Origin of the sequence: Rhodococcus sp. MSC1_016, from assembly GCF_023667485.2 — a bacterium.
In the GTDB taxonomy this organism is placed as follows: Bacteria; Actinomycetota; Actinomycetes; order Mycobacteriales; family Mycobacteriaceae; genus Rhodococcus_F; species Rhodococcus_F oxybenzonivorans.
In genome coordinates this window covers 5224772-5455457 of sequence record NZ_JAMOZI020000001.1, presented here as the reverse complement: position 1 = coordinate 5455457, position 230686 = coordinate 5224772, and the positions used below count along the sequence as shown (strand labels likewise).

Genomic DNA, 230686 nt, shown 5'->3' with positions numbered 1-230686 from the left:
AGATCGGGAGCGTAGCTGCGGGCGAGTTGGGCGGCGCCACCGGCTGCCGAGCCGCCTTGTGAGTATCCCCAAATTCCCACCGGCGCCTGCGGTGTCGCCACGCCGAAGCGAATGGCGGCGCGTGTTGCGTCAAGCACGGCGTGCGCTTCGGGTACCGGTTGCAGGTACGTGTGTGCGCCCGGGGTACCGAGCCCCTCATAGTCGGTGACCACGACAGTGATGCCGCGTGCCAGCAGCGACACGACGTCGAGAATGTATAAGTTGGGCATCGGTGTTCCGGCACCATCGGTAGTGATGCCGTCGGCGATCAATTTCGAGGGGGCGCAATTGTCGCCCGCGCCGATGGTGCCGAACGTATAGCTGACGAGGGGGCGTGGCCCGGACCCCGACCACGCCGCGGTCGGCTCCAGAATCGTTCCGGTGACCGCGACCGGCGCGCCAACGGTGTCGGAGGAGAGATACATGATTCGGGTGGCGGACGCGGCCGGTACCAGGACCGCCAATGGCGAACCACCCAGCGGGCGGAAGGGTTCGCTGCGGATCAGATCCCCACTGTTACCGGCGGGCAACGGATTCGGTGGAAGATAGAAATCCGCTGCGGTTGCAGCGTTTAGTGGTTCGGCCACCACTTGTCCAGCCGACCCGAACATGGCCACCGCAGCGAGCGTGACTGCCACGGCGGTCACGGCGCGAAAACGACGACGATTCATCCGAACCCTCCTAGGGGTATTGGTGATGCGGATCACAACTCTGGCATGGCTCGATACGGACCGAAACCCCCGAATGGGGGGTGCGGAGAACATCTGCTGCAGGCGATGCGCCGCGGCTCCAGGCATGCCGTGAAGTCAACGTTCTCTGGTAGCTCGGAGACGAGTTGGCAACGCAGCATGAGCATTCCGCGGCGTTCGCAGCTACCGAGCAATGTTCGCATCGATCCGGGTTACCCGACGTGATTCTTGGCCACATCTGAATCCAGTGCTGACATTTGGGTGAGGAAGTCGTGGTGGTCGTAGTACACGGTGTAGTTCTTCACCCGGCCTTCGGCGAGTGTCCAGAATTCTCCCAGGGTGATGTCGAGGGACCGCCCCGTCGGTGGAATGCTCGAGCCGTCCGGCAGCGGGAGGTCTTCCGTGTGCGTCCCGGTCACGTGCAGTTCGAAGGCGATCTCGTTGCCATCGACCACGACGCGGCGTGGTCGATGGCGAAGATCGGGAAAGGTCGCGAAGAACCCGGCCATCCAGAGGCAGACATAGGGGGCACCGACCTGGGTGAATCCTGGAGCGACAATCTCGCATTCGGGGTCGAGCATTGATTCGACCCGGTCGAAATCGTGCGCGTCGACGCACGCGAAGAAATTGTGTATGAAATCGGCAGTGACAGCGGTGGTGTCGATAGACATCGAGTCAGATCCTTCTTTGTTGAACACGGTGATGTGTTGATGGATGGGGTTCACAGACGGGAGGGACACTCTCGCCACGACGATCGAACATGTTTCCCGGTTTCCAGCGCTCAGTCGAACACGATCACCGGTTTTATTACGGAACCCGCGGCGGCTGCCGCGAGCGCCTCGTTGATTTCCGGCAGTGTGTAGGTCTCGATCAGTTTGTCGAAGGGGAACTGTCCGTTCTTCCACAGGTCGACCAACTGTGGGATGAACTGGTGGGGGTCGACGTCGCCTTCGATGACCCCGGTGAGTGTGCGACCGAGTAGAAGATGGCCTTGGTCGATCACGATGTCGTTTTCGAGGCCTTGTAGTCCGAGGGTGGCGCAGATGCCTGGGGATCGCAGCACTGCCAGCGCCTGTTGCACGACGGACTCGAGCCCTACGGCGTCGACGCTGAAATCGACACCGTTGGCGCTGATGTCGGTGACCGCCCACGCGAGGTCGTCGATCGCATTGGGGTCGAGGGTGTGGGTGGCGCCGAGCTCGGTCGCCAAATTCAGACGTTCCGGGTTCGGATCGATCGCGATGATGGGTGTGCAGCCGAGCGCTTTGGCCGCCATGAGAGCGCTGAGCCCGACCGCGCCGAGACCGAACACCGCAATGCTCTGCCCGGGTTTTGGCCGCAGGACACTCATTACGGTGCCGGCCCCGGTCTGCAAGCTGCAGCCGAGCGGCCCCAGCAGGTGTAGGGGCAAGGATTCGTCGACCTTGACGGCGTTGCGTACGCTCGCGACGGCATGGGTTCCGAACGAGGATTGGCCGAACCAGTTGCCGTGGACCGGTTCGCCGTCACGGCTCATCGTGGTCGAGCCGTCCAGGCGTGTGCCGAAGTAGTTCAGCGCCGCGAACAACTCACAGTAGGCCGGCCGCCCCGAGGTGCATTGAGTGCATGTTCGGCAGGAGTCGAAACTGACCACGACGTGGTCTCCGGGTACGAGGGTCGTCACCTCGGCCCCGACCTCTTCGACGATCCCGGATGCTTCGTGTCCGACCACCGCAGGCAAGGGCAGGGGAACACCACCGCGCAGAGCGGTGAGGTCCGTGTGACAGATCCCGACGCCGGCGACGCGGATCCGAATCTCGTCCTCGGCGAGCGGTCCGATCTGCACGTCGACAACCGTGAGCTTCTCGTCCGGCGCCTCGAACAGCGCGACACGTGCGTGGCTCATCGGTCCACCGCCGTCGGGACCGCGGGCAGGACGAGGTCGTACACCTTGCGGTCGAGGGACCGCGAGAGGTCGACGTGGACGAACTTCTCCTCGGTGTACTCGTCGAGCGCGTGAGGCCCGAGTTCGCGGCCGTTCCCGCTCTGTTTGTAACCGCCGAAGGGGTAGAGAACGTTGACCATATGCCAGTCGTTGATCCAGACGGTGCCCGACTCGATTCGCGCCGCGACGTCGAGTGCCGCTTCGAGGTCTTCGCTCCACACCCCGGCCGACAATCCGTACTCGGAGTCGTTGGCGATCGCGACGGCTTCGTCGACGGTGCGGTACTTCAGAACCGACAGGACGGGACCGAAGATCTCCTCACGGGCGATGCGCATGTCGGGTGTGACGTCTGTGAAGATCGTCGGGCGCACCCAGTGCCCTTGCTCGAATTGCGTTCCGGTGGGGGGTTCGCCGCCGAACGCGAGGGTTGCGCCCTCCTTCTGGCCGATTTCGATGTAGTCGAGGATCCGTGCGTGTTGCTCGGCGGAGATGATCGGGCCGATGTCGGTGTCGAACTCCGACGGGTCGCCGACCTTGATGGTCGCCGCCCGCTGAACCAGGCGGTCGACGACTTCGTCGTGCAGGCTCTCGGGCAGCAGCAACCGGGTTCCCGATTCGCATGCCTGACCGGCGTAGAGGAAGCAGGCGAAGAGTGCCCCGTCGACCGCGGAGTCGATATCGGCGTCGGCGAGCACGATGTTCGGTCCCTTGCCGCCGAGTTCGAGGGTGACCTTCTTGATGTTCTCCGCGGCGAGCTTGCTGACCTCCCTGCCGACCGCCGTCGACCCGGTGAAGGCGATTTTGCGTACGTCCGGGTGTGCGGCGAGGCGGGCACCGACCTCTTCGCCGGCACCGGTGACGATGTTGAGCACGCCTTTCGGCAGCCCGGCTCGTTCTGCGGACTTGGCCAGTTCGAGCAAGGTAAGGGGCGTCTTTTCATCGGGCTTGAGCACGATGGTGTTGCCGGCCGCCAGGGCAGGACCGAGTTTCCACACAGCAAGCAGCAGCGGGAAGTTCCACGGCACGATGCCGCCGACCACACCGATCGGTTCACGGCGCACGATCCCGGATGCCAGTGTGGGGTAGGACAATTGCGGTCCTGACCGCTCGAATTCGTAGGTGCGGGCCAAGTCGGCGAAGTACTGCAGGTGCGAGATCGAATACCCGACGTGGAAGGCCATTGCCTGGCGGACGGTGACGCCGTTCTCCTTGACGTGCAGAGCGACCAGGTCCTCCATGCGCTCGGACAGGTCGGCGACAATTGCCGACAAGATGTCGGCGCGTTCGTCCGGCGTCTTCGAGCGCCACTCGCCCCGGGCGTGGGCGGCTTTGGCGGCGGCGACCGCCTGGTCGAGGTCCTCGACGGAGCCTCGGGCGACGGTGGCGACCAGTTCGCCGTTCGCGGGGTCGATGATGTCGAACGTGCGGGCGGTATCGACCCAATGACCGTCGATGAACTGGGTGTAGTGCGGTATGGCTGTCATGGTTGGGTTGTCCTTGCTCGAGGCCGGGTGATCAGCTGTGCTGGGCGTCTTTCTCGGCGACCAGGTTCTTGTAGATCGGGAACAGCGGCTTGGAGATCGGAATCAGCTTGAGGATCTTCGACACCGGGCCCTTGGCCTTGACCTGGCCCTTGGCCAACCCCACCGCCACGTTGTACTCACCGCGCCAGAACTTGTTGCCGTTGTCGGCGGACATCGCCAACCGGACATCCGGGATGAGGTCGTTTTCGCCTTCGATCACCTCGATGCCTTCTGGCTTCAGTGCGACGGTGAGCGACGAATCGGGGTTGGTGTAGTCGAGTCGGAGGATGAGGTCGGCGTCCTTGAGCGCCGGGCCGGCGGTCGGTTCGTCGTTGGCTGCGCGGAAGACTCCACCCAGGTAGCGGTAGACCTCGGTGGCGTCGGTGAAGTAGCTCATGGTGTTATCCCTTTCGGATGGGGTGGTGGTGGGTGCTGCAAGGATTGGCAGTCAGACCGATCGGCTGCGGCCCGCCCAATGGGGTGCGCGCAGTTCGCGTTTGAGGATCTTTCCTGTCGCGTTGCGCGGCAGGCTCGGAACGATGTCGATGGTGCGGGGTCGCTTGTAACCGGCTAGATGAGCGGCGCAGAAGTCGAGCAGTTTGTTTTCGTCGATGTCGGCGCCGCTGTTCGCGACCACGACCGCGTGGACTACTTCCCCCCACTTGTCGTCGGGAACGCCGAAGACGGCGACTTCCGCGACGTCGGGGAATTCACTCACCACACGTTCCACCTCGGCGGGGTAGATGTTCTCACCGCCGGAGATGATGACGTCCTTGACCCGGTCTTCGACGTAGTAGAACCCATCGGAGTCCCGTCGGCCGGCGTCGCCGGTCTTGAACCACTCGCCATCGAAACTGGCGGTGGTGTCCGCCTCGCGCTGCCAGTATCCCGCCATCACCTGCGGTCCGCGGATCTGAAATTCCCCGACCTCGCCGGCGGGCACCTCGTCCCCGCTGACTGGGTCCACCACCCGGACCTCGGCACCCTCGATTGGCTGGCCTGCTGAGCGGAGGCGCTCGGGCCGGGCGGGATCGCGGTGGGCCTGCGGCCCGAGTACGCAGAACACTCCAGAGGCTTCGGTCATCCCGTAGACCTGGTAGAAGTCGACATCGAAGGTGCTCATCGCCTCTCGCAGGAGGGGTTCGGGCATGGGTGATCCGCCGTATCCGAGGCAGCGCAGCGAGGGGAAGTCCCGTGCGGACACACCCGGAACCTGCAGGAAGAACCGGATGACGGCGGGGACGAAGAACGCGTGGGTGACCGAGTGGCGGGTGATCTGATCCAGAACCATCGGGGGAACGACCTCGCGTACGAGGACCGTCTCCGCGCCCTGCGCCATCGCGGCCAGTGCCCAGCTCGTGCCGCCCACATGAAACAGCGGCATGGCCACCATGTTCACGCTGTCTCGGGCGAAGCCGAAAGCCGCGCTGGCCGCAATGCTGTGCGCGCCCACGGAGCGGTGCGTCAGCATGGCACCCTTTGGGTACCCGGTGGTGCCGGAGGTGTAGAGCTGCAGGAAGCAATCCTCCGGATGGGCTGAATGAGCGATGTGGCGTGGCGGCGCCTTGTCGAGCCACGCCTCGTATTCGTCCGCCTCACCACCGAGGACGATGATGGTGCGCACATGGTCGAGGTTCGGCTTGATCGTCTCGACGACATCGACGAATTCGGCGCCGAGGATCAGCAGTTCGGCCTGGCTGTCGTTGATGACGTAGGTCAATTCGGACGGTGCGAGGCGGTAGTTCAGTACCGCGTTGGCCGTTCCGGCCAAGGCGCACGCCAGTGTCGTCTCGATGCTGGCCGGGTGATTCTTGTCCAGGAACGCGACCCGGTCACCCGGTGCCAGCCCGAGTGCGGACTGCGCTGCGGCGTTACGCCGCACACGGTCCGACAATTGTTGCCATGTCCACGACTCGTCCCCGAATCGCAGGGCGACTCGGGTGGGATCCTGCGATACCCAGTAGGTGATCGGGTCGAAGACATGGTGGATGGGTGAAGCCATCAGGCACCTCTCGAGGGAAGTTGTTCAGTCCGTTTCGTCCGACTCAACTAGTGACCGTACGCACGGTCAGTAAAGCAGAAGCGTGACGTACAGCACAAGGGGTCACCGAAGAAGTTGGGCGAAAAATCCGAATATGGAGAGCTCTCCCCACCGGGGCTACCCAGTCGGGTGCTGTGCCGAGTGCCCAGTGGGGACACGTATCGGAAGGAATGTGACTTCTATTTGAATAATTATTGCTGCGCAATAAGATTCGGCTGGCGTGCGCGCTGAGCGCCGGGTCGAATCGGCACGCATATGCGCGGACGCCTGACTGCTCATGGCCCTGGTATACAGCGACCCGACCCGGCGTAGAAGTACCGCGTGGCCGGAGAGGGTCTCTACACGGATGGGCCCAGCACCGAGTGGTGACCGATGCTCCTTTTCCCACTACGTGCCTGGCGGGCGTGGTCCACCGTCGTCGTGGCGCGAGCGTTGGTCTCGCCGCGACGCGGTGAAGTGGTCAGGATGCGGCGAGCCCGCTGCCGGATTCGGCGGACGCTTCGAGCAGGCACTGCCGCGCGGTCTGGGCAGCCAGGCCCTTCGGATTCGCCAACGCCGGCAGCGCTGTGCGACGGACCAGGAGGCTGCCCAGCACGAGATCGACCAGTGCTGCCCCGACCTCTTCGGCGGATTCGTCACCGCTCGGGTCGAACCAGGTGTAGGCCCATTGCGCGGATCCGAACATCAGCAGTGACTGAATCCGCAGATCCGTTTTTCGAAGCCGTCCCGAGGTGATTCCGGCTTCGATCACGTCACGCACCAGCTGGATGTATTCGGCGCGTAGTTCGAGTCCCTCGGTGTCGATATCGAGCGCTGCCAGGCGCATGACCTCGCGCTGGAACGCGATGGTGGCGTCGCGGTCGTGCTCTTGGTAAAGGATGAACGCGAACAGCAGTCCTGCGAGTTGCTGCTCGGGATGGTCGAGTTTGCTGATCAGCAACTTCGCTTCGGTGAGGCGGCGGCGCATGTAGGACGTGTGCAGGGCGGCGAGCAGGCGATCCTTGGTGCCGTAATGATGGACGATCGTGCCCTTGGAGATCGACAACTCATTGGCGATGTCGCTCAGGTTCGTCCCGTCGTAGCCGAACTGCGCGACGTTGTGCGTGAAGACCTCGAGGATCTCGTTGGCTTTTCCGGCCAGCCGGGTACCGGCCTTTGCCATCGCGCTACCTCCACCTCGTTCACGGTCCTGATTGTGCAGTCAGTCTAAGCGCTGCGTGATCAGTCGTGGATCCGGCGCACCGTCGATGTGATGGTCAGGTGGCGAGAACGAACGTGGGAATCGCTTCACCGTCGGCAAATTCGGTGATGCGCAACCGCACCGGTGCGCATACCGGGACGTCGGACGCGGTGGCGACGTCGAGGATGCGGCTGGCAATCCACGGTCCTTCTCGGAGCTCGACCAGCGCAAGGACGGTGGGCTCGGGCACACTCGCGTGGTCGACGACTGCGGACACCACCACCCCGTCACCAGTGGAGCCGACCCACGTGAGCTCGTCGCTGTGGCACGAGCTGCAGCTGAGGGTGTCGGGTCGGCCGATATGCCGGCAACGGGTGCATGACCGCAAGATCAACCTGCCCTCCCGGAGGGCATCGAAGTACGGTGCCGAGGTCTCGTCCCGGACGGCGGGAAATGTCATCGTGTTCCTTCTCCGTTGCTGGTGTTCACGCCGAGCTCGTGGCGAGAACCAGGGTGCCGTGGTGGTCGAGAATGCCGCCGTTGCCGCTGACGATGGCGGTGGCGTGCTCACGGACCTGCCGTCGGCCCCCTTCTCCTCGCAGTTGCGTGAGGGCTTCCATCAACGGGGTCATGCCCCACAGATAGAAAGACGACAGTTGCCCGCCGCCGGTGTTGGTGGGCAGGGTGCCGCCGGGGGCGAGTGCCCCGCTGGCGGCTAGTTCCCCGGCTTCGCCCTTACCGCAGAATCCGTAGTCCTCGAGCGTCACCAGGAGGGTGTAGGTGTAGCAGTCGTAGATTTCCCGCAGATCAATGTCGTCGACGGTCATTCCGGCCATCTTCAACGCCGCCGGCCCGGATATGGCGGCGCCGGTCACGAGGCCGAAATCGCTGTCACGTTCGAGGACGTATCCCGGGTGGGCTTGGCCCCACCCGCGGACGTACACCGGGGTATTCGGTAGATCCCGTGCCCGCTCCGGGGTGGTCACCACGACTGCGGCACCACCGTTGGAGACGAGGCAGCAGTCGAGCAGATGTAGCGGTTCGACCACCCATCGAGACTGGTGGTACTCGTCCAGGGTCAACGGTGCTCGCATCTGGGCCACCGGATTGTCGAGTGCCCACGCCCGCTGAGACACCGCCACGGCGCCGAGGTGGGAGGAGGTGAGTCCGTAGCGGTCCATGTAGCGGCGAGCCGCCAGAGCGTAGCGGTGATTGACGCTGGTGAACCCGGCTGCGGTCTCCGCGCTGCGGAACCCCGTCGCAGTCAGGGAGCTTGCCCGGTAAGCGTGCGCTCCGCCGGTGTCCTGCTTCTTGGGGTCGTCGGCGAAAACGCACACCACTACCTCCGCTTCGCCGGACAGCACCGCCTTCGAGGCCTGGGCGATCATGATGGCGGCCGAGGCGCCGAATGCATTGATCTCGCTGAGCAGCCGCAGATTTTCGAGCCCCAGGGTGCGGGCGAGGGTCAGGTTGAGATCGGTTCCCGTGCGGGCGTTGACGAGGAGCCCGTCGATGTCGCCGAGGGACAGTCCGGCATCGGCGACAGCCAGCCGGACCGCCTCCGCGGCGAAACCACGCGCGGTCTTCCCGTACACCTTGCCCACCTCGGTGAGCCCGTATCCGACGATGGTGGCGTTGCGCTCTGGCATGGCCCTCTTTTCTGCAGTGTGTCGGGGTGGGCCTTGTGTCAGCGGCCCGCGTCGAGCGTCGCGTCCTTGGGCTGGCGGGTGCGCGCGTAGTCGAGCGCCTGCTCCCAGCTCGCGCTTTTGGCGATCAGGGCACGATATTTCATGATGTGGGACTGGTGGTCGAGGGCAAGTGCGCCCACGACCCGGTCGCCGCGCCGGTAGAGCGCCACGAACTGTCCGTCGTCGAGATGTCCGGTGACAACGCGTATTTCGTCGGCCTCGGGCACTCCCACGAACTGAATGCGGGTGTCGTACCAGTCGGACCAGAAATAGGGCACGCTGCGGTACGGCTTCGCGGCTCGTGGGTCGAGTGCGTTGCGGACGGCGAGTGCTCCCTGCTCGGCGGCACTGGTCCAGTGCTCGAGCCGCATGGATGCCTCGAAGAGTGGGTTGTGCCAGCGGGCGACGTCCCCGGCGGCGTAAACCCCCGGCAGCGTGGTCGCCATGGTTTCGTCGCAGACGACACCGCGGTCGAGAGTGATGCCCGAGGTCTCGAGCCACTCGGTGGCGGGGTCCGCACCGACGCCGACCACGACCAGATCGGCCTCGAGTGTTGATCCGTCCGACAATTGCACGGCCTCGACATGTCCGTTGCCGAGAACTTCCTCGACCCCGACGCCGCAGCGCAGGTCCACTCCGTTGCGTCGGTGAAGGTCCGCGCAGGCACGGCCCATGTCCGTACCGATCGCGCGCACCAGGGGAACCGGCAGCGACTCCACCACGGTGACGTTCAGGCCTCGTTTGCGTGCCCCCGAGGCAACCTCGGAGCCGATGAATCCGGCACCGACGACCACTGTGCGGGCCCGGTTGTCGAGGGCGGCGCGGACGGTGACCGCGTCGTCGAGTGTGCGTAACGTGACGACACCGGTCATGGCGGCCGTTCCCGGCAGCATCCGCGCCGACGATCCGGTCGCGATGACGGCGATGTCGTAGGGCAGTGAGCCGTGCGAGGTGTGGATTGTCTTCTCGTCCGGGTCGAGGTGGGTGGCGGTGGTGCCGAGACGCAGGTCGATTCCGGCGTCGTCGAGGGTGCTGCGGGCACGGAAGGTGGTGTCCGGAGGGGTTGGTCCAGGGTCGAGGTACGCCTTCGACAACGGGGGGCGGTCGTAGGGCAGGTGTTCCTCGGCGCCGACGAGGGTCACCGTTCCGGTGAATCCCGCCTTGCGGGCTGCCTCGGCGGCACGCAGACCCGCCAACGACGCCCCGACCACCACGAGATTCTGCTCGGGCATGGTCTCAGTCCTCGACAAGGGTGAGTGCCTCGGTCGGGCACCCTTCGATGGCGGCACGGACATCGTCGATGTCGCTGTCATCGGTGTGCTCGCGCAGCACCAGCAATTGACCGGCATCGTCGATTTCGAAGTAGTCCGGGGCGAGGGATTCGCAGATTCCGAGGCCGGTGCATTTGGTGCGGTCGACGCAGAGCTTCATGACGTGGCCTTTCCGAGGTGAATGGGAAGCTTTTTGATCCCGTTGATGAAGTTCGACCGGAAACGGTCCGGCGGCCCGGTGACCTGCCAGTGCGGGAATCGCGTGAACAGGGTTTCGAGCAGCACCTTCGCTTCGAGGCGCGCGAGGCTGTTACCCAGGCAGAAGTGGGTGCCGGCGCCGAAGGCAAGGTGATTGGCGGCACCCCGATCGATGCGGAACGTGTCCGGGTCGTCGAATTGTGCTTCGTCCCGGTTGGCCGAGACGTAGAACATGACCACCTTTTGTCCCTCGTGCAGCTGTTTGCCGCCGAGTTCGGTCGGTCGGGTCACCGTGCGCCGGAATTGCATGACGGGGGAGTGGAATCGCAGCACTTCTTCGATGGCGTTCGGCAGCAGCGCCGGGTCGGTGGCCAGCTTGCTGCGCTCGCCCGGGTGCTCACTCAGCGTGAGGACGAAGCCGGTCAGCAGGTTGCGCGTCGTTTCGTTTCCAGCGATGACCAGTAATTGGAAGAAGCGGTTGAGCTCTTCGGTCGACAGCCGGGCACCATCGACTTCCGCATTGACGATCCGTGACCACACATCGGAGCCGGGTTCGGCGCGCTTGGCCTTGGTGTGTGCGTTGGAATACTTGAACATTTCGATGAACGCAGAGAGGAAAGCCTCGCGCCCTCCATAGGAGGGGTCGTCGAGTCCGACCATCCGATTGGTCCAGTCGTAAAGCAGGTGCCGATCTTCCGACGGCACCCCGAGAACGTCGGCCAGGACCCGAAGCGGCATCTCTGCGGAAATGTGTTCGACGAGATCGATCTCGGTGTCGTCGGGCAACGCATCAACGATGGCGCGGGCGTGATCAGCGATGCTGTCGAACATCCCGCGCACCATCTTCGGGGTGAACACCTTGCTGACGATCGACCGCATCTGCGAGTGGTCCGGGGGGTCGAGGTTGAGCATCATCTGCTGCAGGGCCGCGAGATCCTGAGGGCGTTGATCACGCAGGAACGACGTGCCCTTGTGTGAGGAGAAAATGTCCGGGTTCTTCGAGACGGTCATCACGTCGTCGTAGCGGGTGACTGCCCAGAAACCGGGGCCGCCGGCGAAACCCCCACCGGCCGGCTCTTCGATCCACGCCACCGGCTCGTGGCGACGGAGGTCGGCGAAGACCTCGTGAGGAACTCCGTGAATGTACGCGTCGGGGCTTCCGAGATCGGTGTGCAGGGCCGATAACGTCATGGCGTTTCCTTCGGGGCAGGGAGGAAGGGATGGACGAGCAGGAATCAGTACTTGACTGACCGTACGTACGGTCTATGGTAGGGAGCAGCTGTCCGTGGGTCAAGACCGGCTTCGGCTCCGCAATTCGGCCGACGGCGCAGCGGAACGACCCTGAATCCTCACAGCCAGGACGGACCTGCCATGCACAGCACCATGCAAGATGTCGACCTTCTCGTGTCGGATTTGTTCCTGCACGGCCTTCGCACCCACCCCGACAGTTCGGTTCTGCACTATCAGGGCGGCGAGGTGCTGCGTCTGTCTTTCCGCGAATTCGGTTCCAAGGTCACCGCTCTCGCGGCAGGTCTGCGCCGGCTCGGCGTGTCCGGGGACGATGTGGTTGCCACGTTGTGCTGGAACAGCCCGGCGCATCTGGCTGCCTATTTCGCAGTACCGGGAATGGGGGCGGTGTTACACACACTGAATCTGCGACTGCACGATGATCAGATCGTCTACATCGCCAATCACGCCGAGGACAAGGTGATCCTCGTCGATGCCGACCTGGTGCCCCAGCTGCAGCGGATCATCGACCGCCTCCCCACCGTGGAGCACGTGATCATCGCCGGCGACGCGGACCTGACCGTTCCCGCCGGTGTGCAACTGCACCATCTCGACGACGTGCTGGATACCGAGACCGACTTCGAGTGGCCGCGCCTACCCGAACGCAGCGCCGCCGCGCTCTGCTACACCACCGGTACGACCGGCGACCCGAAGGGAGTGGCCTACAGCCACCGGTCCATCTATTTGCACAGCCTGCAAATCTCCACCGGAAGCGCCTTCGGTTTCTCCGACGCCGACCGGGTTCTGCCGATCGTGCCGATGTTCCACGCCAACGCCTGGGGCTGGCCGCACGCCGCCTGGACGAGCGGGGCCGACATCATCCTCAACGACCGGTTTCTTCAGATCAACCACCTTGCCCGCATCATCACCGACCTCGCGCCCACCGCCGCCGCCGCCGTGCCGACACTGTGGACCGGTCTCGACGAGTACGCCCGCACCCAGGCGGTCGACTTCACCGGCCTACGTCTGGCCGTATCCGGTGGCTCCCCTCTCTCGGCCGCACTGGTGCGGAGCATGGCCACCCACCACGGCGTCCGGTTGACGCAGGGATGGGGGATGACCGAGACCAGCCCACTCCTGACGTTCTCCCGGCCACCCCACAACACACCCGACGCCGACCTGGCGCACTGGGCGAGCCTGACAGGGCGCATCGTCCCCGGAGTGCAGGCGCGCATCGTCGGCGAATCCGGCGACGAACTGCCTTGGGATGGCCGGTCCGTCGGCGAAGTACAGCTGCGGGGCGCCACCATCGCGGGCACCTATTTTCGCGCCGCAGCACCGGACAAGTTCGACGACGGATGGCTGCGCACCGGTGACCTCGGAGTCCTGCACGACGGTGGGTGGATCCAGCTCAAGGACCGGCTCAAGGACGGCATCAAGAGCGGCGGAGAATGGATCTCCACGGTCGAACTCGAGAACGCCCTGCTCGAGCACGAAGCCGTCATCGAGGTTGCTGTGATTGGCGTACCTGATCCGAAATGGGAGGAACGCCCGTTCGTGTGCGTCACCGTGAAGCCCGGAGCGGCAGTCACTGCACTCGAGTTGCTCGCGTTCCTCGACGGCAAGGTCGCCCGTTGGTGGCTTCCTGAACGGTGGAGCTTCGTCGACACCCTCCCCAAGACCAGTGTCGGCAAGCTCGACAAGAAGGACCTGCGCCGCCGCTACGACGCCGACGAATTGGCGGTCGACGACCTCCGGACCACCCGGACGGGTGACAGCGTGCTTCCCCCGTCTCGGTAGACGCGACGACCGGATTCACATACCTCGACAACGAACCACACCCATAACGACGAAGTAGGGACAGCAAACGATGAAACTGGGATTTCACCTGGGCTATTGGTCTTCCGCCCCCTCGGACGACGAGCGAGCGGCATTCTCTCTTGCGGAGAGTCTCGGCTACGACTCGGTCTGGACTGCCGAGACATACGGATCTGATTGCTTAACTCCCTTGGCGTGGTACGGCGCCTCAACCAGTACCGTGAAGTTGGGCACCAACATTCTGCAGATGTCGGCGCGAACCCCAGCGGCGACCGCCATGGCGGCGATGACATTGGACCACCTGTCTCGAGGCCGCTTCATCCTGGGTCTCGGCGTCTCGGGGCCACAGGTCGTCGAGGGATGGTACGGGCAGCCGTATCCTCGACCACTCGCTCGCACAAGGGAATACGTCGAACTTGTTCGAAAGTTCGTGCGACGAGACCAACCCGTAAGTAACAACGATGGTGCGTTCTACCAACTCCCGCTGCAAGGTGGCTCCGGCCTCGGAAAGCCACTCCGGTCGATGCTTCACCCCCTTCGTCCCGAGATCCCGATCTATCTCGGCGCCGAGGGGCCCAAGAACATCGCACTCGCCGCGGAGATAGCCGACGGGTGGCTGCCGATCTTCTACTCGCCCCGAATGGACGACTTCTATCGAGGAGCCCTCGAGGAAGGCTTCTCGAAACCCGGGGCCCGTCGATCTCTCGACGATTTCGACATCGCCGCCACGGTCCCCATTGTCATCGACGACGACATCGAGAAGGCAGCCGACGCGATCCGGCCCAACATTGCGCTCTACGTGGGTGGAATGGGCGCGAAGGAGGCCAACTTTCACAATCAAGTGTTTGTGCGCATGGGTTACGAAGCGGAATGCGCACGCATTCAGCGTCTCTACCTGGAGGGGCGCAAATCCGAAGCAATAGCGTCGGTGCCCCTGGCCATGGTCGAGGATGTCGCGCTCGTCGGATCACGAGACAAGATCAAAGAAGACCTCGTTCGATGGGAGAAGACGGCGGTCACAACGCTGCTGCTTCAGGGCCTCGGTTATTCCTCGATCGAGGCGGTAGCGGAACTTCTCGCGTGAATGGGCGAAGAGCAAGTTATCGGCCGTACAGGCGGTCGGCAGTACGTTTCTCGCTACCGCACCGAACAGAGGGAGCTTTCTGATGCGCATCGAAGCCGCAGTGCTGCGCCACCACGACGCACCGTTCCAGATCGAAACGGTGGAGTTGGCCGACCCGACGGGTGGCCAACTGCGGGTCCGCATCGCCGGTGTCGGGTTCTGTCACACCGACGTCCTGCCCAGGGACCCATCGTTTCTGGCTCAGCCGCCGATCGTGGTGGGCCACGAGGGAGCCGGAGTCGTCGAAGAAGTCGGTGCCGGCGTATCCGGAATCGCGGTCGGCGACCATGTTTTGTTGTCGTTCGATTCCTGTGGGCTGTGTGAGAACTGCGCGGGTGGTCACCCGGCGTATTGCTTCGGGTTCTTCGCGCGCAACCTGTCCGGCCGCGGCACCGAGGGTCCCGGCCCGCTCACCGACCTGAGCGGCAACGCCATTGCATCACGGTGGTTCGGACAGTCCTCTCTGGCCACCCACGCGGTCGTCAGTGCTCGGAACGTCGTAGTTGTCGACAAGGATCTGCCCCTGCATCTGCTGGGTCCGCTCGGCTGCGGAATTCAGACTGGTGCCGGCTCCGTGCTGATCGCCTTGAAAGTCGGTACGGGAGACACGTTCGCCGTGTTCGGTGCCGGAGCGGTGGGTCTGTCGGCGATCATGGCCGCGCGGGTCGCCGGTGCCTCCCGGATCATCGCCGTCGACTTGCACGCGAGTCGCCTGAATCTCGCCCTCGAACTCGGTGCGACGGACGTGATCGAGGGGTCCGCTGACGATATCGCGCGACAGATCCGGAAGCTGACCGGGGGCGGAGCGCATGCCGCCCTCGACACCACCGGGGTTCCGCAGGTGATCGCATCGGCGATCGACAGCCTCCGGCCCACGGGGACGGTCGGACTCGTCGGCGCCGCAACCCGCGAACTGGTCCTCGCCCCGGCCGCGCTGGCGGCCGGGAAGAACATCATGGGAATCCTCGAAGGCGACGCTGTCCCGCAGTTGCTGTTGCCCCGCCTGATCGAACTCTGGCGTCAAGGCCGGTTTCCGTTCGACCGACTGATCCGCACCTACCCTCTCGCCGAGATCTCAGTCGCCGAGGCGGACGCCGCCAGCGGCGACACCATCAAACCGGTTCTTCTCCCGCATCCCTGACCGCGCACCACGACGACCGAGGTTCCCCAATGAAGTACACCCGATCGCATCTGTTCATCGACGGCCGGTGGCATACGCCGTCCACCTCCGACCGCATCACGGTCATCTCGCCGACCACCGAGGAACCCGTCGGGTCGGCGCCGGACAGTACCCCAGCGGACGTCGACGCCGCAGTCTCCGCAGCCCGCCGCGCCCTGCGTGCACCGGAGTGGTCTGCGTTGGAACCGGCTGAACGTGCCGACACCCTGCGCCGTTTCGCCGATGCGCTCGACCGGCGCCGAAAAGACACAGCCGCCATCGTGACCGACGAGAACGGCATGCCGGCAGCGATATCTCTAGCGGCCGAGGGGAGCGGTCCGGTTGCGACGCTCCGGTACTACGCCGATCTCACCGAGAAGACACCGGTAGAGATGCCGCGCGTCTCCGCGAACGGTCGGTCCACCACGATCGTGCGCCGCGAGCCGATCGGCGTTGTCGCCGCAATCATTCCGTGGAACTTTCCCCAGTCGCTGACCATGTTCAAGCTTGCCCCCGCACTCGCTTCCGGAAGCACCGTGGTCCTCAAGCCCGCACCCGAAACCGTGCTCGACGCCTTTCAACTCGCGGACGCTGCAGAAGAAGCAGGGCTGCCCGGCGGTGTGTTGAACATCGTGACCGGCGGCCGAGAGATCGGTGCGTATCTGGTCGCCCACCCCGAGGTGAACAAAATCGCTTTCACCGGGTCGACCGCCGCCGGCAGGGTGATCGGGGAGACCTGCGGTCGCCTGCTGCGACCGGTGACCCTGGAACTGGGAGGCAAGAGCGCCGCCATCATCCTCGACGACGCGGACCTGGTGAGCGTCGCCAGGGGACTGTCCTGGGCGAGCCTGCTCAACAATGGCCAGACCTGCTATCTGTCCTCTCGAATCCTTGCCCCCCGGTCTCGCTACCGTGAAACAGTCGACGCGGTAGCACATTTGGCATCCACTCTCGTGGTCGGGGACCCGGCCGACCTCGCCACCCGAGTGGGACCCTTGGTGTCCGAGCGCCAACGGCACAGTGTGGAGGCGTACATCGACACGGGTAGACGGGAAGGCGCCACCGTCGCGGCCGGAGGCGGCCGGCCGAAACACCTCGACCGGGGATGGTTCGTGGAACCGACCGTGTTCGCCGACCTCGACAACTCGGCGACCGTCGCGCGGGAAGAGATCTTCGGGCCGGTCCTGACCGTCCTGCCGTATGACGACCTCGACGATGCCGTCGCAATCGCCAATGACTCCGAGTACGGCCTGGGCGGAACGGTCTGGACCTCCGATCCCGAAAAGGGCCTCGACCTGGCCCGTCGGATCGAGACCGGCAGCGTGGGTGTGAACTTCTTCGATCTAGACATCGGCGCCCCATTCGGGGGCGTCAAGGCCAGTGGTCTCGGCCGTGAACTGGGACCGGAAGGTCTGGACGCCTACGTCCGCACGAAATCGATGTACACCCGCTGATCAACCCGCCGGGTGCAGCACACGAATTCGCTGCCCCGCAGTACGCGCCGCTCTTGCACCCGTCCTTTGCGCGAGATGAAGAGAAGATGAGGGACGTCGTTCTCGGATCACGCGCCACCAGTCACGAGGCCCGCCACGAGGAGGTGGAGGTGACAAATTCATGCGCCGAGGGTCCCCCTTACTGCGCCGAGGGCTCAGCACGGTTGCTCCGACCGCGAGATGACGATGCCCTTCGCGCCGAGCTACGCGTCATCGCAAAGGAGTTTGTGACACCCGCGGTCGTATTCGGCGGCCCCGTGTCCGAGGGAACACTGAAGATTTCCGAGACGCTCGGCACCAGAACTGCCGGATTGCGCGGCCTGTCGATTTCACCGATGCTGGGGCTTGGCGGGCGCGCGATCACCCAGCTTCGGCCGCAGTCGGTCGAGGATTACGCGACTGCTCGGACCATCACCCACGACTACGACCGGCCGGTCATCAACGAAGGACTGCGCTCCATCGTCGCTGTACCGGTGGTGGTCGGCGGCGGAGCGCGCGCCATCATTTACGCCGCATTTCGGCAGTCCACACCGATCGGGAGTCGAATCCTCGACATGCTGGGCCGGGCCGGAGACCGACTCGCTGCAGAGATCAACATTCGAGATGAAGTCGACCGGCGGGTCGCGTTGATCGACACACTCGTCGAAGGAGGGCAAGCACCCGCAACATCGGCACTGATCGAAGGTATCCGCGAGATCCACACCGAGCTGCGGGTGCTGACCCGCACGACCCCCGACTCAGTACTCGCGACAAGTCTGCACGCTCTCGCCGACAAACTCGCCGGCCTGTCCCGCGGTGACGCTCCCGCCACCGATGTCACATTGTCCGGTCGCGAGGTCGACGTCCTTACCTATGTTGCACTCGGATGTACCAACGCCGCGGTGGCGCACCGGCTGTCGATCAAACCGGAAACGGTGAAGCACTACCTGCGTGGAGCGATGGGCAAGCTGGATGCCCGCTCCCGGGTCGAGGCGGTATCGCGCGCTCGCCGACTCGGGCTCCTCCCGTAACCCGTGCCGCGCGGCTCCCCGAGGCCAACAATTGCGAGGGCCGCCAAGCCATGGACACCGACTACACCGTGTGACCGCGCACCCATGGCGCGGACGCCTATCGGTCCTCGTCTTGACGTTGGGCGGCGACTGTTGCGGCCGCCCGCCGTCACCCGCGACCCAGCAGCTTCCGCATACCCGCGGCGGCACCTTGCACGAGTGTGTCGCGGGGGAATCCGCTCCGCTTCTGGGCTGCTTCGTAGTTGCCGCCCGCCACCCAGACGGGTCCGTCGTCTAGGTGTGCGAGTCCTTCACGCGCGACATCTTCGGGTTCGGCGACGTTCATGCCGGGGAGGTCGAAATTCAGTCCGGCCCGCACCATCGCGGGGGTGCGGGTGACGCCCAGGACCAGTTCGAGTACGTGGACGCCGAACGGTGCCAGTTCGAGCCACAGGCTTTCCGCGAAGATGCGCCCGAAGGCCTTCGATGCCGCGTAGATGCTTTGGTGTTCGGAACCCATATATCCGGCCAGTGACCCCACCAGCATGATCCCACCCTGCCCGCGTTCCTTCATTCTCGCGCCGAAGTGATGCGAAAGCTGCAGTTGCGACGTGATGTTCAGATCGATGACGCCTTGAAATCCGGTCAGGTCGCCGCTGACGAATTCGTGCCCGTAACTGTTGGCCCCGGCGTTGAAGATCAGCAGGCCCACCTCGACGTCGTCGGTGGCGATGCGGATGCGGTCGAAGGCGTCCGCCGAGAGGAGGTCGAGCGCGAGCGTGCGGACCTCCGCACCGTTCGCGCGAACCTTCGCGGCCGTCTCCTCGAGTGGTTCCGGCTTGCGGGCGATGAGCAGGAGGTTGATTCCGGAGCGGCTCAGTTCGTCGGCGAAACCTGCGCCGACGCCCTCCGACCCGCCGGCGATCACGGCCCACGGCCCGTATTGGTGGGTGTCGATCATGGGGTGTCCTTTCGAAGGAAGTTCAGGGGACGACGATAGGGGTGGGAACCGGGTCGGGGTCGCGCACCGTGATGTCGCCCCGCTCCGCCGCTCGGACGATGGATGTGGTCAGTGCGTCGCAGCCCTTCCGGGGGGACCCGGGACGGCCGTCGCCGGAGCCGGCGATCTGGTGGCACCGGCCGCGGGCGAGGTCGTCCCACTGCACGGAGGTGTGCTCCCAGCTGTTCTTCTGGACCAGCACCCGCGCACCGCACTCAGTGCACTGCAGCGGTTGCATCGGATTCCAGCGCCTTTCGTGCAAGATTGTCTTCCACTTCCTTCTTCCACGACTCCACCGGGCGCGTGGTGTCGAGCTCGAACTCGAACCGTTCGGTCATCTGCGGTGTCACGTTGGCCGCGTCGACGTAGAACTGCTCGTACCACCGGCGCAATTGGTAGACGGGGCCGTCTTCCTCGCACAGCAACGGGTTTTCGATGCGGGTCTTGTTCTTCCAGATCTCGATGTCCTGCTCGAATCCCTTGGCGATGAAGGTGCCGAAGTTTTTCGCCATCTCGGTGGCGGCATCACCCTCGAGTTCCTTCGACTTCTTGACGATGATCCCGTACTGCAGCACGAACTCGTCTGCGCTGACCGGATAGTGGCAGTTGATCAGCACTGAGTCGACGTCGTGGGTTTCGTACTGGTAGGTGAGGTCGTCGACCATGAACGACGGGCCGAAATAGGTGGCATCCGAACGACTTCCCACCATCTTGGGTTGTCCGGAGGCGTGCGGGCGCATGTCCTCGCGGGCCTGGCCGCGCATGAACTGGCTGGCTACGTGGCCTTCGAAGACGTTCTTGAAATAGGTGGGGAACGAGTAATGGACATAGAAGAAATGCGCCATGTCGACGATGTTGTCCACCACTTCACGACAATTCGTGTTCACCGTGGTGCGGTACCAGACCCAGTCCGTCCAGTCGTCGTCGAGCGCCCCCTCGATTCGGGGAATCGTGACGTCGGCCGGCGGCGGGTTACCCTCCGGGTCGTTCCAGACGAACAGCATTCCGTCCTGGTCGAGGGTGTGCCACGAGCGGGTACGAGCCAGCGGCGGTACGCGGCGGGCATACGGGATCTTCTTGCAGCGCCCGTTGCTGCCCCAGCGCCAGTCGTGGAACGGACACGCGACCTCGTCACCCTTGACGGTGCCCTGGCTGAGGTCGCCGCCCATGTGCCGGCAGTAGCCGTCGAGTACGGCGAGTTTGCCAGAGCTGTCGGCAAAGATCACCAGTTTGGTGCCGAAGGCCTCGAGCGAATGCGGCTTGCCGTCCCGGAAATCCTGGGACAAACCGAGGCAATGCCAGCCGCGGGCGAATCGGGTCGGTGCAGCGCCCGCAACGATCTCGCGGACCTCGTCTCTGTCGGACTGCTGGGTGCTCACGATGCGTCCCGTCCTCTCCTGCTCGTTCGTACCTGTGGTGTTGAGCACGCTAGGTCAGTGGGACGAGGCCGATCCGAGACGTCTCACTGGACGGGACCGGTTGGCGTGTGGTGGGTGTGTGCACGCTTCCCGTTGAGCGAGACCGTCGTCCACGGTGCCCCGATCGCGCAATACCCTTCCGCAGATGGTCAACGAGGTGCTGCTGTCGGTCCGTGAATTGCTGCCCATGATCGCGGAGCGCGCCGACAAGGTGGACGAATCGCGACGCGTGTCCGAACAGGTGATCCGCGAACTCGGGGACGCCGGGATGTTCGCGATGCTGCAGCCCAAGCGGTACGGGGGTGCGGAGTGCAATCCCGTTCACTTCTACGAGACGGTGCGTGCGATCTCGGGGGTCTGCGGATCGACGGGTTGGCTCGCTTCGGTGCTGGGTGTGCATCCGTGGCACCTGGCGCTGTTCGACGACCGCGCTCAGCGCGACGTATGGGGACACGACAATTCGGTGCTGCTGTCGTCCGCATACGCCCCCGTGGGGCGGCTGACGCCTGTGGACGGAGGCTATCGGCTGTCCGGTGACTGGCACTTCTCCTCGGGCTGCGAACACGCGTCGTGGGCGCTGCTCGGCGCGATGGTGGTGGGAACGCAAGGTAGGCCGGTCGATTTCCTCACCGTGCTCGTACCGAGGTCGGATTACCGCATCCACGACGTGTGGGACGTGGTCGGTATGCGGGGGACAGCCAGTAACGAGATCACCGTCGACGACTGTTTCGTGCCCGACTACCGGACCAAACGCAACTTCGAGACCGCGCAGTTACGGGGAGCCGGGCAGAAGGTGAACCGGGGACCGCTCTACCGCTTACCGTTCGCCACCATCTTCACCACGGCCGTCACTGCCCCCGGTGTGGGTGTGGTGGCCGGCTGCTACGAGCGGTTCCTGACGGTGATGCGTGAACGCGTGCGTCTGAGCCTCGGGGGTGGCCGCTTCGTGGAGGACCAGTTCGCCCAGGTGTCGGTGGCCCGGGCGTCGTCCGAGATCGATGCGGCGATCCTGCAGATGGACCGCAACGTCCGTGAGCTGTGGGAGCTCGCGGTCGCGGGCGAGGAACTTCCGATGGCGCTGCGGTTGAGAGTCCGTCGCGACCAGGTGCGGGCGACCGAGCGCGCGCTGGAGGCGATCGACCTGCTCTTCAAGACGGCCGGGGGCAGCTCGCTGTCTCGGGGCAACGCGATCGAACGGGCCTGGCGCGACGCTCACGCGGGCAGCGTGCATGTGGCCAACGAACCCGAACGCGCCCTTGCACTGTTCGGCAGGGGCGCGTTCGGACTTCCGGTGGAGGACAACCTCGTCTGATCAGTTCCGCATGTGTTGCACTGCCCGGTAGGAGAACACCATTGCGGTGCCCAACGGGACCCCGGGGCCGGGATAGAAGCGTCCGCTCAATGAGGCGCTGGTGTTCCCTGCCGCGTACAGCCCCTCGATCGGGCTGCCGTCCGCGCGAAGCACGCGGGCATCGGCGTCGGTGCGGACGCCACCCTTCGTGCCGAGATCGCTGAGGATGATGCGGGCAGCGTAGAACGGCCCCTGCGCGATCGGTCCGAGCGCCGGATTCGGTGGTGCGTCGGCACCCGTTCCGGGCGGGCAGAAGAAGGCGTCGTAGGGATCTTCGCCGCGGTGGAACGCCTCGTCGACACCGTGCTTCGCGTAGTCGTTGAACTGTTCGACGCTGCGCCGAAGCGTGTCGGACGGGACGCCGATCTTCTCGGCGAGTTCCTCGATGGTGTCGGCGGTGACCCAGGTGCCCGCCTCGAGGTGTTGCTGCGCCGGAATCGACGGGATGGAGATGGCCGGCAGAACGGGGCCGCCCTCCCTGGAATCGAAGACCAGATAAGAGTTCGCACTTCGGTGTTCGATCATCGCGCGGCCGAACTGGTCGTACGGCAGCGACTCGTTGAGGTACCGCTCCCCGGTGTCGTCCACCAGGATTCCGCCGCGTACACCCACCATGAAAGCGCCTGAGCCGTCCGGAAGTTCGACGCCCGGGCACCACCAGGCCTCGTCGAGGAGTGCCGTGTCGGCGCCGACCTCCACAGCCGCCGCCAGCAGGTCGCCGGTGTTCGCCCCCCGCGGTCCCATGCTCCACTCGGCTCTGCCCGGCGTGCCGTTCTCGGTGCGCAGACCGGCGTTGCCCTCGATCCCTCCGGCGGCGAGGAGCACGCCGCGCCGCGCACGTATGCGGATCGTTTGCCCGGCCGCGTCGGTGGCCTCGGCACCCACGACGCGACCGTCCTCGACGATCAGTGTGTGGGCCGCCGTCTCGGTGCGGAGCTCCGCATGCCCGGTTCCGTACAACGCCATCAGGAGACGCCCGACCAGAGCGCGCCCGCCGATCAGAGTTCCCTCGGGGTGCGGCTGCCCGGCGCGATCGACGTCGGCCTCCGGACGGATGACCTCACGAAGGTCACCGATCTCGTCGCCGGGCAGATCGAGGGGATTGATCGCGCGGCCGGCGTCCATGCGGCCCGGCGCCTTGTAGTAGTCGGGGAAGGGACGCCACTCGAAGTCGAGGTGCGGATTCTGCTCGAGGAAGTCGACGACCTCAGGGGCGGTGGCGACATACGCCTCCTGGCGTTCGACCTCGGAGTCGCCGACCACGGCGCGCAGATAGGTGCGAGCCAGCTCGGTGGAGTCGCCGATGCCGGCCCGTTCCTGGACAGCTGTGCCCGGAAGCCAGACGGCGGCGCCCGAGTAGGCGGAGGTGCCGCCGAAGAGTGGAGTCTTCTCGAGGACGAGGGTGCGCAAACCCTGCGCGGCGGCCGTATATGCGCCGGTCAGCGCGCCGCCGCCCGAGCCGACTACAAGAACGTCGCACTCCGTTGTCCAGTCCTGCATCGTCGTGTCCTCCGTTGGGGTGGGTGATGCCTGTGGGTGATGGTTGTGGGTCATGACTGACGCCCAGTCGTGGCGTCCACGCAATCGCATTCGGGCGACGGAATGCACCGCTGGTCCCACTCACCGGACGCATTTCGGCGCCGCCGCGATCGAATGCCAGAATTGGGCTGGATCCGAGGCTGCTCGGGGAGAAGGGGATCGAGGGTGCCGAGAATCGCGGAGGTCAGGGACGCTGCCGAACCCAGTTCGGAGGAACAGCGGGCGCGCCATGTGCGCATGCTGGAGGCGGCCGCCGAGCTGGCGTCCGAGAAGGAGCTCGCCCGGGTCCAGATGCACGAGGTGGCGAAGCGGGCCGGTGTCGCCATCGGCACGCTGTACCGGTACTTCCCGTCGAAGACGCACCTGTTCGTCGCGGTGATGGTCGATCAGATCGATCAGATGGGCGCCGGATTCTCGAAGGGTGTCGCGTCGGACACCACTCCCCAGGACGCCGTCTACAACGTGCTGGTGCGGGCCACTCGTGGCCTCCTGCGCCGGCCTGCGCTGTCCACGGCGATGATTCAGTCCACCAGCACTGCGAATGTCGCCACCGTCCCGGATGCCGGGAAGGTCGACCGAGCCTTCCGCCAGATCATGCTCGATGCGGCGGGGATCGAACACCCGACCGAAGGTGATCTGACCGCGCTCCGCCTCGTGGTGCAGCTGTGGTTCGGGGTGGTCCAGTCGTGCCTCAACGGCCGGATCTCGATTCCCGACGCCGAATCGGATATTCGCAAGGGCTGCGACCTGCTGCTCGTCGGCCTTTCCCGCCGCTGATCGTTCTCGGCACAGGGGTCGCGCACCGCCACGCCTGACGGGGTGCAATTCATTCTCGACGCGTATGCACGCTCACTACCGAGGCAGTGCGTTGATCTGTCCTCACAAATAGAATACGTTTCAGAAATGCCGCCCTGGCACGAATCCTGGCGGCTCAGCGAAGGAGCCAACAATGGGCAACGCAGTCATCGTCGACGCGGTCCGGACACCGATAGGTCGCCGGCGCGGCGCATTGTCCGGACTGCATCCGGCAGAACTGCTCGGAGCGGCGCAACGCGGCGTCCTCGAGCGGGCGGGAGTCCCCGCCGAACACATCGGTCAGATCGTCGGTGGCTGCGTCACCCAGGCCGGTGAGCAATCCAACAACGTGACCCGGCAGGCATGGCTGCACGCCGGGCTGCCGTATGGCACTGCCGCCACCTCCATCGACTGTGCGTGCGGGTCGTCGCAGCAAGCCGTGCACCTGGTGGCCGGCCTGATCGCCTCGGGGCAGATCACCGCGGGCATCGGATGCGGTGTGGAGGCGATGAGCCGCGTGTTCCTCGGTCAGGCGCTGACCCCCGAGACGGGAAGCCCCTATCCCGACGACTGGTCGATCGACATGGGCGACCAGTTCACGTCCGCGCAGCGCATCGCGGAACGGCGTGGAATCACCCGACGCGATGTCGACGCGTTCGGCCTCGAATCGCAGCGCCGCGCCGCTCAGGCCTGGGCCGAGGGACGGTTCGACCGCGAGGTCGTCCCCGTTACCGCGCCCGTCGTGGACAAGCAGGGCGTGCGCACCGGTGAGAAAGCAGTGGTCACCCGGGACGGGGGACTGCGAGAGACGACGGCCGAGGCTCTGGCAGCACTGAAACCGGTGATCGACGGGCACATCCACACCGCAGGCAACTCCTCGCAGATCAGTGACGGCGCCGCGGCCGTACTCCTCATGAGCGAGGAACTGGCCGGCGAACTCGGGCTGCGTCCGCGCGCCCGGATCGTCGCATCGGGCATGGTCGGCTCCGACCCCTACTTTCACCTGGACGGACCGATCGAGTCGACCGCACTGGCCCTCGAGCGGGCCGGAATGTCTTTGGCGGACATCGATCTCGTCGAGATCAATGAGGCGTTCGCCTCGGTCGTGCTGTCCTGGGCGCAGGTTCACGAGGCAGACCTGTCCAAAGTGAACGTCAACGGTGGTGCGATCGCCCTCGGGCATCCGGTGGGATCGACCGGTGCGCGACTGATCACCACGGCACTGCACGAGCTGGAACGGGCAGACAAATCCACCGCCCTGATCACCATGTGCGCGGGCGGGGCGCTGTCTACCGCAACCATCATCGAACGCATCTGACACCCGAGAACTCGACGAGGCCGACATGACAATGGGATTGACCGAAGAAGAGCGAGACCTGCGCGACTCGGTGCGGGGATGGGCCGCTCGAACCGTGACGCCGGATGTGCTGCGGCAAGCGGTGGAAGCGAAAACCGAACAGCGACCGCTGTTCTGGAATGCACTCGCCGGTCTGGGCGTGCTGGGGTTGCACCTGCCGGAAGAGGTGGGCGGCGCGGGGTGCGGCCTGGTGGAACTCGCGGTTGTCGCCGAAGAGCTCGGCAGGGTTTTGGCTCCCGGACCGTTTCTGCCGACCGTGTTGACGAGTGCCGTCCTGAACGAAGGCGGCCACAGCGGCCGGCTGTCCGGGTTGGCCGACGGTTCGGTGATGGGAGCCGTTGCCTTGCAACCGAGTTCGTTGCGGATCTCCCGCGACGGCGACGAGGTGACCCTCGACGGCGAGTCGGGGTACGTCCTCGGCGGTCAGGTGGGTGATCTGTTCCTGCTGGCGGCGCGGGACGGCGACACGACGGCGTTCGTGGTGCTGCCGCGCGAGTACCTCGACGTCACCGACCTGCCGAGCCACGACGTGGTGCGCCGCAACGCTATCGCCACCGCGCACGGCATCACTCTGGCGAAAGACGCGGTCTTGTCGATCGATTCGCGGCGTGTCCTCGATCTCGCTGCAACCCTGTTCGCCGCCGAGGCGTCGGGTATCGCCGACTGGGCCGTCGCTACCGCCGCGGACTACGCGAAGGCTCGGCAGCAGTTCGGCCGTCCCATCGGCCAATTTCAGGGCGTCAAGCACCGGGTGGCCCGTATGCTCACCCTTGCCGAACAGGCCCGGGTGTGCGGCTGGGACGCCGCCCGCGCCATGAGCCCGGACACTGATCCCGCCGAGGCGTCGTTGGCCGCGGCGGTAGCCGGCGCCACCGCACCCGACGCCGCGTTCTCGGTGACCAAGGACTGCATCCAGGTGCTCGGCGGCATCGGTTACACCTGGGAACACGACGCTCACCTGTATCTGCGACGGGCACAGTCGTTGCGAATCCTGCTCGGGTCCACCGCGTCGTGGCGGCGTCGGGTCGCCCGCGCCACCCTCGACGGCAGCCGGCGCGTGCTCGGGATCGAACTGCCACCGGAGGCGGACCGCATCCGCGCCGATGTGCGTGCCGAGCTGGCTCCGGCGGTCGGTCTGGCCGAGCAGGAGCGCAAGCGCTACCTGGCCGAAAGAGGCTATACGGCGCCGCATCTTCCCGCACCGTGGGGGAGAGGCGCAGCTGCCGTCGAACAACTCGTGATCGCCGAGGAACTCCGCGCCGCTCAGGTGAAGCCGCACGACATGATCATCGGCAACTGGGTGGTCCCCACACTGATCGCACACGGCAACGAGAACCAGGTGCAGCGATTCGTGCCACCGTCGTTGCGCGGTGACCTCGTCTGGTGTCAGCTGTTCTCCGAGCCGGGCGCCGGGTCCGACCTCGCCGGACTGAACACCAAGGCCACCAAGGTCGACGGTGGCTGGGTGCTGCAGGGCCAGAAGGTATGGACGTCGATGGCCCGGGACGCGCACTGGGGCATCTGCCTGGCGCGGACGGCCCCGGATGCAGCGAAACACAAGGGCCTGTCGTACTTTCTGATCGACATGAAGTCCAGCGAGGGACTCGACATCCGGCCGCTGCGGGAGATCACCGGTGAGGCGCTGTTCAACGAGGTGTTCCTCGACAACGTCTTCGTCCCGGACGAGTTGCTGGTGGGTGAACCGGGTGACGGCTGGAAGCTGGCCCGCACCACACTGGCCAATGAGCGGGTCTCGCTTTCGCACGACTCCTCCCTCGGATCCGGTGGCGAGGCGCTGTTGACTCTGGCCGCCGACCTGCCCGGCGGGATCGACGACGAGCAGCTGACGGTGCTCGGCAAGGTGCTCTGCGACGCGCAATCCGGTGGTTTGATGGGGCTGCGCACCACCCTGCGCTCGATCGCCGGTGGGCAGCCGGGTGCCGAGTCCTCGGTTGCGAAACTGCTCGGCGTCGAACACATCCAGCAGGTGTGGGAGGTGGCGATGGACTGGGCGGGACCACGCGCTCTGCTCGGCGAGCAGGCCCGCACGTCGGACACTCAGATGTTCCTGAACGCGCAATGCATGTCGATCGCGGGCGGAACCACCAACGTCCAGCTCAACATCATCGGTGAACGCCTCCTTGGTCTGCCCCGAGACCCCGAGCCCGGAAAGTGACCTGACATGAGTATCGATGTGAACGTCGCCTTGACCGCGGAGCCGGCAGTTCGGGAGGCGTCGTGGACCGAACGCGACGTCCTGCTCTATCACCTCGGCGTCGGGGCGGGCGGCAACGCGGTGGACCCCGCCGAACTCCGGTGGGTGTACGAGAAGAACCTGCAGGTGCTGCCCACGTTCGCCTTGGTGGCCGGGCAGGGTATTTCTTCGGGATCGGCGCCGAGTTCCGGGCTGACAATGCCCGGCATCGATGTGGATCTGCGCAAGATACTGCACGGCGGGCAGACACTGACGGTGCACGCGCCGATCCCGTCCTCGGGCACCGCCCGGGTGTCCTCGCGAGTGGCCGACGTGTGGGACAAGGGCAAGGCTGCCGTCATCGTGCTCGAGCAGACGGCCACCGACTCGGACGACGGTCACCCGTTGTGGACGACGGGGATGCAGATCTGGGCCCGTGATGAGGGCGGGTTCGGCGGGTCCCCTGGTCCCGAGTCGGTGGCCACGCTGCCGGAGCGGAAACCCGACAAGGTGCTGGCGTCACGCACCGGAACGGGACAGGCGCTGCTGTACCGGCTCAGCGGCGATATGAACCCGTTGCACGCCGACCCCGAGTTCGCGTCCGCCGCAGGGTTCGACCGCCCGATCCTGCACGGGCTCGCCTCGTACGGAGTGGTGTGTAAGGCCGTCGTCGACGGGATGCTGGACGGCGACCCCACCCGGGTGCGCACGTACTCGGCGCGGTTCGCCGGCTCCCTCTATCCGGGTGAGACGATCGACATCGCGGCCTGGCGGGACGGCGACGTGCTCACGCTGCGCGCGACGTGTCCCGAACGGAACGGACAGCCCGTCCTCACGCACGCCACGATGGAGGTTCGCCCGTGAACACCGGTACGCATCCCACCTTCGAAAACAGCACCGCGGGAACAGTGTTGACGTCTCCCTCCGACGGAGCCGCGGTCGATCGAGCCACCGAGGCGGCGCGCCGCGTGATCGACGCCCTGCTGCGCACCGACCGGGCCAACGCCAACCTCGAGCGAGTGGCCGAGGAGTTGAACAGCATCGCCGAGCACCTCGAGGAGCACGCACCCGCGGTGGCCGAACGGCTGATCGACATGTGGAACGGGGAGGGCGTCACCCGGCACGATCCGGTGACCGGACCGGAGAATGCGCTGGCACCACCCGTAGTCCTCGAAGGCCTGGCGGACGGCTCGGTGCAGGGCACCGTCACCTTGACCATCCCGTACCAGGGTCCGCCCGGGCATGTCCACGGTGGTGTCTCGGCGCTGCTGCTCGACCACGTGCTCGGTGTTGCCAACGCGTGGGGCGGAAAGTCCGGCATGACAGCACAATTGAGTACGCGGTACCACCGTCCGACCCCGCTGTTCGAACCGCTCACCCTGACCGGGAAGTTGATCGGCGTCGACGGGCGGAAAATCTCCACCGTGGGCGACATCAGGACCGCGGACGGGCAGGTGTGCGTGTCGGTCGAGGGACTGTTCATCGACAAGACCGTCCCCAGGCCGCGCTGAGAGGGGGAGGATGCAGGACATGACCGAAGTCCTACGGTTCGAGAACAAGGTCGTCTTCGTGACGGGCGCTGCGCGTGGTCAGGGCCGGGCCGAGGCGGTGCGGTTCGCGCTCGAAGGCGCCGACGTCATCGCGATCGACGCCTGCACCGAGTTCGCCTCCACCCCCTATCCCGGCGCCAGCGAGGAAGATCTGGCGGAGACCGTGCGCCTCGTCGAGGCCACGGGCAGGCGCATCGTCGCCGCCGCAGCCGACGTGCGCGACTTCGACGCCCTGTCGGACGCTCTCGCGGACGGTATCGACCGGCTGGGGCGACTCGACGTGGTGGTCGCGAACGCCGGCATCTGCTCGGGCGCGCTGTCCTGGGAGATCACCGCCGAGCAGTGGCAGGAGACCGTCGATGTCAACCTCACGGGAACATTCCACACCGCCAAGGCGTCGATCCCCTACCTCATCGAGCAGGGCGAGGGCGGCGCGATCGTATTCACCAGTTCGGTGTCGGGGCTCAAGGGCACGCCGTTCACCGGCCATTACGTCGCCACCAAGCACGGCATCACCGGACTCGCGAAGACGATGGCGAACGAGCTGGGGGAGCACCGGATTCGCGTCAACACCGTGCATCCGGCGGGCGTCGACACCGGCATGAAGCTCAGCGACCTGCATCCGCTGATCAGCCGGTTCGCGTCCACTCTCGGGCCGATTTACATGAATTCACTGCCGTACACCATCCTCGCGCCCGAGGACGTCGCAGCCGTGGTGGCATGGGTGTGCTCCGATGAAGCGAAATACATCACCGGTGCCCAGATCCCGGTGGATCTCGGCAACCTCATTCGCTGATCTCTTTTCCGCCCAATGCCCCAGTGGCGCAGTTGTTTTGCACCACTGGGGCATTCGGCGTTCCCGAGGGGGATCAGACCGCGATGTCGCGGCGCAGCATCTTCCCGGTCGCGTTGCGTGGCAGGAGGTCGGTGGTGATTCGCCAGCGGGTCGGGACCTTGAAGTACGACAGACGTTCGGCCGCGTAGTCCCGCAGCTCCGCCTCGGTGGTCGTGGCACCGGGCCGTAGCACTACGACGGCCGACACCTCCTGTCCCAGATCCTCGTGCGGCGTGCCGATCACCGCGCACTCGAGGACACCGGGATGTTCGTCGAGGCACTGTTCGATCTCGGTGGGATAGACGTTCTCGCCGCCGCGCAGGATCAGATCGGAGCGACGTCCCGTCAGCCGGAGCCGGCCGTTCTCGACAACGCCGTAGTCGCCGGTGCGCAACCACCGGCCCGGCGCGATTGCCGCGGCGGTGGCGGCCTCGTCCTCCCAGTAGCCGAGCATCACGAAGGGGCTGCGCACGCACACTTCGCCTTCGACTCCGTCCGGGAGCCACTTCCCGTACGGATCGCGGATCTCCATGCTGACCGTGATGATGGGCCTGCCCAGCGTGCCCGGGTACTGCTCGAGTTCGGGGCCGGCGGCCACGGCGATGGCCGTACTGCACTCGGTGAGACCGTAGCTGTCCACCAGCGCGTCCCGGGCGAACGGCACTTTTTCCCGCAGCCGTTCCTTGAAGGCGACCGACGACGGTGCCGACGCCAGCGAGAACGCCGTCAGCGAGGACAGGTCGTACTTCTCCAGGTTGTCGTGTTCGACCAACCTCGACGCCATGGTGGGGACCGCACCCCAGTTGGTGACCCGTTCCCGCTCGATCAGGGCGAGCACGGCGTCCACGTCGAATCCGCCCTGATGCATGACGACGGCGCCGCCGGTGGCGAGCCGCGGCACCACCAGGTTGTGCAGGCTCGCGATGTGGAACAGCGGGGACGTCAGCAGGTAGCGCCGCGAGCTCGGGACGGCCGGGTCGGTGGGCGCACCCGTGAACTCGGCCACCACCGCGTCACTGAACCGGTGGTAGTCGACCACCGCGAGGATGTTGCGCTGCGAATGTAATGCGCCCTTGGGGCGGCCGCTGGTGCCACTCGTGTAGAGAATGGCGGCCGGATCGTCCTCGTCGACGTCCGTGTGGGGCATCGGGGCGCCCGCGTACCGGTCGAAGAGTCGGGGCAGATCGTCTTCCATGGTGAGAACCGGTATTTCGCTTCCGGCCGCGGCGAGCGTCTCGGCCCGCTTCGCGTCGGCGATGACGACGGTGGGGCGGCTGTGAGTCAGCCCGTAGTCGACCTCGCGCGGTACCCACCAGCCGTTGAGTCCCACGCTGATGGCGCCGAGCACTTGCGTGGCCCAGAAGGCGATCACCCATTCCGGAGTGTTGGCGGCGAGGATCGCGACCCGGTCGCCCTTGCGGACACCGTGCTCATCGCGCAGCGCGGTCGCGAGTGCCGCCACCGCCGCCGCGTGCTCGGTGTACGACAGCCGGCGGTCAGCGGTCACCAGGTAGTCCCGGTCTCCCCACTGCAACGAGGTGGCGAGCAGGTCGCCCACCGCCCGTCCGCGGTTCTTCATCACCGGCATGCGTGTGCCCAGTACGGGCTCCTCGACGATCTCGAACCGGCCACCGGGCCCGGTGAGGCGGGACATCACCTGATCCAGGTGCAGCTGTGGATCTGTAGGGGCAGTCATGGGGCCGGCCTTTCGTCCTCGGGCACTCGTACCGACACAAGATGGCACGCCGTGGCGGGGCTTCGGCCGTGGTTACCACTCACCGAGACTGGCCCGATCCGCGGTGCCTCCGCGCCGTTACGTTCGTCAGCGAATCGCAGCTGGAGGGACACCTAATGACCATAGATCTCGACCCGCCCACCGTGAAGGTCGATCCACTCGGGCCGGCCAAGCTCGGGCCGATCACTCTGCGCAATCGCGTCATCAAGGCCGCGACGTACGAGGGACTCACGCCGAAGGGTCTGGTGACCGACGAACTGATCGAGTTTCATCGGCAGCCGGCGGCGGGCGGGGTCGGCATGACCACCGTCGCTTATTGCGCCGTCGCCGCCGACGGCCGCACGGCTCCCGGCCAGATCACCTGGCGTGACGACGCGATGCCGGGACTGCGGAAGCTGACCGACGCCATCCATGCGGAGGGGGCGGCGGTGTCTGCACAGATCGGGCATGCGGGGCCGGTGGCCGGCGCCAAATACAACGGCGCCCCCGCGCTGGCGCCGAGCACCCAGTTCCGTCTGACGACGCAGACCTTGGCGCGAGCGGCAACCGTCGACGACATCGAGCGGATCACCGCTCAGCACGTCGATGCAGCGAAGCGGGCCATCGAGGCCGGCTTCGATGCGATCGAGCTGCACTTCGGGCACAACTACTTCATCAGCTCGTTCCTGAGCCCCCGAACCAATCGGCGCAAGGACCGATACGGCGGCAGCCTCGAGAACCGCGCGCGGCTCGCCCGTGACACCGCGCGGGCCGTCCGCGACGCGGTGGGCGATCGGATCGCGATCCTCGCCAAGTTGAACATGGACGACGGTGTGCCGGGCGGTTTCTGGGTGGACGAGGCCATCCAGGTGGCGCAGTGGCTCGAGCAGGACGGCTCGCTCGACGCACTCGAACTGACGGCGGGCAGCTCGCTGCTGAATCCGATGTACCTGTTCAAAGGTGATGCGCCGCTGCGCGAATTCGCGGCCGCCATGCCCCAACCCACCAAGCTCGGCATCCAGCTCGTCGGCAAGCATTTCCTGAGGGAGTACCCCTACCGCGACGCCTACCTGCTCGACGACGCCCGTCAGATCCGTGCGGCCGTCACCATGCCGCTGGTGCTTCTCGGCGGTATCACCGGCAAGGCGAGCATGGACCTCGCGATGGAAGAGGGCTTCCAGTTCGTGGCGATCGCGCGTGCACTGCTGCGTGAGCCCGATCTGGTCAACCGCATCACCGCGGAGACCCACAGACCGGGTCTGTGCAATCACTGCAACAAGTGCATGACGGCGATCTACGGTGGCACCCATTGCGTGCTCCGGAAGCCATGACCACGCACACGCCGTCGAGAGGAGAGCTCGAGTTGGAACGCACAACGATCGCCCAGATGCTGCTCGACCGGTTGGGTGACGAACGGCTGGGAGTCCGCACCCGCGAGCAGGACTGGACGTGGGACGCGGTGGTCCACGAGAGCGCGGCGCGTGCTGCACTCGCCGCGTCGCTTCGGCGCGGCGGTCCGTTCCACATCGGTGTGCTGCTCGAGAACACCCCCGAGTTCCTGTTCTGGCTGGGAGGCGCGGCGCTCGGGGGAGCGACGATCGTCGGCATCAACCCCACCCGCCGCGGGGCCGAACTCGAGGCCGAGATCCGGTACGTCGACTGCCAGCTGATCGTCACGGATGCCGCGGGCAAGGCGCAGCTCGCCGGTCTCGACCTCGGATTGTCCGAGGACCGATTTCTCCTCGTGGACGATCCGAGGTACGCGGATCGGGTGGCGTCCTGCCGGGTGGAGCACCCCGCAGCGGATCCGGCGATCGACGCCTCGACGCTGTTTCTGTTGCTGTTCACCTCGGGCACGACGGGCACGTCGAAAGCCGTGCGGTGCAGCCAAGGTCGCCTGGCGCGCCTCGCCTACTCCAACACGGTGAAGTACGGTCACGTGCGGGAGGACGTCGACTATTGCTGCATGCCGCTGTTCCACGGCAACGCGCTGATGGCGTTGTGGGCGCCCGCACTCGCCAACGGGGCCACCGTGTGTCTGCCGCGCAAGTTCTCAGCCTCGGGCTTCCTGCCCGACGTCCGGTTCTTCGGCGCCACCTTCTTCACCTACGTGGGCAAGGCGCTGGCGTACCTGATGGCCACGCCGGAGTTGCCGGACGATTCCGACAACACGCTCGTACGGGGTTTCGGCACGGAGGCCTCGCCGGAGGACAAGGCCGAGTTCGTCCGACGGTTCGGCGCCGAACTGTACGAGGGGTACGGCTCCAGTGAAGGCGCCGGCTCGGTGACGCTCGACCCCGCCGCCCCCGAGGGCGCTCTCGGCAGACCCGCTCACGAGAACATCGTCATCGTCGACCCCGACACCCTCGAGGAGAAGGCCCGGGCCAGGCTCGACGAGCACGGCCGCGTCCTCAACCCGGACGAGGCGATCGGTGAGATGGTCGACAAGGCCGGAGCAGGGCGATTCGAGGGTTACTACAAGAACGAGGATGCCGTTGCGGACCGCATCAGACACGGCTGGTACTGGACCGGTGACCTCGGCTATCTCGACGAGGAGGGGTTCCTCTACTTCGCGGGACGCAAGGGTGACTGGATCCGGGTGGACGGGGAGAACACCTCCGCGCTGATGGTGGAACGGATCCTGCGACGCCATCCCAAGGTGATCGCCACCGGCGTCTACGCCGTTCCCGACCCGCGGTCGGGCGACCAGGTGATGGCCGCCGTCGAGATGTCCGACCCCAGCGACTTCGACCCCGCGGACTTCGCATCCTTCCTCGCCGGCCAGGACGACCTGGGTACGAAGTCCGCGCCGCGCTTCATCCGCGTATCGACCGACCTACCCGTGACCGGATCGAACAAGGTGCTCAAACGTGCTCTGCAGGAACAGGGTTGGCGGTGTGACGATCCGGTCTTCCGGTGGGTGGGACGCGGCGATCCCGAGTACCAGGAAATGACCGACAGCGAGAAGACCGCGCTGGAGCATGAATTCCACACGCACGGGCGGCAACGGTTCCTGCACGTGTGACAGTCAGGGTGCCGCTCGAGTCCCGCGAGTGCCGCAGTGTCGGTCACCCTGCGAGCGGGTGACCGACACCGGATGTGGAGTGGGTTCGTCGGGCGGCGTCTACATCGAGGTGGGAAGCACGACGAGGATCCACGCGAGGATCGGTGCGACGAGGACGACGTAGCCGGTGTACTTGAACAGCGTACGTTGGAACTTGTCTCGGTCGGGGACCTGGGCGTTGGCGAGGACCATGACGCCGTTGCTCGACAAAGGGCTCACATCGACGATCACTGCCGAGAACGACACCGCGGCAACGAATCCGATGAGCCCGATGTCGCCCATCATCAGTAGCGGTGCCGCAAGGGGGAGGACGATGCCGAGCGTGCCGATGGACGAACCGACCGCGGACACTACGGCGACGGCGTAGCAGAGGATCAGTGCGGTCAGCAGCGGAGAGCCGAGGGAGGCGGCCGCGTCGCCGAGGAATTCGAGGGTGCCGTTGGCCTTGAGCACGCTCATGTAGGTGAGCATTCCGCAGACGAGGAGGACCGCGGACCAGGTGACGTTGTTGACGGCGGGCTTGTGCTTGTTCGGGGCGATGACGAGGAGGATCGCCGCGATGACCATCGAGCACACGCCGACGTCGATCTGGAACACGGCCGATCCGATGAGCAGGGCGACCATGCCGATCAGGGTCATGACGCGCAGCGGGGTGAACCCGGTGGATTCGATCTCCTCGAGCCGGTCCGATGTCGGGGTCGGTTGCGGTGCTCCGGTCGTCAGGACCATCGGGCCGGCGCCCGGCCGTGCGGAGGTGGCGTGTTGGCCGACGCCGGCGCCGGAGCTGACGAGGTCACCCCCACGCGGTCCCGGCGCCGGACTCTCGGCAATCGTCGGGCCGTCGGTGCGGGTGAGATCGTCGATATCGATCGTCTGGTCATCGGCGCGGAGCAGGTCACGGCCACGGACGAGGAAAAGCGCCAGGGCGAGCAGGAAGCTCAGTCCGAGGGGGATGACATACAGCGCGAGCGGGTTGGTGGGCAGACCGGCCGATTGAAGCCAGCCGTTGGTGAACGCCCCGTAGACGGTGATCGGGGAGAAGGCGGCACCGAGCACGCCGTGGCTGATCATCATGCCCATCAATAGGGGATCGATCTTGTACCGTTTGGCGATCGGCATGGCGATGGGGGCGAGCATTCCGACGGCGAGGACCGAGCCCATGGTCATCAGTCCGGCGCCGAGGAAGAACATCAGCCAGACGATGGCCCAGCGTTTGCCGCGGACTAGTTTGAGCGCCCCGGAGACGATCAGGTCGACGGTGCCGTTGACCCGGGCGATCCCGAACAACAGCGTGATCCCGACGATGATGGTGAAGATACTGCCGGGGAAGAACCCGAAGATGTCGTCCATGGGCATTCCCGACAACCAGCCGCCGATCACGAAGGCGGCGGCAAACGCCAGGACGCCCATGTTGATGGGTGTCATGGTGCCGATCGCGAAAAGCGCTATCAACGCCGCGATCGAGATGAAGTAGAGCATCGAGGTAACCCTTTCGGTGGTTGCCCGGTTGTCCGAGCACGCCTGCCGGGGATGAGCCGGGTAGCGATGAGCCGACTGCGGTGGCGCCGGATCCGCTGCCGGACCTCGGTGGCGCACCCGCGCCCCGCTATTGAAGGGTGATGGCAGTCACAGAATCAACTCGTTCGAGGAGAAAGCATCCAGATGCTCAATCCCCGACATCCTCAATCCTTACCGAAGGACCAATTGCTCAGATTTTTTGCGCTGGGGCACGGAACCGTTCAGGTGTTCGGCGTATCGAGGACCAACGGCGCGAAATGACTGCACCGCATCATGAGTTCCTGCACCTAGGCTTCGGCGCGGAGCTTTTCCACGATAGGGACGGTCCGGGGCCAGATGCGCCGGCTCAGGACGATCTCGGACCGGGTGCGCAGCACGCCCTCGGTCTTCATCACCACCTGGAGCACTTCCTCGAAGTGTGAATTGTCCCGTGCGACGAATCGGCACAGGAGGTCTCCTTCGCCGGAGACGGTGTTGGCCTCGATCAGTTCCGGGACCGCGGTGAGCCGTTCCAGCGTCTCGTTGACCTGGCTCTGCGCGATGTGCACGTGCACGAACGCCATGACGGCGTAGCCCAGCGGTGCCAGATTGATCTGCGGCCGCCAGGTGACGATCACCCCCGCCTTCTCCAGCTTGGTGATCCGGGCCTGGGCGGTGTTGCGGGCGACGTTGAGTCTGCGCGAGTACTCGCGGACACCTGCGCGGGGTTCTTCGACGATGAGTCGAAGGATGTCGAGGTCGAGTTTGTCGAAGCCGTCCATCGGTAGTCCTGTCGTGAGGGTGGATTTTTGGTCCACATGCGCTTTTGGCCGCATCAGCGACGGCCAAAGTTGAGCACTTGGCAGCAATTTTTCGTTCTCGGTTTATCTCACGGTACAGGTTTGCTTATGTTGTGGGTCACATCGGACACGGAATCGGCCGACGAGCGATCGCGGGTTACCGGAAGGGACAGGCACTGACCATGGGCTACACGCTTGCGGACAAGATATGGAGGAGTCACGTCGTGCGCTCCGCCGAGGGCGAGCCGGATCTGATCTACATCGACATGCACCTGCTGCACGAGGTCAACACCCCGGCCGCGTTCGCGGGCCTTCGGGAGGCCGGTCGCACCGTCCGCCGTCCCGACCTGACCCTGGGTACCGAGGACCACAACACACCCACCGACGACGTGGCGCGCACCATCAACGACCCGGGCGCGGCCGAGCAACTCGACCACATCCGGCGTAACTGCAGTGATTTCGGTATCGAGCTCTATTCGCTCGGTGACTCGGCCCGGGGCATCGTGCACGTCATCGGACCCGAGCTCGGGCTGACCCAGCCCGGAATGACATTGGTCTGCTGTGACTCCCACACCAGCACCCACGGCGCCTTCGGCGTCCTCGCGTTCGGAATCGGCACAAGCCAGGTCGAGCACGTCCTCGCCACCCAGACACTGCCGATGGCGCCGATGCAGAACATGCGTGTGGTCATCGACGGTCAGCTGCCGCCCGGGGCGACAGCGAAAGACCTCATTCTTGCGGTGATCGAGCAGATCGGGACCGGCGGCGGGCAGGGCTACGTCATCGAGTATCAAGGCGAGGCCATTCGTGCGTTGTCCATGGAGGGCCGAATGACGGTGTGCAACATGTCCATCGAAGCCGGTGCCCGGGCCGGTCTCGTCGCCCCCGACGAGGTCACCATCGAGTACCTGCGCGGCCGCGCGCACGTGCCGTCCGGGGCCGCGTTCGACGACGAAGCCGAGTATTGGCGCACCTTCTACACCGACGAGGATGCTGTCTTCGACAAGGAAGTGCACATCGACGCAGCCACCGTCACCCCGCGGGTTTCCTGGGGGACAAATCCGGCGCAGTCGGTGCCACTCGACGCCACCGTGCCTGCCGCGTCGTCGTTCCTCGACCCAGTCGAACGTGCTGCCGCCGAACGAGCTCTGGCCTATATGCAGCTGACCCCGGGAACACCATTGCGCGACATCGAGGTCGATGCGGTGTTCATCGGCTCGTGCACCAATGGGCGCATCGAGGACCTGCGGGAGGTCGCCGCGGTGTGGAAAGGCAGGCACATCGCACCCGGTGTCGAGGTGCTCGTCGTCCCCGGGTCGGAGGCGGTCCGCGCCCAAGCCATCGAGGAAGGACTCGACGAGATCTTCGCCGCCGCCGGCGCCCCGCTGCGCTACTCGGGGTGCTCGATGTGCGTCGCACTCAACGACGACCGACTACGCCCGGGCCAGCGGGCCGCATCGACGAACAACCGCAACTTCGAGGGCCGCCAAGGGCGGGGCGTGCAAACGCACCTCGTCTCGCCCGCCGTCGCCGCCGCAACCGCGGTTACCGGACGACTGACCGCGCCCGCAGACCTGGAGGACTGAGCGCTGATGGACGCTTTCACCGAACACACCGGAATCGCAGCGCCCCTGCGTGTTTCCGATGTCGACACCGACCAGATCATCCCAGCACGATTTTGTGTCGGAGTGACCAAGGAAGGCTATGCGGACGCCCTGCTGCACGACTGGCGTCTCGACCCTGACTTCGTGCTCAATCAACCCGACTACCGAAACGCGACCATCCTGGTCGCCGGTCAGAACTTCGGTGTCGGATCGTCGCGCGAGATGGCGGTCTGGGCCCTGCAGAATTACGGTTTCCGGGTCGTGCTCGCCCCCCGCTTCGGCGACATCTTCCGCGGCAACTCCCTGAAGAACGGTCTGCTCACGATCGTTCTCGACCAGCGAGTGATCGACGAACTCTGGGACACGATCGAAGCCCGGCCCGAGTTGCCCCTCACCGTCGATCTCGTCCGACGGGAAGTGCGGATCAGCGGCGCGATCTACCAGTTCGAGTTGGACGACAACGCCCGCTGGCGGCTGCTCCACGGTTACGACGACATCAGCCTGACCCTGCGCGACGTCGAGGACATCGACGCCTACGAAACCACCCGCCGCGCCACCCTGCCCACCACATCCCGTCGCATCACCGCGGAGACCAGCCATGCCTGAGGCCGACCTGACCGACACCCGCGCACGGATGACGGGCACTGTCCCGTCGTCGAAGATCCTCACCACCGAAATCCCGCGATACGCCGAAGACTATGCGTCCCGGTTGCTGTCGATCCCGGACACGGCGTCCGCGGTCGCCGACGCCCTGGACGAACTCGGCGTCGGTGCGGTGATCGATTCGACCGACCTGAACCCGGTGACGAACGATGCTCGCATGTGTGGCCCCGCGGTGACCCTCCGATATGTCCCACTCGGTGGGGATGTGACCGGGAACCGCGTGGCCGGGCGCGGCATTACTTTCGGCGACCGGGACCTCTACGGTCTGGGCCGATCGGGTGACGTCGCCGTCATGGATTGTTCAGGGTCACGATCCGGTGCCGTGATGGGCGCACTGTCCGCTCGGTGGGCTGTGAAGGCGGAGATGGGCGGATGCGTCGTCGACGGCGCGATCCGCGACACCGCGTCCATCATCGCGAGCGGGCTGCCGGTCTGGAGTACCGCACGACGGCCCGCCGCCGCGCGCTACCGCTACGAGACGGTGCAGATGAACGGGCCGGTCTCGTTGTGCGGTCACCTGGTGAACCCCGGCGACTACCTCGTCGCCGACATCGACGGGGTGTGCGTGATCCCGTTCTTCGACGTCCCGCGGGTCGTCGACTACTGCGAGAACGCCCACCGAACCGAGGTCGCGTTCATCGAACGAATAGACGCAGCATCGACTTTGGAAGAACTCGTCGCCGGCCTCACTCCGGGCACCGCCCCCGTCTGACTCGCGCCGACCACATCACTCGAAGGAACACCGCCTTGTCCTCCACCGTGCACACCCGTCCGTCCACGTTCTCGCTCGACGACCGCTACGTCCTCGAAGAGGGATCGATCTATCTGACCGGCATTCAGGCGTTGGTCCGCGTGCTGCGGGACAGGGCAATCCTCGACCGCCGGCGCGGCCTGCGAACCTCGTCGTTCGTCTCCGGTTACGAAGGCTCACCCCTGGCCGGATACGACCTCGAGATCGCCCGCAAACGCAGGATCCTCGCCGAATACGACCTCGTGCACCGGCCGGGCGTCAACGAAGAACTCGCCGCCACCTCCGTACTCGGCAGCCAGATGGCCCCGCAGATCGGGCATCTGCGCTCAGACGGTGTGACCGGGTACTGGTACGGCAAATCGCCCGGACTCGACCGAGCCTCCGACGCCATCCGCCACGCCAATCTGGTGGGTACCGACCCGCGCGGCGGCGCGGTCGCGCTCGTCGGCGACGACCCGGGCGGCAAATCGTCGAGCCTGGCGTGCGCATCCGAGGTGGCCATGGCGGATCTGCTCATCCCCACCCTTTACCCGGCCGATTCGCAGGAGGTGCTCGACTACGGGCTGCATGCCCCGTTCCTGTCCCGGTTCACCGGACTGTGGTCGGGGCTGAAGATTGTCACCGCGGTCGCCGACGGCGCGGGTTCCGCGGTGGTGCACCCGGATCGGATCGACCCCAGCTTCGGCGACCTCGGACCGAGCACCTACACCCCGAACGCCAACCTCGTCGGACCCAACCTGCTCACCCTCGAACGCAGCCAGATGATGGACCGGCTGCCCCGCGCCCTCGACTACGCGCGCATCAACAGACTGAACGAGATCGTGCAGTCCGGAGCCGATGATCGCATCGGGATCGTCACCTCCGGCAAGACGTATCTCGATCTACGCGAAGCACTCTCGACGTTCGGGCTCGGACCGGCCGAACTGCGCCGGTACGGAATCCGGATCCTCAAGCTCGGCATGATCTACCCCGTCGACCCGGAAATCGTGCACCAGTTCGCCGCAGGGCTCGGCGAGATCATCGTCGTCGAGGAGAAACGCGCCTTCCTCGAGACCGCGATCCGCGACATCCTCTACCGACGTGCCAACGCCCCCATGGTGATCGGCAAGACCGACCCGAACGGCAGATCCCTGGTCAACGTCTTCGGGGAACTCGACGCCGACCTGATCGCCAATGCACTGAGTCGCCGACTCGGTGACGAGTACGGCATCGAACCGGTCCAACAGTGGAAACAACGCCCCAAGTCCTCGAAAATCGCGCTGCCGCTCCTGAACCGCACTCCCTACTTCTGCTCCGGATGCCCGCACAACTCCTCGACCAAGGTGGCCCCCGACTCGCTGATCGGCGGCGGCATCGGCTGCCACGCGATGGTGATGATGATGGACGACAAGCAGGTCGGCGACGTGATCGGGCTGACCCAGATGGGCGGCGAGGGCGCCCAGTGGATCGGTATGGCCCCGTTCCTCGAGGAAAACCACCTGATCCAGAACATCGGGGACGGCACGTTCATGCACTCGGGCAGCCTCGCGTTGCGTGCCGCCGTCGCCTCCGGCGAGAACGTCACCTATAAACTGCTCTACAACGCCACCGTCGCCATGACCGGCGGCCAGGACCCGGTCGGCGCCATGCCGCTGGACCAGATCACCCGCCTACTCCTCGCCGAGGGGGTCGAGAAGGTGGTGGTCACCACCGAAGACCGCAAACGCATCAGATCACTGAAACTGCCCAAGGGCGTCGAGATACGCGACCGGGACGACCTCGTCGACGTGCAGACCGAACTGGCGACGATCCCCGGGGTCACCGTCCTGGTGCACGACCAGGAATGCGCCGCCGAGAAGCGCCGCAAACGCAAGCGCGGCACCCTGCCCACCCCCACCACCCGGGTGATGATCAACGAACGCATCTGCGAAGGCTGCGGTGACTGCGGGGAGAAATCGAACTGCCTGTCGGTGCATCCCACCGACACCGAGTTCGGCCGCAAGACCACGATCCACCAATCCTCCTGCAACCTCGACTACTCCTGCCTCAAAGGCGACTGCCCCTCCTTCGTGACCATCACCCCCGGCCCCAAGGAACAGCGCACGCCCGTCCCGGCCATCGCGGCGGATCTGATCTCCGATCCCGACGTGCCGGCGATCGACGGCCAGTTCGGGATGCGGATCATGGGTGTCGGCGGCACCGGTGTCATCACCGTCGCGCAGATCCTGGCGACCGCCGCCGTGATCGACGGCAAGTTCGTCCGCAGCCTCGACCAGACCGGTCTGGCGCAGAAGGGCGGCGCCGTGGTGTCGGATCTGAAGATCAGCGCCGAACCCCGCGAGGGCGCCTCGAAGATCGGCCAGGGCCGCTGCGGTCTCTACCTCGGCTGCGACTCCCTCGTCGCCACCGATCCCAACAATCTGAAGGTCGCGAACAGCTCCGGCACCGTCGCCGTCGTCTCCACCACCGAAATCCCCACCGGACAGATGATCGTCGACACCGCAGTGCATTTCCCGGAACTGAGCACGATCCGCACCGCCATCGACGAGGCCACCGCGCGTGCGATCTACCTCGACCCCGCCCTGCTCGCACGTGAGCTGTTCGACGACGAGCAGTACACCAACATGCTTCTCATCGGCGCCGCATTCCAGACCGGTGTCCTCCCCATCACCGCGGCCGCGATCGAGCAGGCAATCACTCTCAACGGTGTCTCGATCGAGGCGAACCTGCAGGCGTTCCGCCGCGGCCGCCAGGCCATCGCCGACCCCGAGGCTCTCACCGCCGCCATCGACGGCAATCGGCGGGCAGTGTTCGAACCCGCAGCTCCGTCCCCTCGCGCTGTGGCTCTCGCCGGCACGGTCCGGGCGTCGGTCGATTCCGAACTCGCGCGCATCGTCGGACTGCGCACCGCCGAACTCATCGACTACCAGGACGCCGACTACGCTCGCGACTACGCCCAGTTCGTGGAATCGGTACGCCGGCGCGAAGCCGCGTCGGTCGGCGGGTCGACCGCACTGACCGAGGCGGTCGCGAAGAACCTGTTCAAGCTCATGGCGTACAAGGACGAATACGAAGTCGCACGCCTCGCCCTGGATCCGGCCTTCGACGCCGCGATCAACGACACGTTCGGCAAGGGTGCGAAACGGTCCGTACGGCTGCACCCTCCGATGCTGCGAGCGATGGGCATGAAGAACAAGCTCTCACTCGGTTCCTGGATCAACCCCGGCTTCCGGACACTGCACCGCATGCGCAAGATCCGCGGCACCAGACTCGATGTCTTCGGCTACCACCACATCCGGAAGATGGAACGGGAGCTGATCGCCGAATACCGTGACACCATCGAGCAACTCCTGCGCCTGCTCACCCCGCGCACCCTCGCTGCTGCGGTACAGATCGCCGAACTGCCCGATCTCATCCGCGGATACGAACAGATCAAGGTCGCCAATGTGCAGACGTACCACCAGGAACTGGACAAGCTCGTGAAGGCGTATTCGGAGACAACCCCGGTCGCCAAGCAGGCCGTGTGACATCGACATCGGCCGACGCAGACACAGACCGAAAAGGAACAAGGATGAGAAAGTACGTCCCGTCCTGGCACGACGACGAAGTTCGGGCACTGTCCGACCTCGCTGCCGGATTCTTCGAACGCGAAGTGGTCGCCCACAACGAGAAGTGGGACGCCCAGCACCGCATCGACCGCGACGTGTGGATCGAGGCAGGAAAGCTCGGATTGCTCTGCTGCTCCGTCCCGGAGGAGTACGGCGGCGGGGGCGGCACCTTCGCGCACGATCTCGCCGTCTTCGACGCCCAGGGTTACGCCGGCGACCTCTCGTTCGGTATCTCCGTCCACTCCGGGATCGTCGCCCACTACATCCTCGAATACGGCACAGCCGAACAGAAACATGCTTGGTTGCCGGGCATGGCCACCGGCGAGATCCTCGGCGCCATCGGCATGACCGAGCCCGGGGCAGGTTCTGATCTGAAGGCGATGAAGACCACCGCTGTCCGGGACGGCGAGGAGTATGTGGTCAACGGATCGAAGACGTTCATCACCAACGGCGCGTCGGCCGATGTCATCGTGCTGGCGGTCAAGACGGACCCGAGGGCCGGCGCAAAAGGGGTGTCGCTGCTGATCGTGGACCTGCGGGACTGCCCCGGCTTCGAGGTGGGGCGAGTGCTCGACAAGGTCGGTCAGCGCGGCGCCGACACCGCCGAGCTCTCATTCACCGACGTACGGGTCCCGGTATCGAACCTGCTCGGCCAGGAGGGGCAGGGATTCGGGCAGCTGATGGCGCAGCTGGTGCAGGAGCGATTGATCATCGGAGCCCAGGCATCCGGTGCGATGCGTCGGGCAGTGGAGGACACCGTCGACTACACCAAATCGCGACAAGCATTCGGGCACAGCCTTTTCGACTTCCAGAACACAGCGTTCGAACTCGCCGAGTGTCAGACCATCACCCGCACCTGCGAGGTATTCCTCGACCACTGCATCACCGAACACCTCGCCGGGCAGCTGGACCCCGAGGAGGCGGCGATGGTCAAGTACTGGCTCACCGAACAGCAGTGCGCTGTCATCGACCGCTGCGTCCAGCTGCACGGCGGCTACGGATACATGCGCGAATACCTGATCGCCCGGATGTATGAGGACGCCCGCGTCCAGAAGATTTACGCCGGTGCCAACGAGGTCATGAAAGCACTGATCGCGCGCGCACTCTGATCGTCCCCGGGAAGGCGTGTCAACGAATCACATCTGTTCCCTTCGGTGTCGTGTCGGCCATGTTGCCGCCGCGCTGGTCCGCGAATTGCCGCCGGTACGCGGAAGGGGAAATCGCGAATGCTGCGGCAAATCTCTGCCGAAGGGTCACGCTGCTCCCGAAGCCGCATTTCGCGGCTATGGAGTCGATTCCCCAGTCGGTTGTTTCGAGTAATGCCCGAGCTTCTTGCAGGCGGTGTTCGAGTATCCAGCGTGCTGGGGTCGTTCCGGTGGATTGCTGAAAGTGACGTACGAAGCCGCGTCTACTCATCCGCGCCTGGTCGGCGAGCCGGTCCACGGTGAGCGGCTCGTCGAGATGGCTGAGTGCCCATTCCTGCACTTCGGCCATGGTCGTGTCGGATACCGGCTGAGCCAGGGGGCGATCGATGTACTGTGCCTGCCCTCCTTCCCGGTGAGGGGCGACGACCAGGCTACGGGCAATCCGGGTAGCGACGGCAGACCCGAGGTGTTTGCGAACCAGGTGTAGGCAGGCGTCGATTGCCGAGGCCGTCCCCGCCGAGGTAAGGACGTCACCGTGATCGATGTAGAGCACCGAGGAGTCGACCTTGCTGCCGATGCTGCGTTCAGCGAGTAGCGGCATCACCTCCCAATGCGTGACCGCGGAACGTCCCCCGAGGAGGCCGGTGTCGGCGAGAGCGAATGCACCCAGGCACAGGCCGACAATGGCAGCGCCGCGGGCATGCGCGGTCGTGATCGCAGTCTTCAATTCGTCGTTGACCGGTGTGAGGGACTGAGGCCAGGAGGGAATGACGACGATGTCGGCCCACTCGACGGTGTCCGGCCCTGCCACCTCGCCGATCGGGTATCCCTCGATGGTGCGAACGGTTCCTGCACGATCCGACCACAATCGCGTCTGCCAGTTGGGTGCGAGCCCGAGGCGGCCCACCTCGCCGAACACCATCAGCGGCGCCGCCAGGTGAAACATCGTGATGTCGTCGAACGCATAGACAGCGATACGCATGATGCCTCCGAGGTTGGCCTGATTCCATCGAAAGTATGCATCCATGCCACTCGTAGAGGAAACCGATGTGCCGAACACTGAGACGGGTCGCGTCCACACCATGGCGGCGCGACGCCATCAACGAAGGAGCAACTGATGACTGCACCCCGCCGTGCCCTTGTCGTCGTCGATGTCCAGCAGGAGTACTTCGAGGGACCACTCGAGATCCGGTACCCACCGCGTGCGGAGTCACTCGCCAACATTGTGAACGCTGTGGAGACTGCCACCGCACGTGACATTCCGGTTCTCGTTGTCCAGCATCACATGCCGCAGGGCGCCCCCGTTTTCGTCGAGGGCACGAAGGGGTGGTCGCTTCATCCGGAGATCGAACGGCGCATCGAGCCGGCTACCAAGCGGGTGCACAAGCAGTACGGGAGCGTGTTCGCCGGTACGGATATGGCGCAATGGCTACACGCGCACAATGTCGACACCATCACGATCGTCGGATACATGACCAACAATTGCGACCTCGCCACAGCGGTGGAGGCCGAAGGGCTCGGGTTCGCCACCGAGATCCTGTCCGACGCCACGGGTGCCATCAATCTGGCCAACGAGGCCGGCGCGATCTCCGCCGAGTCCCTGCACACGGCTCTGATGGTGTTGCTGCAGTCGAATTTCGCTGCCGTGTCGACCACTGCGCAGTGGATCGAAGCGCTGACGTCGGACTCGGCGCTGCCCAAGAGCAACCTGGTGCAATCGGCCATCGACGGACGCTCGGCGGTCGCCCTCGCCTGACGAGAGTGGCAGGCGAACGTGTGTGCGGCCAGCCGGATTGGTGCTCAGATCCGCGCTGGTGGCCGCCGACCGGGGTGACGGACTGCCGATCCGGTGCGTTGGGCCGACGTGCGCGGTCCCCGCGGGCGCGGACTGGGGGAGACCCCGAGAACGGCGAGCGGGCCACGCTCGTCGTCCGGGAGTGCGTCGGCCCGCCACTTCTTCACCGCCCGATAGAGCCACTGACCGACCTGCTCCCCGTCCGCCGTGACGTAGTTCGCGGGAACCAGTGCGTTTCCGTGCTCTTCGCGGTACGCGGCGATTTCGGTGAGCATTCGCCGCCGCTTGCCGTCGATCCGGGACACGGTCGGCAGTGGGGTGTCGTCGTCGCTCCACACGAACCCGATCGCATCGAGTTCCGCGATACGGTGCGGTGGCAGGGTGCCGAGCATGCGCGCCACCCTCTGGCGGTGTTGCCAACGACCGAGGTGGAACCCGCTTTCGGTGACGTAGTCAGCCGGGATCGCGGTGTGAGGGTGTTGGCGGCGGAAGTCGGCGTAGAGCTGCACAGGGGAGGAGGCGGGCTGGTTCGCTGGCATCGGAATCGCACCCTTCCGGAGGCTCTCACACGTAATGGGGATTGTCATCACGTCAAGTATGTCCACCAGTTGGACGATGTAGCAAGACAGTTGGCCCCCTGTGTTCGCTGTGTCGGTGAGTATCGGTGTCGGGTCGGGTCGGCACTACGACCGAACGCAAGCCTTCCGAACCGGGCGCGTGGGCGACCGACCGATCCACACCGTCATCTGGCGAGCAAGCGCCACAGGGGAATTAGGTGGTCGAACTGTTTGCCAGCGCCCGGCGAGGAATTTCGCCGGGCGCTTCAGGCAATCGATCGGTGGTACTCGACGTGATCACGGGGTGACGATGGTAAAGGCCGGGTCGGGGGCGTCGGTCAGTTCGACGATCCTGGTGATGGCTGTCGCGTCGCCGTCCATCGTGATGGTGTCGGTTCCGGATCCGGCCAGCAGGCCGAGCAACTGTGGCTTCGTCAGCTTCACCACGAGGTCGGCAGGATCGGACCGCTTTGTCGGGTAGTGGATCAACACGCCGTTCGACAACTCCATGCGGTAGGTCTCGTCCACATCGGTGAAGTGCCAGCGGATCGCCGCCGTCACATCCCAGGCCCGCGGACCGTCGATGCGGATCGCGATGCTGTCGAAAATCTGCGTGATGGTGAGCGCGGTGGCCATGCCTGCCGCACTGACCTCGGCCGGATGCGGCGGCCCATCGACCTCGCTTGCGCCGACGAGGAAGTTGTTCCGCCACGTCGCACACTCGGAGCCGTAGCCGAGTCGGGTCAGCACGTCGGTGAGCACTTCTTTGGCGCCGGCGTGATTCGGCTCGGCGAACACCGCATGGCTCGCGAGTTCGGCGGCGAAACGCAGATCGCCTTCGTCAGCGAACTCGCTGGCCTTCGCGACGGCGGCATCGATTCCACCGATCGCACGGACGTAGCGGGCGCCTGCCGCCTCCGGGGGGTGCTGCCACAGGTGCGCCGGGTTGCCGTCGTACCAACCGAGGTAGCGCTGATAGATCGCCTTCACATTGTGGCTGACCGAGCCGTAGTAGCCGTGGGTGTGCCACGCCGCGTCCAGAGCGGGCGGCATTGGAAAGTCTTCAGCGATTTCGGTGCCCACCTGCCCCTGGTTGAGACGGCGCAGCGTTTGATCGTGAAGGTAGGCGTAGAGGTCGCGCTGTTCGGTGAGGTACCCGATCAGGTCATCGGTACCCCAGGTCGGCCAGTGGTGCGAGGCGAAGGCGACGTCCGAGTCGTAGGCGAACATCTCGATCGCCTCCGTGAGGTACCGCGACCAGTTGCGTGCGTCGCGCACCTCCGCGCCCCGCAACGTCAGCAGATTGTGCAGATTGTGGGTCGCGTTCTCCGCCAAGCAGAGCGCGCGATGGTCGGGGAAGAAGAAGTTCATCTCCGACGGGGCCTCGGTTCCCGGCGTCACCTGGAACACCATGCGGACGCCGTCGAGCGTCTCCTCCTGCCCCGTGTGGGTGATATCGAGCGTGGGTGCGAGCAGTCCCACGGTTCCGTTCGATGTGCTGGGCCCAAGGCCCGCCCCCAGGGTGCCTGTTGCGCCGACGGGCAGCACGATCCCGGTGTGGAACATGCCGCGCCGCAGCATCGCACCGCCGGCGTAGACGTTCTCGGAGACCGCGTGCTCCAGGAAATGCTCGGGCGCGACGATCGGCACGGTGGTGTCGGCGTCGACGACACCGAGTACGCCACCGAAGTGGTCGATGTGAGAGTGGGTGTAGATGACAGCGGTCACCGGGCGGTCGCCACGATGCTCGCGATACAGCGCGAGCCCGGCCGCGGCGCACTCGGCGGAGACCAACGGGTCGATCACAACCACCCCGGTCTCGCCCTCGACGAGCGTCATGTTCGACAGGTCGTAGCCGCGGATTTGATAGATCCCCGCGGTGACCTCGAACAGTCCGTGGATCGCAGTCAACTGTGCTTGGCGCCAGAGGCTCGGGTTCACCGTGTCGGGACAGTCACCGGTGGTCGCCGCGGCAAAGCCCTCGGCGTCGTAAACCACCCGGCCGTCACCGGCGCGGACCTGCGCAGGTTCGAGCACGGCGACAAGACCACGGTTGGCATTGTCGAAATCGGTGCGATCGGCGAAATCGGCGGACATCGGCACTCCTCGCAAAATGGGTCGTGGTGGGTTTCGCACCCACGGCCCCCAGTCTCGTGATTCGGGGGCGCCCCTGGCATCACCCTTCCCAGGTGAAGTCGACCGAGACAGTAAGAGGTCTGGTCCGGTCGGTCACAGTGCCGTGTGCCCACCAGTCTTGGCTCTGGGCCGCCAGATCGGTTCCACCGGTGATGAGCGTGGTGTTCGAGCCCGCATCATTCGTCATCGCGTCTCATCACTCGAGCGTGATCGCATGTGAATGGAGGGTGTTCGGAATTGCTTTATCCGACAGGCGATTCGGCTGTTACCCGCGTAGTTGGGCGTCGACGTCTCGGCGGTGGAAGCATCGCAAGACGCCGGCGCCTACTACGACTGACAACGAGACCGCGGTTGCGCCCAGCTACAGCTGGCCGCTGCTTGACACTCGAGCCCCTCGGACCCGGACGTTTGCCGTCCGACTCGCGCCCTGTGCACTCGGCCCGTCGGCCGCCTTGGGGTAAGCGAGTGCGCCCGCGTCGATCGACCGGCGTGATGTTGCGGTGTCGGATTCGACCGCGGTGAGGCCGCCTGGCGATATCCTTAGGTGCTACTCGAGAGGTTCTCGGGCAGTTCGACGTGCACCGTGAAGAGATGTGTCGATGAATAACGTGGATCCTTTCGCGACCCAACGCGACGTGTCCGGTGCGGTCACGGCGGAACTCGCGGCGGCGGGGTTCGAGGATGCTGTCGAGATCGGTCGTGGCGGATTCGGGATCGTGTACCGGTGCACGCAGGCGTCGCTCGAGCGTTCGGTGGCTGTCAAGGTACTGACTGCCGATCTCGACGAGGAGAACCGGGAACGGTTCATGCGAGAGCAGCGTGCGGCGGGCCGGCTGACCGGTCATCCCAACATCGTCAACATTCTCCATGCCGACGTCACCGGCAACGGTCGCCCGTTCATTGTGATGCCCTACTGCGCCCGGGGCTCTGTCGATGCCCGAATCCGGCGCCACGGCCCGCTTCCGCTGGCCGATGTGCTCCGGCTCGGGGTGAAGATGGCCGGTGCCTTGGACGCCGCCCACAAGGTCGGCATCCTCCATCGCGACATCAAGCCCGCGAACATACTGCTCACCGATTACGGCGAGCCGGCATTGACGGATTTCGGCATCGCACACATCACCGGCGGGTTCGAGACGACCACCGGGGTCGTCACCGGGTCACCGGCGTTCATCGCCCCCGAAGTCGTAGCCGGACGCCCGCCGAGCACGTCCGCGGACGTGTACGGGCTCGGCGCCACCCTGTTCGCGGCGCTCACCGGCCATGCCGCGTTCGAACGCCGCAGCGGCGAGCAATTGATGGCACACTTCGTGCGGATCACATCCGAGCCGGTGCCGGACCCCCGCGAGCACGGCGTTCCCGAGGACGTCAGTGCAATCATCGAACAGACCATGGCCAGCGGTCCCGAGACGCGCCCGTCTGCCGCGGAGCTCAGAGAACAGCTGCGTGAAGCCCAGTTACGGCATGGATTCGCGGTCGACGAGATCGCTGTGCACACCACCGAGCCAGGGGCAGCGACCGACGCCCCTCCTGGAAAGGATGCTTGGCCTGCACCGTCGTGGTCGGCCGATTCGGGGCGAGGGGGTCAACTCCCGCTGGAGTTGACCAGCTTCGTCGACCGCCACACGGAGTTGACCGAGGCGAGGAACGCGTTGTCGAACGCGCGGCTGCTGACCCTGACCGGCACCGGTGGGGTCGGAAAGACCCGTCTTGCGCTTCGTATCGCCGGCAAGGTGCGCCGAGACTTCGCCGACGGCACCACCCTGGTGGAGCTCGGGGAGTTGCGTGACGAGTTGCTGTTGGCGGGTGTGGTGGCGAACGCGCTGGGATTACGTGACCAATCGGCGCGACCCATACCCGAGGTGCTCGTCGAGTTCCTCGCCGGGCGCGAACAGTTGTTGATACTGGACAATTGTGAGCAACTGGTGTCCGCGGTCGCCAAGCTCACCGAGACCCTGCTTCGAACGTGCCCACGGCTGCGGATTCTCGCCACCAGTCGCGAGCCACTCGGCATCAGCGGGGAAGCGGTGCTGCTTGTGCCACCGCTCGGCGTCCCGGATCCCGACGACCTACCGCGAGGGATGGCGGGCAACGACGCGGTCACCCTGTTCGCCGAACGCGGAGCCGCCGCGGCTCCGGGATTCGAGGTCACCGAGGAGAACAGGGTGACCATCGCTCGGATCTGCCAGCGATTGGACGGGCTCCCGTTACCGATCGAGCTCGCCGCCGCCCGGTTGCGGGTGATGACACCGGAACAGATTTTGCAACGCTTGACCGACCGGTACGTACTGTTGACCCAGGGCAGCAGGGACGCTCCGTCGAGACAACAAACGCTCCGGATGTGCATCGACTGGAGTTATGACCTGTGCACACCGGCGGAGCAGCGGCTGTGGGCGCAGCTGTCGGTCTTCGCCGGTAGCTTCGATCTCGATGCCGCCGAACAAGTGTGCGGCGCAGATCTGCCCGTGCAGGAGATCCTCGACACGGTGACCTACCTCGTCGACAAGTCGATCCTGATACGGGAGCCGGCCGGTGCCGAGATGCGGTTCCGCATGCTCGAGACCGTGCGCGATTACGGTCGAGAAAAGGCGCAGGAGAGCGGCGAGCATGCCGAACTGCGTCAGCGACACCGAGACTGGTGCGAGCGCCTGGTACTCGACATGGAATCGCAATGGATCAGCTCCCGCGAGCTCGCGTTGATCACCGTACTCGTGCGGGAGCACCCGAATATTCGGGACGCATTGGAATCCTGTGTCTCCGAGAGCCCAGCCTCCGGACTCCGGATCGTGGCCGCCTTGTACCCGTTCTGGCTTTCCCGGGGTTTGCTCAGCGAAGGCAGGCGATGGCTCGACCGACTCCTCGCCCGTCAACCGGCCCAGCCGACCGTCGATCACGCCAAAGCACTTTACGTCGGCAGTATGATGACTGGCGTCCAGGGCGACCTGCAGGCGGCGGCCGCCCTGGTGGAGGATGCACACGAACTCGAGGCTCGGACACGAGATCCGTTGGTACGCGCACACATCGACAGTGCACTTGGCTACGCTGCCCTGTTCGGTGGACAACCTCTCGACGCACGTGCTTATCTCGAGAAGGCTGTCCGAATCTACGCCGGCCGTAACGATGTCGTCGAGGTTGTAGCGCTCGTCGGTCTCGGCTTGGCCGACGAGTTCCTCGGCGACACCGAACACGCCATCGAATGCTATGAGCGCGTTCTGGTGATCACCGATGCACGGGGTGAATCGGTGTTTCGGTCGTATTGCTTGTGGGGGCTGGCGGTCGCGGTATGGCGACGCGGGGAGCGGGAACGAGCGGTCCGACTACTCGAACAGGCACTGCTGGCCGACCTCGAGGTGAACGACCGGCTCAACGCCAGCTTCAGCCTGCAGGCGATGGCATGGATCGCCGCCGAGGACCAGAACGCGCGACGTGCGGTCGTGCTGCTGGCAGCCTCGGAAAAGCTCAGCCGGTCCGTGGGAAGTCCGATCGTCGTCTTGCCCAATATGAGCGAGTACCAGGAAGCGTGCGAACGCGCGACTCGACATGCTCTGAGCAAGGAGACCTTCGCCGCCGCTCATCGGGACGGGGCGAGTCTGAGTTTCGGTGACGCAATCGCCTACGCCTTAGGTGAGCAGCTGCCGGCTGAACCTCCACCTTCCGCTCTTGCCGCACACCTGACGAAGCGCGAGCGGGAGGTCGCCGACCTGATCGCCGAGGGACTGACGAATAAAGAGATCGCCACCCGGTTGGTGATCTCCCCTCGCACCGCTCAGGGGCACGTTGAACATATTCTGACCAAGTTGGGATTCACTTCACGCACACAGATCGCGGCATGGGTTGTCGAAACACGCACGGAAGATTCTCGAGCGCGCGATCCAAGAAACGGCTCTTCTTCAGACGTCACAGGGGTGCAGTGAGTTTCACCCCAGGGTTCCTTGTTGCGCTCCTCGCTCGAGCGGAGACTTCGGTGCGTCGGAAAATCCAGCGATCGGAGAAACACTATGGCCGAGATGGTCGAAAAGCCGCGGGCGCCGCACACGCGGGGAGTCGCCCGCACCCTGATCACCGCGTACGGAATGGTGGTCTATGCCATTTTCCTAATCGTGTTCGTGTATGCGATCGGATGGGTCGAGGGGCTCGTCGTGCCTCACACGATCGACGATGGTCCTGACGCTCCCGTTGTGGTCGCCGTGGTCATCGACCTGGCGCTGTTGACAGTCTTCGCCATGCAACATTCGGTGATGGCCAGGCCCTGGTTCAAGCGACGCTGGACGAGGATCGTCCCCCAGCCGATGGAGCGCTCGACATACGTACTGTTCGCCACGGCGGCGCTGGCGCTGCTGATGTGGCAGTGGCGTCCGCTGCCCGAGCAGATCTGGAACGTCGAGACCACCTGGGTCCGAATCGCACTGTATGCGGTGTCGCTCGGCGGATGGGCTCTCGTGCTCGCGGCAACGTTCGCCATCGATCACTTCGATCTCTTCGGGCTGCGTCAGGTGCTGCGGAATCAGAGCGGTAAGTCGGCACTTCCCAGTCACTTTCGGACGCCAATGCTGTACCGGGTGATCAGGCACCCGCTGTATGCGGGTTTCGTCATCGCGTTCTGGGTGGCGCCGACGATGTCCTGGGGCCGACTGTTGTTCGCGGTCGGGACCACCGGGTTCATCCTGGTGGCGGTGCGCTTCGAGGAGCATGACCTGGTCGATACGTTCGGCGACGACTATCGCACCTACCGCACGCGGGTGCCGATGCTCGTCCCGCGGATCGGCTCCCGAGCGCGGTAGCGTCAGCGGCCGCCGGCGACGGCGATGTTCCGACCACTCAGCCGACGGATACGGGAACCCGTGTCTGCGCCACCCAGCGTCCGTGCTCGTTGGAGATGGTGATGGAGTGGTCGAAGCAGTCGCTGATGTTGGCGGTCGTGAGGACGTCCGATACCGGGCCCTGCGCGACAATGACACCTTCCCGCACGAGAACGGCATGTGTGGTCGTGGTGGGGATTTCTTCGAGGTGGTGCGTGACGAGAATGCTGGCGCGGTCGGGGTCCTGGGCGCGCAGATCGTCGAGCGAAGTCAGAAGTTGTTCGCGCGCCGCGAGATCGAGGCCCGTCGCCGGCTCGTCGAGCAGCAACAGTTCGGGTTCGGCCATGAGGGCGCGGGCGATCAGGGCACGGCCACGCTCACCCTGGGACAAGGTCGGCCACAGCAGATTCAACCGTGACCCCATCCCGAGGGCGTGGACGAGCTCCTCCGCGCGCACAACCTGCGCGTCGGTCGGTGCCCACCGCGGAGGAAACTCGGGGGTGTTGGTCAGGCCGGTGAGGACGACGTCCCGCACGGTCAGCGGCGCCCGAACCACGTGGCGCGGATTCACGTGACCGATGTGCGCTCGCAATTCCCGCATGTCGACCCGGCCCAGCTGGTGACCGAGAACGTGGACGGTGCCGGCCGTGGGGTGCGCGGTTGCTCCGAGCAGCGAGAGCAACGTGCTCTTGCCGGCACCGTTGGCGCCCAACAGTACCCAGTGTTCGCCGCGCCGGACCTGCAGAGTGACGTCGCGCAGGAGGAACCTACCGTCACGGACCAGGTCGACGGATTCGACCCTCACGACGGGAACGGAATTCTCCATTAGCTGTCACCTTTCCGCAGGATGGATCAAACATAGGCGCTCCGCGCCCGTGAGTGGTTAACGAGTCTATGCACTCGCGGACCACGCACGGGCGGCGGAGTCGCCTCATTAGCGGTGTTTGAATACCGGTGGGCGTTTTTCGACGAACGCGGTCATGCCTTCTTTTTGGTCTTCGGTGGCGAAGGTGGAGTGGAAGACTCGTCGTTCGAAGCGGATTCCTTCGGTGAGGGTGGTTTCGAAGGACCGGTTGACGGCTTCTTTCGCCATCATCGCCACCGGGAGCGACATGTCGGCGATGGTGGTCGCGGTCTGCAGGGCCTCGTCGAGCAGGTCCGCGGCGGGCACGATCCTCGAGACCAGTCCGGCGCGTTCGGCTTCCTCGGCGTCCATGTTCCGGCCGGTCAGGCACAGTTCCATCGCCTTGGCCTTACCGACCGCCCGGGTCAGCCGCTGCGAGCCGCCGATCCCGGGGATGACCCCGAGTTTGATCTCGGGTTGCCCGAACTTCGCGGTGTCCGCGGCGATCAGGATGTCGCAGAGCATCGCCAACTCGCATCCACCGCCGAGCGCGTACCCGGCGACCGCGGCGATGGTGGGGGTGCGGGCCGCGGCCACCTTGTCCCAGGCGGAGAAGAAGTCGTCGAGGTAGACGTCCATGTACGACTTGGGTTGCATCTCCTTGATGTCGGCGCCGGCGGCGAACGCCCGATCGGATCCGGTGATCAGGATGGCCCCGATCTCGGAATCCTTGTCCAACTCCTCCACCGCGGCGACGACCTCGCGCATCAGCTGTGAGTTCAGGGCGTTGAGGGCCTTCGGGCGGTGCAGGGTGATGATCCCGACCCGGCCCTGACGGTCGAGCAGAATGGTCTCGAAATCGGTCACTGGTTCCCCCCGGCCTGCGCGGTCTGTGCGGTGGAGCGGTCGCGGATGTCGTTGACGATGGCCGAGAAGTCCTCGCCGCCGTGCCCGGCGGCGTGGAACCGGCGATACAGTTCGGCGGCCCGCAGCCCGAGGTCGGCCTCCACGCCGTTGGTGGTCAACGCGGTCGCGGCGAGACCGAGGTCCTTGTCCATCAACGCGGCCGCGAAACCGGGCTGGTAGTCGTTGTTGGCCGGGCTGGTCGGTACCGGTCCGGGCACCGGGCAGTTGGTGGTCAACGCCCAACACTGCCCGGACGCGTTCGAGGCGACGTCGAACAACGCCTGGTGACTCAGTCCCAGCTTTTCGCCGAGGACGAAGGCCTCGCTGACCGCGATCATCGACACCCCCAGAATCATGTTGTTGCAGATCTTCGCGGCCTGCCCGTTCCCGGGGTTGCCGCAGTGCACCACCTTCTTGCCCATCACCTCGAGCAGCGGCCTCGCGGCCTCGAAGTCCTCATCGGCACCGCCGACCATGAACGCGAGCGTGCCCGCGGCCGCGCCCACGACCCCACCGGAGACGGGGGCGTCGACCGAGCGGTGCCCGGCGGTGACGGCTTCGTCGTGCGCGGCGCGGGCGTCCGCGACGTCGATGGTGGAGGAATCGATGAACAGGGTGCCCGGCTTCGCGGCCGGCAAAATCTCCGCATACAGGCCGAGGACGAGCTTGCCGTTCGGCAGCATCGTGATCACGACCTCGGCCTCGCGGACGGCGTCGACGGCCGACTCGGCGACGGTGACACCGTCTTTCACTGCCTGTTCGAGGGCGGCGGGCGCGAGGTCGAAACCGACCACCGTGTGCCCGGCCTTGACGAGGTTGGCCGCCATCGGACCACCCATGTGGCCGAGTCCGAGAAATCCGATAGTGCTCATGATGCAGTCCCTCCTGGACGCGTATCGCTGGCCGAAGCAGCCGGAACGGCTGTGGCTGTTGCTGTGGCTGTGGGGGTGGGTGGGGTGAGGCCGAGTTCGAGGTTCCCGAGCGGGGCGAAGAACGCCTCGACCTGCTCGTCGGTCACCTCGTCGAGGGTGGCGGGGGACCACTGCGGGTTGCGGTCCTTCTCCACCACCTGCGCGCGGATGCCCTCGACCAGATCAGGGGAGGACAGGCACGCCACGGACACCCGGAACTCCTCGTTGAGGACTTCCTCGAGGCTGCCCGCCGCCCGGGCCCGGCGCAACGATTTCAGGGTGACCGCGCACGCGGTCGGCGACTTCGACAGGATCTGCTCGGCCGCCTTTTCCGCCTCCGGCACCCCGCTGCCGCGCAGGCGGGCGACGATGTCGGGAACACTGCCCGCGGAGTAGGCGGCGTCGATCCACCCCTGCTGCGCCACCAGTTCCGAGGGCGGGGCGGGTTCGGTGAACGCGGCCAGGGCGTCGTCGACTGAGGTCTGTGTGAGTGCCTCGATAAAGCTGTCGATCTGCGCCGAGGGGAGGTAGTGGTCGGCGAATCCGCACGCGATCGCGTCCCCGGCGCTCAGGCGGGCGGTGGTCAACGCGATGTGGGTGCCCAACTCCCCGGGGGTGCGGGCCAACAGGTAGGTGCCGCCGACGTCGGGGACGAACCCGATCCCGGTCTCGGGCATCCCGATCATCGACCGTTCGGTGACGACCCGGACGCTGCCGTGCGCGGAGACCCCGACGCCGCCGCCCATCACGATGCCGTCCATGACCGCCACATACGGTTTCCGGTAGTTCGCGATGGCCGCGTTCAGGATGTACTCGTCCCGCCAGAACTCCCGCGACCCGGTGCCGCCCTCTCGGGCGTCGTGGTAGATCGACACGATATCGCCGCCCGCGCACAAACCCCGCTCACCGGCCCCGGTAAGTACCACCGCCCGCACCCGATCATCGTCGGACCAGGCGGCCAGGGCTGCCGCGATCTGCCCAACCATGCCGTGGTTGAGGGCGTTGATCGCCTTGGGCCGGTTCAGCACCAGCCGGCCCACACCGTCCCGCGTGTCGACAATGACCTCAGATTCCGAATTCAGGTCGCTCACCCTGCCGCTCCTTTATGTCCGACAATGCTGCGGGCGATGACGACCCGCATGATCTCGTTGCTGCCCTCGAGGATCTGGTGCACCCGCAGATCCCGGACGATCTTCTCGATGCCGTACTCGGCCAGATAGCCGTACCCGCCGTGCAGTTGCAGCGCCTTGTTGGCGACCTCGAAACCGGTGTCGGTGGCGAACCGCTTCGCCATCGCGCACAGCTCCACCACCTCCGGAGCCCCCTCGTCGAGGGCGGCCGCGGCCCGCCACAACAGGGTGCGGGCCGCTTCGAGTTCGGTGCGCATGTCGGCGAGCTGGAACTGCAACGCCTGCGACTCGAGCAGCGGCGCACCGAACGCCTTCCGGTCCGCGAGATACGCGACCGCCTTCTCCAGCGCGGCCTGCCCACCGCCGACCGAGCACGCCGCGATGTTGAGCCGGCCCCCGTTCAACCCGGCCATCGCGATCCGGAACCCACCCCCCTCCGTGCCGAGGAGGTTCGCCGCCGGCACCCGCACATCCTCGAAGATCACCTGCCGGGTCGGTTGGGCGTTCCAGCCCATCTTCACCTCGTTCGGCCCGAACGAGAGCCCCGCCGACTCCTTCGGCACGATGAACGCGGAAATCCCCTTCGGCCCACCCTCTCCGGTGCGGGCCATCACCACATACACATCCGACGTCCCGGCACCGGAGATGAACTGCTTGACCCCATTGAGCACAAAAGAATCACCGTCGCGGACCGCCCGGGTGCTCAACGCCGCCGCATCCGACCCGGCACCCGGCTCGGTCAGGCAGTAACTACCCAACTGATCCATCGCACACAACCCCGGCACGAACGCACGGCGCTGCTCCTCGGTGCCGAACCTGTCGATCATCCACGTCACCATGTTGTGGATCGAAATATAGGCGGCGATCGACGGGCACCCCCTCGCGAGCTGTTCGAAGATCCGGGCCGCGTCCACCCGGGTCAGCTCCGAGCCACCCACATCCTCCCGGATGTAGATCCCGCCCATCCCCAACGACGCCGCCTTACGCAGCACATCGACCGGGAAATGCTTGGACTGATCCCACTCCACGGCATACGGCGCCAGATGCTCGGCCGCGAAGTCACGGGCCGTCTCACTGATCGCCCGCTCGTCATCGGTCAAGGTAAACATACGATTCGACCCTTTCAGATCGGAGAAGTTGGAAGTACTATAGTTGGACATCCACGAACATTGCTAGTCCTCGTCCGGCGCGGGCGGCGAAAAGCCGGATCCTCCGAGTGTGGGATGGGAAGTCGTCCCGGAGGTCGGAGTGCCAGGGCAATTGGTCTCATCTGGGTCGATTGCCGGCCACAGACGTGCAGTTCGTCGTCAAGCATTGGTGAAAAGGAGACCTTTCGTGACCGCTACGGAACCGGCCGCAACAGAGCGATCTTGCTCTGAGTCAACGGAAGTTTCGGGGACAGCACTGATCGCGGCGGTCCTGCAGACGCAGAAACTGATCGTTCGCAAGCTTGATGCCACCCTCAGTCCGTTCAAGCTGTCCTTTCCTCGGTACGAGGTCCTGTCGCTGGTCGACGCGGCACCGGACGGTGTCATGTCCACAGCGCTTCTGTGCCGCACTCTGGACCGGCATCCCACCACGATCACTTCCCTGATCGACGGACTCGAGCGCACCGGCTTGGTCACCCGTTCGACCAACCCCGTCGACCGACGCGAGACTCTCGTGACCATCACCGACCGTGGGCGGGCTGCGGCGCTGTCGGCCGCACGGGTCGTCGACGATGTCTCCGCCGTGGACCCTGAAGTGCTGCGTCGTCTGAGCATCGACCTACACACGCTGCTTGTCGCAACTTCACATGCACAAGCGCGGCAAGGCGCCGCGCCGTCAGCTCACACTTCTGAGAGCGTTCGAGGGAACGGACGCGATGACCAGCGCTGACGCCCACGACGGTCGGAATGCCGACGCTACCCCGCCGGTCACGATCGATGTGAGAGGCATTCGATCCGATGACCTTCGGTATTTGCTCGCGGTCGCACGGAGCGGGCGCCGTCGATCGGCGGCAAAGGACCTGGGTGTCGACCACACCACTGTCACGCGGCGCGTCAATGCACTGGAGAAGGCTCTAGGAGTTCGTCTGCTCCAGCGCAGCGCGGACGGTTGGGAATTGACCGACGTCGGGCGGTCCGTCGCCGAAAAGGCCCGGCTCATCGAGGAAGCAGTCCAGGAAACCGCGGATGTCGTGGCCGGCATCAGTGAGAATACGCTCCGCGGAACCATTCGCGTCACTGCACCGGACGGGTTCGGACCGATGTTCGTCGCCCCGGCCCTGGCTAAACTTCGCATGAACCATCCCAATCTCGTTGTGGAACTCATCACCGCAACAAGGCAACTGAATCTGCAACCGGCGGGATTCGATATTGCCGTCGCTGTCGGAACCCCGATCAGCAGTCGGCTTGTCTCGGAACGTATCTGCCAATACTCGCTAGGCCTGTACGCCAGCGAACAATATCTACGCGATCACGGTGAACCCGCCACCATGGACGAGCTGACAGCCCACCCGCTGATCTTCTTCGTCGACTCCCTCTTGCAGGTGGGAGACCTCGACCTCGAGCGGCACCTGCCCGGAGTGACCGCTAAATTCATGTCTACCAATATCTTTGCGCATGTTTCGGCAACACGCGCCGGCGGCGGCATCGGATTGCTTCCCGCTTTCATGGCCGACCAGCATCCCGACCTTCGCCGGGTGATGGCCGACCTGGTCGACGTCCGCCTCTCCTTCTCCATCGCGGCGCGCAGGGCAAGCCTGACAAACCCGGCCGTGCAAGCAGTTCGACGAGTACTCCAAGAAGAAATCCTCAGCCGCCGAGACGAATTGCTCCCGGAACCGCGACACCCGAAACCCGCGGGCCCCGACACGTCACAGTGACCGCGCGCTCCGTAGGGGTCGGTCACATGGCGGGCGCCGTATGGACGGCATTGCAGGACAGAGGATCCTGCAACGCCGACCACCGACGAATTTACGTGTTACGCCCGCGTGGTGACCTCTGAGTCGAACGGGTCGGCCAGACTGTCACTGCCGATCCAGTCGAGGATCTGCTCGGTGTGCTGACCGAGTACCGGAGGGGGAGCGTGCTGAGTACGCACCAATGACTGTCCGTCCGCGGTTTCCATTCGCAGCGAGGGTCCCGGCAATTGCACCGGCCCGACCACTGGGTGGTCGACCTCGAGGAGGAGTCCCTGACTACGGGTTTGTTCCCATTCGTAGACCTCGTCGATGGTACGAATCGATCCCGCAGGCACACCGGCTGTTTCGAGGGCGGCGAGAACTTCGGCCCTGGTGCGGTTGGTGAAGTCCGCTTCGATAGCGGCGATGAGCGTGTCGCGGTTGGCGACCCGGTCCCGGTTGACGGTGAACCGGGGGTCATCCGCCGACAGCCCGGCGACGGGAGCAAATTTCGCCCAGATCGCCTCGCTGCCGACCGCGATCTGCACGTATCCGTCGCCGCACCGGAAGCTGCCGTACGGTGCGATCTGGGGGTGGTGGTTGCCGGACCGCTGCGCGACCTGTCCGCCGACCGTCCACTTGGTGCCCTGGAAGGTGTGGGCACTGACCGCCGCGGCCAGCAGTGACGTGCGCACCACCATGCCCTTGCCGGTCTTTTCCCGGGATGCCAGCGCCGCCGACACCCCCGCGGTTCCGTGCACGCCGGCGAGCACGTCTGCGATCGGCACCCCGATACGGGTGGGCTCGCCGTCCGGGGTTCCGGTCACGGACATCAGGCCGGCCTCGCCCTGGGCGATCTGGTCGTAACCGGCGCGGGATCCTTCCGGGCCGTCGTGGCCGAAGCCGGTGATCGACAACGTGATCAGCCGTGGATTGAGCTCCTCGAGCACGTCGGTCGGAAAGCCGAGGCGGTCGAAGGCTCCGGGCCGGAGGTTCTCGATCAGCACGTCCGCCCGCCGGATCAGCCGGCGCAGCGCCTCACGCCCGTCCTCGCTCTTGAGGTCGAGGACGATCGATTCCTTGTTCCGGTTCGCCGACATGAAGTACGACGACTGCGGGTCGTCTTGCGGCCCGACGAACGGCGGTCCCCAGGTGCGGGAGTCGTCGCCGGTGCCGGGGGCTTCGACCTTGATCACCCGGGCCCCGAGATCGCCGAGCATCATGGCGGCGATCGGGCCGGCGAGTGCACGGGAAAGGTCGAGCACGAGGATGTCGTTCAGTGGTCCGACAGTCATGGAATTCCGTTCAGTCCAGAGTAAGGAAGCGAGGGGTCAGAGTGTGCGCAGGCGCACGTTGACCTGCTTGGTCTGGGTGAAACCGGCGATCATGCCCTCGAGCGACACTTCGCGGCCCAGGCCACTCTGCTTGTAGCCGCCGTAGGACTGGCCCACCATCTGGCCGCCACCCTGGTTGACCTGCACCCACCCGGTTTCCAGCGCGTGGGCGGTGGACAGCGCCAAATCGAGATTGTGTGTCCAGACGTAGGCGGCGAGCCCGTAGTGCGAGTCGTTGGCCATCGCGACGACGTCGGCGTGATCGGTCCACGGGATGGCGACGAGGGCGGGACCGAAGATCTCCTCCCGGGACAGGCGCCAGGAGTTGTCGGCTCCGGAGAACACGGTCGGGCCCATGTAGTAGCCCTCGGATTTGCCGACCTTGTCGGGGGAGCCGTCGAGGACCGTCGAGACCGTGTTCGAGCTGAGGCCGTCGTCGAGGAAACCGCAGACCGACGCGAACTGTGCCTCGTTGATGATGGCGCCCATGTCCGTGGCCTCGTCCAACGGGTTGCCGACCTTCAGCCCGGCCAGGGTGGTGACGAGCCGGTCGAGGACGTTGTCGTAGATGTCCTGGTGCAGGAACAGCCGGGAGCCGGCGGTGCAGCTCTGGCCCTGCCTGTGTACGCGGGTCGAGAGCAGCAGCTGGTTGATGAAGTCGTCGTTGACATCGACGTCGGGGAAGACGATCGACGGATTCTTACCGCCGAGTTCGAGGGAGACGTGTGCGAGGCGGCCGCCGGCTTCACGGGCGACGCGTCGCCCGACCTCGGTGGAGCCGGTGAAGGAAACCTTGTCGACGCCCGGGTGCTGGACCAGCGCTTCGCCGGCCACCGAGCCCTTTCCGGTGATGACGTTGAGGACACCGGCCGGCAGATGCTCGGCGCAGATCTCGGCGAGGAGCAGCACGCTCAGCGGGGCGGCCTCGGCCGCCTTCACCACGACGGTGTTGCCCGCGACCAGGGCGGCGGGGATCTTGAATCCGGCGATCATCAACGGGGAGTTCCACGGCAGGATGCAGCCGATGACGCCCAGCGGCTCCTGGCGGGAGTACTGAAGCTGGTCATCCCCGGCGGGCAGAACCGTGCCCTTGATCTCGCCGGCGACACCGGCGAAGTAGCGGAACAGATTCGCCAGGGTCTGCACTTCGGGACGGGCCTGGGTGCGCAGCGCGTTTCCGGTGTCGAGGGCGGTCAGCCGGGCGAGCTCCTCGGCGCGGGCGTCGATGGCGTCGGCGATCTTCGACAGAATCCGGGCGCGGGCGGTGAAGTGCTGAGACTTCCAACGCGGGAAGGCCTTGTGGGCAGCACGCACCGCGCGATCGACGTCCTCGGCGCTCGAGGTCGGGACACGGCCGATCACGTGCTTGCGCAGAATAGGAGTGGTCACCTCACTCCACTGACCGTCGAGAGCTTCCACCCACGCCCCGTCGACGAACATCGGGTAGTCGCGGGCTTCGGGAATCTGAAGGTCCGCGAGGGAGGTCTGGGTGGAAGTCATAGGGCGTCTCCTAGCTGTATCGTGCTCGGGCAGCATGAGCACGGCTCATGCGTCGGGCAGGACGTGAGTCAATGAATCGCCGTCGAAACTCCGATGGCGGCGGGTGATACATCCACGATGCGGTGCGAGTCCGCGCCGGTCAATCACCAGATCCGCTACCCGGGTGCGCAAAAATGCGCCACCACTGCGGGCGGGCCCCCACACATCCGCAGGTGCCCGTCCGGTGTCCGAGAGCGGGTTGAGCGTCGCAAGCATCGAAACGGGTGCCGGAAACCGCACCTTGGTTCTTGTCGGTGATGGGGCATTTCTCCCCGGAATGCCTTTTTTGCGGAGCGCGCAGTAACACTCGACGCCGAATACTTACCCGTACCCGGCGGTTTCATATATTCGTGATTTGCGACGCGAAAAGGCCCGCTGCCGAACATTATTCGGGCACAAACTCGCCTCGAGTACGTAAATTCGACACAAGTACCAACGGTGTCGAAAATGATCACGCTCGAAATTCTGGATTACGCGCGAGTAACCATTAAAGGTGTTTATGCTGCGGTCCACACTGGGACTTATCCCCGCCACGGGGTGCTGGTGTCCAGGTACAGACGAAGGAGAACCGTTGACCAAGACAGCGGAGCCGAAGATCGCACTCGTGATACCCGACGCCACCCCCGAGGAGGAGGACCGTGCGGGCGGGTTCGGCGCACGGAACGCGCTGAACGCAGTGACGGGAGTCGTCGGGCAGGGCCGAGTGGTCCTCGAGGAGTCGCTTCGCCTCGGGCGCGAGCTGACGAAGATCACCGTGGGCCGCTCGGATGTAGGGCCGGCCGCGGGCGATCGGCGGTTCACCGATCAGGCGTGGACGAACAATCCGATCTACCGCCGTGTGCAACAGACCTACCTTGCTTCCGTCGACGCGGTCGAAAGTGTCGTCGAAGACTTGGGCCGACGAGTCGATGACCGCCACGCGCGGGAGGCGGCGTTCGTATCGACCGTCCTCACCAGCGCGCTCGCACCGACGAACTACTTGCCCACCAACCCGGCGGCCGTGAAAGAGGCCTTCGACACCGGCGGGATGAGCCTGGTTCGTGGCGCCCGCAACTATGTGTCCGACCTGCGCCACAACGGTGGGATGCCGCGGATGGTCGATCCCGACGCCTTTACGGTCGGCGTCGATCTCGCCGTGACGCCGGGTGCCGTCGTCTCCCGCGACGAGGTCGCCGAGGTGCTGCAGTACACGCCGACCACGGAGACCGTGTACGAGCGCCCCGTGCTCGTGGTGCCGCCGCCGATCGGCCGCTACTACTTCCTCGACCTGCGTCCCGGCCGCAGCTTCGTCGAGCACGCTGTGTCCCGCGGACTGCAGACGTTCATGCTGGCGTGGCGTAATCCGCAAGCAGAACAGAGTGACTGGGACCTCGACACGTACGCGCAACGGGTGTCGGACGCGATCGACGAGGTCCGGGAGATTACCGGCAGCGATGACGTCAACGTGATCGGTTTCTGCGCCGGCGGCCTCATCACCACCGCCCTGCTCAACCACCTCGCCGCCACCGGGGACACCCGCGTGCACAGCATGTCGTACGCCGTGACAATGCTCGACTTCGCAGACCCGGCGGGGCTCGCGGCGTTCTCGGGACCGAGACTGCTACAGCTGGTGAAGGGCCGGTCGCGGCGAAACGGCATCATCTCGGCACGCGACATGGGCAGCGCCTTCACGTGGATGCGCCCGAACGACCTCGTCTTCAACTACGTGGTCAACAACTACCTCATGGGACGGACGCCGCCGGCCTTCGACATCCTCTCCTGGAACGCCGACGGCACCAACCTGCCGGGAGCGCTGCACGTCCAGTTCCTCGACATCTTCGAGAACAACACCCTTGCGACGCCGGGAGCGATGACGGCGCTCGGCACGCCCGTCGACCTCGGCAGGATCACCGTGCCCACCTTCGTCTCCGGCGCGATTGCCGACCACCTCACGTCCTGGAAGAACTGTTACCGCACAACCCAACTGTTGTCGGGCGACACCAAGTTCGTGCTCAGCTTCTCCGGGCACATCGCCAGCCTCGTCAACCCGCCCGGCAACCCGAAGTCCCACTACTGGGAAGGCGGAGAGCCGGGACCCGATCCCGAGGCGTGGCTCGATGCGGCGACGAAGAAGACCGGCAGCTGGTGGGAATCCTGGGCCGATTGGGTCTCGGAACGGGCCGGCGAGCGCATCGCCGCGAGTACACGCCTGGGCAGCGACGAGCACACCGTCCTCGGTGACGCACCCGGTCTCTACGTGCGCGACCTGAAAGCCGGTATTCCCGTGTAAAGGGCGGCCAGAGATCGCCCGGTCTGCATGACGGTGCGGTCGGGTCGCACGATTGCCGCGGTCGCGTGCCCGCCGGCGAGCCAGCGACCCAGGTCGGAGCCGGGCGGGGCGGGCACGACGACGGCGCCGCGACGTTCGATCTCGTAACGCTGGCCGGCGGACGGCTCGATCGTGGTGACGAGCAGGAACTTTGCGGGCGTGCTGTCGTCGAGTCGACGGCCGTCACCGTCGCAAAGCGGGTTCGGGCACAGGGTTCCGGCCAGCCCGCGCGTGGGCGCGGTCCGGTGGACGAATTCGGAGCGGCGCAGCGCTGGGGTGGTGCTGTCGGTAATTTTCGCAGCTACTCCCGGTATCCGTCTGGCCAGTGGAGCGAGGCGCCGGCGCACCACGTTCCCGACGCGACCGCCCTCGGTCATTGCCCAGCCGATCGTGGTCGCGAGTCGGATCATGTGGTGGGCGTGCGGCTTCCGTTCCTGCTTGTAGGTGTTCAGGCAGCTTTCGGGAAGGGTGCCGTCGAGGACGCCGGTGAGCTTCCAGGCCAAGTTCGCGGCGTCGCGAAGTCCGGCCCCCATCCCCTGTCCGACGAACGGTGGCGTCAGGTGTGCTGCGTCGCCGAGTAGGAAGACGCGGCGGTCGCGCCACCGGTCGGCGACCTGCGCGTTGAAGGTGTAGTCGGTGACCCGGACCACTTCGAGGTCGGCGACAGGGACTTGCCGGGTCCAGGGAGCGATCAGGGGCCGCAGTGCGCCCAGGTCCTCGAAATCCGCTGCGCTCTCGCTGGGCCGGAGTCGGAACTCCCAGCGGTAGCGGTTGCCACCGATCCGCATGTACGTCGCGGCGCGCACCGGGTCGCACACCTGATGAACACCTTCCCACTGGTGCAGGTCGGCGTCGGTGGCGATGTCGACGACAAGCCAGCGCTGTTCGAATCCGAGATCCTGCATGCGCGAGCCGATCGACGACCGGACCACGCTGTTCGCGCCGTCGCAACCGAGGACGTACCCGGCTCGAACGAAGTGGCGTTCCCCGGTGAGACGGTCGGTGAATGCCACTCGCGCACAATCGCGTTCGTGTGTGACCACGGTGACGGCACTGTTTTCGCGCAAACGCACGGTGTCGTACCGGGCCAGCCCCGTACGCAGCAGCTGTTCCAATTCCGGTTGGTCGAACATGTTGGCCTGGGGGAAGCCGTGCACGCTGCTTGCCGGGTCGCGGCGAAACTCGGCCAGCGTTCTCGTCTCGCGGTCGACGAGCCGTAAACCCTTCGCCGGGCGGGAGATGCGGGCGAACTCCTCGGCCAGCCCGAGCCGGGCGACGATGCGGTAGACCTCATCGTCGAGATGTACCGCCCGTGGCTGCGGATAGACGCCATTCCACCGGTCCAGCACCAGGACGTCGACGCCGTACTGCGCCAGCAGGATGGCGGCGGTGATACCCGTAGGTCCGGCGCCGACGATCACGACCGGGTACCGCTCCTTGATCATGCCGTCGCCTCCAGTCGCCAGACCAGTGGGTAGCGGTCGAGCGCGGGTCCGACGGCGGCGCCAGCGGCCGCCGCGACGGTGACGACGACCGAACCGTCCTCGACGATCGCGTCGATGTGGTCGATCCCGGTCACCGAGGCCAGGGCACTCTCGGCCACGCGGCGGGCGGCGTCCGCGCGCAGTGCGAGCTTGTAGGGTTTGCCGACGTCGGTGACGGGGAGCGCGTCGAGCACGGTGACCGATTTCGGAGCAGCGGCGGTCTCGGGGACTTGTTCGGTGGCCCACGCGAGCAGCTTGTCCTCACTCACGACTGTGCCTGGGACGAGGGTGACATAGGCGACCGGAACTTCACCCGCGTGGATGTCGGGGCGTCCGACTGCGGCGGCGCCCGTGACGTCGTCGTGGGTGAGGAGGGCATCTTCGATGACGGCCGGGTCGATGTTGTGGCCGCCGCGGATGATCAGGTCCTTGGCCCGCCCGGTGAGGTGGACGAAACCGTCGGAGTCGACCCGACCGAGATCACCGGTATCGAGCCATCCGTCGACCACCTTGCCGAGGCCGTCGAGGACTGGGCCGGAGACGTCGCGGCCGATCACGTAGCCGGCGAAGACTGTGGGTCCGCTGATGACCAGGATTCCGACGTCACCCGCAGGCACATCTGTCCAGCGGCCGTCCTCGTCGATGCGGACCGCCTTGATCTGCTGGTAGGGCAGTCGTTGTCCGACCGCGCCCGGGCGCACCGTGGTGGTGAAACTGCGGGCGCTGGCACAGGTGGCCTCGGTGAGTCCGTAGCCTTCGAGCAGCCGAGCACCGGTGCGGGATTCGAAACCTGTCCGGACCGCGGCGGGCAGTATTGATGCCCCGACGAGGCAGGCGCGCAGGCTGGAGATGTCGGCGTCGACCGGGCATTGCGCCAGCACGGCGTAGACGGTGGGGACCGCGCTCATCGCGGCGAGTCGGTAGTGCTCGACGATCCGCCACAACTCGCCGTACAGGGCGGCGTCGCGGTAACCGAGCGGCCCTGCCCACACCACATTCTGTCCGCGCAGCATCGGTGCGAGCAGCGTGACGATCAGCGCGTTGACGTGGAACAGCGGCAGAGCCGCAAAGATCGTGGAGTCGTCGTCGAGCAGGGAGTTGGCACCGATCATCCACGCATTGGCGACCTGGTTGGCGTGGGTATGTGCGGCGAGTTTCGGTGCGCCCGTAGTGCCCCCGGTATGGAACAGGGTGGCGAGATCGTGCGCTGCCGGCGGGGCGCCGGTGAAGTGGGCGGCGGCGTAGTCGGCGGCCGCGTCGGTCAGGTAGGCCACCCGCGCCCCGGAGATCGAGGGAAGGGGAACTGCGGGCCCGGCGCCGGTGGGGCGTAGGACCAGAAGGGTGTCGATTGCGCCGGATTCGGCCAGCGCACTCGCGGTGGCCCACGCAGACGGATCGAGATCGGCGCCCGCCGCTACGAGCACCCGCGCACCGGAACGACGCAGCAGTTCGGCAATGTGCTCACCGGACAGGCCCGGGTTGATCGGGGCAGCGATCCCGGTGACCTGCGCGGCGAGGGTGGCAGTAACCAGCTCGTCGCAGTTCGGCGACATCAACGCCACGGCGTCGTCACGACGAATACCGGCCGCGTGCAGGGCATTCGCAGCTCGGTGCACGTCGGCGATCAAATTCGAGTAGGTGCGCCGCACCGGTTCACGCCAGCGCGCCGCGTCGGGGAGGACGGTCAGCGCGGTGCGGTCGGGCCACAGGTCGGCCGCGCGGACCAGCAGGTGGTAGGTGGACGCGGGTAGTCCTCGGGAGTCGAGCGGGACGGCTTCGATTGCGGGGAGATCGTCGGGATGGTCGTACGTCGGCCACAGTGCGGTAGCGGTCACCGGACGAACCTGACCACGGTCCGCTGGATACCCAGGTCCAGGACACCGTCGTCCGTGGCGATCGACAGCTCCATGACATCGCCGTCCTGCAGGTAGTGGGGGTTCTTCGCCTGAGCCTTGAAGAAGAACTTCCACTTGACCGCAGGCGGCAGCAGCGAGCCGATGATCTCGACAGGCTTGGAAGGCGCCTTCAGGGCGGTACCTCCGGGAGTGCCGGTGAGAAGCAGGTCTCCGGCATCGAGTCGCTGAAACTTGGTCAATGCCCGCAGCGCCTGCACCGGCCGGTAGATCATGTCCGACCCGACCGTCATGTTCTGCCGGACCTCGCCGTTGACGCGCAGCTGCAGTCGAAGATCATCGAATCGCTTGAAGTCGCCCTCCTCCAGCAGCACCAAAGCCGGGCCGATCGGGGTGAAGGTGGGATACGACTTCGCTTCGTAGAACTGCGTTTTCGGGAGCTGCACGTCCCTGGCGGACACGTCGTTCGTGATGACGAGACCGGCGACGAAGTCGGCAATGTTGTGCTCGTCGATCGAGGTACCCACCGGAACGGGTCGGCCGAACACCAGTCCCGCCTCGACCTCGTAGTCGAGGAACCGAACATGGTCGGGTTTTATCACGTCCGCGGACGGGCCACTGATCGAACCGGACGCCTTTCGGAAGAACGTCAGCGGGACGGTATCCGGGTTCATTCCCGAATCTTTCACGTGCGAGACGTAATTCGTCATCTGCGCCACCACTCGGCACGGGGAGGTGACCGGCGAGACCAGCTCCAAGGTGTCGATCGGGATCGTGGCCGTGGCCGTGGCAGCGGCAGCGGCCTCGATCGCCGCCCGATCGGCGAGAAGTGCGGCCGTCGTGGTGGCAGCGGAGTCGACCGGGGCGGCGCCGCGTGGGGTCTGCACCCACCAGCCGTCATGGGTGCGGAGGACGGAAATGCTCATGTACAAGCTACTTTCAACAGGCCACGAAGGCGTTGGAGGTCGAACTCGTTGTCTCCGCGAAGCGAAGAGATCGTCGCGCGCAATTCGCGCAGGGACTCCCGGCCAGGGGCGGTACCGAGAAAATCGCTGGTCGCCGGCGGGCCCCACTGCGCCAGACCGGAGGCGCTCATCGGCGCCCAGCCAGGTTCGAGGGCAGCGTCGAACATGTCACCGTCACTGAAATGCTCGACCAGGAAACCGTCCGGGTCGCGCCAGTAATCGAAAATCTGGCTGCCCTGGATGTGACGGCCGATCCCCCACGAGCGACGGTAACCCCGCTCCCGCAGGTATTCGCCGCCTGCGGCCAAGGTGTCGAGGTCGCAGACCTGGTACGCCGAGTGCACGTAGCGATTGGACGGGCCGAGGGTGAGAGCCACGGTGTGATGATCAGCGGGGGTATCGCCACGGTCGCAGCGGATAAAACTCATCACCGGCCCACGCTGGCGCTGGCCGGGGTAGTACTGGAAATCGCTCACAATCATTCCCAGGTGCTGCAGATACCAATTCAGTGTCTCGAGGTACGTGGTGCTCTGTAGCACCACGTGACCCAACCGCTGCACCGACGCCGGCTCCCGTGGTGGGCGCTGCGTCGCGTTAGTCCGTTCCGCCGTGCGTCCGACGTTGAGGGCGACCGGAGTCTGCGCGGGCAGTGCGGGTAACCGGCGCACGCCGGAGACCACGCGCACCGAACTCCCATTCGGATCGGCCAACTCGACGACGATGCCGCCCAGGCTCTCGGGCAGCCGGTCGACACGACGGCTGGTGGCCTCGGCCAGATGCAGCACGTCCGCGTCATCCGCGGCGAGGAACGCCGCTCCCAGGAATCGGGAACGGGGGCCCCTCTTCATGATCACGCACGGAGTTCCGGCGTCGGTTCCCCGTAGCTGCAGTTCATCTCGGGTCCGTGAGGCGGTGGTGAATCCGAAGGCGTGAGCGAACATTTCGGCCCGGTCGAGGTCGGGTTTCGCGAATTCCAGCCACGCGAGATCGTGCACCTTGACGGTCGGGTTCGGCGCCCGGCCGGGGTGTTCCCCGCGCCGTGCGCCCTGTTTGCTGTGCAGATCGGCGTGAGCGTCGAAGTGTTTATTCATGAGCTCTCCTGAGGTGAATGACGATATCGTCACTCATGAGTGGTCCATCAGTCAAGAGTGCTGACGAAATCATCATTTCTGAGTGTCGGTGTTATCGTGGGCGGGTCTACACACAACAGAGGCGGTGACACGGCCCTTGACCACCGAGGACGCACCAGCGAGTCGACTGGAACGACGAAAAGCACGCACGCGGGCGGCTCTCATTCGTGCGGCGCAAACCTTCATCGCCGAGGGAAATCTCAGTGTTCCCGTACTCGAGATCACCCAGGCCGCCGACGTCGGAATGGGCTCGTTCTACAACCACTTCGACAGCAAGGAACAGCTCTACCGGGCAGCGGTGGACGCCGCACTGGAAGCGCACGGCCAACTCCTCGATCATCTCACCGGCGACCTCGAGGACCCCGCCGAGACGTTCGCGCAGGCTTTTCGGCTCACCGGCCGACTCTTTCGCAAGGAGCCCGACCTCGGCCGCGTGCTGCTCAACAACGCACCCGACCTGATCACCGCCGACCGCGGACTCGCCCCCCGTGCCCTTCGCGACATCGAGGCAGCCACCGCGACCGGACGCTTCACCGTCCGTGACCCGGAACTGGCGCTGGTCCTGACCGCCGGAGCGCTCATCGGGCTCGGCCAGATACTGCACGCTCGCCCGGACCGTGACGCCGCCGAGGCCACCGACGCACTCGCCGAAGACCTGCTGCGCACCTTCGGGTTGACCCCGGACGACGCTCGCGGAGTCAGCCGCCGTCCGCTCCCCGACCTCGACAGCGTCGCAGGCGGATCCGCAGCCTGACATCAGCCGCGCACCGTTCTATGGTTCCAGCGATACCAGTTGCTCTCGGACGAACGCGGCCGCGGACGTGCACATCAATGGCTCGCGGATCACGGATACCGTGGGCTTCCGGATCACGGATACCGGACCAAGTTCACACAGCGGTGACTATGCCGTCAGCGCCAGACCCGCAACCCTCAGTCGTCGGCCATCATCGCTCGGGCGACTTTGCCGCCGTAGCGTTCGGCCTGATCACTCGGAAGTCCGGAGTCGGTGAGAATCGTTTCGACCTCGTCTATCGCTGCGACTTTGGCGAGAGCACGGTGTCCGAACTTCGAACTGTCCGCGAGGACGACGGTGCGCGCCGCGGCCGAGATGATTGCTCGTTTGAGCGGTACTTCGAGCGTGTTGGTGTTGGTGATACCTGCAGTCGGGTCGATGGCGTCTGCTCCGAGGAAGGCCCAATCGGCCGAGTAGTCGGAGAGGAAGTCGACGGCGCGTTCGCCCACCAGTGTGAAGACGGATCCGAGTAGCTCGCCACCGGTGACCAGCAGGCGTACCGCGGGGATGGTGGCTACGTACTTGCCGATGCGAAGGTCGTTGGTGATGATCGTCAAATCAGCTTTGTGACGAAGCTCCAGAGCAACCTGGTAGGTGGTCGACCCGCTGTCGAGGATGACCGTGTCGCCGTCGGCCACGTGCTGCGCTGCGCGGCGTGCGATGGCGATCTTCTCGGGTCGTCGCTCGGTTTTCTTTACCGCGTAAGGGATTTCGGAGGATGCGCCTGTGACGGGCCGCGCTCCGCCGTGCGTTCGTTCGGCTTGGCCGGAACGAACCAACGTGTCGAGGTCACGCCGAATCGTCGACGCGTCCACACCGAGCTCGCGTGAGAGAACCTTCGCCTCTACATATCCGTCGACGTGAAGGCGTTGGAGTATTTCGCCACGTCGTGTGGTTGCGGACAAGAAACACTCCTTGGAACTCGGCTCGATGCACACGCGGATCAGGTCTGCCCGGATCCTACCTTCTCATGCGCGGTTATTGACAGTCCGATCGCGCAAACGGCATGATTGCACGCAATTGCTGCGCGATATCGTGCAGCCGTGGGTCTGTGGCTTGGGTCGGCGGTCGAGCAAACGTCAAGGAGTTCCCGATGCAGTTGGGTGTGATAGGTCTAGGGCGGATGGGCGGAAACATGCGCGAGCGTGTTCGTGCCGCGGGTCACGAGGTCGTCGGCTTCGATTTCGATCCCACCGTGCGTGACGTCGACTCGGTGGCCGAATTGGTCACTCGCCTCAGTGGCCCCAGGGTGGTGTGGGTGATGGTTCCGGCCGGTGAGCCGACCCGCTCCGTGATCGCCGAGCTGAGCGAGCTGCTCGGGCCCGGAGATCTCGTGATCGAGGGCGGAAACTCGCGCTTCTCGGACGATGAGTTCCACTCCGCTGTGCTCGGTGAGCGCGGAATCGGTTATCTGGACTGCGGCGTATCGGGCGGAGTATGGGGCCTGGACGAGGGCTACGGGCTGATGGTGGGCGGTGACGACGCCGATGTTGCACGCGCCATGCCGATCTTCGATGCGCTCAGGCCCGAAGGGAAGCGGGAGGACAGTTTCGTGCATGCGGGGCCGGTCGGCGCCGGCCACTACGCCAAGATGGTGCACAACGGTATCGAGTATGGATTGATGCAGGCGTACGCCGAGGGATACGAACTCCTGGCCGCCGAACCCCGCATCACTGCCCCCGACACTGTGATGGGTGCGTGGCGGCAGGGCACCGTGGTGCGCTCCTGGCTACTCGACCTTCTCGTCGCTGCGCTTCGGCAGGACCCGGGATTGAGCTCGATATCCGGGTACACGGAAGATTCGGGCGAGGGGCGCTGGACGGTCGAAGAGGCCATCTCCCACGCCGTGCCGGTCCCGGTCATCTCCGCTGCCCTGTTTGCGCGTTTCTCCTCCCGCCAGCCGGATTCACCTGCCATGAAGGCGGTTTCGGCTCTGCGGCAACAATTCGGTGGACATCAGGTTCGGAGCATGGAGGCGGTGCAGTCGTGATCAAGCTGGGATACAAGGCGTCGGCGGAGCAGTTCGGTCCGCGGGAGTTGGTGGAGCTGGGTGTGCTGGCGGAGGCGCACGGGATGGATTCGGCGACGGTGTCGGATCATTTCCAGCCGTGGCGGCACGAGGGTGGGCATGCGCCGTTCTCGATTGCGTGGATGACGGCGGTGGGGGAGCGGACGGAGCGGTTGCAGTTGGGGACGTCGGTGATGACGCCGACGTTCCGGTACAACCCGGCGGTGGTGGCGCAGGCGTTCGCGACGATGGGGTGTCTGTATCCGGGTCGGGTGATGCTCGGGGTGGGTACCGGTGAGGCGCTCAACGAGATCGCGACGGGTTTTGCGGGGCAGTGGCCGGAGTTCAAGGAGCGGTTCGCGCGGTTGCGGGAGTCGGTGCGGTTGATGCGGGAGTTGTGGCTCGGGGATCGGGTCGATTTCGAGGGCGAGTTCTTTTCCACGAAGGGGGCGTCGATTTACGACGTGCCCGAGGACGGGATTCCGGTATATATCGCGGCGGGTGGTCCGGTGGTGGCCCGGTATGCCGGGCGCAGTGGGGACGGGTTCATTTGTACGTCGGGTAAGGGGATGGAGTTGTATACGGAGAAGTTGCTGCCGGCGGTGGCGGAGGGGGCGGCGAAGGCGGAGCGCGATGTCGCGGAGATCGACAAGATGATCGAGATCAAGATTTCCTACGACACCGATCCGGAGTTGGCGCTGGAGAACACCCGGTTCTGGGCGCCGTTGTCGTTGACGGCGGAGCAGAAGCATTCGATCGATGATCCGATCGAGATGGAGAAGGCGGCGGATGCGTTGCCGATCGAGCAGGTCGCGAAGCGGTGGATCGTGGCGTCGGATCCGGATGAGGCGGTGGCGCAGATCAAGCCGTATCTCGACGCCGGATTGTATCATCTGGTGTTCCACGCGCCCGGACACGACCAGAAGCGGTTCCTCGAGTTGTTCGAGAAAGACCTTGCCCCCCGGTTGCGAGGACTCGCATGACACACAACGTCACCACTACGCCGCTGTGGAACAAACTGTCGGATCACCACTGGGAAGTCGCGGCCACGCACCTTCGGGAACTGTTCGACGCCGACCCCCATCGGGGTGAAGATCTGCATGTCTCGGCTGGTGATCTCTACATCGATTACAGCAAGCATCGTGTCACGCGCGAGACGGTGGGCCTGCTACTCGACCTCGCCCGGGCCGCCGGAGTGGAACGCCACCGTGAGGCGATGTTCACCGGCGAACATATCAACACCTCCGAGGACCGGGCTGTTCTGCACACTGCTCTGCGCGCGAACCCCGAGCGCGAGCTGATCGTGGACGGACAGAACGTGATCGAGGACGTGCACGCCGTGCTGGGGCGGATGGGTGAGTTCACCGATCGTGTCCGATCCGGCGTGTGGTGCGGGGCCACCGGCGAGCGCATTCGTACGGTGGTGAACATCGGGATCGGCGGATCCGACCTCGGTCCGGCGATGGCCTATCGCGCCTTGCGCCACTACGTCGACGGGCCCGAGGTGCGGTTCGTCTCCAATATCGACCCCACCGATCTGCTGTCGAATCTGACCGACCTGGACCCGCGCACCACACTGTTCGTCGTTGTCTCCAAGACCTTCTCCACGCTGGAGACCATGACGAATGCATCCGCTGCCCGGCGCTGGATCACCGGCGCACTGGGGGAGGATGCGGTGCCCCGCCATTTCGTCGCGGTGTCTACCGACACTGCACGGGTCACAGACTTCGGCATCACCGCGGATAACATGTTCGGCTTCTGGGAATGGGTGGGCGGACGGTACTCGGTCGGGTCTGCCGTCGGACTTTCGGTCATGATCGCGATCGGACGGGAACGGTTCACCGAGTTCCTCGGCGGAATGCGCGCGATAGACGAGCACTTCCGCACTGCACCATTGGAATCGAATGCGCCCGTCATTCTCGGCATGCTCGGTGTGTGGTACTCCAGCTTCTTCGGCGCCGACTCGCGGGCCGTGCTGCCGTACGCGAACGACCTGGCCAGGTTTCCGGCGTATTTGCAACAACTGACCATGGAATCGAATGGCAAATCGGTGCGGGCGGACGGTACTCCGGTCGGCACCTTCACCGGCGAGGTCTTCTGGGGAGAACCAGGCACAAACGGGCAACATGCGTTCCATCAGCTCCTGCACCAGGGCACACATCTGATCCCCGTCGACTTCGTGGGATTCACGGAGCCGGTGGAGGATCTACCCACAATCGACGGCATCGGATCCATGCACGATGTGCTGACCGCGAACCTCCTCGCACAATCGAAAGTCCTCGCGTTCGGCAGGACCGAAGCTGAGATCGCCGAAGACGGAACGCCCGCCGAGCTCGTCCCACACAAGGTGATGCCCGGAAACAGGCCTTCGACAACAATTTTGGGCACGAAGCTCACCCCATCGACTCTCGGACAGTTGATCGCCCTGTACGAACACCAGGTACTCGTTCAAGGCGTCGTCTGGGGAATCGACTCGTTCGACCAATGGGGAGTCGAGCTCGGTAAGACATCGGCACTGGAATTGGGACCTGCCCTTTGGGACCAGGACGGACCTGCTCAGGCCGGAGACAGCTCCACCGCCAGTCTGATCCGCATCTACCGACGAGCGAGGAAGGAACGCAGTTGCCTGCCCTGACGGTGCGGCTGCCCGTCCCCATCGCCGAGGAATGGGACTGGCAGCTGTCCGCGGCCTGCCGGGACACCGACCCCGCGGTGTTCTTCCACCCCGACAACGAACGAGGCGAACCCCGTGCGCGTCGAGTACGTGCGGCCAAACAGGTCTGCCGGCGGTGCCCCGTGCGGGACCGGTGCCTCGAATATGCACTCGGATCTTCCGAACGCCATGGCATCTGGGGTGGTTACACCGAGGACGAGCGCAAAAAGCTGCGGAGATCAGTTCGCTGACTACGCGGCTCAATTCATCCGGGTTGTTGATCGAGTTTGCAGCCCCCCGCGGAGTCGTTGGTCGCAGTGAGTGGCAGGCGCAGCGCTGCCGGGGGGTGTGCTGGAACGGCCGGTGACCGGGGTGTGATGGGCCCGACCTGCCTGCACGGGCGCGGCGACGTGCGAACGGGTGGGCATGGGTAACTCCTGACGAGGTGGAATATCTGAACTAGTTCTGATGTAATGGTAGGTATGAGAAAGTCGCCGGCTACCACCACGTTCTCCGACTTCTTGCGGGCACCGAAGGAGGTACTCGGCGTTCTCGAGGACAGTGGTGAGGTGGTGCTGACGCGTCGGAACGCTCCGGCTTTGCGGTTGACCCAGGAATCGGCGAGCCGCGCGGAATTGAGCACCCTCGGCGTGGTCGGGCAACTCTTCGCTGCTTCCCTGGACGAGGCGGCGCTCGATCGGGTCGCCACCCGCCTTGCGGTGGCATTGCCGTGGATCGGGTTGCTGCCGGCGGGGTTGCACGCGGAGTTCATCGCCGAGTTCCAGGACACCGCGCGGGCCTGCATCGCGGTGGCCCGCTTCGATCGGCTCGCGATTCTGCTCGAGGCGTGGCAGGCCACCGCGGAGGCGTATGCCGACCCGCGCCCGACCGCCGACGGCTCCGATCTGGAGTATCTCGACGTTCCTGAGGTGGTCACGGAACCGGGCCTCGACGCGTGAGCAGGAAGGGGGAAGCGGTCCCTCGTCCGATCAAACGTGCCGAATGGCAGCTGGTGTTCGCCACGCGTGATGCGGAGAAAGGGTGGACCGGTCTGCTGGCCACTGCCCGCAACGCCACGGTCGACGCGTGGGACACCCTGACCCGGGAACCGACAGTGCAGACGCCGCGGCTGTATCAGCTCAAGGGCGACTACGCCTATGGGAGGTACAACGGACGTAACTTCGCCCGCTACCAGTACAAAGTGCCCAACGGCGGGCGGATCTGGTTCTTCCTCGATCCGGCTCCGAGGGGTGACAAGGTCGCCGGCCGGGTCCTGCTCGAGCGCTGCGAGCCCGGGCACCCGAAAGAAACCGAATAGGCATGGCTTCTTTGTCGAGTCGGATTCCGGGTGATGGGCTGAGAGTGGTGGCGCCCACCCAGCCCAGGCGCTGGTGAGCGCTCGATCGGAGCTATCGGATGGAGGATCCGATGCCGAGGCCGCCGTCGACGTCGAGGACGATGCCGCTGACGTAGCCGGCGGCGGGGGAGCAGAGGTAGGCGGCGGCTTCGGCAATGTCGGTGGGGTCGCCGGTGCGTTTTTGGGGGACTTTGGAGACGAGTTTGTCGCGGGCGGGTCCGTTCATGGAGGCGAGCATGGGGGTTTCGATGAGTCCGGGGGCGATGGCGTTGGCGGTGATGCCGTCGCGTGCGGCTTCGAGGGCGATGGTGCGGGTGAGGCCGACGATGCCGGCCTTGGCGGCGACGTAGTTGGCTTGGCCGAAGTTCCCGCGCCAGCTCATCGAGCTGAACGAGACGATCCGTCCGTAGGTGCGGGCGCGCATGTGTGGCAGGACGGCTTGGGCGCAGAGGAAGGTCCCGGTGAGTGAGACGTCGATGACGGCGTGCCAGTCCTCGACGGTGATCTTCTCGATCCGGTTGTCGCGGATGATGCCGGCATTGTTGACCAGGGCGTCGATGCGTCCGTGGGTGTCGGCGATGGTGTCGACCCAGTCTTGCACCTGTGGGGCGGAGGCGACGTCGACGGGGTGGCTGGTGGCGGGGCGGCCGTAGCGGTCGGTCAGCTCGGCGGCCAATGTTTGTCCGGCGGTGTCGTTGATCTCGGCGATCGCGACGGTGGCGCCTTCGGCGGCGAACCGGTGTGCCATGGCGGCACCGAGTCCTTGTCCTGCGCCGGTGACGAGTACGACCTGATCGGTGTAGCGGTTCATCGTGTTCCTGTCGGGGCGGGGTGGAAGTTGGTGGTGGTCCTGCCGTGGAGGAAGTCGTTCAGGGCGGCGGGGACGTCGCTGGCCTGCCAGTGGGTATCGAAGGCGTCGAGTTCGTGAGCGAGGCCGCGTGTTTCGTCGAGGCCGGTGAGGTCGGCGAGCAGCGTTTTGTAGGCGTGTTGGGCGGGGCCGGCGTGCTCGGCGAGTTCGGTGGCGGCGGCCAGGGCGGCGGTGTGGAGGTGTTCGGGTTCGACGACCGCGTGTAGCCATCCGGTGTGCGAAAGTTCGGTCGCCGGGAGCAGGGCACCGGTCAGAGCGAGCCAGCGGGCCGTGGAGTCGCCGACCTTGCGGGGCAGGCGCACGCTGGCGCCGCCGGCGGGGAGGAGGTTGTTCCGGACGTGGCCGTCTCCGATGAGCGCGGTGGGGGTGGCGATGGCGACGTCGCAGGCGAGTGCGAGTTCGAGTCCGCCGGCGACGGCGTGCCCGTGGATCGCTGCGACGATAGGCAACCGGCTGGCCTCGAGTCGGGTGGCGAGGGCCGAAACCTTGCGCAGGAAGCCGAGTGGGGTCTGCCCGCGGGAGTGCAGGTCCAGAAAGTACTGGAGGTCGGCGCCGGCGCAGAAGCTTTTGCCGGCGCCACTGAGGACGACGGCTCGGGTGTCGCGGTCGGCCTCGGCGTCGGACAGCGCGGTGTCGAGTGCTTCGACCAGGGTGTCGTTCAATGCGTTTCGCCGGTCGGGGCGGTTGAGGGTGAGGATGCGGGTGGGGCCGTGCTGGGTCACGACCAGTGGTGAGGGAGTGTCGGTCATGAGTGTGCTTCCTGTCGGGCCAGTTCCGCTCGGCGCTGCTGGCGGAGCTGGGCCCGTTGAATCTTTCCGCTCGGGGTCTTGGGGAGGGTGTCGACGAAATGCACCCGGCGCGGGTAGGCGTGGGCGGCGTACTTGGTCTTGACCCACTGCTGCAATTCGCGGACCAGATCCTCCTCGTCGGCGGTGGACTCGGGTTTCCGGATGACGAAGGCCTCGATCACTTCACCGCGGACTTCGTCGGGTGCGGCGACCACGGCGCACTCGCGCACGGCAGGGTGTTGCGCGAGAACGGATTCGATGTCGAAGGGGCCGATGCGGTAACCGGCCATGATGATGACGTCGTCGTCGCGGGAGGAGAAGTGCAGGATTCCGTCGGTGTCGATGTGTGCGGTGTCGCCGGTGAGGAAGTAGTTCTTGTCGGTGGTGAATCGGCCGGCGTCGCCGCGTCCGGCCGCGTATTCGGTGAAGGTCATCAGCGGGCTGTCGGCGACCACCACCGCGAGCCGCCCGACGGTGCCGGCGGGTGCGGGCTCGTCGCGGTCGTTGTCGAGGACGGTCAGCGTCCACCCGGGCAGCGCGACCCCCATGGCCCCTGCGACCACCGGTACCCCGAGGTCGGGGTGATGCGGAAATCCGGCGGGCATCCCGAGTTCGGTCTGTCCGTAGTGGTCGTGCACGAGCAGGCCGAGTTCCCTCTCGGCCCACAGGTTGACCTCGGGGGTGAGCGGTTCACCCGCGCTCGAGAGGCGGCGCAACGCGAGTGTGTCCGGACGAGTCAGTGTTTCGGCGCGCAGGCCCCGGTACACGGTCGGCGCTGCCGCGTAATCGGTGACCTGCAACTGGGAGAGCACATCCCAGGTGGAGGCGGCGGAGAAGCCGCCGCGGGTCAGGATGGTGGGAACTCCGGCGGCCAACGGCGCGATGACCGCGGTGTAGAGCCCGTACGCCCATCCCGGGTCTGCCGCACACCAGAACACGCTGTCCTCGCTGACGCCGAGTGCGAATTCGAGGTAGCTCTGCCATCCGGCGATATAGCGCACGGGATGGACGACGCCCTTGGGCGTGCCGGTGGTGCCGGAGGTGAACATGTGCACCAGCGGGCCGTCGCCACCGACCGAAACGGACGGCCGGGCGTCGGTGCTCACCGATGCCAGGGCCGCGGTCAGACCGTCCTCGTCACCGCCGGCCACCAGCACGTCCCAGTCATCACTGGTAGCGACCTTGGGCCGGTACTGTGCGTCGACGACAACCAGCTTGGTGTCCGAGTTAGCCAGGCGGGAGGTCACGGCGTCCTCGGCGAACGCCGTGAACAGTGGGACGTAGACGGCTCCGACCCGCCAGATGCCGAGCAGGACGGACACCAGGTCGGTGCCCTTGCCCATCAGGCTCGCCACGCGATCGCCCCGGCCGATCCCGCGATCGGTGAGCACCTGCGCGAAGCGGCGAGACGACTCGGCGAGGTCACCATAGGTCAGCCGTGTGGTGGACAGATCCTCGTTCACGACCGTGAGTGCCAGGGACTCGGGTGGGTGCCGATCACACAGTAGCCACGCCACGTTCGCGTCCTCGCCGGAATACGAGGAAAGGATCTCGCGTACTCGCGCGTCGATCTCGACAGACACGACAACTCCTAGCGGGTAATCTTCAGGGTAATTAAGTACCTAGCAATGTACCCAAGGTGTGCCGGGAAGGGAAGCCCTGGATTCGAGGGGTCCGGGATTGTGGAACACTCGACCGCATGGCACGTGCAGGAGCGACGCCGAACCGCGCGACGTTGAACACCCCGCGGCGTCGGCGCGTCGATACCGCCCGCAGGGACGAACTGCTCGCGCGGATCGAGGAGATTTTCCTGACGGAGGGGTTCACGTCGGTCACCGTCGACGACCTGACTCAGCGTTTGCGGTGCTCCAAGGCCACCCTCTACAGCGTGGCGTCGACAAAAGAACAACTTGTCATTGCCGCCACCAAACACTTCTTCGGCGCCGCCGCGGACGAGATCGAAGCCGCCGTTGCCGACGAGTCCGATCCTCGTAAGCGGATTACGACGTATCTCGGTGGTGTCGCGTCGGCGATGCGCCGGAACTCGCGGGCGTTTTACGACGACATGGTTTCGTACGCACCGACGGCGGAGATTTACGGCCGCAATACCGCACAGGCCGCGCAGCGGGTGCACGAATTGATCGACGAGGGCGTCGAAGCCGGGCACTTTCGCGCCACCGACGCCGCATTCGCCGCCCAGTTGGTGGCATTGGCAATCGACGCCGTCCAGTCCGGCGTGCTCCTCGAGCGCACCGGCCTGTCCGCCGCCGATGCCTTCGGCGAGCTCGGCGACCTCTTGCTCCACGGCTTGCTGCGCACCGACTGAGGGCGTTCACCGGCGGAACCTGCAAACTCCGGACTACCAATCAATCCGGATACCCGCCTTCTAGTGGCCGTCGATCCCCTCGAGCAGTCCGTGGATCGTGGCTGTCTCGGCGCGTTCTTCGGTGTCGTCGAACAGCGGCCGGATTCCTCGAGCGGCCATGATCTGATCATTGCTGGCCCCGGCGGCGATCATGGGCCAGACCAGGGCGTCGTCACCGACGATGAAGTCGATGACGACGGGGCGGTCGTTAATTTCGCGGGCTCGAGCGATCACCGCGTCGACGTCCTCCTCGCGTTCGCAGCGCAGCGCGACACACCCGAGTGCCTCGGAGAGCTGCACGAAGTCGGGGATGCGGCGCGAATGGGTGGCCAGGTCGACGTTCGAGTACCGGCCGCCGTAATGAATTTCCTGCAGTTGTTTGACCATGCCGAGGTTTCCGTTGTTGATCACGGCGACCTTGATCGGGATGCCCTCGATCGCGGCGGTGGCCAGTTCCTGGTTGGTCATCTGGAAGCAGCCGTCGCCGTCGATCGCCCACACCTCACGGTCGGGTGCACCGAGTTTCGCGCCCAGCGCCGCCGGCACCGCATAACCCATCGTGCCGAGGCCGCCCGAATTCAGCCAGGTGCGCGGCTTTTCGTAGCTGATGTAGTGTGCGGCCCACATCTGGTGCTGGCCGACTCCGGAGCAATAGATCGCATCAGGACCGGCGGCCTTGCCGAGAGCCTCGATGACGAACTCCGGTGACAGGGCTCCATCACGTGGGCGGTCGTAGCTGACGGGGTAGGTCCGGCGAATCCCGTCGAGGTAGTCGCGCCAGTCGGTCAGGTCGATTGGTCGGCCTTGGTCTCGGCGGGAACGTATCGCGTCGATCAGTGCTGTGATGGTCTGCTTGCAGTCACCGACGATCGGCACGTCGGCGAATCGGTTCTTGCCGATCTCGGCGGGGTCGATGTCGGCGTGGACGACCTGGGCGTCGGGCGCGAACGAGGCCGCTTCGCCGGTGACGCGGTCGTCGAACCGGGCACCGAGCGCGATCAGCAGGTCGCTCTTCTGCATAGCGGCGACCGCGGCGACGGTGCCGTGCATGCCGGGCATCCCGTAGTGCAGGCGGTGGCTGTCGGGGAACGCTCCGCGGCCCATCAGCGTCGTCACGACGGGAATCCCGGTCAGCTCCGCGAGCAGTGCCAGCTCGACCGACGCCTCGGCCTTGATCACACCCCCGCCGACGTAGAGGACAGGCGCCTTCGCGGCGGCGATGAGGTCGGCGGCCGCACGGATCTGCTTGCCGTGTGGTTTGCCGACCGGCCGGTAGCCGGGCAGGTGAGTCGCCGGCGGCCAGGAAAAGGTGGTCGTGGCCTGAAGGACATCCTTGGGGATGTCGACGAGCACCGCGCCGGGCCGCCCGGTGGCGGCGATGCGGAACGCCTCCGCGAGGGTGCGGGGGATGTCTTTGGGGTCGGTGACCAGGAAGTTGTGCTTGGTGATCGGCATGGTGATACCGCAGATGTCGGCTTCCTGGAAGGCGTCGGTGCCGATCATGCCGCGTCCCACCTGTCCGGTGATCGCCACGACCGGCACCGAGTCCATCTGCGCGTCGGCGAGCGGGGTGACCAGGTTCGTCGCGCCCGGCCCGGACGTGGCCATGCACACCCCGACCTTGCCGGTGGCTTGGGCGTACCCCGTGGCGGCATGTCCGGCGCCCTGCTCGTGGCGCACCAGGACGTGACGCAGCCGCTGGGAATCGATCAGCGGGTCGTACACCGGCAGGATCGCCCCGCCCGGGATACCGAAGACCACCTCGACGGCGAGCGCTTCGAGTGAGCGCACCACCGCTTGGGCGCCGGTCACCCGGATCGGGTGGTGTTCGGGGAGGGCAGTGGCTGCTGCGGCAATCCGGCTGGGCGGCTCGCTGTCGTACATCGCCGGGACGGTTCGCTGCGGAGCGGAGACAGAAGATTGCACAAGAAGTCCTCGAGTCGGATCCGTGCTGCACATGGTGCACGGTTTGCGGTTACGGGTCGGACCCCGCCGTTTACGATGCGTCGAAAACCGTGCGGCGGTGTCGTTGTCCGGGTCTCCGGCCTCGTGAGCTCTCCCGGTAGGCGATCGAGAAACGGCGTGTCTTTCTCGTGCCTGCGTGATCTCAGTCAAGCAGCGAGCGGCGGATCCGGCAACCAGCACCGATGAGAGTGAGCAATCTGCACGCCGACGTTGATGCTGATTCGGATCCCGGTTGTCATCCTGCCCACCGGTGACGTTGTCGGCCGAAATCACCCGGCCAACCGGGAACGAGTAATCCACCGAAGATGTTCGTGGAGAGACTCTCTCGCAACGATGTAACCCGGAAACCGGTGGCCGCCATTGTGGGGCGGCCACCGATGTGTATCACACGGCCACCCGTGTCACCGCGGCAGTGCCCGAAGCCGGGCGGGCGAGTTTGCTGGAGCAGAAGTCCCGCAAGTATGTCCGGGTCGCGAAGTCGACGTCGTTGATCAGGGTGGACGTCACCATCGTGAGAAGGCGTTTGTAGAACACGACTGGGGTGATGCCGAACTCGGGGAGGATGTATTCGTCTCCTCCGCCGAATCGGGACCATTTGGTGGCGAACGCCAGCATTGCCTTATCGTCTCGGGTCATCATCTCTCCTTGCCGTCCCCCGAGGGTGTGCTGTGTCCTGTCAGAGATCGTTTGGGGTGAAGCCGTTTTCGAGTCGGTTCTTGACGGTGGTGAGGAAGCGGGCGGCGTCGGCACCGTCGACGATGCGGTGGTCGTAGGAAATCGACAGGTACGCCATCGACCGCACGTCGATGCGGAGCTCACCGTCCTGCCGCGTCGGGATCAGCCGCTCGACCACTGCACCGACACCGAGGATGCCGGTCTGTGGTTGGTTGATGATGGGGGTGTCGAAGAGCGCACCCCGGCTGCCGGTGTTGGTGAGGGTAAACGTGCCGCCGGATAATTCGTCTGCGGTGATCTTTCCGGTGCGCACCTTCTCGGCCTTGTCCGCGATCGCCCGGGCCAGCCCCTCGATCCCGAGATTCTGGGCATCGCGGATCACCGGCACCATCAACCCCTTCTCGCTGTCGACGGCCATGCCGAGGTGGCAGTGGTCGTAGTAGGTCACCTCGGTGACATCGGGGTTCAGTGAGGCGTTGAGGACCCGGTGCTCGGTGAGCGCGTCGACCGCCGCTTTGGCGAAGAACGGCAGGAACGACAGCTTGAGTCCGGTGCGCGCGAGGAAGTCGTCCTTGTGGGCGGCCCGCAGCCGGGCGACCGCGGTGACGTCGACCTCGAGGACCGTGGTGAGCTGGGCCGAGGTCTGTAGTGACTCGACCATCCGCTGAGCGATGGTGCGCCGTATCCGCGGCAGCTTCTCGGTGACGGAGCCGGCCGCAGCGGCCTGCTCCCGCGGCGCGGGGGGTGCGGGCGTGGGTTCCGGGGTGGGTTCCGGTTTCGGCGCCGGGGGAACGGTCGACGCCGAAACCGGAGGCACCGCGGCTGCGGTGGGTGTCGAAACCGCAGGGGGTGCCTGAACTGGAGGAGCCGGCGAAGCGTGTGTCGGTGCGGCGGCCGCACCGTCCGACGAATCGGTGATGACGGCGAGCTCGGCGCCGACTGTCACTACGTCGTCCTCGTCGGCGAGGATGCGCTGGAGAATTCCGCCGACGGGGGACGGTATTTCGGTGTCGACCTTGTCGGTGGCAACCTCGAGCAGTGGTTCCTCGGCCTCGATGCGGTCGCCGGGTTGTTTGAGCCACCGGGTGATAGTGCCTTCGTCGACGTTCTCCCCGAGCGCCGGCATCCGCACCGTGGTGCCTTCGAGTTGTTCGGTTGTCATGGTCTGGTGTGCTCCTGGCCTGTGGGCGTGCGGGTCTCGGTGATCAGGGGAGGATGTCGAGCGACGCGCGGACGATGCTGTCGGTGTCGATGCCGTGGTAGCGGTACACGTCGTCGAGGGAGCCGACCTGCCCGAACTTGCTGACCCCGAGGCAGGTGCTGCGCACGTGGTTGATGCCGGCGAGGAATGCCAGCGTGTGCGGATGCCCGTCGAGGACGGTGACGATCGGGGTCGCGCGATCGGCCGGGAAAAGTTGGTCGAGGATCCAGCTGTCACCGGGTCCACGGCCCTGCCGTGCCTGGATCGCTTCGAACAGCAACCCGGGGCTGGTGACGCAGACGACGTCGGCCGGGATGCCCTGTTCGGCGAGACGATCGGCGGCCGCGAGGGCTTCGGTGATCATCGCGCCCATGGCGACGATGGTGACCTGGGCACCGTCCCGGCGCACCAGCGGATACCCGCCGGCCACCACCTGCCGGCGGCGGCGTTCGCGGGCCGCCGGGTCGGTGGGCACCGCGGCCAGGGTTTGATCGACGGGGCGGGTGGACAGCCGCAGGTACGCGGAGGTGCCGTCGGGGCGGCCGAGCCGGCCGATGCTGGCCAGCAGGGTCCACTCGGTGTCGATCGCGAAGGCCGGTTCGTAACTGATGCACCCGGGCTGTTCCAGCCCGATCGACGGGGTTTTGATCGACTGGTGCGCACCACCTTCGGCGGCCAACGTGACACCGGAGGGGGTGCCCACCAGAATCGACTGGCCACCCGCGTAGATGCCGTAGGACCAGGGTTCCAGCGCCCGTTCGACGAACGGGTCGTACATCACCCCGATCGGGAACAGCGGTTGTCCCCACCGGCTCCAGGTGGCGCCGAGTTCACCCATCAGTCCGACCAGGTTGGTTTCGGCGATGCCGAGTTCCATGTGCTGCCCGGTGGGCCGCTCATTCCAGTGCATGATGGTCTCGCGGTCGTCGTCGAACCAGTTGCGGCGCTCGGCCGCGGACCACACGCCGACCTTGTTGACCCATCCGCCGAGGTTGGTCGTCGAGCTCACGTCCGGGCTCACGGTGACCACCCGTTTCGCGGCCTCCGGCGCCTCGCGGGTCAGGTCCAGCAACACCCGCCCGAGCGCGGCCTGGGTGGTGGCGGTGCCCTTGGGGGTGCGGCCGATGTCGGTGGGAATCGTCAGCGCGGGCGCATTCTGGACCGGCTCCCGGCGCAGCCGCTCCGCGTTGCTCGCGCACCGCCTCCCCGCCGCGGAGTCGGCGGCGAACCGGCCCCACGGCTTCGCCGCGTCCATGCCCAGATCGGCGGCGAGCGAGGCGTATTCCTCGACCGACAGCAGCGAGGAGTGGTTCTGCGGGTGTCCCTGAGTGGGCAGCCCGTATCCCTTGATGGTGTAGGCGATGATCACCGTGGGCCGGGTGTCGTCGATCTGCCGGTACGCGGCGGTCAGCGCGGACAGGTCGTGCCCGCCGAGGTTGCGGATGGCCGCAATCAGGGTGGCGTCGTCGAGGCCGGCGATCAGGCCGCTGATCTCGGTGCTACCGGGGCCGTCGCCGGGCAGGCGGGTGCGGACCTCGTCGGCGCTGCACCGCAGCAACCGCTGGTATTCCGGGTTGGGCATGTCCAGGATCCGGGTGCGCAAGGCCTGCCCACCGGGGCGGGTGAACAGTTCTTCGAGCAGCTTGCCGAATTTGACGGTGATCACCTGCCAGCCGGCGGCGTCGAACATCTTCTCCAACCGGTTCGCGGCGATGTTCGGAATCACCCGGTCCAGGGATTGCCGGTTCAGGTCGACGATCCACACCACCTCGCCGAGGTCGGCGATACCGGGATCGAGGATTGCTTCCCAGACGGCGCCCTCGTCGAGTTCGGCGTCTCCGACGAGGGAGTACTGGCGGCCGGTGCCGGCCCCGCCGGTGGTGGTCTGTACGTAGCGGCGGGCCATGGCGCCCCAGATCGGGGCGGTGGCGCCGATGCCGACCGAGCCGGTGGAGTAGTCGACGGTGTCGGGGTCCTTGGACCGGCTGGGGTAGGACTGCAGGCCGCCGAATTCGCGCAGGGTGGTCAGGTACTTCTCGTCGAGTTCACCGAGCAGGTAGTTGATGCCGTGCAGCACCGGGGAGGCGTGCGGCTTGACCGACACCCGGTCACCCGGTTGGAGCTGTTCGAACCACAGCGAGGTCATGATCGAGACCATCGACGCACAGGACGCCTGGTGACCACCGACCTTCAGGCCGGTGGGATTGGGCCGGATCCGGTTGGCGTGATGAATCATCGAGGTGGAAAGCCACAACACTCGCTGCTGGATCGCTTCGAGTGTCTCCAGGTCCACCGAACCGCCGGCTTCTGCGACGGGGGTCGCGGTCCCGGGGGCGACGGGCAGGGTGTTGTGCATCGGATTCTCTTTCCTCACATGTGCGAATCGCTACGGACGAGCGCAACTACAAGAACAGCTCCGACGGGGTGGCCGAGGAGCGATCCGCTCGACCGGTGACGGGTGCGTGCGGTCGGATGCGGTTTCGGAATGCGGCGGTGCTGGTCTGGTCTGACCGCCGCCCACCTGTTATAACAGTGGATCAGGAATTTGCCGCCTGCGCAATAGTCGGTGTCGAGAATGAGCAGAATGCACACCGGCCGGGCACTCGAGGGAAGGTGGAATTGGCACAATGCCAAGCACGCACAAAGCGGACCAGATCGATGCCCGGTTACTGCTCGCGCTCGCCGAGTCGCCGCGGGCCACGACCATCGCCCTGGCGGACCGGATAGGACTCTCACGCAACACCGTTCAGGCCCGGTTGGGCAAGCTCGACGACTCGCACGCGCTGCGCACATTCGAGCGTCGCATCGACCCGGCGATCCTCGGCTACCCGCTGCAGGCGTACATCCTGACCAACGTCACCCAGCGCAAACTGGCTCGTGTCGGGGCGGCGCTCGACGGAATTCCCGAGGTGCTCGAGGTCCTTGGCCTCAGCGGTGTCGCGGATCTCCTCATCCACGTCGCCGTCCGGAACGCCGACGATCTGTATCGGGTGGCGGGGGACATCCTCGGAATCAAGGGGGTCAAACGCACTACCACCGCCTTGGTGATGCGCGAGATGGTCGACTACCGGATCGCGCCGTTGGTCGACAAGCTCATCGACTGACACCGGTCGGTCCACGCCCGGACCTGCGCCGACCTGGTGTTATAACATGTCATTGAAGGGTGACACGATGGCGAAGAGACGGAGATGGTCGTGACAACGAGCACGAGAAACCCGCAACCACTGGTGCGGTCGCTGACTCCGACCTCCGTTCCCGAACAGGTCGCCAAGGAAATCCGGCGTTCGATCCTCTCCGGTGAACTCCGTCCAGGGCAGACGTTCTCGCTGCGGGAAATCTCCGGGCAGCTCGGGGTGAGTTTCATCCCGGTCCGGGAAGCACTCAAAGAGCTCGAAGCGCAGGGTTTGGTGGTGACCCGCCCCGGGAAAAGCGCGATGGTCGCCCCGCTTTCGCACGACGACCTGCACGGTATCTATCGGCTACGACGACAGCTGGAACCGGAAATCGCCGGCCGCGCCTGCAAAATGCTCGCCGATTCCGACTTGCGTCGCCTCGACGGCTACGTGGCCGTGTTCGGCGACGAAAGCCTCGACCTCGACGACATCTACCAAGCACACCACGCCTTCCACTACGAGCTGCTCCGGCCCGCCGCCACCGCATGGGACCTGCGCGTGCTGGGTGGCCTGTGGCACGCCGCCGAACGGTATGTCCGGCTGGCATTCTCGGGCCGTGAAGCGGACCCGGACGAGCACGAGCGGCGAGGACATGCGCATTCGGAGATACTCACCGTCGTGCGCACCCGCAATATGAGGAAGGTCGCCGCGGCGACACGGCAGCACCTCGACGACAACGAACAGATCGCGCTGCGCGCACTCGACCCGATAGCGCCCTGAACACTGCCGGCTCGGCATGTTCACGTTTGTTCTGTGGCGGCCGAGACACCTGCCTCGGCCGTCACAGAGTCCTCAGGTGAGCGTGGAGGTTTCGGCGCGGTGGTGCGCAAACCGCTTCGCGTAGTCGATGTACCAGTCGAGGGCGTCGGTGTTGGCGACGGTGGCACGGTTGATCGCGGTCTCGGGGGCTATTCCCTGAATCAGTTTCTTGACGGGAATCTCGAGCCGCTTGCCGGTGCGGGTGGTGGGGATCGCAGGCACGTCGATGATTTCGTCCGGTACGTGCCGGGGTGAGGCCTCCCGGCGGATCGTGGTGCGAATTTTCTCCACGAGTGCCTCGTCGAGGTCGTATCCGTCGCGCAGTACCACGAACAGCGGCATGTGGTAGCCGCCGTTGGGTAGTTCGGCACCGATCACGAGGGCCTCGGCGATCTCGGGAAGCGCTTCGACGGCCTGGTAGATGTCCGCCGATCCCATCCGGACACCGCCGCGGTTGATCGTCGAGTCCGATCGACCGTGAACGACGCAACCGCCGTCGGCTTCAATGGTGATCCAGTCGCCGTGCCGCCACACCCCGGGATATACCTCGAAATAGGCGTCCCGGTACCGAGTTCCGTCCGGGTCGTTCCAGAAGTAGATCGGCATCGACGGCATCGGTGCGGTGATCACCATTTCCCCGACCTCCCCGACGACCGCTTCACCGGCCTCGGTCCAGGCCTGCACATCGACCCCCAGGTAGGGGCCTTGCAACTCACCCACCCGAACCGGGGAGAGCGGGTTGGCGCCGATGAAACCGGTGGCCACGTCGGTGCCGCCGCTGTCCGATCCCAGGTGCACATTCGGACTGACCGTGTCGTAGATCCACCGCCAGGTGGTGTCCGGAAGCGGTGAACCGGTCGACATGATCGACCGCAATCCTGACAGGTCGAAGTCGGTCCCGGGCTGGGTGCCGGCCTTCTCACACAACGTCAGATAGGCGGCACCGGTGCCGAATCGCGTGGCCTCGTAGCGGGCGCAGATCTCGAATTGGTGGTCGGGTCGCCCGAAAGTGGGGCTGCCGTCGTAGGTGACGATCGTCGCGCCGGTGACCATGGCGTCGACGAGCATGTTCCACACCACCCAGGCGGTGCTGGCGGCGATGAATACCCGATCGGTGGGGCCGAGGTCGTAGTGCAGCGCGTTGGCTTTGAGGGCTTCGAGGAGGATTCCGCCGTGCGAGTGCACGATGCCCTTGGGTAGGCCGGTGGTGCCGGAGCTGTACAGAATCCACAGCGGATGATCGAAATCCACCTGCTCGTACTCGGGTTGGGCGTTCCCGGCGACCACAACGGCGTAGTCGGCGATGCTCTGCCGGTGCGTTCCCTCGTAGGTCAGCCCGATGTTGTCGACCATGATGGCGTGCCGCACGGTCGGGAGCTGGTCCAACAGGGCGGAGAACACGTCCCGGCGGTCGACGCGTTTGCCGCTGAACTGGTAGCCGTCCACCCCGATCAGCACGGTCGGCTCGATCTGCGCGAACCGGTCGACCAGCCCTTTTACACCGAAGTCCGGTGCGCAACAGGACCACACCGCACCGACGCTGGCCGCGGCAAGCACCGCGACGACGGTGGGCGCGATGTTCGGCAGCATCGCGGCGATCCGGTCGCCGGGGCGCACCCCGATCTTCCGGAAGTGCGCGGCGAGGTTGGCGACCTGTGCGACCAGGTCGGCGCGCGAGAGTTCGCCGGTGGTCCCGGTTTCGTCGACCGAGATGATCGCGGGCCCGGCCTGATCGGTATGGCGAAGCAGGTTTTCGGCCCAGTTCAGCCGGCTGCCGGGGAACCACCGGGCCCCGGGCATCTTGGGGTCGGCGAGTATCGTCTGCGGTGGCGCCGAGGTGATGACGTCAAAGTACTCCCAGATCGAGAGCCAGAACTTCTCGAGGTCGCTGATCGACCAACACCACAGCGAGTCGAAGTCGGTGGTGGAGACATTCTTCTCCGCCGCGAGCCATCGTTGGTACCGGCTCATGTTCGAGGCGAAGACCCGCTCGGGCGGCGGGGTCCACAACACTTCACGTCCTGGCGCGGTCATAGTTGGTGCGTCCTTTCCGGCTCCCGCCGCCACGGGCAGACGGCGCGTCGTTGCCTGCCCGTGGCGGCGGGGTTTTCGTGCGGTGGTGTCAGCGTGCGAGCACGGTGCCGAGGGCCCGGGTGAGCTCATCGGCGGGGTCTGCGGCGGCGCCGGTGCTGCGCCAGGCGACGTGGTTGTCCGGACGGACCAGGATCGCGCCGGTGTCGTCGGTCTGGCGGAGTTCGGCCCAGCGGCCGGTGGGGTCGGTGTAGTCGGCGCCACCGATCTGGGCGATCTTGATCTGGACCCCGAACTTGTCCTTGGCCAACCGGGCGGCGTCGGACCAGGCGGCACCGTCGGCGGCGGTGATGAGCACGAAGTGCGCGTTGTTTCCGGTGAGGTCGTGGGTGGAGATCTGCCGGCCGTTGTGCTCGATCCACGCGTGAGGCAGGCGGTGCCCGGGGCGGGTGGTGGGGTGGTAGGTGTGCCCCATCGGGTCGCGCGGCGGTGCCTCGGTGCCGTCCGGGACGAGGGCCCCGTCGCGGTAGGCAAAGCCGATTTCGAGGTCGTGGGCCTGGAATTCGGTGCGCTGGGTGCTGATCACCTCAGCCGCACGGGCGCGGCGGGTTTCGCCCATCGGGGTGTCGGAGAAGTAGTCCCGAAACACCTGGATCTGGGCTTCGAGAGGCTGGCCGGGGATCAGACCGAGGCCGGCGTCGATGACCATATGGTTGAGGAAGGTGAACATGGCCCAGTCGACGTTGCGCATGCCGACGAGGCGGCGTTCGGGTTCGTAGGTGTCGAGCAGGGCGGGGGCGGCGTCGCCGTTGAGGACCGCGGCCAGCTTCCAGACCAGGTTGTGGGCGTCCTGGATGGCGGTGTTCAGGCCGAGACCGGTGGTCGGCGGGTGCCGGTGGGCGGCATCACCGGCAAGGAAAACTCGGCCGATCTGGTACTTGTCGGCAAGCACGCCCTCGAGGATCCAGTGGCTGACCTTGTGCACCTCGAGTTCGAGGTCGGGAAGCTTGAGGAGCTCGCGCAGCCGCGGAACGATCGCCTCTTCGTCGAACCGGGCCGGGTCGTCCGGGCGGAAGGTGAAGTGCAGGACGAATTCTTCGGAATGCTTACCCCACGTGGGTCCCATGGCCGCCATGGCTCCGCTGCTCCAGGATCCGGCGCCCTCGGGGTTGAGCAGCCAGGTGATCAGGACGTCGTCCTCCCAGTACTGCGACAGGTCCGCGGTGAAATGGGTGCTGACCATGTCGAGAATCCCGGTCGGGCCCTCCATCTTGACACCGAGTTCGGGACCGACGGTCTTGCCGCCGTCCGCGGCGACCATGTACTGGGCGTGGACGGTGTAGGTCTCCTGCGTGCCGCGGTCGAGGACGACCGCGTGGATTCCGCTCTCGTCCTGCTCGAACGAGACGAGTTCGCGGCCGAAGTGGATCGAGTCCGGTGCCCTCTTCTCGGCATGCTCACGCAACAACGGTTCGAGCCGGATCTGTGGGTAGTTGCTCGACGGGCACGGGCTGTCGACCGCGTACTCGCTCTCGAGTCGTCCACCGCCGAACGACTCGAGCGTGTACAGGGTGCGGCCATCCAGTTCACCGTCGCCGCCGAGTGAGGTGACCCACCGGGTCTTGCCCATGTTCTTCGGCGGGGTGCCCACGTCGTAGATCGAGTCCGCGACCCCGACCTGGCGCAGCACCTCCATCGTCCGCTGGTTGAGGTAGTGCGCCTTGGGTAAGTGAGAGGTGCTGGTGTGCCGCTCGACGAGGTGGTGATCGATGCCGTGCTCGGACAGCAGGATCGAAGTGGTCAGTCCACACCCGCCTCCGCCGACGATGAGGATGGGAACGGTGATCTCAGACATGGCTGGTGCTCCTGGAAACAGTGGTGAGTGGGTGCGGACGGCCGGTGGCGGCGAAGCGGTGCCGCATCTCACCGATGGTGTCGGCTCGGCTGACGAGCTCGTCGTCGACACCGATGAGCCGTTTCGGCTCACGGGTGAAGCCGATACCCGAGGGGGTGCCGGTGAAGATGAGGTCGCCGGGGCGCAGCGGCAGAATCGACGACAGGTAGGACACGAGGACCGGGATCGGAAAAATCAGGTGCCGGGTGCGCGACTTCTGCATCAGCTCGCCCGACAGGATCGTGCTGACCTCGATGTCGTCGGCGTTCTCGAATTCGTCGGGGGTGACCAGCACCGGTCCGATCGGGGTGAATCCGGCGAACGACTTGCCGAGGCCGAACTGCTGCGGTGGGGGACCGGACAGCTGCAGGTCCCGCTCGGACAGGTCCTGGCCGAGGGTCAGCCCGGCGACGTAGTCCCAGCCCTCGGTGACGGGGACGTGTCGGGCTTCCTTGCCGATGACCGCCACCAGTTCGACCTCGAAATCCACCGAACCGCCGGGGTGTTCGATGGTGTCATGGGGGCCGGTGATCGAGGCGGGGAACTTGGTGAACACGAACGGGGTATCGGGCAGGGTCAGCCCGGACTCCTCGACGTGGTCGGCATAGTTCACGCCGATCGCGAAGATCTGACCCGGCCGGGGAACCGGAGCACCCAGCTCGGACTCGACCAACGGTGTTCCGTCGGTGAAGTCCACCGTGGCTGCCCATGAGGTGAACTCGTCCCATCGGTCGAAAATGTGCTGGGGTTCGGCGGAAAAACGACCCCCGCTGGCCGCCTCGACGTCGACGGCGATCCCGTCCACTACGACCTGGAGTCGGCCGGCTTGGTTTGCCACGCGCATGAGAAAAAGTCCTTAGATAAGGGGGAGTGCCGCTGGGTCGGGCTGAGCGCGAGCAGCTCAGCTGGTCAGTGCCGCCATCGGGTCGGGCAGGTCCGGGCTGGTCTGCAGGGCCCAGGAGTGGGTGGTGATCTCCGAGACCGGGGTGCCCTGGGCCAGTGCTTGTCGCATCCGCTCCGGGACGAACGACACCCCGACCGGGTTGCTGCCGTACTCGGGGCCGTTCATGTAGGCCGTCGCCTCGTCGGGGGTGGTGAAGTTGTCGATCTGCAGCTCGACGAAGTTGCCGTCCGGATCCTGGTAGTACAGGGACGTCGTGACGCCGTGCTGGATGGGCACCTTCGGCTCGATGCCCTTCTCCTTCAACGAGTCGTACCGATCGAGAAGATCCTCGAGCGTGTCGAAGGTGTACGCGGTGTGGTGCATGCCCGCCGCACCCGGATTGCGAGGTTCCAGTTGCACGGGGGCGCCGAGCAGCGCAACGCGGTGGTGCTCCTCGTCGAAGGTGATGAAGCACAGACCGTGCCCTTCGTAGACCACGTGCGCGGCCAGGACGGTGCAGTACCAGTCGCGCATCTCCTCGAACCGGCTCGTCTGCAGCACGACGTGCGCGAACTTAGGGGTGGCGGTCATCGTTGACTCCTTCGATTCGAATCACGGTCTGGTGACCGCGAGGGCGGTGTGAAACTCGCGCTCCTGGATGTCTGTCACACCGCTGAGTTGTGAATTGACCAGGGGCGATATTTGATAACAGCTCGCGTTGCGGCGAACCTGTGGCGAAGACCTTTTGTTGTGGTCTCCATCACGTTGCGTGTATCACCATTTCACGAGATTTCAGCTCGGATGGCTAGTAGCTGGAGAACAGGAACTTCGAGGGAAATTGGTTCACAGCCCAATTCGGGAGATGTGTTCGCTGTAGCGTTGAGGTGGTCGAAAGGATGTCAGGTGCCGCACTGGACTGGTGAACTCGCGGGAGCACGGGCCCGGCAATCGGAGCTCGAGTGGCTCAGCCCGGACGCCGAACGCGTTCGCGCCGCCCTCGGCGACGGCGCGGTGACCTGGGCCGTCGAGGTTGGTCAGGACATTGCCGCAAAAATCTCTCGGAAAGTTCCTGCAGTGGGCGACGGAGCGCCACCCCTGGACGCGATTCGGCGAGCCACCACCGCGACCGTGTTCCGGGCGCTGACGCTGACCGCGGGTATCGGCGAGTCGGAACCCACTCTGGCCAGCGCCGAAGTGGAGGACATCGCCAGAGACTTCGCCCGGCGGGGTTTGGAGCTCGACGATCTGCTCCGGACCATCCGCGTCGGATATGCCGTGCTGGCGGCCGCACTTCTCGACGCAGCGACCCGGCTGATACCGCCGACCGAGAGCGGCGCCGAGATTCGCCGCATCTCCCTGCTCCTCTTCGAGGTGCTCGACGACTTCACCGGTGTGGCCGCCGCGGCCTTCCTCGATGAGCAGAGCGCCTGGGCGGCGGGGGTGTCGGCGGCCCGGCTCGACCTGGTCACCAAGATCATCGCCGCCGACCCCATCGAACTCGCCCACGCCGAACAGGTCCTCGGCTACCCACTCGGTGGGCACCACGTGGCCATCATCGCCTGGAGCGGTCCCCACTCGAGCCACGACCTGCGGGCCGTCGTCGACCCGGTGCTCCGGCACTGGGGAACGCCGACAGCATCATTGGTGATACCCATCGGTCTCCAAGCGATCTGGGCGTGGGGGGCGATCACCCCGGATCCGACCCGAGCCCTGACCTCCTCCCTACCCGACTTCGGTGACACCTTCGTCGTCGCCGGCCAACTCGGCTCCGGGATGGAAGGATTCCGCCGAAGCCACCTCGAGGCCCGGGCCGTCGAGCGACTGGTTCGACTCCGTTCGGGCCATCCGCCCACCACCACCGCTCACGAGCACATCGGCCTGGAAGTGCTCCTGCTCGCCGACCCGGAAGCCGCGGTGCAGTTCGCCTCCCGCCTGCTCGGCCCGCTCGCCGGCGAAGACCCCCGGATGGCCGACCTGCGGTCGACTTTGAGCCTCTATCTCGACATGGACCACAGCCTTGCCAAAGTCGCTTCGGCAGAGCATATTTCCAAGAACACGGTGACCTACCGAGTGCAGAAGGCCTTGAGCCTGTGCTCGCCTTCGGATGGATCGACCACGGACCTGCGTGCCGCGCTCCGCATTTACGAGTGGCTCCGAGACGCCCCCATCGCTCAGTGGGAACGATCGTAGGTCGATGGCCCGACCCTCGGCTGGTCCAGAGACCAAAAGTCGGCGACAACGCTGGGCTCTGCAGTAGTGCGAACTGGGTAACTGATGCGGTCTACTTGTGGTGTAGAACACAGCGGGTGGTGAAAGCCCGAAGGCCAGCGGCACCCGTCCCGTTTGGATTCCACGGATCGTTGCGCTGAGAGCCGCAGTCGACAGAAGGAAGATTTACCATGAATACCCCCTCGAGTCCTGTCCAGGAAGCGTTCAAGGACGTGATGGCACACGTGGCCACTCCGGTCGCCGTCGTGACCTCCATGGACGGCGGCCTGCCCTTCGGCACCACCGTCAGCGCCTTCACCTCTTTGTCGATGACACCCCCCATGGTCCTGGTCTCCTTGGACCGCGGATCGGAGACGCTCGAACTGATCACGGCATCGAAGAAGTTCGGATTGAACGTGTTGGGCCGCGACCAGCAAGGAACCGCGCTGAAGTTCGCGAAGAAGGGCGGAATAGGCAAGTTCCACGGCGTGCGGTGGGACCTAGACCACGAACTTCCCCGAATCGCCGGCGCCGCCGGCTGGATCGCCTGTCACGTCGAGCAGTTCGTCGAGGGCGGAGACCATGTGGTCGTACTCGGCAACGTCGTTGCTGCAGAAAACAATTACAGCGACCCGCTCACCTATCACCGCCGTGTATTCGGCACGCACTCGGCGCTCGAATCCGCATAACTTTACCGATTACGCAATCCGCAAAGGAAGGCACGCCATGACGACCTCGTTAGCGCCCCGCACTACGCACCATCGGTCATGGTCGGCAATCGCAGCCGGTAGCCGCGCCCTCGCCGCCGGCGAGCTGATTATCCTCAGCCATCACCGCCGCGTCGTGCTCGTCGGGTGCGCCGGCGCCGCGACCACCGAGCAGATGGCCTTCCTGATCCGCCACACCACGGGATTTCTGCAAGTGGCGCTGCACGAACGGATCTGTGACCGTCTCGTACTGCCGGAAGCGACCCCCACGGTTCGGGCCATCTCCACGCTCGGCCACGGCCAATGTGTCACCGTCGATGCCGCCGCCGGCATCACCACCGGGATCTCTGGCGCCGACCGGGCGCGCACGGCACGCATTCTCGCCGACCCGGCCACGGAACCGGACGATCTCACCAGGCCTGGGCACCTGATCCCGGTTCGAGTAACACCCATAGAGTTTCGTACGCGCCTGACCACCGCGTCAGTCGCCCTCGCGCTCACCGACACTGCTGAATCCCACTACTCGGGCGCGGTGTTCGCCGACCTCGACGGCATCGCCGACCCGACAGACGTCGGCGATCGAGGCGATGCCGAGATCCTTGCCGACCGGTACGGGCTCACACTCGTCGCCGGCCCGGACCCTGAGGGTACTTTCCGCTGACATCCCTCCGTGCCGTACGCGACACGCACACCGACCAAGCCGGCATCCACTTACCTCAGGCGCGGTTCCTGCATGCCCCGAATTAAGCAGATCGCCCCAAACGCTGAGAAACACCACCCCACACATCGGAGGAAACAATGGACATCACCCGTACCGAACTCATGGACCGGGTACACGCCCTGGTACCCGCCTTCGCCGAACGCGCCCAGAAGACCGAGGAGAACCGTGCTCCCCTCGACGAGACGATCACCGACCTCATCGACTCGGGAATTCTGGCCACGCTGACCCCCAAGGAGTACGGCGGACTCGAGCTCGGACTCGACGTTGCCGCCGAGATCGTCCGCACCATCAGCGCGGTCTGCCCGTCGACAGGGTGGGTCACCTCCTTCTACATCGGAGCGGCCTGGCGGGTGAACATCTTCACCGAACAGGCCCAACGAGAAGTGTTCGCCGACAAGCCTTACACCCTCACCGCCGGTACCGCGGCCCCGCTCGGGAAGGTGCAGAAGGTTGACGGCGGCTACCGCATCACCGGGCAGACGGCATGGAACTCCGGTTCGGTGCACGCGGAGTGGTTCACCTTCGCCGGTGTGGTGTTCGAGGAGGGCAGCGCCCCCACCCCGTTGTGGTTCCTGGTGCCCCGCGAGGACGTCAAGATCCTCGACACCTGGTACATCGCCGGCATGTCCGGAACCGGCAGCAATGACATCAGCGTCGAGGACGTGTTCGTCCCGGAGTACCGCACCGGGCCGTTCGCCCTCGCACTCGCCGGTACCGCTCCCGGGCAGCTGCTCCACCCCAATCCCATGTACCACCTGCCCTTCCTGCCGTTCGCGATGGCCGAGGTCACCCCGGTCGTCGTCGGTGCGCTACGCGGTGCGGCGGACGCGTTCGTCCAGCGCACCAAAGACCGGCAGGGCACAATCAGCCAGGAGAAGGCCTCCGGCAAGCAGGCCGCCCAGATGCGCCTCGGCCGGGCGCTGGCCGCGGCGGACGCCGCCGAAACCCTCCTCGATGCCTTCTTCGAGCGCCTCACCGCGCAGCGACCCGAGCAGTCCGACCCCCGCGATCGTGCCGAAATGAAGCTCAAGGCCGCATATTTGGCGGACCTGGCCCGCAACGCCCTCAACGACATGGTTCGCGGAATCGGTGGGGACGGGTACCGGACCTCCGCACCGATCCAGCGGTTCTTCCGTGACCTGTCCGTGCTGTCGGTGCACGCATTCCTCGACATCGATACGGCCTCGGAAACCATCGGCCGGTTCACCCTCGACCTTCCCGTCGCCGATCCGCTCCTCTGACCGGATGCTGCTCCCTCTCATCCCGAGCCTCGGCCCTCAGCTGAAGCCGCGGCCGAGGCTCGGGAGGGGCAATCGAGTAACCGCACAACACCCGATCCGCCTTCCCGCATCACCGTCTGCAAAGAATGAGGAAAAGAGCACTGGTGAACAGCAACTCGACGATCGAACGCCTCGACGACGCAGCCAGAGACCTGCTGTTCGCGGCCGCACGAACAGTGAACAACTTCGCCCCGACCCCGGTCAGCGATGACGAACTCGCACAGATCTGGGAAATGACCCGCTGGGCGCCCACGGCAGCGAACTCCCAGCCGATGCGCGTGCACTTCATCCGCACCGACGCCGCTCGCCGCAGACTGCTCGACCATCTCGACGAGGGTAACCGTGAGAAGACGGCGTCAGCGCCCGTTACCGCAATTCTTTCGGTAGACAGCGAATTTCACGAGCACTTGCCCCGGCTGCTGCCCATCCGGCCACAAATCCGTGACGTCTTCGCCGACAACGACGCGTTGCGCGAGCGCACCGGCAACTTCAACGCCGCCCTGCAGGCGGGGTACTTCATCCTCGCCATCCGTGCCGCCGGTTTGGCGGCCGGGCCGATGGCCGGCTTCGATCCCGCAGGAATAGACGCGGAATTCTTCTCCGGAACCTCCTGGAGGTCCATCCTGGTCGTCAACATCGGATACCCCGGCGAGAATCCGTGGTTCGAGCGTCTCCCCAGACTCGACCCCGAAGAGACCGTGCGCTGGGGTTGAGGGCTGTAGACCCCACTCCGATCGTCCATCTCAAGTCTAGATCGACCCCACACAGTGCGGGGCCATCCCATCACAACACCAGAGGAAGAGAGTCCGCGATGACCACAGCCACGATCCAGGTCGAGACCACCCGTAAACTTCTCGAAGCCGCCGACACCGACATCGCAGCGTTCTTCGACTTCTTTTCCGACGACTGCGTTTTCCGCATGGGCAACAACGCCCCCGTCATCGGCAAGGGCGCGATCCAAGCCTGGGTAGCGCAATACCTCACCTCAGTGGCGTCGATGCGCCACCAGATCATCGAAGAATGGTCGGAAGGCACCGTCGCCGCGCTCCGGGTGGAGGTCACCTACACCCTGCAGAACGGTGAATCCTTCACACTCCCGGCCGTCACGCGCACCCGCGTCGAGAACAACAAGGTCACCGAATACCTGATCTTCATGGACCCCAGCCCCGTTACCTCAGCCCCCTCGTAATAGACATCCACATCTAGGCCTCCGCACCTGCCCCGACTGTTGCCGATCCGGCGGGACTTCTCGAGGACTGACAACCTCGAGTGACGTGGCGCTCCACAAGCGCCCGTTCCGACGCGGGTGAATGTGGTGGGACCACTACATTTTTCGTTTGCGAGTCATGGGGCGCCCGCTCGGAGAGGTCATGGTGACGGTTTCAGATGTAGAAGGTTCAGCGCGGTTGCTCCGACCGCGCGATGACGATGCGTTGCGCGCCGAGCTACGCGTCATCGCAGCGGGATTCGCGACACCCGCGGTGATATTCGGCGGCCCTGTCTCAGCGGGAACCCTGCAGATCTCCGAGACGCTCGGCACCAGAACTGCCGGACTGCGCGGCCTGCTGGTTTCGCCGATGTTGGGTCTCGGCGGGCGTGCGATGACCCAGGGTCGGCCCCAGTGGGTCGAGGATTACGCGAGCGCGCAGACCATCACCCACGACTACGACCGGCCGGTCATCAACGAAGGACTACGATCCATCATCGCGGTACCGGTGGTGGTCGACGGCGGACCGCGCGCCATCATGTACGCCGCATTTCGTCAATCCGCCCCACTCGGAGGTCGACTATTCGACATACTTTCCCGGGCCGGGAACCGACTCGCCGCCGAGATCACCATTCGAGACGAAGTCGACCGACGAGTCGAGTTGATCGACACACTTGTCGATGGTGGGCACGCCCCCACCACAACGGCACTGATCGAAAACATCCGCGAAATCCACACCGAGCTGCGCGCACTGCTGCGCACCGCCCCGGACTCGACACTCGCAACAAGCCTGCACTCTCTCGCCGACAAACTCGCCGGTCTGTCCCGCGGCGACCTCCCCGCCACCGACGTCACCTTGTCCGGTCGCGAGATCGACGTCCTCACCTATGTTGGACTCGGTTACACCAACGCTATGGTGGCGCAACGACTGTCGATCACACCGGAAACGGTGAAGCACTATCTACGCGGAGCGATGGGCAAACTGGATGCCCGCTCCCGAGTCGAGGCGGTATCGCGTGCTCGCCGACTCGGGCTCCTCCCGTAATCCGCGCGCGGCTCCCGCGACACCCCCCATCCGGGGGTGATGACACCTGCTGTGACGCACCTAACATCGGATTCGCAGGCGGTCCATCGTGACCGCTTTCACGTCATTGCTCGACGAAGAAGGAGAATGCTGTGCACTTTCGACGGACCGGACTGGTAGGGCTGGCCACGTCACTGGCCCTCGTTCCCACGGTGGTGGCCATGGGACCGGCGACAGCTGAACCGCCCGCCGCGGCGGGTGACTTCTACCACGTGCCGGCCGACCTGCCCGGGAGCAACGGCGCCGTCATCAAGTCCGAGCCCGCGGCCCTACTGGCAGGCTCGCCCCTGGCCGCGGCCATCCCGGCGACCGCGACCCGGATCATGTACCAGAGCGCCGACACCCACGGCGCACCGATCGCCACCACCGGTATCGTGCTCGACCCCACCGGCCCGTGGGCCGGGCCGGGGCCTCGCCCGCTGGTCAGCCTCGCGGTCGGGACGCACGGGGCCGGCGATGCCTGCGGACCGTCGCGTCTTCTCGCCGACGCGGTGACCGTCGACGGATCCGGCGTGCCAATGCTCGAACTACAGATCGCCGATATTGCCGCGCTGGCCGCGCGCGGAATCGCGGTGGTCGTCACCGATTACCAGGGCCTCGGAACCGAAGCTGTTCACACCTATCTGCAACCGGTCCCGGAAGCCCACGCCGTGCTCGATGCGGCACGAGCTGCAATCGGTTTGGGTGTCGTGGAACCGACCGCCCCAGTTGGCGTCTGGGGTGTATCGCAGGGCGGTCAAGCCGCAGGCGGGACCGCACAACTGGCCACCAGCTACGCTCCCGACGTCAATCTGGTGGGTACGGTCATAGGTGCACCAGCGGTCAGCGCGACTGCAACACTGCACAATGCCGACGGCAAGCTCCTCAACGGAATTATCGGCTTCTTCCTCAACGGACTCATGGCAAGTCACCCCGAACTCACCGAAGCGATCACCACCACACTGAATCCGGCCGGGATGGAATTTCTCCATGAAACAGCCCAGCAATGCGACTTCGGGATCATGTTGACGAGGTCGTTCGCCCCGACCTCGGAATACACCCGAAACGGGCAGTCCATCACCGACAACCTCATGGCGGACCCAGCGATTCGTCCGGTGCTGGATAATCTCGATCTGCGTACCGGCCCGACACCCGACAAACCAGTTCTGATCATGCAGAACATCAACGACGAGGTCGTAGACCCCACTATGACCCGGCAACTCGCCGACACCTGGTGCTCGCACGGCGCAACAATCGCCTACGACACCAGCACGGACACCCCACCGCTACTCCCGCAGATCGGGTTCCTCGCTCACGCGGCTACTTTGCGCGGCTTCGGCGAAGCCATTCAATGGTTGGTCGATCGGTTCACCGGCCAAAGCCTGCAGCGCGGATGCACAAACTGATACCGGCAACGGCACCTATGCCGGCGCCCAGAATAATCCTGAGGAGAGATCGATGAGAGCAGCAGTGGTGCACAGTTGGGGCGATGCCGACCAACTCGGCGTGGAAAGCGTTCCCGATCCCACCCCCAAGGACGGTGAGGTGCTGGTTGAGCTGCGTGCCAGCTCGTTGAATTGGCACGACGTGCTCGTCCGCCAGACCGGGCGAGGTTTCGCGACGCCGAGCATCCTGGGTATGGACGGTGCGGGGACCCGGCTCGACACCGGGGACGACACCATCATCTACCCGTGCCTGAACTGGGGCAGCGACGAGACGGCACCGGGGAAGGATTTTTCCATCCTCGGCGACAGCACCGACGGAACGTACGCGGACGTGGTGTCCGTTCCGGTCGAGAACTTGTTTCCCAAGCCGGAGCACCTGTCCTGGGAGGAGGCGGCAGCGCTGCCCTGTGCAGGGTTGACCGCCTATCGTGCAATGTTCACGCGCGCCGGCCTGAAAGACGGTGAGACGGTGCTGGTCCTGGGGGCCGGAAGTGGGGTGTCCACGTTCGCGGTGGCGTTCGGTGCCGCGGCCGGTGCTCACGTGCTGGTGACGTCGTCGAGTAGCGACAAGATCGAGTCCGTGCGGGCGATCGGCGCCGAGCGCGGGTTCCTCTACACCGATTCGGACTGGGTCGAGCAGGTCGTCGAGGCCACCGGTGGGGGAGTGGACGTGGTGATCAGCGGTACCGGTGCCAACCTGGCCGAGGCCCTCGGGTGTCTCAAGCCGGGTGGTCGGATCGCTGTCTTCGGCTCGAGCGCGGGTAGAACGGCGACGTTCGAGGTGCCGGTGCTCTACTTCGGGCAGTTCACGATCTTGGGTACCACGCTGGGTAGCCCGACGGATTTCGGGCGGATGCTTGACTTCGTCGACAGGCACCGGATTCGGCCGGTGATCGACTCGACGTGGGCTCTCGATGATGTCGTTGCAGCCCACCGGCATCTCGAGTCCCGCCAACACCTCGGCAAGATCGTGCTCGTGAACAAAGTGGGCTGAATTCACTATCGCCTGGATCCGATTTCGACAGCAGATCGTCCGTCTGCCAGTTCGCAACGTCACCCCAGTTTCGGACCACCGGGTATGCCTTTGGCTCGCACACGGGATGTGCCGCGCCGGCTGTGATTCCGAACTCGATGAGCATCACCGACGCGGGTATGTGCACGCCGACCTCCTCGCCGTCGTCCACATCGCTGATCCATGGAAACGGCTGACAATATCCGCTGCTGGGCTGGTGCCAGATCGGCGCTGATTAAAACACGATCCGGGAACGGACAGGTGGGACTCAGCCGATGCGGGGAAGGTCTTCTTCCGCCCAGGCGGCCATGGTGGCCAGCACGACCTCGAGTCGGGCACCTGCCGGGGTGAGTTCGTACACCACTCGAGGTGGGATCTCCGCATAGGCGGTGCGGGTCACCAGCCCTGTCCGTACGAATCGCTGAAGTCGTGAGGAGAGGGTTTTCGGGCTGATCCCCGGTAGTCCGGCGCGCAGCTCGGTGAAGCGTTTCGGTCCGGTCAGCAAGTCCCGCACGATCAACGTTGCCCAGGGTCCGTCCAACACGGTCAGGAATCGGGCGACCGGACATTCCGGCAAGGTGTGTTCCAAATCACTCATGATTTTCTCTTTAGTTCATTTGAGGGAAGTGATTCCTCCAGGGAACTATAGAGGAGTCAGCCGGACTACACATCACCGAGGAACAGCATGAACACCACACCGCCAAGTATCAGCGCAATCCCCACGGCGAACACCGCAAGCGAGATGGTGCGCTCGACGACCTCGTCCGCGTTGAGGGTCGCCTTTCGTGAGTTGGAGCTCTATGACACCGGAGACGTCGCCGGGGCCGACGAGGTGTTCGCCCCCGATCTGATCGACCACAATCCGGCCGATCCCAGCGCCGCCTCGGCCATTGACGGCATGCGTTCGCTGATCACCTCGGTGCGTGACGGATTCACCGATACGCAGCACCGGATCCTTTTCCAGGGGGAGCTTCCCGGCGGCTGGGTGGTCCTTCACTGGCGTATGACGGCGACTCATACCGGAGAAGCTTTCGGGTTCGCCGCTACCGGAAAACAAGTTGCGCTCAATGGATGTGACATCATCCGCGTTGTCGATGGCAAGATCAGCGAGATCTACCACGTCGAACAAATGCTTCAGCTCGCCCAGCAACTCGGTGCCGCTGCCTAGCACGGAGCAGACGACGGCACCATTGAGGCGAGGTCGGGATTCCAAAGCGGCTATTTCAGGGCGTTCCATCCTGCTAACAAGCGTAGATATGCCGGCCCCAAGCTCTTGCACACAACTCTCGGAGAGCGCGCGAAATCCTTGATGGATCACGTAATTTCAGATGTCGGAAAGCTTGCGCCCGTTCCGTTCGTGCTGGACAGTTGCCATTTGTAGTGGGTGGCTGGTGCGTGCCTGAATATTGGAACGTCTTTGAATGGAATTGGTCCATGCGACACCTGATCAGCACCGAGACCGAATATCAGGCGCGCTGCAGTTCGACATAAGTCGAGCACACGTCCGATGTCCAGGCGTTGGACAGCGGGAGGGAATTTCGATCTGGTTCACTGTCTCGCGGACCGTGGGGGCGCTCGTTGCTCGAGCACAGCAGTGACCACCACCCGTGACTCACCATACCGGCTATCGATGTCGGTCTGCAGGCTGTAACCAACACGCGTCTCACCGCCGTCCGCGCCTCAGTGGCGGTCGCATACTTCACCTTGTTGATTCATCTTTCCCTGTCTCCCAGGCTCTCAGCTCGTTCGCGGGTTTTCCTGACCACCTCACAGAGGGACGTGGTGCAGGTCGCAACGCTGCCCCGCCAGGCCTGTGATCTGATCGGAACTTACACCTGTAGCGCTCGCCCTATGACTAGAGCGTTGAAGTTTGGGGCTGCCACCGAACGCACCGTTCCCGAGAGACACCCTTACGATGTCAGTGCCCACTGCGGATCGGTCCATTCGATCTCGTATCGGTCGGCGATGGCAGGAATCAGTTGTGCACAAGAACTGCTCACGCTCGTGGCAGGTCTTCACACAGGGTCGATCGAGGAGATGAGCCACCGTCCGTCGACCTTTTCGAGGCCAATCCGAAGGCGCGCACCGTCTATCTTCGGTGTCTGCTGGTCGGCGGCGGTTGTCGACTGGTTGATGAAGGCGAGCACCGTTGCATGCGCCTGGTCGGCGTCGATTACCGAAGCATCCTGTACAGCCGTGGTCGTTACGATCTTACGATCGGAGGCCGACGGCCGGACGGCGGAGTCGACCAGTTGCTGGAAGTCCGACTTGAAGTCTCCGGTCAAGGCGTCGGTCGCGCCGGTGAGCGACGCGTCGAGGGTGTCGTAGCTGTAGGAAAGAACCTTTGGCAGGAGGTCGCGGGCGGCTGCCACGGCCTCCGCGCGGGACGTGTCGGAGGTCTCCATCGCGCGCACCTTCCCGACGAGCACGGCGCCGATTGCGAGGAGCGCGCAGAGGATGAACGCCGAGCACCCAAGGGCAAGAACTCGCCGGCGACTCCTGCCCGCAATTGGGCGTCCCGGTTCGATCGAGACCTCCGTGGTGGTCACTGGCGGCTCACCGGACGACGTCGAATCGGCAGAGAACTCGTCCTGTGGTGTGGCGGATGATTTCATGGTTGTGCTTTCGGTGGCGGTCATGCGACGAACTCCAGATTCGAGATCATCCAGCGGTCGTTCTCTTGGGTGAGGCTTATTCTCATACGGAAATGCCGTTGCTCGCCGTCCGGGGCTTGGGCGTTCTTGACCGTCGCGGTCACTGCCGTCAGGACCAGTGCAGTTGTCGGGTCCTCGTGGGCGATTCCCGCCTCGATGACGTTCCCTACCGAATCGACCCTGCTGTCACTGACCATCTGGGTAACCGTGGCTGCTTGCTGGGCGAATTGGTCCCTGAAGGCGCCGGTGGCCATGCTCAGGACGTGGTCGATATCGGCCTGCGCAGTGTCGGCTTTGATACTTGTGAGACCGATGGAGGCGTCACGAGCAACGTCCAGGACGGCCGCGCGCTGCGCGTCGGCTCGGTTCGCGTCCTGCAGCCTGCCCCACAAGGTGGCCGTTACGACGGAGACAACGACGATGGCCGCGACCAGAACGAAGAATGTGGCACTGAACATTTTGTGGTCGGCCAGGTACTTCCGTGCGTGCGCGAGCGCGGTCCATGCCGCCCCCGGCTGCGGCCCGGTTCGAGTCGCTATCGACTCTGCCTTTTCGTCCACCTGGTGTGGGGATCGGGGGGCGGCCGCGTGATCGATGAGTCCCACAGCAGTGTCCGAACCGACATCTACTTCAGAATCAAATTTTTCCATGTTTCCTTCTCCATATCTTCCTCCTTGGCGGACACGGTGCCCAGCAGATACAGCCGCCCGTCCGGTCCTGACAACAGTCCAGTTCGTGGGTCGTAAGAGGTCTTCCAATCGCTGGTCTGCGCCTGGAGTCCCGGGCCGGCGGAAATCCCGTCCGGCACCGATGTCGGCGCAGCCGCCGGTGCGGGTGACGATGGCGGGAGCGCGGGGAAGCCGGGCGATGACAGCGCGACGGGGGGAACCGACCCTACAGGTACAGGCTGGCTGCCCCGAGGCCTGCCGAGGCACTCCTCGAAGTAGGGGGTGCGAAGCTCTTGGTCGTTCGCACACGGGGTGTTGCGTGCTCCACGCACGTCCCGCGGATCGTCCTGAGCAACCTTGCAGTACATGTCCGCAGGTTGCGGTGCCGGGCTGACGTCCTCCCACGCTCGTTGCTCGGACAGAGGATTGAATCCCTCATAGCACGGGGGCGGGTCGTTCGCGGTGGTGCGCACCCGAAGACGGATCGACGTACCCTCGTCGGTGTGGATGAAGGCCGTCTGCAACGCGGCGACTACAGCGGGATACAACACCAGCGACTGCGTTAGTCCTGGAATCTGGAGTCGCAGAACTTCTCCGGTGGACGTGAGATTGTCGAGCAGCACCGGCAACGACTGGGAAATTCCCGCCTCCAGGTCGGTGATTGCTGTTGCCGTTGTGGGAGCGTTGTCAACGACTGCCCGCAGATCGTGGTCGCTTTGCGCTAGTTGCGCTGTGAACGATGCCAAATCCCTGGTCAGTGATTGCACGTCGGCATTGACAGAACTCTGTGTCTGGAGGAAGGGCGGAAGCTCTCGGAACACTTCCCCTGATGAGTCGGCGTGGTCGACGGCCTCGCTGACGATGGTGTCTCCGTGCGATAGAAGTTCCCGTATGTCCTGTTCGGCACCCTGAAAAGCGGTGGACATCTCATCGAGAAGCACAGCGGAACTGTCGGCGGGGACCGCCCGCGCAAGCTCGGTCACGCTCGTCAGCATGTTCGTGATGGGCTCTTGCGGGGTCGTGCGGTCGGCTGGGATGACCGTACCGGCTTGCAGGAAGGGCGGTTGGTCCGTTCCGGAGGTGAGCTCGACGTACTGTTCGCCGACGGCGGTTGAACTGCGGATCGTGGCGTGCACGTCGGCCGGAATCGACGTGGAGTCGTCGAGGGAGAGGTCGAGGCGAGCGCCGGTTCCGTGCAGCGCGAGGCCAGCGACTTTCCCGACTTCGACGCCACGCAGGGTGACCAGGGCGCCGACGTAGATCCCGGTCGCGTCGGTGATTTCCGCGGAGACGTGGTACTGCTGAAAGCCCATCAGACGTGGAAGCTTCAGGTACTGAACTATGACGACAGCTGTGGCCACCACCGCGATGACGGCGAAGGCGGTGAGCTGCATTTTGATCAACCGTGTGAACATGTCAGTTACCCTGCCCGGGGTGTGGAAGAGCGGGAAGCAGCAACGATTGCAACGGACCGATTGTCCGTCCCGCATCGGTTGGTGGCGCGATCACGATCGGGGCCGTCGCAAACGCCCCACCGAGGTCCTTGGTGGTGAGATTGAAAGTACCTGCTGCACTGAGATAGTCGCCCTTGAGGACGTTGTCGTGAGTGCTGACCGGAAACAGCAATGTGAGGAGGATGTCGGCCGCGTTCGGTAGGTCCGGAGCAGCGGTTACCAGACTGTCAAGGATCGGTTGAAGGTCTGACATGATCGACAGCAGCGACTCGCGTGATCCTTCGACGGCCTGGGTGCCGAGATCTCCGAAGGTCGCCATCGCGCCGGCGGCGTTGACGATATCGTTCGACTGCCTGTTCAGTATTGTCAACCCTGGTTCGAGTCGTTCTATGGCACTGTCGAGTTCGAGTTTCTGATCTGTGAGGCTCATACCGAAGGTGTCCATCTGATCAATCAGGCCGGTGATCTCGTAGCGCTGGCTGTCGAGAGTCCCTACCAGTGCGTTGAGTTGATCGATGAGGTTCCGCACGGTTCGATCGTTCCCACCGAAGGACTTGTTCATCTCGACGGTGATGGTTCGCAGGTGGTCGACGGCGCCGCCGTTGAGCCAGAGCGACAACGAACCGAGCAACTCCTCGGTCTCCGGGAACTTGGAGGTGCGATCGAGCGGTATCACGGCACCGTCGTCGAGATGGCTGGTGCTCTGTCCCTCCGGTGGTACAGCAAGTTCGACGATCTGGGCGCCGAGGAGGCTCTTCTGGCTCACCGCCGCGGTCGTGTCGGACGGCAGGACGACGTCACCGCGTATCCCGACCTCCACAACCGGTTGCCAGCCGTCCAGGCGGATCGACCTCACTGTTCCGACTGTGACGTCGTTCAACTTCACTTCAGAATTCGGAACGAGGTTGGCGACACTGTCGAACTGTAGTGAGAGAGTGTAGCTGTCGTTGCCCGTTCCTTCACCGGGGAGCACGATCGAGTTGACCCCCTTGAAACCGCACCCGGCGAGCATGGCGGCAGCGAGGGTGAGCGCGGTGTAAGCGCTGATACGGCGGAGTGTGCGGCTCACTTCTGTCCTCCAGGAATTCCGAAGAGAGATCCCAGTGCGCCGGTATTGATCGGTGGTGTCCCGGGAACAGGCAGTGATGTGGCGCCCGGCGGTGCTTGGTCGGTGGTGCCCGGGCGATTCAAGATGTTGAAACCCAAAGGTAGATTCGGGTTGTTGAATTGCTCGAGATACGGGTCGAGAGATGCACGGCAGTCGTCGAGGGTACCTCCGAGGGAGAAGACGGTCTGGCACACGAAGGTCGGTACGTCGCCAAAGTGTGGCAGCGCGATTCTGCCGGTGAACGAATGCGAATTCGGGTCGTAGATGTTGTAGAAGTTGGCCAAGGTGACCGGGAGCGAGTGCAGCACGCTGGCTAGTGCGGTCTGGTTTTCTTGAACCATGGTGGCGACGTCGCTGAGTTGACTGACGCTCGACTGAATTCGGTCCTTGTTCTGCAGGACGAAATCGGACACCGCGCGTAAGGCCTCATCCAGCTGTGTGAGCGCTTCTGCCATCCGACCCCGATTGTCGTTCAGCAACGCGGCAATCGAGGCCAATTGCGATGTGAAACTCTGTATCTGCGCGTCGCTTTGGTTCATCGCGCGAATGAACTTGTTGAGGTTGTCGACCGTCGCGAACAGGTTCGTGCTGCTCCGACCAATGGTTGCCGCGGCGTCGTGTAGCGCGGAGATGGTCTCGCGAAGTGATTGGCCATTGCCTTCGAATGCAGTAGCGGCACTGTCGACGAACCGCGCGAGTGAGCCGGTGCGATCACTGTCCTGCGGCCCGAGCGCATCAGTGAGGGTTGTCAGTTCATCTTTGATCTGGTCCCATTCCACCGGCACCGCGGTGCGCTCGACCGGGATGTCGGCGCCGTCGGTGAGCTGGGGTCCGCCCGTGTACGCAGGTGCGAGTTGGATGTATCGCCCGCTGACGAGCGCAGGCGCGACGATCGCGGCCATCGCATCGGCCGGCACTTTGCGGTTGCCGTCGAACTCGAAAGAAACGACGACTTCGTCACCGTGTGGTTCGACCGACGTGACCTTTCCAACCTTCACACCGAGGATGCGTACCTCGTCATCGGTGTAGAGTCCGCTGACTCGCTCGAAGTGCGCGGTGACCCGTGTTGTCGGTGCGACGTGGTTCCATACGGTGATCGTGCCGAATCCTATGGTGATAACGGCGACGAGGCCGATCGCGAGGTATGCCCACCGCCTTGTGCGGCTGGTCGTGGGGGACATCATTTGCCTCCCGTCATCAGTTCCGGCAGGCCGGGAATCAGGTTGGTCGGAGCGAGGTTCGGGATGTACAGGTTGAAGCCAGGGAAGGCGGACAGGACCTCTCCCAGGGCGCGGAGAACTCCGGCACCACCGGTCAGAGTTCCCGCGACCGACTCGCGGTTGCGTTGGAGGAGCGCGAGCGCGCCGTCCAGTTGGTCCAGCGCAGGACGGAGCTGTTCCTGATTGTCGGTCACGGTCCCCTTCAACTGCACCGACAAGGCCGAGGTGTTGCTGAACAGTTGGTCGAGTGCCTGGCGTTGTTCGTTCAGTGTCGATATCAACGTCGAGCCGTCTCCGATGAGTTGCTGGATTTGGGTATCTCGGCTCGCGAGGATTCCGGACACGCTGGCGGTACTCGACAAGAGATCCTCAACCGCCTGGTCACGGCTTCCGACGGTCGCCGAAATACGTTTCATCCCGTCGAGAAAGGGCCGCATCTCGTCGTTGGTGTCGTCGAAGGTCTGGGAAAGGACATCCAGGTACTCCGCTACGCGAGGAGTATCGATGTCGCTTACGTTCTTCGTCAGATCCTCCAGCGCGGCCGCGACGTCGTACGGTGGTGTCGTGCGGTCGAGCGGAATCAGTTCGTTGTCACCCAGCTGTTCGTCGCCCGCCGGCACCACCTGCAAGGCTTTGCGGCCAAGGGGGTTTTGCGCCTTGATCTCGGCAGTGGTGAGATCACCGAGCTGCACCGAGTCGTTGTCGATGGTGAAGGTGACTTGTACCCAGGTGTCCATCAGCTCGACCGCGTCTACCTTGCCGGCGTGGACGCCCGAGACGATGACGCTGTCGCCGGATGCGATGGCCCCTGCCTCGGCGAACGCCGCACGATAAGTTCTGCCACCGAACGAACCCATGCCTCCGTTGAGCGCGAGGATGGCAACGAGGCTCACCAATATTACTGCGGTACCGACGAAACCGAGCCCAGCTGGGCTCCAACGAGGGAGTCGTAGTTGTTTCATTTCACCGGCTCTCCGTTGCAGCGGGCAATGTCACTGTTAATCCACGGAGTCTTGACATCCTGACCTAACGGGTCGAATTGGAATCGCAGGTTGCAGAGGAAGAAGTTGAAGAAGTCGCCGCTGACCCCGATCCGGCTCACTGCTCGGTAGGTCTCGGGCAGCTCTTGTAGCGTGCCTTCCAGCGATACGGTGTTGTCGTTGATCGTGCTGGAGGCTTGCCGGAGTTTCGGCAGCGAATCCTTCAGATCAGGACGGACCTGTGACAGCAGATCCGCCGCCGACGAGGTCAGCCCGTTTATCTGCACCACTGCCTGCGATACGGGGTCGCGGCCCTCGGAGAGAGCGGAAACCAAGCCCTGCATTTGGTCGATCACGTCGGTAACGGTGCGGTCCCGGCTACTGATGACGCCGAAGCCGTCGCGCAGGTTGGTGATGACCTGACCGATGACCTGGTCCCGATCCGCCAGCGTCGATGTGAGCGAGGCCATCGACGCCATCAGTGTGGCGATCGAACCAGACTCACCCTGAAATGCGGCGATGAGCGAACCGGTCAGCGAATTGACCTGCTCGGGATCGAGAGTACGGAACAGTGGCTTGAAGCCGCCGACAAGTACGTCGAGATCGACCGCTGGGCGTGTGCGTTCGACCGGGATCGTCCCACCTTCGGGGAAGGGGCCTGCTGCACCTTCGCCGTCGCCCGGTAGGAGTTCGAGATAGCGATCACCAACCAGATTCTTATACCGAATCGCGGCCTCGACGCTCTCCGGCAGCTCAGGTGCATCGGACACGTCGAACGTGACTCGCACTTCGTTCCCCTCGGTCAGCTCGAGTTCGTCCACGGTTCCGATCCGGACCCCGCCGATACGGACCTCCTGGTTCGGCTTCAGGAAAGACGCATCGGTGAATATGGCGTGATACGTCGATTCCGGACCACCAGACTGGGTTTCGTTCAGAGCGAGACCGAGAACGGCTGCGGCGATGGCAGCGACCAGAAAGAAGATCGACAGTTTCACTGTCGTCGCAACGTTTTTCATGGATTGCCGGCTCCCTTGGTTCCCAGATCCCCGAACAGGAACTGTCCGAGTTGGACCCACCCGATCTGAATATTGTTGGCCTTATCCGGGTATGGGTTCGCGCCGGTGTCGTAAGCGACGTAGGGGACACCATTCGGATTAGCACGCGGCAGCCCGTGGCAGTTCGGGCCGGTGTCGACCCCTGTCTTCGGCAAGTCACGTGGGTATTCATATGCGGGAAGACCGGGAACGAAACCTAGTTCCGCGCTCATGTTCTTCTGAACACCCCCGTATCCAGGACCACCCATTACGGCGCGCCACTGGTCGGCGTTGTAGGACGAACCCGCGACCAGACAGGGCACCACCGGGGAATAGCGCTCCAGAACACCAACCGTGGGCTCGAGTACGTCCAGAGTGGTGATGAGCCGACCGCCGTTGTTGCGCAGGAAATCGGAGTTGTCGTTGCCGAATTTCGTCATGGACAGCCAGAAGGCGCCGAACTGTGCTTGCCGTTCGGTGACGGTCTCACTTGTGATACCGACGTTCGACATAGTCTCGATGAGGGGAGGGAAGGACTGCGAATAGTCGTGAACCACTTCGGTTGCGGCGGGCAGAGTATCGACCACGGCAGGAAGATTGGGATTGAACCTGTTGAGGTACTCGTCGAGCTTGCGCATTATCGCCGAGATTTGATCGCCCTTACCGTCGACGGACCTGGCAACGGACCCGAGCGCGGTGTTCAGCTTCTGTGGGTCGAGTGCCGCGAGCGCCTTCATCACCACGTCGAAGGTCGAATTCAGCTCGACGGTGACGTCATCGGTGGAGAGAATGGTATTCGGTCGGAGGTGGTTGGCCGGGGTGGCTTCCGTATCGGAGATGAGATCGACGAACTTGACGCCGAACACCGTCGGCGGAACGATCCGAGCCTGAATGTCGCCGGGAATCTCAGAAATGCGATCGGGGTCGATATTCAGTTGCAGCCGCGCACCATCGGCATCCACATCGATATTGCCTACCCTGCCGACGGGCACGCCACGAAGTTTCACGGCTGCACCCGATTCCATGAGGAGTCCGGCACGCGGTGACATGAGGGTCACGATCTCCGATCGAGTAAAGGCTTGGTTGAACTGGGCGATCGCCGCCGCAACCAACGCGCCGACAGTGACGACCGCGACTAAACCGAGTAGCGGCAGCCGTTGGGAGTGTCGAGTTCGAGTGGTCACTTTCTACCCCGTGATGTGTATAGTCGAGGGCCCACCGTAGATGGCGAGATCCAATACGAGATCGATCATCATCACCGATATCAACGAGGAGCGAACGGCGCGGCCGACGGCTTCACCGACGCCGGCGGGACCCCCGGAAGCGTGATACCCGTGATAGCAGTGATTAGCCATGACGAAAACGGCCATGACCAGTGCCTTCACGAATGACCAGAAAATGTCGCTGGGTATCAGGAACACACTGAAGTAGTGGTCGTACGTGCCACCAGATTGTCCGTAGCCTGCGGTGACGATGAGTCGGGTCGCGATGAACGAACCGATCAGCGCCAAACAGTAGAGCGGAACGACGGCAATCGATCCGGCCAGGATGCGGGTGGTGACGAGGAAGGGAACCGATGGCACGGCCATGACTTCGAGCGCATCGATCTCCTCACTGATTCGCATCGCGCCGATCTGCGCGGTGAATCCGGCACCCACGGTGGCCGTCAATGCGATGCCGGCGATGACCGGAGCGACTTCACGGGTGTTGGAGTACGACGCAACGAATCCTGCGAGTGCTTCGATGCCGACGTTCGCGAGGGAACTGTAGCCTTGGAGTCCTACCTCCACACCGATTGCGGCCGTCATGAACACGATCACGACGACAGTGCCGCCGATCATCGCGAGACCACCCGTGCCGAGACTCACCGACGCGAGCAGGCGCATGACCTCTTTCCAGTACCGCCGGGTGGCGTGAGGCACTCCGGTGGCGACATTGCCGTAGAAGTCGGCCTGTGAACCGATTTCCGTCAGCTTGCGGACCGGCGCTCGATATATGAGGTGAAGCTGCCTGCCCAGTCGAGACGTGGGATACACGATTGCTGCGCCCCTAATACTTTGTCTGGAGGAAGATTGCGGAGATGATCGAGTTGGCCAGAAAGAGCAGCATGAAGCTGAAGACGACCGTCTGGTTCACGGCGTCCCCGACGCCCTTGGGGCCACCCTTGGCCTTGATGCCCAGGTAGCAGGCAACCAACCCGGCGAGCAGCCCGAACACTGCTGCCTTCAGTTCACTGACGAGGAAATCGACAAGATTGACCAACAGGGTCATACTCGCCACGAATTGGCCGGCGCTGGCGTTCTGAACAAGGACGGTGAACAGGAAGCTTCCGGTGAGGCCGACAACTGTCACTATCCCGTTCAACGCCAGAGCTACAAGGGTCGACGCGATCACCCGCGGTACGACGAGGCGCTGCACGGGATCGAGACCGAGAACTTCTATTGCGTCGATCTCTTCGCGGATCTTTCGAGCACCAAGATCCGCGCATATTGCGGTTCCGCCTGCGCCGGCGACAACGAGGACGCTGACGAGGGGTCCGATCTCACGGACCACCGCCATACCTGCTCCCGCTCCGGACAAGTCGGAAGCCCCGAGCTCTGCCATCAATTGTGTGAGTTGGAAGACGACAATCACACAGAAGGGAATGGCCACCATAATGGTAGGGACAAGTGCGACACGGGCGATGAACCAGGATTGAGTGATGAGTTCCTCGACTTCGAACGGCCGGCGGAACATGTGCTTGAACGTCTTCCCGCTCATGCGGTAGAAGCCGCCGACATCACTGGCGACCGACCAGATCCCGCGCCGAGCCGCCTCGGATGCGGTACGTACCCTGGTGGTCACCACAGCCAAACTGCCTTGTGTGCCCTCGCGGCGACCGGCGATACCGCGATCAGTGGGTTCGTTTCGTGTGGATTCGTCGTCATTGTTGCGTGTGTCCTCCGGTAGAACGGCCTCGGGACGGCGTAGTCACTCCGTCTGCGTGCCTTCGCGAAATCTGGTCGCACAGTTCATGGGCACCGCTTCGTTCCCCGGCGATACTCGTCATTTCGGGTGTCCGCTGGCCTCGACCTGCCCCGCTCCCGCGCTTGGGGCGGTCTCGAACAACCGTGTCGCGGAGCATATTGTTGCGAACGTGTGCGCTGACACACAGTAGGTCGTACTATGTTATAACGTCAAGCCGAGTCGGAGGGGCAGGCGAAAATCGCCTCCATCGCCTGAGTGGCGCGGCCGCATCACCCCGTAGATGCTCGCCGAGGCCGAGGCGAATTGTCCCCGTGGTCTTCGCGTCGCTCATTCGGATGCGCCAGGTACCGGGCGCCATGAGCTCGAGTAGCGGGGTTCCCTGTTATCACATATTGCTTTAGGGTAACGAGTTCACGGGCGGTACAACGCGATGGAAAACCTTCCATGACTGGTCGCACCAGCCATTGTTTTATCGGCTACCGCAGTGGTCCGTGTGCACGAGCGGACCGTCGGCCCGTGCATCGGGGTCGTAGTTCCGTTGTCATCGAATGCAAATGAACCACAGGAGGTAATGGTGGGAGTCGAGGTTTCCGTCGAGGGACTGAGCAAGTCGTTCGGCTCGCAGAGGATCTGGCAGGACGTCACGTTGACCCTTCCGGCCGGTGAGGTCAGTGCGCTGCTGGGCCCGTCGGGTACGGGTAAGTCGGTGTTTTTGAAGTCGCTGATCGGTCTGCTCCGCCCGGAGCAGGGGTCAATCGTCATCGACGGCACCAACATTCTCGAGTGCTCGTCCAAGGAGCTCTACGAGATCCGCAAGCTGTTCGGTGTGCTGTTCCAGGACGGCGCCCTGTTCGGGTCGATGAACCTATACGACAACGTGGCGTTCCCGCTGCGCGAGCACACCAAGAAATCCGAATCCGACGTCCGCAAGATCGTCATGGAAAAGATGGAACTCGTCGGTCTGCTCGGGGCCGAAGACAAACTGCCGGGCGAGATCTCCGGTGGTATGCGCAAACGCGCCGGCTTGGCCCGCGCCCTGGTCCTCGACCCGCAGATCATCCTCGTCGATGAGCCGGACTCCGGCCTGGACCCGGTGCGCACCACCTACATCTCCCAAACATTGATCGACATCAACGCCGAGATCGACGCGACGATCCTGATCGTCTCGCACAACATCAACCTCGCCCGCACCGTTCCCGACAACATCGGCATGCTCTTCCGCCGGAAACTGGTGATGTTCGGACCCCGCGAAGTTCTGCTCACCAGCGACGAACCGGTGGTCAAGCAGTTCCTCAACGGCACCATGATCGGACCGATCGGCATGTCCGAGGAGAAGGACGAAGCCACCATGGCCGCCGAACAGGCGATGGTGGACGCCGGTCACCACGCCGGTGGTGTCGACGACGTCGAGGGCATCGTCCCGCAGATGAAGGCGACGCCGGGGATGCCGTTCCGGCAGGCCGTGGCCCGCCGGCAGGAACGTGTCCGCCAGATCATGCACACGCTGCCCGAGAACGGCCAGATCGCGATTCAGGAAAGTCTTGACGACGCCACCGTCACAATGGATTTCGTAGGAGAATCCATGCACGCAATCTGCGAACAGACCGTGGACTCGCTCTCGACGGCGCGAGGATGGAGTTAGTCGCCGCAGACGTAGCCCTTCCCGTCGTTGCAAGTCAATTCTCCTCCATTGGAATGACGTGACGAATGAATGTGCCCCGTACCGGAGTCCGGTGCGGGGCGTCACTCGTTTTTAGGGGCTTTAGAGGTGTGAAGTAGGAATCAGGCAGGTCTTGCGTGAGTGTGCCGCCCGCGGTCAGTCGCATTTCGACGACCGCCACCGGCACGTTGTCCGGTATCGGTGACGTCACGCCGTTCGACGTGTCCGAATCCACGTTCGCCCCTCGCCTTCCGCGGAATGCCGCGGCACTACAGCGGCGCACAGATGCGCGTGCACTGGCAGGCGGTTCCTCGAGGGGACAACACCACTCCTGGCCTCCATAGTCGCCGGTTGCAGCCGACTTTCACAATGTTGCGTCCGCGGCGTGCTCGCGCAATCGTAGGAGTTTCGGCTCCTTAACCGTACCGACTGCGGGAAGAACGCAATCGTCCTCCCAAACTTTTGGCGGTGCGCGCAAGACGCCTGTGGTCCGGGTCACGTAGCGTTTGCGGTGGTCGTACGCAGGATGTCGGCACCTCAGTTGAAGGACCACTTTCGACACCGCGGACGTCCCCACAACGTACAAGTCGAAGCTCCCTGTCTGGCCGATGGATGCGCCAGATGTCCCGTTGAATGAGAGAAGTGAGAAAAGTGACTGCTACTGCGATGCCGAGAGTTGCGCCGGATTTGTTGGCGGAGGCGGTGAAGATCGTGCCGGTGGTTGCCGAGGCGGCGCCGGAGGCGTTGGAGTTGCGGCGTGCTCCGGATCGTTCGGTGGAGGCGTTGGTCGATGGTGGTTTGACGGTGATGTCGTTGCCGGTCGAGCGTGGGGGGTGGCGTGCGCCGACGGCGGTGCAGGCGGAGGTGATGGCGACGCTGGCCGAGGCGGACGGGTCGTTCGCGTGGGTGACGTCGATTTACAATGCGGTCAGTCACATGGTGTGTGCGTTCGGTGATCATGCGCTCGATGAGTTCGTGGGTTCGGAGATTCCGCGTTGCGCGGGTGTGTTCGCGGTGACCGGCCGTGCGGCCACGGTTGAGGGTGGGTATCGGGTCAGTGGGAAGTGGGGCTTCAGTTCCGGTCAGCATCATGCGGGCTGGATCATCGTTCCTGGGATCCCGGACGAGGGTGGTGCGCCGATCGCGTTCCTGGTGCCCAAGGCCGAGTTCGAGGTCAAGGATGACTGGTTTGTCACCGGTTTCATCGGTACCGGCTCGAATACGGTGGTGCTCGAGGACGTGTTCGTTCCCGAGCATCGGGCGGTTCCGTTCATGGATATCGTGACTGGCAATTATCGGGCGGAGTCGCTTGCCGGTGACACCTATTACAACCAGCCGTTCGTGCCGTTCATGTGTGCGATGTCGGTGGGGCCGGCGATCGGGTTGGGGCGTGCGGCGTTGCGGGCGTTCGAGGAGCGGGTGGGGTCCCGGGGTATCACGTACACCAACTATGCGCGGCAGGCGGATGCCCCGATCACTTTTCATCAGCTCGCCGAGGCGCGGATGAAGCTCGATCATGCGAAGTTTCATGCGGACCGGATCACTGGTGCGGTCGATGAGCATGCCGCGTCCGGGGCGGCGTGGGAGATTGCGGAGCGGGTGCGGTGCCGGGCGGATATCGCGTGGGCGATCAAGCTCACGCGGGAGGCCTGCGAGATCGTCGAGCACGGTTCGGGTGCTAATGCGTTGCGGGCTTCGGACAAGTTGGGTTCGATTCTGCGGGATATCCGGACGATGTCGGTGCACTCGTTCTTGCTGCACTCGACCAACGCGGAGTTGTATGGGCGGATCCTCGCCGGCAACGAACCCGACGTCCCCTTCATCTAGCAAGGGCAACGTATGCAATCACCCGGCACGTCATGCAGTGCGGTGACGGATCGCGGCCCGCAGGAGGAAGGAATCAGATCAATGAGTAGTGAAAGCGATTCGGTTCAGCACAGTTTCAAGGAGGCTATGGCTCACGTGGCGACGCCGGTCGCGGTCGTGTCCTCCGTGGACGGAGGATTGCCCGTCGGAACCACGGTCAGCGCCTTCATGTCGCTGTCGATGACGCCGCCGATGGTCTTGGTCTCTCTGGACAAGGGTTCGGAGACGCTCGAACTCGTGGCGACTTCGCGGCGGTTCGGCCTGAACATCCTCGCCAGTGACCAAACGTCGACCGCACTGAAGTTCGCAAAGAAGGGCGGCGTGGGGAAGTTCAACGGCGTCCGTTGGGACCTCGATCACGAGGTGCCCCGGATTACCGGCGTCGCCGGCTGGGTGGCATGCACCGTGAAGCAGATCGTCGAAGGCGGTGACCACATGATCGTCCTGGGCAGCGTGGTGGCGGCCGAACATGTTCACGGTGAGCCCCTCACCTACCACGGACGCGCGTTCGGAACTCACTCCGCCATCGAGGTGCTGCAGTAACCCATTCCACCCGCCTGTAGGCATTAACTGGACATTATGCTCGAAGTTCTGGTTATTCGTTGCGTAGGGACGGGATCGTCCGCATCCTCGCTGAAGAGAAGGACGTAGTTGCAGTGGGGGCCGAGCTTGCCGTCATCACAAAGTCTGCGGTGCAGATTGAAAGCCGTGCGGCCCCAACCAAACCGGTACCGGTAGCGATCCGGTACAGTCCGCGCCGTCGGTGCCCCGGCTCTGGCGATGGTTCCCTCGCCGCCGCCGGAGCCGGACACAGTAGGCACCGCGGTGTCGCAGAATGCGGCCGGCTCGGTAACCGAGAAGCTGCCGCGGATTCGGCGCACCATCACCCCAGTCGTATCGAAACGGCTCCCCATGGGTGACCCGCAACCGATTAACGCCGTCAGTTTCGCAACCCGCACGCATCTGCAGTAATTCTGTCCTTACAGAATCGTTCAGGCGGGCGAAACTCGTGCTGCGCAAGTTTCACGGTAGGGGCTGCGGAACATGTTCGAGGCCCGGCGATTGACGATTCGCCGGGCCTCCTCCTGGCTGCGTTATGTCGACCGCCTCACTCGCCGGCGGGTAGGGCCACAATCGTGATTCCCAAGTGCACGAGACGGGACACGCCCGCCCAGGGGCCCAGCATCGGGAATACCGTCCGATCCAGCGCCACATCGGCGCCGAGTTCGAGCGCACCGTCGCCAGCCTCGACCGACCGGAGCTGCAACCGCACGGGAGCCGTGATCCCCCGGACAGTCACCTCGCACGGGACGCTCTCGTCCGAAAGGCCAGCATTATCGATCGCCACCCGAATCGTGGGGTGTTCGTGTGTGTGGAGGTAGTGCGAGGACCTTAGATGCCAATCACGCGGTGCCAGACCAGTGCTGATCTCGTCGGCGGCGAGGACGCCAGTGCCGGTGAGTGTGCCGCCACCGATTTCTACCGAACCGTCACGAACGGGGAAGTGCCCGCGTACCCACATCACCCCGAAGGCTTTAGCGCGAAAGGTGACAGCGGACCGTGTGGTGTCGACGACGTACGTCCCCGCGGGTATCGAGTCGGGCGAGGGATTGGATGGAACGGAGTGGATGTCGGACATAGCGGAGAGCTCCTCGAATAGGGTGGTTCAACACCAGCGCAATATGTGATAACAACCATTCTAAACGAGTTCTATTGTCTTTCAACCCTCTCGACCGCCATAGATTCGGCTGTTGCGCGGAAGACGCGAAAATGTGGGGAAGTCCGAGAGCTCGGCGTCGATGTTTGGCAAGACCCCTCCGGAAGCTGCCGGTCCCGGCGGGATCTATGTTTTCGGCTTCGGGCAGCACGAGATGTGGGCCGCTCATTACTTCGACTACGAGATGCTGCGCACTTGGCTCGATTTTTGGGGGACTGGGCGCGATGGGCTAGGCGGTTCCGGCGGCACTCAGAGCAAACCACGGAGCATCGGACTGTGAGGTGTGGCGATCGACGGCGTCGGGTGTTTCCAGGTGACCAATAGGGAACCTGGCCCACCGCCGCGATCGAAGGTGTCCCGAGCAAGGTCGTCCTGATCAACAACGGAAACCCCAGCATCGTGAGTACTATGAGGTCGAGTCAAGGACTAGTAGCAACGACTTTCCGCGCCCCGTGTGACCTGTTGATAGCATTCCTCGACCCGCCACCGCGATCCGGCGACGGGCCAGTTCGGTGAGCGACGTCCGGCGCGGTCCGGGGCAGATATAGTATGCGGCTCGGTCGGATTCGACAGGGATTGGCGGGCGAGGAGCCGGTGTCCCCGCCCGGCGCACAGACGATGCGGATCAGCTCTTCTGCCCGGCCGGTGCGCCTACCGGGGGATAAACAAATGCTTCTTTCGGCGGGTGGCCAACACGCAACACCCAAGTGCAGCCAACCAGTGAACCGTTATAACGTAGGTTGACGACGGAAAGGTCGGCGAAGTTGAAGATCAGGACCAAGCGGAGGATGCGGTGACGGCAACCACACAAGGGCAACGGTCTTTCGTGCGCACGCTTGCGCCGACGTCGGTGCCCGATCAGGTGGCGAAGGAGATCCGTCGGGCCATCTTGTGCGGTGAACTGCGGCCGGGACAGACGTTTTCGCTGCGTGAGATATCTGGCCAGCTCGGCGTCAGTTTCATTCCGGTGCGCGAGGCCCTCCGCGATCTCGAAGGCCAGGGACTCGTCATCACTCGACCCGGCAGAAGCGCGATGGTGGCCCCGCTTGCACACGACGATCTCCACGGCATCTATCGCCTCCGTCGGCAGATCGAACCGGAGCTCGCCGGACGTGCGTCCAAGCTGCTCACAAGTCAGGATTTCGGGCGGCTCGAGGGATACCTGACGATGTTCGCCGACGAGAATTCGGGTATCGACGACGTCTACGACGCCCATCACGCGTTCCATTACGAACTGCTGCGGCCGGCGGCGACGACTTGGGATCTGCGCACCCTCGAAGGACTGTGGCACGCCGCGGAGCGGTACGTCCGGCTCGCCTTTTCTGGACGTGATGCCGAACCGGACGAGCCGAGCCGGCGGTGGCGCACACACAATGAACTCCTGGTCGCCACGCGTACCGGTGGGATCCGCCAAGTTGCGGCGGCGACACGCAAGCATCTTGACGACAACGAGCAGATCGCGCTCCGCGCGCTCGACGATATCGCCTAGCCGTGCTGTCGTCCGCGTTTATGCGGGCGAGCACGGTGGGAGCACTACAGTTCCCGCGCGGTGAGCGGCGTGGACGCAGGGACCCGTTACGAACGCTCGGCGTGGACGAGGCGGTTGTCGGCGACGCCGAAGTTCACGCCGACCGCGAAGATCTGCCCGGGCCGTGGGACAGGGGCCTGGAGTTCCGATTCGACTACCGGCGATCCTCCGGTGGTGTCGACTGATTTCGCCCACTCGATGAACTCGTCCCACCGGTCGAGGACGGCGTGGGTATCGGCGGGAAATTCTTGGTCGCTGGCCTCTTCGACATCTACCGCGCGACCGTCGACGACGATCTCGAGGCGCCCGGCTTGATTTGCCACTCGCATGGGGAGTCCTTTGATGATGAAACGAGGCCGGTCGTGAAGTGGGCCCGGAGCGCTCGTCCAGGCCGGGATTTGATCAGTTGGTCAGGGCGACCATGGGGTCGGGCAGGTCCGGGCTGGTCTCCTTTGCCCACGAATGGGTGATGATCTGCTCGATCGGCGTTCCCTGCAGGATGGCCTGTCGCATGAGCGCGGGATCGAACGCAACCCCGATCGGATTGCCATCGTACTCGGGCCCGTTCATGTAGGCCGTTGCCTCTTCGGGTGTCGCGAAGTTGTCGATCTGCAGCTCGACGAAGTTCCCGTCGGGATCCTGGTAGTACAGCGATGTCGTCACGCCGTGTTGGATGGGAACCTTGGGCTCGATTCCCCTCTCCCTCAACGCATCGTGCCGGTTGAGGAGGTCGTCGAGCGTATCGAACGTGTACGCCGTGTGGTGCATGCCGGCGGCACCGGGGTTGCGCGGCGCGAGGTCGACGGGTGCGCCCAGCAGTGCGATGCGGTGGTGCTCCTCGTCGAATGTGATGAAGCACAGACCGTGCCCCTCGTAGACGACGTGAGCATCGAGCACGGTGCAGTACCAATCGCGCATCTCTTCGAGACGGCTCGTCTGCAGCACCACATGCGCGAACTTGGGTGTGGCGGTCATCATTGACTCCTTTGGTGTCCAATGGCCAGTCGGCGCTGAGGCCGATGTGGCACAGCGGGGGTAATGCCTGACTCATTCGCTGAAGCTCATAATGAGCGCCCGGCCGAGGTTGCCGGCCGTCAGTATGGAGCAGATCTAGCTATGTAATATGTTATAACAGGGGTTTAGGCGGGTTGCCAAGACTCGGTCCGTCGAGGTTTCCGCATAGCTGCCGTGCCGATCGGCCCTGTAAGGCGACGTTCCCGAATCTGCTTTGCGCCACACGCCTTTGCCTCAGGCATGACGAACGATCGACGAAGATCGGTGGGCGCATCAGGTAATGCGGGCGTCTGCCGAGCTGCGATCCGATCGAATACCGGGCCACCACTATGCAATAGCCGAGCGATGTCTCTTGCTACGGATATGCGAGAAACGAAGGGGGTGGAGACGCCCACCAGAACTTCCGGTCCGGCGTGAGGTCGTCCACCTTCAATGAGAATTCGTTCGGGGTCGACCACCCGCACGGACGCTTGCTCGATGTGTGTGATCGTCCCGATGATCAAGAACGTGTACTCGCGCTCGCTGCTGTCTTGGATCGCGACCAGTCGGGCCCGCTTGCCTCCGAGGTATAACTCTTCATCGAGTGATACGCGCGGTGACGACCGGGGCGTATCGTCGCGCATCGAGTCCGGCTGCCCTGCTGTACGCGGCGAGGTTTCTCGCGCCTCTCCGTCGAGGGAGGCTGTTATGGCGTTCATCCGACCTGCCACTTCCTTCTGATGCTCCGGATCGTGATGCGATTTTTCTATCTCCCCATTGTTGTGATGCGGAGCACATTTTTCTTGGGCTCAATATGAGGAGATCGGGCGCATGGTTGCGCTCTGCGCCAAATCGAACATCGGCCGGCGCTGCGACCGCCCTCCAGTTTTGCGACTCCCGCCAACGCGCGCAGTGTTATAACGTAAAACGCGACGCCGAAGATGTACGGCAGCAGCGCTCACGATGCCAGGAAACCGACTCCGTTCGATGAGCACGGCTCATTGAGCTTGACGCGTGTCGGTGAGCGCACAAAAGACGGATCGTGACGTCGTCGAGCAACGACAAGATCGAATCCGTCCGGGCGATTGGCGCGGAGCGGCTTCCTCTACACCGATCCCAACTGGGTCGAGCAGGTTGTCCAGGCCACCGGCGGTGGAGTCGACGTGGTTATCAGTGGAACCGGCGCCAACGTGGCCGAGGCCCTCGGATGCCTCGAGCCGGGTGGTCGGATCGCCGTATTCGGATCGAGCGCCGGTAGAACGGCGACGTTCGAGGTGCCGAGCCTCTACTTCGGCCTGTTCGCGATCTCGGGCACCACGCTCGGCAGCCCGACAGACTTCGGTCAGATGCTTCAATTCGTCGAGAAACACCAAATTCGGCCGGTCATCGACTCGACGTGGGCTGATCAGAGTCGGATTCAAGCGGAGGCGTCACCCGAGGCGCGCAAACCCCCGGGATGACGCCTCCAAGTGAACCCGGGATCCGCCGGCTTGAATCCATCGCGGACAACACCGCGCAATGACTACCCTCAACTTTTGGCGCTGAGTCCTAGAAGCTGTGTTGCGCGTCACGTAGTCTTCAATATGTCCATCGAGACGCCGCTCGGACCAGGTCAGATCCCACCAGGTGGATTGCCGTCGACTGGACGATCCATACCGCCGGAGTGCGTGCGCGCCGCTCACAGGCGAATGCTGATGGCACGTAGCCGAAGGAGTAGGTAATGGCCACCGTGGAAGGGCGTTGGGTCAGCCGGCTCAAAGTGAGGGACTCCAAGCGGATCCAATCGGTCTGCTCGACCGAGTTGCTCGAATTGGCAGCTGGCCAGGTTGGGTGGGAAGCATTGGATTGGGCTGTCGCGGTGGGAAAGGAGCTCGCGCAGCGGTGTGTCGAGATCTTTCCCGAGTTCGGCGACCGGCCGGCTCAAGTGGCCACGGTTCGTCTCGGCACCGAATCGGGGGCGATCATCACCATGCTGGCAATCGACAGCCATGACTTCCAGATGCCCGAAATCAACGACGATACGGTTCGGGCAGTCCAAGAGTGGGTTCAACGGGGAGTCTCACTGCTGACGATTTGGGCGGCCGTCCGCAAGGGACACCAATGGCTCGCAGACGAGTACATGGATGCTTGCATGGATATGGTTCCCGTGGAAGAGCAACCGGTTCAGCTTCAAATGATTTCGCAGGTTCTGCTGCGCTTCATCGACCGCTTCTCCGACGCCATCGGACGCGAGTACGAGACCGAATACGGGCGGTGGATGACGACAACCGCAGCCGCACGTGAGCAGGTCGTGCGAGCGCTTCTCGGTCGTGAAGCATATGACATAGCGAGCGCTGAAAAAGAACTCCAGTACTCGTTGGCGCACGGTCATCACATCGGACTGATCCTGTGGTCCGATACCAACGACCTGCGGCGGAACTCGAGATTGAACAAGATCGCCGACTCCGCGCTCAGGGCCTGCGGCGCGGAACAAGTACTCCTGGTCCCACACGGTCAATCCACACTGTATGCATGGGGAAATCACCAACGTTCGCCCTTCCCGCTGCACGTCGACCTCGACGGTGACGCCCCGGTACGGGTAGTGATCGGACGAGCGCACGAAGGACTGGAAGGCTTCATACGAACTCATCACGAGGCGCAGCAGGCGCGAGTAGTACTCGACGCCCTGCCGGGACTGAGGAAGCGCAGCGTCGACTTCGCTGATGTGCACCTGCTGTCCGTCCTGGTGCAAGACATGGAAAAGGCCCGCGGCTTTCTCGAGGCTGAGCTGGGCGAGCTCGCTGCCGACGACCCGCAGAGCTTGACACTGCGGCAGACCGCAGAAGCGTACTTGCGCCTCAAGCACAGTCCTCTCGCGGTAGCCAACGAACTATACGTCGTTCGTAATACCGTCATATATCGCCTGAAGAAGATCGAACAACTTATCGGGCATTCGCTCGATGAACGAGCGCTCGAAACGTGGACTGCACTTGTGCTCAAAGATGGAATTACCGCGTGTATAGAGCACCCGTGACGGAATGCCAATCCCCCTAGCGGACAGGACGGAACAACGCCATGACAACCTCGATGATCGAAACCCGTGCACAAAGCGCGCAGCACGACGACTTCGAATGCGGTATTCGAGCCCTGGCGGCCGGCGAGACGATCGTGATGATTGACGATTCGCGCATCGTGCTGATGGCGTGCGCCGGCACCATCAGCACCGAGCAGATGGCCTTCCTCATTCGCCATACCAGTGGTTTCGTCCAAGTCGCCCTCCACGAGACGGTGTGCGACCGACTGCTCCTCCCCGAGGCGATTCCCTCGGATCGGTATGCGCCCACACACGCCCGCGGGCAGTGTGTTGCCGTGGATGCCGCAGTGGGAACGACCACGGGAATATCCGGTGCAGACCGTGCCCGTACAGCGCGCGTGCTGGCAGATCCCTCCACTGAACCAGATGGTCTCACGCGTCCCGGCCACCTCGTTCCCGTTCGCGTCATGGCATCGAACAGGAATGCACGGACCGTCCCCGCTCTCGCACTTGGATTGACCGACTGGGCGCATCCGTCCCGTTCCGGCGCGGTGTTCGCGGATCTCGAAAGTGTCGATATTCCAACGCAACTGGTTGCTCCAGAGGAAGCGGACCGCTTCGCGCGCCGATATGGACTCGTCATCGTGAATACTGGCCACGCATCTGAAATAGGGTAGATTCTATTCGCGATCGACATGCGGGTCGGCAGGCTAGTCACTTCGAGCGGGGCAACGTCCTCGACCGCCAGGTCAGCTGCCGCTCGGTTCTCAATTTGGATACCTTGACTGGGAAGCACTGTTCAGCAACGACATCCGGCCAATCGGGCAATAGTCTGTCCGTCGATCTTGTCGACGCACTTCGCCGTATTCGCTACTCCAGGGTCGCGAATGCAAGCGACCCCGTCGACTTCTGCCCCGCTGCGTGCCGTTTGGAGCGGCGACTTCCGCGTCGTTCTTGCACGGTCGGATACGGAACTGCGGAGAATCATTGCACCGCAGTAGATCGTGTCGAACAACGCGGGGAACTTCTCTTCAATTCCCTCGCCCGCGGGCTTGACGTTATAACATATCGCAGCATAGTGTGTGGTCCAGCACACACTGAGGTGTGAAGGCACTTCCAGTCAGAATTGACATTCGATCTTCGCAAGTGCCCGCGAAACTCTGAATACACCAGAAGGTGTGGCGTCTGAAGCCACATGGAAGAAACTACGGAGGACAAAGTGACTGCTACTGCGATGCCGAGAGTTGCGCCGGATTTGTTGGCGGAGGCGGTGAAGATCGTGCCGGTGGTTGCCGAGGCGGCGCCGGAGGCGTTGGAGTTGCGGCGTGCTCCGGATCGTTCGGTGGAGGCGTTGGTCGATGGTGGTTTGACGGTGATGTCGTTGCCGGTCGAGCGTGGGGGGTGGCGTGCGCCGACGGCGGTGCAGGCGGAGGTGATGGCGACGCTGGCCGAGGCGGACGGGTCGTTCGCGTGGGTGACGTCGATTTACAATGCGGTCAGTCACATGGTGTGTGCGTTCGGTGATCATGCGCTCGATGAGTTCGTGGGTTCGGAGATTCCGCGTTGCGCGGGTGTGTTCGCGGTGACCGGCCGTGCGGCCACGGTTGAGGGTGGGTATCGGGTCAGTGGGAAGTGGGGCTTCAGTTCCGGTCAGCATCATGCGGGCTGGATCATCGTTCCTGGGATCCCGGACGAGGGTGGTGCGCCGATCGCGTTCCTGGTGCCCAAGGCCGAGTTCGAGGTCAAGGATGACTGGTTTGTCACCGGTTTCATCGGTACCGGCTCGAATACGGTGGTGCTCGAGGACGTGTTCGTTCCCGAGCATCGGGCGGTTCCGTTCATGGATATCGTGACTGGCAATTATCGGGCGGAGTCGCTTGCCGGTGACACCTATTACAACCAGCCGTTCGTGCCGTTCATGTGTGCGATGTCGGTGGGGCCGGCGATCGGGTTGGGGCGTGCGGCGTTGCGGGCGTTCGAGGAGCGGGTGGGGTCCCGGGGTATCACGTACACCAACTATGCGCGGCAGGCGGATGCCCCGATCACTTTTCATCAGCTCGCCGAGGCGCGGATGAAGCTCGATCATGCGAAGTTTCATGCGGACCGGATCACTGGTGCGGTCGATGAGCATGCCGCGTCCGGGGCGGCGTGGGAGATTGCGGAGCGGGTGCGGTGCCGGGCGGATATCGCGTGGGCGATCAAGCTCACGCGGGAGGCCTGCGAGATCGTCGAGCACGGTTCGGGTGCTAATGCGTTGCGGGCTTCGGACAAGTTGGGTTCGATTCTGCGGGATATCCGGACGATGTCGGTGCACTCGTTCTTGCTGCACTCGACCAACGCGGAGTTGTATGGGCGGATCCTCGCCGGCAACGAACCCGACGTCCCCTTCATCTAGACAGGTCCGGCCAAGACCCGCCCGCTCGGGTCTTGGCCGACCCACACCCAGCCGATCCGCATCGCCACACGAGTACGAAACCCGAAAGTCGATTTGATTGCCGCTCCCGACTGAGGGTCCGACCGCGGACCCTCACGGAACCGGAAGCTCCGGCCCGATAACACCACGGCACCACACGCCGGCAAAGTCACGCAAATCTCTCACTAGGAATGATTTCCATGTCAGTACCCCGATCAACGAAACTATCTTTTACAGTTGGTGTTCTGTTCGTCCTGCTCGCGGTGACGTTGAGATTCTTCCTAGTGCCGGCAGCCTCGAAGATGCCTGATGACCTCGATGTCAATCTTCGTTACGAGGGCACGGGGACGATGCTCAATCCTTCGGCTCTGCAGGCCGGCGATCTTGCCAACGTGGTGGCTACCAATGTTCCGGTCGCCGTCGACCGACACGTCTACGTCTCGAGCGTGCACGGGAACACCGCCATTACACACGATGACCTGACTGTTGAAGCGCCCGGAGGAGTATCCATGCCCTCCAACCACACCTACGCGATTGACCGCACGACCATAAACAGCGCACCAGCCCCGGAAGGGGTCGAAGTGGAACCGCACGCAGGTCTCACGGTGGGATGGCCGATGAATCCGAATCCGGACGCAAGCTACGCGCTATACGACTTCGCGACCAGGACGACAGCGCCGATGACATTTGCCGGCGAAGGCTCCGTATCGGGTCGAGACGTGCTCAACTACACCGTTGAAGTAGCTGGTCCGCTTGCCGATCCTAGCATTCTCAACGGACTGCCGCCCGCCATGCCGAAGGCGCAGCTCGCCTCACTCGCTCCGCTTCTGCCAGCTGATCTGCAAGCGAAGCTGGGTGCCGCGTCCGGTTCGCTGCCCGATCCGGTGCCGTTCAATTACACCGCCGTCAGCAAGCTGGCGCTCTCTACCGACAAGACCCTCGGAACGCCTGCCGACGGCTCGCTGAACCTGCAGGTGATCGCAAACGTCGAAATCGGTGGTGAAAACGTCAGCGTCATGCCGGTTCTTGCCCTCGACACACAACTCACTGATCAGTCCGTCGCTGACGCGGCAGCCACCGCGTCGACGGTAGGCAAATTGCTCACGCTGATGGGAGTTGTAATCCCACTCGGGTCGGCACTGCTCGGTCTGATCCTCATCGTCGTCGGGCTGCTTCGGCTCCGCAAGCGCCCCTCAACGGAATCAACTCCCCACCGTGATCCCGAGACCCTCGGCGCCTATTGACTGTCGGCACCCACTCGCCACGGCGACGCCGCTCCACCGCGATCACCGTGGGGCTGAACGAAATTCTTCCGCGAATCGATCGGTCGCCAGATGCGTCAGATGCTCCACCTACACCCTCCAACCGAAAGCACGTGAAGACGATGCCTAGTATCGATACCTCCCACCTACCGACCCGAATTGCGACGGGCGCCTTCATTCTCAGCTCCGGTCTCGGCAAATGGTCCGGGAACAAGGAGATGGCTGCAGGTGTGCACGGAATGGCCGCCGGAACCTACCCGGTTCTCAACAGCATCGAGGCCCCCAAGTTCCTCAAGCTCCTCGCCGGAGCCGAGATCGCCCTCGGCTTACCCCTGTTGTCCCCGCCGCCGTGGCCGGTGCGGTACTCACGGGCTTCGCCGCTAGCCTCCTGGGCCTGTACGTCCGAACCCCCGGTATGCGCGACGGGATTCGACCCACTCCAGACGGAATCGCAATCGCCAAGGACGTCTGGCTACTCGGAATCGGCGCCGAACTCTGCACTGACGGTATCCGGAACCGTAGCTCGCTCCCCAAATAGACCCGATCGAACTGGGGTTGGGGCACGTCCCGCTCTCCGCTAGGGAGGCGTGTCCCTTCTTCCGCAACTCGGTCCGCACAACAGATATGACGTTTCAGACCCTGCACAGAGCGAGAGAGAGTTACAACATGATCTTCGAGCACGCCCACGTCACTGTGGCAGTCGATCGCCGATCCGACTTCGAGCGAGCGTTCGCCGGCGTGAAGAAGCACCTCGTTGCCGCCAACGGCGGCAAGACCGCGGAACTCGTTCGCAGCGTTGACACCGACGGTCTTTACCTCATGCGCGTCGGCTGGGATTCTGTGGAGCAGCATGCGGAATTCGGTGCGTCTTCGGAAGCGCAGATCATCGTGGATGCACTGGCCGAATTCTTCGTCGCCACTCCGCAGGTTACCCATTTCGAACAACCTGGTATTGCCACACGAGTGCGGAACTTCCTGCAGGTCGTCGCGGCCGGAATCGCGAGTCGAGTGCGCGCTCGACAGGGCAGCAAGACCCCGGCCTGACCACAGGAAGTCCCGGCGAAACGAAAGAGCTGTGGCTGTTCCAACAGGTCCACAACCAGTTCGACTCGAATCACACCAGTCGGTCGAATAAGCAGGGTTCGCGACAGCGGAAGATGACGCCAACTCCTCCCTTGCCGACTATGCCGAGGTCGTCGAAGCCCTCTGCGGCCAGCTCGTTTGCAATCGGGGCACGATCCGAGCTTTCGGGAGTCGTGATGACATCATCGGGCACTGGGCACCCCACTGGCCGGTAGGCGGAGTTCGGCAGTGCAGGACGAAGGCCGGAGCACGTCCGTCAGCCAGTATGGCGACGTCAGACGCTATATCGGATAGTCTGGCGGTGAACAGACTCGTGCGGCGATCGGGAGGTTCGACAGCGAACCGGCTCGGACAGGAGGAGTTCATGAGCGTACAAACGTCGGCTCGTGACGTCGCTCCGGGCGAGGCTGAACCCGCTCCACTCAGTCGATATTCCCTTGTTCGCACTTCGCAGGTGAGCCGAGCGGAGGAAGAGGGAGCGCAGTTGCTCTCGGAGAACCATCTCCGTATCCGGCCACGAGATACGCTGGACGCCCGCATACACGGTGTTTCGATCGGTCCGGTCAGTTTGTACTACATGAAGTACGGCGCGGAGCTCGAGGTCATCGCTCCTCCACTCGGTGACTACGTCGCATTGACTCTTCCGTTGGAAGGGACCATGCAGCTGCGGCAGGCGGGGCACGAGTTCAGTGTTACTGCTGGACACTCGGCGGGAGTGATTTCTCCGGATCAGGACCTTCGGATGAAATGGAGCCCCGGCTTCGCGATGCTGTGCGCGCGTTTGGAGCTGTCTGCGCTCACCACGTTCGCCCGCCAGCTTGCGCCGGATGCTGGGGAGCGACAGCTGGGCTTTACGCCCGCAGTGACTCGCCCTACCGCATTGGCCGCAGTAAGCGGGGCCGTGAGCCTGATGCAGGACATGTTCGAACGTGTCGATGCCTCCGAGCGAGTTGCTCCGATGATAGCCGCACAGTTGCGGGAACAATTGATGGCGACCTTGCTGATGGTGCAGCCGAACAGTTACTCAGGGGCGCTCTTGGCCCAGCCCCGGTCAGTCTCCCGTTGCGCGGTGCAGGAAGCGGTTGATCTGATCGAGACCTCACCAGAGGCTCCGCTTACGGTGGCGAGCCTGGCACGCGCGGTCAAGATGAGCCCGCGAGCTCTGCAGATGGGCTTCCGGCGTCAGCTGGGCACGTCGCCGGCCGCGTATCTGGCCAATGTTCGGTTGGCCCGGGCGCGGCGCGATCTGATGTCGGCCGTCCCGTTGGACGGGACGACTGTCGCGGGTGTCGCCATGCGTTGGGGTTTTACGCATCCAGGCAGGTTCGCCGCATACTACCGGCGCCGTTACGGCGAAGCCCCGTCGACGACACTGGCGCGCACGGGCTGACTGGCGCCGCGAACACTCACCGTGACATGCGACGGTGATGCACTGCTTCAGGTTTGCACCTCGCGGCCTGTAGTCAGGCCGCGAGGGGGTCAAAGATCCAGAACGACCCGAGGGCAGGCCGCACGGGAAACACAGACCACCATCAGTTCGTTCTGCTCGCGCTCGGCGGCTGTGAGGACGAAGTCTCGATGATCGATCTGTCCGTCGAGGACCCTGGTCTCGCAGGTGCCGCACGTACCTTCCTCGCATGAGGCGTCGAGTTCAATTCCGTTGCAGCGGAGCACTTCCAGCACCGACTCTCCCGGACTCACCGTCAAGTTCTCACCCGTCGATGCGATCTGCACCTCGAATGACCCGTGAAGGACCGGTTCGCCTGCGTCACCTGGCGCGAACCGTTCGACGTGAAGGAGGCCGGTGGGCAGGGCCGTGCAGCGCTGCTCAACCGCATCGATCAGTGATCCGGGGCCACAGCAGTACACGAGGGTCCCGTCCGGTAATCCGCCCGGTGCGCTGAGCAAGGCATCTAGGTTGAGCCGGCCGAATGTGTCCTTTGGGCGTACGGCCACCCGGTCGTCGTGCTCGGCGACCAACTGCTCCACGAACGCCATCGACGTCGAACTGCGCCCGACATATATCAACTGCCAGTCCGCTCCAGCTGAGGATGCGGCAGTCATCATGGGAATCAATGGTGTGATGCCGATACCGCCGGCAATGAAGACGTAGCGCTGCGCCGGCACAAGTGGGAAATGATTGCGCGGGCCACGAACCCGAACGGTGCCGCCCACCCGTAACTCGTCGTGAATGAACTTCGAACCGCCCCTACCGTCGGATTCGCGAAGCACCGCCACCCGCCAGGATTGCCGGTCCTGCGGTTCACCACACAGCGAGTACTGCCGCACAAGCCCGTTGGGCAGGACCAGGTCGATGTGAGCTCCCGCTTCCCAAACCGGGAGGACCTCACCCTCGGGGTTCTGCAGATCGAGCAGGACGACCCCGTCCGCCACGACTTGCCGATCGGCGACGACCACTTCAAGATTCCGTTCGGGAGGCGCTGCTGTGGGCGACCTATTCTGCAAATCTGAGTACATAGTTCAGCTCGTCTCCTCGTGAACGAGCATCGTCACACCGCCGGTCGCGAAGTTCGTCAGGTCCGCCGATGCCGCCTGCCCCTGGGGCGATTGAAGGGCCGCCTCCAAGTCCGGCCGGGAATCGAAAGCAAGTTCGGCAATCATGCAAAAGTCGGGTGTAACCCCGCCAAGGGGCTCGCACTTTCCGTAGCTGAATCGGACCACCTCCGGAACGGTCTTCGCCAATGGTGCGTGCTTCGACGTGTAGTACTCGTCGAAGGCTGAGGAGTCCAGTGGCTGTCCGTAACACACTGTCAGTTTGTGCATTTCGTCATTTCCTATCAGCTACGGTCGGTCTGAGGGGACCGGGTTGGCGGCCGGGTCCCATTCGACCAACAGGTTCTGCGGTCCTCGAAAGGACGTGTTGGGCAGATATTCGAATTCCTGGTCCGGTACGAGGCGCATATGGGGGAGTCGCCGTGACATCTCCTCCAGAACGATCTTCATTTCCAGACGGGCCAGGGGGGCGCCGAGACAGGTGTGTGTGTGCCGAAACCGAACGCGAAATGTTGCTTCGCATTGGTGCGATGGATATCGAACCGCTCCGGTTCGTCGAAGATCTCGTCGTCGAAACTGCCCGACGCGGTCACCACCAGAACCTTCGCGCCTTCCGGGATTTCGACTCCCGCGATCGAAGTTGACTTGACACACAGACGTCGCCAGGCCACCACTGAAGCGCTGTACCGCAGGCATTCCTCCACGGCATTGGGAATGAGGGAGGGTTCCTCGCAAATCTCGTCCCACATGCTTCGGTTCCGCATCAGCGTGAGCAGTGCGTTCGCTCCTGCATTGCTCGTCGTTTCGTGTGCCGCGCTCGTCCCGCTCATCATCATGCTGACCAGGAACCGATCATCGATCGTGTCGGGGTCCTGTTGGCTCGCCCGAATCGCAAGGGGAACCCAGCCATCTACATCAGGGTTCTCTTTCAGCTTTGCAACGAGCTTCTTGGCGTGGTTGAAGTACTGCCCCATTCCGTCGCAGCTGGCGATCTGTTCTTCTTCGGTAGGGCGGCCGAATCCGAACATGATCTGCCCGACCGCAAACTTTCTCGCTTGCTCGATCTCGGTGTCCGGCACGCCCATGAACTTCAATGCGACCGTCGCCGGGAACTCCCACATCAGTTCGGCGACGAGGTCCGCATGGCCCTTCTTCACGAATTTGTCGATGTAGCTGGTGACGAGATCGCGAATGTACTGCTCCCATTCCCGCACTTTTGCGGGGCTGAGCGGTTCAGCCAAAGCCCGACGCCGACGCATATGGATGGGCTCGTCCTCGTTGACCAGGAACGGACCCAGGTCGAACTGGTGCTCGACCAGCCTCTGGATTGCCGGTTCACGCAGCGGCGTAATGGGCTCCAGCGTCAGCGCCGCGGAGAACGAGGTCGTGTCCCGGAAGATCGCCTTGATGTCGACATAGCGCGTAACAACGTAATAGTCCAGGAGGGGGCTGTAGAAGACAGGTTGCTCGTGTCGAGCCTCGCGTAGTGAACCGGCGGGATCCTCCTGGTAGCTACCGCCGAACGGATTGAATTCGTGGGAGACCGGGCACTGTGCAGGGATATTGAGTGCGTGATCGGATCCTGTGGTCACCAAAACTCCTAGCGTCGGTCACATAGCCTGTGACGGTGGTGGTCAGTAGTTGCGCGATAGGCGGCGAGTGTGTCGGAGGTCGTATAACCGGCGATGGTGTGACGGCCGTCTCTCGATGTCAAAAGCTTATCTTCGGGCACCGGTGCCGGGTCAATCCACTTCGCGCACGCCTGGTGCACAATTTGCGAAGCGATGTGTTGTCACTGAGGCGTTGTATCTAGGTTCGAAAAAGGGGTACTCATGCCCGCGACGAGGCGAATTCCTTTGAAAGCGCGGTGTGTCCGGTCGTGCGGCGGCTGTGTCCCTGCGAGTGACCGGCGGTGCTCGCGGACGGGACATGCGCGCGGCAAGGGAGCGCGGATTGCCCAGAGCTTGGTCGAGTCCCGGGGGGTGTACGACATCGACGCGTGAGTCTTCGTCGGGTGGTTATGCGGTCAGCGCCGCTTGGATCACCTCCTGCGTAGGTTCGGTGGCGGTGCCGTCGGGGTGGATACCGCGGGAGCGAGCCAGCATGTCGAGCCCGAGATAGCGGCGGCCTTCGATCCTCTCGTCATGCTGCTCGACGAGTATCTCGCCGACGAGCCGGATCAGGTCCGGGCTGGCGTCGGTGAGCCGGTCGGCGAGAAACTGGTGCAGGTCGATTTCGTGGGCAGTGGTCATCGCATGGTCCAACACCGCGTTCTACGCAACATCGATGGCCCGTCGCCCACCCAGTCATAACCCGCAGGTGATGAGCGTGCTGTTCGGTGGACGCTATGACCTCGACCGTCAAGCCCCGACACGGAAGCCGTTACCAGCCGTCACCTCGATCGAAACCGAAAACGGTCACGAAGAATTTGTAGTACACCGAATTTCCGCGGCGGTCGGGCGAAGAACGATGGCCGCACAACGCGGCGTCTGTCGAGCACGTGCAGGAGCTGTTGACGGCTGTGCCATTCATTGCTGCAGCGGCTGCGACGCGGGCCGGGCGCCGGCGCAGTGGCTGAAGCTGCTGTGGTGGCTGTCCTCGTTCCCTGGGAGCACCTGGCGGGACCGCTGCAGACCACCGGTGAACTGGTGCGGCCGTTGCAGATCGTCCCAGTCGGAGACCGACACGGAGCGAACCCTCATCGGCACATCCTGCAACGCCAATTCGATGGGAACGCCGAACTAATCGGCCGCGCCACCAGAGAATTCGAGCAACGCCACCGACATCCGATACACGACGACAACGTCTGGCTCACTCGCCGCCGCGCCGCCCTGACCGCGCGGAGTAGGCCGAGTTAAAAAAATCGACGAGGTCGACCGGGCGATCCGGCAGCTCGTCAGAGCACTGCCCGCCGCACTCGAACAAGCCCGCGGTGAGAATGGCAAGAGGCACTTCGCGGTCGGGCTGGCAGGAGCCGCGGTGCACGCACGCGACCGACCTGCAGTGAACACCGCTCAAAGGTGGGCGCTTTTCGCCCAGCAAGTCGGAGCACTTTCGTCGAGCGGCATCAGGGATTCCTACGCGGCGGAGCAGAGTCGGTGAAACGCTGGGGCGAGAACTTTCAGTTTTGACGCCCCTGACCCTGGCCGGCAGTTCCGTACTCACGCCGGACCGGCGTTTTCATCTCTATCGGAGTTGGGCATCATCAAGGGCGCGGCGGGACAGGACATGGAGAGGGGGCCGGCCTGTGGTCAGGCCAGCCCCTCCTTGTCCTCGCGGGGCTTGGCCCGACTGCACCGATTCTCTGATGCGGTCGCTGCGAGTTTCGATGTGCGGCATGGGACGGTGTGTGAGCGTAGTTGATCGTCCGACCACTTTTGTCGGCCTGTTCCACTGGGTCTTTCGCGTCGTGGATGGGCAGGTGTCGCGGGCGTTAGACGATGATCGGCTGAGCGCGACCGAAGGTCGTGTCGAACAAGTTGTGCCAGGCTGTTTCCCACGAGGGTCCGCCGGATGGTGCCGGTGGTCGCTTTCGTCAGCTTCGGATCACCGGTGAGGGTGCCGGCGGCGCGGGTGAGGTTGAACGCCATCACCGCGCAGACCAGCCAGGCGGCGTTCGCGGTGAACCGGCCCGAGGGCAAATGCGTGAGGGCGGAGTTCTTCAGGTCCGCGTGCACCTGCTCGATGATGGCGTGGTGGCGGTGAAGTTTGTCGGCGGCGATGGTGTCGAGGTCGTCGGGGTCGGTGGTGGTGAAGAAGGCGTGGAACCGCCAGATATCGAACAACGTGCCTTGGTCTCTGTCCTTCCTCGGTCGCAGGTCGGGGACACGGCGCACGACCAGCCGCCCGGGGATCTGGTGGGCTTTGGAGGCGAGCGCGGTGAACGGGATCTCGGCGACCTCCGCCCGCGAGATCCAGGTCGGTGGCCTCGTCGTGGAGGGCGTCGGTGTACTCGCTGGGTATCCAGGCGTCGTCGTCGATCGATTCGATCGCTCGCCTGATGGTGGCGGTCAGGCGCACGGTGATCGAGACGTCGGCGCCGGCGCGGATCGCGGCCCTGAGGGTGGGATGACCGTAGAACGCAGAATCCCACGTACCAGCACTTCTGTGTGGACTCGGCCGCTGATTCCGTGCTGTGCGTGGAGGCTGTCCGACGATCACCGGCGCGCAGGTGTCGGTGATGACCGTGGTGAGCAGTGCGTTCAGTCCGCGGACCCCGGAGTAGCCGTATCCGAAGCCTTGTTTGCCATGCCCGTGGACCTCGATGATCGAATCGTCGCTATCGACCAGCACCCGCCCGGTACCGATGCCGGCGACCCGCGGTGATCGCTGCGCGAGCGCGGACAGGAACCTCGAGGCCACCGCGTCGAGCTGCCGGACGTGCCCGAAGGTGAACTGGCGAAGAAATGATCCCAGCGTCGACGGTGCATAGGGCCGGTCGAAGACGGTCCCCATCGCTCCGTGCCGCAGCATCGCCAGGTCGGCGATGCTGTCGGCGCCGCCGACCACATAACCGACTAGCGAGGCGATCTTGCGGTCGGCGTTGGCGCCTTTGTCGGTCGGCACGCTCAAGTGCCGGTCGGCGAGGTTGAGCAGGCCGCTGGCCTTGGCCAATGCCATCACCGGGGCCAGTCCCGCGGTCGACATCAGATTCGGGTCGTCGAACCTCGCCGCAGCGACGGGCCGGGTGTGAGATTGTTGCATCTGCGAGATGCCCTCCAGTGTGGTGTGAACTGATCACTAGACAAAATCGATGCTTTCAGTACGGCAGGGCATTTCGTCGTTACGACCCGCTCGCCACCCCACCCGAATCGGTGTATCCGGGCTTAGATGAAGGATGTGATCTGAGGTTGTCCGAGCATGTGGCGCCCGTAAACCTCGTATTGGACGGTCGCCATCTGCAGTGGGTGGCTGTTGCTGGCCTGGACGTCGCGGAAAAGGCGTTGTACCGGGTTCGTTCGTGCGATGCCGGAGCCGCCACCGAGGCTGAAGATGAGGTTCGCCGCGTCGCGGCACAGGTCGAGTGCTCGTCCGATGTCCATGCGGGCACGCACGCGTAGCGACTCGGGCATGTAATCAGTGCCTGCCGCCCACTTGTCGATGTCGTCTCCGAGGCGGTCCTGGTGGAACTGTGCCTCGTCGATCAGCATCGCAGCTTCGGCCAATCGGGTTTGGGTCACCACCGATTCTGCTGCTTTTTCGTAGATTGTGTACGCGATCCGGCGGTTGGGAACCTGCTTCAGGTACTCCTCGAGCATGCGCTTCGTCCCGCCCAGCGCCGGACATACCAGCACGGCTGAGAGGACGGGAAGAAACGCCGCACGGTACAGAGGCACCTCGCTGGCGTACTCGGACGGGTACTCGCCGGCGGAGGCGGCCACCGGGTCGATGATCCGGTACTCCGGCACGAAGACGTCCTTCACTTCAACGCTATGGCTGCCCGTTCCGGCGAGCCCCATGGTGTCCCAGTCTTTGTGGATCTTGATGGACGTCATGGGTACGAGCGCAAAGACGGGGCCGGGATTGTCGCCGGCGTCCGGGCGGGGCGCGCCCAGCAGCATCCAGGTGGCATCGAGTACTCCGGAAGCGAACCCCCACTTGCCGCTGATGCGGTAGCCACCCGGAACAGGGGTCAACGTGCCCAGGGGGGCGAGGGTGCCCGATACGACCGTCGGCGTCGGATCCCCGAAGAGTTCTTCCTGGGCGGCCAAGGGGTACAACGAACCCAACCAGATGGCGGCGTTGTGAATACCGGCAACCCAGGCGGCCGACGGGCATCCTTCGGCGATCGTCGTCAGGATTTCGAGAGTTTCGCGCAGGGTCAATTCGGCACCGCCGAACCGCTCGGGCGCCAGCATTCGGTAGAAACCACCGTCATTGAGACGGCGAGACAGCTCATCACCGATCCACCGGTCGGCTTCCGTCTGCTCGTTGTGAGCGCGCAAGTCGGTCTTGAGAGCCTGCGCGAGTTCGAGTAGCTCACTGGCGCGGGGACTGCGCGTAGGGGCAATCACTTGGGTCATCGTTCTCTCCTGTCGAAGTGGCTGAGCGATAAAACTGACCGTATGTCAGAAATGACGTGTCGTCAATCACTTCGTTTGCCATTACGTGCCGCATGTCACGTGGACCGACGCGCGCCTCGCTTCCGCCGCGCATCGTGTCGAGTGGCACGGTGTAATCTGTGAAGCTCCCGCAGGCCGTTGAGGCCGACGACTCCGAGGCCCGATGACACCGTGAATGACAGAGACGACGCGAGAGACGAATTGCCGCAGGGTCGACAGGGGCGACGGCGGGCCCGCACCCGCGACGCTCTCCTGGCGAGCGCCGCGGAGCTTTTTGCCGCGCAGGGAGTCGAGGCGACGGCAGTCGCGCAGATTGCCGAAGGTGCCGATGTCGGCTACGGATCGTTCTACAACCATTTCCGTGGACTCGAGGACATTGCCGAGGTCTTGCTCGTCCGGAGCGTGCAGGACATTCTGCGCGTCACCGCCGCCATCATGGCCGAGGTCAACGATCCCCGGTTGTTGCCCTGCGTCGGGGCTCGGGTAATCCTTCGATCGTTTCTCAGCGACGCGGTCGTTCGTTGGATGCTCGAACGCCCTTACCTGTTGGTGGAAACGTTTCGAACGCAAGCCGAGCCCTTTATGGAGCGCTTCGAAACACCAGGCATCGAATCCGGCGCACTGAAGCCGGCCGTAAGCCACAAGACCTGGATACGGACGCTGCCGTGGCTACTTCTTTCCGAGTTGCACTGCGCGGTCGTCGATTCCGAGGGTGATTCAGTGGCGCACGAGGAGTCTTTCGCGACAATATGCCTGCGGCTGTTGGGTGTTGACGACGCGGATGTGGAAGGGCTGCTGGCCGAATCTCTCACTCTCGTTGATGCCCAACTGAATCTGCTCATCAACGACCCCATCACCGGGTAGTGCTGACGTCGGCAAACAAAGCCTTCCACCCCTCCCTTCCCAGTGCCGCAGTCGGAACAGGTGGCTGAGACACGTCGGCCTCAGCGGGCATTCGAGGCCGCACACCGCCAAGGCAACTCTTTCGATGTCGACGCCGCCATCGCTTATGCCCTCGACGAGAAACCCTCGGCCACGCCTCCGACCACAGGCCAGTCGACGGAGCTGACCAAGCGGGAGCGGCAGGTGGCCGACCTCGTGGCCGAGGGGCTGACCAACAAGGCGATCGCCGCCCGCCTGGTCATCTCCCAGCGCACCGCCCAGGGGCACGTCGAATGCACCTCGATGATCACGCGGTAACGCCATCTGCGCTCAGTGCAGGTGGCTGCCGCCGTTGATGTCGACGGTGGTGCCGGTGAGGTAGGCGGCGTCCTCGGAGGACAGGAAGGTGATCACCGCGGCGACCTCGGTGGTGGTGGCGACCCGGCCGAGGGGGATGTCGCGGCAGAGTGCCGCTTCCGTTTCGGCGGTGCTGCCGACGCGGATGCTGGTGTCGACCGCACCGGGGGTGACGGCGTTGACGGTGACTCCGCTGTCGCCGAGTTCGCGTGCGAGGGACTTGGTGAAACCGAGGATCGCGGCTTTCGCGGAGGAGTAGGGCACCTTGCCGAAAACTCCACCACCGCGCTGGGCGGAGACCGACGACATGTTCACCACTCGTCCCCAGCCGTTGTCGATCATGGCCGGCAAGAATGCGCGGGTGACGAGGTAGGTGCCGGTGGCGTTGACCGCCATCACCTTGTTCCACAGTTCCAGCGTCGTCTCGAGGAACGGTACCGGTGAGGTGATGCCCGCGATGTTGGCGAGCGCACCCACAGCGGGGAGGTTCCCGGCTGCAACTTCGGTGGCGACCGCGTCGTGCGCCCGCTGGACCGAGTTCTCGTCGGCGACGTCGATGTCGTGACCGAAGGTCGGGACACCGAACTCGTTGCCGATCTCGGCGGCGACCTTCGCGGACTTCTCGCCGTCGAGGTCGAGAACGACGATCGCCCAGCCCTCTTCGGCGTAGCGGCGGGCGGTGGCGAGACCGATGCCACGCTCGGAAGTGGCGCCGGTGACGACGGCGGTGCGCTGGATGGACGACATGATCGCTCCTCGTTGTTGGAAAGCTGACCGTTCCCGGGTGATGCGATGGAAAGCGGGAACCGGTCGACGATGCGGTAAGTGACTGCCACCACAGTAATGCGATCGACTGTTAACAGTCAACCGTCACCGGATGACGGTTGACAGATCGACGTGGCTCGGATCACACTGTTGAGACGCCACTGTTGACAGTCAACAAGTCGGCGGCAATCGTAGAAACCGGCAGCCCGAAGAGGAGTCACCCATGAGTACCGAAACACTCAGGATGCGAGGTCCTGTCCACGGCACGAAGGACGCCAAGCGCGTCGCAATCGGCTCCTCGGTGGGGGCGGTCATCGAGACCTACGACTTCATCGGGTTCGGCACGGCGGCGGCGCTGTACTTCGGTACGGCCTTCTTTCCGGGTGCCGATCCGGTCACGGGCACACTCGCGGCCTTCGCGACGCTGGGTGTCGGTTTCGCTGCGCGCCCGCTCGGCGGCGTACTCGGCGGCCATCTCGGAGACAAGCTGGGCCGTAAACCGGTTCTAGTGGCCTCGCTGATCGCGATGGGACTGGCGACCTTCGCGATCGGACTGTTGCCGACCTATTCGCAGGTGGGGCTGATTGCCCCGGTGCTGCTGGTTCTGGTTCGTATCGTCCAGGGTCTCGCCTTCGGCGCCGAGTGGGGCGGTGCGATCTTGATGAGCTACGAACACGCCCCATGGAAGTCGAAAGGGAAATACACCGGCATCGTGCAGGCCGGCTTCCCCGTCGGGCTGCTACTCGCGAATCTGGTGTTCCTGTTCAGCGTGCACCTCGGCGGCGACTGGGCGTGGCGCGTGCCCTTCCTCGCGAGCATTGTCCTGGTGATGGTCGGGCTGGTCATTCGGTCGAAGGTTCCCGAGTCGCCAGTCTTCGAGGACGTGAAGAACGAGGGCGAGATCGTCAAGTCGCCGGTGCTCGACTCCATCAAGTACGACTGGCGCAACATCCTGCGCGGCATCGCACTCCGTGTTGCCGAGACCGCGGGCTACGCGGTGTCGATCACCTACATGATTTCCTACCTGCACAATGAGGGTCTCGCCGGAAAATCCGAAACGCTTGTCGCCCTGTGCATCGCGTCCGCGATCGGCATCTTCGCCACCATGGCCTGGGCCCGACTCACCGACCGCATCGGACGCCGACCCCTCTACATCGCATCCTGCGCGTTCGCGGCACTCTTCGGTGCCCCGATGTTCCTGCTGGTCAACACGGGCCTGTTCATTCTCATCATCGCCACCATCGTGATCTCCTACGCCGTCTGCCAGAACTCGCTGGCGGGTGCGCAGGGTGCCTGGTTCCCCGAACTGTTCGACGCCGCCCGCCGATCGTCGGGAGCCTCACTCGCATACCAGATCTCCGCGATGGTCTCCGGCTTCACGCCTTTCGTCACCACGTTGCTGTTCGTCTCCTTCGGCTGGTGGGGGCCGGCGCTGCTGTTCAGCACATACGCCCTGATCGGACTCTGGGCAGCGCTGATCACCAAGGAAACGTGGGGACCCACCGAACGACGCCTCGCTGACGAGGCGGTGGCGAGCGCCGACTCCAAAAGCACCTGCGCACCCACCGCAACCACGAATACCGGCACGACGAACACGATTCGCAAGGAAAAGGAACTCCTGTGACCACCACAACCGCCACCGCCGCGGCCGACGCCACCACCCGTGAAGCATCGCGGATTGCCACCATCGAGCAGTTCGCCTACCGGATGCGGCACAACATCATCGACATGGGTGAGGAGCAGGGCCAGGGGTATGTCGGGCAGGGGCTTGGGGCCGCCGACATCTTCGCCACCGTCTACGCCGACCAACTCCGCTACCGCGCCGACGACCCGCACTGGGAAGGCCGGGATCGCTTCCTCCTCTCCACCGGCCACTACGCCATCGGCCACTACGCCGCCCTCGCCGAAGCGGGCATCATCCCGCGCAGCGAACTGGAAACCTACGGGTCCGACGACTCGCGCCTACCGATGTCGGCGATGTCCACCTACACCCCCGGCATGGAAATTTCAGGTGGCTCCCTCGGACACGGGCTGACCATCGCGGTCGGCATGGCGCTCGGGTTGCGGCACCAGCACTCCACCGCCCGCATCTTCAATTTCCTCTCCGACGGAGAACTCGACGAGGGCTCCACGTGGGAAGCGGCGATGGGCGCCCACCACCACCGGCTCGGCAATCTCACCGCGATGGTCGACATCAACGCCCTGCAGGCGGACGGGGCAACCTCGACCGTGCTGAGTACCGAACCGATACACGAGAAGTGGGCGGCGTGCGGCTGGCACGTCGAGCGCGTCGACGGCAACGACGTCACCGCCCTTGTGCGTGCGTTCGACAACGCCGCCGCCGAATCCGACGGCAAGCCGTCGATCATCCTCTGCGACACCAAGGTCGGTAAAGGCGTGCCCCTGCTCGAGACCCGGGAGAAGGCGCACTTCATGCGCATCGAGGAACACGAGTGGCAGATCTGCCGCGACCAACTGACCGCCGGCTTCAACGACAAGGACGCCTGAGATGACCACCGCCAGTAAGCCGAAGCTCAAGACGTCGGCGATGATCGCCTCGTTCGTCGACGACGGCCAGAAGACCACCACGGCGCCGTTCGGACACGCCCTCGTGAAAGCCGCACGGGAGAACGACAAGATCGTCGGCCTGTCCGCCGACCTCGCCAAGTACACCGACATGCACATATTCGCGCAGGAGTTCCCCGACCGGTTCTTCCAGATGGGGATGGCCGAGCAACTGTTGTTAGGCGCCGCCGCCGGGATGGCCGAGACCGGGCTGGTTCCGTTCGCATCCACGTACTCGGTATTCGCCGCGCGCCGCGCCTACGACTTCCTGTGCCTCGACATCGCCGAACCGAATCTCAACGTCAACATCATCGGCGGCCTCCCCGGCCTGACCACCGGCTACGGTCCCAGCCACCAGGCGACCGAGGACATGGCCATCTTCCGGGGCATCCCCAACCTCACCATCGTCGACCCGTGCGACTCGGTAGACATCGAACAGGCCGTCCCGCAACTCGCCGCCTCCGACGGCCCCACCTACCTGCGGCTGCTGCGCGGGAAGGTCGCGACGGTGCTCGACGAGTACGACTACACCTTCGAGCTCGGCAAGGCGAAGGTGCTCCGCGGCGGCAACGACGTCGTCTTCGTCACCAGCGGGCTGATGACGATGCGCGCACTGCAGGCCGCTGACCGACTCGCCGAGCACAACGTCGACGTGGCGGTCGTGCACACGCCCACGATCAAACCGTTCGACGCCGAGACCGTCCTCGCCGAGGTCAACACCGACCGGCTGGTGGTCACCCTGGAGAACCACACCGTGATCGGCGGTCTCTTCGAAACCGTGGCCGCCGCCGTCGTCACTGCCGGACTCGGCAAACGCATCGTGCCGATCGCCCTGCCCGACCAGTTCCTCGACGCGGGCGCCCTGCCCACCCTGCATGAGCGGTATGGCCTCAGCACGGACCGTATCGTCGCCAAGGTTCTGGGCGAACTGGCATGACCAGCACCAAGAATTGCTTACGCCCTCGGTCGGTGTGCACTGGATAGAGCGAAGGGTGGTCGTCGAAGTCGAGTTCCGCGAGGGCGGCGGTCTGAGGAATCTCTGTAGAGCGGACACCGGTCAGATACCACATCAGCTGGGCGTACGGACTGTTATCACAGTGCGCGATACCGAGGCGAAAGTTGATCTCCTGCTGTAATCGTGGGAGGGCGTCGGTGTCGCCTGGCAATTGTCGAGATTCGCAGTGATATCGACAAGGTTGTTGTGCCCGACGTTTGACCGCAACTTCCCCATCGAGGACCTGCCGCTGCTCGACGAGCACGCTGCCCGTCTCGGGATCTCGCGAACTGAATTCCTGCGCCGTCAGCTGCAGCAGGAGGCGCGTCGCACCGCCACCTCGGTGTCGACCGCCGACCTGATGCGGTTCTCGCAGGACTTCCCCGACCTGAACGACGATGAGGTCATGCGCGGCGCCTGGTCATGAGTGGCTCCACGTGGCTCATCGACCAGTCTGCGTTGGTGCGCCTGGGCACCAGCCCGGACGCCGAACAGTGGGCCAATCGAATCCAGCGCGGACTCGTCCACATCTGCACCGTGACGCTGCTCGAGGTCGGCTACTCGGCCCGTACCGCCCACGATCTGTCGCGGGGACGACGCACCCCACCGCTATCGGCCATGCCCCTGGAGTATTCGACTCCCGCGATCGAAGACCGCGCCCTTGATGTGCAACGGCAACTGGCTGAACGTGGCCAACATCGCGCACCATCGATCTCGGATCTGCTCATCGCGGCGACCGCGGAAATTAACAACCGAGTCGTTCTGCATCTGGACAAAGACTTCGATCTGATCGCGGCGATAACCGGCCAACCACTCGAACGACTGGTGACATAGCGGTCTGGCCAAGCGTCCCGCGCGGTCTCCACCACAAGTGGACGCGGAGGTACAGCTACGCGAGCGAAGATTGGGTCAGGTCGCGTCGCTGTGGTCGGTGCCGCTCACGGCCGGAGCCGTAGCGGCAACGGCGGGATCCATGCCAGTGGTCGCACACACGAACGAGCATCGCACCCAGCACTTCGCTGCAAACCCCTTCTTTCGGAACAACACGCCAGGGGGTTACCGCTGATTGATCCAACCGATCCGATCTGAGGAGAAGTCGAGCGAGGGATCGTTGAGCACGATGTACTGCCCCGGAGGTGAGCCAGGCGGATTGTCGAAGCAAACATCTCCTGTGACGGTGCCGCCAGTCGCGACTTCGCCGTGACTGAGCTGACCGTCACGTCCCGTATAGCTGGTACTACGTATTGCACCTGTGGGGTCTTGCAATTTCCAGTCCCAATCATGGAAGTTCGCGGGCTTATCCCCGGCGTTCTTGATCGTCACGGCCGTGCACAGCTGCGGTTCTCCCGCGAAATCGGTCGTGTCGAAAAGCGGGTTAGTGGTGATCGTGACGTCGTCGAGCGTGACCGCGTCTCCCGCTTTCGCGGCGGTATCTCCCCCCTGCTTCCCCGCGAATGTCAAGCCACTGTCGGCCGGCTGACCGCCGTTCCCTGGTGTCACCGTCGCGTCGTCGCTGTCAGTAATACTCGCCATGACGGCGAAACATCCGCCGAATGCCAACACGAATAAGCCGACCAAGATCCATGGCCAAAGGCGGCGCTTCTTCGGTGGTTGTTGGTATGGCCCTTGCGGATAGGCGCCCGGTGGGTAACCACCATATGGTGGGTAGCCACCCTGTTGTGGATAGCCCTGGGGATAGCCGCCACTCGGCGTAGCGCCATGCTGCGGCGCTTCGCCGTCATTGGGATCCTGAGGTGACTGAGGCGGTTTGTCCGACATGACAGTCCTCCTGTAATTTTGGGCTCCCAGTGAGTTTCGCTCGGCCCGGCGGGGTCTGCCGCGAGCTACTTAATAGCGTAAGCCGCCCGGGTAATTTGATCGAATGTCCAGATTAACTGGGCGATTGTTCAAATCAACTGAAGGTTTTCCGCTTCGACGAGGCGTTCCCTCAGGTCCGTCAATATCTGACGTAAGCGAGCGACGATCAACTCTCAGGGGACGGGACAACAGAGTCGACAAAGTGACTTTCAATTGGCTCCGCCGGTATTGACTTTAGTGTTGCATTCGTCGCTTTCTCGTAGCGGCTGAGCGCGACGCTCGCCGGTGGCGTCGGCTGACCGCGCGGGCCAATCCAGGCCACACGAGAACATCTCGACTCAACCCGGACCGGACAAGGAGCAGTCGAGCCGGTGCTATAACCAGCACGGATCTTCCGTCCAGAATCGGATCGGATCGGGTCGGGTCGGTTTCTTCCCTCGGGCTACCCTGCGATTAAGTTTGGTGTCACACCTGGCGGCGGGTATCCCGTCCATGCAAAGGGAGCGGAAAGGCATCAGCACAAGAAGGCAAGGCGACTTAACTCACCCGAATGTTTATTGCGGTTATATGCCTATCGCCCGTCTAAAGAGATATCTGTTACAAGCCGCCGTTGACGAGACACCCCAACCCGAACTTGGTATTCACGGCGATCCGCGCGGCTACAAAGTCGGCTCGAAACGCTCACCCAAATCATGCGATTGCCGTGCAGCTCGTTGCCTCGATAGCAGAGCGGCTTGACGATCGGAAGCGTTCACTCCTCGGCAACAAGCCCGAAAAGGCTCCTGCCGAAGCAATGGCAGTACCTGTGCCGGGCGCAGCTCGTACGGCCCTCGCCGCAGGCCCGGCGGCGGGGGCCGTACGATGGCTGTCAACAGGTTGCTGTCAACAGACCTTTGTCGACAGTTGATCGCTGATCCCACGGAGGCAACCATGGCCGGACAACCCGCCGCACTGCTCGGGCTGGAGAAGACCAGTCTCCGTCAGCAAGCCGTCGCCGCCCTGCGGGTCGCGATCACCAGCGGGGAACTCGCGCCGAGCAGCCCCCTCGTGGAGACCGAACTGTCCGAGAAGCTGCAGATCAGCCGCGGCACGCTCCGCGAGGCGATGCGGCAGCTCCAGCAAGAAGGATTGATCACGGCAGGCGCGCGCGGCCGCCTTTATGTCCGGCATCTCGATTCCAAGGAGATCCGCGACATCTTCGCCGTCCGCGCAGCACTCGAGGCGCTGGCGGTCCGGGAACTCGCCGGCCTGGCCGACCGCACCACCGTCATCGCGGAATTGCGCGCTGCCCTCGAAGTCATGGACACCGCCGTCCTCGAAGCCCGCATCGAGGCCGATCTGAACTTCCACCGCACCATGTGCGCTCTCACCGGCAACGACACACTGGTGCACTCGTGGATCTCCCTCGAAGGGTCCATCCGGATGTCGATCATGTTCGCCGGCCTCGATCGCGCTGTCGGCAACATGGACGTCGGCCGCCACAGCGCCATCGTCGACGCCATCGAAACCGGAGACGCCGATGAGGCCGCCCGTGCGATCCAGACCCACATGGATTGGGCGGCAGCGAACCTCGTCGCCTGAACACCCAAGACGAACAATCCGGCGAGCCGGATCTCAGCGGCTTACGCGGACATCAGCTTTCGGATCCGCGGATGGTTCTCGAGGGCCCACCGCACGGTCTTCGGCGGACGCCCGAGAAGGGTCTGCAACTGATCGGTGCTGCCACGGTATCCCCCTCCCGCGATCAGCCGGGTCAAGGTCTTCAAGTGCTCCGCAATGTGCGGATACTCGGCCAGGGCGCTGTCCACGTAGGTCTCGTTCCAGCTTTCGACCTCTTCGGGAACGTAGATCACCTCACGTCCCAGCACGGCCGCGTAGTCCTTCGCGAATTCGTGCATGTCCTTCCGCTCCGGACCGGTGAGCTCGTAGGACTTCGAGATGTGCGGTGCAGGGTCGACCAGAATCTTCGCGCACAGTTCCGCCACGTCGAACGCCACGATGGGTGCAAATCTCTGGTCGCCAAAGGGCAGGCGCAGTTCACCGTTGCTCAACGGGCCGAGCGCCAGCCAGGTCATGAGTGGGTTTTCAACGAAAATGGCCGCCCGCACGTTGACGGTCGGGATGCCTGACCAGTCCAGAACCTGCTCTGCGATCCAGTGGGCACGTTGCTGCGGCGACCAGTCCGCAACGAGACCCCCGAGCCACGAGCGCCGTTCTTCCTCTGGTGCAGTGAGCTTCTCGAAGGTCATGAAGGACTGCTCGTACTCGGAGATGTTGACGAAGACCTCGATGTCACCTCGATCTCGCGCCGCCGCGGCCATCAGGGTGACGGCGTCGGTGTAGTAGGGCGACAAGCTCATGCTGAAGTAGATGCGACTGCAACCCTTCAATGCTGTGGTCACGTCGGCGATGTTGAGTAGATCTCCGACAAAGACCTCCGCCCCGGCTTGGCGCAGGGAGTGTGCGCGTTCGTCGTCCTGTCGCACGAATGCGCGCACAGGGTGGCCTTGGGCAAGCAGCATGTCGACCATCGTGCGACTCACGCCACCGATTTCGCCGGCGGCACCGGTGATCAGGATGGGATTGCGCTCAGGCATCAATTGTGTCCTTTGTCGTGTTGGGGCGGGGAACCGTAAGGGCCCGGTCGGAAATATTGACCACGGAGGCATGCTTCATTCGCGAACGCGCGCCGTTGGTGAAGGCGACATTGCCGAGCCTGCGGCAGCTCCACTGTTCCGTCTCCGCCATCGTAAACCGATCGGTTTCCTGCCGCAACCCCGCGGCGGGCAGGGCGCTAACGTGCGGAAACGATGGAAACCGTTCGGTGTGCCGTGTGTCGGCATGGACATGGAACGAACACGCGGCGAGGGGTCCTCGCGCAGTGGGAGGGTGGCGGGCTCGCGATGCTCGGGCTGCTTCTCAGCACCATTTCGCTTGCGCCGCTCGACCTCTGGCTGCCGTCAGCGAGCGGCGTCCCGCAGGCACTCCTGATGGTCGCGGTCAGCGCGCGCGTCGGCGTGCTCCGCTTTTTCGCGCTGCGCGGATGGGTGTTCTTGGAGCGTGCGCCCACTGACCGTCTTCGTCTCCACCACGCACGCTGGCCCGGCCATCCCTGCGGACAGCCGACCTCTGCGATGCCCACCTCCCGGTGACCGAGACATCGCCACCGAGGCGCCTGGGCGCTGGTTAGCGTCCAGAACGACGTTCGCTGCAGCCATGCGAACGAACGTAGCGACAGCATGAGGAGAACGCTGATGGACTCGAGGGAATCGCCCGCGCAGCGGGAACTCCGGAGGGAGTTGCGCGCCTACTTCGCGGCACTGCTGCCCGAGGAGAAGCGGCGTATCGCGGGTGAGGAGGGCGTCGGCGGGGAGCATTTCCGCGAGATCGTGCGACTGCTCGGCAAGGACGGTTGGCTGGGTATCGGTTGGCCCGTCGAATTCGGCGGGCAGGGCCGGTCGGTCGAGGAGCAGTTCGTGTTCTTCGACGAGGTGCAACGGGCCGGATTGCCGTTTCCCTTCGTCACCGTCAACACCGTCGGCCCCACTTTGATGAAGTACGGCACCGAGGAGCAGAAGGCACGGTTTCTCCCCGGCATCCTGGCCGGTGAGATCGTCTTCGCCATCGGATACACCGAGCCCGGCGCCGGCACGGACCTCGCGTCGTTGCAGACGCGGGCGGTCCGCGACGGCGACTCCTGGGTGGTGGACGGCAACAAGATCTTCACCAGCGGGGCCAATACGGCCGACTACGTGTGGCTCGCCTGCCGCACCGATACGACAGCGCCCAAACACCGGGGTATTTCGATTCTGATCGTGCCGACGGACGATCCCGGATTCAGTTGGTCACCGATTTCCACGGTGGGCGGTCTGACGGTCACCTCCACCTACTACAGCGGCATCCGCGTCAGCGATCAGGACGTGGTCGGAGCCGTCGACGGCGGGTGGCAGCTGATCACCGCCCAACTCAATCATGAGCGCATCGGCCTCGCGGCCCTCGGTGGCCGCACACTCGGGTTGTGGCATCAGGTACTCGACTGGGCCAGGGCGAACGGCGCCCTCGAGATGCCCTGGGTGCAAATCGAATTCGCGCGCACCCACGCCAAGCTCGAGGCGATGCGCCTGCTGAACTGGAAGATGACGGCCGCCGTCGCGAACGACACGTTGTCGGGCGCCGACGCGGGCGCCACCAAGACCTACGGCACCGAAACGCACGTCGACGTGTACCGGGCGCTACTCGGAATTCTCGGTGCCGCCGGCCGGTTGCGCCCCGGTTCGCCGGGGGCCGTCCTGGCGGGGCAGATCGAGCAGATTTCCCGGCAGAGCGTCGTCAACACGTTCGGTGGTGGAGTCAACGAAGTGCTGCGGGACATGGTGGGCACTCGAGGCCTCGGCCTGGTGCGCGAGAAGAGGGCGAAGTGAGTGAGCTCCTCGCCCGGTTACGCGCCTTCGAAGGCCGGACGATCGTCCCGGCCACGTGGGGCCCCGACCCGGTGAACACTCCGATGATCCGGCACTGGGTCGAGGCGATGGGTGACACCAACCCCGTCTACCTCGACGACGACGCCGCACGCGGCACCGGACGTGAGGGCGCCGTCGCCCCGGCGCCGATGTTGCAGGTGTGGACGATGCGCACGTACGCCGACAAGATGTCCGGTACCGATCCGTCCGACGTCTGGACCGAGCTGATCGAGACCTTCGACAGTGCGGGGTTCACCTCGGTGGTGGCGACAGATTCCGATCAGGAGTTCTTCGTCGAGCTGCGTCCCGGGGAGCGGGTGAGCGCGACGGAGGTGGTCGAAGCCGTCTCCGAGGAAAAGCAGACGGGTCTCGGAGCGGGGTATTTCGTCACCACCCTCAAGACGTACCGAAATGGTGACGGTGTCGTCGTCGGCACCCAGCGGTGGCGGACTCTCCGCTTCCGGCCCACCCCGAAACCGGCCCCGCGTGCTCTTCGTCCGCGCCCGGCCCTCAACGCTGACAACGCGTTCTGGTTCGAGGCTGCGCGCGAGCACCGCCTCGTGATCCAGCGCTGCGCCCGGTGCGGTGTGTTGCGGCATCCGACCGGACCCATGTGTGGGCAGTGCCGCTCCACGGAGTGGAACACCGTCGACGCGTGCGGTCGCGGCACCGTCTACACATTCGTCGTCAATCACCACCCGAAGATCGATGCCTTCGACTACCCCCTGATCGTGGCGGTGATCGAACTCGAAGAGGGCACACGCCTGATCGCGAACATGACGGACGTCGAACCCGAACACGTCTTTATCGGAATGCCGGTGGAGCTCGACTGGATCGACGCCGATCCCGAACTCACGCTCCCCGCCTTCCGGCCCCAACGATCGAGGGAGCACTGATGGATTTCACCTTCAGCGAGGAACAGCAGGCGGTCCGCGGACTTGCCTCCGATGTGTTTGCCGCGAAGGCAACCTCCGAGCGGATCAAGCAGGTCGAATCCTACGCGGAGCGCATCGACGGAGACCTCTGGCGTGAACTGGCCGGCACCGGTCTCCTCGGAATCGCCCTTCCGGAGAATCTCGGTGGCGGCGGTATGGGACTGCCCGAGTTCTACGTCCTCCTCGAGGAGCAGGGCAGGCACGTGGCCCCGGTTCCGTTGTGGCCGCACGTGCTCGGCGCGCTCGCGATCTGCGAGTACGGGACACCGGACCAACGGGACGCCCTTGTGTCCTCCGCGGCCGACGGCAGCCTGTTCCTCACCATCGGAATCGAAGAATTCGGGCCCTACGGAGATGGGGTCCCGTCGACGACGGCCACCGAAGTCGACGGCGGATGGCGGCTGACCGGAGCGAAAGCCGCCGTGCCGGTGATGCACGCTGCCGAAAGGGTCGTCGTGTCGGCCACGACCCCGTCCGGTGCGGCGCTGTTCCTGGTCGACCCGCGGTCGGAGGGAGTGACCGCCGAACGGGGTGCATCGACTACCCACGAGATCTGCGCGAACGTCACGTTCGACGCGACACCCGCGGAGCTTCTCGGTCCCGCGGACGGCACCACGCCCGCCTGGCTTCAGGAACGAATCGAATTAGCCCTTGCCGCACTGCAACTGGGTGTAGGAGAGGGGGCGGTGCGTCAATCCGTGACCTACCTGAACGAACGCAACCAGTTCGGTCGCCCACTCGCCACCTTCCAGGCCGTCACTCATCAACTCGCGGACTGCTACATCGATCTCGAGGCGATGCGGGTGACATTGTGGCAAGCCGTCTGGCTCCTCGCGAACGGTCAAGACCCGGGAACTGCGGTGCTGGTGGCCAAGTGGTGGGCTACCGACGCCGGTCAGCGGGTGGTGCACCGAACCCAGCACGTGCACGGCGGCATCGGCGTGGACACGGACTACCCGGTGCACCGCCACCTGCTGTGGGGTAAACAACTCGCGGCCACCCTCGGCGGCTCCGCCTCCGACCTTGCACGGCTCGGGGCGTTGCTCGCATCCGGGGTCGAGGTGGTCGCATGAGCACCGCGACCGGTGCCCTCCGCCCGTTCACCGAGGTCGAGGTCGGGTCGAGCCTGCCCGAACTGGCAATCCCGCTGACCCGCACCCTCATCGTGGCCACGGCACTGGCCACCAGGGACTTCCAGGATGTCCACCACGACCCCGCACTGGCCGTCGAACGTGGCTCGAAGGACGTGTTCATGAACATCCTCACCACCAACGGCCTGGTGGGGCGGTTCGTGACCGACTGGGCGGGACCACAGGCGTCGTTGCGACGCATCGCGATTCGCCTGGGTGCCCCGAACTATCCCGGTGACGTACTGACGTTGACCGGCGAGGTGATCTCGAACGAGGCCGGGGTGGTCACCGTGAAGGTGCGCGGCGCCAACAGCCTCGGTGATCACGTGACCGGAACCGTCACCGTCGCCCGGGCCACGGGAGGAGTTCAGTGATCAGCCCATTGTCCGGGGCGGCCGCCATCGTCGGCATCGGCGCCACCGAGTTCTCCAAGAACTCCGGACGCAGCGAACTCCAGCTCGCGTGCGAGGCGATCGTGGCGGCACTCGCCGACGCCGGCATCGACCCCGCAGAGGTGGACGGACTGTCCACCTACACCGCGGAAACCAACGGCGAGGTGCTCGTCGCCCGCAACACGGGCATCGGAGAGTTGAAGTTTTTCTCCCGCATCGGGTACGGCGGCGGTGCCGCCTGCGCGACCGTGCAGCAGGCGGCGATGGCCGTCGCCACCGGAATCGCCGATGTCGTGGTCTGCTATCGCGCTTTCAACGAACGATCCGGGGTGCGGTACGGACTCGGCCAGCACGACCGGCCCATGGACAGCACCGCCGACCGGGCCGCATATGCCTGGCTGACACCACAGGGACTGTCGACGCCGGCGCAGTGGGTGGCCATGTTCGCGCGCCGCTACATGCACCAGTACGGCGCCACCAGTGAGGATTTCGGGCGAGTCGCGGTGATCGCACGCAAGCATGCCGCCGACAATCCTGCGGCCTGGTTCTACGGACGGCCCATCACGCTCGAGGACCATCAGAGCTCGCGGTGGATCGCCGAACCCCTGCACCTACTGGACTGCTGCCAGGAAACCGATGGCGGTCAGGCGCTCGTCATCGTGTCGGCGGAACGCGCGCGCGACCTGGCGCACAAACCCGCTTTCGTCGCGGGCGCCGCTCAGGGCTCCGGCAAGGACCAGCACATGATGGCGAGCTACTACCGGCCCGACATCACCGGAATTCCCGAGATGGGACTGGTGGCCCGGCAGTTGTACGGGCAGAGTGGTCTGACGCCAGAGGATATTTCGGCCGCGATCCTGTACGACCACTTCACCCCGCTGGTGTTGCCACAGCTCGAAGAGCTCGGTTTCTGTAAGCCGGGCGAGGCCAAGGACTTCATCCGCGAGGGCAACCTCGAGGTGGGAGGGCGTCTGCCGGCCAACACCCACGGTGGGCAGATCGGCGAGGCGTACCTGCACGGGGTGAACGGGATCGCGGAGGCAGTCCGGCTGATCCGCGGAACCTCGACCACTCAACCGGACGACATTCGCAATGTACTGGTGACCGCCGGCACGGCAGTACCAACCAGCGGCCTGATCCTGAGCAGTGAGGACTGAACATGACGAGCACACAAAACAGGTCTGCGGCGGCGTGGCGAGGCGAGGACCTCGGCACTCGTACCGTGGCCTACGACGAGCGGGACGCGATTCTGTATGCGCTGGCGGTGGGCGCCCGCGCCACCGAACTGGACCTCGTCTTCGAGGACCGGCTGCGGGTGCTGCCCACCTTCGCGTTGACTCTCGCGCAGTGGGCACCGGACGAGCTGGGATCACGTGGTGCCTTCGACACGAAGACCGCGCTGCACGGCTCGCAGAACCTGACGGTGCGCGCGCCGCTCCCACGCCGCGGTGACATCGCGCTGTCTGCATCGGTGGGTGAGGTGTGGGACAAGGGGTCGGCGGCGGTGTTCGAGGTGCGCGTCGAGTCCGACTTCTTCGTCGCCACCTGGTCGCTGTTCGCGCCGGGGGCGGGTGGATTCGGCGGGGAGCGTGGGCCGTCGAAACCGGCTCGGCCAGAGGGCGCGCCGACCGTGGAGGCGGTGGTGAACACTGCGGACAATCAGGCGGCGCTGTACCGGCTGACCGGGGACCGGCACCACATTCACCTCGACCCGGCGGCGGCCGCCCGGATCGGCCAGCCCCGGCCGATCATGCATGGGTTGTGCACACTGGCGGCGAGCACTCTCGAATTGGCGCGGCAACTGGGCGTACACCCCGCGGACCTGGTGGAAGTGGAGGGCCGGTTCGCCGCCCCGGTGTTTCCGGGCGACTCACCGGTTCTGCGGGCGTGGGGTGACGCGGCTGCCGCGTCGTTCGAGCTCGTCCATGGCGGGCACCCGGTGATCGCCGGGGCCCGCGCGGCGTTCGGCTAGCAGCGTCACGAGCGGTCGGGGTGGGTGGCGAGGAAGCGGGCCGGGTACTCGCCACCACCGTGAACGGCGAGATCGGCACCGTTGACGTACGACGCCAGCGGGCTCGCCAGGAACAGGCAGGCGCCCGCGATGTCCGACGGCACCGCCATCCGGCCCATGGGCAGGGTACGGGTGACGGCGGCTCCACCGTCGTCGCCGTAGACCGTCGCGGCGCTGTCCGTGCGGATGAGCCCGGTGGTGATGTGGTTGATCCGCACCTTCGGGGCCCATTCGAGCGCGAGCGCCTTGGTCAGGACGAGCAGACCGGCTTTCGCGGCGCTGTACGCGGCGGTGCCGGGCTGGGGGTCGTGAGCGGAGACGCTTCCGATGTTGATGATGGCACCGCCCTCGGGCTGCTGCTGCATCACGGCATTGGCCGACTGGGCGACAGTGAAGGGCGCCAACAGGTTCAGGGCGATGATCTTCTCGACGAAGCGCGGCGAGACGGTGGCCGCGTCGGCGTCGGGGGAGCCGCCGGCGTTGTTGACGAGCACGTCCAGGCGGCCGAACCGAGTGACGGCGTCGTCGATCAGCGCGGCGGCGTCGTCGGCGTCGCGCACGTCGGTCGCGCGGAAAGACGCGGTGCGGTCGCCGTGTGCCGGAAGCACATCCGGGCGAGTGCGCGCGCAGACGAGGACGTCGGCGCCCGCCTCGAGGAACGACTGGGCGATGACGAATCCGATGCCCTTGGTGCCGCCGGTGACGACCACGGCGCGGTTCCGGAAATCGAGGGGGTTGGGGAGAGTCACGGTAGTCCTCTGAGATGGGGAGAGCGCGAGAAACACTGACGCTCAGCGGAAGTGGGACCGGTCGTCGACCGACGGCCGGAGGTATCGGAACCGATAGTAGGCGAACAGGAGCGGGTATGGGCAAGCTGGACGGCAAGGTCGCGTTGATTACCGGCGCGGGGCAGGGAATCGGACAGGGGATCGCCCTCGCCCTGGCCAGGGAAGGAGCGGCGATCGCGGTCGCGGGCCGAACCGAATCGAAACTGGTCGGCACCTGCGAGCGCCTCACGGCGCTGGGGGCACGCAGCGTGCCCGTCGTCTGCGATGTCAGCAGACGGGACGACATCGTGGCCGCCGTCGAACGCACCGTCGACGCTTTCGGTGGAGTGGACATCCTGGTGAACAACGCCAACGACTGCAAGCCGGGCCCGATCCTGTCCGTCGTGGACGAGGAGTACGAGCGGTCGTTCGCGACGGGACCGCTCGCGACGCTCCGCATGATGCAGACGTGCCATCCGCACATGAAGGTCCGCGGTGGCGGCGTGATCGTCAATCTGGTGACCTCGGCGGCGGTGCGCTGGGACGCGAGCAATTACGGCGCCTACGGTTCGATCAAGGAGGGAATGCGCTCACTGACCCGGTCGGCTGCCTGCGAATGGGGCACCGACGGCATCCGGGTGCTCTCCGTCGCGCCGCACGCGAAGACCCCGGCCCTCGAACGCTGGATGAACGACAATCCGGAGGAGGCGGCCGAGTTCGTGGCGGGTATTCCGCTCGGTCGGGTCGGTGACGCCGAAACCGACATCGGACGCGCCGTCGTCTTCCTGGTCGGTGAGGACGCAGGCTACCTCACCGGGGCGACGATCCCGCTGGACGGTGGCCAGTCCCGGTGGGGTTGACAGCTGATCCCGCCCACCGGGAAAGCCCACGGCCGTAGCCGCCGGTCTCCACTAGTTTCGGCAGGATCGAACTCCCATACCGAGAGGGCACCGTCGCGATGACGACCGTTACAACACCGCGCAATTCACGATCAGTAGTGGTGACCGTCGCCGCTGTGGTGGAGGAGACGTCCGAGGCGCGATCATTGGTATTCGACGTTCCGCCCGAACGGCGAGAGGAATTCGCCTACAAACCCGGCCAGTTTCTGACGCTGCGTATTCCGAGCGATCGATCCGGCTCGGTGGCGAGGTGCTACTCGCTGGCCAGCTCGCCGTTCACCGACGACCTCCCGAAGGTCACGGTCAAGCGCACCGCGGACGGCTACGGTTCGCACTGGCTGTGCGATCACGTCGACGTCGGTGACCGAATCGAGGTTCTCCCGCCGGCAGGAGCGTTCACACCGGTCGATCTCGACGAGGACGTGCTTCTGTTCGCCGCGGGCAGTGGGATCACCCCGGTGATGTCGATTCTGAAGTCCGCGTTGAGCCAGGGCGGCGGCAAGGTCATGCTCTTCTACGCGAACCGGGACGAGATGTCGATCATCTTCGCGGCGGAGCTGCGCGAGCTTGCCTCCCGCCACGACGATCGGCTCACCGTCGTGCACTGGCTCGAGAGTGTGCAGGGCCTGCCCACTGCGCGGCAGTTGGCGAGTCTGTCGGATCGGTGGCACGACCGCCGAGCCTATGTGTGCGGTCCACGACCGTTCATGGGCGCAATTCACGAGGCGCTCGCGCTCGTCGGCATGCCGCGGAACAAGGTGCACGCGGAGGTGTTCACCTCGCTGTCGGGTGATCCGTTCGCGCCTGAGGTCGAGCAAATTCCGGTCGGTGACGAGGGGTCGACGGCCACGGTCGAGGTGCAGCTCGACGGCGACACCCATAACCTCAGCTGGCCACGCGCCGCCACCCTGGTCGACGTCATGCTGTCCAAGGGGCTCGAAGTCCCGTACTCGTGCCGTGAGGGCGAATGTGGTTCGTGCGCGTGCACGGTGATCGAGGGAGAGGTCTCGATGGACAGTGCCGCGATACTCGATCCCGAAGACATCGCGAACGGCTACATTCTCGCCTGCCAAGCACGACCCGTCAGCGAGCATCTCCGAATCGAATTCTGAGTACACCCAGCGTCGGCCAGGAGTGGGGACCGCTCACCGGGAACGGGTCTGGGGCGCCCTGCCCGTCTCCACCTACCGTCCCAGTCAGGCGTTTTGCCGGCTATGTCCATCGACTGGGAGAGGAGCGCGCCCGTGAGTGCACGCACCGAAGATGCTGCTCGTGTGAACCGGATCGACACCGTGGATGCGGTGGTCGTCGGCGCCGGATTCGCCGGACTGTACGCCGTGTACAAACTGCGGAGCCTCGGCCTGACCGTCCGGGGTATCGAAACGGCCGCGGGTGTGGGCGGAACCTGGTACTGGAATCGCTATCCCGGAGCCCGCTGCGACGTCGAGAGCGTCGACTACTCGTACTCGTTTTCCCCGGAGCTCGAGCAGGAGTGGAACTGGAGCGAAAAGTACGCCACGCAACCCGAAATCCTGGCGTACATCAACCACGTCGCCGACCGTTTCGACCTCAGGGACCACTTCCTGTTCGAGACCCGGGTGACGTCGGCCGAGCTGGACGAGGAATCGTTGCGGTGGGAGGTGCGCACCGACCGCGGCGACGTCCTGACGGCCCGGTACTGCATCTTCGCGACGGGTGCCTTGTCCACCGCCAATATGCCGAACATTCCCGGGCGCGAATCATTCTCGGGCGACACGCATCACACCGGTCACTGGCCGCACGAGGGGGTCGATTTCACCGGTAAGAGGGTCGGGGTGATCGGCACCGGGTCGTCGGGGATCCAATCGATCCCGCTCATCGCCGAGCAGGCGGACCACCTCTACGTGTTCCAGCGCAGCGCGAACTACAGCGTTCCCGCGGGCAATATGTCGTGGGACGACGAGATGCGGCGCGCGATCAAGGCCGGTTACGCCGAACGTCGCAGGCTCTCCCGCGAGAGTGGCGGCGGCTCGCCGTACAACGCGCATCCGAAGTCTGCGCTGGAGGTGTCCGAGGAGGAACGCCGCGCCGCCTACGAGGAGCGCTGGAAGCTGGGTGGGGTCCTGTTCGCGAAAACCTTTCCCGATCAAACCAAGACGGATGCCGCCAACGCCACCGCACGCGAATTCGCCGAGCAGAAGATTCGCCGGCTGGTCGATGACCCGGCGATTGCCGAGAAGCTGATCCCGAACGATCACCCCATCGGTACCAAGCGCATCGTCACCGACACCCACTACTTCGAAACCTACAACCGCCCGAATGTGACGCTGGTGGATCTGAAAGAGACACCGATCGAGTCCATCACCCCGTCGGGCATTTCCACCACCGGCACCGAGTACACCCTCGACACGCTGGTGTTCGCCACCGGCTTCGACGCCATGACCGGCGCCCTCGATCGAATGCGGATTGTGGGACGGGCGGGTGTGTCCCTCGCCGAGTACTGGAGCGAAGGGCCCAAGACGTATCTCGGGGTCGGTGTTCCGGGGTTCCCCAACATGTTCGTCGTGACGGGCCCGGGTAGCCCGTCGGTGCTGGCCAACATGGTGCTGGGTGCCGAACAGCACATCGACTGGATCGCGGCCTGCATCGAGCACCTGTGGGAGAAGGACCACGACGCGATCGAGGCGACCGTCCCGGCTACGGACCGTTGGGTGCAGCATTGCCGGGAGCTGGCGTCCGCCACTCTCTTCCCCCTGGCAAATTCGTGGTACATGGGCGCGAACATTCCGGGGAAGCCTCGCGTCTTCATGCCGTATATCGGCGGCTTCGGTGCGTACGGCAAGATTTTGGCCGAAGTCGCGGACGACGGATTTCGGGGTTTCGACTTCTGCCGGTCTCGCACTCGGTTGGCCGACCGGGTGGGGTAGTTGCCGAGACAATGGTCAGCCGCGCAGGCAATTGTCTGCGCGGCTGACCATTTCGTCGGAAGATGCGCGAAAGTTATTCGGGGAGCGCGTAGGTGGCCCAGGCCTGAGCGAGCACGTCACCGCCGAGCGTGCACGTGACGGTGACGTCCACCATTCGGGCGCCGTCCTGGACGTAGGTCTGCTGCACGGCAGCGGAATACCGGGCGCCGGTGGTGATCTCGCGTCGAATACGGGTACGGAACCGGCGCAAGGTTCCGAAATGCCGGTCGGCACAGTGTTGCTCGAGTAGGTCGGCTGCGGCGTCGGCGGGTCCTGAACCGACGACGTTGGACCAGAATTCGACGACGAGCCTCTCGTCGGAATCCCGGCCCTGCACCAGCACCTCGGTGCCGTCCGTCCGGGACTGCACGCGCAGGTCCTCGCACATCTGATCCGGGTGCAGAAAGACGTAGTCCTGCTCGACGGCCCTCGTCGGAAGAGCTGTGCCGGGCGTGCGGGAGCCGTCGCAGAGGTGCCGAATCCAGGCTGTGCGGGTGTGAGTCGTGGTGGCGGCGGCCATCGGTCCTCCCGATGTCGAGGGTGTGCGTGAAGTGCACGCTAATCGTGCTGGGCCCGCGCGACGGCCGCGTTCCCTGTCAACGGGAGGGGAATCGGGTTCTTTGCGAAAGATTCTCGCTCAGTGGGAGAGCTGGGTACCGCACTGGACGCGACGAGCCGACTATGAGCTGCACCACACCCCGAGGGTGTTCTTGACGTACAGCGAGGCGGAGGTAGACATGGTGCGCAATGGTGCCGTAGACGGTGACGAAGTTCGGATGATCGAGGTAGGTTCTGCCCCCACGCGATTCGCTCGCGGGTGGCATTGCCTGGGTTTGGCCAAGACGTTCCGGGACGGCGCCCCGCATCAGGTCGATGCGTTCGGCACGTCCCTGGTGGTGTTCGAGACCTCCGACGGCACCCTCAGTGTGCTGGACGCGTATTGCCGGCACATGGGCGGCAACCTCGCGCAGGGCACCGTCAAGGGTGACTCCATCGCCTGCCCGTTCCACGACTGGCGCTGGGGCGGCAACGGCAAGTGCACGGGGATTCCCTACGCGCGCCGCGTGCCCCCTCTCGCACGCACCCGGGGCTGGACCACGCTCGAGCGCAACGGACAGCTCTACGTTTGGAACGACCCGCAGGGCAACCCGCCGCCGGCCGACGTGACGATCCCCGAGATCGACGGCGTCGGGTCTTCGGAGTGGACGGACTGGACCTGGAACTCCTTGCTGGTGGAGGGTTCGCACTGTCGCGAGATCGTCGACAACGTGGTCGACATGGCGCACTTCTACTACGTCCACTTCTCGTTCCCGCGCTACTTCAAGAATGTGTTCGAGGGGCACGTCGCCACCCAGTACATGCAGTCGACGCCACGCCACGACATCTCGGTGGGCACCAGCTACGACGACCCGAACTCCACGCTGCGCTCGGACGCGTCGTACTTCGGCCCGTCCTACATGATCGACAAGCTGTGGAGCGAGGCGAACGGCATGATGATCGAGACGGTGCTCATCAACTGCCACTATCCGGTGACGTCCAACTCGTTCGTGCTGCAATGGGGCGCCATGGTCAAGAAGCCCGAGGGCCTGTCGGACGAGATGGCCAACGGCATGGCGGCCCAATTCGCCGAGGGCGTCGAACTCGGGTTCAAGCAGGACGTCGACATCTGGCTCAACAAGTCGCGTATCGACAACCCGCTGCTGTCGGAGGAAGACGGGCCGGTGTATCAGCTGCGCCGCTGGTACCAGCAGTTCTACGTGGATGTCGAGGACATCACCGAAGACATGACCAAGCGCTTCGAGTTCGAGATCGACACCACCAGGGCGGTGCAGAGCTGGGAGGCGGAGGTTGCCGACAACCTCGCCAACGGCGTCGTACCGCTCGACACCCACGCCTGAGCGGGCTCAGAGACAAAGGACACGAACGATGACCTACGAGGTTCTCGACAACATCATGGCCATCGCGGATGAGCTCCGCGACCAGGCTCCCGAGGCCGAGCGTATCGGCCGGCTGCCCGACGACACCGCGAAGAAGCTCCGCGAAGCCGGGCCGATCAAGCTTCTGCAACCGGCGAATTACGGCGGATTCGAGGCCCATCCACGCGCATTCGCGGAAACAGTGATGGCCGCCGCCGCCCTCGACCCCGCCACCGGGTGGGTGTGCGGCATCGTCGGCGTCCACCCGTGGCAACTGGCGTTCGCCGACCCGAAGGTGCAGGAGGAGGTGTGGGGCCGGGACACCGACACGTGGATGGCCTCGCCGTACGCGCCCACCGGCATCGCGACGCCGGTCGACGGTGGCTACCTCTTCAACGGGCGCTGGCAGTTCTCGTCCGGTACCGATCATTGCGACTGGATTTTCCTGGGCGCCATGCTGGGCGACAAGGACGGCGCGATGGCGATGCCGCCGAAGATGCTGCACATGATTCTTCCGCGCAGTGACTACGAGATCGTCGAGGATTCGTGGAATGTCGTCGGGCTGAAGGGCACCGGTTCCAAGGACATCATCGTCCGGAACGCCTTCGTCCCCGATTACCGGGTCATGGACGCCGATGAGGTCATGAACGGCACGGCGGTGCAGAAGTTCGGCCGCACCGAGACGCTCTACAACATGCCGTGGTCGACGATGTTCCCGCTCGGTATCTCCTCGGCCGTCGTGGGAATCGCGGAGGGCGCCCTCGCCGCGCACCTCGACTACCAGCGCGACCGCGTCGGGGCCCAGGGCACCGCGATCAAGGACGATCCCTACGTGCTTTTCGCCGTCGGCGAGGCCGCGGCCGACATCAATGCGGCGCGGCAGGAGCTCCTCGCGAACGTCGACAAGATCTGGGACCTAGTGGAAGCCGGTAAGGAGGTCAGCTTCGAGGACCGAGCTGCCGGTCGCCGAACGCAGGTCCGCGCAGCATGGCGGGCGGTCACCGCCGTCGATCAGATCTTCGCGCGGTCCGGCGGTAACGCTCTGCGCATGGACAAGCCGCTGCAGCGGTATTGGCGGGACGCGCACGCCGGACTGGCTCACGCCATTCATGTCCCCAGCACCGTGTACCACGCATCGGCGCTCAGCTCGCTCGGCCTCGACCCCGCCGACAACCTCAAGTCGATGATCTGACCGGCGTTACCGAAACACGAAGAAGGACAGACACTATGACCGATATCAAGGGACTGGGTTACGTCAAGATCCAGACCAATGACCTCGAACGGTGGCGCACGTTCGCGTTCGACGTCCTCGGGTTCGCCGAGGGCAAGGGCCCGGACACGGATGCCCTCTATCTCCGCATGGACGAGCGTGCCGCCCGCATCGTCGTCGTGCCGGGGGACACCGACGAGGTGGTCACCATCGGGTGGGAGGTCCGAGATCATGCTGGCCTGCTGCGCGTGCAGGAAGCGGTCGAAGGCGCCGGGATCGCGGTGAAGCCGCTGTCGGTGGAAGAAGCGGACGCCCGCCGCGTCGAAGAGGTGGTCACCTTCCAGGACCCGACCGGGGCGACGATCGAGATCTTCCACGGTGCCGTCCTCGATCACTCTCCGGTGGTCACCCCGTTCGGCGCGAAGTTCGTGACCGGCGCGCAGGGACTCGGACATGTGGTGCTGCCGGTGATGGACATCAATGGGGCCTTCGACTTCTACACCGACGTGCTCGGGTTCCTGCCCCGCGGCGCCTTCCGGATCCCGGCGCCGCCCGAGTTCGGCCCGATGCGGGTTCGCTTCATGGGTGTCAACGAGCGGCACCACAGCCTGGCGCTGTGCCCCGCACCGCACGGTGGCGCCCCGGGACTGGTGCACATCATGGTGGAGGTCGACACACTCGACGCCGTCGGACAAGCCCTCGACCGGGTCGTGAAGGACGGGTTCTCCGTCTCCTCCACGCTGGGCCGGCACACCAACGACAAGATGGTGTCGTTCTACGTGCGTGCCCCCGGCGGCTGGGACATCGAGTTCGGCACCGAGGGCAAGAAGGTGGACGAGAAGTACTACTCGGCCGAAGAGATCACCGCCGACAGCTACTGGGGCCATGACTGGTCCGGAAGCGAACCGCTGGCCGCGATGTAGCGGCTGCTCGAGGCCCGGTACCTGCGTCGATCGACGTGGTACCGGGCCTTTTGCTGTCCGGGCCGACTGGCGTATTGCAAATAGGTATATGCCTATTTATAGTAAGTGTCGCCAGTCACACAACGCGTCGTTCTCCAGCACAGCGGCGCAACGGAGGTCCCCATGACTACGACACTCAGCCCCGCAACCCCCACCGCCGGCCTCGATCGGGCCGCTCTTCTCCTCGACGCCTTCGACGGTCCGGGACGGCTCACCCTCGCCCAGATCGTGCGCCGCACGGGACTGCCGCGTTCCTCCGCGCACAGGATGCTCGAGCGGCTGGTGCAGCTCAGGTGGCTGAGACGTGAAGGTCGCGACTACGAACTCGGTATGCGACTGTTCGAGCTCGGATCGCTCGCCGTGCACCAGGACCGACTGCACCGTGCCGCGCTCCCTTTCCTGCACGAACTGCACCGCCTCACCGGCCATGCCGTCCATTTCGCCATCCTCGAGGGCATCGACGTCGTCTATCTCGAGAAGATCGCCGGACGCTTCGGGGTCGGCCTTCCGTCGCGGGTGGGCGGCCGCCAGCCCGCGCACTGTACGAGCGTGGGCAAAGTGCTGCTGGCCCATTCGCCCGAGGACGTGGTCGATCGCGTCGTCGACGCCGGTCTGCCGCGCAGCACGCGGTTCAGCATCGACTCACCGGCGGCCTTTCGCGCGGAGCTGCAGAAGACGCGTGAACGCGGAGCGGCGTACGACCGGGAAGAGGACCTTGTGGGGGTCAGCTGCGTTGCCGTGCCCGTGGGCACCGAGGGCAACGTGGTGGCGGCAATTTCCGTCTGCGGACCCAGCAGCCAGATCAAGCTCGACCACCGGCTGACCGCTCCGATCCGCATGGCGGCCAAGGGAACCTGGCGCAACTACATGGCGACCGCCACGCCGGGCGCAGGCCGGTATTCCGCCTGAACTCGGCCTTTGTCGGGCAGCAGATTTATGTTTCCGCGACGTAGTTGGCCACGAACCGCACTCGGTCGCTGCGGCACGCGCGGTTGATGTAGACGGTGGCCTTGCCGTCCTCGTCGAGATTCAGCCCGTCGCGTAGGACGACGGCGGCGCCGGTGGGGATGTCGAGCAGCTCCGCGACCCGCGGCGTGGCCGCGCCGGCTCCGAACGAACGCCACGCGGCCCGAAGGCGTACTCCGTACGCGTCATTCCACACCGAGTAGATCGGTGTTCCCTCGCCGAGGAGGCGAGTGATACCGCGAAAGCGCTTGTCGTCCAACCAGTACGCGTTGACGAACCAGGGGTCGCCGTCCACCGCGAGGACAGTGTCGATGCGGCGGAGCCGGCACCCGGGCAGATTCTCCTCGGCTTCGGGGGCGGTGCCGCCGAGGACCACCTCACTCGAGACGAGGAACTCGGTGACGTGGCGCCCGACCGCGGCGAAGGCGTGGCTCATGCCGTCCGGATCGTTGATGTAACTGGGCGTCAGCTCGATCGGAAAATGTTGCGGCGGCTGCGCGACGAACGTTCCGGCGCCCTGCCGTGCGACGACGCGGCCTGCCCGGGTGAGTTCACCGATGGCCTGGCGCACCGTGAGCCTGTTGACGCCGAGCTCGGCCGCAAGTTCGGTTTCAGGTGGCAACTTGTCGCCCGGGCGGAGCAATCCGCCGTCGAGCCGGCGCTCCAGCACCTCCTGCACCTGCCGGTAGAGGGGGACCTTGCTGCGACGAAGAGTGCTCGACATGCCGGAAGTCTAGATGAGTCTGGTCTGTCGAGGAGATCGGTGCGAGGCTCGATATATCTGTTGGGAAACGGTTCATCTGCCCGAAACCTCGATGGGTGCGAACGTCTACTTGTCTAGATGAATCTTCGATCACCCCATTGACAGATTCGAGAGGCCTTCCGTGAGCAACAACCCGAGACTGCGCCGAGCCCTGGTGGCAGCGACCTGCGCTCTGACCGTTTGTGGCACCGCCGCGTGCGGCGATTCGGCCGCGAACGGCGGTGCACCCGCGGTGCTGAAGGTCGGCCTACCGCCCTCCGAGGCCAACGCCGACCTGCAGGCGAAGTTCGCGCCGATCACCGACTTGATCGCCACCGGTTCGGGTAAGCCCGTCGAGGTCAAGCCCACCAGTGACTACCTGTCGATCGTGGAGGCGATGCGTTCGGGACTGATCGATGTGGCAGCATTCAGCCCCTTCCCGACACCGCTGGCCGAGGCAGTTGCCGGTGTCACGCCTCTCGTGGTCGCCAAGGGCGCCGCGTACACCTCGGTGTTCGTGTGTCGTACCGACACCGGCATCGACTCGATCGACGATCTCAGGGGACGCAAGATCGCCTTCGTCGACGCCGGATCGACCAGCGGCAACTACATCCCGAAGCTCCTGCTGAAGCGGGCAGGCATCAACCCGGACACCGACATCGAGGGCAGTTATGCGGGTGGCCACGACACCGCCCAACTCGCGGTGAAGCAGGGCTCGGTCGACTGCGCCGCCGATGCTCGATCGTCGTATCAGACGATGGTGGACAAGGGCGTCATTGACGGTTCGGCGCAGCGCGTGGTCGCCGAATCCGACCCGATCCCGGTGTCGCTGGTCATCATCGCCCGCAAGGACCTCGATCCGGCCCTCGAAAAGGGCATCGTCGACTCCTTCGTCGACGGCGACAATGCGGCGGCGCTCGGCGTGGTGAAGGCCACCAGCTTCGAAAAAGCGACCGCCGCCGATTTCGACCTCTTCCGGGACGCCGCCAGCGAGCTCGGCGTGGATCTCGAGGAGTTGTCGCGGAAATGAGCGACGTCGTTATGTCTCCGCGACTCGAGGCGGACGCCGTGAGCTACCGCTATCCGGACGGTACGACCGCCCTCCAGTCTGTGTCGCTGCGGGTTCACGCCGGTGAGATCGTGGCGGTCCTCGGCCGCAGCGGCGCCGGGAAGTCGACGCTGATGCGTTGCCTGGCGGGGCTGGAGATTCCGACGGACGGCCGCGTTCTGCACGACGGCGAGGACCGCGGCACGCTGCGCGGTCGGGCCAGGCGTCGAGCACATGCCCGGGTCGGTGTGGTGTTCCAGGAGTTTCAGCTCGTCGAGCGCGCGACGGTGCTGTCCAACGCGTTGATCGGGCGCCTCGCGTACCAACCGGTGTTGCCCAGCCTCCTGCATTTCGTTCGGCGGAGCGACCGGGAGATCGCCGTCGAGAGCGTGCGGCGACTCGGCCTCGGTGAGCAGTTGCGTAAACGCGCCGATGCACTGTCGGGTGGACAGCGGCAGCGGGTCGCGATTGCGCGAGCCCTCGCCCAGCAGCCGGACATGCTGTTGGCGGACGAACCGGTCGCGAACCTCGATCCCGTGCTCGCGCGCGGGGTGGTCGACGACATCGTCCGTCTCGCGCGCGTCGAACGGCTCACCGCGGTCCTGAACCTGCACGACGTCGACCTGGCCAGGCATGTCGCCGACCGCCTGATCGGGCTTCGTGCGGGCCGCCTGGTGTTCGACCGACCGGTGGGTGACGTGTCCTCGTCCGACCTCGATCTCCTGTACGCCGATCCGGCTCGTTCTCCCGTGGGGGTGCAGTGAGATGACACTCGATACCGAACCGAAGCCGGAGGCAGTCGAGAGCACGGCCGACCTGGCGGCTCTGCGGAGACCGTCCTGGCAGACCGCGGCCGGGGTGGTCATCGTGTTGATCGTCCTTCTCTGGGCGGCAGGTGCCACCGAATTCTCGGTGGCCGCTCTGCTCGACGGCATCCCGAACATCGCCGATTTCGTCGGACGGATGTTCCCGCCCGACGTCGCCATCCTCCCCACCGCGATTGCCCTCATGGGGGAGACCCTGGCGATCGCCGTCATCGGAACCGCGGTCGGCGTGCTCTTCGCCATACCGTGGGCGCTGCTCGCGGCGCGTTCGGTGTTCGACCAGGCCTGGCTTCACCACGCCGCCCGCGGCTCGATCAACCTCACGCGCGCTATTCCCGAGCTGATGTGGGCGTTGCTGTTCGTCTCGGCCGTCGGGCTCGGCCCACTCGCGGGAACGCTGGCGATCATCATCGGTTCCGCCGCCGGGATGGCACGTCTGTTCGCCGACATCTTCGAAACGACCGACATGCGCGCGTGGGAGGCTGCCGCGGCGTCCGGGGCGAGCCGGGCGCAGCGCATCAGCTGGGTCCTCCTGCCGCAGAGCACACCGACCGTCGCGAGTTACACACTGCTCATGCTCGACGGGAATGTCCGCGCTGCCTCCCTTCTCGGTATCGTCGGTGCGGGCGGTATCGGAATGGAACTGACGCAGCAGCTTCGCCTCTTCGAATACGGCAGTGTCCTCACCATCGTTCTCGTCGTTCTCGTGGTGGTGGTTACCCTCGATCGCGTCGCCTCCCATCTACGGAAGAAGCTCACATGACCGTCGCCGAGACCGCCGTCCTACCGAATCTGCGTGACCTCGGTGGCTTACCGCTCCCCGACGGGCTGCAGACCCGCAGCGGGGTGCTCTACCGCAGCGCACTTCCGGTCGACGGCGACACAGCGCCGACCGGCGTGGCGGAGTGGCCCGCGCGAACCGTCGTCGATCTGCGCAGTCCCCGGGAACAGGCGACACGCGCGCATCCGTTCGCCTCGGCCGACACCCTTGTCCACCGAATCGCGCTGATGTCGGACGGGGAGGTCGCCCGGCCGGACCCGAATTTCCGTCTCGCCGATCTCTACCTGAGGGTGCTCGACCGAGCCGGCACACAACTGGCGGAGATACTCGACGTGGCGGCCACCGCACCCGGCCCGATTCTCCTCCACTGTGCCGCTGGGAAAGACCGGACCGGCATCGCCGTCGCAATGCTTCTGCGTGTTGCGGGTGTCGGCGCAGCGGAGGTGGTCGACGACTACACGGCGACCAACGACCACATGGACGCGGTGCTCGCCAGGATCACCCGATTCGCGCCGGAACTCGGGCGGGTTCATCCCACCAAGCGGGACCTGGTCGGCGCTCCTCCCGAGGCGATCCAGGGTGTTCTCGACACGTGGGACGCGGAACCCGGTGGAGTGCGGACCTGGCTCCTGCAACGGGGAGCCACCGAGGATGCCCTCGAACGCTGGACTGCTCGTTTCACCGAAGACGACAACACTCGACGCTGAGTTGGGTCAGCCCTCCGCCTCGTCTGCGTCCCGCGCCGCCTTCATGGCAGCCTGGTACTCCTGCAGGGCGGCGCGGGATCTGCGGATGGCATGTGTTTCAGTGGGTTTGGGAACACCGGGGTGCTCCGGGGCATCCTCGCCCCGGATCTTCCGGGTGGCCTCGTCGATGTCGGCGAGCATCTGTTTCGCGAGTTCGCCCTCGGCTTCGTAATAGCGCTCCGACCACTTGTTGACCATGTGCGCGAAGGCCCACGTCGGTTCGACTTCGGAGTCGCGGGCGTCGAGGCCGGCCTGTCGGCTCATGCCCTCCACGTACGAGATGTGTTCGCGAAGAGCTTCTTTGAGATGATCGGGTTCGGTGAGATGGCCGAGCCACATCCGGAGCATCACACCGTGCTTGAGCACCGGCGGATCGATGGGGGCCTCACGCGCCCAGCTGCGGATAACGGCCATACCGGTGTCCGTGATCTTGTACAGCCGCTTGGGTTTCACGCGCGACTCGTCGTCGACGACGGTCCGCGACGTGACGTATCCCAGCTCCTCGAGCTTCTTGAGTTCCGAATACACCTGACTGAACGACGGGCTCCAGTAGAAGAAGCGCACGCTGTACGACGCCCACTTCTTGAGGTCGTATCCGGACAGCTCCTCGCCGAACGACAAGATGCCGAGCACCGGCCAACTCGTCGACCGAAGGCCGGCGAAACCGGAGCTCTGTGGGGGGTCGGACGAAGGCATGTCCGGAGCCTATCAACCACCGACCTACGAAAGCCTGCCGCTGGGTGGGACGGACCGTTCCGGCGGAGGGCGGCGCCGTCCAGGCTGGAGGCAACCCGTCGAACTCTGTCGACTCGTACTGGTAGGAGGCACGATGACACGAACCGAGGAACCGGCACCACCGGTCGTCCGCGGCTTGGCGCCGTCCGATTTCAAGTCCGTGCTCGGGCACTTCTGCACCGGCGTCACCGTCGTCACTGCCCACGACGGCACGAGCCCGCACGGTTTCACGTGCCAGTCGTTCGTCTCGTTGTCGCTCGAACCGCCGTACGTGTCGTTCTGCCCGGCCCGCACGTCGACGAGCTGGCCTCACCTGCGAGCGAGTGAACGCGTCTGCATCAATGTGCTCGCCCACGACCAGCGCGACGTGTGCCGAACCTTCGCGACCAGCGGGGGAGGCAAGTTCGCCGACGTCGGATGGTCGTATGCCGACAACGGTGCACCCGCGCTGGACGGCGCTCTCGCCCAGGTGGAGGCCACCGTCGAAGTCGAACACGATGCGGGCGATCACACGATCGTCGTCGCACGTGTCACCGGCCTGCGCGCGTTGCGTGATGCACCGCCGCTGCTGGTCTACCGCGGCGGACTCGGACTCTTCGCCGGATAGACGGATGCGTCTCCCGCTCCGCGGGAAGAGTTGTGGGAAAGCGGAATCGACACCGGCAGAGTGTGATCGAGACCACTTCGGAAGGTGTGCACGATGAGCGTAGACGAGCAGGAATGGGACCGGGAAGTCGATCTTCTGGTGATCGGCAGCGGCGCGGGTGGCATGACTGCCGCGCTCGCCGGTGCCGGACGGGGACTCGACACCCTCGTCGTCGAAAAGGCCTCGGTGTACGGCGGTTCGACGGCCCTCTCGGGCGGAGCCCTGTGGATTCCCAACTCACCGGTTCTACTCCGCGAGGGTATGACCGATGATCCAGGCGAGGTCCGGCGGTACCTGGACTCGATCGTCGGCGAGAGCGTCCCGCCCGCACGCCTCGAGGCCTACATCGAACAGGGCCCGGCGATGATGCGGTTCCTGGAACAGGCGAGTTCTCATCTCCGGTTCTCCTGGTGCAAAGACTATTCCGACTACCACCCCGAGAACGTGGGTGGGCGCGCCGAGGGTCGTACCGTGGAGCCTCTGCCGTTCGATATGAACCTGCTTGGTTCCGATCGCGAGTTGCAACGTCCCAACGCGTTGGCGATGCCCGGTGGCCTGTACATGACGTCGACGGAGTTCCGTCACCTCAACATGTTCTTCCGGACGTGGGCCGGACGCAGAACCGCGCTCGGTGTCGGTTGGCGCTCGGTCGTCGCCATGGTGCGGCGCAGGCGAATGGAAACACTGGGGCAGGCGCTCGTGGGCCGTTTGCGGCTCGCGCTGAAGGAGGCGGGCGTTCCGCTCTGGCTCAACTCCCCGCTGAAAAGCCTCGTCACGGACGCCTCCGGCGCCGTCACCGGTGCGGTGGTCGACGCCGGGAAGCGTGAGCTGAAAATCCGGGCCCGCCGCGGCGTGCTGCTGGCGACCGGAGGCTTCGAGCAGAACGAGCAATTGCGGAAGAAATACCTGCGTGAAGGCGGCAAGGACAACTACAGCGCAGGCTCACCCGACAACACCGGTGACGGGATCATGGCCGGGGAACAGGTGGGCGCCGCACTCGACTTGATGGACGACGCCTGGTGGATGCCGTCGTTCCGGCGTCCCGACGGCATCATGCACGTCCTGGTGTCGGAGCGCTCGATTCCCCCGTCACTCATCGTCGATCAGAACGGTCGACGCTTCACCAACGAGGCGTCGCCCTACGTGTCGTTCGTCCACGACCAGATCGCCGGAAGGCACGACCCGGTCTGGTTCGTCTTCGACTCGAAGGCCAAGAGCCGCTACCAGTTCGGCGGTGTGATGCCCGGCCAGAAGTTCCCGGCCGAGTGGTTCGAGACGGGGCTGATGCTGCGGGCCGATTCTGTCGCCGCGCTCGCGGAGAAGATGGGTGTTCCGGCCGGCGCCTTCGCGGCCGAGATCGACAGGTTCAACGGGTTCGCTCGCGCGGGAGTCGATTCCGACTTCGGGCGCGGCGACAGCGCGTACGACCGCTACTACGGAGACCCGCGTCTGCCCAATCCGACGCTGGACGAGGTGGAGAAGGCTCCGTACTTCGCGGTGCGAATGGAGGCGGGTGACCTCGGCACCAAGGGCGGTCTGGTGTGCAACGAGCACAGCCAGGTACTGAACCGGGGCGGCAACCCGATTCCGGGACTCTATGCCACCGGCAACACGTCGGCATCGGTGATGGGCAACGACTATGCCGGCGCGGGTGCGACGATCGGGCCCGCAATGGTGTTCGGGTGGATCGGGGCGCGCCACGCCGCCGGGGCGGTGAGCTGAATGCTGCCCGTCGAATGCCGTCGCTGCGGAAATTCGGTACTCGTCGAAAAGTACAGCGAAGCGCACACCAGTGTGCAATGGCTCGGTGACGCCGAACGGTCCTGCCCGGAGTTCGCGCAACTCGCTGCGGCAGGGGAGCACTCGATGTTCATCCCCACTTGCGGGGCCCTGCGCGGCTCGATCGACGACGCCGTGGACGACGGACGGGTAGGGCTGTCGCTGCGCAGCTATCCGACGCCCGGACGCCTGGACTAGGAGGAAGCGGACGAATGGCGCGGATGGCAGGAAAGACCGCCTTCATCACCGGAGCCGGCAACGGCATGGGACGCAGTCATGCGGTCCGGCTCGCCGAGGAAGGCGCCGACATCATCGCCGTCGACCTTCCCGGAGACGAGCCGGCCGCGAGTCTGGCGGAGACTGCCCGACTTGTCGGCGAACTCGGGCGACGCGTGGTGGTCGCACACGCCGACGTGCGCGACCCGGCGGCCCTGCAGGAGGCGGTCGACGCCGGTGTCGCCGAGCTGGGTGCCATCGACGTCGTGGTCGCGAACGCCGGCATCGCCGACAATCCGGGACCAGCGTGGACCATCGCGGACGACGTCTGGAATCGGTCCCTCGACGTCAACCTCACCGGAGTGTGGAACACCGTCAAGGTCGCGGTCCCGGCGATGCCCGAGGGCGGCGGTTCCGTCGTCGTGGTCAGTTCCACGGCCGGTATCAAGGCCGTCGCCGGCGCCGCACACTACTCGGCGTCCAAGACCGCGGTGGTCGGGCTGGCGCGGACCCTCGCCAACGAACTCGGCCCCCGCTTCATCCGCGTGAACGTGCTGCACCCCGGTGCGGTCGGCACCCGCATGACATTGAACCCGGCGACGATGTCCCGGCTTCGGCCCGACCTCGACAATCCCACCGAGGACGACGTGATTCCGGTGCTGACCCGCAACCACCTGCTTCCGGTGCCGTGGCTGGACTCACGTGACGTCAGCAATGCGCTGCTCTTCCTCGCGTCGGACGAATCCCGATACATCACCGGCACCCAACTCGTGGTCGATGCCGGACTCACCCAGAAAGTGTCGTGATGACAGGTCGTGTAGAAGACACCGTCGTTCTGGTGACCGGGGCCGCCCGGGGAATCGGGCGGGCGCAGGCACTGCGGTTCGCCCAGGAGGGCGCCGACGTCATCGCCGTCGACCTGTGCGGACCGGTGGACACGGTGGTGACACCCCCGGCGAGTCCCGAGGACCTCGAGGTCACCGCAAAGCTGGTGCGGGACACCGGCCGCAGAATCGTGACCGCGCGGGTGGACGTGCGCGACGGAGCGGCTCTCACCGAGACCGTCGCGGCGGCCACCGCCGAGCTGGGCGGGCTGGACTCCGTCTGCGCCACAGCGGGTATCACGTCCTCGGGTGCCGCGCTGGACCTCACCACCGAAACCTGGCAGACCATGCTGGACGTCAACCTGACCGGCGTCTGGCAGACCTGCAAGGCTGCGGCGCCGCATCTGATCGAGCGCGGCGGTGGTGCGATGATTATCACCAGTTCCATTGCGGGCCTGCGGGGCCTGGTCGGAGTCGCGCACTACACCGCCGCAAAGCACGGTGTCGTGGGATTGATGCGCTCGCTGGCCAAGGAGCTCGCGCCGCACCGGGTTCGGGTCAACAGCGTGCACCCCACCAATGTCGACACGGACATGATTCAGAACGACATGGTGCGGAGGGTGTTCCGGCCCGACCTCGAGCATCCCACTCGTGAGGAGTTCGCCGCGGCCGCAGCGACGATGAACATGCTGCCGATCCCGTGGATCGAACCCGTCGACGTCGCCAACGCCGCTCTGTTCCTGGCCTCGGACGAGGCGCGGTACATCACGTCCGTGGCCCTGCCGGTCGACGCGGGCAGCGTCAGTCGATAACTGAGCTGCCCGCGCCGAACCGCCGTTCCGTAAGGTCGGCGCTCAGGCGTGCGTACCGCCGTCGATGCGGATCTCCGTGCCGGTGATGAAGGCACCGTCGTCGGAGGCGAGCATGGCGATGACCCCGGCAACCTGTTCTGGTCCCCCCATCGCGGCGCCGCCGGATTCGAGGGTGGTGGGCAGGATGGGGGAGAGCTTGGAAAACAGGCCCCAATCGGCATCTGCGGGCACATAACCGGCTGTGGCGTCGGTGATTCCGGTTTTGATGCTGCCGGGTGCGACGCTGACCGCGCGCAGGCCCTGCTTGCCGTATTCGAGCGACAACGCATGGGTGAACGACTGGATTCCGCCCTTGCTCGCCGCATACGCCGCCATGTAGGGATGGGCGAACGCGGCGGAGGTGGAGCTGAAGTTCACGACCACACTGCGCTCGCACCGCAGCAGCGCGGGCAGGCATTCGCGGACCACGAGGAACGTGCCGGTGAGGTTGATGCCGATCACCTGGTTCCACAGGTCGAGGGAGGTGTCTTGGGTGTGCGAGGCACGGAGAATTCCTGCCGCGTTCACGAGTACGTCCAGCCCGCCGAGCTTGTCGATGCTCTCACGCACGCCGTCGATCACAGACGTCTCGTCGCCGATATCGATGGTCGTGGTGTCGAGACGCCCGGCGGTGCCCTTCGCCTCGGCCAGCGCCCAGGTGCGCTTCAGGCCGTCGTCGGAGACGTCGGCGGCCACGACGGTGCCGCCTTCCTCGAGCAGGCGGAGGACTGTGGCCTGCCCGATGCCGGAGGCGGCGCCCGTCACCAGCACCCGGCGCTCTGCGAAACGATTCATGTCGATACTCCTCGGTGTGATCGGATGGTGCTGATTGGTAGAAGTTATTGACCCATCACATATTTCACTGTCGGTCCCGCGGTCCAACCGCCGTCGACCGCCAGTTCCGCGCCGGTGACGTAGGCGGCAGAGTCTGACAGGAGGAAGCTGACGGCGCCGGCGATCTCCTCGGGTACGCCCACTCGCGCCATCGGGGTGTTGGGATAGTTGCCGTCGCCCTGCTGTATTCCGAGGTCGGCGGTCATCGGTGTGTACGTCATACCGGGGTGAACCGAGTTGACTCGGATCTTGTCGGTGCCCAGTTCGACCGCCGCGATCTTGGTCAGTCCACGGACGCCCCACTTGGAGGCGCCGTATCCGGCCGTGAGAGCCAAGCCCATGAGGCCCGCTGCGGAGGAGATGTTGACGATGGATCCGCCCCCGGCCGCCCGCATCGGTGCAATCACGGCCTGGATGCCGTTGAAGACACCGGTGAGGTTGATGTCGAGGACACGGCGGAAGTTCTCGGCCGTCTCGTGTTCGATGTACTGCCCGGCCGAAATGCCTGCGTTGTTGACGAGACCGTCGACCCGGCCGAACTCGCTGACCGTCAGGTCGACCGCGTCCTGCCACTGCTGACGGTCGGTGACATCGAGATGGGCGTATCGGGCGCGTGCGCCCAGCTTGTCGACGGTGGCGCGTCCCTCGTCATCGAGGACGTCCGCCACCACCACGCTCCCGCCCTCGTCGATGATCCGGGTGGCGAACGCGGCACCGAGCCCGCGCGACGCTCCGGAGACGATCACGACCTTCCCCGCTACCTGCTGTGGGATCTCGGTCATCTCAGCTCACATCCTCGTCTCGTGACAAATTTCGTTCGTCGGCACGCCGGTGCCGATGGCCCGAGTCTGCTGCGGGCGTCTCCGCCCGGGGAACGGGTTCTCCCGGTCATCGGAATAACTCGTAGCCACGGGAAACGCCGGGGCACTGTGATGTGGATTACCCGCTGACGTTCCGCGCAAGCCGGACGGAAGCGGATCTCGCGACATTCCGACGAAAGGCTGTTCATGTCTCGAAGTGCAAAATCCACCGCCGCTGTGCTGATCACCGGTGGCGTCCTGTTCACCGGCCTCGGTGGTCCCGCGGCCGTGTCAGCGCAGCCGCTCTCACCACCGGGAATCAGCCTCCCCGATTTCGGTTCCCTGGGCAATGCACGACCCGTCGTCGAAACACCGCGTCTGGCGTCGGTCGACAACTTCCGGGACGTCGGCGGAACCGGGCAGGGGTACGCCACCGCGGAGGGCGACCACGTCACGAGGGGTGTGTTCTACCGCTCGAACGCGCTCGTGCCCAACGACCAGGATCTCGCCGTGCTCACCGGCCTCGGCCTGACCGCCATCTACGACGTCCGCACGGTCGAAGAGGTCGCTGCGAAGCCGGACAGGCTCCCTGCCGGACCGCGCTACCTCGGCATCCCCATTCTCTCGGGCGATCTGGGCGCCGCAGTGGCGCAATTGAAGTCACCCGCCGATGCGGTAGCGTTCATGCAGGATATGAACCGCAGCTTCGTCGACGACGCGGCCACCCGAGCGGGATTCGCCCAGCTGCTGACCGAAATGGCCCGCACGGCAGGGCCCCAGCTGTTCCACTGCACGGCAGGCAAGGACCGCACCGGTTGGGCGTCAGCGCTGTTGCTGTCCATTGCGGGAGTGCCCGAGGGCACCATCTTCGACGACTACCTGCTGACCAACGAGTACACGGCCGCGTCGATGAAGGTGACGTACGACCACATCGTGGCTTCTCGAGGCGAGGCCGTCGCGCAGATCTATAAGCCTCTGCTGGGGGTCGACCGCAGCTATCTCGAGGCGGGGCTCGGCCGGCTCGCCGAGAAGTACGGCACAGTCGACCGCTACCTCACCGAGGGACTGGGACTGAGCCGAGGAACCATCGAAACGTTGCGGCACAAACTGATCACCGCACCGGCGCCGCAACCGAGAAACGGAAACAACTGATGACACATCAGGAACTACTCACCGCCGACGTTATCCGGACCGCCGTCACGAACTACCTCGACGCCGTGTCCTCGGGCCCGTCCCGCACCATCGCCGCACTGTATGCGGAGGACGCCACCCTCGAAGACCCAGTGGGCGGCGAGGTCCGGGTGGGGCGCGAAGCGATCGAAGCCTTCTACAGCGCTCTCGACGGCGTCGACTGCAAGACTGAACTGCTGACGGTCCGGGTGAGCGGCAACAATGCGGCTTTCCATTTCCGGGTCATCACAGAAATCGACGGTAAGGCTTATGCCATCGAACCCATCGACGTCATGACCTTCGACGACCGCGGAGCCATCACCAGCATGCGGGCGTACTGGTCGCCGTCGGACATGACCGAGCTCTGAGCATGTCCGTCACCTGTTGTAGATGATCAGGTCCGCGCACCCGCGCGTTTCGGCCACCATCGACGCGTTGATCTCGTCGGTGCCGTGAGCCCAGGCGTGGGCCGCGGGACCCGATTTACCTGCCGCGCGGTGCCGATCGATCAGACGCGCCAACCTGAGCTCGCGTGGGGTCTCGAGATACCAGACCTCGTCCATCACCGAACGCGCGCGCGGCCAGGCACCTGAAGCGGCGAGCAGATAGTTGCCTTCGGTGAACACCACATCGACGGCGCGCGGCACTGCGATCGAGGCAGCCACCGGATCGCCGAAGGCGTGGTCGAAGTCGGGCGCATAGACGACGTCCTCGTCGCGGCTGCGCAGCCGCTCCAGCAGAACGGCGAACCCGGCATCGTCGAAGGTGTCGACGGCACCTTTGCGATCCACCGACCCCAGCGCGCGCAGCGCGGTGTTGCTGAGGTGGAAACCGTCCATCGGGACCACCACCGTCCGAACCCGCCTCGGCAGGGCCGCCGTTACCTCGGTGACCAACGTCGATTTCCCGGTGCCGGGTGGTCCCGTCACCCCGACGATCAGGCGCTGCCCCGGCACCCGAAGTCCGAGCACACGCTGGGCCAGCTCGTGGGGGTCGGCGGAACCCGTGACCGCGTGGTTGTCCATGGTGCGCCCGTCTGATCGTGCCGGTCAGTCTGCGGTGAGAGTAGTCGGCGGTCTCCGTGGTGCGGCTGTCTCAGCCGGGGGCGCGCCGGAACGATCCGTCCAGGCGAGGGTGGCGGCGGCACCCAAAACACCCATGAGCGTCCCGACGCCGAAGCCGCCGAAATTGGCGGCCGGAAGCGCGACGAGAGCGAGGAGCATCGCACCTCCACCTGCCGTGACCCGCGTCTTCGGCCGCACCAGCACCGAACCGGCGCACAACAGCATGGAGGCACCGAGGAAAAGCGTGGACACTCCCGAGATGGTGCTGATCGAGATCAGAAGATCACCGACCTCGACGGTGGTGTAGGCGGGAAGCAGGAGGAACGCAGCGGAGACAGTGAGCATGACCGCGCCCCCGAACGGGCGCATGCCGCGCCAATGCCGGAAGCGTTCCCTTCGGGTGAGCGGTGGTTCAGCTGTCAGCAACTTCTCACACCCATCTCGGAGGTAATCGTGAAGTCGCGCAACGACAGTGAAGTCGCCGTGAGGGACACTCCTTCCAGGCGGGCGCCCGTCATCGACGATTCCGCGGCCACCATCCCCGACGTGACCACACCCTGCACGTCGCCGGTGGCCGAAACATCGGCGCCCATCTCGACGTTCGAGATTCCGATCGAACCACCGAGGACGGACGCATCGGCGACGAGGTCGCGTGCTGTCGTGCCGTCACCCGGGACCCGCAGGAACATCGTGACGTCCCCGAACAGGGGCAGGCCGTGTGCGACCGTCGAGAGGCACACGTCGGTCAGTCGAGCGGACTCGATCAGGATCGCGACCGTGGTCAACTGCCCTGCCTTCGTTTCGACCTGGCGAGGAAAGACGGTGATGCTCTCGCCCTCCACTGCCGACATCGTCCCGACGAACCTCTGACCCGACAGCGCGACGTTCATGGGTAGTTGTCCGCCGGCTATCCCGGCACCGAGGATCGTGGCGGCAAGCAACCCGCCGGACACGATCGCGGCGAAGCGTCCCTTACGCAGCGCTCCCATTCGTTACCGGCAACTCTGGGACGCGCAAGCGGAATTGGGCATGGTGGCGGTCATCAATCTCCTGAGTGAGCTGGCCGGCGTGGGAAGGGAGCGGGCTCCGTCCCGGGGCTGCATGCTCAACCGCGGGCGCAAGGCTAACAGTTGGCAAATCGTGCCGCAAAGTCGACGGGGCTTGCGGTGGGATCGATGAGGGGGCTAAGGTAGAACATACGTTCGAATTGGGGGGTTCGATGTCGGGTGGGGATTCAGTTGATGCACGCGATGCCGGGACGGTCGGTGTCGCTGACGTGCGCGCGGTGGTGGACCGCTTGCGCGTCGTCGAGCGCCACTGTGACGACGGTGTGCGGGTCGATCTACTGCGGGCGTTGGAAGAATTGAAAGCGGCCTGTGCGGGGGCTCAAGCTCGGGTTACCGCCGATTTCGCTTCCTCGCAACAGGAAGCGGCCGGGTCGGCGAAAATCCCTGTGTCGCAGCGCGGTCGGGGAATCGCGGCGCAGGTGGGACTCGCGCGACGGGACTCACCTTGGCGAGGGAACCGGCACCTGGGCATGGCGACGGCGTTGGTACACGAAATGCCCTTCACTCTGCAGTTGCTCGAACGCGGACTGCTCAGTGAATGGCGAGCGACGTTGCTCGTCAAGGAGACAGCCTGCCTGTCCCGGGAAGACCGGACAGTCTTGGACCGCCGATTGTGTGAAGACCCGGCCACCTTGGACGGCCTCGGGGACCGTGCGGTCGCGGCCAAGGCCCGAGCATGGGCCGCAGAGGTGGACGCGGCAGCGGTGGTGCGCCGTGCCCGGCGGGCGGAATCCGATCGGCGGGTCTCCTGCCGTCCGGCACCGGACACGATGGCGTATGTGAGCGCCTTGTTGCCGGTAAAGCAGGGTGTCGCGGTGCAGACGACGTTGTCGCGGGACGCAGCCGCGCTGATTGCAGCCGGGGACGGGCGGAGTCGGGGTCAGATCATGGCGGACCTGCTCTTCGAACGGGTCACCGGCGCCGGGGCCGCTTCAGGATGTGCGGTCACGGTAAATCTGGTGATGTCCGATCACACCCTGCTCGCCGGCGGGTCCGAGCCGGCGCACCTGCAGGGGTACGGCCCCGTGCCGGCCGCACTAGCGCGGGAATGGGTCGGCAAGAGAGGAGGTGGCGAGGCAGTCGGAGGTCACGAGACTGGGGGTCGTGAAGCAGCCGGAGGTCGGGAGACCACGGGCGCAGCTCCGTCTGCCGAGCCAATGATGTTGCTGCGGAGGGTGTACGCGTGCCCGGAGTCGGGGTCGCTGACCGCGGTGGAGTCGCAGGCGCGGAAGTTCCCAGTGGGACTGGCGCGCATGATCGACCTGCGCGACCGCACGTGCCGCACGCCCTGGTGTGATGCGCCGATCCGGCACCACGACCACATCAGGTCGTGGCACAAGGGCGGGCCGACGACACTCGAGAACGGGGCAGGATTGTGTGCGGCGTGCAATTACGCGAAGCAGGCCGCCGGCTGGCATGCGGCCACGCCGAAGCGGCGGCAAGGGGAGGTACACGCGTACGACTTCCTCACCCCGACCGGGCACCGCTACAAGTCTGCCGCACCGGCTCTCCCGATACCGATACCGATGTCGGACGTCGTCGACCCGATGGCCGGGGACCTGCCCGTCGCGTACGACGAGTCGGCCTGATGGGAGGTAGGGCGTTTGCCCGACAGTGTGCCGGGGCACGCTGGAGAAATGACGCACGGAGAGGATCCAGCTCATCGCAATGACGATCCTGCGCTGATGCTGCTCGGCCGCACCCGCGCATTGTGCGAGGGGTGCCTCGACACGGTAGGCGTGGATGGGTCGGCAGTCGCCGTGTTCGCCGGTGACACCACTCGTGACCTGGTGTACGCCACCGACTCGACCGCCGAGAGCATCGACGAATTGCAGTTCACCCTCGGCGAGGGGCCGTGCCTCGCCGCGTACCGCTCCCACAGGCCCGAGCTTCACGCCGATATGGCCGATCTGGCCGAATCCGCGCGGTGGCCGGCGTTCGCGCCGGAGCTGGTCGCGCTCGGGGTCCGCGGCATCTACGCCTTTCCTCTCGGACTGTGGAACGGGGGACGAGTCGGTGTCCTCGAGCTGTATAGCGACAAGCCCCGGACGCTCGACGGTGCCCAGTACCGCGCGGCCGAGGACTGCGCCGCGATGCTCGGTCCGACCGTGCTCGAGGAGCTCGACCCCACTCGCTACCCGTCGGTCTGGACAGATCCGGCGTTGTTCCCCCACGGCAATGTGCACGTCGCGGCGGGCATGATGGCGGGCCAGCTACGTATCTCGCCAGCTGATGCGATCTCCCGGCTGCGGGCGATGGCCTTCGCCGAGGAGCGCAGGATCACCGCGCTTGCGGAAGACATCATTGCCGCTCGTGTGACATTTCCTCCCGAGGAGCCTCGTGGTGAGCGCGGATGACCTTGTGTGTGGGGCGCCGAAGGTGGGTAAGCGGTCCGTCGAGTCGGGTCCCTACACGCTCAGGAGAAATTATGCGCAAGTTCGCAGCAGGCATCGCCGCGGCCGCACTGTCGTCCGGCATCATCCTCGTCGGAGCGGGTAACGCTGCCGCGGAACCTGTCCCGGACGGGACCTATCAGGGAACCACCGACGCGCCTGGAGGCGGACTGATCTGGAAGGGCAAGACCTTCCGGAACGGCACGGTCACCAACAACTTCGTGTTCGGCCTCAGTGGTCTGAGCGGCAACTACTACGAAGATGCGGCGGGCAGAACCGTCATCGATTACGGCCCCTCGGGTCTCGGATTCCTCACTGACACGATGGTGGCCAACGGGGACGGCTCCTACACCGGCGCCACGTACATCAACGGCAATCAGGTCGGAGGTTTCCGGTTGGCGAGGTAGGACCGACAGTGCGGGTCGGTTCAGTCGATTCGCCTGAGCAGTAACAGTGCGCGTGGCCCGACCTCGATGTCGGCTCCGGCGAGGAATATCGCCTTCGGCTGTTCGGCCTCGGGCAGTCGGGTGTCGACGACGAGCTCCCAGGACTTTCCGTACTCGATCGACGGCAGGGGAAAGGTAATGCCGTCGTGATGAGCGCTGAGGTACAGCACGAGTCGTCGGTGACGGGTAACCCGTAGTCGTCGGTGTCGGGAATAGCGTTGCCGTTGAGAAAGATTCCTACGGCACGACCGAAGTCGACGAGCCAGTCCTGCTCGGTCATCTCGCTTCCGTCCGGGCGCAGCCAGGCGATGTCGGGGAGGTTGTCGCCCCGTCGTTGCACGGGGCGGCCTTCGAAGAACCGTCTCCGGCGGAACACTGGGTGCTGGGTGCGTAGCTGCGCGAGCCGCCGGGTGAACGCGAGGAGGTCCTCGTCGGTGGCGGCCCAGTCGACCCAGGTGATCGCGTTGTCCTGGCAGTAGGCGTTGTTGTTGCCGTGTTGGGTGCGGCCCAGTTCGTCACCGTGGCTGAGCATGGGCACACCTTGCGACAGCAGGAGGGGTCGGACCGAGGTGATTGCCTTCGGCGGTGTGGTTGTAGACGACGTCGAGGATGACCTCGATCCCCGCCTGGTGGACGGCCCGGACCATCGCCTTGAATTCCTGGACCTGGCCTGCAGGTGATCTGCTCATCGCGTACTTGGCGTCCGGCGCGAAGAAGCCGATGGTGTTGTATCCCCAGTAGTTGGACAATCCGCGCTCCTGCAGAAGCGCGTCGTCGGCGAAGTGGTGGACCGGCATCAGCTCGAGCGCGGTCACCCCGAGACTGCGAAGATGTCCTAGGACGGCCGGGTGTCCGAGGGCCGCGTAGCTGCCTCTCATTTCCTCCGGTACGGCCGGCTGCAGCGCTGTGAGCCCTTTGACGTGGGCCTCATAGAGGACGGTGTCCGCGTAGGCATGCCGTGGAGGGCGATCGGTGCCCCAATCGAAGAAGGGGTTGATCACCACAGATTTCGGCATGTGCGCTGCGGAGTCTTCGTCGTTCCGGCTGTCGGGGAAGCCGAAGTCGTAGCCGAACAGTGACTGATTCCAGTCGAACCGCCCGTCGATCGCCTTGGCGTAGGGGTCGAGAAGAAGCTTGTTCGGGTTGCACCGGGCTCCCGCGCCCGGATCGAAGGGCCCGTGCACGCGGTACCCGTAGCGCTGGCCGGGTTCGATGCCCGGGAGGAAGGCATGCCAGATGAAGCCGTCCAACTCGACAAGTTCGATCCTCGTTTCGGTGCCTGCGGTGTCGAACAGGCACAACTCCACTCGTTCGGCGACTTCACTGAACAGGGCGAAGTTCGTGCCCGACCCGTCGTACGTCGCCCCCAGGGGATAGGCGGAGCCCGGACGAAGCAGCATGAGCGCCCTTCGGTGGTTGGTCGGACGGAAATGATGGCGTACGTCGAGCGAGTTTCCGGGCAGAAGGGGAATAAAACCTGAGTGTGATGCGCTCAACTTTGCACACGCTTCCGCATTCACTCGTGGACGAGGAGGTCGAGGACGATGGCATTGCCAATTCGCCGACATGCCGATGTGGCGCAATCACCCATTCCGCATCTTGGGCTCGTAGACCCCGCCCGAGTCCGTCGAGGCTGCGCGGGCTCGACGGACTCGGACTGACTCGGCAGGGCCGGACACCTTGACTGACCAGCTCGGGAGTCGGAAAATTGAGTCCAACAGGCTCAACTCTGAAACACGCAGTCTTTCCATAACTGAGGAGGAAAAATGGCACGCGCGGTCGGTATCGACCTCGGTACAACCAACTCGGTCGTGTCAGTGCTCGAGGGCGGCGACCCGGTGGTGGTTGCCAACTCGGAAGGGTCCCGGACCACGCCCTCCGTGGTCGCCTTCGCCAAAAACGGTGAGGTGCTGGTCGGCCAGCCCGCCAAGAACCAGGCGGTCACCAACGTCAGCCGGACGGTGCGGTCGGTCAAACGCGAGATCGGCACGCCGTGGACGGTGGAGATCGACGGCAAGAAGTACACAGCGCAGGAGATCAGTGCCCGGGTTCTGATGAAGCTCAAGCGTGACGCCGAGTCGTATCTGGGCGAGGACATCACGGACGCCGTGATCACGGTCCCCGCCTACTTCAACGACGCGCAACGGCAGGCCACCAAGGAAGCCGGCCAGATCGCCGGCCTGAACGTGCTGCGCATCATCAACGAGCCCACCGCTGCGGCACTGGCCTACGGCCTGGACAAGGGCGACAAGGAACAGACCATCCTGGTGTTCGACCTCGGCGGCGGCACCTTCGACGTCTCACTGCTCGACATCGGCGAGGGTGTCGTCGAGGTCCGCGCCACCTCCGGCGACAACCACCTCGGTGGTGACGACTGGGATCAGCGCATCGTCGACTGGCTGGTCGACAAGTTCAAGGCGCAGAACGGCATCGATCTGACCAAGGACAAGATGGCGCTGCAGCGCCTGCGTGAGGCGGCGGAGAAGGCGAAGATCGAGCTGAGCTCCTCGCAGAGCACCTCGATCAACCTGCCCTACATCACCGTCGACGCGGACAAGAACCCGCTGTTCCTCGACGAGCAGCTCTCGCGCAGCGAGTTCCAGAAGATCACCTCCGATCTGCTCGACCGCACCCGGGCCCCATTCCAATCGGTGATCAGGGACAGCGGTATCGCGGTCAAGGACATCGACCACGTCGTGCTCGTCGGTGGTTCCACCCGCATGCCCGCCGTCTCCGACCTGGTCCGGGAGCTCACCGGCGGTAAGGAACCGAACAAGGGTGTGAATCCGGACGAGGTCGTCGCGGTGGGCGCTGCCCTGCAGGCCGGTGTCCTGAAGGGTGAGGTCAAGGACGTCCTGCTCCTCGACGTCACGCCGCTCTCGCTCGGCATCGAGACCAAGGGTGGGGTGATGACCAAGCTCATCGAGCGCAACACCACCATCCCGACCAAGCGGTCCGAGACCTTCACCACGGCCGACGACAATCAGCCGTCGGTGCAGATTCAGGTGTTCCAGGGCGAGCGCGAGATCGCCTCGCACAACAAGCTGCTCGGCTCGTTCGAGTTGGCGGGCATTCCGCCGGCTCCGCGCGGGGTGCCGCAGATCGAGGTCACCTTCGACATCGACGCTAACGGCATCGTGCACGTAACCGCGAAGGACAAGGGCACCGGCAAGGAAAACACCATCAGGATCCAGGGGGGCTCCGGTCTGTCCAAGGAAGAGATCGACCGGATGATCAAGGATGCCGAGGCGCACGCTGCCGAAGACTCCCGACGGCGCGAGGAGGCCGAAACGCGGAATCAGGCCGAGTCGCTGGTGTACCAGACCGAGAAGTTCATCAAGGACAACGAGGACAAGGTTCCCGAGGACGTCAAGGGCAAGGTGCGGTCGGCGATCAAGGAAGTGCAGGATGCTCTGGCCGGCACCGACATCGGGGCGGTCAAGTCCGCGGTCGAGAAGCTGGCCACGGAGTCCCAGTCCTTGGGTCAGGCAATGTACGACACCCAGGCGCAGCAGGGCGGCGCGCCCGGCGGCGACGGGACCACGGGGTCCGATGGATCCGAGCAGGTGTTCGATGCGGAGGTGGTGGACGAACCCGGGAGGGAGGATGCGCGATGAGCACTGAGCGCACCAACGGGAAAGAACCGCCGCGAGAACCGATTTCGATCACCGATAAACGCCGGGTCGATCCGGAGACCGGGCAGGTTCGAGAGCACACGCCCTCGCAACCCCCGGTCGCCGGCGGTCGGAGCCAGTCCGCCGACGGTGGGAAGACGGGCGCGGCCGACGGTGGGAAGACGGGCGCGCCCGGCGAGGATCGAGTGGCGGAGCTGACCGCCGATCTGCAACGACTGCAGGCCGAGTTCGCAAACTACCGGCGGCGGGTCGAACGCGATCGGCAGGTCACGGCCGAGATCACGAAGGCTTCCGTAGCGGAGAAGTTCCTCGGGATTCTCGACGACCTCGACCGGGCACGCAGCCACGGCGACCTCGAGCACGGACCACTGCGCGCTGTCTCGTCCAAGATCCGGGCAACGCTTGCGGACCTGGGGGTGGCCGCATTCGGCGAGGAGGGCGATCCGTTCGATCCGACTCTGCACGAGGCAGTTCAGCACGAGGGCGACGGGCACGAGCTCGTCGTAGGAAGTGTGCTGCGTCGCGGCTACAAATTCGGTGATCGCAAGGTGTTACGGACGGCGATGGTCACCGTGGTGGACGCTCACCGATCGTAGGGACTGTGAAAGGAGGATGCCCGGTGACGCAGCAGGAATGGTTGGAGCGGGACTTTTATGCCGATTTGGGCGTCTCCTCTGGTGCGTCGGCGGACGAGATCAAGAAGGCGTACCGGAAGCTGGCCCGCGAGCTGCATCCGGACGCCAATCCGAACGACTCCCGCGCCGAGGAACGGTTCAAGTCGGTCAGTGAGGCGCACGCCGTGTTGTCGGACCCTGCCAAACGTAAGGAGTACGACGAGACGCGGCGGCTGTACAAGGCAGGAATGTTCGGTAACACCGGATTCCGCCCAGGCCCGACCGGCACCTCCCGAATGAGCGATTTCGACCTCGGCGATCTTTTCGGGAACGGATCGCACTTCACGACTGCCGATGCCGGCTCGATGAGTGACGTGTTCGGTGATCTGTTCCGGAGTCGCCGACAGACCACCCGAGCGCGCCCACGTCGGGGTAGCGATATCGAGACAGAGACACATCTGTCCTTCCGGGATGCGGTCAACGGTGCGGTCGTACCCTTGCGCATCAGTGGACCGACCGTGTGTACCACCTGTCACGGCAGCGGGTCTCGTCCGGGAACTCATCCGCGTCGGTGTCCCTACTGCGGTGGTTCCGGCGTGCTCAACCGGAACCAAGGCGGGTTCGGGTTCAGTGACGCCTGCGACGAGTGCCGTGGCACCGGCTCGGTGGTCGATTCACCGTGCTCGGACTGTCACGGAGCCGGGGTCGCGAACCGCACCCGCACCATCTCGGTGCGCATCCCCGCCGGGGTGAGTGACGGGCAACGAATCCGGCTTCCCGCACAGGGTGAGCCGGGTCTGCGGGGCGCGCCGTCGGGCGACCTGTACGTGAATGTGCAGGTGGATCCCGACCCCGTGTTCGCCCGTGCCGGTGACGACCTGACGGTGACCGTACCGGCGACGTTCAGCGAATTAGCCTTGGGCACAACGATCTCGGTTCCCACTCTCGACGGTCGTGTCAGCGTGAAGATTCCGCCGGGTACCCCGACTGGTCGGACCTTCCGATTACGTGAGCGTGGCGTACCGCGCCGCAGCGGACCACCCGGAGATCTGTTGGTGACCGTGGAGGTCGCCGTGCCGCCCCGGTTGGATCAGCATGCGGTCGATGCGCTGCGCACGTACGAGAAAGCGGAGAAGTCCGCGGGATTCGATCCACGCGCCCACTGGCCAGGTCGCGGATGACGCTCATGACGATCACCCCACTCGGTACCGGGGTTGGTGCGCCGGCGGAATGGGTATCTCCTACACGATGATGGGGGATTTCCGGAACGGAGGTGGGCTGTGGACAGCTTCCTGGCCACCCCACGGCGGGTGGCGGTCGCGGGAGACTGGCACGCCGACACCGACTACGCCGTCGGCGCGATCGCTCGTGCGGGAGCCCGCGCCGCCGATGTGATCGTCCAGCTCGGCGATTTCGGTTACACATTCCGCCCCGCATACCTCGACAGCCTCGACGCCGCCCTCGCGGAGGAGGGCTTGGTCCTCGGTTTCGTCGATGGCAATCACGAGGATTTCGACTGGCTGTTGCAACAACCGATCGCCGACGACGGACTGCGGTATCTGCGGGAACGCATCGTCCACCTGCCGCGCGGGCTGCGCTGGCAGTGGGGTCAGCTGCGGTGCCTGGCTGTCGGCGGGGCTTGCTCGCTCGACAAGATACTGCGGACCCCGCACACCTCGTGGTGGCCGCAGGAAGCCCTGAGCGCCGACGAGGTCGGCGCCATCACCGCCGCTGGTGGCGCCGAGGTGATGTTCTGCCATGACTGTCCCGCCGGAATAGCCGTCCCCGGGTCGGCTCGTCGTGAGGCCGGTGTGCCACCCGACGAGTTGCGCGCGACTGCCGAGAACCGTGATCGACTTCGGATGATCGTCGACGCGGTTCGGCCGATTCGGTTGTGGCACGGCCATTTTCATCAGCGCTACCAAAGCCTGCTCGACGCCGGGGACTATCGCACCGTCATCGACGGGTTGGGCCGCAACAGCGATCCGATCGATAACAACATGGTCGTCGTCGATGTGGCGGCGCTCGGCAGGCACGTCGCGGTGACACCCGCGTCCGGCGACGGGCGGGTCAATCCGTTCGCCGACGCGGACGCCGTTACCCCCACACGGCCGCTCAATCGGGTTCGGGGGTCCAGGCGCCGAGGAGAAACTCCGGCCTGACCGTGGGATGTCCACCCGACGGGCCCGGGGACTCGTCGAGTGGGCGGGGAACTGACGGGGTCCGGTTACGCGGCTGCGAAGTTCGTGGCCGGTGCAGTGCGTCGGTGCCACGCCGGGTCGTACACGTAGGCCAGTCGGCCGAGGGTCACTGCCGCGAGCATCAGGCCGAAGTCGCGCAGTGCGATGTCGTAGAAGCCCGGGTAGCTCAGCAGGTTGACCATGATCCCGGCGAGCCAGGCGGCAACGACGTAGGCCGCGTATCGCGGTTTGATCGCGACAGCGATCCCGGCGACGATTTCGATCACTCCGACCACCAGCATGGTCTGGTGGGCGCTGAGGGGGACGATGTCGACGATCCAGGGTGCCAGGTAGTTCTCCCAGTTGGTGAGCAGATTTGTGAACTTGTCGAGGCCCATGACGATCGGCAGCACGGTGAAGCCGATGCGTAGCAACAGAAATGCGCCATAGGCAGGGTCGCTGCGTGCGCGTTGCACGGCGGCACCGAGGGAATGTTCAGAGACTGCTGACGAGGAGCGTGGCGTCGGGGCGTTCATCACTGATCCTTCTGTAAAAGTAATAGGAACTGTTTTTAGAATCCGCCCGCCCGCACCTATTTGTCAATAGTTCTTGGTGATAGAGTAGAGGCATGTCCTCCACAGCCCGATCGGCTGCGCCGGCGGCTCTGGCGGCGCTGAGTAATCTGGATGATCCGTTGCGGCGCAAGCTGTACGAGTACGTAACCGAGAGCGCCACGCCGGTTTCCCGCGAGGAAGCGGCCGCGGCCGTCGAGATCGGTCGCACCCTCGCGGCCTATCATCTCGACAAGCTCGCCGATGCCGAACTGTTGACCATTAGTTACCAGCGGCCGGCGGGCCGGAGCGGTCCCGGGGCCGGACGTCCGGCGAAGTTGTATGCCCGGGCCACGAAGGAGATGGCCGTCAGTGTGCCGCCGCGGGACTACGAACTGCTCGCCCGGTTGCTCGTCTCCTCCGTGGAACAGGATGCCAGCGGAGCCGTTCGGAACGCGGTGAACGAGGCGGCGCTCGATGCCGGACGCCGATCTGCCGCCGAGTCCGGGGGCAACCTTCTGGCAGCGCTCCGAAGCTGCGGATACCTGCCGCAGGTAGATGACGACGGCCGAGTCGAGTTGCGTAACTGCCCGTTCCATCTCGTCGCCCAGGACCATCTGGACGTGGTGTGCGGGCTGAACTTACGGCTCGTCGAGGGGATGATCGCCGGAAGCGCCGAACCCGGTGCGCGGGCGGTACTCGATCCGCGACCCGACCGGTGCTGTGTAGTGGTCGACCCTCCGGAGTCCTGACTGTCTGCCTCGACCCGAACCGATCACGACGACGGCGCGGTGAAGTTACGCATGAAGTTCCGGGCTACTTCGTGAACTTTCGTGTTGGTGCGTTGGGAGATCTTGGCGAGCCGTTCGAATGCCTGGTCGCTCGAGATTCCGTGGATGGCCATCAGTACGCCTTTGGCCTGGTCGATGTCGGCGCGTGACCTCAGCGCATTCTGAAGCTGGAGGACTTGGTCGTGTGCGCGCTGCCAGCGGAGTGCATTGGCGATGGCCGCCGAGGCCGCCGTGGTGAGCAGCCGCACCAGTTGTTCGTCGAAGGGGTCGAAGGCTTCCGTGCGATAGCTGTACACGTTGAGAGATCCGATGAGTTCGGAGTGGTGGGCTCGGTCGTCGAGGAGTACGGGTACCGAGAGGTAGGCGTGAATTCCGGCCGCCTCTGCGGCGGCGGTGAATTCGTGCCATTCTTCTCGGTGTCGGCCGACGACCGCGCGAACCGGCTCTCGTGTGTGGGCGGCTTGTAGGCAGGGCCCACGGCCAGCGGCGTACTGGCGTTCGTCGATGGCGGCGACAGCGGCGTCGGTCGTGGCAACTGTGTCCGGAACGCCATCGACGAGGCGGGTGACGCTGGCGGCATCGGCCTCGGGGAGTGCCGTGACGGCTGTGTGAGCCACTCGTTGCAAGGCCGTCTCGAGTGGTTCGCAGGCGGTGGCCTCGTCGCGCAGCGCATTCAGCGCTCCGGTGACGACGTCCAGGGCGTGCGTCACCTCGGTCAGCGATAATCCCCCGACAGATTGCTCGGTCATCTCGCCCTCCTCGACGGGTGTCGGGACTGGTCGACCTGACACGGCGCCTCGTCGCGGCTATGGTCTCGACGTTACGCCGTGAGGCCGTGTGCGAGGCTGTTCCTCCGGTAGTTTTCTACTGCGTCGACGACCTATTCGTCGGCGACTTCACGGTCGTCGTCCATGGGCACGGCGAAAGCCTGTTCCCACACGTCGGCCTCGGGGGCGTCCCACCTGCCGGAGGTGGGTGGTATCAGCTCCGCGACTGGGGCTGCCGACTGCTGTTGTTCGAAGCTGTCGGCCTCGGGAGCGTCCCACGACGACCGCGAAGTCACGGGCCGCTCGTCGGCGATCGAGCGGCTCCCTGCATCGGTGGGGTCGGCGGGTTGTGCTTGCTCGAGCTGGTCGGCTTCCGGAACGGCATCGGAGAGGTCGATGTCCATGGTCGGTGTCCTTTCTGCTCGTAGCTGGGCGTTGTCGGCAGCGAGGCGGGTGTTGTCCCGTTGAAGTTTCTCGGTTCGACGCTCGAGGTCCAGAATTCGGCCGATCCCGGCCAGGTTGACGCCGGCCTCTATCAGCTCGGAGACCCGCTGGAGGCGTGCGAGGTCGTAGTCGCTGTAGCGGCGGTTACCTCCGCTGGTGCGTGCCGGGGTGACCAGTCCGTACTGCTCGTAGAAGCGCAGCGTTTGGGCCGCAATGCCCGACAGTTCGGAGGCGACGGAGATGCCGTAGAGGCCGCGCCGGGATTTCGGAAGGATTTTCCTCGGCATAACACCTCCTCGGAAGTGGAATTCTCGCTGCCTTCGATTTCCCGATAATACTCCTCAAGCTGTAATAAACCTACAGTAAATGCTGCAAGTATCTGGTCTCTCGCCGTCACCGGGGTGGCAGGTCGGGAAAGGTGGAGGTCTCGGCGTCGAGCATGGCGTTGAGCCAGACCAGGGCCTCGACCAGAGTGGTGGCCCGCAGCGCTGGATCGGATTCGCGTTCCGCCGCCGCGAGCTGCGCACGGGCGGCGGCGCGATCGTCGGCCAACAACGCCAGCACCGACCGCCCTACCCGGCCCTGTCCGGGAGGCAGATCGCCGGCACCCACCGTACGGCCGGCGGTGGTACGGACCTCGAGGACGAAGGATTCCCCATCCGCCGCCGCGCCCAGGCGCGCGACGACCACGTCCGCGAGCGCGGTGACAATCCAGGTCAGTACATCCCCGTAGAGGGCCGGCCGAGACAGCGAACTCCCGGGCGACTGCACGAGCGGGGACAACTCCGCAGAGAGTGCCGCGTAGTCTCGATCGGCGACCAGCGCGATCAGATGTCCGGCGACAGCCCTTGCCTCCGGATACGCCCGGCCACCGAAGTCCGAAGCCATGAGCGACGAATACCCATCTCGATGGGGAACACGCACCCAGGGCCGGATCAGGCAGGTCGGATCCGGCGTTCGTTACCGCACAGTCGTCAACGGTGACGCCGGACCGGCCCGGCCCGGAACATCGGTGCCGGGTCGCTCGATGCGTGGTGCCGGACGCGAATAATCGTCGGTGCGACCCCTGCGCTCGGTGGCGCAATCAGGCTCCGCCGGTCGTATTCGGCGCGACGGAGCGGGTCACGGAGCACGGCGTACGCGGCCAGTAGGTGTTGCAGCGACTCGTCCGAAGGCTGGGTGTCGAGTGCGGCTTCGCGGGTGTCGGGGTGGAACTGCCGCAGTCTGCGCCGGTACGCGCTGGTGATCTCGCTCTGGGTTGCGCTGCGTGGCAGCCCGAGGATGTCGTAGAAGTCGGTGCGGGTGTTCATGATCCGCGGATCTCCGGTACCGGCGCCGCGGACGGGGTCCAGGGCGCCGACGGGAGTGGGAGGGGGCGAGGCGCGCTCGCCCCTTCCCGGTTCAGGGTCAGGCGTTGACTGCCTTCTTCTCTGTGTTGGTACCGATTTCGATCTTGCGTGGCTTGGCCTTCTCGGCGACTGGGATGGTCAGGGTCAGCACCCCGGCGTCGTAGCGAGCCTCGATCCGGTCGGTGTCGAGGTTCTCACCGAGGAACAGTTGCCGGCTGAACACGCCCCGTGGCCGTTCGGCCGCGACCATTTCCTTGTTCTCGTCCCGACTCGGCCGTTCGGCGTGCACGGTGAGAACGTTGCGTTCGACGTCCAGGTTCAGCGAATCGGCGTCCACTCCCGGCAGGTCGAATTCGACGATGAACTTCTCACCTTCGCGCCAGGCGTCCATGGGCATCACTGCCGGGCGGGCAGCGGTACCGAGGATCGACTGGGTCAAACGGTCGAGGTCGCGGAACGGATCTGTGCGCATCAACATCGTGTCCACCTCCAGAAAACCCTCTCGTTGTGACAGGTTACCTGCAGCAGATGCTGTAGATTCGTTATAGCATCTGGCGTAGTTGAAAACAAGAGATCTGGCAAGAAAATTCCTGGTTAGGGTCCTTTTCTGGTCCTTCCGGACTCACGAAGCGGGCTGAGTCTCGATCGTCCGTAGACGCTGCTGGAACGTGCGCAGCAACAAGATCGCCGCGGTCAGTAATCCGCAGGACAGGCCGATCCACATGCCGTAGGTGTCGAGGCCGAACCCGAAGGCGAACAGAAGGCCCACCGGCAAACCCACCAGCCAGTACCCGATGAGGGTGATACCGAAGCTCGAGGCCGTATCGCCCACCCCGCGCAGCAGTCCGATACCGATGTTCTGGGCGGAGTCGGCGAACTGCTGGAAGATCGCGATCGCGAGGAGCACCGTCGCGATGGACACGGCCGTGGTGTCCGAGGTGTCCATGAACAGCGACAGCACCCAGGTCGGTGCCAGGAGATACACGACACCGACGACGGCGATGACGATTGCCGCGTGGGAGAAGGCGACTCGGGCGGTCAGACGCGATTTGATCGCCTCACCGAGTCCGACGAATCGGCTGACCAGGATCGACGAACCGTGCGAGATGCCCACCGACACCTGGAAGACGATGTAAGTGAGCTGGTTGACCACGGTATGGGCGGCCAGAGCGGGAGCGCCGAAGCTGCCGATGATCACGGCGGTCACCGAGAACAGACCCGCCTCGCTGCCGTAGGTTCCGGCGATCGGGACCCCGAGACGGAGGATCGTCCGTACGGTCTCGGGCCGGGATCGGTGGATGGCAAAGCTGAGCATCGGCGACAGCACGTCGTCGCGGCGCACCATGGCCGCGAAGATCCCGAAGGTCAGCAGGTACACCAGAGAGGTGGAGACACCGATGCCCGGCAGGCCGAGGGCGGGAAGCCCGAAGGTGCCGTAGATGAAGGCCCAGTTGAGGGCGATGTTGAAGAGCACGGACAGGATGGTGATGACGAGCAGTGCCTTGGGCCGCCGCATGCCGACGGTGAACTGGCGGATCACCTGGAACCACAAGCACGGCACCAGGCCCGGGGCGAGCGCGATGAGCATCGGCAACGCCATGTCGAGAACCTCGGCGTCCTGGCCGACGAACCGGAGACCGTAACCGAGCCCGACGAGCAGGATGCCGCCGAGGATTCCGGCGACCGTGGCGATGAGGAAGCTCGACCGGACGATGTCGCGAACCTCCTCCGCGGTGGCCTCGGACGGTGTGGTATCGCCTGTCCGCTCACCGCGGCCGACAGCCCCGGAGATGAGGTTGCCGACGGCGGTCACCAGCCCGACGCCCATGGTGCGCAACTGATTGAACAAGGTGATGGCCAGACCGCCTGCCGCGAGGGCCTGGATGCTGATCAAGCCCATCATCACGGTGTCGGTGGTGGTGAGCGCCACCTGCGCGAGCTGGGTCAGAGCGATCGGCGCAGAGAGATAGGCGAGTTCGCGACTGGTCTGCCGGTAACTCTGTGTGGGCGCGATGGTTCCTGTGCTTCCGTGTGTCATGCGTACTCGATCGGCGACTGCTCGCGGGCGGACCGGCTTGCCGGTACTCCGGCCGCATCGAGCTTCTCGTCCACGTGCAGCTCGGCGGCGAGGTCGAGGAGCTCGTGGCGTGTCATCCATTCGTCGTCGAAAACTGTATCAAGGTACTTCTCGCCACCGTCGCAGACGATCGTGACGACGGTGCTGCCTGCGGGCAGCGTCGGGAGAATATCGAGTGCGGCGAAGATGGCGCCGCCGGACGAACCACCGACCATGAGCCCGTTCCGCCGGGCCAGAGCCCGAGCGGTCGCGAAGGCGTCGACATCGGACACCTTGACGCCTTGATCGAGGAGCGAGTAATCGACTGCGGTTCCGATGGTGGCTCCGGGAGGAGTGCCGGTGCCCGACTGGTGGTACGGCCCACCGGGTCCGCCGAAGGCGATGGAACCGACGGGTTCGACACCGATGACGGTGGTCGACTGCCCGAGCCGCCGCAGTTCGCGCGCCGTCCCGAACAGCGAGCCGCCGGTTCCGACCGCGCAGACCAAGGCGTCGATCGGCGAGGCCGCGTCGTCGAGGAGCTCCGCGGCGAGGGCGCGGTAGCCCACGGCGTTGCTCGGGTTGTTGTGTTGCTCGGGAAACCACCCGTCCGGATCGGCCGCGGCCATCTGCTCGGCGAGGTCCTCACGGGCAGAGGTGGCGAGCTCGGTTTCGCCGTCCTCGGTGACGAAGTGCAAGTGAGCGCCCATCGCCCGCATGGATCGCAACTTCTCGGCGCTGGCGTGGTTGTCGACGACGGCGGTGAAGCGGTATCCGCGTTCCGCCGCGACCACAGCCAGCCCCAGTCCCGTGTTGCCCGAGGTGGATTCGATGATGTGACCTCCGGGGCGCAGCAGTCCCGCGACCTCGGCGTCGATCACCATCTGGCGCGCCATACGGATTTTCATGGACCCGGTCGGATTGAACTGCTCGAGTTTGAGGAGATAGCGTGTCCCGTTTTCGAGGGTGCACAGCTGTAGCAGGGGAGTGGAACCGATCAGATCCGACACTCGGCTGACGACGCGGGCGGTAGTGGCAATGGTCTCCACTGTCTTCTCCTAATTGCTGGTGGGACGGTCGAGTTCCCAGGCGGGTCGGCCGTCGACGTATGTGATGACGACCTTGGGCGGGACGGGGGTGTCGTGAAACGCGGATTCGTTCGAGTCCATCTGGTAGCCCGCGGTGTTGTGGTACACCAGGAAATCGCCTGGGGCAGGTCGGTGCGGGAACTCGATCACTCGCCAGGTCAGCATGTCCGATTCCAGACAGGTCGCGGCCCCGACCGACGCGAAGAACGGGATGCGGTCCTCGGTAGGCGTCGTTGCGGACACCAGCTGAGGGTCCGGGAGGAATTCGGTGTCGAACCACTGTTCGGACAGGCTCAGGCTAGTGCCGTTGACGACGATCATTCCGGGATCGCGTTCCTTGACTCCCAGCACGGGGAACACGGTGATCCCGGCGCGGTCCAACAGGGCGCGACCCGGTTCGGCGAAGAATGAGATGCCGTGGTCCTGGCTGAACTGGGCCAGCGATTTTCGTCCCGGTGCGGGTTCGGTGAGGATGGCCCGCAAGGCGTGCGCTCCGGTGATCGCCGAGTGGTACGGGTAGTAACTGTCGAAGCGCTTACCGGCATGAAATGCGTGGGCCGATTCGCCCGTGAATCGCTGCCAGTCCTCCTGCGGCACATAGCTGATGGGGTACCCGCCCCCCAGGCTGATCGTTCCGGCAGCGAGCCCCTGCGCGCGGGCGGCACGGAGGCGTTCGACCAGTTGGCCGGCCTGATCGCGACGCTCGGGAATGCTGTACCCGGAGAGGTGGAAGCTGTACCCGAGCATCGTCACGTCAGCCGAGCGATCGAGTGCAAGCTGTTCGGCATACCGCAATTCGTCGTCGTTCATCCCGAATCGGCTGGTCTCCGGTTGCGGAAGAACACGGAAGAGGACCCGTACGCCCAGTCCGTCGGACAGGTCGGCGAGTGCCCGGAGCTCGCTCGGGGAATCGATGGTGACGACGGCGTCGTGCCGCACGGCCAGAGCGAGAAGTTCGGCCGGTTTGGCGGGGCCGGTGATCAACAGATCGCTGCCCCGCACTCCCGCCGAGAGGGCTTGGCGGAATTCCCCGGCGCTGGCCACATCGATACCGAAGGTGCCCGAACGTCCGGCGCGGCGGTCGGTGGTGACGAGGTCGGCGACGGCATCGGCGAAGGCGTTCGCCTTGTTGGCCTTCTTCCCGAAGTAGACGGTCCCATCTACCCCGGCCTCGTCGAAGACGGCCGCGAAGCTGCGGGCGTTGCGCGAAAACTGTGCCGGGTCGAGAAGATGCACGGGCCCGCCGCCGAATCCCCGCACGAGGGCGCTCAACAGCGACCGGTCGGCGGTGACGGTGTCGGTCCAGGGGGTGGTCAATGCGGGTAGTCGCACCGACCGCAGGATGCTTCGGGTCATGACCACAACTCCAACGGGCTGCCGAGGCCCTGCTCACGTGCCTTGTGTGCGAACAGGAGCCCGAGCGCGATGTCGGTGACCACGAGTCCGCTGTTGTAGGCGAACACCCGGTCCGACGCCGAAAGGCGGGGCAGCGCCCGGCCGGCCAGAATGTCGGGCAGTTCAGCATCCACCGAACGCAGGACCCCGTCCGGGCCGGCCATGTCGGTACCGGTGGTACGCATCTGTTCGGCGTTGGTGGCCACCACGTAATCCGCGCCCGACAGGGTCGACGGCGACAGACCGTAGCCGACGAGGATGGAGAGCGCGCCAGGGGCGAGCCAGTCGGCTTCGATCCGCGCGGGCGTCGCTTCACCGGCCACAGCGAGGATCACGTCGGCCCGGCGGGCGGATGCCTCGAGGTCGGTACTGACCGTGATCGTGCGGTCCGGGTACTGACGAGCCAATTCTTCTCGGACCGCGGCAATTCCGTCCGGATGTGTGCCGAAGAGTTCGAGGTGGGTGAACTGTGGGTGTGCGGTGAGCGCCAGTGGCAGCGCGAACCGCCCCTGCGTTCCGGAACCGACGACGAGGACGGTGGACGCGCTCGGTGCCGCGCAGGCCCGGATGATCAGCCCCGATACGGCCGGTGTGCGCAGGGCGCCGATGCGTCCGCAATCCATCAGGGCGATCGGGAGTCCGGTTGCGTCGTCGTACAGCGACAGCGTGGTGTAGTAGCGCTTACTCGTACGATCCCGGTCCGGGTCGAACTTGTACGAGGTCTTGAAAGCCACGGTGGAGCTCTGCCCGTCCCGGGCGAGCATCGAGTAGGCCACCGAGTGTTTGTCGGTGGGAGCTACGGTGAGCTTCCCGGGATTCGTCGACTCTCCAGCCGCCAGAGCGCTGTACGCCTGCTCGACCGCGGCGAGTACCTCATCGGGGGACACCTCGACCTTGTCGAGATCGCTCGCCGTCAGCGTGAGGATCGGATGGGGTGCGCTCATCGGTTCGCGCTCCTGACGGAGTAGATCGGATGAACACCCGACGGGTCGACGACGTCCTCACCGTACCCGTCCTCGAAGTCCTCGGCGGGGGGTCGATGCCGGCCCGGGACCCGCACGTTGATGCGCTTGAGCCACCGGTCCGTGCCGTCGTAGCGGGGTGTGAAGGGAACCCGCCCGTGCACGATGACGTCGTTGTCGATCATCAGTACCTCCCCGGCGTCGAGGGAGATCGTGCGGGCATGGCGTGCGAGTTCCTCGGACAGTCGGGCGTAGGCGCGCCGATACCGTATGGGAGCCATGTCGAGTGGTGTGTAAGCCGGATCGTAACGCAGGCACAGCCCGTCCTCGCCGACCCAGAGTGTCGGCAGCGCGAGAGCATTGGCTCCAGGTGTTGCCGTGGGCACGCCCGCCGCCGGGTTGGTCTCGTAGGAGGCGTCCGGGAGGATCGGGACCGTGGCGCTGGCGAGTTCGACGAACTCGGCGGGTTCGAGTTCCACTTCCCGGACCGAGGAGATGGTCGTGCCGATCCGGTCGTGATTACGCATCCCGCCGAGCAGAAGGAAGTGGCACCGTCCCGGGTGGAATGCGTCCTCGGTGTGTGGTTCGAGCAGGACGGTACTGCTCGCCCCCGTCTGTTCCGTCTCGTGTCCCGGAGACGGCACGATGTTGTTGACCAGGCGACCCTCCTGCTGGCCGGACCACCCGAAGGGGGCGCCCACGACATGCGCGAGCAGCAGCATCAGCACGTCCCACTCGGCCGTCCGGTGGGGGTCCACGTCGTTCCATCGCGCGGGGGTGGGACCGATTGCCCGATCGTCGATCTCGAACCCGGACAGCACCTGGAATCCGAGTCCGCGCGGCTCCATGGTGCACGCCTCGCGGACCTCGGCGGGCAGCGTTTTCGCGATGTCCGCTGCCTCACCGATCAGATCGGGATTGTCGACGGTGCCGTACGCCGACACCACCGCCGCGAGAAGGTCTGCAGTGGCCGCCGCTCCGGCAACCGAGATGGCACGCGTGGTCAGTGTTGATGCTGTGGGCATGGAGTATCCAACTTTCGGTCAGACGATCGAGAACCGTCGTTGCTGAGAAGAAAGTGTTGTGTGAGTGCGAGATTCGAAAAGGCTCACGGCCGGAATCGGTGTATGGGAAGGCTAACCTCATTTTAGGCCAACCGAAACCTTCTGTGCGGCAGATCACACTACTGGGCGGATCGACGTATTCCTATGTGGCAGTGTGGTTTAACGATTGATTACCTTTGGATTCGACGGGTCGGCGGAGCCGGTCGGCCGCGGCGTATGAGCCGGATTCGACTACCCGTCCGTCGTCGATCACGAGTACGTCCCGACAGTATCGGGCCGCGAGTTCCAGATCATGAGTAATCACGATCAAGCTCGTATGTCGCTCGTGCATGGTCCCGCGAAGCACATCCATGACGGACTGCGCGGTGGCGGCATCGAGCGCGGATGTCACCTCGTCACAGATCAAGACGTCGGGTTCCGCAGCCAGTGCGCGCGCGATCGAAATGCGTTGGCGCTGACCGCCGGAAAGTTCGGAAGGGTAACGAGTGGTGAATGCCCCGGTGAGCCCCACGGTGGCGAGCAACGCGGTGACCGTGCTGTCGAGGTGTGCCCTCCCGCGGACACCCCGACGCCGCAAGGGCCGGGCGAGGGTATGTCCCACGGTGTGAGCGGGATTGAGTGTCGACAGCGGGTTCTGCGGGATGAGCTGTATCCGGCCGCGCAGCGACCGTGGCCGGCGGGCGATCGGTAGTCGGAGCGGGGCATCGTGAAGCCGCATCGTTCCGGTCGCGGCCGGTTCGAGGCCGGCGAGCACCCGCGCCAAAGTCGTTTTCCCGGCCCCTGATTCGCCGAGAACTGCGGTCGCCTCACCCGGGTGGACCGAGAGATTCACGCCCGCCAGAACAGTTCTGCCACCACGGACGAGACCGAGGCCGGATGCTGACAGCACGGCGGAACCGCGTGGCGTCTCTGCCGTCGTGGCAGTGGTGTGCACCCTCGTGGTGACGGGGACGCCCAGGTGCACGGTGTGATCCGCGAGTTCGTGCAAGATCGTGGTGTCGTGACCGGACACCGCGACTGCGACACCGGTATCGGCGAGACGGCGTAGGACGTCGGCGACTCCGTGCCGCACACGCCCGTCCAATCCGGCGAACGGTTCGTCGACAAGGAGCACGTCGACACCTCGGATCAGGGCCCGGGCGAGCGCCACCCGCCGCTGCTGGCCGCCCGAGAGGGCGCCCGGACGGCGATGCAGAACCGATGCGGGTAACTGCACACGCTCCAGGACGCGGGCCGGTTCGTCGGGGTCGCGGGTGGCGGCGACTTCACGGAGCAGCGCGCTTACTCGCATGGTGGGGTTCAGGGCCGATCCGGGATCCTGTCCCACGAAGGCCAGGTGTGCCCGGCGGAGTCGGCGCAGGGGTTCGGGCTCCAACGTCAGTACGTCGTGCCCCAGAACCCGGAGACTGCCGGACTCGCGGCGGGCTCCGGGCGGAAGGTATCCGACGATTGCCTGCAGCAGTGTTGTTTTTCCCGATCCGGATTCACCGGTGATTGCGGTGACCGTGCCGGGGCGCAGGGTGATCGACCCGTCCTGCAGGAGCGGCGTCGCCGTGCCGGCGGCGGTGATGGTCAGGTGCTCGGCGACCACTGCCGGATCCGTCATACCTGCACCCCCTGCCGGCCGGTCCGGGCCGAGGCGATGGCGAGAGCGACACTGACCGCGAGCAACCCGATCGCGAGGCTGGGTGCGAGAACCGACCACGGGTTGAGCAGGGCCCCGGAGCTGTTCTCCCGGACCATCAGAGCCCAGTTGGAATCCCCGAGCGCCGTCGGCAACTGGAGGAATGCGGCAGTACTCACGAGGTACATCGCCTCCACGAAGCGGAGGCCGAGTTGGGTGGTCACCGTGGTGCGCAGGTTCGGTAGGACTTCATGGAATACGAGATACGCCAGGCGCTCGCCACTCGCGGCGGCGACTTCGATGTATCCCGACGCGGCGACACCACTGGCGGCGGCGGCGAAAACCCGCGCGGTGTAGGGGGTGCCGACGACCACGGCGATCAGTACCAGGCCGGCGGCGCCCGAACTCGGCCACGACAGCATCACCAGCAGGATCGCGAGGATCGGCGGAAGCAGCATCAGGGCGTCGGTGGACCGTTCGATGATTGCGCCGACCCGGGGCCGCAGGGCCGCCACGGTACCGATCACGGCCGCTAGTCCGGTGACGAGGACGGCGATCACCGCGGCGAGCACGAGCAGTCCCCACCCCCCGACGAGGAGGTGCGTCAAGACGTCCTGGCCGAGGTGATCAGTGCCCAGCGGCGCCGCCGCGGACGGCTCGGCGTAGGGAATGTCGACACCGGCGTCCACCGCGTGCGGTGCGAAGAAGGGGCCGAGTGCCGCCAGCGCGATGACGGCGGCAGCGGGGAGCGCGAGCAGCGCAGGACGCATCCAGGGTCGACTCATGCGCGCCCCCGGACCGACCACGCGCGCAACAGGTCGGCTGCCAGCAGTACACAGGTGATTGCGGCACCGGTCAGTGCGACCACCGAGGCGACCAGTGCCGCGTCACGGTCTGCGACGGAACCGGACAGGACGGAGCCGATGCCGGGATAGTTGAAGATCGTTTCGACCACCAGCGCGCCCCCGAGCAGCATTCCGACGGAGGTGGCCAGGGAAGTGGCGATGGTCGGAAGCGCGATCGGCAGGATATGGCGTAACAGCACGTGCCGGTGGGGCAGGCCGTCGAGGACGGCGGCGAGCACGTGCGGCGCCTGCGCGGCCTCGTGCAGGGCCGCACGCGTCACCCGAATATTCCACCCGGACTGAGGGATTGCGAGGGCGATGACGGGCAGCACCAGCATGGAGGAGTCCAGGGGGCCGCCCGCCGAATCGGTGATCGTCACGGCGGGAAACCAGCCGGTTCCCAGCGAGAAGGCAAGGACGAGCAGGGTGGCGATGACGAATTCGGGAACCGCGATCACCATCGTGGTGGCCGGTGACAGGACGCGGGCGCCGGCACTGCGCGGGCGCAACGCCCACAGAGCACCACCGAGCAGCGCCGCCATCGTGGTCAGGGCCAGTGCGAGCCCCCCGAGCAGCAACGTGCTCGGGAACTTGGACGCAAGTATCTCGGTGATCGGGGTGCCACGCACGGTGGTCCCGAGATCACCGGTGAGCAGCCCCTTGAACCAGATCAGGAATCGCACCGGCAGTGCCCGGTCGAGTCCCAGCGACTGCTCGGCAGCCGAAATCTGTTCCTCGGTGGCATCGCGGCCGAGGGCTGCGCGCGCCGCGCTGCCCGGGAGGAGATCGATGGCGACGAACACGAGGACCAGGACGAGTACCAGGATCGACACCCGTTGGGCGAGCACCACCGAGACCCGTGTCCCGAGGGTGGTGAACCGACGGGCGTCGGCCGCCACAACTGTGGCGGCCGACGCGGCCGTGGTGGTGGACTCGCTCAACTCGACAGCCAGGTCTTTTCCAGTTGTACGCGTCCGTATCCGCCGAGTTGGGGCAGGCCCTGCACCTTCGAGGAGGCGACGTCGACTCCGTCGGCCATGCCCCACACCAGGTAACCGCCTCGTGCGTATTCGATCTCCTGCAGGGTGCGACTCGCCTTGGCGTAGGTGTCGTCGTCAGGAGCCGCCAGCGCCTCGAGGTAGGCGGCGTCGAACTCGGTATCGCGGAACCCGGATTCGTTCCACTTGGTGCCCGAATACATCACCTTGCTGGCGAAGAAGATGACGGAGTCGTTGGTGCCCCAGTTCGCCGTGTACAGCGGAGCCTTCAGCCAGGTTTCGTCGTAGAACGCGTTGGCATCCTGCGTGACCACGTCGATCGTCACACCGATGTCCCGGGCCTGGGTGGCGAACAGCTTCGCGGAGTCGACCTCGCCTGCAGCTTCCTCCTTGGTGAAGAGGGTGTACGTCCGGCCGGTATCGAAGCCGGCCTCGCGGAGCAGCTGCTTCGCCTTCTCGATATCGCGGCTGCGCTGTTTCAGCGACCAGTCGTAGGTGGGATCGCCGGTGCCCAGCACGTCGTTGGCGACGGTGCCGTACCCGGACGTCACCTGCTTGACCATGGCGTCTCGGTCCACGGCGAGCCGAAGTGCCTCGCGCACCCGGGGATCGGCGAACGGACCGTCGGACGTGCGCATGACGATGGGGATCACGACGTCGTTGGGACGGCGTACCACCGTGAGGTTGTCGCGCCCGTCGGCGGTGCGGCCCGCCACGGCTCCGACGTTGGAAGCGAGGTCGATCTGCTGAGCAATCACCGCGTTGGCCATCGCCGTGGTGCTGTCGAAGCGCGTCACCTCGATGGCCTCGAGGAGCGGGGTGCCACCGTGCCAGTTCTCGTTGCGCACCAGGCGCGCGTTCCCGTCGCGGTACGACTCCAGCTTGAACGGTCCCGTACCCACCGGCGTGGTGAAGTCGGTGGTGTCCTTCTTCACGACGAACGTCATCAACCGCAGCAGGAGGGGAAGCTCGCGGTTCGGTGCGGCGGTGGTGATCACGACGGCCGAGGGGCCGTCGGAGACGATGTCCTCCACGGAGGCGACAGGAACCTTGGTCTCGCCGGCGATTTCTCGCAGGCGCCGCAGCGACCACACCGCGTCCTCGGAGGTCACCGGTGTTCCGTCGTGGAATGTCGCGCCCTCGGCGAGCGTGAACTTCCACTTGCGGAGATCCTCGAGCTGGGTCCATTCGGACGCCAGGCGCGGTGCCACGTTGGGGTTTTCGCCGGGGACGGTGAGGGCGTCGTATACCAGCGAGGTGATCAGGAAGTCGCTGTCATTGCTCAGCGTCTGATGGGGGTCGCGTTCGATCTTCGACGGCTGTCCCAGTGCGCCGACCCGCAACGTGCCACCGGAACTGGGGTTTCCGGATCCCTCCGAAGACTCGGAGGAACTACAGGCAGCAAGGGCGATCAACGCCGTCGTGCCGAGTCCGGCAGAGATGAATTGCCGACGGGAGAAAGTCACGTGTGCACACCTTCGCGTTCAACGAACACCAACAAAGCATGGAATGCATAACCTAACTTGTCGGCGCCTGTAAACAGGGCGGTGTTTCCGGCGGGATGCGCTGCCGGGGTCTCGCATGGGTGCAGTCGCGACTGTTTCGGGTGCGCCTCCCATTCCGTCGACGCAACGCGATGCCTGGCTGAGCGGGAAAAATCCCGAACGGCGTTCAAGTCGGGCGCGGAACTGGACGAGTGACAAGGTTATGGCAGCTCGGAGTTCGACTGTGATCGAACTCACAGCACCTCGACTTCGGTTGACGGAAACCGAGACTTCGGTAATCCGTACTTCGCATCACCGGGTAGCCGGCCTCGGCCTCCGGTCGCCCCGAACGTTATGTACGCGCCCGGTCACTCAGCGGGTGAGTACCTTCGGCTGCACCACGGGGGTGGTCAGTGTGCCCGAGGTAAGGAAGTCGTCGAGGTTGCGCAACGTGAGCGCCTCCATGGCGGCTCGGGTTTCGACGGTGCCGCTCGCGACGTGGGGAAGGAGGACGACGGTGTCGAGCGCCAGCAGCGCCTCGGGAGTGTGCGGCTCGTCGGTGAATACGTCGAGACCCGCCCCCGCGAGGCGTCGTTGGGTGAGCAACTCGACGAGTGCCTCTTCGTCCACGACCGTGCCGCGGGCCACGTTGATCAGATAGCCGTCGGGACCGAGCGCCTCGAGCGCGGCGCGGTCGACGAGCTTCGCGGTGCCCCGACCTCCCGCCGCTGCCACCACGAGTACGTCGACGCCGGCGGCGAGTTCCACCACCGACCCGACGTACGTGTACGCAGAGCCGGACACCTCGTGCCGGTTGTGGTACGAGATCGAGCAACCGAATCCTTCGAGTCGGGTGGCGATCGCCGAGCCGATTCTCCCGAGCCCCACGATGCCGACCCGGGTGCCGCTCACCTTGCGGGTGAGAGGGAAGTTGCCGTCCACTGGCCACCGCCCCGCCCGCACGTAGCGGTCGGCGGCCGAGAATCCGCGAAGGGTGTCGATCAGCAACCCGACCGCGGTGTCGGCAACGCAGTCGGTGAGGACGTCCGGAGTGTTGCTCACTCCGATGCCGCGTTCCGCGGCGAGCGCGACATCTGTTGTGTCGTAACCGACTCCGAAGTGCACGATCGCCCCGAGACGGGGGAGGGCGGTCATCAACGTCGCATCGACTCCGGTCCGGCCGGACGTGACCACCGCAGTGACAGACTCGGCGTGCTCGCGCAGGAAGTTCGACCGCCCCTCGCCCATGGGCAGGTCGAGTGCGTCGTACCGCTCCGTCAGCGTCGCCGCGAGGGAGGGCTTCAACGGTCCGACCATCAGTACTCGGCCGAGGTGAACACCCTGCGCCGCAATCGAATTCGGAGAAGCCTCTGCCGTCGCCATTCAGTCCTCCTCGCACGAGGTGGAGCGAGTCTCCACGCATCGGGATACTCGAACGTTAAGCCGGGTCCCAATGCCTGTCCAACACGTAAATAACATGGACCGATACCGAAACGGCATGATTGACGGGCTCTCTGACGACGGTAAGGGGGAGCGCCACCGGATATCCGCCGGTCACGGGCCTGCCCGGGGGTGATCGCAGTCTCCTCGGCGGGTGTCGTGTGACGGGGCTCACCTGGCCTTTTGGCGCAGCAACCTCGACTTACCGCTGTTGACGCTGTTCCGGGCCGCTTCTAGCGTGTGTCTACCGTCACAGACGGGCCCTCTTCATTCGCGGACAGTCGCGACACATCCTACGGAGGACACCATGAGCCCTGCACGTTCGTTGCAGCAGGGAACCCGTTACCGCGCCGCCATTGCAGCCACAGCCGCGATGACGGTGTCGGCGCTGGCCGCCGGCTGCTCGGTGGCCAATTCGAACCACAGCGATGCCGCCAGCCCCGACACGCTGCGCATCGTGCTCCCCCAGGAGCCGCCCACGCTCGAACCCTGCGACGCGTCCCTCACCTCGACCGGTGTCGTGGTGCGGTCGAACATCACCGAACCCCTGGTCGAGCGCAACGCCGACACGGGCGACCTCGAACCGAAACTCGCCGAGTCCTGGGAGCAGACGTCCGGGAACGTGTGGACGTTCCGCATCCGCCCCGGCGTGACGTTCAGTGACGGCAGCGTGTTCGACGCCGCGGACGCCGCCTTCTCGATCGACCGGGCCGTCAACTCCACCATCGGCTGCGATGTGGACGGGTACGTCTTCGGTGACGACCCGCTGGTGGTCGCGGCGGTCGACCCCGGAACGGTAACGGTGACGACGCCCACCGCCGATCCCATCCTTCCGCTGCGGATCTCGTTCGTGGAGATGGTGCCCACCACCACGGATGCGCAGGACAAGGTGCGGGAACCCATCGGAACGGGTCCATACCGGGTGGACTACTGGGACCACGGCCAGCGCCTGTCGCTGGTCCGGAACGACACCTACTGGGGTGCGATGCCCGAGTATGCGCGCGCGATCTACCAGTGGCGCACCGAGGGCAGTGTGCGCGCCGCCATGGTCACCAACGACGAGGCGGAACTCGCCACTTACCTGGGCCCGGAAGACGGGGCGGGTGACCTGGGGGTCGCGTACCCCAACAACGAGACGACGGCGCTGCGGATGCAGGCGAACGAACCGCCGCTCGACGACTACCGCATCCGTGAGGCGATCGACTACTCCGTCAACCGCAGCGGCATCGTCAAGGCGCTCTTCCAAGGGCTCGGCGATCCGGCAGCGCAGCTGGTCGGCAGCAGCATCGTCGGGTTCGATCCGGATCTGCAGCCCACACCGTACGACCCCGGCCGGGCGGCCGCCCTCGTCGCCGAGGCGAAGGCCGACGGCGTCCCGGTCGACAAGGAAATTCGGTTGATCGGCCGCACCGGTCAGTTCCCGAAGATCAACGAGACCATCGAGGTCATCCAGAACTCGCTCAGCGAGGCGGGTCTCAACGTCAAGATCGAGATGATGGATACGGCCGGGCAGATGCAGTACCAGATCCGCCCGTTTCCCGACGCCGGTCCGGTGCTGCTGATGATTCAGCACGGCAACCAGGCGGGTGACGCGCAGTTCACCGTCGACCAGTACATGCGCAGTGACGGTTACCAAAGTTATTTCGGCACAGACACATACGACGCGCGGATCGACGCGGCCGAAGCGCTCGTCGGGGACGCCCGCCAGGACGCCTTCGCGGCGGTTCTCGCGGACGAATCGACAGAGCTCCGCCAGTTCGCGTACATCGCGCACATGAATGCGGTGCTCGCCAAGTCGCCGTCCGTCCGGTACGAGCCGAACTCGGCGACGGGAGACGAGATGCGCTTGAGCGAGATGACCCGCGCCGACACAGATGCGAGCAGTTAACCCTCTCCCCAGCCACCCGGAGGAATCCTGATGTCCCGACCGATACCGTCCGAAAGGCGGTGACCCGTGTTCGCATTCCTGCGCCGACGCGTGTACACCAGTCTCGTTCCACTGCTCGTCGTGCTTTTCGGTGTGTTTCTCCTCGCCCGTCTCACCGGTGATCCGACCAACCTGTACCTGCCGGTGTCGGCCACACCCGATCAGCGGGCGGAGTTCGCCGCGGAGAACGGTCTGGACAAGCCGGTCCTGAGCCAGATGCTCGACTATCTCTCCGGGGTCGTCCATCTCGACTTCGGTGAGTCGCTGCGAACAGGGGAATCCGCCGCCGCCATGGCGCTCCGGGCCTTCCCCGCCACCCTCCAGCTCGCGTTCTTCACGATGCTGCTGGCGGTGATCGGTGCGGTCGTGATCGGGTGCTGGGCCGCGTACCGGCCCAACTCGCCGGCCGACCGGGTGTCGAGCCTGCTGTCGATGACCGCCGCCAGCATCCCCGACTTCTGGTTCGCCATCACCGGAGTGTGGATCTTCGCCGTGGTGCTCGGCGTGCTCCCCACGTCGGGAACTGGCAGTGCCCTGTCGTGGATTCTGCCGATCGCCACCCTGCTGATCCGACCGCTCGGCGTGCTCACCCAGGTGGTGCGCGGTGCGATGGTGTCCGCGCTCTCCGCACCATACGTACGTCTTGCCCGCAGCAAGGGCGCCGGCGACCTGCGGGTGGTCACCCACCATGCGCTGCGCAACGCGGCCGCACCCGCTCTCACGGTGGCCGGCGACCTCACCGTCGGCCTGGTCAACGGCGCCGTGGTGGTCGAGGCGATCTTCGGGTGGCCCGGCATCGGCAAGCTGATGATCGACGCGATTCTGCAGCGCGACTTCGCGGTGCTGCAGGCCGCGGTCCTCGTCACCGCGGTCAGCATCTTCGTGCTCAACATCCTGATCGACGCCGGGTATGCGCTTCTCGACGCGCGTGTCCGCGAGAAGTCCAAGGTCTAGGAGGCCGCCGACATGTCCATCGACAACCCTCCCCGGGTGGACGAGCCCACCGCAGTCCCGCTGCCGAGCGAACCGGTCCCGACCGCACCCGGCAGGCCGGAGAAATCCGCGGCAGGGAAGATGCCGCTGTGGCGGCTGCTGCTGCGCGACCGGATGGCCACGGTGGCCGCGGCGATCCTCGTCATCGTGTTCCTGGTGGCCGTCTTCGGTCCCTGGCTCGTCGGTGACGCGGCCACCGACCAGGACCTCGAGAAATCCACCCTCGCGCCCTTCGACGTGACCAACGGCTGGATGAACATCCTCGGCACCGATCCGCTCGGGCGCAGCATGCTCGCCCGGCTCGTCGTCGCGTGCCGCACCACTCTTCTCGTGGCACTACCCGCGGTCGCGCTGTCCTGCGTCATCGGCTCGCTGGTCGGCATGTGGGCCGGCTACCACCGCGGATGGCGTGAGACGACGGCGATGCGAGTCGCCGACGTCATCATGAGCTTCCCCTCCCTGCTGATGGCCGTGGTGGTGCTGTACGTCTTCTCACCGAGTGCGGCGAACATCGTTCTGGTGCTGGCCATTACCCGCATTCCGATCTACCTGCGCACCGCCCGCGCCGAGTCGGCCGAACTGCAGAGCCGGTTGTTCGTCGACGCCGCAAGGACTTTCGGCGCTCGCAGCGGAGCAATCATCCGGCGGCACGTGTTCCCGATCCTCCTGCCGACTCTCCTGACCGTCGCGACCCTCGACTTCTGCTACGTGATGCTCGCCGAATCGTCACTGAGCTTCCTCGGCATCGGCATCCAGCCACCGGACATCAGCTGGGGCCTCATGGTGTCGCAGGGCCGCACGTACCTGCAGACGGCGTGGTGGCTGTCGTTCTTCCCCGGACTGGCCATCGTGATTACGACGGTGTCGGCCACCGTACTGGCGGCGTGGGCGCGCATCGCCACCGACCCGGGCCAGCGCTGGCGCCTGACCGTGCCCCGCTCGCGCCGTTCGCGCCTTCTCCCCACCCGAAAGGTTGTCTCATGAGCGCACCCGCAGCAGCCGTCGAATCTCCCGAGGTCGCAGAGACCGACCGTGTGGCCCTCCAGGTCTCGGATCTGACCGTCGACCTGCGTACCCCCGCAGGGACCGTCCGGGCCGTCGACGCGGTGTCGTTCACCGCCCGCCGTGGTGAGACGCTCGCCCTGCTGGGCGAATCCGGGTGTGGCAAATCGATGACCGCCCAGGCGCTCGTCGGTCTGCTCGAGCCGATCGCGGACATCACCAGCGGTTCGGTGCGCCTCGGGGAGGTGGACCTCGTCACCGCAAACACCAAGACCCGCCGCGCCCTGGCCGCCACCGAACTCGCCATCGTCTTCCAGGACGCACTGACCGCGCTGAACCCGGTTTACACCGTCGGTAAGCAACTGGCAGAGCCGTTTCGGCTCCACCGCGGTATGACGGCCAAACAGGCCCGCCGGGAAGCGATCGCCTTGATGCGCCGGGTGGGTATCCCCGAACCCGACTCCCGCGCCGACTCGTACCCGCACCAGTTCTCCGGGGGCATGCGCCAGCGACTCTTGATCGCCATGGCCGTCGCGCTCAGCCCGTCGGTACTCCTCGCCGACGAGCCGACCACCGCGCTGGACGTCACCGTGCAGGCACAGATCATGTCCCTGCTGCGCGACCTGCGCAGCGAACACGACATGGCGGTCGTGCTCATCACCCACGACCTCGCTCTCGTCGCCGAGGAAGCCGACCGCGTCGCAATCATGTACGCCGGCAACGTAGTCGAGACCGGCCCGGTGTCCGAGGTATTCGCCCATCCGCGCCACCCGTATACCAAGGGCCTCCTCGATTCGGTCCCGGTGCGCGCGGTGCGCGGAGAAGCTCTGAAGTCCATCGGCGGCACACCGCCGGACCTGCATTCCATTCCCTCGGGCTGTGTCTACCAGGCCCGGTGCCCGCTGGCCCGCGATCTCTGCCGCACAACCCGGCCGCCGCTCGAGAAGGTCCGAGGAGCCGGTCGTCGATCCGCATGTCATTTCCCCGAGGAGGTAACCGGTGTCTGAGTCGATACTCGAGGTGCGGGGGCTGACCAAAACCTTCAAGGTCCCCGCCAACAAGGCAGGCAAAAACCAGCTACGCGCTCTCGACGGCATTCACCTCGACCTGGCTCGCGGTGAGACTCTCGGCCTGGTGGGTGAATCGGGTTGCGGCAAATCCACTCTGGCCCGCACGTTGATGATGCTCGAGCGCCCGGACTCCGGTTCGGTGACGTGGGACGGGGTCGACCCGTTCTCGCTGCGGGGCAAGGATCTACTGGCCCTGCGCCGCCGCGTGCAGATGGTGTTCCAGGATCCGTACGCCTCGCTGAACTCCCGCATGTCGGCGGGCGAGATCATCGCGGAACCGTGGCGAACCCACAAGAATCTGTACAAGTCGGGTCGGGACCGCACCGCGCGGGTGCGGGAACTGCTGCAGCTCGTCGGGCTGCGGGCGAGTGACGAGAACCGGTATCCGCAGGAGTTCTCCGGCGGGCAGCGTCAGCGGCTCGGCATCGCACGCGCCCTGGCACTGAACCCGAGCGTCGTCATCTGCGACGAACCGGTGTCGGCACTCGACCTCTCGGTGCAGGCCCAGGTGCTGAACCTGCTGGGCGATCTGCAGAAGCAGCTCGGAATCTCGTACGTGTTCATCTCCCACGACCTGTCCGTGGTCCGGCACGTCGCCGATCGGGTGGCGGTGATGTACCTGGGGCGGATCGTGGAGACGGGTGCGACGGACGCCGTGTTCGACCGGCCGGCGCACCCCTACACGGAGGCGCTGATGTCCGCGGCGCCCAAGCTGGACGCCGCCTCGCGGAAACACCGGATCATTCTCGACGGCGAGGTGCCCTCGCCCCTCGACCCGCCGTCCGGCTGCCGGTTCCGCACCCGCTGCGCCCACGCGACCGACATCTGCGCGAGCACGATCCCTCCGAAGGCCGTGGACGTGCGAGAGGCACACCACGTCGCCGAATGTCACCATCCCCGCGGTCGTGCGGAACTGGGCATGCCACTCGCGGTCGGGTGAGCGTCGCCGGCCGGGGACGGCAGCTGAGGTGATGCACGATGTGCATCGTTCGATGCTCAACAAGTCTTGGACATGTATCAATCGGGCCACTTAGAGTTTTGGTTGTGAGGCGCCTCACGGGCGGCGCTGCGCTGTGAAGGAAGGTTTTCGGAGATGAGTACAACGAGCACCACGCCGGTCGTCACCGACATGCGTGTGGTCCCGATTGCAGGTCGAGACAGTATGTTGCTGAACCTGTCCGGCGCGCATGCCCCGTACTTCACCCGCAACCTGGTGATCCTCACCGATTCCGACGGCAACGTCGGCGTGGGAGAGGTACCCGGCGGTGAACCGATCCGGCGCACGCTCGAGGACGCCCGCCCGATCGTGACGGGCCGGAGCATCGGCGAGTACAACGCCGTCCTCGCCGACATGCGCCGGACGTTCGCGGATCGGGACGCCGCCGGGCGCGGCAATCAGACCTTCGACCTGCGCGTGGCGATTCACGCCGTGACCGCGGTCGAGTCGGCCCTGCTGGATCTCCTCGGCAGGCACCTCGGTGTCCCGGTCGCGGGCCTGCTCGGTGACGGCAAGCAACGGGACCGCGTGCAGGCGCTCGGGTACCTCTTCTTCATCGGCGATCGGACGGCGACCGACCTCGACTACCTGTCCGGTGAGGGCGAGTCCGACGAGTGGCTTCGTCTGCGGCACGAGGAGGCCCTGACCCCCGATGCCATCGTCCGCCTCGCCGAGGCGGCCCATGCGCGTTACGGTTTCGAGGATTTCAAGCTGAAGGGTGGGGTGCTCGCCCCGCGCGAAGAGGCGGCGGCGGTGACCGCGCTGGCCGAACGGTTCCCGTCCGCACGCATCACGCTCGACCCCAACGGCGGCTGGTTGCTGGCGGAGGCGATCGAGACGTGCCGGGGATTGCGTGACGTCCTCGCGTACGCGGAGGATCCGGTGGGTCCCGAGGGCACTTTCTCCGGTCGCGAGGTGATGAGTGAATTCAAGCGGGCAACCGGACTGCCGACGGCGACGAACATGATCGCCACCGACTGGCGGGAGTTGGGCCACACCATCCGCTCCGGCGCCGTCGACATTCCCCTGGCCGACCCACACTTCTGGACGATGGCGGGTTCGGTTCGGGTGGCGCAACTGTGTGACGCCTGGGGGCTGACGTGGGGTTCGCATTCCAACAATCACTTCGACGTCTCCCTCGCCATGTTCACCCATGTGGCAGCGGCCGCACCCGGTGACATCACCGCCATCGACACGCACTGGATCTGGCAGGACGGGCAGCGGATCACGAAGGCGCCGTTCGCCATCGAAGACGGATACCTGACCGTGCCGACCACGCCCGGTCTCGGTGTGGAGCTCGACATGGATCGGGTGGAAGCGGCGCACGAACTCTATCTCCGTGAAGGTCTGGGCGCCCGAGATGATTCGGTGGGCATGCAGTTCCTCGTGCCGAACTGGACTTTCGACAGCAAGCGGCCCGCACTGGTACGCGGCCGGTGAAGATTGTCGTCGGCGACCGGAACCTGCTGCCACACAAGGAGCTGTTCGAATCCGGGCTGCCGTCCGGGGCTTTCGTGTCCTGGCATCAGAGGTTCGACGAACCACTGATCGTCACCGATGTGGCCGACGCCGACGTGTACGTGGGTGGCCGGTTCACCGCCGCGATGGCCGCCGCCGCACCAAAACTCCGTCTGGTCCACGTAGCGGGCGCGGGTACCGACAAGGTCGACTTCGACGCCCTCCCCGCTGACACTCTGGTGGCCAACACCTTCCATCACGAAGATTCCATCGCCGAATACATCGTGTCGGCGGCAGTTCTGCTGCGACGCGGACTGCTCGATCAGGATCGTGCGCTGCGCGGCGACCGATGGGCCAGCTCCGTGTACGACGACGCGATCCCGCAGCCGGCGTCGATGCACGACGCGCGCATCGGATTCGTCGGGTTCGGTCACATCGGCAGGCGGTCGTGGAACCTGCTTCGAGCATTCGGTTCGTCCGGCTGCGCCGTCACCGGCCGGGGACGTGTCGACGCCGGTGCGGAAGGACTCGTGTGGGCGGGTGACCACTCGTCGCTGCTGCGCCTGATGTTCGAGTCCGACATCGTGGTGGTGTCGGCGCCGCTGAACTCCGCGACCCGCGGGATGATCGGCACCGCGGAATTGGCGGCACTGGGAGCCGGTGGTTTGGTGATCAACGTCGGCCGCGGCCCGCTGATCCAAGAACAGGCGCTCTACGACGCTCTCGCGACGGGCGTCATCGCCTCGGCCGCGGTAGACGTCTGGTACGCCGACCCCGACACGAACGGTCGGGGTGCCCCGGCCGCGCACCCGTTCCGGGACCTGCGGAACCTTCTCATGACACCGCATTCCTCCGGCGTCACCCGGCACACCTTCGTCGGACGGGTCCGGGACATCACCGACAACATCCGCCGGCTAGACGCCGGGCAAACCGTTCTGCGCACCGTCCGCCCCGGTTAGAACCTCCGGGCCTGTGACTTGGCCCACGGAACAGGTAGGTTATGTGTAACCGCAAAAACTACTAACCAGTAGGGGTACGTCATGCCTGTTCCGTCCGCCGCCACATTCGCGCGGCTCGCTGATCTCATCGCCATCCCCGAGGCGGCGGATCGTCCGACCCGTTCCGTCGTCGAGGCATTCACGGGCAAGGAACTGGCGACCGTCCCGATCGGTACCGCCCAGGACGCCGTGGACGCCATCGCTCGTGCCCGGGTCGCGCAGAAGGACTGGGCACAGCGGCCGGTCACCGAACGGGCCGCCATCTTCCACCGGTACCGCGAACTGGTGCTCGAGAACCGCGACGCCCTGATGGACATGGCGCAGGCAGAGACCGGAAAGTCCCGCACGGCCGCCCAGGAGGAGATCCTCGACATCTCGATGACGGCCCGCCACTACGCGCGCGTCGCACCGAAGCTGCTCCGCCCCCGCCGCGTCTCCGGGATGCTGCCGGTGCTCACCAAGACCGTGGTGCGATACCAGCCCAAGGGCGTCGTCGGCGTCATCTCTCCCTGGAACTACCCGATGACCCTCGCGGTGTCCGACGCCATCGCGGCCCTCCTCGCCGGCAATGCGGTGGTGCTCAAGCCGGACAGTCAGACGCCGTACTGCGCGCTGGCCTGCGTCGACCTGCTCTACAAGGCGGGACTTCCGCGTGACCTGTTCGCCGTGGTCCCCGGGCCGGGCTCGGTCGTCGGCACGGCGCTCGTCGAGAACACCGAGTACGTGATGTTCACGGGGTCCTCGCAGACCGGGCAGCTACTCGCCGAGCAGGCCGGTCGCCGGCTCATCGGTTTCTCCGCCGAACTCGGGGGCAAGAACCCGATGATCGTCACGGCAGGTGCCAACCTCCGCGAGGTCACCGATGCCGCCGTGCGTGCCTGCTACTCGAACTCGGGTCAGCTGTGCATTTCGATCGAGCGCATCTACGTGGAAGAATCCATCGCCCCCGAGTTCACCCGGATGTTCGGTGAGCGGGTGCGCAACATGTCATTGGGCGCCGGCTACGACTTCGGCATCGAAATGGGCAGCCTGGTGTCGGAGGCGCAGGTGAAGGCGGTGTCCAGCCACGTCGACGACGCCGTGGTCAAGGGGGCCACCGTGGTGGCCGGCGGCAAGGCGCGCCCCGATCTCGGGCCGCTGTTCTACGAGCCGACCGTCCTCACCGGAGTTCCCGAGGACGCCGAGTGCTACCGCGAGGAAACGTTCGGACCGCTGGTGTCGGTGTACCCGGTGGCGAACGTCGACGAGGCGATCGAACGTGCCAACGACACCGAATACGGGCTCAACGCCAGCGTATGGGCGGGAACCAAGGCGGAGGGTGAGGCCATCGCGGCGCGCATCCACGCCGGAACGGTCAACGTCGACGAGGGCTATGCCCCCGCCTGGGGCAGCACCGGCGCGCCGATGGGCGGCATGGGAGTGTCCGGGGTCGGGCGCCGCCACGGTGCGGACGGGCTCCTCAAGTACACCGAACCCCAGACCATCGCCACCACCCGCATTCTCAATCTCGGCGGCCCACGCGGATTGCCGCCCAAGGTGTGGGCCAAGATCATGCCGCCGTTCGTGAAGGCGCTGCAGTACGTGCCGGGACGCTGAGTCTCACCCCAGGGTGGTCGTTTTACCCGCCCTGGGGTGCCTGTCGTCGGTGGACGCCCGGGTGGAGGCTGTGGGTGATGGTTACACCCGCGGAGGCGCCCCTCATGAATTCTCGGCCGACACCAGCCGAACACCCCTGCCCTGGCATCCGGCGTGAGAACGTGGAGTTCTCCTCCGGCGGACAGCGCTGCGCCGCCTGGCTCTATCACCCCCCATCGCCCACCTCGGCGGCACTTCCGTGTGTCGTGCTGGCGCACGGCTGGAGCGGCGTGCGTGAACAACGACTCGACGCCTACGCCGAGCGGTTCGCGGCCGCGGGATTCGCGGTACTGGTGTTCGACTACCGCTACTTCGGTGCCAGCGAAGGGGAACCCCGGCAACTCCTCGACCTCGACAGTCAGCTCGTCGACTGGGCCGGCGCTCTCGACTACGTGCGCAGTCGTCCCGACATCGATCCCGACCGCATCGCGATCTGGGGCACCTCACTGGCCGGCGGTCTCGTCCTGACGACGGCAGCGCGGGATCACCGGGTGGCGGCCGTGGTGTCGCAGGTGCCGTACGTCGACGGGCTGACGAACCTTCGCAGGCTCGGCATCGCGGGGCTGGCCCGCATGTCGGTCGCCTACCTGCGGGATCGGCTCGCGCAGTTACGACGTCGGCCGCCGCACATGTTCCCCGTGGTCGGGCCGCCGGGGTCGTTCGCGGCCATCACCACCCCCGATGCGGAGGCGGGATACCGCGCCATGGACCCGCCCGGTTCGACGTGGCGCAACGAAACTCCCGGACGCGTCGCGCTGCAGGCGGCGCTCTACCGGCCGACGAGGGCGGTCGCGCAGATCGGCTGTCCGGTCTTCTTCGCCATCGCCGACAACGACGTCGTCACCTTCACACGCAGTGCGCGGGAGGCCGCGGCCAAGACCCCGGATGCCGAGGTACGCGAGTATCCGGGCGGCCACTTCGACGTCTACTTCGGTGAGCTCTTCGAGAAGGTGGTGGCCGACCAGATCGAATTCCTGATCCGCACTGTGGGCGAGGGCCGGCCGCCGACCGTCTCGGAGCTCCTCAGACCCGGCCGAACACTGCCGGCCGCTTCTCCCGGAATGCCGCAACGCCTTCCGCGAAGTCGGGCGCGGCGAGCAGCACTTCCTGTCCCATGCGCTCGCGGGCACAGGCGCTGTCGAGTTCGGTCAGCGTGGCATCGTTGACCGCGTCTTTGGTGAGGTGGAAGGCCTCCGGCGGTCCGTCGGCGAGACGTCGGGTGAGGGCATCCACCGAGGCGGCGAACTCGTCGTCGGAATAGACGTCCGAGATCAAACCGGCGTCGAGGGCGTCCCTCGCCGGAAGACGCTCGGCCAGTAGGGCCATTTTCATGGCACGGGCTCGGCCGATCGATGCGGCGACGAGAGCGGTGGCGCCTCCGTCCGGCATCAGACCCAACTTCGTGAATGCCAGCAGGAAGTAACTCGATTCGGTAGCGACAACGAGATCGCAGGCCAGCGCGAGGGAGACACCGACACCGGCTGCGGGACCGTTGACGGCGCCGATCACGGGACAGGGGAACGCCCGGAGCGCGGCGACGACGCGATTGGCGGCGTCGATCGTAGCGGTCGACGGCGGGCCCGACACGTCGGTACTCGTCGTCAGGTCGGCGCCCGTGCAGAACGCCCGGCCGGCCCCGGTGAGTACGGCGACCCGCACCTCGGCGTCACCCGAGAATTTTTCCAACGCGTCCGCAACGGCGTCGAGTGTTTCGGTGGTGACGGCATTCATGCGGGAGGGCCGGTCGAGCGTGATGCGGAGGACGCCGTGGTCGACGGTCGTGTCCACACCGGGTAGGTCGGAAGTCATGAGGGTCCTTCGGTGTCGTGGGGGAGGAGGGACAGCGCGATTTTGCCTGCGGCCGAGCGGGTTTCGAGGGCGCGCAGGGCGTCGGCAGCGTGTTCGAACGCATAGATGGTGGGTTCGGTGATCTGCAGTGCACCGGATTCGAGCAGCGGTTCCAGGGCGGCCCACTGCCGCTTCGTGTAGCCGGGATCGGTGCGCACGTACTCGGCCCACCCGGCCCCGAGGACCGAGATGTTTCGGAGAAGAAGGCGATTGACCTTGACCGTGGGGATCTCGCCGCCGGTGAAGCCGAGGACCACGAGTCGCCCGTTGGGTGCGAGGCTGCGCAGACTGTCGGTGAACCGGTCGCCGCCCACCGGGTCGAGGATGATGTCGACTCCGCGGCCGCCGGTGATCTCCCGGACCCGGTCTTTCCACCCGTCGAGGAGGACGACGTGGTCGGCGCGGTGGGCCTTCGCGATGCCGGCCTTCTCCTCGGTGCTGACCACGGCGATCGTCTCGAGTCCCAGAGCGGCCGCCACCTGGAGTGCGGCCACCCCGACACCCCCGGCGGCGCCATGGACCAGAACCGTTTCGCCGGCGCGGAACCGCGCGCGCTCGTCCAGGGCGAAGTGCACGGTGAGGTAGTTCAGGAGAAAACCGGCGCCGGCTTCGAGCGACACCGAGTCGGGCAACGGAAACACGGAGTGAGGTTCCACGGCCACGGTCTGCTGCCACGCGCCGCCGGAGGCGAGTACCGCCACCCGTTGTCCGGCGTGAAAACCGCTGTCTTCCGGAGCGTCTCGTACCACTCCGGCGCCCTCGACACCGAGCACGCACGGAAGGTCGCGCACCACCTGGTAGCTGCCCGTGGTCTGCAACAGGTCGGGAAAGGCCACCCCGGCGGCGTGCATATCGACGACGACGAGACCGGATCCGTCGGGTTCGTCGATCTCGGCGAGCCGGACACCGCTCGGTCCGGATTGGGCAGTCAGTTGCTGGGCATACACGTGGTGATCTCCTCCGTCGGTCCCTGGACTATCCATACCAGACGCAACTTAACGTGCGCTAGGTAAAGCTGGCCATTGACCGTGCCCGGTCGTCGTGGTACTAACTTTAACGAGCGATCAGTAATCATGCGTGAGTCGAAGGGTGTGACGTGCCGGAAATGACGGAGACGACGGAGGCAGCCGCATTGTGGGAGCGGCGTGGAGGCATCGGCATCATCACGCTGAACCGCCCCAAGGCGCTCAACGCGGTGAACGGTGCATTGTCGACCGCGGTGGGCAATCTGCTCGAGCAGGCCGAGAACGACCCCGAGGTGCGGGTCGTCGTGATCACCGGGTCCGGTCGCGCGTTCTGTGCGGGCGCCGACCTGAAGGAACTCTCCGTCGGTAAGGCCATCTCCGCGGAGGGGCATCCGGAGTGGGGATTCGCCGGATACGCGCAGCACTGGATCAGCAAGCCGACCATCGCCGCGGTCAACGGGTTCGCCCTGGGCGGTGGCACCGAACTGGTGCTCGCCAGCGACCTCGCGGTCGTCGATGAAGGGGCGGCCCTCGGGTTGCCCGAGGTCAAGCGAGGATTGTTCGCGGCCGCGGGCGGAGTGATCCGTCTGCAGCAGCAGATTCCGAAGAAGGTCGCGCTGGAGATCGCGCTCACCGGCGAGCCGATCACCGCGGCGCAGGGCAAGGAATTGGGTCTGGTCAACCGGGTCGCCCCGGCCGGCACCGCCCTCGACGTCGCGCTCGAACTCGCCGAGCAGATCGCCGCGAACGCGCCGCTGTCGGTGCGCGAATCGAAGGCGATGATCCACCGGACCGCCACCGAAGACGACTGGGGCGACCGGGCGTGGGAGGCGAACAACGCCGCGCTCGCCGTCGTGTTCTCCAGCGCGGACGCCAAGGAAGGGCCCACCGCGTTCGCCGAGAAACGCCAGCCGGTGTGGCAGGGCCGCTGAGGGGCCCTTCGGGCCTGTGAGTACTTATTAACCGCGGGCGGTTAACAAGTACTCACGGCACAAGAACTCGGCCCGGTGTTCTGTCGACCCCGGACACCGGGCCGCAACCACTTTTCCTCCTCCTCGAAAGGGAACTCTCATGACCAACGCTGTCATCGTGGACGTCGTCCGCCTCGCCTCCGGTAAGGGCAAGCCGGGCGGCGCCCTGTCCGGCACCCACCCGGTCGAACTCCTCGCGCACGTGCTGCGCAGCCTCGTCGAGCGCAACGGCATCGACCCCGCGCAGGTCGACGACGTGATCGGCGGCTGCGTCGGTCAGGCCGGCGAGCAGGCTCTCAACATTTCGCGTACCGCGGTGCTGTCGGCCGGCTTCCCCGATTCGGTCCCGGCCACCACCATCGACCGCCAGTGCGGCTCGAGCCAGCAGGCGGCGCACTTCGCCGCGCAGGGCGTCATCGCCGGCGCCTACGACATCGTGATCGCCGCGGGTGTCGAGTCGATGTCCCGCGTGCCGATGGGCACGACGACCCTCGGGCAGGATGCGTCCGGCCCGGGCATCGCGGCCCGGTACCCCGAGGGCCTGGTCAACCAGGGCATCTCGGCCGAACTGATCGCCGCCAAGTGGAAGTTCGACCGCGACACCCTCGATGCCTACTCGGCCGAGTCGCATCGCCGTGCCGCCGAGGCCGCCGCGAAGGGGTTGTTCGACACGGAAATCCTGCCGATCGAGGTGACCAACGCGGCCGGTGAGACGGTGACGCACCTCGTCGACGAGACCGTGCGCGCCTCGACCACCGCGGAGGGCCTGTCCGGGCTGAAGTCGTCCTTCTACTCCGAAAAGTACGCGGCCCGGTTCCCCGAGGCGCAGTGGCACATCACCCCGGGCAACTCGTCCCCGCTGACCGACGGTGCGTCCGGTGCACTCATCATGAGTGAAGAGATGGCCGCCAAGCTGGGCCTGACGCCGCGGGCGCGGTTCCACTCGTTCTCCGTTGCCGGCGACGACCCGGTCTTCATGCTCACCGCCCCGATCCCGGCGACGAAGAAGATCCTCGCGAAGTCGGGGCTGAGCATCGACGACATCGACGCCTACGAGGTCAACGAGGCCTTCGCGCCGGTGCCGCTGGCCTGGGCGCACGAGTTCGGTGCCGACCCGGCCAAGCTGAACCCGCGCGGCGGTGCCATCGCCCTCGGCCACGCGCTCGGCTCCTCGGGCACCCGCCTGCTCGGCACGCTGGTCAACCAGCTCGAGGCAACCGGCGGACGCTACGGCCTGCAGACGATGTGTGAGGGCGCGGGCATGGCCAACGCCACCATTATCGAACGCATCTGATCACCGTCTCCTGACAACCCCAGAAATTTCGAAAGGCACAACATGATCGTCAACGACAGCGTTGCTCTCGTCACCGGCGGCGCATCCGGCCTCGGCCTCGCTACCACCAAGGCCCTGCTCGCCGACGGCGCCAGCGTCGTCATCGTCGACCTGCCCTCCTCCAACGGTGAGACCGTCGCCAAGGAACTCGGCGACCGCGTCCGCTTCGCTGCGGGCGATGTCACCAGCGAGGCCGACGTGTCCGCTGCCCTCGACGTCGCGGAGTCCCTCGGCCCGCTGCGGGTGGCCGTCAACTGCGCCGGCATCGGCAACGCCATCAAGACCGTCAGCAAGAACGGCGCGTTCCCGCTGGCCGATTTCACCAAGATCGTCACCGTCAACCTGATCGGCACGTTCAACGTGATCCGGCTTGCTGCCGAGCGCATCTCGAAGAACGAGCCGATCGACGGCGAGCGTGGTGTCATCATCAACACCGCCTCCGTCGCCGCCTACGAGGGCCAGATCGGTCAGGCCGCGTACTCCGCATCGAAGGGCGGCGTCGTCGGCATGACCCTGCCGATCGCCCGCGACCTCGCCTCGCTGCTGATCCGCGTCAACACCATCGCACCGGGCCTGTTCAAGACCCCGCTGCTCGGTTCCCTCCCCGAGGCCGCGCAGCAGTCCCTCGGCGGCCAGGTGCCGCACCCGTCGCGTCTGGGTGACCCGTCCGAGTACGGCGCACTGGCCGCGCACATCGTGTCCAACCCCATGCTCAACGGTGAGACCATCCGTCTCGACGGCGCCATCCGCATGGCACCGCGCTGATCGGCAACCCCGTGACCCAGCTGCGCGAGAACGGGACAATCACCACGGAGCCGATGTTCGCCGACTGGCGGACCTTCGAGGCCCTGCCGCTGACGCCCATCCTCGAGCAGGCACTGGAGTTGTTCAACGAGAACGGTTACCACGGCACGACGGTGCGGCAAATCGCCCGTCGTGTCGGGGTGACCGTCCCGGCCCTGTACTACCACCACGAGAGCAAGGAAGCCGTTCTCGTGGCACTGTTCGAACTGCAGATGCGCGAACTCAACGACCGCGCCGAGGCAGCCGCCCGCGAGGCCGGCGACGATGTGGTCGCGCAATTCTCCAACGTCGTCGAGGCGATCGTCCTGTACATGACGAACCGGGTGCGGCACGTCGGCCTCGACACCGAGTTGCGGCACGTCTCCGTGGACAGCCGTAGTCGGTACGCGGCCACGCGAAAACGCCTCGAGCTCATGGTGATCGACGTGGTGTCCGAGGGTGTTGCCGTAGGTGCGTTCTCGGCCACCAACGTAGCGGAGACCGTGCGCGCTCTCCTCGGGATGTTCCAGTCGATTCCGCGGTGGTACCAGCTCGGTGGGGCACTGACCCCCGAGCAGGTCGCCGAGCGTTACGTCGACATCGCTCTCCACACCGTCGGCTACCGACCCGCCCACTGACCGTTTCCCAGAGGAGCCGTCCCATGCTTTCCACAGCGTTTACCGAAACCTTCGGCGTCCGCCATCCGATCGTGCAAGGCGGCATGCAGTGGGTCGGCCGCGCCGAACTCGTCGCCGCCGTCGCCAATGCCGGTGCGCTGGGCCTGCTCACCGCGCTGACCCAGCCCACTCCGGAGGACCTCGCCAAGGAGATCGCTCGCACCCGCGAGCTCACCGACCAGCCCTTCGGTGTGAACCTGACGATTCTGCCGGCGATCACGCCGCCGCCGTACGAGGAGTACCGGCAGGTGATCATCGAATCCGGAATCAAGATCGTCGAGACGGCCGGTTCCAACCCCGCCCCCCATCTACCCGACTTCCACGCCGCGGGCGTGAAGGTGCTGCACAAGTGCACCAGCGTGCGGCACGCGATCAAGGCCCAGGACACCGGCGTCGACGGCATCAGCATCGACGGCTTCGAATGTGCCGGCCACCCCGGTGAGGACGACATTCCCGGGCTGGTGCTCATCGCGGCCGCCGCGGAACAGATCACCATCCCGATGGTCGCGTCGGGCGGGTTCGCGGACGCGCGTGGATTGGTCGCGGCACTCGCCCTCGGCGCCGACGGAATCAACATGGGTACCCGCTTCATGTGCACCGCCGAATCCCCGATCCACCAGAACATCAAGGAAGCGATCGTCGCGGGCAAGGAGACCGACACCGAGTTGATCTTCCGGCCGCTGCGTAACACTGCGCGTGTCGCGAGCAACACCGTGAGCCGTGAGGTCGTGGAGATCCTCGATCGGGGCGGCAAGTTCGAGGACGTTCGTGAGTTGGTCGCCGGTGCCCGCGGGCGCACCGTGTTCGAGAACGGCGACACCGACGCGGGTATCTGGACCGTCGGCACCGTCCAGGGCATCATCCACGACATCCCCACTGCCGGTGAACTCGTCGAACGCATCGTCCGCGAGGCGGAAGCACTGATCGCGGAACGTCTCGCGGGCCTGTCGGTTTCCGTCGGTGTGTGACCGAATTCTAGGAGAGAGACCATGCAGCGCACTATCTTCGAGAAGGATCACGAGGCGTATCGGGAGACCGTGCGCGAGTTCCTCGCCCGGGAGATCGAGCCCCACTACGAACGGTGGGAGTCCGACAAGCTGATCGACCGATCGGCGTGGCTTGCGGCCGGAAAGTCCGGGCTCGTCGGACTCGGTGCGCCGGAGGAGTTCGGCGGCGCCGGCGTCACCGACTACCGGTTCCGGTACGTCGTCGCCGAGGAAATCGCACGCACCGCGACGACATCATTCGGTTCGGGCCTGAGCGTGCACGACGACATCGTCATCCCGTACATCGTGAACCTCGGCACCGACGAGCAGAAGCAGCGGTGGCTGCCCGGCATGGCGGCGGGTGAGCTGATCGGCGCGATCGCGATGACCGAGCCCGGCGCCGGCAGCGACCTGCAGGGCGTGAAGACCACCGCGGTGCGGGACGGCGACGAGTGGGTGATCAACGGCCAGAAGACGTTCATCACCAACGGCATCCACTCCGACCTCGTCATCGTCGTCGCCCGCACCGACCCGAACGCCGGTTCCAAGGGGTTCTCGCTCTTCGTCGTCGAGCGGGGCATGCCCGGCTTCGGTCGTGGTCGCAAACTGCACAAGGTCGGCTTGGCCGGTCAGGACACGGCGGAGCTCGTGTTCGAGGACGTGCGGGTGCCCGCGACCAATCTGCTCGGCACCGAGGGGCGCGGATTCGTCCATCTCATGGAAAACCTGCCACTCGAACGTATTTCGATCGCGGTCAACGCGATCGCCGCGGCGAAGGCGGCATACCAGTGGACCAGGGACTACGTGTTCGAGCGGAAGGCGTTCGGCAAGCTGATCGGCGATCTGCAGAACACCCGGTTCGCGCTGGCGGAGATGCTCACCGAGATCGAGGTGACCGAATCGCACATCGACCGCTGCGTACTCGCCTTGAACGCAGACGAACTCACTGCCGTCGACGCGTCCAAGGGCAAGTGGTGGGCCAGTGAACTACAGAAGCGAGTGGTCGACCGCTGCGTCCAACTGCACGGCGGCTACGGCTACATGATGGAGTACCCCATCGGCCGCGCGTACGTCGACAGCCGTATCCAGACGATCTACGGCGGAACCACCGAGATCATGAAGGAAATCATCGGGCGCGATATCGCGTCACAGTAGGCGGCTCCGCCGCCTGTGCGCCTTTTTGGTAGCAGGAACAACCAGAAAGGCGCACGGGCGCGGAGCGCCTAGAGCAGGCGGGACTTCGCGTCGGCGTACTCCCGAGTGAGCCGCTCGACGACCTCGGCCGCCGGGACGACTGCGTCTACCGCGCCGATTCCCTGACCGGCACCCCAGATGTCGCGCCACGCCTTGGACTCCGACTTTTCGTTGGTACCGAAATCCATTGCGCCGGCATCCGACACCGGGAGGGTTGCGGGATCGTATCCGGCCGCCTCGATGCTGCCGCGCAGGTAGTTTCCGTGCACGCCGGTGAAGAGGTTGGAGTAGACGATGTCCGAGGCCGTGGAGTCGACGATCATCTGCTTGTAGGGGGCGTCGGCGTTGGCCTCTTCGGTGGCGATGAATGCGGACCCGATGTAGGCGAGGTCGGCGCCGGCGGCCTGTGCGGCGAGTACCGAACGTCCGTGGGCGATCGAGCCGGACAGCAACACGGGGCCGTCGAACCATTCGCGGATTTCCTGCAGCAACGCGAACGGTGACTGGGTGCCTGCGTGTCCGCCCGCACCCGCGGCGACGGCGATCAGGCCGTCGGCACCCTTCTCGACGGCCTTCTTCGCGAACCTGTTGTTGATGACGTCGTGCAGAACGATGCCGCCGTAGGAATGGACGGCGTCGTTGACGTCGGTGCGGGCGCCGAGGGAGGTGATGACGATCGGGACCTCGAACTCGACGACGGTGGCCAGATCCTCGTCGAGCCGGTCGTTGCTCTTGTGGACGATCAGGTTCACCGCGAAGGGCGCGGACGGCGACTCCGGGTTGTTGGCGTCGTGCTTGGCCAGCTCTTCGGTGATGCGGGTGAGCCATTCGCGCAGTACCGGCTGCGGCCGGGCGTTGAGGGACGGGAAAGAGCCGACCACACCCGAGGTGCACTGGGCGATCACCAGGTCGGGACCGGACACGATGAACATCGGCGAGGCCACGACGGGCAGGCGCAACCGGTCTCGGAGAATGGTGGGCAGACTCATGAAAGCTCCTTGCTGTGCGGGTTTCTAGGACTGGGAGAGCTGGGCGGCCATCAGCGGAATGAGCGCTTGCAGACCTTTCACCGGACGGACCATCACCGTGAACGACGTGATCTGGTCGTTGTCATTCCAGTGCACTATGTCGACGCCGTGCACATGGACGCCGTCGAGTTCGGTGGCGAACTCGAGGACGGCGGAGCGGTCGCCGTACCACTCCTCGCGGTAGTGGAAGCCGGTGCCGGTGAACACCGTGAGTGCCGCGCGCAGGTACGCGAGGACCGTGGCTTTTCCTTCTTGCGGTGTGAACACGGCGGGGGAGGAGAACACCGCGTCTTCCGCAATCAGGGCGTCGAGGGCGCCCAGGTCGTGGTCGTCGACCACCTGGTGCCAGCGGGTGACGACGCGCGGGGCCACTGGGAGTTCGGCGTTCATCCGGCCAGCATGACACGCCGACTGAACGAGCGCTAGGACAGATCTGTCACACGGGCTCGAGCAGTTCGGGTCCGTTGTTGCGCGGGGAGTTGACGGCGGTACTCACCTCGTACGGCTCGAGACGGGGCTCGGGAATCGACGCGATCAGGGCATCGACCTGTTCGCGCTCGGTCAGGGTGGGGTCGAGCCAGTGTTCCTGGAAGCTCGGTGGCAGCACCACCGGTGAACGGTCGTGAATGTGGCCGAGGACGTCGGTGGCCTGGGTGGTGAGCACCGTGGTGGTCCAGAGCCACCTGTTCGGGTCGTCCTCCGGAAGGGAGGGGTCGGGCCACAGTTCGTAGAGGCCGGCCATCGCCAGCACCCCGTCGCCGTGCAGAAAGTACGGGATCTTGGTGCCGTCGTCCCGCTTCAACCACTCGTAGTAACCGTCGGCGGGAATGATGCAACGCCGTCGGGCGGCGGCCTTCCGAAATGCGGGCTTCTCCGTGATCGACTCGGATCTGGCGTTGATGAGTTTGTTGCCGATCTTCACGTCCTTCGCCCACGGTGGCACCAGTCCCCACTTCGCCGTCCGGAGCTGACGGACGGGGTCGGCGTCGGGTTCTGCACGCGGCGGGCGTTCCAGCACGACCCGGACCTGCTGGGTGGGAGCGACGTTGTAGGACGGACCCAGCTCCTCACCGACGATCTCGGCGACCTCGAAGATGGACCGCAGTTCCTTGTCCGTGGTGGTGCTGGCGTACCGTCCGCACACTTTTCGGTCTCCTCGCTCGGGTTCTCGCCCCGGTCCGCGAGCCGCGATGAGTTTTCCTCGGCCCGGCAGTCTGTCTTTTCGAGGGAACGGAACACGCTCCCCGCCCCGTCACCTTCTACCTTCGGAGATCGCCATGACCTCGACACCACATTCCACCGCAAAGACCGCCGGACCGCTCGGTTCTGCCGAGAACGCGGCACCGGTCGGGCGGAAGGCGAGGATCGCCGGACTGATCATCACCGGTCTGGTCACCGCATTTCTGCTTTTCGACGCGATCATCCACATCGCGAACATTCAGTCCGTCCGCGACGCGATGGCCGAACTCGGTTTCGACGAGAACATTGCCGTCGTGATCGGAATCGTGATGTTGGTGTGCCTCGTGCTGTACCTGGTTCCGGCGACGAGCATCCTCGGTGCCGTCCTCCTGACCGGCTACCTCGGCGGCGCGGTGGCGACCAACATGCTCACCGAGCAACCGCTGTTCAGCACCATCCTGTTCCCCGTCTACGTCGGCATCTTCGTGTGGGGCGGGCTGTGGCTGCGCGACGCCGGGGTCCGCACGATCATGCCGATCCGGCGTTGAGGACTCGGTAGGGTCGGAGTGCGTGGGAACGATCACGGCCGTGAGCCGGAGTGGCAGGCACGCGTTCAGCAAGTCGAACGAGAGCGCCGTCCACCTGCTCGCCGGACTCGGTGTGGACGGTGACGCTCACCAGGGCGTCACCGTCCGACACCGTTACCGGATGCGGCGTGATCCGACGCAGCCGAATCTGCGGCAGGTGCACCTCATGCGCGCCGAGTTTCTCGACGAGTTGAACTCCCTCGGCTTCGAGGTCCAGGCCGGTCAGCTGGGCGAGAACATCACCACCCGCGGTATCGACCTGCTCGCGTTGCCGACAGGAACTCGTCTTCACCTGGGCGCGCGGGCGGTCGTTGAGGTGACGGGTCTGAGGAATCCGTGCAAGCAGATCGAGGCGTTCCGCGCAGGTCTCCTGTCGCACACGGTGGACCGGGACGTGAACGGCGCGATTGTCCGCAAGTCGGGCATCATGTCGATCGTCCTCGAAGGCGGCGACGTCCGGCCCGGTGACGCTATTTCCCTCGAGTTACCGCCTGAGCCGCACCGGCCACTCGTGCCCGTGTGACCTCGAGCGTCGCCGGACATTCTGCAGGGCGCCCGTCACGGCGTAGGCGACGCCGGCTGCGGACAGTACCCAGGGGGCCGCGACGATGAACGGGTCCATCCACTGGTGGTTCAGGTCGACGCGTTTCTTCCCGAGTCGGGACGACACACCGTGATGGGAAAGCTCGCTGCGAATACCCGTCTGGGTGATGGGGTTGTCGGGATGCAGGGTCGCGAACGAGACCAGATGGCTCTCCAGAGCATCGACCCGGTCGGCGGCCAGCAGGATGAGCCAGTGCGCGGACCGGCCCTCGCTGTATCGGAACGCGAATTTCCGCATGGCGCCGGAGAGGCCCTTGGGAGGACACGAGGTGCCGAATACGGGTGTGAGGAATTGGTGTTCGATCGACCGCTCACGCGGCCACTTCTCCTCCTGGCATTCCGGGAAATCCCAGTGGGCGCCCGTCGCGCCGGGGTCGAAACGCTCCTTCGGTACCGCGGGCCGGTCCTTGGGGTCGAGGTCCGCACACCATCCCGGAATGCGCGCGCGTAGTTCGTCGCTTGTCAGTGGACGCTTCGGCGTCTCGGCTGTATAGGCCATGATCGGGTCCTCCTCGTCGATCAGCCGGCGTTCGGCACGATGACCGGTTTGATGCAGTTGTCGAGCTTGGCCGAGAAGATGTGGTAGGCGTCGGCGATATGCTCGAGCGGAATGCGATGCGTGACAATATCGTTGGGCTTCAGATAACCGTTGCGAATGTGCTCGAACAGGCGGGGCCACTGGCGTTTCACGGGGCACTGGTTCATGCGAAGCGTCAGTCCCTTGTTCAGCGCATCACCGAACTTGACGGCACTGAACATTGGACCGTAGGCGCCCATCACGGAAACCGTCCCACCCTTCCTGACGGAATCGATCGCCCAGTTGAGGGCAATCGGGGAACCGCCCTGCAGCTTGAACTTGGCGGCCGTGACGTGTTGAAGGAAGTTGCCGTCGGCCTCGGCGCCGACGGCGTCGATGGCCACATCGGCCCCGAGATGGTCGGTGATCTTCTTCAAGTGGACCACGATGTCGGCGTAGTCGGCGAAGTTGTAGGTCTCGGCGTGTGTGAACGTGCGAGCCTTCTCCAGTCGGTATTCGAGGTTATCGATCACGATCACTCGCCCGGCACCCATGAGCCACGACGACTTGGCCGCGTACAGCCCGACCGGCCCGGCTCCGAACACCACGACGGTGTCGCCTTCGACGATGTCGCCGAGTTGTGCACCGAAGTAGCCGG

General features: G+C 65.3%; 211 protein-coding genes and 6 pseudogenes (2 of these 217 cut by a window edge). 113 read left to right on the top strand and 104 right to left on the bottom strand.

The window, feature by feature from the left end:
- The 12 genes from L1080_RS25465 to L1080_RS25410 all read right to left on the bottom strand — a co-directional run.
- Positions 1-710: the 5' portion of a lipase family protein gene (locus tag L1080_RS25465; RefSeq protein WP_250775147.1), read on the bottom strand. The gene continues 565 nt to the left of window position 1, outside the view; 710 of the gene's 1275 nt are visible here — the first part of the coding sequence; it begins with the start codon at positions 708-710; the stop codon falls past the left edge of the window.
- A gap of 230 nt (positions 711-940) precedes the next feature.
- On the bottom strand, positions 941-1399 hold the full coding sequence (locus L1080_RS25460; RefSeq protein WP_159918551.1) for an ester cyclase: 459 nt from the start codon (positions 1397-1399) through the stop codon (positions 941-943).
- Positions 1400-1509: 110 nt separating this feature from the next.
- A complete protein-coding gene (locus tag L1080_RS25455) occupies positions 1510-2613 on the bottom strand; it encodes an NAD(P)-dependent alcohol dehydrogenase (RefSeq protein WP_159918552.1) in 1104 nt (367 codons plus the stop codon).
- Positions 2610-4136: an aldehyde dehydrogenase family protein gene (locus L1080_RS25450; protein ID WP_159918553.1), complete on the bottom strand. Its 1527-nt coding sequence runs from the start codon at positions 4134-4136 to the stop codon at positions 2610-2612. The genes L1080_RS25455 and L1080_RS25450 overlap by 4 nt, the downstream gene beginning before the upstream one ends.
- A 31-nt stretch (positions 4137-4167) precedes the next feature.
- The gene (locus tag L1080_RS25445) at positions 4168-4572 is read right to left on the bottom strand and encodes an SCP2 sterol-binding domain-containing protein (protein WP_159918554.1); all 405 of its coding nucleotides are present in this window, start codon (positions 4570-4572) and stop codon (positions 4168-4170) included.
- 51 nt (positions 4573-4623) lie between these two features.
- Complete coding sequence (locus L1080_RS25440) at positions 4624-6177, bottom strand: long-chain-fatty-acid--CoA ligase (protein WP_250775145.1); 1554 nt, start codon at positions 6175-6177, stop codon at positions 4624-4626.
- 499 nt (positions 6178-6676) lie between these two features.
- Positions 6677-7378, bottom strand: a complete 702-nt coding sequence (locus tag L1080_RS25435; protein ID WP_250775143.1) for a TetR/AcrR family transcriptional regulator — start codon at positions 7376-7378, stop codon at positions 6677-6679.
- Positions 7379-7472: 94 nt separating this feature from the next.
- Positions 7473-7856 carry a Zn-ribbon domain-containing OB-fold protein gene (locus tag L1080_RS25430; protein WP_250775141.1) on the bottom strand — a complete coding sequence of 128 codons (384 nt, stop codon included), beginning with the start codon at positions 7854-7856 and terminating at the stop codon, positions 7473-7475.
- A gap of 25 nt (positions 7857-7881) precedes the next feature.
- Entirely contained in the window at positions 7882-9045 is a 1164-nt protein-coding gene (locus tag L1080_RS25425; protein ID WP_250775139.1) for a thiolase family protein, read from the bottom strand.
- A gap of 38 nt (positions 9046-9083) precedes the next feature.
- A complete protein-coding gene (locus L1080_RS25420) occupies positions 9084-10316 on the bottom strand; it encodes an NAD(P)/FAD-dependent oxidoreductase (protein WP_250775137.1) in 1233 nt (410 codons plus the stop codon).
- 4 nt (positions 10317-10320) lie between these two features.
- On the bottom strand, positions 10321-10515 hold the full coding sequence (locus L1080_RS25415) for a ferredoxin (RefSeq protein ID WP_105423174.1): 195 nt from the start codon (positions 10513-10515) through the stop codon (positions 10321-10323).
- Positions 10512-11744, bottom strand: coding sequence for a cytochrome P450 (locus tag L1080_RS25410; RefSeq protein WP_250775127.1), 1233 nt, complete (start codon positions 11742-11744; stop codon positions 10512-10514). The genes L1080_RS25415 and L1080_RS25410 overlap by 4 nt, the downstream gene beginning before the upstream one ends.
- Positions 11745-11924: 180 nt before the next feature.
- On the opposite strand from L1080_RS25410, the gene L1080_RS25405 reads away from it, so the two are divergent.
- From L1080_RS25405 to L1080_RS25385, 5 genes are all read left to right on the top strand, one after another.
- Positions 11925-13580, top strand: a complete 1656-nt coding sequence (locus tag L1080_RS25405; protein ID WP_250775120.1) for a fatty acid--CoA ligase — start codon at positions 11925-11927, stop codon at positions 13578-13580.
- 70 nt (positions 13581-13650) lie between these two features.
- Positions 13651-14682 (top strand): LLM class F420-dependent oxidoreductase, encoded by a 1032-nt coding sequence (locus L1080_RS25400; RefSeq protein ID WP_250775118.1) that lies wholly within the window; start codon positions 13651-13653, stop codon positions 14680-14682.
- Positions 14683-14764: 82 nt separating this feature from the next.
- Entirely contained in the window at positions 14765-15862 is a 1098-nt protein-coding gene (locus tag L1080_RS25395) for an NAD(P)-dependent alcohol dehydrogenase (protein WP_250775116.1), read from the top strand.
- A gap of 29 nt (positions 15863-15891) precedes the next feature.
- Positions 15892-17334 carry an aldehyde dehydrogenase gene (locus tag L1080_RS25390; RefSeq protein WP_159918564.1) on the top strand — a complete coding sequence of 481 codons (1443 nt, stop codon included), beginning with the start codon at positions 15892-15894 and terminating at the stop codon, positions 17332-17334.
- A 149-nt stretch (positions 17335-17483) separates the two neighbouring features.
- Complete coding sequence (locus L1080_RS25385; protein ID WP_250775113.1) at positions 17484-18383, top strand: helix-turn-helix transcriptional regulator; 900 nt, start codon at positions 17484-17486, stop codon at positions 18381-18383.
- 148 nt (positions 18384-18531) lie between these two features.
- On the opposite strand, the gene L1080_RS25380 is transcribed toward L1080_RS25385, so the two are convergent.
- The 3 genes from L1080_RS25380 to L1080_RS25370 are packed head-to-tail and all read right to left on the bottom strand — an operon-like array spanning position 18532 to position 20741.
- The gene (locus tag L1080_RS25380; protein WP_250775111.1) at positions 18532-19323 is read right to left on the bottom strand and encodes an SDR family NAD(P)-dependent oxidoreductase; all 792 of its coding nucleotides are present in this window, start codon (positions 19321-19323) and stop codon (positions 18532-18534) included.
- A gap of 22 nt (positions 19324-19345) precedes the next feature.
- Positions 19346-19600 carry a hypothetical protein gene (locus L1080_RS25375; protein WP_250775109.1) on the bottom strand — a complete coding sequence of 85 codons (255 nt, stop codon included), beginning with the start codon at positions 19598-19600 and terminating at the stop codon, positions 19346-19348.
- Positions 19578-20741: a Rieske 2Fe-2S domain-containing protein gene (locus L1080_RS25370; RefSeq protein WP_250775360.1), complete on the bottom strand. Its 1164-nt coding sequence runs from the start codon at positions 20739-20741 to the stop codon at positions 19578-19580. The genes L1080_RS25375 and L1080_RS25370 overlap by 23 nt, the downstream gene beginning before the upstream one ends.
- A 184-nt stretch (positions 20742-20925) precedes the next feature.
- Between L1080_RS25370 and hsaA the strand changes: the two genes are divergently transcribed.
- The gene (gene hsaA, locus L1080_RS25365; RefSeq protein WP_159918569.1) at positions 20926-22092 is read left to right on the top strand and encodes a 3-hydroxy-9,10-secoandrosta-1,3,5(10)-triene-9,17-dione monooxygenase oxygenase subunit; all 1167 of its coding nucleotides are present in this window, start codon (positions 20926-20928) and stop codon (positions 22090-22092) included.
- On the opposite strand, the gene L1080_RS25360 is transcribed toward hsaA, so the two are convergent.
- Positions 22093-23631, bottom strand: coding sequence for an FAD-dependent oxidoreductase (locus L1080_RS25360; protein ID WP_250775107.1), 1539 nt, complete (start codon positions 23629-23631; stop codon positions 22093-22095).
- Between the two features lie 204 nt (positions 23632-23835).
- Here L1080_RS25360 and L1080_RS25355 point away from each other — a divergent pair, with 204 nt between their 5' ends.
- The 6 genes from L1080_RS25355 to L1080_RS25330 all read left to right on the top strand — a co-directional run bounded on the left by L1080_RS25355 (position 23836) and on the right by L1080_RS25330 (position 30362).
- Positions 23836-24447: a TetR family transcriptional regulator gene (locus tag L1080_RS25355; protein WP_201453489.1), complete on the top strand. Its 612-nt coding sequence runs from the start codon at positions 23836-23838 to the stop codon at positions 24445-24447.
- A 172-nt stretch (positions 24448-24619) separates the two neighbouring features.
- Positions 24620-25783, top strand: a complete 1164-nt coding sequence (locus L1080_RS25350; protein ID WP_250775105.1) for a steroid 3-ketoacyl-CoA thiolase — start codon at positions 24620-24622, stop codon at positions 25781-25783.
- A 25-nt stretch (positions 25784-25808) separates the two neighbouring features.
- Positions 25809-27998, top strand: coding sequence for an acyl-CoA dehydrogenase (locus L1080_RS25345; RefSeq protein WP_250775103.1), 2190 nt, complete (start codon positions 25809-25811; stop codon positions 27996-27998).
- A gap of 6 nt (positions 27999-28004) precedes the next feature.
- Positions 28005-28880, top strand: coding sequence for a MaoC/PaaZ C-terminal domain-containing protein (locus L1080_RS25340; RefSeq protein ID WP_159918573.1), 876 nt, complete (start codon positions 28005-28007; stop codon positions 28878-28880).
- Complete coding sequence (locus L1080_RS25335; RefSeq protein ID WP_159918574.1) at positions 28877-29527, top strand: PaaI family thioesterase; 651 nt, start codon at positions 28877-28879, stop codon at positions 29525-29527. The genes L1080_RS25340 and L1080_RS25335 overlap by 4 nt, the downstream gene beginning before the upstream one ends.
- 19 nt (positions 29528-29546) lie before the next feature.
- Positions 29547-30362 (top strand): mycofactocin-coupled SDR family oxidoreductase, encoded by an 816-nt coding sequence (locus L1080_RS25330; protein ID WP_159918575.1) that lies wholly within the window; start codon positions 29547-29549, stop codon positions 30360-30362.
- 73 nt (positions 30363-30435) lie between these two features.
- On the opposite strand, the gene casG is transcribed toward L1080_RS25330, so the two are convergent.
- Positions 30436-32097, bottom strand: coding sequence for a steroid-24-oyl-CoA synthetase (casG, locus tag L1080_RS25325; RefSeq protein WP_250775101.1), 1662 nt, complete (start codon positions 32095-32097; stop codon positions 30436-30438).
- Positions 32098-32252: 155 nt separating this feature from the next.
- Between casG and L1080_RS25320 the strand changes: the two genes are divergently transcribed.
- Both L1080_RS25320 and casI read left to right on the top strand, forming a co-directional pair.
- Positions 32253-33446 (top strand): NADH:flavin oxidoreductase, encoded by a 1194-nt coding sequence (locus tag L1080_RS25320; RefSeq protein ID WP_250775099.1) that lies wholly within the window; start codon positions 32253-32255, stop codon positions 33444-33446.
- Positions 33443-35140 carry a steroid-22-oyl-CoA synthetase gene (gene casI, locus L1080_RS25315; RefSeq protein WP_250775090.1) on the top strand — a complete coding sequence of 566 codons (1698 nt, stop codon included), beginning with the start codon at positions 33443-33445 and terminating at the stop codon, positions 35138-35140. The genes L1080_RS25320 and casI overlap by 4 nt, the downstream gene beginning before the upstream one ends.
- Before the next feature lie 99 nt (positions 35141-35239).
- Here casI and L1080_RS25310 read toward each other — a convergent pair whose 3' ends face one another.
- Positions 35240-36658, bottom strand: a complete 1419-nt coding sequence (locus tag L1080_RS25310) for an SLC13 family permease (RefSeq protein ID WP_250775088.1) — start codon at positions 36656-36658, stop codon at positions 35240-35242.
- A 326-nt stretch (positions 36659-36984) separates the two neighbouring features.
- A complete protein-coding gene (locus tag L1080_RS25305) occupies positions 36985-37458 on the bottom strand; it encodes an Lrp/AsnC family transcriptional regulator (protein WP_250775086.1) in 474 nt (157 codons plus the stop codon).
- A gap of 200 nt (positions 37459-37658) precedes the next feature.
- Between L1080_RS25305 and leuC the strand changes: the two genes are divergently transcribed.
- The 5 genes from leuC to L1080_RS25280 are packed head-to-tail and all read left to right on the top strand — an operon-like array spanning position 37659 to position 45190.
- On the top strand, positions 37659-39062 hold the full coding sequence (gene leuC / locus L1080_RS25300; RefSeq protein ID WP_250775358.1) for a 3-isopropylmalate dehydratase large subunit: 1404 nt from the start codon (positions 37659-37661) through the stop codon (positions 39060-39062).
- Between the two features lie 6 nt (positions 39063-39068).
- Positions 39069-39686, top strand: coding sequence for a 3-isopropylmalate dehydratase small subunit (gene leuD, locus L1080_RS25295; protein ID WP_159918582.1), 618 nt, complete (start codon positions 39069-39071; stop codon positions 39684-39686).
- On the top strand, positions 39679-40455 hold the full coding sequence (locus L1080_RS25290; protein ID WP_250775077.1) for an RraA family protein: 777 nt from the start codon (positions 39679-39681) through the stop codon (positions 40453-40455). Before leuD ends, L1080_RS25290 begins: the two co-directional genes overlap by 8 nt.
- A gap of 35 nt (positions 40456-40490) precedes the next feature.
- Positions 40491-44000, top strand: a complete 3510-nt coding sequence (locus L1080_RS25285; protein ID WP_284708623.1) for an indolepyruvate ferredoxin oxidoreductase family protein — start codon at positions 40491-40493, stop codon at positions 43998-44000.
- Positions 44001-44044: 44 nt separating this feature from the next.
- Entirely contained in the window at positions 44045-45190 is a 1146-nt protein-coding gene (locus L1080_RS25280; protein WP_250775075.1) for an acyl-CoA dehydrogenase family protein, read from the top strand.
- A gap of 19 nt (positions 45191-45209) precedes the next feature.
- On the opposite strand, the gene L1080_RS25275 is transcribed toward L1080_RS25280, so the two are convergent.
- Entirely contained in the window at positions 45210-46253 is a 1044-nt protein-coding gene (locus L1080_RS25275) for a GlxA family transcriptional regulator (RefSeq protein ID WP_250775073.1), read from the bottom strand.
- A 90-nt stretch (positions 46254-46343) separates the two neighbouring features.
- On the opposite strand from L1080_RS25275, the gene L1080_RS25270 reads away from it, so the two are divergent.
- Positions 46344-46982, top strand: coding sequence for an isochorismatase family protein (locus L1080_RS25270; RefSeq protein WP_250775071.1), 639 nt, complete (start codon positions 46344-46346; stop codon positions 46980-46982).
- 44 nt (positions 46983-47026) lie between these two features.
- Here the strand turns inward: L1080_RS25270 and L1080_RS25265 are convergent, their stop codons facing one another.
- Entirely contained in the window at positions 47027-47560 is a 534-nt protein-coding gene (locus L1080_RS25265; RefSeq protein WP_159918588.1) for a helicase associated domain-containing protein, read from the bottom strand.
- 315 nt (positions 47561-47875) lie between these two features.
- Positions 47876-49675, bottom strand: a complete 1800-nt coding sequence (locus tag L1080_RS25260; RefSeq protein WP_250775069.1) for an alkyl/aryl-sulfatase — start codon at positions 49673-49675, stop codon at positions 47876-47878.
- Positions 49676-50313: 638 nt separating this feature from the next.
- Between L1080_RS25260 and L1080_RS25255 the strand changes: the two genes are divergently transcribed.
- Both L1080_RS25255 and mddA read left to right on the top strand, forming a co-directional pair.
- Entirely contained in the window at positions 50314-53625 is a 3312-nt protein-coding gene (locus L1080_RS25255) for a protein kinase domain-containing protein (protein WP_250775067.1), read from the top strand.
- An 84-nt stretch (positions 53626-53709) separates the two neighbouring features.
- Positions 53710-54492, top strand: a complete 783-nt coding sequence (gene mddA / locus L1080_RS25250) for a methanethiol S-methyltransferase (RefSeq protein ID WP_250775065.1) — start codon at positions 53710-53712, stop codon at positions 54490-54492.
- A gap of 37 nt (positions 54493-54529) precedes the next feature.
- Here mddA and L1080_RS25245 read toward each other — a convergent pair whose 3' ends face one another.
- The 5 genes from L1080_RS25245 to L1080_RS25225 form a co-directional block, all read right to left on the bottom strand.
- Positions 54530-55336, bottom strand: coding sequence for an ABC transporter ATP-binding protein (locus tag L1080_RS25245; protein WP_250775063.1), 807 nt, complete (start codon positions 55334-55336; stop codon positions 54530-54532).
- Positions 55337-55444: 108 nt separating this feature from the next.
- A complete protein-coding gene (locus L1080_RS25240) occupies positions 55445-56221 on the bottom strand; it encodes an enoyl-CoA hydratase (protein WP_459031072.1) in 777 nt (258 codons plus the stop codon).
- Positions 56218-57132 carry a 3-hydroxyisobutyrate dehydrogenase gene (gene mmsB / locus L1080_RS25235; protein ID WP_250778093.1) on the bottom strand — a complete coding sequence of 305 codons (915 nt, stop codon included), beginning with the start codon at positions 57130-57132 and terminating at the stop codon, positions 56218-56220. Before mmsB ends, L1080_RS25240 begins: the two co-directional genes overlap by 4 nt.
- Positions 57129-58253: an enoyl-CoA hydratase/isomerase family protein gene (locus tag L1080_RS25230; protein WP_250766562.1), complete on the bottom strand. Its 1125-nt coding sequence runs from the start codon at positions 58251-58253 to the stop codon at positions 57129-57131. The genes mmsB and L1080_RS25230 overlap by 4 nt, the downstream gene beginning before the upstream one ends.
- A gap of 5 nt (positions 58254-58258) precedes the next feature.
- The gene (locus L1080_RS25225; protein ID WP_250766507.1) at positions 58259-59410 is read right to left on the bottom strand and encodes an isobutyryl-CoA dehydrogenase; all 1152 of its coding nucleotides are present in this window, start codon (positions 59408-59410) and stop codon (positions 58259-58261) included.
- A 226-nt stretch (positions 59411-59636) separates the two neighbouring features.
- On the opposite strand from L1080_RS25225, the gene L1080_RS25220 reads away from it, so the two are divergent.
- Positions 59637-60179, top strand: a complete 543-nt coding sequence (locus L1080_RS25220) for a MarR family winged helix-turn-helix transcriptional regulator (protein ID WP_250766505.1) — start codon at positions 59637-59639, stop codon at positions 60177-60179.
- Positions 60166-61167, top strand: a complete 1002-nt coding sequence (locus L1080_RS25215) for a LysR family transcriptional regulator (RefSeq protein ID WP_250766503.1) — start codon at positions 60166-60168, stop codon at positions 61165-61167. Before L1080_RS25220 ends, L1080_RS25215 begins: the two co-directional genes overlap by 14 nt.
- 98 nt (positions 61168-61265) lie before the next feature.
- Here L1080_RS25215 and L1080_RS25210 read toward each other — a convergent pair whose 3' ends face one another.
- Together L1080_RS25210 and L1080_RS25205 are read right to left on the bottom strand one after the other, a co-directional pair.
- Complete coding sequence (locus tag L1080_RS25210) at positions 61266-62480, bottom strand: CaiB/BaiF CoA transferase family protein (RefSeq protein WP_250766501.1); 1215 nt, start codon at positions 62478-62480, stop codon at positions 61266-61268.
- Positions 62481-62516: 36 nt separating this feature from the next.
- Entirely contained in the window at positions 62517-64019 is a 1503-nt protein-coding gene (locus L1080_RS25205; protein WP_250766500.1) for an aldehyde dehydrogenase family protein, read from the bottom strand.
- 610 nt (positions 64020-64629) lie between these two features.
- Here L1080_RS25205 and L1080_RS25200 point away from each other — a divergent pair.
- On the top strand, positions 64630-66327 hold the full coding sequence (locus L1080_RS25200) for a PHA/PHB synthase family protein (protein WP_250766497.1): 1698 nt from the start codon (positions 64630-64632) through the stop codon (positions 66325-66327).
- Here L1080_RS25200 and mhpA read toward each other — a convergent pair.
- Genes mhpA through L1080_RS25180 form a run of 4 tightly spaced genes read right to left on the bottom strand, consistent with a single transcriptional unit; the run spans position 66291 to position 71759 of the window.
- Complete coding sequence (gene mhpA, locus L1080_RS25195) at positions 66291-67811, bottom strand: bifunctional 3-(3-hydroxy-phenyl)propionate/3-hydroxycinnamic acid hydroxylase MhpA (RefSeq protein ID WP_250766495.1); 1521 nt, start codon at positions 67809-67811, stop codon at positions 66291-66293. The two genes, L1080_RS25200 and mhpA, sit on opposite strands and share 37 nt — an antisense overlap.
- Entirely contained in the window at positions 67808-69685 is a 1878-nt protein-coding gene (locus tag L1080_RS25190) for an acyl-CoA synthetase (RefSeq protein ID WP_250766491.1), read from the bottom strand. The genes mhpA and L1080_RS25190 overlap by 4 nt, the downstream gene beginning before the upstream one ends.
- The gene (locus L1080_RS25185) at positions 69682-70629 is read right to left on the bottom strand and encodes a fumarylacetoacetate hydrolase family protein (protein WP_250766488.1); all 948 of its coding nucleotides are present in this window, start codon (positions 70627-70629) and stop codon (positions 69682-69684) included. Before L1080_RS25185 ends, L1080_RS25190 begins: the two co-directional genes overlap by 4 nt.
- Positions 70626-71759, bottom strand: a complete 1134-nt coding sequence (locus L1080_RS25180; RefSeq protein WP_250766485.1) for a VOC family protein — start codon at positions 71757-71759, stop codon at positions 70626-70628. Before L1080_RS25180 ends, L1080_RS25185 begins: the two co-directional genes overlap by 4 nt.
- 124 nt (positions 71760-71883) lie before the next feature.
- Between L1080_RS25180 and L1080_RS25175 the strand changes: the two genes are divergently transcribed.
- On the top strand, positions 71884-72552 hold the full coding sequence (locus tag L1080_RS25175) for a TetR/AcrR family transcriptional regulator (RefSeq protein ID WP_250766481.1): 669 nt from the start codon (positions 71884-71886) through the stop codon (positions 72550-72552).
- 176 nt (positions 72553-72728) lie between these two features.
- Here L1080_RS25175 and L1080_RS25170 read toward each other — a convergent pair whose 3' ends face one another.
- On the bottom strand, positions 72729-73496 hold the full coding sequence (locus L1080_RS25170; protein WP_250766478.1) for a DeoR/GlpR family DNA-binding transcription regulator: 768 nt from the start codon (positions 73494-73496) through the stop codon (positions 72729-72731).
- 188 nt (positions 73497-73684) lie between these two features.
- Between L1080_RS25170 and gnd the strand changes: the two genes are divergently transcribed.
- The 6 genes from gnd to L1080_RS25140 all read left to right on the top strand — a co-directional run bounded on the left by gnd (position 73685) and on the right by L1080_RS25140 (position 78570).
- Positions 73685-74581 carry a phosphogluconate dehydrogenase (NAD(+)-dependent, decarboxylating) gene (gene gnd / locus L1080_RS25165; protein ID WP_159918603.1) on the top strand — a complete coding sequence of 299 codons (897 nt, stop codon included), beginning with the start codon at positions 73685-73687 and terminating at the stop codon, positions 74579-74581.
- Positions 74578-75582: a glucose-6-phosphate dehydrogenase (coenzyme-F420) gene (gene fgd / locus L1080_RS25160; protein WP_159918604.1), complete on the top strand. Its 1005-nt coding sequence runs from the start codon at positions 74578-74580 to the stop codon at positions 75580-75582. The genes gnd and fgd overlap by 4 nt, the downstream gene beginning before the upstream one ends.
- Positions 75579-77234 (top strand): glucose-6-phosphate isomerase, encoded by a 1656-nt coding sequence (gene pgi / locus L1080_RS25155; protein WP_250766475.1) that lies wholly within the window; start codon positions 75579-75581, stop codon positions 77232-77234. The genes fgd and pgi overlap by 4 nt, the downstream gene beginning before the upstream one ends.
- Complete coding sequence (locus L1080_RS25150; protein ID WP_159918606.1) at positions 77222-77503, top strand: WhiB family transcriptional regulator; 282 nt, start codon at positions 77222-77224, stop codon at positions 77501-77503. The genes pgi and L1080_RS25150 overlap by 13 nt, the downstream gene beginning before the upstream one ends.
- A 231-nt stretch (positions 77504-77734) precedes the next feature.
- Complete coding sequence (locus L1080_RS25145) at positions 77735-78211, top strand: hypothetical protein (RefSeq protein ID WP_250766472.1); 477 nt, start codon at positions 77735-77737, stop codon at positions 78209-78211.
- The gene (locus tag L1080_RS25140) at positions 78208-78570 is read left to right on the top strand and encodes a hypothetical protein (protein ID WP_250766457.1); all 363 of its coding nucleotides are present in this window, start codon (positions 78208-78210) and stop codon (positions 78568-78570) included. The genes L1080_RS25145 and L1080_RS25140 overlap by 4 nt, the downstream gene beginning before the upstream one ends.
- Before the next feature lie 91 nt (positions 78571-78661).
- Here the strand turns inward: L1080_RS25140 and L1080_RS25135 are convergent, their stop codons facing one another.
- Genes L1080_RS25135 through L1080_RS25125 form a run of 3 tightly spaced genes read right to left on the bottom strand, consistent with a single transcriptional unit; the run spans position 78662 to position 81848 of the window.
- Complete coding sequence (locus L1080_RS25135) at positions 78662-79420, bottom strand: SDR family NAD(P)-dependent oxidoreductase (RefSeq protein ID WP_250766453.1); 759 nt, start codon at positions 79418-79420, stop codon at positions 78662-78664.
- The gene (locus L1080_RS25130) at positions 79417-80226 is read right to left on the bottom strand and encodes an enoyl-CoA hydratase/isomerase family protein (protein WP_250766450.1); all 810 of its coding nucleotides are present in this window, start codon (positions 80224-80226) and stop codon (positions 79417-79419) included. The genes L1080_RS25135 and L1080_RS25130 overlap by 4 nt, the downstream gene beginning before the upstream one ends.
- Positions 80223-81848 carry an AMP-binding protein gene (locus L1080_RS25125; protein ID WP_250766447.1) on the bottom strand — a complete coding sequence of 542 codons (1626 nt, stop codon included), beginning with the start codon at positions 81846-81848 and terminating at the stop codon, positions 80223-80225. The genes L1080_RS25130 and L1080_RS25125 overlap by 4 nt, the downstream gene beginning before the upstream one ends.
- A 116-nt stretch (positions 81849-81964) precedes the next feature.
- On the opposite strand from L1080_RS25125, the gene L1080_RS25120 reads away from it, so the two are divergent.
- A complete protein-coding gene (locus L1080_RS25120) occupies positions 81965-82591 on the top strand; it encodes a TetR/AcrR family transcriptional regulator (protein ID WP_159918611.1) in 627 nt (208 codons plus the stop codon).
- A 60-nt stretch (positions 82592-82651) separates the two neighbouring features.
- On the opposite strand, the gene L1080_RS25115 is transcribed toward L1080_RS25120, so the two are convergent.
- From L1080_RS25115 to L1080_RS25100, 4 genes are all read right to left on the bottom strand, one after another.
- On the bottom strand, positions 82652-84514 hold the full coding sequence (locus L1080_RS25115) for an acetolactate synthase large subunit (RefSeq protein WP_250766444.1): 1863 nt from the start codon (positions 84512-84514) through the stop codon (positions 82652-82654).
- 465 nt (positions 84515-84979) lie between these two features.
- Complete coding sequence (locus L1080_RS25110; protein ID WP_159918613.1) at positions 84980-85231, bottom strand: DUF3263 domain-containing protein; 252 nt, start codon at positions 85229-85231, stop codon at positions 84980-84982.
- 40 nt (positions 85232-85271) lie between these two features.
- The gene (locus tag L1080_RS25105) at positions 85272-86432 is read right to left on the bottom strand and encodes a 2-oxo acid dehydrogenase subunit E2 (RefSeq protein WP_250766441.1); all 1161 of its coding nucleotides are present in this window, start codon (positions 86430-86432) and stop codon (positions 85272-85274) included.
- Between the two features lie 43 nt (positions 86433-86475).
- The gene (locus L1080_RS25100; protein WP_250766439.1) at positions 86476-88827 is read right to left on the bottom strand and encodes a transketolase-like TK C-terminal-containing protein; all 2352 of its coding nucleotides are present in this window, start codon (positions 88825-88827) and stop codon (positions 86476-86478) included.
- 271 nt (positions 88828-89098) lie between these two features.
- Between L1080_RS25100 and L1080_RS25095 the strand changes: the two genes are divergently transcribed.
- Complete coding sequence (locus tag L1080_RS25095) at positions 89099-89575, top strand: Lrp/AsnC family transcriptional regulator (protein ID WP_250766436.1); 477 nt, start codon at positions 89099-89101, stop codon at positions 89573-89575.
- Between the two features lie 84 nt (positions 89576-89659).
- The gene (locus L1080_RS25090) at positions 89660-90364 is read left to right on the top strand and encodes a GntR family transcriptional regulator (protein ID WP_250766433.1); all 705 of its coding nucleotides are present in this window, start codon (positions 89660-89662) and stop codon (positions 90362-90364) included.
- A 72-nt stretch (positions 90365-90436) separates the two neighbouring features.
- Here L1080_RS25090 and L1080_RS25085 read toward each other — a convergent pair whose 3' ends face one another.
- The 4 genes from L1080_RS25085 to L1080_RS25070 all read right to left on the bottom strand — a co-directional run bounded on the left by L1080_RS25085 (position 90437) and on the right by L1080_RS25070 (position 95802).
- Positions 90437-92437: an acetoacetate--CoA ligase gene (locus tag L1080_RS25085; RefSeq protein WP_250766431.1), complete on the bottom strand. Its 2001-nt coding sequence runs from the start codon at positions 92435-92437 to the stop codon at positions 90437-90439.
- 88 nt (positions 92438-92525) lie between these two features.
- Entirely contained in the window at positions 92526-94289 is a 1764-nt protein-coding gene (locus L1080_RS25080; RefSeq protein ID WP_250766428.1) for an FAD-dependent oxidoreductase, read from the bottom strand.
- On the bottom strand, positions 94282-95172 hold the full coding sequence (locus L1080_RS25075; RefSeq protein ID WP_250766425.1) for a fumarylacetoacetate hydrolase family protein: 891 nt from the start codon (positions 95170-95172) through the stop codon (positions 94282-94284). The genes L1080_RS25080 and L1080_RS25075 overlap by 8 nt, the downstream gene beginning before the upstream one ends.
- Positions 95173-95229: 57 nt before the next feature.
- The gene (locus tag L1080_RS25070; RefSeq protein ID WP_250766422.1) at positions 95230-95802 is read right to left on the bottom strand and encodes a VOC family protein; all 573 of its coding nucleotides are present in this window, start codon (positions 95800-95802) and stop codon (positions 95230-95232) included.
- 312 nt (positions 95803-96114) lie between these two features.
- Between L1080_RS25070 and L1080_RS25065 the strand changes: the two genes are divergently transcribed.
- The 9 genes from L1080_RS25065 (at position 96115) to L1080_RS25025 (ending at position 104836) form a co-directional block, all read left to right on the top strand.
- Positions 96115-97401 carry a PucR family transcriptional regulator gene (locus L1080_RS25065; protein WP_250766415.1) on the top strand — a complete coding sequence of 429 codons (1287 nt, stop codon included), beginning with the start codon at positions 96115-96117 and terminating at the stop codon, positions 97399-97401.
- A 209-nt stretch (positions 97402-97610) separates the two neighbouring features.
- Complete coding sequence (locus L1080_RS25060; RefSeq protein ID WP_250766412.1) at positions 97611-98108, top strand: flavin reductase family protein; 498 nt, start codon at positions 97611-97613, stop codon at positions 98106-98108.
- Positions 98109-98145: 37 nt separating this feature from the next.
- Positions 98146-98787, top strand: coding sequence for a 3,4-dihydroxy-2-butanone-4-phosphate synthase (locus L1080_RS25055; RefSeq protein WP_250766409.1), 642 nt, complete (start codon positions 98146-98148; stop codon positions 98785-98787).
- Positions 98788-98924: 137 nt separating this feature from the next.
- Positions 98925-100088: an acyl-CoA dehydrogenase family protein gene (locus L1080_RS25050; RefSeq protein ID WP_250766407.1), complete on the top strand. Its 1164-nt coding sequence runs from the start codon at positions 98925-98927 to the stop codon at positions 100086-100088.
- A 140-nt stretch (positions 100089-100228) separates the two neighbouring features.
- Entirely contained in the window at positions 100229-100840 is a 612-nt protein-coding gene (locus L1080_RS25045) for a malonic semialdehyde reductase (RefSeq protein WP_250766559.1), read from the top strand.
- Positions 100841-100938: 98 nt separating this feature from the next.
- Entirely contained in the window at positions 100939-101316 is a 378-nt protein-coding gene (locus L1080_RS25040; RefSeq protein ID WP_250766404.1) for a nuclear transport factor 2 family protein, read from the top strand.
- 181 nt (positions 101317-101497) lie between these two features.
- On the top strand, positions 101498-102379 hold the full coding sequence (locus tag L1080_RS25035) for a LuxR C-terminal-related transcriptional regulator (protein WP_250766401.1): 882 nt from the start codon (positions 101498-101500) through the stop codon (positions 102377-102379).
- Between the two features lie 131 nt (positions 102380-102510).
- Positions 102511-103803, top strand: a complete 1293-nt coding sequence (locus L1080_RS25030) for a lipase family protein (RefSeq protein ID WP_250766398.1) — start codon at positions 102511-102513, stop codon at positions 103801-103803.
- Positions 103804-103855: 52 nt separating this feature from the next.
- Positions 103856-104836: a quinone oxidoreductase family protein gene (locus L1080_RS25025; RefSeq protein ID WP_250766395.1), complete on the top strand. Its 981-nt coding sequence runs from the start codon at positions 103856-103858 to the stop codon at positions 104834-104836.
- A gap of 286 nt (positions 104837-105122) precedes the next feature.
- On the opposite strand, the gene L1080_RS25020 is transcribed toward L1080_RS25025, so the two are convergent.
- Complete coding sequence (locus L1080_RS25020; protein ID WP_250766392.1) at positions 105123-105452, bottom strand: winged helix-turn-helix transcriptional regulator; 330 nt, start codon at positions 105450-105452, stop codon at positions 105123-105125.
- 87 nt (positions 105453-105539) lie between these two features.
- Between L1080_RS25020 and L1080_RS25015 the strand changes: the two genes are divergently transcribed.
- Positions 105540-106022 carry an ester cyclase gene (locus tag L1080_RS25015; protein ID WP_250766388.1) on the top strand — a complete coding sequence of 161 codons (483 nt, stop codon included), beginning with the start codon at positions 105540-105542 and terminating at the stop codon, positions 106020-106022.
- Positions 106023-106869: 847 nt separating this feature from the next.
- On the opposite strand, the gene L1080_RS25010 is transcribed toward L1080_RS25015, so the two are convergent.
- The 10 genes from L1080_RS25010 to L1080_RS24965 all read right to left on the bottom strand — a co-directional run bounded on the left by L1080_RS25010 (position 106870) and on the right by L1080_RS24965 (position 116816).
- Entirely contained in the window at positions 106870-107403 is a 534-nt protein-coding gene (locus tag L1080_RS25010) for a hypothetical protein (RefSeq protein WP_459031705.1), read from the bottom strand.
- 86 nt (positions 107404-107489) lie between these two features.
- Positions 107490-108158, bottom strand: coding sequence for a hypothetical protein (locus L1080_RS25005; protein ID WP_250766382.1), 669 nt, complete (start codon positions 108156-108158; stop codon positions 107490-107492).
- The gene (locus L1080_RS25000; RefSeq protein WP_250766379.1) at positions 108134-109591 is read right to left on the bottom strand and encodes an MCE family protein; all 1458 of its coding nucleotides are present in this window, start codon (positions 109589-109591) and stop codon (positions 108134-108136) included. The genes L1080_RS25005 and L1080_RS25000 overlap by 25 nt, the downstream gene beginning before the upstream one ends.
- A gap of 1 nt (position 109592) precedes the next feature.
- The gene (locus L1080_RS24995) at positions 109593-110699 is read right to left on the bottom strand and encodes an MCE family protein (RefSeq protein ID WP_250766377.1); all 1107 of its coding nucleotides are present in this window, start codon (positions 110697-110699) and stop codon (positions 109593-109595) included.
- Positions 110696-111919 (bottom strand): MCE family protein, encoded by a 1224-nt coding sequence (locus tag L1080_RS24990; protein WP_250766374.1) that lies wholly within the window; start codon positions 111917-111919, stop codon positions 110696-110698. The genes L1080_RS24995 and L1080_RS24990 overlap by 4 nt, the downstream gene beginning before the upstream one ends.
- Positions 111919-112851, bottom strand: coding sequence for an MCE family protein (locus tag L1080_RS24985; protein WP_250766372.1), 933 nt, complete (start codon positions 112849-112851; stop codon positions 111919-111921). Before L1080_RS24985 ends, L1080_RS24990 begins: the two co-directional genes overlap by 1 nt.
- Positions 112852-112916: 65 nt before the next feature.
- Positions 112917-113954 (bottom strand): MCE family protein, encoded by a 1038-nt coding sequence (locus L1080_RS24980; protein WP_250766370.1) that lies wholly within the window; start codon positions 113952-113954, stop codon positions 112917-112919.
- Positions 113951-115156 carry an MCE family protein gene (locus tag L1080_RS24975; RefSeq protein ID WP_250766368.1) on the bottom strand — a complete coding sequence of 402 codons (1206 nt, stop codon included), beginning with the start codon at positions 115154-115156 and terminating at the stop codon, positions 113951-113953. The genes L1080_RS24980 and L1080_RS24975 overlap by 4 nt, the downstream gene beginning before the upstream one ends.
- A 3-nt stretch (positions 115157-115159) precedes the next feature.
- Positions 115160-116008 carry an MlaE family ABC transporter permease gene (locus L1080_RS24970; RefSeq protein ID WP_250766366.1) on the bottom strand — a complete coding sequence of 283 codons (849 nt, stop codon included), beginning with the start codon at positions 116006-116008 and terminating at the stop codon, positions 115160-115162.
- 13 nt (positions 116009-116021) lie between these two features.
- Positions 116022-116816, bottom strand: a complete 795-nt coding sequence (locus L1080_RS24965; protein WP_374432742.1) for an MlaE family ABC transporter permease — start codon at positions 116814-116816, stop codon at positions 116022-116024.
- 694 nt (positions 116817-117510) lie between these two features.
- On the opposite strand from L1080_RS24965, the gene L1080_RS24960 reads away from it, so the two are divergent.
- The 3 genes from L1080_RS24960 (at position 117511) to L1080_RS24950 (ending at position 121008) form a co-directional block, all read left to right on the top strand.
- Complete coding sequence (locus tag L1080_RS24960) at positions 117511-118581, top strand: ABC transporter ATP-binding protein (protein ID WP_284707366.1); 1071 nt, start codon at positions 117511-117513, stop codon at positions 118579-118581.
- A 669-nt stretch (positions 118582-119250) separates the two neighbouring features.
- Entirely contained in the window at positions 119251-120426 is a 1176-nt protein-coding gene (locus L1080_RS24955) for a flavin-dependent monooxygenase (protein WP_250766302.1), read from the top strand.
- 81 nt (positions 120427-120507) lie between these two features.
- The gene (locus tag L1080_RS24950; RefSeq protein ID WP_250766299.1) at positions 120508-121008 is read left to right on the top strand and encodes a flavin reductase family protein; all 501 of its coding nucleotides are present in this window, start codon (positions 120508-120510) and stop codon (positions 121006-121008) included.
- A 565-nt stretch (positions 121009-121573) separates the two neighbouring features.
- On the opposite strand, the gene L1080_RS24945 is transcribed toward L1080_RS24950, so the two are convergent.
- Together L1080_RS24945 and L1080_RS24940 are read right to left on the bottom strand one after the other, a co-directional pair.
- Positions 121574-122104: a YceI family protein gene (locus L1080_RS24945; RefSeq protein WP_250766295.1), complete on the bottom strand. Its 531-nt coding sequence runs from the start codon at positions 122102-122104 to the stop codon at positions 121574-121576.
- A gap of 522 nt (positions 122105-122626) precedes the next feature.
- Positions 122627-122788 (bottom strand): annotated as a pseudogene (locus tag L1080_RS24940) (IS701 family transposase); the annotation flags it as partial.
- Positions 122789-122975: 187 nt separating this feature from the next.
- Between L1080_RS24940 and L1080_RS24935 the strand changes: the two are divergent.
- Positions 122976-123671, top strand: coding sequence for a GntR family transcriptional regulator (locus L1080_RS24935; protein WP_250766292.1), 696 nt, complete (start codon positions 122976-122978; stop codon positions 123669-123671).
- A gap of 86 nt (positions 123672-123757) precedes the next feature.
- Here the strand turns inward: L1080_RS24935 and L1080_RS24930 are convergent, their stop codons facing one another.
- On the bottom strand, positions 123758-124039 hold the full coding sequence (locus tag L1080_RS24930; protein WP_250766290.1) for a hypothetical protein: 282 nt from the start codon (positions 124037-124039) through the stop codon (positions 123758-123760).
- A 73-nt stretch (positions 124040-124112) separates the two neighbouring features.
- Complete coding sequence (locus L1080_RS24925) at positions 124113-124685, bottom strand: VOC family protein (protein ID WP_250766287.1); 573 nt, start codon at positions 124683-124685, stop codon at positions 124113-124115.
- A gap of 1103 nt (positions 124686-125788) precedes the next feature.
- Between L1080_RS24925 and L1080_RS24920 the strand changes: the two genes are divergently transcribed.
- The 7 genes from L1080_RS24920 to L1080_RS24890 all read left to right on the top strand — a co-directional run bounded on the left by L1080_RS24920 (position 125789) and on the right by L1080_RS24890 (position 133864).
- Entirely contained in the window at positions 125789-126163 is a 375-nt protein-coding gene (locus tag L1080_RS24920) for a zinc-binding dehydrogenase (RefSeq protein WP_284707365.1), read from the top strand.
- A 260-nt stretch (positions 126164-126423) separates the two neighbouring features.
- Positions 126424-127716, top strand: a complete 1293-nt coding sequence (locus tag L1080_RS24915) for a PucR family transcriptional regulator (protein ID WP_250766271.1) — start codon at positions 126424-126426, stop codon at positions 127714-127716.
- A 41-nt stretch (positions 127717-127757) separates the two neighbouring features.
- A complete protein-coding gene (locus L1080_RS24910; RefSeq protein WP_250766268.1) occupies positions 127758-128393 on the top strand; it encodes a 3,4-dihydroxy-2-butanone-4-phosphate synthase in 636 nt (211 codons plus the stop codon).
- Between the two features lie 542 nt (positions 128394-128935).
- Positions 128936-130111: a flavin-dependent monooxygenase gene (locus L1080_RS24905; protein WP_250766302.1), complete on the top strand. Its 1176-nt coding sequence runs from the start codon at positions 128936-128938 to the stop codon at positions 130109-130111.
- Positions 130112-130329: 218 nt separating this feature from the next.
- Positions 130330-131373, top strand: a complete 1044-nt coding sequence (locus L1080_RS24900) for a porin PorA family protein (protein ID WP_250766262.1) — start codon at positions 130330-130332, stop codon at positions 131371-131373.
- Between the two features lie 684 nt (positions 131374-132057).
- Entirely contained in the window at positions 132058-132435 is a 378-nt protein-coding gene (locus L1080_RS24895) for an antibiotic biosynthesis monooxygenase family protein (RefSeq protein ID WP_250766259.1), read from the top strand.
- Between the two features lie 403 nt (positions 132436-132838).
- On the top strand, positions 132839-133864 hold the full coding sequence (locus L1080_RS24890) for an AraC family transcriptional regulator (protein ID WP_250766256.1): 1026 nt from the start codon (positions 132839-132841) through the stop codon (positions 133862-133864).
- A gap of 89 nt (positions 133865-133953) precedes the next feature.
- Here the strand turns inward: L1080_RS24890 and L1080_RS24885 are convergent, their stop codons facing one another.
- The 7 genes and pseudogenes from L1080_RS24885 to L1080_RS24855 all read right to left on the bottom strand — a co-directional run bounded on the left by L1080_RS24885 (position 133954) and on the right by L1080_RS24855 (position 141011).
- Positions 133954-134952, bottom strand: coding sequence for a PDR/VanB family oxidoreductase (locus L1080_RS24885; RefSeq protein WP_250766243.1), 999 nt, complete (start codon positions 134950-134952; stop codon positions 133954-133956).
- A gap of 3 nt (positions 134953-134955) precedes the next feature.
- The gene (locus tag L1080_RS24880; protein ID WP_250766240.1) at positions 134956-135258 is read right to left on the bottom strand and encodes an EthD family reductase; all 303 of its coding nucleotides are present in this window, start codon (positions 135256-135258) and stop codon (positions 134956-134958) included.
- 176 nt (positions 135259-135434) lie between these two features.
- Complete coding sequence (locus tag L1080_RS24875; RefSeq protein ID WP_250766232.1) at positions 135435-136580, bottom strand: cytochrome P450; 1146 nt, start codon at positions 136578-136580, stop codon at positions 135435-135437.
- Positions 136581-137006: 426 nt separating this feature from the next.
- A pseudogene (locus tag L1080_RS24870) lies at positions 137007-137171 on the bottom strand (IS256 family transposase); the annotation flags it as partial.
- Positions 137172-137516: 345 nt separating this feature from the next.
- Positions 137517-137690, bottom strand: coding sequence for a hypothetical protein (locus L1080_RS24865; RefSeq protein ID WP_250766231.1), 174 nt, complete (start codon positions 137688-137690; stop codon positions 137517-137519).
- Positions 137691-138239: 549 nt separating this feature from the next.
- Positions 138240-139692: pseudogene (locus tag L1080_RS24860) on the bottom strand (transposase family protein).
- A gap of 122 nt (positions 139693-139814) precedes the next feature.
- On the bottom strand, positions 139815-141011 hold the full coding sequence (locus tag L1080_RS24855) for an acyl-CoA dehydrogenase family protein (protein WP_250766229.1): 1197 nt from the start codon (positions 141009-141011) through the stop codon (positions 139815-139817).
- A 210-nt stretch (positions 141012-141221) separates the two neighbouring features.
- On the opposite strand from L1080_RS24855, the gene L1080_RS24850 reads away from it, so the two are divergent.
- Positions 141222-141914 (top strand): TetR/AcrR family transcriptional regulator, encoded by a 693-nt coding sequence (locus L1080_RS24850; RefSeq protein WP_250766227.1) that lies wholly within the window; start codon positions 141222-141224, stop codon positions 141912-141914.
- An 87-nt stretch (positions 141915-142001) separates the two neighbouring features.
- Positions 142002-142226 (top strand): annotated as a pseudogene (locus L1080_RS24845) (helix-turn-helix transcriptional regulator); the annotation flags it as partial.
- Between the two features lie 36 nt (positions 142227-142262).
- On the opposite strand, the gene L1080_RS24840 reads toward L1080_RS24845, so the two are convergent.
- The gene (locus L1080_RS24840) at positions 142263-143036 is read right to left on the bottom strand and encodes an SDR family NAD(P)-dependent oxidoreductase (protein WP_250766225.1); all 774 of its coding nucleotides are present in this window, start codon (positions 143034-143036) and stop codon (positions 142263-142265) included.
- Between the two features lie 241 nt (positions 143037-143277).
- Between L1080_RS24840 and L1080_RS24835 the strand changes: the two genes are divergently transcribed.
- The 5 genes from L1080_RS24835 to L1080_RS24815 all read left to right on the top strand — a co-directional run bounded on the left by L1080_RS24835 (position 143278) and on the right by L1080_RS24815 (position 147447).
- Positions 143278-144678 carry an MFS transporter gene (locus L1080_RS24835; RefSeq protein ID WP_250766220.1) on the top strand — a complete coding sequence of 467 codons (1401 nt, stop codon included), beginning with the start codon at positions 143278-143280 and terminating at the stop codon, positions 144676-144678.
- Positions 144675-145562 (top strand): transketolase, encoded by an 888-nt coding sequence (locus tag L1080_RS24830; RefSeq protein WP_159918629.1) that lies wholly within the window; start codon positions 144675-144677, stop codon positions 145560-145562. Before L1080_RS24835 ends, L1080_RS24830 begins: the two co-directional genes overlap by 4 nt.
- Position 145563: 1 nt before the next feature.
- The gene (locus L1080_RS24825; protein WP_250766217.1) at positions 145564-146556 is read left to right on the top strand and encodes a transketolase family protein; all 993 of its coding nucleotides are present in this window, start codon (positions 145564-145566) and stop codon (positions 146554-146556) included.
- A gap of 262 nt (positions 146557-146818) precedes the next feature.
- Positions 146819-147040 (top strand): type II toxin-antitoxin system VapB family antitoxin, encoded by a 222-nt coding sequence (gene vapB, locus L1080_RS24820; RefSeq protein WP_250766214.1) that lies wholly within the window; start codon positions 146819-146821, stop codon positions 147038-147040.
- Complete coding sequence (locus tag L1080_RS24815) at positions 147037-147447, top strand: PIN domain nuclease (RefSeq protein ID WP_250766210.1); 411 nt, start codon at positions 147037-147039, stop codon at positions 147445-147447. Before vapB ends, L1080_RS24815 begins: the two co-directional genes overlap by 4 nt.
- A 222-nt stretch (positions 147448-147669) precedes the next feature.
- Here the strand turns inward: L1080_RS24815 and L1080_RS24810 are convergent, their stop codons facing one another.
- A complete protein-coding gene (locus L1080_RS24810; protein ID WP_250766208.1) occupies positions 147670-148392 on the bottom strand; it encodes a DUF4352 domain-containing protein in 723 nt (240 codons plus the stop codon).
- A 969-nt stretch (positions 148393-149361) separates the two neighbouring features.
- Here L1080_RS24810 and L1080_RS24805 point away from each other — a divergent pair.
- Positions 149362-150012: a GntR family transcriptional regulator gene (locus tag L1080_RS24805; RefSeq protein ID WP_213575009.1), complete on the top strand. Its 651-nt coding sequence runs from the start codon at positions 149362-149364 to the stop codon at positions 150010-150012.
- A gap of 41 nt (positions 150013-150053) precedes the next feature.
- Here L1080_RS24805 and L1080_RS24800 read toward each other — a convergent pair whose 3' ends face one another.
- Both L1080_RS24800 and L1080_RS24795 read right to left on the bottom strand, forming a co-directional pair.
- Positions 150054-151028 carry an NmrA family NAD(P)-binding protein gene (locus L1080_RS24800; protein ID WP_250766206.1) on the bottom strand — a complete coding sequence of 325 codons (975 nt, stop codon included), beginning with the start codon at positions 151026-151028 and terminating at the stop codon, positions 150054-150056.
- A 363-nt stretch (positions 151029-151391) separates the two neighbouring features.
- Positions 151392-151649, bottom strand: a complete 258-nt coding sequence (locus L1080_RS24795; protein ID WP_250766203.1) for a hypothetical protein — start codon at positions 151647-151649, stop codon at positions 151392-151394.
- Between the two features lie 36 nt (positions 151650-151685).
- Between L1080_RS24795 and L1080_RS24790 the strand changes: the two genes are divergently transcribed.
- From L1080_RS24790 to L1080_RS24765, 6 genes are read left to right on the top strand one after another with little or no spacing between them, the layout of a single operon-like run.
- Positions 151686-152852, top strand: coding sequence for an acyl-CoA dehydrogenase family protein (locus L1080_RS24790; RefSeq protein ID WP_250766200.1), 1167 nt, complete (start codon positions 151686-151688; stop codon positions 152850-152852).
- A complete protein-coding gene (locus L1080_RS24785; protein WP_250766197.1) occupies positions 152849-153787 on the top strand; it encodes an OB-fold domain-containing protein in 939 nt (312 codons plus the stop codon). The genes L1080_RS24790 and L1080_RS24785 overlap by 4 nt, the downstream gene beginning before the upstream one ends.
- Positions 153787-154899 (top strand): acyl-CoA dehydrogenase family protein, encoded by a 1113-nt coding sequence (locus L1080_RS24780; RefSeq protein WP_250766191.1) that lies wholly within the window; start codon positions 153787-153789, stop codon positions 154897-154899. Before L1080_RS24785 ends, L1080_RS24780 begins: the two co-directional genes overlap by 1 nt.
- The gene (locus L1080_RS24775) at positions 154896-155330 is read left to right on the top strand and encodes a MaoC family dehydratase (protein ID WP_250766189.1); all 435 of its coding nucleotides are present in this window, start codon (positions 154896-154898) and stop codon (positions 155328-155330) included. Before L1080_RS24780 ends, L1080_RS24775 begins: the two co-directional genes overlap by 4 nt.
- Positions 155327-156505 carry a lipid-transfer protein gene (locus L1080_RS24770; protein ID WP_250766186.1) on the top strand — a complete coding sequence of 393 codons (1179 nt, stop codon included), beginning with the start codon at positions 155327-155329 and terminating at the stop codon, positions 156503-156505. The genes L1080_RS24775 and L1080_RS24770 overlap by 4 nt, the downstream gene beginning before the upstream one ends.
- A 2-nt stretch (positions 156506-156507) precedes the next feature.
- Positions 156508-157320 carry a MaoC/PaaZ C-terminal domain-containing protein gene (locus L1080_RS24765; RefSeq protein WP_250766183.1) on the top strand — a complete coding sequence of 271 codons (813 nt, stop codon included), beginning with the start codon at positions 156508-156510 and terminating at the stop codon, positions 157318-157320.
- 5 nt (positions 157321-157325) lie between these two features.
- On the opposite strand, the gene L1080_RS24760 is transcribed toward L1080_RS24765, so the two are convergent.
- Entirely contained in the window at positions 157326-158108 is a 783-nt protein-coding gene (locus tag L1080_RS24760; protein WP_250766181.1) for an SDR family oxidoreductase, read from the bottom strand.
- Positions 158109-158224: 116 nt separating this feature from the next.
- On the opposite strand from L1080_RS24760, the gene L1080_RS24755 reads away from it, so the two are divergent.
- From L1080_RS24755 to L1080_RS24745, 3 genes are all read left to right on the top strand, one after another.
- Entirely contained in the window at positions 158225-158986 is a 762-nt protein-coding gene (locus L1080_RS24755) for an SDR family NAD(P)-dependent oxidoreductase (RefSeq protein ID WP_250766180.1), read from the top strand.
- A gap of 98 nt (positions 158987-159084) precedes the next feature.
- A complete protein-coding gene (locus tag L1080_RS24750) occupies positions 159085-160137 on the top strand; it encodes a ferredoxin--NADP reductase (RefSeq protein WP_250766160.1) in 1053 nt (350 codons plus the stop codon).
- Positions 160138-160269: 132 nt separating this feature from the next.
- A complete protein-coding gene (locus L1080_RS24745) occupies positions 160270-161931 on the top strand; it encodes a flavin-containing monooxygenase (RefSeq protein ID WP_250766157.1) in 1662 nt (553 codons plus the stop codon).
- A gap of 73 nt (positions 161932-162004) precedes the next feature.
- Here L1080_RS24745 and L1080_RS24740 read toward each other — a convergent pair whose 3' ends face one another.
- Complete coding sequence (locus tag L1080_RS24740) at positions 162005-162490, bottom strand: hypothetical protein (RefSeq protein WP_159918643.1); 486 nt, start codon at positions 162488-162490, stop codon at positions 162005-162007.
- Positions 162491-162707: 217 nt separating this feature from the next.
- Between L1080_RS24740 and L1080_RS24735 the strand changes: the two genes are divergently transcribed.
- From L1080_RS24735 to L1080_RS24720, 4 genes are all read left to right on the top strand, one after another.
- Positions 162708-163868, top strand: a complete 1161-nt coding sequence (locus L1080_RS24735) for a Rieske 2Fe-2S domain-containing protein (protein WP_250766540.1) — start codon at positions 162708-162710, stop codon at positions 163866-163868.
- A gap of 28 nt (positions 163869-163896) precedes the next feature.
- Complete coding sequence (locus tag L1080_RS24730) at positions 163897-165078, top strand: acyl-CoA dehydrogenase family protein (protein WP_250766154.1); 1182 nt, start codon at positions 163897-163899, stop codon at positions 165076-165078.
- A 35-nt stretch (positions 165079-165113) separates the two neighbouring features.
- Positions 165114-166019 carry a biphenyl-2,3-diol 1,2-dioxygenase gene (bphC, locus tag L1080_RS24725; RefSeq protein WP_159918645.1) on the top strand — a complete coding sequence of 302 codons (906 nt, stop codon included), beginning with the start codon at positions 165114-165116 and terminating at the stop codon, positions 166017-166019.
- A gap of 162 nt (positions 166020-166181) precedes the next feature.
- Positions 166182-166967, top strand: coding sequence for an IclR family transcriptional regulator (locus tag L1080_RS24720; RefSeq protein WP_250766151.1), 786 nt, complete (start codon positions 166182-166184; stop codon positions 166965-166967).
- Positions 166968-166992: 25 nt separating this feature from the next.
- On the opposite strand, the gene L1080_RS24715 is transcribed toward L1080_RS24720, so the two are convergent.
- Entirely contained in the window at positions 166993-167748 is a 756-nt protein-coding gene (locus L1080_RS24715; RefSeq protein ID WP_250766148.1) for a GntR family transcriptional regulator, read from the bottom strand.
- Between the two features lie 160 nt (positions 167749-167908).
- Between L1080_RS24715 and L1080_RS24710 the strand changes: the two genes are divergently transcribed.
- The 4 genes from L1080_RS24710 to L1080_RS24695 are packed head-to-tail and all read left to right on the top strand — an operon-like array spanning position 167909 to position 171126.
- A complete protein-coding gene (locus L1080_RS24710) occupies positions 167909-168796 on the top strand; it encodes a phosphate/phosphite/phosphonate ABC transporter substrate-binding protein (RefSeq protein ID WP_250766146.1) in 888 nt (295 codons plus the stop codon).
- Positions 168793-169578 carry a phosphonate ABC transporter ATP-binding protein gene (phnC, locus tag L1080_RS24705; protein ID WP_213574978.1) on the top strand — a complete coding sequence of 262 codons (786 nt, stop codon included), beginning with the start codon at positions 168793-168795 and terminating at the stop codon, positions 169576-169578. The genes L1080_RS24710 and phnC overlap by 4 nt, the downstream gene beginning before the upstream one ends.
- Before the next feature lies 1 nt (position 169579).
- A complete protein-coding gene (phnE, locus tag L1080_RS24700; protein ID WP_250766143.1) occupies positions 169580-170401 on the top strand; it encodes a phosphonate ABC transporter, permease protein PhnE in 822 nt (273 codons plus the stop codon).
- The gene (locus L1080_RS24695; RefSeq protein ID WP_250766140.1) at positions 170398-171126 is read left to right on the top strand and encodes a tyrosine-protein phosphatase; all 729 of its coding nucleotides are present in this window, start codon (positions 170398-170400) and stop codon (positions 171124-171126) included. Before phnE ends, L1080_RS24695 begins: the two co-directional genes overlap by 4 nt.
- A 6-nt stretch (positions 171127-171132) precedes the next feature.
- Here the strand turns inward: L1080_RS24695 and L1080_RS24690 are convergent, their stop codons facing one another.
- The gene (locus L1080_RS24690) at positions 171133-171861 is read right to left on the bottom strand and encodes a PadR family transcriptional regulator (protein WP_250766137.1); all 729 of its coding nucleotides are present in this window, start codon (positions 171859-171861) and stop codon (positions 171133-171135) included.
- 133 nt (positions 171862-171994) lie between these two features.
- On the opposite strand from L1080_RS24690, the gene L1080_RS24685 reads away from it, so the two are divergent.
- The 5 genes from L1080_RS24685 (at position 171995) to L1080_RS24665 (ending at position 176177) form a co-directional block, all read left to right on the top strand.
- Positions 171995-172507: a flavin reductase family protein gene (locus L1080_RS24685; RefSeq protein WP_250766134.1), complete on the top strand. Its 513-nt coding sequence runs from the start codon at positions 171995-171997 to the stop codon at positions 172505-172507.
- Between the two features lie 93 nt (positions 172508-172600).
- Complete coding sequence (locus L1080_RS24680; RefSeq protein WP_250766131.1) at positions 172601-174268, top strand: FAD-binding protein; 1668 nt, start codon at positions 172601-172603, stop codon at positions 174266-174268.
- Complete coding sequence (locus L1080_RS24675) at positions 174269-174523, top strand: hypothetical protein (RefSeq protein ID WP_109325756.1); 255 nt, start codon at positions 174269-174271, stop codon at positions 174521-174523. It begins immediately after the preceding gene.
- 14 nt (positions 174524-174537) lie between these two features.
- On the top strand, positions 174538-175347 hold the full coding sequence (locus L1080_RS24670) for a mycofactocin-coupled SDR family oxidoreductase (protein ID WP_250766130.1): 810 nt from the start codon (positions 174538-174540) through the stop codon (positions 175345-175347).
- A complete protein-coding gene (locus L1080_RS24665) occupies positions 175347-176177 on the top strand; it encodes a mycofactocin-coupled SDR family oxidoreductase (protein ID WP_250766128.1) in 831 nt (276 codons plus the stop codon). The genes L1080_RS24670 and L1080_RS24665 overlap by 1 nt, the downstream gene beginning before the upstream one ends.
- A 42-nt stretch (positions 176178-176219) precedes the next feature.
- On the opposite strand, the gene L1080_RS24660 is transcribed toward L1080_RS24665, so the two are convergent.
- Together L1080_RS24660 and L1080_RS24655 are read right to left on the bottom strand one after the other, a co-directional pair.
- Entirely contained in the window at positions 176220-177011 is a 792-nt protein-coding gene (locus L1080_RS24660) for an SDR family NAD(P)-dependent oxidoreductase (protein ID WP_250766126.1), read from the bottom strand.
- Between the two features lie 44 nt (positions 177012-177055).
- The gene (locus L1080_RS24655; protein WP_159918658.1) at positions 177056-177832 is read right to left on the bottom strand and encodes an SDR family oxidoreductase; all 777 of its coding nucleotides are present in this window, start codon (positions 177830-177832) and stop codon (positions 177056-177058) included.
- A gap of 225 nt (positions 177833-178057) precedes the next feature.
- On the opposite strand from L1080_RS24655, the gene L1080_RS24650 reads away from it, so the two are divergent.
- Both L1080_RS24650 and L1080_RS24645 read left to right on the top strand, forming a co-directional pair.
- Positions 178058-179002 carry a tyrosine-protein phosphatase gene (locus L1080_RS24650; protein ID WP_250766124.1) on the top strand — a complete coding sequence of 315 codons (945 nt, stop codon included), beginning with the start codon at positions 178058-178060 and terminating at the stop codon, positions 179000-179002.
- Positions 179002-179388, top strand: coding sequence for a nuclear transport factor 2 family protein (locus L1080_RS24645; RefSeq protein WP_159918660.1), 387 nt, complete (start codon positions 179002-179004; stop codon positions 179386-179388). Before L1080_RS24650 ends, L1080_RS24645 begins: the two co-directional genes overlap by 1 nt.
- Before the next feature lie 9 nt (positions 179389-179397).
- On the opposite strand, the gene L1080_RS24640 is transcribed toward L1080_RS24645, so the two are convergent.
- Genes L1080_RS24640 through L1080_RS24630 form a run of 3 tightly spaced genes read right to left on the bottom strand, consistent with a single transcriptional unit; the run spans position 179398 to position 181073 of the window.
- On the bottom strand, positions 179398-180045 hold the full coding sequence (locus L1080_RS24640) for a nucleoside/nucleotide kinase family protein (RefSeq protein ID WP_250766122.1): 648 nt from the start codon (positions 180043-180045) through the stop codon (positions 179398-179400).
- 24 nt (positions 180046-180069) lie between these two features.
- Positions 180070-180510 (bottom strand): DUF6114 domain-containing protein, encoded by a 441-nt coding sequence (locus tag L1080_RS24635; protein ID WP_250766120.1) that lies wholly within the window; start codon positions 180508-180510, stop codon positions 180070-180072.
- On the bottom strand, positions 180504-181073 hold the full coding sequence (locus tag L1080_RS24630; protein ID WP_250766117.1) for a DUF6230 family protein: 570 nt from the start codon (positions 181071-181073) through the stop codon (positions 180504-180506). Before L1080_RS24630 ends, L1080_RS24635 begins: the two co-directional genes overlap by 7 nt.
- A gap of 230 nt (positions 181074-181303) precedes the next feature.
- On the opposite strand from L1080_RS24630, the gene L1080_RS24625 reads away from it, so the two are divergent.
- From L1080_RS24625 to L1080_RS24615, 3 genes are all read left to right on the top strand, one after another.
- Positions 181304-182740, top strand: coding sequence for an HNH endonuclease (locus L1080_RS24625; RefSeq protein WP_250766114.1), 1437 nt, complete (start codon positions 181304-181306; stop codon positions 182738-182740).
- Between the two features lie 48 nt (positions 182741-182788).
- Positions 182789-183508: a GAF and ANTAR domain-containing protein gene (locus L1080_RS24620; protein WP_250766111.1), complete on the top strand. Its 720-nt coding sequence runs from the start codon at positions 182789-182791 to the stop codon at positions 183506-183508.
- Between the two features lie 71 nt (positions 183509-183579).
- The gene (locus L1080_RS24615) at positions 183580-183951 is read left to right on the top strand and encodes a hypothetical protein (RefSeq protein ID WP_250766108.1); all 372 of its coding nucleotides are present in this window, start codon (positions 183580-183582) and stop codon (positions 183949-183951) included.
- A 119-nt stretch (positions 183952-184070) separates the two neighbouring features.
- On the opposite strand, the pseudogene L1080_RS24610 reads toward L1080_RS24615, so the two are convergent.
- Positions 184071-185390, bottom strand: a pseudogene (locus L1080_RS24610) (alpha-amylase family glycosyl hydrolase); the annotation flags it as partial.
- A 366-nt stretch (positions 185391-185756) separates the two neighbouring features.
- On the opposite strand from L1080_RS24610, the gene dnaK reads away from it, so the two are divergent.
- The 4 genes from dnaK to L1080_RS24590 all read left to right on the top strand — a co-directional run bounded on the left by dnaK (position 185757) and on the right by L1080_RS24590 (position 190401).
- The gene (dnaK, locus tag L1080_RS24605) at positions 185757-187607 is read left to right on the top strand and encodes a molecular chaperone DnaK (RefSeq protein ID WP_250766105.1); all 1851 of its coding nucleotides are present in this window, start codon (positions 185757-185759) and stop codon (positions 187605-187607) included.
- Positions 187604-188221 carry a nucleotide exchange factor GrpE gene (gene grpE, locus L1080_RS24600; protein ID WP_250766089.1) on the top strand — a complete coding sequence of 206 codons (618 nt, stop codon included), beginning with the start codon at positions 187604-187606 and terminating at the stop codon, positions 188219-188221. The genes dnaK and grpE overlap by 4 nt, the downstream gene beginning before the upstream one ends.
- A 23-nt stretch (positions 188222-188244) precedes the next feature.
- Entirely contained in the window at positions 188245-189420 is a 1176-nt protein-coding gene (gene dnaJ / locus L1080_RS24595; protein WP_159918668.1) for a molecular chaperone DnaJ, read from the top strand.
- A gap of 99 nt (positions 189421-189519) precedes the next feature.
- Complete coding sequence (locus L1080_RS24590) at positions 189520-190401, top strand: metallophosphoesterase family protein (protein WP_236603339.1); 882 nt, start codon at positions 189520-189522, stop codon at positions 190399-190401.
- A gap of 65 nt (positions 190402-190466) precedes the next feature.
- Here the strand turns inward: L1080_RS24590 and L1080_RS24585 are convergent, their stop codons facing one another.
- Positions 190467-190955, bottom strand: coding sequence for a DoxX family protein (locus tag L1080_RS24585; protein WP_250766087.1), 489 nt, complete (start codon positions 190953-190955; stop codon positions 190467-190469).
- 92 nt (positions 190956-191047) lie between these two features.
- Between L1080_RS24585 and L1080_RS24580 the strand changes: the two genes are divergently transcribed.
- Positions 191048-191722: a helix-turn-helix transcriptional regulator gene (locus L1080_RS24580; RefSeq protein WP_250766085.1), complete on the top strand. Its 675-nt coding sequence runs from the start codon at positions 191048-191050 to the stop codon at positions 191720-191722.
- Between the two features lie 23 nt (positions 191723-191745).
- Here the strand turns inward: L1080_RS24580 and L1080_RS24575 are convergent, their stop codons facing one another.
- The 15 genes from L1080_RS24575 to L1080_RS24505 all read right to left on the bottom strand — a co-directional run bounded on the left by L1080_RS24575 (position 191746) and on the right by L1080_RS24505 (position 207220).
- Complete coding sequence (locus tag L1080_RS24575; RefSeq protein ID WP_250766083.1) at positions 191746-192510, bottom strand: GAF and ANTAR domain-containing protein; 765 nt, start codon at positions 192508-192510, stop codon at positions 191746-191748.
- Positions 192511-192641: 131 nt separating this feature from the next.
- Complete coding sequence (locus L1080_RS24570; protein WP_374432716.1) at positions 192642-193259, bottom strand: MerR family transcriptional regulator; 618 nt, start codon at positions 193257-193259, stop codon at positions 192642-192644.
- A 106-nt stretch (positions 193260-193365) separates the two neighbouring features.
- Positions 193366-193860 (bottom strand): hypothetical protein, encoded by a 495-nt coding sequence (locus tag L1080_RS24565; protein WP_250766079.1) that lies wholly within the window; start codon positions 193858-193860, stop codon positions 193366-193368.
- Positions 193861-193946: 86 nt separating this feature from the next.
- Positions 193947-194282, bottom strand: coding sequence for a J domain-containing protein (locus L1080_RS24560; protein ID WP_250766078.1), 336 nt, complete (start codon positions 194280-194282; stop codon positions 193947-193949).
- Positions 194283-194379: 97 nt separating this feature from the next.
- Entirely contained in the window at positions 194380-194799 is a 420-nt protein-coding gene (locus tag L1080_RS24555; protein ID WP_208963022.1) for an Hsp20/alpha crystallin family protein, read from the bottom strand.
- A gap of 144 nt (positions 194800-194943) precedes the next feature.
- On the bottom strand, positions 194944-196359 hold the full coding sequence (locus L1080_RS24550; protein WP_250766075.1) for an MATE family efflux transporter: 1416 nt from the start codon (positions 196357-196359) through the stop codon (positions 194944-194946).
- Positions 196356-197426, bottom strand: coding sequence for a PLP-dependent cysteine synthase family protein (locus tag L1080_RS24545; protein ID WP_250766072.1), 1071 nt, complete (start codon positions 197424-197426; stop codon positions 196356-196358). The genes L1080_RS24550 and L1080_RS24545 overlap by 4 nt, the downstream gene beginning before the upstream one ends.
- A 9-nt stretch (positions 197427-197435) precedes the next feature.
- Positions 197436-198821, bottom strand: a complete 1386-nt coding sequence (locus L1080_RS24540; protein WP_250766070.1) for an alanine racemase — start codon at positions 198819-198821, stop codon at positions 197436-197438.
- Entirely contained in the window at positions 198818-199804 is a 987-nt protein-coding gene (locus tag L1080_RS24535) for an ornithine cyclodeaminase family protein (protein ID WP_250766067.1), read from the bottom strand. Before L1080_RS24535 ends, L1080_RS24540 begins: the two co-directional genes overlap by 4 nt.
- Positions 199801-200847, bottom strand: a complete 1047-nt coding sequence (locus L1080_RS24530; protein WP_250766063.1) for a TauD/TfdA family dioxygenase — start codon at positions 200845-200847, stop codon at positions 199801-199803. The genes L1080_RS24535 and L1080_RS24530 overlap by 4 nt, the downstream gene beginning before the upstream one ends.
- A 181-nt stretch (positions 200848-201028) precedes the next feature.
- Positions 201029-202492 (bottom strand): ABC transporter ATP-binding protein, encoded by a 1464-nt coding sequence (locus L1080_RS24525; protein WP_250766060.1) that lies wholly within the window; start codon positions 202490-202492, stop codon positions 201029-201031.
- Positions 202489-203295, bottom strand: a complete 807-nt coding sequence (locus L1080_RS24520) for an ABC transporter permease (RefSeq protein WP_250766049.1) — start codon at positions 203293-203295, stop codon at positions 202489-202491. Before L1080_RS24520 ends, L1080_RS24525 begins: the two co-directional genes overlap by 4 nt.
- A complete protein-coding gene (locus L1080_RS24515; protein ID WP_236603342.1) occupies positions 203292-204296 on the bottom strand; it encodes an ABC transporter permease in 1005 nt (334 codons plus the stop codon). The genes L1080_RS24520 and L1080_RS24515 overlap by 4 nt, the downstream gene beginning before the upstream one ends.
- Positions 204293-205819, bottom strand: coding sequence for an ABC transporter substrate-binding protein (locus tag L1080_RS24510; RefSeq protein WP_250766045.1), 1527 nt, complete (start codon positions 205817-205819; stop codon positions 204293-204295). Before L1080_RS24510 ends, L1080_RS24515 begins: the two co-directional genes overlap by 4 nt.
- Positions 205820-206209: 390 nt before the next feature.
- Positions 206210-207220 (bottom strand): 2-hydroxyacid dehydrogenase, encoded by a 1011-nt coding sequence (locus L1080_RS24505; RefSeq protein ID WP_250766042.1) that lies wholly within the window; start codon positions 207218-207220, stop codon positions 206210-206212.
- Between the two features lie 364 nt (positions 207221-207584).
- On the opposite strand from L1080_RS24505, the gene L1080_RS24500 reads away from it, so the two are divergent.
- The 9 genes and pseudogenes from L1080_RS24500 to L1080_RS24460 all read left to right on the top strand — a co-directional run.
- On the top strand, positions 207585-209165 hold the full coding sequence (locus tag L1080_RS24500; RefSeq protein WP_250766040.1) for an ABC transporter substrate-binding protein: 1581 nt from the start codon (positions 207585-207587) through the stop codon (positions 209163-209165).
- 66 nt (positions 209166-209231) lie between these two features.
- Complete coding sequence (locus tag L1080_RS24495; RefSeq protein ID WP_159918684.1) at positions 209232-210158, top strand: ABC transporter permease; 927 nt, start codon at positions 209232-209234, stop codon at positions 210156-210158.
- A 12-nt stretch (positions 210159-210170) separates the two neighbouring features.
- Positions 210171-211181, top strand: a complete 1011-nt coding sequence (locus tag L1080_RS24490) for an ABC transporter permease (protein WP_250766038.1) — start codon at positions 210171-210173, stop codon at positions 211179-211181.
- Entirely contained in the window at positions 211178-212206 is a 1029-nt protein-coding gene (locus tag L1080_RS24485; RefSeq protein WP_250766036.1) for an ABC transporter ATP-binding protein, read from the top strand. Before L1080_RS24490 ends, L1080_RS24485 begins: the two co-directional genes overlap by 4 nt.
- Positions 212199-213209 (top strand): ABC transporter ATP-binding protein, encoded by a 1011-nt coding sequence (locus L1080_RS24480; protein WP_250766033.1) that lies wholly within the window; start codon positions 212199-212201, stop codon positions 213207-213209. The genes L1080_RS24485 and L1080_RS24480 overlap by 8 nt, the downstream gene beginning before the upstream one ends.
- Before the next feature lie 153 nt (positions 213210-213362).
- On the top strand, positions 213363-214706 hold the full coding sequence (gene gudD, locus L1080_RS24475) for a glucarate dehydratase (protein ID WP_250766031.1): 1344 nt from the start codon (positions 213363-213365) through the stop codon (positions 214704-214706).
- On the top strand, positions 214703-215683 hold the full coding sequence (locus tag L1080_RS24470; RefSeq protein ID WP_250766027.1) for a 2-hydroxyacid dehydrogenase: 981 nt from the start codon (positions 214703-214705) through the stop codon (positions 215681-215683). Before gudD ends, L1080_RS24470 begins: the two co-directional genes overlap by 4 nt.
- An 81-nt stretch (positions 215684-215764) precedes the next feature.
- Positions 215765-217318: a succinic semialdehyde dehydrogenase gene (locus L1080_RS24465; RefSeq protein ID WP_159918689.1), complete on the top strand. Its 1554-nt coding sequence runs from the start codon at positions 215765-215767 to the stop codon at positions 217316-217318.
- A 77-nt stretch (positions 217319-217395) separates the two neighbouring features.
- Positions 217396-218280, top strand: a pseudogene (locus L1080_RS24460) (alpha/beta hydrolase); the annotation flags it as partial.
- Between the two features lie 100 nt (positions 218281-218380).
- Here L1080_RS24460 and L1080_RS24455 read toward each other — a convergent pair.
- Positions 218381-219166 carry an enoyl-CoA hydratase gene (locus tag L1080_RS24455; RefSeq protein ID WP_250766026.1) on the bottom strand — a complete coding sequence of 262 codons (786 nt, stop codon included), beginning with the start codon at positions 219164-219166 and terminating at the stop codon, positions 218381-218383.
- Positions 219163-220152, bottom strand: coding sequence for an NADPH:quinone oxidoreductase family protein (locus L1080_RS24450; RefSeq protein WP_250766024.1), 990 nt, complete (start codon positions 220150-220152; stop codon positions 219163-219165). Before L1080_RS24450 ends, L1080_RS24455 begins: the two co-directional genes overlap by 4 nt.
- A gap of 149 nt (positions 220153-220301) precedes the next feature.
- Between L1080_RS24450 and L1080_RS24445 the strand changes: the two genes are divergently transcribed.
- From L1080_RS24445 to L1080_RS24420, 6 genes are all read left to right on the top strand, one after another.
- Positions 220302-221102, top strand: a complete 801-nt coding sequence (locus L1080_RS24445) for a crotonase/enoyl-CoA hydratase family protein (protein ID WP_250766013.1) — start codon at positions 220302-220304, stop codon at positions 221100-221102.
- Positions 221103-221241: 139 nt separating this feature from the next.
- Positions 221242-222435, top strand: coding sequence for a thiolase family protein (locus L1080_RS24440; protein WP_250766012.1), 1194 nt, complete (start codon positions 221242-221244; stop codon positions 222433-222435).
- 42 nt (positions 222436-222477) lie between these two features.
- The gene (locus tag L1080_RS24435; RefSeq protein ID WP_159918694.1) at positions 222478-223239 is read left to right on the top strand and encodes a 3-hydroxyacyl-CoA dehydrogenase; all 762 of its coding nucleotides are present in this window, start codon (positions 222478-222480) and stop codon (positions 223237-223239) included.
- 53 nt (positions 223240-223292) lie between these two features.
- Complete coding sequence (locus tag L1080_RS24430; RefSeq protein WP_159926775.1) at positions 223293-223895, top strand: TetR/AcrR family transcriptional regulator; 603 nt, start codon at positions 223293-223295, stop codon at positions 223893-223895.
- 23 nt (positions 223896-223918) lie between these two features.
- Positions 223919-224902 carry an NAD(P)H-dependent flavin oxidoreductase gene (locus tag L1080_RS24425; RefSeq protein WP_250766010.1) on the top strand — a complete coding sequence of 328 codons (984 nt, stop codon included), beginning with the start codon at positions 223919-223921 and terminating at the stop codon, positions 224900-224902.
- A gap of 21 nt (positions 224903-224923) precedes the next feature.
- Positions 224924-226075 carry an acyl-CoA dehydrogenase family protein gene (locus L1080_RS24420; RefSeq protein ID WP_159918696.1) on the top strand — a complete coding sequence of 384 codons (1152 nt, stop codon included), beginning with the start codon at positions 224924-224926 and terminating at the stop codon, positions 226073-226075.
- Positions 226076-226143: 68 nt separating this feature from the next.
- On the opposite strand, the gene L1080_RS24415 is transcribed toward L1080_RS24420, so the two are convergent.
- Genes L1080_RS24415 through L1080_RS24405 form a run of 3 tightly spaced genes read right to left on the bottom strand, consistent with a single transcriptional unit; the run spans position 226144 to position 228286 of the window.
- Positions 226144-227103, bottom strand: coding sequence for an NAD(P)H-dependent flavin oxidoreductase (locus tag L1080_RS24415; protein ID WP_250766008.1), 960 nt, complete (start codon positions 227101-227103; stop codon positions 226144-226146).
- A 24-nt stretch (positions 227104-227127) separates the two neighbouring features.
- Positions 227128-227532, bottom strand: a complete 405-nt coding sequence (locus L1080_RS24410; RefSeq protein WP_250766007.1) for a nuclear transport factor 2 family protein — start codon at positions 227530-227532, stop codon at positions 227128-227130.
- 46 nt (positions 227533-227578) lie between these two features.
- A complete protein-coding gene (locus tag L1080_RS24405) occupies positions 227579-228286 on the bottom strand; it encodes an SOS response-associated peptidase (protein ID WP_159918699.1) in 708 nt (235 codons plus the stop codon).
- Between the two features lie 133 nt (positions 228287-228419).
- Here L1080_RS24405 and L1080_RS24400 point away from each other — a divergent pair, with 133 nt between their 5' ends.
- Together L1080_RS24400 and L1080_RS24395 are read left to right on the top strand one after the other, a co-directional pair.
- Entirely contained in the window at positions 228420-228869 is a 450-nt protein-coding gene (locus L1080_RS24400) for a DoxX family protein (protein WP_208962998.1), read from the top strand.
- 22 nt (positions 228870-228891) lie between these two features.
- Positions 228892-229431, top strand: a complete 540-nt coding sequence (locus L1080_RS24395; protein ID WP_250766004.1) for an MOSC domain-containing protein — start codon at positions 228892-228894, stop codon at positions 229429-229431.
- Here L1080_RS24395 and L1080_RS24390 read toward each other — a convergent pair.
- Together L1080_RS24390 and L1080_RS24385 are read right to left on the bottom strand one after the other, a co-directional pair.
- The gene (locus L1080_RS24390) at positions 229393-230010 is read right to left on the bottom strand and encodes a hypothetical protein (RefSeq protein ID WP_250766002.1); all 618 of its coding nucleotides are present in this window, start codon (positions 230008-230010) and stop codon (positions 229393-229395) included. The two genes, L1080_RS24395 and L1080_RS24390, sit on opposite strands and share 39 nt — an antisense overlap.
- A gap of 20 nt (positions 230011-230030) precedes the next feature.
- A protein-coding gene (locus L1080_RS24385) for a zinc-dependent alcohol dehydrogenase (RefSeq protein ID WP_250766000.1) crosses the window boundary here: on the bottom strand, positions 230031-230686 show its 3' portion. It continues 493 nt past the right edge of the window; the window shows 656 of its 1149 coding nt (coding positions 494-1149); its start codon lies off the right edge, out of view — the gene reads right to left on this strand; it ends in the stop codon at positions 230031-230033.

What these genes read in the sequence shown, in the direction of transcription:
- L1080_RS24960 (WP_284707366.1), top strand. Translation starts at nt 117,511, where the DNA reads ATGGTGGGAGTCGAGGTTTCCGTCGAGGGACTGAGCAAGTCGTTCGGC.
- mmsB (WP_250778093.1), bottom strand. Translation starts at nt 57,132, where the DNA reads ATGAGCACTATCGGATTTCTCGGACTCGGCCACATGGGTGGTCCGATG.
- L1080_RS24900 (WP_250766262.1), top strand. Translation starts at nt 130,330, where the DNA reads ATGTCAGTACCCCGATCAACGAAACTATCTTTTACAGTTGGTGTTCTG.
- L1080_RS24715 (WP_250766148.1), bottom strand. Translation starts at nt 167,748, where the DNA reads ATGTCGAGCACTCTTCGTCGCAGCAAGGTCCCCCTCTACCGGCAGGTG.
- L1080_RS25345 (WP_250775103.1), top strand. Translation starts at nt 25,809, where the DNA reads ATGACAATGGGATTGACCGAAGAAGAGCGAGACCTGCGCGACTCGGTG.
- L1080_RS24485 (WP_250766036.1), top strand. Translation starts at nt 211,178, where the DNA reads ATGAGCGCACCCGCAGCAGCCGTCGAATCTCCCGAGGTCGCAGAGACC.
- L1080_RS24855 (WP_250766229.1), bottom strand. Translation starts at nt 141,011, where the DNA reads ATGACCCAAGTGATTGCCCCTACGCGCAGTCCCCGCGCCAGTGAGCTA.
- phnE (WP_250766143.1), top strand. Translation starts at nt 169,580, where the DNA reads ATGACACTCGATACCGAACCGAAGCCGGAGGCAGTCGAGAGCACGGCC.
- L1080_RS24665 (WP_250766128.1), top strand. Translation starts at nt 175,347, where the DNA reads ATGACAGGTCGTGTAGAAGACACCGTCGTTCTGGTGACCGGGGCCGCC.
- L1080_RS25120 (WP_159918611.1), top strand. Translation starts at nt 81,965, where the DNA reads ATGGCACGTGCAGGAGCGACGCCGAACCGCGCGACGTTGAACACCCCG.
- gudD (WP_250766031.1), top strand. Translation starts at nt 213,363, where the DNA reads ATGAGTACAACGAGCACCACGCCGGTCGTCACCGACATGCGTGTGGTC.
- L1080_RS24390 (WP_250766002.1), bottom strand. Translation starts at nt 230,010, where the DNA reads ATGGCCTATACAGCCGAGACGCCGAAGCGTCCACTGACAAGCGACGAA.
- L1080_RS24550 (WP_250766075.1), bottom strand. Translation starts at nt 196,359, where the DNA reads ATGACACACGGAAGCACAGGAACCATCGCGCCCACACAGAGTTACCGG.
- L1080_RS24640 (WP_250766122.1), bottom strand. Translation starts at nt 180,045, where the DNA reads ATGGACAACCACGCGGTCACGGGTTCCGCCGACCCCCACGAGCTGGCC.
- L1080_RS24880 (WP_250766240.1), bottom strand. Translation starts at nt 135,258, where the DNA reads ATGCACAAACTGACAGTGTGTTACGGACAGCCACTGGACTCCTCAGCC.
- L1080_RS25320 (WP_250775099.1), top strand. Translation starts at nt 32,253, where the DNA reads ATGACCATAGATCTCGACCCGCCCACCGTGAAGGTCGATCCACTCGGG.
- L1080_RS25275 (WP_250775073.1), bottom strand. Translation starts at nt 46,253, where the DNA reads ATGGATGCATACTTTCGATGGAATCAGGCCAACCTCGGAGGCATCATG.
- L1080_RS25035 (WP_250766401.1), top strand. Translation starts at nt 101,498, where the DNA reads ATGGTGACGGTTTCAGATGTAGAAGGTTCAGCGCGGTTGCTCCGACCG.
- L1080_RS24455 (WP_250766026.1), bottom strand. Translation starts at nt 219,166, where the DNA reads ATGACTTCCGACCTACCCGGTGTGGACACGACCGTCGACCACGGCGTC.
- L1080_RS24950 (WP_250766299.1), top strand. Translation starts at nt 120,508, where the DNA reads ATGAGTAGTGAAAGCGATTCGGTTCAGCACAGTTTCAAGGAGGCTATG.
- L1080_RS25210 (WP_250766501.1), bottom strand. Translation starts at nt 62,480, where the DNA reads ATGACTGTCGGACCACTGAACGACATCCTCGTGCTCGACCTTTCCCGT.
- L1080_RS24840 (WP_250766225.1), bottom strand. Translation starts at nt 143,036, where the DNA reads ATGTCGTCCATCCAGCGCACCGCCGTCGTCACCGGCGCCACTTCCGAG.
- L1080_RS25225 (WP_250766507.1), bottom strand. Translation starts at nt 59,410, where the DNA reads ATGTTTACCTTGACCGATGACGAGCGGGCGATCAGTGAGACGGCCCGT.
- L1080_RS24790 (WP_250766200.1), top strand. Translation starts at nt 151,686, where the DNA reads ATGGACTCGAGGGAATCGCCCGCGCAGCGGGAACTCCGGAGGGAGTTG.
- L1080_RS25415 (WP_105423174.1), bottom strand. Translation starts at nt 10,515, where the DNA reads ATGAAGCTCTGCGTCGACCGCACCAAATGCACCGGCCTCGGAATCTGC.
- mddA (WP_250775065.1), top strand. Translation starts at nt 53,710, where the DNA reads ATGGCCGAGATGGTCGAAAAGCCGCGGGCGCCGCACACGCGGGGAGTC.
- L1080_RS24735 (WP_250766540.1), top strand. Translation starts at nt 162,708, where the DNA reads ATGGTGCGCAATGGTGCCGTAGACGGTGACGAAGTTCGGATGATCGAG.
- L1080_RS24655 (WP_159918658.1), bottom strand. Translation starts at nt 177,832, where the DNA reads ATGACCGAGATCCCACAGCAGGTAGCGGGGAAGGTCGTGATCGTCTCC.
- L1080_RS24980 (WP_250766370.1), bottom strand. Translation starts at nt 113,954, where the DNA reads ATGAAAAACGTTGCGACGACAGTGAAACTGTCGATCTTCTTTCTGGTC.
- L1080_RS24500 (WP_250766040.1), top strand. Translation starts at nt 207,585, where the DNA reads ATGAGCCCTGCACGTTCGTTGCAGCAGGGAACCCGTTACCGCGCCGCC.
- L1080_RS25260 (WP_250775069.1), bottom strand. Translation starts at nt 49,675, where the DNA reads ATGTCCGCCGATTTCGCCGATCGCACCGATTTCGACAATGCCAACCGT.
- L1080_RS25460 (WP_159918551.1), bottom strand. Translation starts at nt 1,399, where the DNA reads ATGTCTATCGACACCACCGCTGTCACTGCCGATTTCATACACAATTTC.
- L1080_RS24730 (WP_250766154.1), top strand. Translation starts at nt 163,897, where the DNA reads ATGACCTACGAGGTTCTCGACAACATCATGGCCATCGCGGATGAGCTC.
- L1080_RS24945 (WP_250766295.1), bottom strand. Translation starts at nt 122,104, where the DNA reads ATGTCCGACATCCACTCCGTTCCATCCAATCCCTCGCCCGACTCGATA.
- L1080_RS24805 (WP_213575009.1), top strand. Translation starts at nt 149,362, where the DNA reads ATGGCCGGACAACCCGCCGCACTGCTCGGGCTGGAGAAGACCAGTCTC.
- L1080_RS24620 (WP_250766111.1), top strand. Translation starts at nt 182,789, where the DNA reads ATGACGCACGGAGAGGATCCAGCTCATCGCAATGACGATCCTGCGCTG.
- L1080_RS25145 (WP_250766472.1), top strand. Translation starts at nt 77,735, where the DNA reads ATGAGAAAGTCGCCGGCTACCACCACGTTCTCCGACTTCTTGCGGGCA.
- L1080_RS25420 (WP_250775137.1), bottom strand. Translation starts at nt 10,316, where the DNA reads ATGCCCGAGCAGAATCTCGTGGTGGTCGGGGCGTCGTTGGCGGGTCTG.
- L1080_RS24465 (WP_159918689.1), top strand. Translation starts at nt 215,765, where the DNA reads ATGCCTGTTCCGTCCGCCGCCACATTCGCGCGGCTCGCTGATCTCATC.
- L1080_RS24685 (WP_250766134.1), top strand. Translation starts at nt 171,995, where the DNA reads ATGACACGAACCGAGGAACCGGCACCACCGGTCGTCCGCGGCTTGGCG.
- L1080_RS24925 (WP_250766287.1), bottom strand. Translation starts at nt 124,685, where the DNA reads ATGACCGCCACACCCAAGTTCGCGCATGTGGTGCTGCAGACGAGCCGT.
- L1080_RS25185 (WP_250766488.1), bottom strand. Translation starts at nt 70,629, where the DNA reads ATGAGCATTTCCGTCCTCCGCACCCATGACGGCTGGTGGGTGCAGACC.
- L1080_RS24895 (WP_250766259.1), top strand. Translation starts at nt 132,058, where the DNA reads ATGATCTTCGAGCACGCCCACGTCACTGTGGCAGTCGATCGCCGATCC.
- casG (WP_250775101.1), bottom strand. Translation starts at nt 32,097, where the DNA reads ATGACTGCCCCTACAGATCCACAGCTGCACCTGGATCAGGTGATGTCC.
- mhpA (WP_250766495.1), bottom strand. Translation starts at nt 67,811, where the DNA reads ATGATCAAGGAGCGGTACCCGGTCGTGATCGTCGGCGCCGGACCTACG.
- L1080_RS25050 (WP_250766407.1), top strand. Translation starts at nt 98,925, where the DNA reads ATGGACATCACCCGTACCGAACTCATGGACCGGGTACACGCCCTGGTA.
- grpE (WP_250766089.1), top strand. Translation starts at nt 187,604, where the DNA reads ATGAGCACTGAGCGCACCAACGGGAAAGAACCGCCGCGAGAACCGATT.
- L1080_RS25430 (WP_250775141.1), bottom strand. Translation starts at nt 7,856, where the DNA reads ATGACATTTCCCGCCGTCCGGGACGAGACCTCGGCACCGTACTTCGAT.
- L1080_RS24670 (WP_250766130.1), top strand. Translation starts at nt 174,538, where the DNA reads ATGGCGCGGATGGCAGGAAAGACCGCCTTCATCACCGGAGCCGGCAAC.
- L1080_RS25245 (WP_250775063.1), bottom strand. Translation starts at nt 55,336, where the DNA reads ATGGAGAATTCCGTTCCCGTCGTGAGGGTCGAATCCGTCGACCTGGTC.
- L1080_RS25435 (WP_250775143.1), bottom strand. Translation starts at nt 7,378, where the DNA reads ATGGCAAAGGCCGGTACCCGGCTGGCCGGAAAAGCCAACGAGATCCTC.
- L1080_RS24780 (WP_250766191.1), top strand. Translation starts at nt 153,787, where the DNA reads ATGGATTTCACCTTCAGCGAGGAACAGCAGGCGGTCCGCGGACTTGCC.
- L1080_RS25085 (WP_250766431.1), bottom strand. Translation starts at nt 92,437, where the DNA reads ATGACCGCGCCAGGACGTGAAGTGTTGTGGACCCCGCCGCCCGAGCGG.
- L1080_RS25405 (WP_250775120.1), top strand. Translation starts at nt 11,925, where the DNA reads ATGCACAGCACCATGCAAGATGTCGACCTTCTCGTGTCGGATTTGTTC.
- L1080_RS24775 (WP_250766189.1), top strand. Translation starts at nt 154,896, where the DNA reads ATGAGCACCGCGACCGGTGCCCTCCGCCCGTTCACCGAGGTCGAGGTC.
- pgi (WP_250766475.1), top strand. Translation starts at nt 75,579, where the DNA reads ATGACACACAACGTCACCACTACGCCGCTGTGGAACAAACTGTCGGAT.
- bphC (WP_159918645.1), top strand. Translation starts at nt 165,114, where the DNA reads ATGACCGATATCAAGGGACTGGGTTACGTCAAGATCCAGACCAATGAC.
- L1080_RS24410 (WP_250766007.1), bottom strand. Translation starts at nt 227,532, where the DNA reads ATGAACGCCGAACTCCCAGTGGCCCCGCGCGTCGTCACCCGCTGGCAC.
- L1080_RS25055 (WP_250766409.1), top strand. Translation starts at nt 98,146, where the DNA reads ATGACGACCTCGTTAGCGCCCCGCACTACGCACCATCGGTCATGGTCG.
- L1080_RS24520 (WP_250766049.1), bottom strand. Translation starts at nt 203,295, where the DNA reads ATGAGTCGACCCTGGATGCGTCCTGCGCTGCTCGCGCTCCCCGCTGCC.
- L1080_RS24810 (WP_250766208.1), bottom strand. Translation starts at nt 148,392, where the DNA reads ATGTCGGACAAACCGCCTCAGTCACCTCAGGATCCCAATGACGGCGAA.
- L1080_RS24505 (WP_250766042.1), bottom strand. Translation starts at nt 207,220, where the DNA reads ATGGCGACGGCAGAGGCTTCTCCGAATTCGATTGCGGCGCAGGGTGTT.
- L1080_RS24865 (WP_250766231.1), bottom strand. Translation starts at nt 137,690, where the DNA reads ATGAGGGTTCGCTCCGTGTCGGTCTCCGACTGGGACGATCTGCAACGG.
- L1080_RS25450 (WP_159918553.1), bottom strand. Translation starts at nt 4,136, where the DNA reads ATGACAGCCATACCGCACTACACCCAGTTCATCGACGGTCATTGGGTC.
- L1080_RS25330 (WP_159918575.1), top strand. Translation starts at nt 29,547, where the DNA reads ATGACCGAAGTCCTACGGTTCGAGAACAAGGTCGTCTTCGTGACGGGC.
- L1080_RS25305 (WP_250775086.1), bottom strand. Translation starts at nt 37,458, where the DNA reads ATGGACGGCTTCGACAAACTCGACCTCGACATCCTTCGACTCATCGTC.
- L1080_RS25360 (WP_250775107.1), bottom strand. Translation starts at nt 23,631, where the DNA reads ATGCAGGACTGGACAACGGAGTGCGACGTTCTTGTAGTCGGCTCGGGC.
- L1080_RS25130 (WP_250766450.1), bottom strand. Translation starts at nt 80,226, where the DNA reads ATGACCGACACTCCCTCACCACTGGTCGTGACCCAGCACGGCCCCACC.
- L1080_RS25000 (WP_250766379.1), bottom strand. Translation starts at nt 109,591, where the DNA reads ATGTTCACACGGTTGATCAAAATGCAGCTCACCGCCTTCGCCGTCATC.
- L1080_RS25445 (WP_159918554.1), bottom strand. Translation starts at nt 4,572, where the DNA reads ATGAGCTACTTCACCGACGCCACCGAGGTCTACCGCTACCTGGGTGGA.
- L1080_RS25075 (WP_250766425.1), bottom strand. Translation starts at nt 95,172, where the DNA reads ATGCGCGTGGCAAACCAAGCCGGCCGACTCCAGGTCGTAGTGGACGGG.
- L1080_RS25095 (WP_250766436.1), top strand. Translation starts at nt 89,099, where the DNA reads ATGCCAAGCACGCACAAAGCGGACCAGATCGATGCCCGGTTACTGCTC.
- hsaA (WP_159918569.1), top strand. Translation starts at nt 20,926, where the DNA reads ATGGTCAACGAGGTGCTGCTGTCGGTCCGTGAATTGCTGCCCATGATC.
- L1080_RS24430 (WP_159926775.1), top strand. Translation starts at nt 223,293, where the DNA reads ATGTTCGCCGACTGGCGGACCTTCGAGGCCCTGCCGCTGACGCCCATC.
- L1080_RS25205 (WP_250766500.1), bottom strand. Translation starts at nt 64,019, where the DNA reads ATGACTTCCACCCAGACCTCCCTCGCGGACCTTCAGATTCCCGAAGCC.
- gnd (WP_159918603.1), top strand. Translation starts at nt 73,685, where the DNA reads ATGCAGTTGGGTGTGATAGGTCTAGGGCGGATGGGCGGAAACATGCGC.
- L1080_RS24440 (WP_250766012.1), top strand. Translation starts at nt 221,242, where the DNA reads ATGACCAACGCTGTCATCGTGGACGTCGTCCGCCTCGCCTCCGGTAAG.
- L1080_RS25310 (WP_250775088.1), bottom strand. Translation starts at nt 36,658, where the DNA reads ATGCTCTACTTCATCTCGATCGCGGCGTTGATAGCGCTTTTCGCGATC.
- L1080_RS24420 (WP_159918696.1), top strand. Translation starts at nt 224,924, where the DNA reads ATGCAGCGCACTATCTTCGAGAAGGATCACGAGGCGTATCGGGAGACC.
- L1080_RS24540 (WP_250766070.1), bottom strand. Translation starts at nt 198,821, where the DNA reads ATGACCCGAAGCATCCTGCGGTCGGTGCGACTACCCGCATTGACCACC.
- L1080_RS24825 (WP_250766217.1), top strand. Translation starts at nt 145,564, where the DNA reads ATGACCACCGCCAGTAAGCCGAAGCTCAAGACGTCGGCGATGATCGCC.
- leuD (WP_159918582.1), top strand. Translation starts at nt 39,069, where the DNA reads ATGGACGCTTTCACCGAACACACCGGAATCGCAGCGCCCCTGCGTGTT.
- L1080_RS24795 (WP_250766203.1), bottom strand. Translation starts at nt 151,649, where the DNA reads ATGGCTGCAGCGAACGTCGTTCTGGACGCTAACCAGCGCCCAGGCGCC.
- L1080_RS24680 (WP_250766131.1), top strand. Translation starts at nt 172,601, where the DNA reads ATGAGCGTAGACGAGCAGGAATGGGACCGGGAAGTCGATCTTCTGGTG.
- L1080_RS25020 (WP_250766392.1), bottom strand. Translation starts at nt 105,452, where the DNA reads ATGAGTGATTTGGAACACACCTTGCCGGAATGTCCGGTCGCCCGATTC.
- L1080_RS25340 (WP_159918573.1), top strand. Translation starts at nt 28,005, where the DNA reads ATGAGTATCGATGTGAACGTCGCCTTGACCGCGGAGCCGGCAGTTCGG.
- L1080_RS24400 (WP_208962998.1), top strand. Translation starts at nt 228,420, where the DNA reads ATGACCTCGACACCACATTCCACCGCAAAGACCGCCGGACCGCTCGGT.
- L1080_RS25025 (WP_250766395.1), top strand. Translation starts at nt 103,856, where the DNA reads ATGAGAGCAGCAGTGGTGCACAGTTGGGGCGATGCCGACCAACTCGGC.
- L1080_RS24740 (WP_159918643.1), bottom strand. Translation starts at nt 162,490, where the DNA reads ATGGCCGCCGCCACCACGACTCACACCCGCACAGCCTGGATTCGGCAC.
- L1080_RS25280 (WP_250775075.1), top strand. Translation starts at nt 44,045, where the DNA reads ATGAGAAAGTACGTCCCGTCCTGGCACGACGACGAAGTTCGGGCACTG.
- L1080_RS24660 (WP_250766126.1), bottom strand. Translation starts at nt 177,011, where the DNA reads ATGAATCGTTTCGCAGAGCGCCGGGTGCTGGTGACGGGCGCCGCCTCC.
- L1080_RS24580 (WP_250766085.1), top strand. Translation starts at nt 191,048, where the DNA reads ATGTCCTCCACAGCCCGATCGGCTGCGCCGGCGGCTCTGGCGGCGCTG.
- L1080_RS24535 (WP_250766067.1), bottom strand. Translation starts at nt 199,804, where the DNA reads ATGAGCGCACCCCATCCGATCCTCACGCTGACGGCGAGCGATCTCGAC.
- L1080_RS25105 (WP_250766441.1), bottom strand. Translation starts at nt 86,432, where the DNA reads ATGACAACCGAACAACTCGAAGGCACCACGGTGCGGATGCCGGCGCTC.
- L1080_RS25080 (WP_250766428.1), bottom strand. Translation starts at nt 94,289, where the DNA reads ATGTCTGAGATCACCGTTCCCATCCTCATCGTCGGCGGAGGCGGGTGT.
- L1080_RS25115 (WP_250766444.1), bottom strand. Translation starts at nt 84,514, where the DNA reads ATGTACGACAGCGAGCCGCCCAGCCGGATTGCCGCAGCAGCCACTGCC.
- L1080_RS25440 (WP_250775145.1), bottom strand. Translation starts at nt 6,177, where the DNA reads ATGGCTTCACCCATCCACCATGTCTTCGACCCGATCACCTACTGGGTA.
- L1080_RS25180 (WP_250766485.1), bottom strand. Translation starts at nt 71,759, where the DNA reads ATGAATAAACACTTCGACGCTCACGCCGATCTGCACAGCAAACAGGGC.
- phnC (WP_213574978.1), top strand. Translation starts at nt 168,793, where the DNA reads ATGAGCGACGTCGTTATGTCTCCGCGACTCGAGGCGGACGCCGTGAGC.
- L1080_RS25015 (WP_250766388.1), top strand. Translation starts at nt 105,540, where the DNA reads ATGAACACCACACCGCCAAGTATCAGCGCAATCCCCACGGCGAACACC.
- L1080_RS25005 (WP_250766382.1), bottom strand. Translation starts at nt 108,158, where the DNA reads ATGGAAAAATTTGATTCTGAAGTAGATGTCGGTTCGGACACTGCTGTG.
- L1080_RS25375 (WP_250775109.1), bottom strand. Translation starts at nt 19,600, where the DNA reads ATGCAACCGCTGCAGTGCACTGAGTGCGGTGCGCGGGTGCTGGTCCAG.
- L1080_RS25040 (WP_250766404.1), top strand. Translation starts at nt 100,939, where the DNA reads ATGACCACAGCCACGATCCAGGTCGAGACCACCCGTAAACTTCTCGAA.
- L1080_RS24415 (WP_250766008.1), bottom strand. Translation starts at nt 227,103, where the DNA reads ATGAGTCTGCCCACCATTCTCCGAGACCGGTTGCGCCTGCCCGTCGTG.
- L1080_RS25070 (WP_250766422.1), bottom strand. Translation starts at nt 95,802, where the DNA reads ATGACCGCCACCCCTAAGTTCGCGCACGTCGTGCTGCAGACGAGCCGG.
- L1080_RS25455 (WP_159918552.1), bottom strand. Translation starts at nt 2,613, where the DNA reads ATGAGCCACGCACGTGTCGCGCTGTTCGAGGCGCCGGACGAGAAGCTC.
- L1080_RS25215 (WP_250766503.1), top strand. Translation starts at nt 60,166, where the DNA reads ATGACCAGCGCTGACGCCCACGACGGTCGGAATGCCGACGCTACCCCG.
- L1080_RS24585 (WP_250766087.1), bottom strand. Translation starts at nt 190,955, where the DNA reads ATGAACGCCCCGACGCCACGCTCCTCGTCAGCAGTCTCTGAACATTCC.
- L1080_RS24630 (WP_250766117.1), bottom strand. Translation starts at nt 181,073, where the DNA reads ATGGGAGCGCTGCGTAAGGGACGCTTCGCCGCGATCGTGTCCGGCGGG.
- L1080_RS25135 (WP_250766453.1), bottom strand. Translation starts at nt 79,420, where the DNA reads ATGAACCGCTACACCGATCAGGTCGTACTCGTCACCGGCGCAGGACAA.
- L1080_RS24435 (WP_159918694.1), top strand. Translation starts at nt 222,478, where the DNA reads ATGATCGTCAACGACAGCGTTGCTCTCGTCACCGGCGGCGCATCCGGC.
- L1080_RS24575 (WP_250766083.1), bottom strand. Translation starts at nt 192,510, where the DNA reads ATGACCGAGCAATCTGTCGGGGGATTATCGCTGACCGAGGTGACGCAC.
- L1080_RS24930 (WP_250766290.1), bottom strand. Translation starts at nt 124,039, where the DNA reads ATGCGAGTGGCAAATCAAGCCGGGCGCCTCGAGATCGTCGTCGACGGT.
- L1080_RS24560 (WP_250766078.1), bottom strand. Translation starts at nt 194,282, where the DNA reads ATGAACACCCGCACCGACTTCTACGACATCCTCGGGCTGCCACGCAGC.
- L1080_RS24910 (WP_250766268.1), top strand. Translation starts at nt 127,758, where the DNA reads ATGACAACCTCGATGATCGAAACCCGTGCACAAAGCGCGCAGCACGAC.
- L1080_RS25395 (WP_250775116.1), top strand. Translation starts at nt 14,765, where the DNA reads ATGCGCATCGAAGCCGCAGTGCTGCGCCACCACGACGCACCGTTCCAG.
- L1080_RS24645 (WP_159918660.1), top strand. Translation starts at nt 179,002, where the DNA reads ATGACACATCAGGAACTACTCACCGCCGACGTTATCCGGACCGCCGTC.
- L1080_RS24690 (WP_250766137.1), bottom strand. Translation starts at nt 171,861, where the DNA reads ATGCCTTCGTCCGACCCCCCACAGAGCTCCGGTTTCGCCGGCCTTCGG.
- L1080_RS25255 (WP_250775067.1), top strand. Translation starts at nt 50,314, where the DNA reads ATGAATAACGTGGATCCTTTCGCGACCCAACGCGACGTGTCCGGTGCG.
- L1080_RS24800 (WP_250766206.1), bottom strand. Translation starts at nt 151,028, where the DNA reads ATGCCTGAGCGCAATCCCATCCTGATCACCGGTGCCGCCGGCGAAATC.
- L1080_RS24530 (WP_250766063.1), bottom strand. Translation starts at nt 200,847, where the DNA reads ATGCCCACAGCATCAACACTGACCACGCGTGCCATCTCGGTTGCCGGA.
- L1080_RS24890 (WP_250766256.1), top strand. Translation starts at nt 132,839, where the DNA reads ATGAGCGTACAAACGTCGGCTCGTGACGTCGCTCCGGGCGAGGCTGAA.
- L1080_RS24720 (WP_250766151.1), top strand. Translation starts at nt 166,182, where the DNA reads ATGACTACGACACTCAGCCCCGCAACCCCCACCGCCGGCCTCGATCGG.
- L1080_RS25380 (WP_250775111.1), bottom strand. Translation starts at nt 19,323, where the DNA reads ATGATCGACACCCACCAATACGGGCCGTGGGCCGTGATCGCCGGCGGG.
- L1080_RS25110 (WP_159918613.1), bottom strand. Translation starts at nt 85,231, where the DNA reads ATGACCCGAGACGATAAGGCAATGCTGGCGTTCGCCACCAAATGGTCC.
- leuC (WP_250775358.1), top strand. Translation starts at nt 37,659, where the DNA reads ATGGGCTACACGCTTGCGGACAAGATATGGAGGAGTCACGTCGTGCGC.
- L1080_RS24650 (WP_250766124.1), top strand. Translation starts at nt 178,058, where the DNA reads ATGTCTCGAAGTGCAAAATCCACCGCCGCTGTGCTGATCACCGGTGGC.
- L1080_RS24525 (WP_250766060.1), bottom strand. Translation starts at nt 202,492, where the DNA reads ATGACGGATCCGGCAGTGGTCGCCGAGCACCTGACCATCACCGCCGCC.
- L1080_RS24490 (WP_250766038.1), top strand. Translation starts at nt 210,171, where the DNA reads ATGTCCATCGACAACCCTCCCCGGGTGGACGAGCCCACCGCAGTCCCG.
- L1080_RS24615 (WP_250766108.1), top strand. Translation starts at nt 183,580, where the DNA reads ATGCGCAAGTTCGCAGCAGGCATCGCCGCGGCCGCACTGTCGTCCGGC.
- L1080_RS24555 (WP_208963022.1), bottom strand. Translation starts at nt 194,799, where the DNA reads ATGTTGATGCGCACAGATCCGTTCCGCGACCTCGACCGTTTGACCCAG.
- L1080_RS24755 (WP_250766180.1), top strand. Translation starts at nt 158,225, where the DNA reads ATGGGCAAGCTGGACGGCAAGGTCGCGTTGATTACCGGCGCGGGGCAG.
- L1080_RS25425 (WP_250775139.1), bottom strand. Translation starts at nt 9,045, where the DNA reads ATGCCAGAGCGCAACGCCACCATCGTCGGATACGGGCTCACCGAGGTG.
- L1080_RS25410 (WP_250775127.1), bottom strand. Translation starts at nt 11,744, where the DNA reads ATGACGTTATCGGCCCTGCACACCGATCTCGGAAGCCCCGACGCGTAC.
- L1080_RS25100 (WP_250766439.1), bottom strand. Translation starts at nt 88,827, where the DNA reads ATGCACAACACCCTGCCCGTCGCCCCCGGGACCGCGACCCCCGTCGCA.
- dnaK (WP_250766105.1), top strand. Translation starts at nt 185,757, where the DNA reads ATGGCACGCGCGGTCGGTATCGACCTCGGTACAACCAACTCGGTCGTG.
- L1080_RS25290 (WP_250775077.1), top strand. Translation starts at nt 39,679, where the DNA reads ATGCCTGAGGCCGACCTGACCGACACCCGCGCACGGATGACGGGCACT.
- L1080_RS24885 (WP_250766243.1), bottom strand. Translation starts at nt 134,952, where the DNA reads ATGTACTCAGATTTGCAGAATAGGTCGCCCACAGCAGCGCCTCCCGAA.
- L1080_RS25090 (WP_250766433.1), top strand. Translation starts at nt 89,660, where the DNA reads ATGGTCGTGACAACGAGCACGAGAAACCCGCAACCACTGGTGCGGTCG.
- L1080_RS25265 (WP_159918588.1), bottom strand. Translation starts at nt 47,560, where the DNA reads ATGCCAGCGAACCAGCCCGCCTCCTCCCCTGTGCAGCTCTACGCCGAC.
- L1080_RS24425 (WP_250766010.1), top strand. Translation starts at nt 223,919, where the DNA reads ATGCTTTCCACAGCGTTTACCGAAACCTTCGGCGTCCGCCATCCGATC.
- L1080_RS24565 (WP_250766079.1), bottom strand. Translation starts at nt 193,860, where the DNA reads ATGGCTTCGGACTTCGGTGGCCGGGCGTATCCGGAGGCAAGGGCTGTC.
- L1080_RS24835 (WP_250766220.1), top strand. Translation starts at nt 143,278, where the DNA reads ATGAGTACCGAAACACTCAGGATGCGAGGTCCTGTCCACGGCACGAAG.
- L1080_RS25390 (WP_159918564.1), top strand. Translation starts at nt 15,892, where the DNA reads ATGAAGTACACCCGATCGCATCTGTTCATCGACGGCCGGTGGCATACG.
- L1080_RS24990 (WP_250766374.1), bottom strand. Translation starts at nt 111,919, where the DNA reads ATGTCCCCCACGACCAGCCGCACAAGGCGGTGGGCATACCTCGCGATC.
- L1080_RS24625 (WP_250766114.1), top strand. Translation starts at nt 181,304, where the DNA reads ATGTCGGGTGGGGATTCAGTTGATGCACGCGATGCCGGGACGGTCGGT.
- casI (WP_250775090.1), top strand. Translation starts at nt 33,443, where the DNA reads ATGACCACGCACACGCCGTCGAGAGGAGAGCTCGAGTTGGAACGCACA.
- L1080_RS25350 (WP_250775105.1), top strand. Translation starts at nt 24,620, where the DNA reads ATGGGCAACGCAGTCATCGTCGACGCGGTCCGGACACCGATAGGTCGC.
- L1080_RS25270 (WP_250775071.1), top strand. Translation starts at nt 46,344, where the DNA reads ATGACTGCACCCCGCCGTGCCCTTGTCGTCGTCGATGTCCAGCAGGAG.
- L1080_RS25060 (WP_250766412.1), top strand. Translation starts at nt 97,611, where the DNA reads ATGAATACCCCCTCGAGTCCTGTCCAGGAAGCGTTCAAGGACGTGATG.
- L1080_RS24675 (WP_109325756.1), top strand. Translation starts at nt 174,269, where the DNA reads ATGCTGCCCGTCGAATGCCGTCGCTGCGGAAATTCGGTACTCGTCGAA.
- L1080_RS24570 (WP_374432716.1), bottom strand. Translation starts at nt 193,259, where the DNA reads ATGCCGAGGAAAATCCTTCCGAAATCCCGGCGCGGCCTCTACGGCATC.
- L1080_RS24815 (WP_250766210.1), top strand. Translation starts at nt 147,037, where the DNA reads ATGAGTGGCTCCACGTGGCTCATCGACCAGTCTGCGTTGGTGCGCCTG.
- L1080_RS24695 (WP_250766140.1), top strand. Translation starts at nt 170,398, where the DNA reads ATGACCGTCGCCGAGACCGCCGTCCTACCGAATCTGCGTGACCTCGGT.
- L1080_RS25400 (WP_250775118.1), top strand. Translation starts at nt 13,651, where the DNA reads ATGAAACTGGGATTTCACCTGGGCTATTGGTCTTCCGCCCCCTCGGAC.
- L1080_RS24915 (WP_250766271.1), top strand. Translation starts at nt 126,424, where the DNA reads ATGGCCACCGTGGAAGGGCGTTGGGTCAGCCGGCTCAAAGTGAGGGAC.
- L1080_RS24750 (WP_250766160.1), top strand. Translation starts at nt 159,085, where the DNA reads ATGACGACCGTTACAACACCGCGCAATTCACGATCAGTAGTGGTGACC.
- L1080_RS24765 (WP_250766183.1), top strand. Translation starts at nt 156,508, where the DNA reads ATGACGAGCACACAAAACAGGTCTGCGGCGGCGTGGCGAGGCGAGGAC.